This window comes from Streptomyces sp. NPDC026575 (assembly GCF_055567415.1).
The window spans coordinates 1-228,220 of sequence record NZ_JBVHQM010000004.1 but is presented as its reverse complement, the minus strand read 5'-3'; the positions used below and the strand labels follow the sequence as shown (position 1 = coordinate 228,220).

Here is a 228,220-nt window from a genome sequence, read left to right as displayed (position 1 = left end):
CTGATCCGCCGTGTCTGTTTCTGTGCGTTGTTTCCCGCCTTCGGCGGGAGCGGAGGGGTTGTGGGGTGGGGCCCCGGGGTGAGTGGTGGGTGCCGGTGGCGGGGGCTCCGGGGTGTGTTGTCGGACTGCTGCGCTTTACGTCCGACAACACACCCCTCCGCCCCCACCACCTCCCGTCCGCGAACGGGACCCCACCCCGGGGGAGGAGACGAAAAGAAAAGACCAGAAGCTCGGCCGCGTCACGATGCGGCCGAGCTTGTGGTCTTTGACACTTCCCCTCACCGGGGCGGGGGCGCTCCACCGGGCGGGAGGGGGCGGGCCGGAGGGGCCTGTTGTGTGGACGTAAAGCGCAGCAGTCCACACAACAGGCCCCGGAGGACCGCCCCCGGCACCCCCACCGACACAGCGCCCCCGACCCACAACCCACCCCGCTCCCGCCGAAGGCGGGAAAAAACTCACAGAAACAGACACGGCGGGCCACCCGGCAACGTGGGAAACGGGGCTACGAGCCCAAAACCGCCCGCATCAGCGCCTGCGCACGGGGGTCTGCGGTCACATTGCGCTGCATGCCGTTGGTGACGTAGCCGAAGGCGATACCGCTTTCGGGATCCGCGCAGGCCAGCGCGCCGCCGCGCCCGGGGTGTCCGAACGATCCGGGCGCCAGCAGCGGCGAGGCCGGGCCGTGCAGCATGAAGCCGAGGCCGAAGCGGGTGTTGACCAGCAGGGTGCGGTCGAGACCGGCGGACTCCTCGGTGCGGGCGAGGGTGAGGGTGGCCGGGGCGAAGAGGCGCGGCTGGTCGTCGACGGCGCCGATCAGCGCGGCGTAGCAGCGGGCCAGCGAGCGGGCGGTGGCGATGCCCGCGGAGGCGGGCAGCTCGCCGGCACGGTAGGCGGGGTCGTTCTCGTCGGGGCCCGGCGAAATGGCGCCGAAGGCGCGGCTGGTGAGGGAGGAGGGGTCGGCGTAGGCGTCGGCCACCGAACGCTTCGGCCGGGCCCGCAGGCCCGACCCGGCAGGCGGCGCCGGCGGCTCGACGGCCGCGAGGCGGCCCACCCTCTCCTGTGCTCCTTGCGGAAGCCCGATCCACAGGTCGAGGCCGAGCGGCCCGGATATCTCCTCGGCGATCCAGCCGCCGATGGTGCGTCCGGTGACCCGCAGCACCAGCTCGCCGATCAGCCAGCTGTAGGTCTGCGCGTGGTAGCCGTGGTCCGTGCCGGGCTCCCAGGCGGGTGCCTGGGCGGCGACCGCGGCCGGGCCGCTGACGCCGTCGACGGCCTGGGCGGGAGTGAGCGGGGTGTCCAGGACGGGCAGCCCGGCGCGGTGCGACAGCAGGTGCCGGACCAGGACCCGTTCCTTGCCGGCGGCCTTGAACTCGGGCCAGTACGTGCCGACCGGCGCGTCGAGGTCGAGCTGTCCGCGCTGGTGCAGCAGCAGCGGGACGATCGCGGCGATGCCCTTGGTCGCGGACCGGATCACCTGGGCGGTGCCGGCCTCCCACGGCGCGGCTCCCGGCGCGGCGCCGTCGGCGTCCCCGTCCTTCGTGCCGGCCCACAGGTCGACGACCTTCCGCCCGTGCCGGTAGACGGCGACCGCCGCCCCCCGCTCTCCGCGCTGCGCGAAGTTGGCCACGAAGGCGTCCCGGACCGGCTCGAAGCCGTCCTCTACCGTGCCCTGGACGTCCACCACTGATTCCCGCTTCCCACTCATCCGTCGCTTTCGTGACCCATCAATGGTGCAACGCGCGGATCAGTGCTGATGACCAGGGCCGCGGCCCGTGGCGTTCCTCACACGGCTGCGCGGGGGCCGGGCGGCGCCCCGGGTCACCGGGGGACGGTGACCGACCGGGGGTCGAAGCCGAAGGGCAGCTCCAGGCGGTGGCCGCGCATCAGTTCCTCGTCGCAGAGCAGGTCCTGGGTGCCGCCGTCGGCGACCAGCACGCCCCCGGAGAGCACGACCGAGCGCGGGCACAGCTCCAGCGCGTAGGGCAGGTCGTGGGTGACCATCAGCACGGTGACGTCCAACGACCGCAGGATGTCGGCGAGTTCGCGGCGGGAGGCCGGGTCGAGGTTGGAGGAGGGCTCGTCCAGGACGAGGATCTCGGGGCGCATGGCCAGGACGGTGGCGACCGCGACCCGACGGCGCTGGCCGAAGGAGAGGTGGTGCGGCGGTCGGTCGGCGAAGCCCTCCATGCCGACCCGGGTGAGCGCCTCGGTGACCCGTTCCCGGAGTTCGTCGCCGCGCAGCCCCGCCGCGGCCGGGCCGAAGGCGACGTCCTCGCGGACGGTGGGCATGAACAGCTGGTCGTCGGGGTCCTGGAAGACGATGCCGACCCGGCGGCGGATCTCGGCGAGGTTCTCTCTGGCGACCGGGAGCCCGGCCACCGCGACGCTGCCGGCGCCCGCTTCGAGGATGCCGTTGAGGTGCAGTACGAGGGTGGTCTTGCCGGCGCCGTTGGGGCCGAGGAGGGCGACCCGTTCGCCGCGGCCGACGGTCAGGTCGACGCCGAAGAGCGCCTGGTGGCCGTCGGGGTAGGCGTAGGCGAGCCCGGAGACGGCGAGGGAGGGGGCGGGCGTGGCGGTGCTCAAAGGGTCCATCCCAGGAGGCAGACGGCGAGGGCGGCGAGCGGGAGCGCGGCCGCGCGGATCCATTGTGTGCGGGTGGCGGTGGTGGCGTCGACGACGGGCATGGTGCCGGTGTAGCCGCGGCTGACCATGGCGAGGTGGACCCGCTCACCGCGCTCGTAGGAGCGGATGAACAGCGCGCCGGCGGACTTGGCGAGCACGCCCCAGTGGCGTACGCCGCGGGCTTCGAAGCCGCGCGAGAGCCGGGCGATCCGCATCCGCCGCATCTCGTCGGTGATCACATCGCCGTAGCGGATCATGAAGGACGCGATCTGGACGAGCAGCGGCGGCATCTTCAGCCGCTGCAGACCGAGCAGGACTTCGCGCAGCTCGGTGGTGGCGGCGAGCAGCACGGACGCGGCGACGCCCAGAGTGCCCTTGGCGAGGATGTTCCAGGCGCCCCAGAGCCCGGAGCGGCTCAGCTCCAGTCCGAGGAAGTGGACCTGCGGCCCCTCGGCGACGAACGGCATCAGCAGGGCGAAGGCGACGAACGGCACCTCGATCAGCAGCCGTTTGAGGAGGAAGGCGGCCGGGATCCGCGCCGCCGCGGCGGCGGCCGCGATCAGCAGGGCGTAGAGCCCGAACGCCCAGATGGCCGCGCGCGGGGTGGCGACGACGGTCAGCACGAAGCAGAACACCGCGGCGAGCTTGCAGTGCGCGGGCAGGGCGTGCACCGGCGAGTGCCCGTGCCGGTAGAGCTTGTGGGCGTGGCCGGCTCCCATGTCAGACGTTCTCCGTCTGCCGGGCGGCCGGCCGGGCGGCGGTGCCCTTGCGGCGGCGCAGGACCACGAACACCCCGGTGCCCACCGCCAGCGTCGCGCCCACCCCGATGACACCGGCCAGGCCGCCGGACAGCCGCGGGTCGGCGATGTCCTTGACGCTGTAGTCGGCGAGCGGCGAGTCCTTGGCGGCGTGGTCCTTGGCCTTGGCGTCGATGCCCTGGTCGTGGGCGACCTTCTCCAGGCCGTCGGGGCTGGCGGAGGCGTAGTAGCTGACGCCACCGGCGCACACCAGGGCGGCGGCGATCCCGGACAGCCAGACGGTGCGGGTCGAACGGCGCGGGGCGGCAGGAGCCGTGGGGGCGGGTGCGGCGTCGTCGGCGGGTGCGGCCGTGGCCGCCGCCGCCGGCTCGGCGGCGCCCGGGGACGACAGCGGCGAGGTCCGCAGCTCCAGCGGCTTGGTCAGCCCGCGCGCGCCGTAGACGAGATCGGGCCGTACCGCGATGACGGCCCCGACCGTCAGCGCGGTGATCACGGCCTCGCCGATCCCGATCAGTACGTGGACGCCGACCATGGCGGTGAAGACCTTGCCGATCGACACGTCCGCGGTCCCGCCGAGCGCGTAGAGGGCGGTGAAGGCGACCGCGGCGGCCGGCACCGAGACCAGCGCCGAGACGAACGAGGCGACGGTGATCGAGCGCCGCCGCCGGGGCAGCACCTTCACCAGACCCCGGAACAGGGCGTAGGCGACCACGGTCGTCACGATCGCCATGTCGGTGATGTTGACACCCAGCGCGGTCAGCCCGCCGTCGGCGAACAGCACCCCCTGCATCAGCAGCACGACCGAGACGCAGAGCACGCCGGTGCAGGGGCCGACGAGTATCGCGGCCAGCGCCCCGCCCAGCAGATGCCCGCTCGTACCGGCCGCGACCGGGAAATTCAGCATCTGCACGGCGAAGATGAACGCCGCCACCAGCCCGGCCAGCGGCGCCGTGCGCTCCGCGGCCGCGGCGCCGCCCTGCCCGGCCCCCGCCAGCTCCCGGCGGGCACCGCGCAGACTGACCGCGACCGCGGCCGCGGCGACCGCGCCGGCCGCCACCGACACCGGCGCGTTGATGAATCCATCGGGTACGTGCATCTGGGGCTCTCCGCTTCGGGCTCTGCTCTGCAAACCAGCCAGGGGTGGTGCAACCGGCCAATCGTCGTCGCTACTGCAACCAATTCGCAAGAGCGCCCATCATGCGGATGCGCGCCCCCACGAGAGACCCGTCTCCGCCTGCGGGTCTCCGCGTGGCGGTGGCCCCTGGAGCGCCGCCCACCGCGCGCTCGCGGGCCGGGCCGCCCCTGTCCGAGACCCTGCTGCCCGAGTTGCCACCCTTATCCCCGGCCGAAACCATGGATGGGTGAGCGATACACCCGAGGCCGTCGGGCCGCGAACGGAGTCGAAGGGCAGGCCGCGTGGCCGGCTGCGCCGCATGCCGACCACGCCCGACGCACCGCCCGGCGCACCCCCCGGCTCGTATCTGCGCTTCCCCCATCTGCACGGCGACCTGCTCTGCTTCGCCGCCGAGGACGACCTGTGGGTCGCCCCGATCGCCCCGGACGGGCAGGAACCCGGCCGCGCCTGGCGGCTGACCGTCGACCGCACCCGCGTCGGCCACCCCCGCTTCTCCCCCGACGGGCGGCAGATCGCCTTCACCACCTGGCGCAGCCTCGACCCCGAGGTGCACCTCGCGGCGGTCGACGGCGGTCCGGCGCGCCGGCTGACGTACTGGGGCAGCACGGACGCCCGGGTGTGCGGGTGGACGCCGGACGGGCACGTCCTGGCGGTGTCCTCGCACGGGCAGCCGTTCTCGTACTACTCCTGGGCGTACAAGCTGCCGACCGACGGGGGGCCGGGCGGGAAGCTGCCCTGGGGCCCGGTCTCCGACATCGCGGTCGCCGATGTCGCCGGGGAGCACAAGACGCTGCTGCTCAGCGGCACCCCGCCGCACGAACCCGCCTCCTGGAAGCGCTACCGGGGCGGCGCGATGGGCCGGATGTGGCTGCACGGCGTCCGGCTGCTGCCGGATCTGTACGGGCATCTGGACTCGGTGATGTTCGTCGGGGAGCGGATCGCGTTCCTCTCCGACCACGAGGGCGTCGCCAACGTGTACTCGTGTCTGCCGGACGGCACCGACCTGCGTCGGCACACCGATCACGCCGACTTCTACGCCCGGCACGCCTCGACCGACGGCGAGCGGATCGTCTACCAGTGCGCGGGCGACCTCTGGCTGGTCGAGGACCTGAGCCCGAACGCCGTTCCGCGCAAGCTGGCGGTGCGCCTGGGCGGCCCGCGGGCCGGTCGCCGCAGCTACCAGGTCCCGGCCGCCTCGCACGTCACCTCGCTCGCGGTGGACACCACCGGGCGGGCCAGCGCGGTCGGCGTCCGCGGCAGCCTGTACTGGCTCACCCACCGCGACGGCCCGGCTCGGACCATCCACGACACCCCGGGCGTCCGCGTCCGGCTGCCCGAGATGCTCGGCTCCAGCGGCCGGATCGCCTACGTCACCGACGCCGAGGGCGAGGACGCCGTGGAGATCACCAATCTGCCGCGGGCCAGCGCGCCGGGCGAACCGCGCCGGCTGGCGGCCGGGCAACTGGGCCGGGTCCACGAGATGACCGCCTCACCGGACGGCGAGCGGCTGGCGGTGGCCGCGCACGACGGCCGGCTGCTGCTGGTGGACGTGACCCGGCCGGAGGAGGGGTCGACCGAGGAGGACCGGTCCGAGGAGGACGAGGCGGCCGGCCCCGGCGGCGTCACCGAACTGATCCGCTCCACCAACGGGCCGGTCCGCGACCTGGCCTTCTCCCCCGACTCCCGCTGGCTGACCTGGTCGCATCCGGGCATCGGCCGTTCGCTGCGGCAGATCAAGATGGCCCGGCTGTCCGACCGGCACATCGTGGACGTCACCAACGGCCGCTTCGAGGACGAGCAGCCGGTGTTCACCCGCGACGGCCGCTATCTGGCGTTTCTGTCCTGGCGCGGCTTCGACCCGGTCTACGACGTGCACACCGGGGACCTGTCCTTCCCGCTGGGCTGCCGGCCCTACCTCGTACCGCTGTCGTCGGCGACCCCCTCCCCCTTCGCGCTGTCGCCGGAGGGGCGGCCCGCGGCGGGCGGTCTGGACCCGGACGAGATTCCGCCGCCGAACGGCGAGGGGGCCGTGCTGGTGGAGGTGGAGGGGCTGGCGAACCGGGTCACGCCGTTCCCGGTGGCCGCCTCCAAGTACTCCTCCCTGGAACCGGTCAGCGGCGGCGGCCTGGTCTGGCTGCGCTGGCCGATCTCCGGCGCGCTGGGCGAGACCTTCGCCAACCCCGACAACACCTCCGGCAAGCCCACCCTCGAACACTTCGACCTGCCCAAGGCGCGGCGCACCGAACTCACCAGCTCCCTGGACGGTTTCGCGCTCAGCGGCGACGGCTCCCGGCTGGTCGTCAACGATGACGGCGAACTGCGCGCGGTGCCGGCCACCGAGCCGGCGGACGGCGATTCGACGGTCTACCTGGACCTGCGGCGCATCCTGCACGACGTCGATCCCGAGACGGAGTGGCGCCAGGCGTTCGACGAGGCGGGCCGGATCATCCGGGCGTACTTCTGGGAGCCGCGGATGTGCGGTATCGACTGGGACGCGGTGCTCGCGCAGTACCGGCCGCTGGTCGAACGGGTCGCCTCCCCCGACGAGTTCGCCGATCTGCTGCGCGAGGTGCTGGGCGAACTGGGCACCTCCCATGCGTATGTCACCGGCGCCCGGCGCAACGAGGGGCCGCCGCACTACCAGCGCGCGATGGGGCTGCTCGGCGCCAACTTCACCTGCCGGGACGGCCGTTGGATCGTCCAGCGGATCCTGCCCGGCGAGTCGTCGGACTCCAAGGCCCGCTCCCCGCTGGCCGGTACGGGCATCCGCGACGGGGCGGCGCTCACCCACGTCGACGGCCGGCCGGTGGACCCGGCCGCAGGGCCGTATCCGCTGCTGGCCGCGGCCGGCGGCACCACCGTCGAGCTGACGTTCTCCCCGGCCGAGGGCAACGGCCACGCCCGCCGGGTCGCGGTGGTCCCGCTGGTCGACGAGCGGCCGCTGCGCTACCAGGACTGGGTGGCCAAACGCCGCGCCGTCGTGCGGGAGTTGAGCGGCGGCAAGTGCGGCTATCTGCACATCCCCGACATGGGCGGCTCCGGCTGGGCGCAGTTCAACCGCGATCTGCGGATGGAGGTCTCCCGGCCCGCGCTGATCGTGGACGTACGGGGCAACGCCGGCGGCAACATCTCCGAGCTGGTGATCGAGAAGCTGACCCGCACCATCATGGGCTGGGACCTGACCCGCGACGCCGAGCCGGTCTCCTACACCGGCAACGCGCCGCGCGGCCCGGTCGTCGCGGTCGCCGACGAGATGACCTCGTCCGACGGCGACATGATCACCGCGGCCTTCAAGCTCCAGGGCATCGGACCGGTGGTCGGCATGCGCACCTGGGGCGGGGTGGTCGGCATGACCGGTCGGCACCGGCTCGCCGACGGGACGACGATCACCGTGCCGATGAACGCGGCGTGGTTCCGGCTCTACGGCTGGGGCGTGGAGAACCACGGCGTGGAGGTGGACATCGAGGCGCTGCGCTCCCCGCTGCACTGGGCCGAGGGCAAGCACCCGACGCTGGGGGTGGCGGTGCGTACGGCGCTGGAGCTGCTGGAGCGGCATCCGGCGGCGACGCCTCCGGACCTGTCGGACGTCCCGGACCGGCGGCGGCCGGCACTGCCGCCGCGGAGCGGGGGCGCGACGGGAACGGCGGGAGCGGCAGGGGCCTGAGGCGGCGGCGGGGGCCTGAGCGGGCCGGTTCGTGTGCGTCCCGGGGCCGTCACGTCCGTCGGCCGACGCGGGCGCCGTGGGGGACCAACACGCCGATGGGGCGCACCCGGTCGACCGGGTGCGCCCCTCACGCCTGGCGCGTACGTCGCCGCGCGTGGTCTTCAGGACGTGGCGTCAGCTCTGGTAGCGACCCTCGGCGTCGTCCAGCGCGTCCTGAGCGGTCCGGCGGCCCTGCTGGCCGCGGTCACGCTGCGGGTCGCGCTCCTGGCCGCCCTGGCGCCGGCCGCGCTCCTGCTCCTCGCGCTTGCCGCGCTCCGGGCCGTTGGCGCGAGCGCCGCTCGCCGCCTGGTTCGCCTGGTCCCGGAGCTCGTTGGCCTTGTCCTGGAACTGGTCCTTGATGCCCATACTGTTCACTCCTAGTGGGGTGTAGGGGGGTTTGGGCCCCGAAACAGCGTGACACGCCCGGACATTGCTCGCATTTCGATCACGAACGGCTACCCTCCGTGACCCGCACGGCAACCGGACAGGACCGCTCCAGGAGGCGAACTCGCAGGTCAGCGCGGTTTCTCGGCGGCGCGGGCCATTTCGTCGGCCTCGCCGCCCGCACCGACCAGCCCGATCCGCATCCCGTCCAACCGGTCCCCGAACCTGCGGATCTCGCGCTGGCCCACGGACCCGATGACGGCCGGCAGGTACCCGCGCAGCGACTGCATCCCGCGCAGCCACCACTGCCCGTAGACATGCGCGGAGCGGCGCTCGATGCCCGCGACGATCCGGTCGACGGCGGGGCCCAGCGGATAGGTCTTGTTCGACGGCCAGGGCAGCCGGGAGCGCAACTCGCGCATGGTGTCGTCCTGGTCGGCGCCGCGCACCATGTCGGTGTCGGTCCAGCTCAGATAGCCGACGCCGACCCGTACGCCCTTGTGGCCGACCTCGGCCCGCAGGCAGTGCGCGAACGCCTCGACACCCGACTTGGACGCGCAGTACGCGCTCAGCATCGGGGCCGGGGTGATCGCCGCGAGCGAGGCGATCTGCAGGAAGTAGCCGCGGGACTCCATCAGGACGGGCAGGAAGGCCCGGCCGGTGACCGCGCTGCCTATCAGGTTGACCTCGACCACCCGCTTCCAGGAGACCGGGTCGGAGTCGACGAACGGGCCGCCGGTCGCCACACCGGCGTTGGCGACGACCGCATCGACCTTCCCGAAGCGGTCCTTGACCCCGGCCGCGACCCGGGCCATGGCCTCGTGGTCGGTGACATCGGCGTGCCAGTGGTGGGCCGGACCGTGCAACGAGGCCGCGACCTCGCGCAGTTCGTCCGGCTCCAGGCCGACCAGCGCCAGCGTCGCACCGCGCGCCGACAGCTTGCGGGCCAGCAGCGCGCCGACCCCGCGCGCCGCGCCCGTGACCACCACGACCTGGCCGTCCAGCTTTGCGCTCGTCCTCATGCCGTCCGCTCCTTCTTCTGCCGCTGCTTGCCGCGGGGGGACTGGGCGGGGACCTCCGGGCCGGCCGCCGCTTCTCCGGCACCGGTGCCGGCCGTCTTCAGGTGGTCGTCGACGAGTGCGCGCAGCCGGCCGGCGACCGCGCCCGGGTCCTCGATGGGTGTCATGTGCCCCCGCCCCGGCAGCTCGGTCAGCCCCAGGAAGTCGGGGAGCACGGAGGCCATCCGGCGGGCGTGCACCGGCGGGGTGAGCCGGTCGGCGGTGCCCGCGAGGACCGCCGTCGGCACCGCCAGCCGGCCGATCTCCCCGGTCAGTTCGAGTTCGGCCAGCACCTTGCCCCAGCGGGCCCGGACGCCCGGCGGGCAGCCGTGCACGATGCGCGCACACGCCTCGACCTGCTCGGCGGTGGAGCCGGCGCCCATCGTCGCGTACTTCAGCGCGCTCTTGGTGAGCGGCGACACGGGGCCCAACGGCGCGCGGGAGCCCAGCAGCAGGCGGTGCGCGCGGCGCCGTCCGGCCGGGCCGCGCAGCGGGAACACCAGTGATTCCGCGGGGAGTTGGGAGAATCCGGTGCTGCACAGCAGCGCGGCGGCGGCCCGCGCGCGCAGCTCCGGCCGGTCGGCGGCGGCCATGATCGTCATGCCGCCCATGGAGTGGCCGCCCACCACGGCCCGCTCGTCCGCCTCCAGGGTCGCCTCCAGTACGGCGACGAGGTCGTCGGCGAGCGCACGGGTGCTGTAGCCGGCGGGCGCCACGGCCGGGCTGCGGCCGTGCCCGCGCTGGTCGTAGACGACGACCTTGTGATCGGCGGCCAGCTCGCGGACGACCGGGGCCCAGAAGGCGGTCGAGCAGGTCCAGCCGTGCGCCAGCACGACGGCCGGGGCCTGCTCGGGCCCGTGGAACTCGGCGTGGATGCGGGAGCCGTCGGCGGAGGTGACGGTCGTGGTCCGGCGCGGCACCGGCGGTGCGTAGGGACCGCTCGTGACGTGCCCGGGGCGGCGGCTCATGCGGCCACCTCCGCACGCGCTCCGGCGGACCGTCCGGCCGCGTCGGCCCCGGGCGGCCGCAGCACCTCGTACTCGGCGAGATCGACCTGCCGGGTCACCTTCTTGAACTCCGCGGTCGTCCCCGGCCAGGCGGTGGTGTTGCGCCCGTTGGCGTCCAGATACCAGCTGTCGCAGCCGCCGGTGTTCCACACCGTCCGCTCCATCCGCCGCTGGATGTGGCGCGTCCAGTCGTCCACGGCGGACTGCCTGGCGCTCAGCGCGATCTTGCCGCCGAGGATGTCCAGCTGGCGCATGAAGTCCACCATGTAGTTCAGCTGCGCCTCGATCATCAGGATCATCGAGCTGTTGCCGAGACCGGTGTTGGGCCCGATGATCGTCAGGAAGTTGGGGAAGCCGGCCGCGCTGGCTCCGCGCAGCGCCGCCATCCCGTCCTTCCACTCCTCCGCCAGCGTCGTCCCCTTGGCGCCGGTGACCCGGTGCGCGATCGGCATGTCCGTCACATGGAAACCGGTGCCGAAGACGATCGCATCGGCCTCGGCCTCGCTCCCGTCGGCCCCCACGAGGGTGCTGCCGCGCACCTCCTTCAGCCCGGACGCGACGAGATCCACATTCGGCCGGGCCAGCGCCGGGTAATAGGTGTTGGAGAGCAGGATCCGCTTGCACCCGATGCGGTAGTCCGGCGTCAGCGCGCCGCGCAGCACCGGATCCTTGATCGCCTTCTTCATATGGTTCCTGGCCAGGAACTCGATCATCCCCAGCTGGTCGGGGCGCTTGGTGAAGGCGCTGACCTGGAGTTCCCTGATGCCCCAGAGCAGTCCGCGGCGCGCCGCCCGGGTCGCCGGAAGCTTGGTGTGCAGCCATTTCTCGGCCGCGCTGATCCTGCGGTCGGCACGCGGCAGCACCCAGGGCGGGGTCCGTTGGAAGAGCGTGAGCCGCTCCACGTCCGGCTGGATGGCGGGCACGATCTGGATCGCCGACGCACCGGTGCCGATCATGGCCACGCGCTTTCCGCGCACGTCGTAGTCATGGTCCCAGCGCGCGGAGTGGAAGACCTTCCCCGGGAAGGAGTCCAGCCCCGGCACGTCGGGAAGCTTGGGGTCCGACAGCGGTCCGGTGGCCGACACCACCACGTCGGCGGTCAGCGGCCCGCCGGCCGTCTCCAGCTCCCAGTGCAGCTCGCTGTTGCTCCAGCGCAGGCTGCGCACCTCGGAGTCGAACCGGATGTGCGGGCGCAGCCCGAAGTTGTCCGTCACCTGCTCCAGGTACGCCCGGATGTGCGGCTGCCCGGAGAAGTTCCGGGGCCACCGGGGGTTGGGGGCGAAGGAGAAGGAGTACAGATGCGAGGGCACATCGCATGCGCACCCCGGATAGCTGTTGTCCCGCCAGGTGCCGCCCACCGAGCCGGCCCGTTCCAGGATCACGAAGTCGGTGATCCCCTGGCGTCGCAGCCGTACGGCCGCCCCCAGGCCACCGAATCCCGATCCGATCACCGCCACGCGCACATGCTCCCGCTCGCGCTCGGCCATCCGCCGCCTCCCGAGTTCGACGCTCTGCACCGCAAACCTACGACGCCGACAGCCGCAGGCCGCCCGATCGCGCCAGCAATCACTGGCACAGTTGGGCACAGAGGGGAGAGTAGGGCAGCCGCGTACCGAGCGGTAGGGGTCCGGCGCCAGGAAGTTACCGCCGGTTGCAGCACGCCCCGCCGTCACACCCCCGGCATAGGCTGACCCCGTGGCAGCGAACGAGAACCCCCAGGACGAGCGCCCGGCCCGCACCGCCCACACCCCCGCCGCGCGCGAATTCCGCATGGCCGAGCTGGCCGAGGAGGCCGGTATCACGGTCCGTACGCTGCGGTTCTACCGCGAGCGCAAGCTCATCCCGCCGCCGCGCCGCGACGGCCGGATCGCCTGGTACAACGAACACCACCTCGCCCGGCTGCGCACCATCAGCGCCCTGCTGGAGCGCGGCCACACCCTGGGCGGCATCGCCGAACTCCTCTCCGCCTTCGAGTCCGGGCGCGACGTCGGCGAGCTTCTGGGCCTCCAGACCCCGCTGCTGCCCCCGTGGTCCGAGGAGACCCCGGTCCGCCTCACCCCGGAGCAGCTCGCCGACCACTTCAGCCGGGACATCACCCCCGAGAACCTCACCACGTCCCTGGACATCGGCTATCTCGCCGTCGACGGCGACGAGTTCGTGCACATCAGCCGCCGCCTCCTGGACGCCTCCACCGAACTGGTCGACGAGGGGATCCCGCTGGCCGCCGTCCTGGAGGCCGGCCGCCGGGTGCGCGCGCACGCCGACGCCCTCGCCGACATCTTCACCACCCTCATCCGCACCCACCTCCTGGCCGGCGTCCTTCCGGAGCCCGGCGCGGACGGCCTGCCCGACTCCCGGGAGATCGACCGCATAGCCCAGACCGTCGACAAGCTCCGCCCGCTGTCCAAGGGCGTGGTGGAGGCCGAGCTGTCCATGGCCATGGACCGCCGGGTGCGCAGGGAGCTGGAGCAGTGGCTGCGGGAGCACACGGAGAAGGACGAGCCGGGCGCCTGACCTCGGGGCGCGCGCGGCCGCGGCTCAGCCGCGCGCCGGCCGGGGCCGGGTGAAGTGGTCCAGCAGCCGCCGCACGGCGAGGTCCTGGGCGGACCGCGACTCCTCCGAGGCGACGCGCTGCGCGGCGTACAGCCGCACCAGCTCCGAGCGCACGAAGTGCCCCTGGGCCTGCTCCTGGAGCAGATGGGCGTCGCACAGCTCGGCGAGATGGCGGCGGGTGCGCTCCAGGTCCTGCCCCGCCAGCGCCGCGGCGGCGTGCAGCTCCACGCTGGGGCCGGGGTGCAGACCAAGGACGCGGAAGAGTCGGGCGGCGCCGCTCGACAGGGCGCGGTAGCTGAGATAGAGATTGGCCTCCACGGCCAGATCGGCGTCGTCCGCGGACAGCTCCTGCAGACGCCGGCGCTCGTCGGCCAGCTTCCTCGTCCAGCACTCCAGCGGCCATTCGGGGTGGGCCATCAGCCGTGCCGCGGCGATCCGCAGCGCCAGCGGGAGCCGTTCGCACCACTCGACCAGCGCCCGGGCCGCCGCCGGGTCCGCCTCGATGCGCTGCCGTCCCAGCGCGTTGCCCAGCAGCTGCATGGCGTCACCAGGGGCGAGCGCCCCCACCGTGACCAGTGCGGCGCCGTCCCGGACCACCAGCCCGCTCAGCCGCCGCCGGCTGGTGACCACCGCCAGACAGCCCGGCGCCGAGGGCAGCAGGGGCCGCGTCTGCTCGGCCGTACCCGCGTTGTCCAGCAGTACGAGCATCCGCCGCCCGGCCAGCAGCGACCGGTACAGCGCCGCGCGCTCCGCCACGGACTCGGGGATCTTCGCCTCCGGGACCCCCAGCGACAGCAGAAACGACGACAGTACGGTGCCCGCCCGCATCGGGGGGCGCTCGAAGCCCCGCAGATCGGCGAAGAGCTGGCCGTCGGGGAATGCCGCCCGCAGCCGGTGCGCCCACTGCACCGCCAGCGTCGTCTTGCCGGCCCCGCCGGCGCCCGCCAACACCACGCAGTGCGGCCGCGGCACCCGCTCCAGATGCTGGTCCAGCACCGCCAGCTCCCGTTCCCGGCCGCAGAAGTCCGGGATGCCGGGCGGCAGTTGGGCCACCCGCGGCAGCGGAGCCGGCCCGTGGCCGACGGCGTACGGCGCGGCGGGCGGCGGCGCGGCCGACGGACGGGCAGGGCCCTGCGGCGCCGCGGCGCCGCTCCCGCCGAGCACCGCCAGGTAGGCATCGCTCAGCACCCGGCCGGGATCGATGCCCAGCTGGTCCTTCAGATGCCGGCGGGTCCGGTGGTAGTGGTCCAGCGCCTCCGCCTGCCGGCCGCTCGCCTGCAGGGCGCGCATCAGCAGCGCGGTCAGCTCCTCGTGCAGGGGGTGCTCCGCTATCCACGCGGTCAGCTCGGTGACCACCTCGCCGTACCGGCCCAGCAGCACCAGCTGCGCGCCCAGCTCGTGCAGCGCGGCCACCCGCGCCTGGGCCAGGCCCGCCCCCACGGTCTGGCGCACCCGGTCGCCGGGCACATCCGCCAGCGCCTCGCCCCGCCACAGCCCGAGGGCCCGGCGCAGCATCGCGACCGCGGCCTGCGGCTCGGCCTCCCGCGCGGCGGACACCAGGCTCTGGAAGCGGTGGACGTCCACCGTGCACGGATCGGCGAGCAGCACATAGCCCTGCCCCCGGGTGGCGAGTTCGGCATGGCCGGCCAGCAGCTGCCGCAGCCGGTGCACGTGGTTGTGGACCACACCGCGCGCACTGGCCGGCGGGTCCTCGTCCCACGCCAGATCGATCAGCCTGCTCAGCGTGACCACCTGGTTGACCTCGCTGATCAGTACCGCGGTCACGGTACGGATCCGCCCCGACCCCAAGGCCAGCGGCCGACCGTCGTCGGTCTCGCACTCCACCGGCCCCAGCAGCTTCAACTGAACCATCGTGCCCTCAAGTTCATGACGCCGAACGGGCGCCTGCAGTCCGCCCCCTGTCTGCAAGGACCACCGGAAGGAAGGTCGGGTTCCGCTTCACCGCTCCCCTCTCACTATGTGGACATACTCCCCGAGTTGACAAAAATTCAACGCAAGTCCCGATCGGGCGCAACCGCCCCATGAGCCCCACGTGAGCCGATCATGAGCGGCCCCGCCGAGCATTACTGCCGTACCGGTCGTGGCGGCCCACCCCTTCCCGCCGCTCCGGCCGACTCTCCGTTCCCCACGGTCCGGAGAGGTCGCACACCCCCCACTCATGGAGGAGAACCATGTCCACTACGGGCATCGTGAAGAAGAGCCTGGCAGCGGTGGCCCTGTGCGCCGCGCTCACCGCGACGGGCGCCGCCTTCCCGGCGACCGCCATGGCCGCACCGGCGGCCGCCGCGGCGCCGGCGGGCGACTCGCCGGTCGACGTCGGCGCCAACGCCAACCTCAACTTCAACGTCGACGTGCTCGGCATAGCCAACAAGATCGAGTCGTCGATCAAGACCGCCCAGAACCGCGAGGGCTTCGTCAAGAACCTGATGGAGTCGGCGTTCTACGCCAGCAACGGCCAGTACAACGTCATGGTCCACAACCTCAGCCAGCCCTACGAGGAGCACGTCAACGGCGTCAAGGCGTACGGCTCCGCCACCTACGACGGCGTCGTCTACGGCATCTGGGTCTTCGAGGACGGCGAGTTCACCAACCAGGGCGACGGCGGCTACATCAACTGGGCCTTCAAGGGCTGGTTCGACCGCCCGAACAACGGCGGCTACGTCAAGTTCACCCGCCCCTGACCGTCCTCCCCCATCGGCCACCACCACGGCCGCACCGACGGCCCGCCCCACCCGGGCGGGCCGTCCCCCAAGCGGGGCGCCCTCGTACTCCCCCGGAGGGCGCCCCACCTCACAGCGTCATGGACCGGCAGACGGACCGGGCGCTGTCACACGATCCAGGAGTCAGCCGGATCGTCCAGCCATACCCGCTGGCCCTTGGCACTCACGGTCAGCCCGAACCGCGAGATGTCCGGCCGCCCATGGCCGTCCCACCATCGGAACGCGGCCGCCACGTCGTCCCACAGTCGGCGGGGTCCGTACTGCCAGACGCGCGCGGTGTCCCCGTCCCGGAACATGCAACACGCCCAGGACCGGTCGTTCAGGCTGTAGAACCAGACCGGCCGGGCGCCGTCGCTCTTCTCCGCCACGAAGTGCCGGCACTGCGGGACGCGAAGGCCCAGGACGAACCGCTCCGGGCCGAATCGCTCCCCGACGAACTCCCCTTCCGTGAGGGTCGTGGACGACTCGTCACCGTCGGCCACGCTGCCCGTGACGTACTCCTTGTGGACCACGGGCGAGATCCGCTGGGACCGGAGTTTCATGAACTCCACGGGCCCGGTGAACTTCCCGGACGCGCTCTCCCCGTCCGACGCCACGACCAAGCGGGCCACCGCGTCGCCGTGGCTGTAGTTCGTCCCCCAGGGGGCCACGATGACGCCACCGGGCCGACACTGCTCCACCCACGCGAAGGGGATGGAGCGGAGGCCGCACGTAGCGATGACGCGGTCGTACGGGGCCCCTTCCGGGTAGCCCTGGAACCCGTCGCCGTGGACGACCCGGACGGGGCTTCCCAGCCGCTCCACCGTCGCCATGGCAGCCGTGGCCACCGCCCGGTCCACCTCCATGGTGGTCACGCACCCCGGCCCCGCGCGGTGGGCCATGAGCAACGCATTCCAGGTGGTGGCCGCGCCGATTTCCAAGGCCGTATGACCCGGGTGGAGGTCCAGGGCCTGGAGCATCCGGAACACGACGGAGGGCATGGACGCGGAGCTGGTGGGGACGCGGCCGGGTTCGGTGCCGGAGTGCTTGCCGTCGTCCCACTGGGTGACGATCGGTACGTCGGAGTCCGCGAACTCCTGCCACGTGGCGGGCTCGTCCGCCTTGGACACGGCCACGCTCCGGCCGGCCTCCATGTCGAACGGCCAGATGAGGTCGGGCAGCACGGTGGAGCGGGGAACGGCCGCGTACGTGGGGGCCCAGTCGGAGGAGAGGGCCCCGGAAGACATCAGGGCGCGCCCCAACCCGGCGAGGTCGGGACGGCCTTTGTGCGCGTCGGCGGTCACTCAGACAGCCTTGGGCGGGTTCGGCTGCCCTGGGCCCCCGTCGGGGGACGGGGGCTGATGCGGACCGGGGTACGGCTGGCCGGGGAGCTTGTCGCCACCGTCGTTCCGAAGTACTGCGTTCACGCTTCCTCCTCTTGAGGCTGTCGGCACAGGGCCTTTCCCCATGCCGTCGGGCTGATACGGGGCACCGACTGCGCGTCCAGGTGCCCCGCTTCGTGCTCGGGGCTTCGAGTGGGACTGCCTACCTCTGCGGACCGCAGGACTTGCAGCACGGGGCCGGCCCGCCCTCGCATTCGGCAGCCCCTGACGCTCGACGCCATAACGTCAGGTCAGGCTGGTAGCCCGCCTGGATCATCAGGTCTTGCGTCTGGTGCAACGAGCCAGTGCGTACCTGCGCTGAGGGCGGCTGATCGGGGATGTGGTGCACGAAGCGTCCGAGCCGGGCGCACAGCTCGGCATAGCGCGCCGTGTGCAGGATGAGCGCGTGCCATCCCATGTCCACCAGCTTCGAGGGGCGCATATGGCTCTCGGGGAACTGGGCGGCTGTGGCCACGAATTTCAGCGCCTCGACAACGATGCGGGCTGCACGGTCCTTGTCCATGGGCGCGTTATCGCTCTGCACCGTTGCGGTAACGGCGGCAAGGGCGTCTTCGCCGAGGAGAGCTCGTGCGTCCGTCGCGGCCCGTGCGGGGGCTTCCTGTATGGCAGTCACGGTCATGTCTTCACCGTTGTTGGTGTGCTGGTGAGTTCCCGACGAGGGCGAGGGCGATCGCGGCGCCTGTGGTCCCGCTCAGGAGGGTGCAGGTGATGAAGAGCGAGCCGGCCGGGCCGCTCAGGCACAGTGACCACGCTCGTGGTTCCTGATCCGTTGGCTTGCCACGACAGCAGTAGCGAACTGCCGCAGCTTCCGGGCCTCGTGGCGTTCCTTGTCCCACCCTCGGCACTCCACACAGCCAGGGACCGGGGCGGGGCTGAGGTCGGCGTACGGTTCGCCGAGCGACACGGGGCGTTCCTGGTGACCGTTGCCGCTCACCGCCGCGCCGCCTTCACCACGCGGGTCAGCCGGGCGGTCTGGCTTGGCGTGAGCAGTGGCGGGGCAACCCGCGTGACCTTCATGCCTCCTTCCTCCGTCATCTGCACCGTGCTGGGCCGGGCGGCAATGCCCAGATCCTTCAGCGCGGCGTCAAGGTTCGCTCCCTCTTCGGCGCACGCCGAGTAGGGCGTGCGGGCAGGGGTGGTCATGGCGCCCTCCTTGCCTCTCTGTAGCGGTTCCGCTACCGGGGTGACTCAGCGTGGCCTACAGTCGGTATGTCTTCAACTTGCGCCATCTGAACGGAGAGTTGGGGTGCCTGATGGTGAATCGCAAGGATCTCAAGCCCGACGAGTCGCCGAGCGCGCGTTTTGGTGCCCGCTTACGCAGGCTGCGGGATGAACGCGGCTGGACTCAGGACGAGCTAGGCAGGCGGATGGGGTGCTCCGGCACGCACATCTCGGCTGTGGAAACTGGTCGGCGTCCTCCAACTCTCGGCTTTGCGGCAAGTGCTGACAAGGCGCTCGGTACCGGGGACCAGTTGCAGCGGCAGTGTCGTGCAACCCGGGGCAGTGCACTACTTGAGGGCTTCCCTGAGTTTGTGGATCACGAAGGTCGCGCAGTAGAGATCCGCCTGTACGAAGTGGGCGTGGTTCCTGGTCTGCTCCAGACTCCGGACTACGCATCCGCACTTGCCAAGGGCGCTGTCATGCGTGGGGCGATCACACAGGACGAAGCCGATGAGCGGGTCTCACTCGTCGCCAAGCGGCAAGCGGCGATTGCCCGCCCACGTCCACCCATGATCTTGGCCGTGCTAGATGAGAGTTGTCTCCGCCGGCCCGTTGGCGGGGATGCCGTCATGGACCCTCAGCTTGACAGGCTGATTGAGTTCGCCAGGCAGCCGAACACCACGCTTCAGGTAGCCCCGTTCGGCATGGCAGAGCATCGTCCTTTTGACCTGCCAGTCACCGTGTTGACTCTGCCGAATCGGCAGCTCATGACCTATGCCAAGTCCGCACAGCGAGGCCAACTGGACAGAGAAAGCGACTCAGCGGCGACCATACTGACGGCCTACCATCAGATGCAGGTTGAAGCGCTCAGCCAGACGGCGTCTGTCGCCATGATCCATCAGCTAAGAAGGGCACCCCGTGACGACTCCCGATTCCCTCCGTTGGGTTAAGTCTTCCTACAGCAACAACGGCGGCCAGTGCATCGAGGTCGCTACCAATCTCACCGATCACGGCGTGGTCCCCGTCCGTGACTCCAAGAACCCGAGCGGTCCGATCCTGGACGTCTCCACCGACGCGTTCGCGTCCTTCGTGGCAAGCGTCAAGGCCGGAGAGTTCGGCGCTGTCTGACCAGTCCGGCGTCCCTGTGCGCGAACGCAGAAGAGCCCCCCGCCAGCACCCGGCGGGGGGCTCTCAAACAGCACCGATCGTAACTGACGGCCTACCATCAGCTACAGGCCGAAGCTCCCTCTCAGGCCACATCTGTGGCCTTGATCAGCCGATTACGAAAGGGCATCCCGTGACGACCGAAACCCCCAGCTGGTTCAAGTCCTCCTACAGCAGCAACGGCGGCGATTGCATCGAGGTCGCCGCCAACCTCGTCGCCTCGCACGGCGTGGTCCCCGTCCGCGACTCCAAGAACCCGAGCGGTCCGGTTCTGAACGTCGCCACCGACGCGTTCGCGTCCTTCGTGGCAAGCGTCAAGGCCGGAGAGTTCGGCGCTGTCTGACCAGTCCGGCGTCCCTGTGCGCCAGCTCCTTCTTTGTGGCCCGTAGAACGCAGAAGAGCCCCTGGAATGCGCCCTGTCACCTCTCGGCGCGCATCAGCAACGTCGCCTCGGATTCGCCACCTGGCGGATCGACGGTGTCCGCCATGATGTTCGTGAAGCGGGCCGAGGCCAAGAGCGTCGTCCACTCGCGGGGCGAGCAGTCCCAACGCGAGACCGCCCGCGCATCTCGGAGTGGGCCCACAGGACTCTCGTCACCCCGCGGCGGCTTGTGACTGAAGGCGAACACTCCGCCCGGGGACAGGCTCTTCCGGACCAACGGCAGGAGCGTTGACGGGTCCGTGAACCACACGGGGCCGAAGATCGACAGCACCACGTCGAAGCTGTCGGGGTGGTCGGTCAGGAACTGTGTCGCCTCTGCAGTGTGGAAGGTGAGGCCGCCGACGTGCCCCCAGCGTGCTTCCGCCTTGGCTTGCTGGCTGGGGGCGATGTCGATGCCGACACACTCGGCTCCCAGGGTCGCGAGGTGGGCGAGATTGCAGCCGGTACCGCATCCCAGTTCCAGCACCCGGCGCCCGCGCACCGGCCCGAGCAGGGTCTCGTCGGGACCGTGGTCGGGGTATTGGGTCCAGTTCAACCAGGTAGTAGCACCAGCGGCGTTGACGGCCCGCCTTGGCGTCCTGCCTGCGGCGTACCGTTCCCACACCGCGGTGACCGCTTCCATGCCGCTCCCTTCATACTTCATGACTCCCCCTCGGAGGAGAGGGAGCCACGGGGCCTTTCTCGCTCCTGTCAGGCGACAGGGCTGTCCGAACAGCAGGCGTGGCACTGATGGCAGTCCGCCGCCTCGGCGTTCCACAGTTCCCGGTCGATGACGAAACCGGCCTCCCTGATGGCCTGGATCGTGGCCTTGAGGACGTATGGCTGGCCGGCTTTCTCCTCGGGCAGATGCGGAACGTGGTGGATGTACCGACCCGCGTGCTTGAGACAGAAGTCCGTGTAGTTGATCGTGTCGAGCACGAAGGTGTGGACTCCGAAGTCCACGAGCCGTGCCGGCCCCATGTCCACGTCGGGGCGTTCGGCCGAGGTGACCAGGTAGGCCACCGTCTGACCGAAGGTGCGCTCGGCCATCTCCCGCTCCATGCGGTGATCCCGCATGATGAGCCGCACCGCACGCTCCCAGACTTCCGGGCCTACACAGGTTCGGGGGTCTCGTGTCTCGACTGCTGTTGCCATATGCGTCTCCTCTCGCTGTCGAAGTGATGCACTTGCCGACTCGACCTACCGCCCGGCACCGCCGCCATCACGGGAGGACGCGGGAGTCTCATACGCCGGGAATCACCACAGGTACCGCTCCGCTACCTCTCCGGACGGATTCATCGGATATCGATGCTCCTCCGAGTGATGGCGGAATCCCAGGCTTATTCGCCTTGTCGGGTAAATATCGTGGACCACTGGGAGAGGAGTTCCCGGAAGCCGTCGCCGAACACCGCGTACTGCTCGTACCTTTCAAAGTCGTCCCGATACGCATTCACGTCACGATGGTCGCGGAGTATCAGGGCGCCAGTGCAGGTTTCCACGGTGGCTAGTCGACGGTCGTACACGGTGAACGTGTTCAGCGGCATCTCTCGAATGTGGCCGCCCAAAGGGATAACACCGAGCCGTACGCCCGGAATACGAGAGACTGAAGCCAAGTGATCCAGCTGCATCGCCATGGCGAGAGGTGGCAGCAGTGGCCACCTCACGGCCTGTTCCGTCAGCAGGAACGTGAACGACTTCGATGCGTCGTAGAGCACACTCTGCCGCTCCAGCTTCTTCGCGATGGTCTTGGACTGGTCTCCGGAGACGTCCGCGATACTGGCGCGCACATACTCCGGCGTGGCCAGCAGACCGGTAATCGCTGACAGGAGAAAGAATCGGAACTCGGTCGTCACGCTTTCAAGTCTGGCCAGCTCGTTCTGCTTCTTGTCGAGCCCCCGACGCCGCGATGACCAGTGATCTTGCCACTCTGTGTTCGCCGTACGAGTCAAGGCCAGGAGGTCCGAGGCTTCCGGGCCTTCGATCTCCAGCGCTTCCAGTATCAGCTCCACGTCAACAATGACGGGTGTGAGTTTCCCGCTTTCAAGGTTGCTGATTTTAGTTTGCGACATGCTGCACCGGCGGGCGAGCCAGCTTTGCGTTTTCCCGGCTCGCCTCCGCAGGCTGCGAAGTGCTTCCGCTAGGTCTGACCTGGACTGACCTAGCCGCTCCGGCTCAAAGGTCAAGGCTCTTCACGTACTCCTCGAAAGGCACAGACTCAGCCACGGCGATGCGCTGGTATTCGATGAACCCTGCCGGATCTCCGCCGAACACCTGGCGGTTGATCTGCCGCCCGTCTGGTTCATAGTTCATGAGCACGACTTCGGAATGATCGAACATCCAGAAGTCCTGAACCCCGTCAAGGAGGTTGGAGCGATCGGTCACGTCGAGGATTCGGATCTGTTCCCCGGCCAGCGAGTGCGGCGCGTAGTACCAGGCGAACTCGAATCGCAGGTACTCGGACAGCGGTCGGGTGACGATGTGTACGCGCCCTTGGACGCGTCCCTCGGTGACCTGGCGGCGCAGCCGGTCGGTGTACTCGTTGTGGACCGTGGCCGGGTCGATGCGTTCGCCGTCCCGGAACGCCTGAAGCTCGTCGGCTTCTTGCGGCATGAGGTACTGCGGCAGCGTCTCAAGGCGCCAGGCTTCCCGTTGGAATCCCTCGAGGCGTGCCGCCCACTGCTCACCAGCCAAGAGCACGGAATGCCTCCCTCAGCACCGATTCCGGGATCTCTACAAGCCCCTCGCCCTCGGGCGGCGTGAACACCTTGCACACACCCCCCTGGACGACGAACGAGCCGGAGGCCGTCAGGTACACGTTGGGGCAGTCGTCCTTGCCGCACTCCCCGCTCCCGTTGCCGGTAAGCCGGGTCAACTCCTCGCGTGCCATGTGAACCCCCTTGGTCGAAAGCCGTAGTCGGGCCGGCGACCACGACCGTACGAGGGTGGGGAGACGGCCGTCCATGCGGGAACGCGGATATTCGCGTTGTCGGGTAAACCAGAGCCCCCGCCGTCGGCGAGGGCCATGGCACAGACGCTCATCACATGTCGAAGGTGACCGTCACCGGTGCGTGATCGCTCCACCGCAGGTCATAGCTGGCGGCGCGCTCCACGTATGCCTTCAGGGCGCGCTGGGCCAGGCCCGGGGTCGCCATGTGGTAGTCGATCCGCCACCCCGCGTCGTTGTCGAAGGCGCGGCCGCGGTAGGACCACCAGGAGTAGGGGCCCTCGGTGTCGGGGTGGAGGGAGCGGACGACGTCGACGTAGCCGCCGTGGTTCTCGTCGAGGACCTCGGTGAGCCAGGCGCGCTCCTCCGGGAGGAAGCCGGACTTCTTCTGGTTGGCCTTCCAGTTCTTCAGGTCGGCCTCCCGGTGGGCGATGTTCCAGTCGCCGCAGACCACGACCTCGCGGCCGTCGGCCGCGGCGCGCTTGCGGAGGTCGACGAGGTAGGGGAGGAAGGCCGCCATGAAGCGTTCCTTCTCGTCCTGGCGCTCGGTGCCGACCTCGCCGGAGGGCAGGTAGAGGCTGGCGACGGTCACCCCGGGCAGATCCGCCTCGACATAGCGGCCGCTGCCGTCGAATTCCGGCGAGCCGAAGCCGACCTGGACGCGGTCCGGCTCGCGGCGGGTGTAGAGGGCGACGCCGGCCCGGCCCTTGGCGGCCGCCGGGGCGTGGACCGCGTACCAGCCGGCGGGCTCGCGCACCTCGTCCGGGAGCTGCGCGGTCTCGGCCCGTACCTCCTGCAGGCACAGCACATCGGCCTCGGTCTGCGCCAGCCACGGGACGAAGCCCTTCTTGGCCGCGGCGCGCAGCCCGTTCACATTCACGGAGGTCACTGTGATCACAACGCTCGCCCTCTCCCTTTCCGGCCGCCACTCTCTCGTCGGGCCGGGGGCCAGGCTCCCATACCGGTGTCCGCCCCGATGACGGCCGGGCACCCCGGCTCGGGGTGACCCGGGTCGCTTTCCCGTCCCGCCCCACCCGCCACTCGCACACCCGTACGCTTCATGGCATGGAGACTCGCCCCACCGGGACACCCCCCGTCGAGATACGCGCCGTCCGCTACGACCACCCCGACGCCGTCGCCCTCGACGGGCTGGTCCAGCAGGAGTACGCCCGGCGCTACGGCGACGGCGATATGACGCCGCTGGATCCGGAGATGTTCAGTCCCCCGCGCGGCGCATATCTGATCGCGTACGAGGGCGACCGGGCGCTGGCCAGCGGGGGCTGGCGGGTGCAGGACGACACCGGCAAGGGGTACGCGGTCGGGGACGCCGAGATCAAGCGGATGTTCGTGCTGCCCGAGGCGCGGGGCCGGGGGCTGGCGCGGCGGATCCTGAAGGCGCTGGAGGCGGACGCGCGGGCCGCTGGGCGGTCCCGGATGGTGCTGGAGACCGGTATCAAGCAGCCGGAGGCGCTGGCGCTGTACGCGTCCTGCGGCTATGCGCTGGTGGAGAAGTTCGGCCTCTACCGGACGTACGAGGAGAGCCGGTGCATGGCGAAACCGCTGACGGGGACGGCTGACTGAGGGGCGCTCCCGCCCGCCCCCGCCCGCTCACCGGCTTTGTTGACAGGCGTCCGGGCCGCTCCCCATACTCATTCCACTAATGAACTAGCTAAAGGGGGGATTCGGGTGAGCGACCCGAGCCCATGGGCCATCGAGGCGGTAGGACTGGGGAAGAAGTACCGCCGCGGGTGGGCGCTGCGGGACTGCTCCTTCCGGCTCCCCGCCGGCCGTATCTGCGCGCTGGTCGGCCCCAACGGCGCGGGCAAGAGCACGTTCCTGGGCACCGCGACCCGGCTGGTGCAGCCCACCACCGGGACGCTGAGCCTGTTCGGCGTCCCGGTCTCCGACCCGGCCGCCCTGGAGCGGATCGCCTTCCTCGCGCAGGACAAGCCGCTCTACCCGCGCTTCACCGTGGCCGACACCCTGCGGCTCGGCCGTGAGCTGAACCCGCGCTGGGACCAGCCGCTGGCCGAGCGGATCGTACGGTCCGGGAACGTGCCGCTGGCCGCCCGGATCGGCACCCTCTCGGGCGGCCAGCGCACCCGCGTCGCCTTCGCCCTCGCCTTCGGCAAGCGGCCGGAGCTGCTGCTGCTCGACGAGCCGATGTCCGACCTCGACCCGCTCGCCCGGCACGAGCTGTCGGGCCTGCTGATGGCCGAGGCGGCCGAGCACGGCACGACCGTGCTGATGTCGTCCCACATGCTCTCGGAGATGGAGGAGATGTGTGACTACCTCGTCGTCCTCGCCGAGGGACGGCTGCGGATGGCGGGCCCGACCGAGGAGCTGGTGCCCTCCCATCTGCTGGTGACGGGCGTCGCCGACGCAGAGGGCGGTGTGCCCGAGGAGCTGCGGCGAGCGCACACCGTCGTCGAGTCCCGGGTCACCGGACGGCAGTTCAGCGCGCTGATCCGGCCCGGCGGACCGGTCGGTGACGGCTGGGAGGCCCTGACGCCGAGCATGGAGGAGGTCCTGCTGGCCTATCTGCGCTCGCCCGAGGCGCCCGACCTGATCGCCGACGGGGCCCGGATCGACGGCGGAACGCGGGAGGCGGCGGCATGAACCCGAACGACACCACCCACGACGCCGCGGCCGCGGCCCCCACAGCCGACCGGCCCGCGTCCGCCGCCGCGGACACCCCCCGCCGCGCCCTGCTGCGCGGTCTGCCCTGGCTGGTCTGGCACCGCCACCGCGCCTTCCTGCGGACCGGCCTGCTGGTCACGGTCGCGGCCTGTGTGCTCTTCGCCTACCAGCGCATCGGCGTGATGGAGTTCCTGGACCTCAAGGGCGCCACGCCGGACGCGGATGGCCAGCTGGCCAACGAGTTCCACAACCACTTCGCCTCGGACTTCGACTTCGACGTCTCGTTGCTGCAGTACGCGCCGCTCATCGTCGGCGTCTTCCTCGGCGCACCGCTGATCGCCGCCGAGCAGGAGCACGGCACCCTCAAGCTGGTCACCACCCAGTCGGTCAGCCGCGGCCGCTGGATCGCCGCCACGCTCGGCCTGCCGCTGGCCGTCGCCACGCTGTGCACCACCCTGCTGTCGGCCGCCTTCACCTGGCTGTGGACGCCGGCCCGCAATCTGGCCCTCCAGGGCGACTGGTTGACGGGCGGCGCCTTCGAGACCACCGGCCCGATACCGGTCGCCAGGACCCTCTTCCTGACCGCCTGCGGCATCGCCATCGGCATGCTGGTCAAGCGGACGGTGCCGGCGATGGCGGCCACCGCCGTCTTCGCCCTGGGCGCCTACCTGGTCTGGAGCGAGAAGGTGCGCGACCGCCTCGGCACGCTGCGCAGCGCCAGCTATCCGTACGACGGCCGCGGCCCCGATCTGCCGCTCGGCTCCGTACGCATCGACGACTGGGTGTCCACCGCCGACGGCAGGCTCTACGGCTACGGCACCTGCGTCAACGGCGATACCGCGGCCTGCCGGGCCAAGCTGGGCATCGTCAACCGCGTGACCCAGTACTTCGACTACGAGCAGATGGCCGGGATGCAGTGGCTGGGCGCGGGGATCCTGCTGGCGCTGACCGCCGTGGTGCTGGCGTTCGTGGTGTGGCGGGCCCATCGGCGGCCGCTCTGAACGGCCGGGCGCGGCACACACCGGGCGGCGCTTTGACACCCGGCACCGGCGGCCGGATCATCGAGCGGTCGGGGGGCCGAGCTGCGGCGGCGCAGCCACCGGCCCGATCGGCTGCCCTAGGGGCGCGAGCATCGGCCCTACGGGCGAGAGAAGAAGAGAGGTGGTGAGCGTCGTCGAGTTCCGCATAGACCGCCGCAGCGGTGTCGCCACCTACCTCCAGATCGTCCAACAGGTCCACCAGGCACTGCGGTTGGGCATCCTCGTGGAGGGCGACCGCCTGCCGACCGCCGCGCAGGTCGCCGCCACGACCAAGGTCAACCCCAATACGACCCTGAAGGCATACCGCGAGCTGGAACGCGAGGGCCTGGTCGAGCCGCGTCCCGGCCTGGGCACCTTCGTCAGCCGCACACTGGCCCGCCCCGAGTCCGCGGCGGACGCCCGGCTGCGCGAGGAGCTGCGCTCCTGGATGGCGCGGGCCCGGACCGAGGGCCTGGACCGGGAGGACGTCCGGGCGCTGGTGAACTCGGTGCTGGAGGAGCGGTACGCGCAGGAGTGAGACGTACGGGAGTGCGGGGAGGGGTGGCCGTCCTGACGGGAGGCCGCCCCTCCTTCGCGTTGCGTCCCGCCGCGTCCCCGTCGCCCCGCCCCGCTTGACCCTCACGTAACGTCGGGCCGCAGCCTGGGCGGCGAGGCGGACGGCTGCTCCGCCGCGTCGCCGTCATCCCGTCACCACGAACGAAAGGCGCCGAGCGTGGGCTACTCGGTCGGGCAGGTCTCCGCCGCCGCGGGGATCACCGTGCGCACCCTGCACCACTACGACAAGACCGGACTGCTCTCCCCCACCGACCGCAGCCCCGCCGGCTACCGCCTCTACAGCGACGCCGACCTCGCCCGGCTCCAGCAGATCCTCTTCTACCGGGAACTCGGCTTCCCGCTCGACGAGATCGCCACCATCCTCGAAGACCCGCAGGCCAACGCCCTGGACCAGCTGCGTGCCCGGCACCGCCTGCTCAACGAGCAGATCACCGCACTCCAGCGGCTCGTCGAGGTCGCCGAACAGGCCATGGAGGTCCAGCAGACCGGCGTGCAGCTGTCGCCCGAGGAGCGGTTCGAGGTGTTCGGCGAGATCGCCTTCGACCTCACCTACGCCACCGACGCCCAGCTGAGGTGGCACGACCGTGCGGGGCACCAGCGCTCCATGGCCAGCGCCGCCGCCCACACCAAGGAGGACTGGGCGCAGATCATGGCCGAGGCCGCCGAGTGGCGGGCACGGCTGAGAGCCGCCTTCGACGCGGGGGACCCCGCGGACGGCGACCGCGCCATGGACCTCGCGGAGGAGCACCGGCAGAGCGTCAGCCGCTGGTTCACCCCGTGCCCCACCGATATGCACGGCCGGATCGCCGACGACTTCGCGGCCGATCCCCGGGCCTTCGCCCTGATCGTCCCCCCGAGCGAACAGCGCCCGGGACTCGCCTCCTACCTGCGTACGGCCGTCCACGCCAACGCCGTACGGCAGTCGAGGCCCGACGGCGACTGAGCGCCGGGCCGCCCCACCACCGCCCCGCACATCCCGGTTCCGGCCCCGGCCTCAGGGGCCCGCACAGTGAAGGCTGCTGACCTCCCATGAAGATCGTGATCGCGGCCGCCGGCTCGTACGGCGATGTCGCCCCCTACACCGGCCTCGGTGCCCGGCTCCGCGCCGCCGGCCACGACGTCGTCCTCGCCACCCACGACGCCTACGCCCCGCTCGTACGGGCCGCGGGGATGGAATTCCGCCGGCTGCCCGCCGATCCGCGCGCCGGGCGTCCGGACGGCGGCGGCGACGGCCCGGCGCCGGAGTCCTCACCCGGTGGCAGGCGCGCCCTCCTGCGCAGGGCGGCCGCCTTCATCCGGGAGTTGGGCACGGGCCTTGCCGAAGCCACCACCGACGGCACCGAGTTGCTGCTGGCGTCCACCACCACCGCACCGCTCGGCCGGAGCCTCGCCGAGGCACACGGCATCCCGTGCTGGGAACTCCCCCTCCACCCCAACGCCCCCACCGGCGACTTCGCCCCTCCCGTGAGCGGCACCCGCTCCCTGGGCCGCTGGGGCAACCGCGCCGTCGGCCGCCTCTCCCACCGGGTCGTCGACCGCCTCTACGCGGACGCGAGCCGCGAGCTGCGGACCCGCCTCGGGCTGCCGCCCGCCACGCCCCGTACGCTCCGCCGCCGTGCCGAAGCAGCCGGCCGGCCGGTCCTGCACGGCTTCAGCGAGGTCCTGGTGCCCCGCCCCGAGGACTGGCCCGGCGGCCTGGACGTCGTCGGGAACTGGTGGCCCTGGCACGCCCCCGAGGCCGAACTTCCCTCATCGGTACGGGACTTCCTCGCCGCCGGGCCGCCCCCGGTCTTCATCGGCTTCGGCAGCATGGCGGGCGGCGCGGGCGAGCGGCTGGGCGCCCTGGCGGTGGCGGCGCTGCGCCGCGCCAAGGCCCGCGGCGTCCTCCAGTCCGGCTGGGCCGGTCTGACCACCGGCCCCGACACCCTCGCCACGGACGACATCCTCACCGTCGGCGAGGTTCCGCACGCCCTGCTCTTCCCCCATATGTCGGCCGTGGTGCACCACTGCGGCGCCGGCACCGCCGCGGCGGGCCTGCGCGCCGCGGTCCCGACCGTCCCCGTGCCGGTCACCGCCGACCAGCCGTTCTGGGCCGCGCGGCTGGCCGCCATGGGCGCCGCCACGACCCCGATCCCCTTCCGGGACCTGGCCGACGAGCACGCCGCCGAGCGGCTGGCCGACGCCCTCACCCGAGCCACCGCCGACCCCGCCCACCGCGCACGCGCCCGGAGCGCCGCCGGCCGCCTCGCCGTCGAGGACGGTGCCGGAGCGGTCGCCGAGGCGGTGGCCCGCCTGGCCGCGTAGGGCCGCACGCCACAAGGCCCCGTCGCGCAGGCCCCCACCGCGCCGGGCGGCACAATAGCCAGATTCTCCACCCACCGGTATAGGACCAATTTCTCATACCGAAGATCCTTGACGGCCGGATGGCGTTCCCGCAGGCTCATGCTGAAATGCTCACGCCCTCAGCATTCAGGTAATCACCCCCTGGAGCACGTCTTGCCGGAAAGCCTGGAAACAGGGCGCTCCACTTCCTCCTTATCCGATGAGGAACGAGCGCCGCTCGACGTACTGGGTGTCGGGTTCGGCCCCTCGAATCTGGCCCTCGCCATAGCTCTGCGCGAAACCTCCCAACCGCAGTCCGGGGTGCACTTCTACGAACGACACCCCGGATTCTCCTGGCATGGCGGCATGCTGCTGAAGAACGCCACCATGCAGGTGCACTTCCTCAAGGACCTGGTGACCCTGCGGAACCCCCGCAGCGCATTCACGTTCCTCAACTATCTGCACGACCGCGACCGGATGGTCGATTTCATCAACCACAAGGCCCTCTTTCCCAGCCGCGTGGAATTCCACGACTACCTGGAATGGGCCGCGGGCGCGCTGGCGGACCAGGTCAGCTACGGCCATGAGGTGCTGGCGATCGAGCCGTCGGCCTCGGCGGAGCAGCACGAGCTGGTCGTGCGCCTGGGCATACCCGGTTCCGACGGCACCCGGCAGCTCGTGCGCCGGGCCAGGAACGTGGTGCTGGCGCCCGGTCTGCGGCCGTCCCTGCCGGACGGCGTAGCGGAGTCGGAGCGGGTGTGGCACAGCAGCGGCCTGCTCCACCGGCTCGACGGCATACCGCGCGCGGCGCCCCTGCGCTTCACCGTCGTCGGCGCGGGCCAGAGCGCGGCCGAGGTCACCGCCCACCTCCACGAGCGCTTTCCCAACGGGCAGGTACGGGCCGTCTTCGCGGGCTACGGATACAGCCCCGCGGACGACTCCTCGTTCGCCAACCGTATCTTCGACCCGGTCGCCGTCGACGACTTCCACCGGGCTCCGCATTCCGTGCGGGAGATGCTCGTCGACCGGCATCGGAACACCAATTACTCGGTGGTCGACAACGAGCTGATCTCGGAGCTGTACCGCATCTGGTACCAGGAGAAGGTGACCGCCGAGCAGCGGTTGCTGATCGACCACACCTCCTGCCTCATCGACGTCGAGGAGAGCGCCGACAGCCCGCTCTCGCTGACGGTCGAATCCCTCACCTCGGGCGAGAAACGCAACCTGGAGTCCGACTATCTGGTGTACGCGACCGGCTATCGCCCGGTCCCGCCCGATGAGTTGCTGAGCCCCGAGCTGCTCGGCCTGTGCAAGCGCGATGTCACGGGGCGACTGCGCGTGGACCGCGACTACCGGATCCACATGGAGGGCGGGGTGCGCTACGGAATCTATCTGCAGGGCGCCACCGAGCACACGCACGGCCTGTCCTCGACCTTGCTGTCCAACACGGCGGTCCGGGCCGGAGAGGTCGCCGACTCCCTGCTGCGCCACCTCTAGGCGCCGGCGCAGAACTTCGGCCTCGAAGGAGGACCGCGCGATGTACGTTCCCGCACATTACAAGGGGAGTTCGGCGGCAGCGGTGGCCACGGTGCGCGCCAGTCCGCTGGCCACTCTCGTCACCGGAGCCGAACCGGTGCCCTTCGCCACCCACCTGCCGGTCGTGCTGCCCGAGGACGTGGCCGACGCCGTCGACAACGGGCCCGCGGATCTGCGCGGCCACCGGGTCCTCGGGCATCTGAACCGGGCCAATCCGCACTGGCGCCACCTCTCGGCCGGGCAGCCCGCCCTGCTGATCTTCCGCGGCCCCGGCGGATATGTCTCACCCGAGGTCTACGGATACACACCGGCCGCGCCCACCTGGAACTTCACGGCCGTCCACCTGCGGGGGACGATCCGGCCGCTGCCGGCCGGCGAGGAGACCCGCCGCGTCATCCACCGCACGGTGCGCGAGCTGGAGGGCCGGTTCGGGCGCCAGTGGGACATGACCGGGTCGCTCGACTACTTCGACAAGATCCTGCCCGCGGTGGGGGCGTTCGAACTGCACGTGGAAGACGTCGACGGGATGTTCAAACTCAGTCAGGAACTGGACCCGGAGACGAAGGACAAGACCACTGAGCACTTCGCCGCCAGCCCCGAAGGAACGCATCGGGAGTTGGCGTGCGCCATGGAGCGGTGGACCGGCACCGAGGGCCGGCCGTCCGAGGGGAGCCTCTGAAATGGGCAAGCAGTATGACGTCGCCGTCGTCGGCCTGGGCGGTCTCGGCAGCGCGGCCGCCCACGCGCTGGCCGCGGCCGGCCTGAAGGTGCTGGGGCTGGAGCGCTTCAGCCCGGTCCACGACCTGGGCGCGAGCCACGGCGAGTCCCGCGGCGTGTGGCAGGCGTACTTCATGGGCCCCGAGTACGTGCCGTATCTGCGCCGCGCCTACACCCTGTGGTCGGAGCTGGAGGAGGCGAGCGGCGAGCGCCTCTTCCACCGCACCGGCGGCCTGTGCCTGGGGCCCGCCGACGGCGCCCTGATACCCGCGGCCCGCGCGAGCGCCGAGAAGTGCGGACTGGAGCACGAGTACCTCACCGCGGACGATGTGCACGCCCGCTACCCGCAGTTCGAGCCGGCACCGGACTGCGTCGCGGTGTACGACCCGGGCTCCGGCTACGTCCAGCCCGAGCAGACCGTCCGGGTCGGGCTGGCCCTCGCCCGGCGGCACTCCGCCGACCTGCGCTTCAACGAGACGGTGCGGGAGATCACCGAGAACCCCGGTGGCGCGCGGGTGGCCACCGACCACGGGACCTACGACGTCGGGCATGTCGTGGTGACCGCGGGCTGCTGGTCGCCGGGCCTGCTGCCGGAGCTCACCTTCCCCGTGGAGGTGCTGCGCAAGGTCATGCTGTGGTTCGAGCCGGACGGCGGCGCACAGGACTTCCAGCCCGGTCGTTTCCCGTACTGGATCTGGGAGGGCGACGGCATGGTCGGATACGGGCACCCGGCGGCGAACGGTCTGCACGGCGGGGTGAAGGCGGGTGTGCACAGCGGCGGCACACCCACCGACGCGGACGGCGTGGACCGCTATGTGCAGCAGCGCGAGATCGCCGAGATCCAGGACTTCCTGCGCACCCGCATCCCCCGCCTCGGCGCGAGCGGCCGGTACCGCAAGAGCGCCGTCTGCCTCTACGACAACACCCCGGACCAGGCGTTCGTCATCGGTCCGGCCTCCGCGCACGGCCGGGTCGTCGTGGCGGCCGGCACCTCGGGCCATGCGTTCAAGTTCCTGCCGGCCATCGGCGAATCCGTCATGGAGATCGTGACGAAGGGGTCCGCAAGCCAGAATCTCTCGATCTTCGACCCGGCTCGTTTCGCGGGCGGCCGCTGACCGCACCGGAGGGCGAACGGACCCGCGATCAGGCTCGCCGCGGCGAGGAGGGTGGTCATCGGCAGGAACACCGTGCCGGCCCTCCTCGCCGCGGCGGCGCTGCCTTGGGGGGCCGCAGTACATCGCCTCTGCGCAAGGGCGACCGCGACAACCCGCGCATGCACCACCTGGAGGCGCTGGCGCGGTTCTTCGATATGAAGTCCGCCTGCTTCTTCGACGACGAGACCGCCTCGGAGACCGACACCCAGCTCGGCCGGCTCGCCGCCCCAACTCCGCTTGCTGGAAGGGCTACCGCCCAAGCAGCCCGACCGTACATGACCCTGCGGCGGCTCCGTGCCGGCCGTCGCGCCGCTGACGGCGCGCCGCTTCCGCGCACCCTGACAGGAAGTGGTCAGCGTCGGCTCCAGGCGCCCCCACCGGCGACTTCTCCGACCATCATCGTCGCATGCCGACCGCAGAGAGACGGAACGATGTGGAGAACGTACGCGTGGCAGGATCACCCGCCTTAGGCGGCAACCGCGGCTGTACCGAACGGGTGGCCGCCGGCGGCCCTCTCACCCCTCGTGAACTCGACGTCCTCCGGCTCATCTCCCGGGGACTGGCGAATCGTCAGATCGCCCGCGGCCTGGGCATCTCGGAGAAGACGGTCAAGAACCACCTCAGCGCGATCTACGCGAAGATCGGCGCGGCCGACCGCACCCAGGCGGCGATGTTCGCCCTCGCCACCGCCGGCACCGGCGCCCCGCGGACGGACGTCCGCGACGAGGAGCGACGCTTCTACCAGCGGGAAACGGCGGCCCCCGAGGGGCGCCCCGGACCGCGCAGCCGGCCCGCCGGCCTGACCGTTCGGGAGATGGACGTCCTTCGGCTGGTCACCCGCGGGATGACCAACCGGATGATCGCCTGTGACCTCGGCATCTCGGAGAAGACGGTCAAGAACCACCTCAGCGCGATCTACACCAAGATCGGCGCGGCCGACCGCACCCAAGCCGCCCTGTACGCGGTGACGAGCGGGCTGCGCGCACCGGCACGCCGGGTGGCCTTCTGCCTCGCCGCAGCACATCTCCCGGCCTGATCCGCCCCTTCTGGCAACACCCTGCCACCACGAAGGACCAGGTCGAAAAGGGCATACCTCGACGCGCCGGGTACCCCACACTGGACCGGGCAGAAGCCCGCGATGCCGGGAGGGGAGCGTCGTCGTGCGGAAGCGGTCCCACCACCAGCGCGGAGGCGTCACCGCGGTGCCCCACGGGACCCCCGACGCACCCGACCGCCCCTCCCGGCCCTCACCCCGCTCCCACACCGCCGGCCCACACCACCGGCCACTTGACGCCCTCGCAATGACGTGGACTTGGTGCAGGGCCGAGGTCTCCGATTCGTAGCAGACATCATCCGCGTCATGGCTGGAGACCAGGAGACCGCAGGGGTCCTCGGCCGCCGGCGCCACCGGAACGAGACGAAGAGGCCGGTCGCGGCTCTCGCCCAACTGGCGGCACGGCACCGCGATGTCGAAAGGACGGGGAAAGTCGATGGTCCGCAAAAGGTCCCGGCACTGACGGCGAAGGTGCCTGCGCCGCAGGAAGCCCGCTCTTCCCGCGGGCGCTCGCCGGCTGCCCAAGTGTGGCGGATGCTTCATCAGCGGCTCGTCCTCACACAGTAGTTCGCGCTCGACCGGCGTCGATCTCGCATGCGAAACGCCCCATGATGTCGGCACCGTGCGACCGCCGGCGGAAAGCCGCGATCGGGAACTTGAGGGATCGCCGCTGATCCCGGCGAGGAAGATCGCCCGGAGCACGGGCGCGACGACATCCGCGAGGCGCGACCGGCCGCTCGGGATGATCGGCCGGGCCCGACCCTCACCACGGCACGAGAAAGCCCCCACCGGATCTTCCCGGAGGGGGCTTTACTTCGCTGGTTACCACTAGGGTGGACCTGAGGGGATTCGAACCCCTGACCCCCTCGTTGCGAACGAGGTGCGCTACCAGCTGCGCCACAGGCCCTTGCGACGAGTGAAACTCTAGCATCCCGGTCGCGGTGCTCGGAAATCGCTTTCGATGCTGGTCAGCGGAGGAGCGTGCCGCGCGGCCGATGCGGCGTGGGTCACTCGTTCGCGGCGCGCGGGCGGTCCTCGTTCTCGTACTGGTCGAACAGGGGGGTGCGGCCGCGGGGGCGGCGGGCCGGGGCGTCGGGCTGGGGGTGGTCGGGGGCGGCGCTGGAGCGGGCGGAGCTCCAGGCGTCGTCGGCGTCCAGATCGACGTGGCTGGTGGCGCGCGGGGCGACCGGGGCGGTGACGTAGGTGGGGAGCGGGACCGGGACCGGCTCCCAGCTGCCGGCCGCGGGGCGCGGGCGCTCGCGCTCGCGCTGCTGGTCGACCCACTCGGCGTGGTCGGTCTCCTCGACCACCGCCCGACGGCCGGCGGTGTGCGCGGGCGGCGCGGCGCGGGGCGGTTCCGGGGCGGCGTCGACCGGGACCTCAGCGCGGGCGTCGGCCGGGTGGTCGTCGGCGGGCGGCTGGTCGGCCGCCTGCCGAGGGCGGGGCCGGCCCTCCCGCAGCCGCTGCGCCGCCGCCTCCGCCTTGCGCTGGTCCATGGTGAACGTGAAGCGGCGGCGCTCCTGGGCGCGCAGGTAAATGATGTAGGCGGTGAGCAGCAGGGCGGGCAGGGCGGGGGCCCACAGGAAGGGGATGCCACCCACCGCGGCGACGATGGCGCCGACCGTGAAGGCGAGGAAGAGGACCGTGATGGTGCGCCGGCGGCGGGCGAGGACCTTGGCCCGCTTGGCGCGCTCGGAGAGCGACGGGCGCGGCGGGGCGGGCTGCACCCGGGTGTGGTGGGCCTCGGACTCGTCTGCCGCGGGGTCGCCGAAGGGCCCGGCGGCGGCCTCGTCGGCCGGGGCGTCCGGGTCCTGCTCCTCGCCCGCATCGTCGGCGGGGTACTCCCCGCGCTCCTTGTCGTAGCGGCGCTGCATGCCCGCGCGTCCGGACAGCAGCCGGATGGCGGTGCTGAAGCGCTCGGTCGGACGGGCCTCGTTGAGCTCATCCTGTCTACGGAGCCACATCGGCACCAAGTAGGCGGCCCAGGCCCCGACGATGACTGCGTAGATGAGGCCGCTGCTTCTCACAACTCACACGGTAGAGGGGTTTGCAGGGGGCCATCCGCCAATTGGGCCGGTGTGTCGCACGATCTGGCTGATATCTCGAACTTTTTTGTGATGGTAGAGATCCGCGCCCTCACCAATCCGGCCAATCGGGAAATTTATTCGAACATTTATTTCATTTGTGGGGTGTGCCGGGCCGGCTGGGATTCCGGCGGCGCCAGCGGTTGAGCAGGCCCTCGGGCACCTCTTCGGCGGTGAGGGCGAAAACCGCGTGGTCGCGCCAGGCCCCGTCGATGTGCAGGTAGCGGGGCCGGATGCCTTCCTCGCGAAAGCCGAGTTTTTCGACCACTCGGCGGCTGGGGACGTTCTCCGGGCGAATGCAGACCTCAATACGGTGCAGCCCCACGGCACGGAAGCAGTGGTCGACGGCGAGCGCCACGGCGGTCGGGATCACACCGCGGCCGGCCACTTCCTGGTCGACCCAGTAGCCGATATGCCCCGAGCACATCGAGCCCCAGGTGATGCCGGCGACCGTCAGCTGCCCGACGAGCTGTCCGCGGTATTCGACGACGAACGGCAGCATCCGGCCGGCGTGTGCCTCCGCGCGCAGATGGCGGACCATCTGACGGTACGTGGGGCGGTGCGGCGGGGCCAGACCGGGCGGGGGCGGCGGGATGGTGGCTTCCCAGGGGCGCAGCCAGTCGCGGTTGCGGCGGTTGACCTCGCGCCAGGCCCGTTGGTCGCGCAGCCTTATCGGGCGGAGGGTGACATCACCATCCGTCAGGACCACCGGCCAGGGCGCGTTCAGCTCGGGCTCCCGGAGGGGCGGGGGTGGTCGCCGCCGCGGATCTGGTCCACGGCGTGCGGGAGGAGGTCGGCGAGGACGGCGAGGCCGTCGCGGACTCCGCCCGTCGAGCCGGGGAGGTTGACGATCAGCGTGGTGCCGGCGACACCGGCCAGGCCGCGGGAGAGGGCGGCGGTGGGGACCTTCTCGCGCCCCGCGGCGCGGATCGCCTCGGGGATGCCGGGCACCTCGTAGTCCAGGACGCGGCGGGTGGCCTCGGGGGTGCGGTCGGTGGGCGACAGGCCCGTGCCGCCGGTGGTGAGGACGACGGCGTAGCGGTCGGCGCCGACGGCCTCGCGGAGGGCGGCCTCCACCGGGTCGCCGTCGGGAACCACCCGTGGGCCGTCGACCTCGAAGCCCATGGCCGTCAGGCCCTCGGCGAGCAGCGGGCCGCCCTTGTCGGGGTAGACGCCGGCCGCGGCGCGGTTGGAGGCGGTGACGACCAGGGCGCGGGCGGGTCTCATGACCGGCTCCAGTCGCCGGACTTGCCGCCGGTCTTCTCCTCGACGCGGATGTCGGAGATCACCGCGGTCTTGTCGACGGCCTTGATCATGTCGACGACGGTGAGGGCGGCCACCGAGACGGCGGTCAGCGCCTCCATCTCCACGCCGGTGCGGTCGGTGGTCTTGACCGTGGCCGCGATCTCGACGGCGTCGTCGGTGAGGGAGAGGTCCACCTTCACACCGGAGACGGCCAGGGGGTGGCAGAGCGGAATCAGCTCGGGGGTGCGCTTGGCGCCCATGATGCCGGCGATCCGGGCGGTGGCCAGGGCATCGCCCTTGGGCATGCCCTCGCCCCGCAGCAACTCGATGACCTGCGGCGATACCAGGACCCGGCCGCGGGCCCGGGCCGTGCGGGCGGTGACCTCCTTCGCGGAGACGTCGACCATCCGGGCCGCGCCCGCCGCGTCGAGATGGGTGAGGTGTTGCTGCCCGCTGCTCATCGTTCTCCCGGTGGAAACTGCCGCCTGTGGGACGACACCGTACCCCCGGCGGCTCGGGCTCACCCGGCGGGCTGTCCCAGCGGGACGACCTCCACGCTCCCGCCCGCGGCGACCTCGGTGGTGTCCTCGGGGACGATGATCAGTGCGTTGGCGTGCGCCATGGCCTTGATCAGGTGGGAGCCGGCGCCGCCGACCGGGGTGACCGTGCCGGTCTCGGCGTCGTAGGAGCCGCGCAGGAACTGCCGCTTGCCCTTGGGCGAGGAGGCGATGGCCTCGGTGCACCGGGCGGGGACCGTCGGGCGGTGTACGTCGGCCAGGCCCATCAGGGCGCGGATGGCGGGGCGTACGAAGACCTCGAAGGAGACGTACGAGCTGACCGGGTTGCCCGGCAGGGCGAGGAGCGGGGTGCGGTCGGGACCGATGAGGCCGAAGCCCTGGGGCTTGCCCGGCTGCATGGCGAGCTTGCGGAACTCCACACCGCCGCCCGCGAGGGGCGAGCCGTCGGGCTCGGCGGCGGACAGCCCCGCGAGGGTCTCCTTGACCACGTCGTACGCGCCGACGCTGACCCCGCCGCTGGTGACGAGGATGTCGGCCCGGATGAGCTGGTCCTCCAGTGTGGCGCGGAGGGTCTCGGCGTCGTCGGCGACGGCGCCCACCCGGTAGGCGATGGCGCCGGCGGCGCGGGCGGCGGCGGCGAGCTGGAAGCTGTTGGAGTCGTGGATCTGGCCGGGGCCCAACGCCTCGCCGGGCTGGACCAGTTCGCTGCCGGTCGACATCACCACGACCCGGGGGCGGGGGCGGACCCGGACCGTGCCGTGGCCGAGGGCGGCGAGCAGGCCGATCTGGGAGGGGCCGAGGACCGTGCCCGCCGCGAGGGCCGGCTCGCCTTCGGTGACATCGCTGCCGCGGCGGCGGATATGGGCGCCGGCGGCCGCCGGGCGGTGGATGCGGACCGCACCGCCGGCGTCCTGCGGGGCGGCGCTGTGGGCGCGCATCGTGGCGGCCGGTCCACCGCCCGTGCCGCCGTCGGTCCACTCGACCGGGACGACGGCCTCGGCCCCGGGCGGCACGGGGGCACCGGTCATGATCCGGGCGGCCTGGCCGGGGCCGACCTCCGGCAGCTCGCCGCTGCCCGCCGCGACATCGCCGATGACGGTCAGGGCGACCGGGGCGGCTTCCGTGGCGCCCGCCACGTCGGCGGCGCGGACCGCATAGCCGTCCATGGAGCTGTTGTCGAAGGGCGGCAGGGCGACGGCGACCGTGATGTCCTCGACCAGGACGCAGCCCTGGGCGTCGAGGAGCTGCAGCTCGATCGGGTCCAGCGGGGCGATCTTGGACAGGACGTCGTCGAGATGCTCGGCCACCGACCAGACGCGGTCCTGGTGGCTGGTCCGGTCGGTGGCGTTGTTCAACGTCCTACATCTCCTCGGTGACGTAACTGCGCAGCCAGGTCCGGAAGTCCGGGCCCAGGTCCTCACGTTCGCATGCCAGTCTGACAATGGCACGCAGATAGTCGCCACGGTCGCCGGTGTCATAGCGCCGGCCCTTGAAGACCACGCCGTGCACCGGACCGCCCAGGGAGGGGTCGGCGGCCAGCACCTGGAGGGCGTCGGTGAGCTGGATCTCGCCGCCGCGGCCCGGGTCGGTCTTGCGCAGCACCTCGAAGACGGCCGGGTCGAGGACGTAGCGGCCGATGATCGCGAGGTTGCTGGGGGCCTCGGCCGGGTCGGGCTTCTCGACCAGGTCCGAGACGGTCACGACGTCGTCGTCGCCGGTGGGAGCGGCGGCCGCGCAGCCGTAGAGGTGGATGTTCGCCGGGTCGACCTCCATGAGGGCGATGACGGAGCCGCCGTACTGCTCCTGGACCTCGACCATGCGCGCCAGCAGCGGGTCGCGGGGGTCGATCAGGTCGTCGCCGAGGAGGACCGCGAAGGGCTGGTCGCCGACGTGCGGAGCGGCGCACAGTACGGCGTGGCCCAGGCCCTTGGGGTCGCCCTGGCGTACGTAGTGCATGGTCGCCAGGTCGCTGGATTCCTGCACCTTGGCGAGGCGGGACTCGTCGCCCTTGCGGTGCAGGGCCTCTTCGAGCTCGTAGTTGCGGTCGAAGTGGTCCTCAAGGGGGCGCTTGTTGCGGCCGGTCACCATCAGGACGTCGGAGAGCCCGGCTGCGGCCGCCTCCTCCACCACGTACTGGATGGCGGGCTTGTCGACGACCGGGAGCATCTCCTTGGGTGTGGCCTTCGTAGCGGGGAGAAACCTGGTGCCGAGGCCGGCTGCTGGGATGACAGCCTTGCTGATCCGTGTGTGCGATGGGGTCATGCGCGACACCATAACCGGCCCTATCGGAACGATGATGAGGGTCCGGTCAATAGAGCACGAGAGCGGGAGCAAGGGCACACAGTGAGCACGAACCACGATAGAAAGCGCAGGTTGCGGCGCGATCTCCTGGAGGTGAGGAGATCGTTGCCGGCGGATGTCATCGCGGCGACGGGTGAGGCGCTGGCCCGACGGACGCTGGAGCTGGACGAGTTGGCCCCTTATGTCGCCCCGCCTCCGGACGCCCCGCGACCCGAGACCCCGCCGACCGTCGCCGCATATGTCTCGATTGGCACCGAACCGTCCACCCGTGCCCTGTTGGACCGGCTGCGGGCGTCCGGGGTGCGGGTGCTGCTGCCGGTGCTGCTCCCGGATAACGATCTGGACTGGGCGCTCTACGAGGGCGCCGAGCGGCTCGTACCGGCGGGCTGGGGGCTGCTGGAGCCGGACGGCGAGCGGCTGACCCCGAAGGCCGTCACACAGGCGCAGGTGGTGCTGCTGCCGGGGCTGGCGGTGGACCGGCGGGGCCTGCGGCTGGGGCGCGGCGGCGGCTCGTACGACCGGGTGCTGGCGCGGCTGGAGCGCGCCGGTGCGCAGGCGTCGCTGGTGGTGCTGCTCTACGACGCGGAGGTGCTGCCCGAGGTGCCGGCCGAGCCGCACGACCGGTATGTGCACGCCGCGGTGACGCCGTCGGCGGTGCACCGCTTCCGGCACTGAGCACTACGGGCGGGCGGGCGGCGGGAACGCCGACGGGCGGGCCGGAAGACCTGTGCGGAGGTCTTCCGGCCCGCCCGTCGGTTTCGGAGGACGGCGGTGCCCCGGCGGGGCGGCGTCCGCCCTAGGGGGACAGCGTCAGGGTGTCCTTCCCCGCCTTCTTGACCGCCTCCTCGGTGAACGCCCAGGGAAGCAGCTCGCCCTTGGCCCACTTGTCCGTCTGGTCGTAGTAGTGGGTGTCGTAGGCGTGCCCGGAGGCGCCGGTGAGGTTGATCCAGCGGGACTTGTCGAGGTCGGCGAGGTTGACCACCATCCGCATCGACGGGACCCAGGTGACCTTGTAGCCGCCGGCGGCGTTCCAGCCGGTGGCGTCGACCGCGGCCTCACCGCCGCCGAGGTTCCACGGGCCGCGGTTGAACAGGCCCTGGAGCATGCCCGGCCCGTCGGTGCCCAGGGTCTGGTTCTTCAGGAACAGCTGGTGCAGCCGGCCCCAGCTCCAGTTGTCGATGTTCTTGCCCAGCTTGGAGGTCAGCTCGTAGCGCGCGTCGGTCATGGCGTGCGCGAGGAGCTGGTCGCGGTTCTTGTCGCCGGGCCGGCCGGGCCGGTCCTCGGTCTTCCACCAGGCGTTGTCCGGGTCGTCGAGGATGGTGCGGACGACCTCGTACCAGCGGTCGCCGCCGTCGGGCTGGGCGGTGTCGCCGTCCCGCTCACCGCATTCGCGGACGTAGGTGTCGTTCTCGTCGGCGGGACCGGTCTCGTCGGCCGGGCGGACGTTGAGGCACTGGCCCTGGACCCGCAGCTCCTTGGGCATCTTGTTGCCGAAGGCGAGCTTGAGGGTGTTGCGCCAGACGGCGTTGAAGTAGGCGGCCGCGGCGGAGTCGGGCTCCTGGGTGAAGTCCCAGCCCTCCAGCAGCTGCTGGGCGTCGCGGACGTAGGCGTCCTTGATGTCGATCTTCGTCAGGTAGGGCGTCAGCAGCCGGGCGATCTCGCTGCTGTTGTCCTTCTGGAAGGTCTGCATGTCGTCGGTGGAGACCTTGCCGCCGTCCTTGATCTTCGACTGGATCAGGTCGTTGATCCGCTGGCTGCGGGAGCCGTAGCCCCAGTCCTTGGTGATCAGGTAGGGGTACTTCTCGTCGACGACGGCCTGGTTGGCGGTGACGATGTAGCCGCGCTGGGGGTTGTACTCGTACGGCAGGGACTTCTGCGGGATGTAGCTCTTCCACTGGTAGGCGGGGTCCCAGCCGGGCGCCGGGAAGGTGCCGTCGAAGTGCCCGTCGCCCTTGCCGCGGACCGGGATCCGGCCGGGCGCCTGGTAGCCGATGTTGCCCTTGGTGTCGGCGTAGATCAGGTTCTGGGAGGGGACCTCGAAGTGCTCGGCGGCCTTGCGGAAGCTGCTCCAGTCCTTGGCGCGGTTGAGCTCGAAGACGGCGTCCATGGAGTTGCCGGGGTCCAGCGCGGTCCAGCGCAGCGAGACGGCGTAGCCGTCGCCGCGGTCCGGTGCGGCGTTGCCCACGGGGGCGTCCTTGCCGACGTTGCCGAGCTCGTCGTCGCGGTCGGAGACGATCGGCCCGTTGTTGGTGGAGCGGACGGTGATCTGGCGGCTCTCACCCCCGGCGACCTTGATGGTCTCCTTGCGGGTGGTGAAGGCCCGCTGCCGGTTGTCGTAGAGGTACCCGTCGGCGTTGATCTTCTCCAGGTACAGATCGGTGACGTCCGCGCCGAGGTTGGTCATGCCCCAGGAGACGTTCTGGTTGTGACCGATGACGACGCCGGGCATCCCGGAGAAGGTGAAGCCGGAGACGTCGTAGTTGCACTTGGGGCCGGTGCTACGGCAGTGCAGGCCCATCTGGTACCAGAGCGAGGGCATCTGGGGGGCCAGGTGCGGATCGTTGGCGAGCAGCGGCTTGCCGGTGGTGGTGTGCGCACCGGAGACGACCCAGGAGTTGGAGCCGATGCCGTTGCCGTTGGGGCCGAGCAGCGCCGGGATCTCGTCGAGGGTCTTGGACAGCGAGGACAGCTGCGTCTGCAGACCGCCGACGGCGGTGCCGTTGCCGGCGGGGGCGGAGTTGGCCGAGCGCTTGGGCGTGAACTGCTTGGTGGCCGGGTCGACCGTGCCGCCGTCGACGATCGGCTGGTTCCGCTTGTACGGGTACGCCGGGTAGAGCTGGGCGATCTGCTCCGGGCTGAAGCGGCTGGTCATCAGGGAGCGGTCGATCTCCTCCTGCATGTTGCCGCGCAGGTCCCAGGCCATCGCCTTGAGCCAGGCCACCGAGTCGACCGGCGTCCACTTGCCGGGCTTGTAGTCGTTCTCGAAGTCCAGCGCCGCGTACTCCAGGGACAGCGCCGACCCCTCGTGGTCCTTGAGGTAGGCGTTGACGCCGTCGGAGTAGGACTGGAGGTTCTTCTTGGTACTGGGGGAGAGCTTGGTGTCGTACTCCTTCTGCGCCACGTGGTGCCAGCCGAGGGTGCGCAGGAAGGAGTCGGTCTTGACCTGGCTCTTGCCGAACATCTCCGACAGCCGGCCCGCGGTCATATGGCGCCGGACGTCCATCTCCCAGAAGCGGTCCTGGGCCTGCACGTATCCCTGCGCGCGGAAGAGGTCCTCGTCGGTGTCGGCGTAGATCTGCGGGATGCCGTTGGCGTCGCGGACCACGTCCACCGGGTTGGTCAGGCCCGGGAGTTTGAGCGAGCCGGTGGTCTGCGGGATGGAGGCGCGTACGGTGCTGACTCCCCAGAACGCGCCGAAGCCGATGCCCGCCACGAGCAGCAGCACGACAGTGATCGCGACGAGACGGCCGCGCCGCCCCTTTTTCTTCCTGGGGACTGGGCCGGACTTGTTGGCGGGCATCTCGGTCCTTCGAGGGGCAGGGTGGGAGTGCTGGAGCAACCATAGGCGCACGGGTTCGGCGACCCCTACGCGGAGTCACCACCAGCACATCCGACTTTCAAGCAATGGTAAATTGTTAGCCTCAGTAACTAGATACGGTAAGGAAAGCTACCCAACGGCCCACCGCCCGAACCTGTGCGAGGAAGGACCAGCTCCTGACTGTCGAACACCTCAACGAACTCCTGCTGATCTGCTCACTCGTGCTGCTCATCGCCGTCGTCGCAGTACGGGTTTCCTCGCGCAGCGGGCTCCCCAGCCTGCTCATCTACCTGGGGATAGGCATCGCCATGGGGCAGGACGGCATCGGCGGCGTCGCCTTCGACGGCGCCGAGCTGACCCAGATCCTCGGCTATGCCGCACTGGTCGTGATCCTCGCCGAGGGCGGCCTGGGCACCAAGTGGAAAGAGATCAAACCGGCCCTGCCCCAGGCGGCGGCGCTCTCGACGATCGGCGTCGCGGTGAGCGTGGGGGTCACCGCGGCCGGAGCGCATTATCTGGCCGGAATTGACTGGCGCCAGGCGCTGCTGATCGGCGCCGTGGTCTCCTCGACCGACGCCGCGGCGGTCTTCTCCGTACTGCGCAATGTGCCGCTCCCGTCCCGCCTGACGGGTGTCCTGGAAGCCGAATCCGGCTTCAACGACGCCCCGGTGGTCATCCTCGTCGTCGCCTTCTCCACGGCGGGTCCGGTCGAGGAGTGGTACGTCCTGCTCGGCACCATCGCCCTGGAACTGGCGATCGGCGCCGCCGTCGGCCTGGCCATCGGCTGGCTCGGTGCGTACGGAATGCGCCATGTGGCACTGCCCGCCTCCGGCCTCTACCCGATCGCCGTCATGGCCATCGCGGTCTCGGCGTACGCCGCCGGCGCACTGGCGCACGGCTCCGGCTTCCTCGCCGTCTATCTGGCCGCGGTGATACTCGGCAACGCCAAGCTGCCGCACGCACCGGCCACCCGCGGCTTCGCCGAGGGCCTCGGCTGGATCGGCCAGATCGGCATGTTCGTGCTGCTGGGCCTGCTGGTCACACCGCACAAGCTGGTCGACGACTTCGTGCCCGCGCTGGTGATCGGGCTGATCCTGACGATCGTGGCCCGGCCGGCGTCGGTGTTCACCGCGCTGCTGCCGTTCCGGGTGTCCTGGCGGGAGAAGACCCTGCTGTCCTGGGCCGGGCTGCGCGGCGCGGTACCCATCGTGCTGGCCACCATCCCGATGGTGAGCGATGTGCCCGGCAGCGAACGGGTCTTCAACATCGTCTTCGTCCTGGTCGTGGTCTACACCCTCGTCCAGGGGCCGACGCTGCCGTGGCTGGCCCGGCGGCTGAAGCTGGGCAACGGCAAGGAGGCCGCCGACCTGGGCATCGAGTCGGCTCCCCTGGAGCGGCTGCGCGGCCATCTGCTGTCGACGTCCATCGGGCCGACGTCCCGTATGCACGGCGTCGAGGTCGGCGAGCTGCGGATGCCCGCGGGGGCCGCGGTCACCCTCGTCGTCCGGGACGGCGCCAGCTTCGTGCCCTCGCCGACCACGGTGCTGCGGCGCGGCGACGAGCTGCTGGTGGTGGCCACGGATCAGGTGCGCGACGCGGCCGAGCGGCGGCTGCAGGCGGTCTCCCAGGGCGGCAAGCTCGCCGGCTGGCTGGGGACGGGCGGCCCCTCGGGGCGGCACCACCACGAGCAGGGGCCGCGCTGACCGCGGGCCCGGCCCTCGCGGCGCCGCCGCCCCGGAAATGTGCTGCAGATCTCCACGGAACCCAAGGAAATTCGCGTGAAGCCCTGGTTAATCCCAGGGCTTCACGCGCTTGGGCCTGTAGTATGAAAAGGAACAATGACGAACCAACTCTGCCTGACGCAGAGCTGGCGCGACCGCTCGGCGGCCGCGGTCCCCTGCCACACGCAGCCACCTCTCGGGGTGCGGACCATGCGGTATCACTCGGTCCTGCGCGAGAGGACAGCTCTCGGCGCGTGCCTGTGACGACCTCGCGGGTGGCGCGCTACCAGGCGGCAGAAAGGCCCGGCCGTGGCATCCGCGGTCAAGGACTCCCGTCCCGGTTACGGACAACTGCTCCGCACCCCAGGTGCATGGACATTCCTGCTGCCCGGCTTTCTGGCCCGGCAGCCCTTCGCGATGCTGACCATCGGCATCGTGCTGCTCGTCGAGTCCACCACCGGCTCCTACGGCACCGCGGGCGCGGTGTCCGCCGCCACCGGTGTCTCGATGGCGCTCTTCGCCCCGCAGAGCGGCAAGCTCGCGGACCGCTTCGGCCAGCGCGCGGTGCTGATCCCCGGCGTCCTGGTCCATGTCGCCGGCGTCACGGCCCTGATCATCCTGGCCCTCGCCCACGCCCCCCTGTGGGCACTGCTCGCCGTGGCCGTCCCCACGGGCGCCTCGACTCCGCAGGTCGGCCCGATGGTGCGGGCCCGCTGGGCCTCCCGGCTCGGCGGCAGCCCGTTGATGCCGACGGCCGCCGCCTTCGAGTCGGTGACCGACGAGTTCACCTTCGTGGTCGGCCCCGTCCTGGCGACCGCGCTGTGCACGGGCATCCACCCGGCGGCCGGCCTGATCGCCGAGGCCGCGCTGACGCTGGCCGGCGGGCTGCTCTTCGCCTCGCAGCGGCGCAGCCAGCCCCCGGTGCACCGGGCCGGGGCCGGCGACCGGCCGCGCGTCTCGGCGCTGTCGGTGCCCGGCGTCCGCGTCCTGATCGTGGCGTTCCTCGGCATCGGCGCCGTCTTCGGCGGTATGCAGGTCTCGCTGACCGCGTTCACCCAGGACATCGGGCAGCCCGGCATCAACGGCGTGCTCTACGGGATCTTCGCCGGCGGCAACATGCTCGCCGGTATCGCCTGCGGCGCGATCGCCTGGAAGGTCGGCCCGCGGCGCCGGCTGCTGGTCGCCTACGGCCTGCTGGCGCTGGCCACGACTCCGCTGTGGGCGGTGACCGCCGTGCCGCTGCTGGGCGCCGTCGGCCTGGTCGTCGGCCTGTGCATCGCCCCGGCCCTGATCACCGGCTACACGCTCGTCGAGTCGCTGGTGCCGGCCGCCGCCCGTACCGAGGCATTCACCTGGCTGACCGGCGCGGTCGCACTGGGCCAGGCGGCCGCGGCCACCTCCGCCGGCCAGCTGGCGGACGGCTTCGGCCCGAGCACCGGCTTCCTGGTGCCGCTGGCGGGCACGGTGCTGGCCCTGGTGGTGCTGGTCGCGCTCCGCGCCCACCTGCTGCCGCGCTCCTCGACCGTGGTCGCCTCCCAGGGCGACGCCACCGTCTCCCCCGCTGCCGCCGACGACCGGGAGCGGGAGCTGACGAGCGCCTGAACGGACGTGGAGTCGGTCACCGTATCCCCGTCCCGGTGGACTGACGGGCCGGAATACTGCAAGATGGAGCGTCGTTAGCACTCATCGAGTGAGAGTGCCAGGAGGAAGTCAAGTGCCGACGTACCAGTACCAGTGCACCGAGTGCGGCGAGGGCCTAGAGGCGGTGCAGAAGTTCACTGACGACGCGCTCACGGAGTGCCCCAGCTGCAGCGGACGCCTCAAGAAGGTGTTCTCCGCGGTCGGCATCGTCTTCAAGGGCTCCGGCTTCTACCGCAACGACAGCCGCGGTGCGTCGTCCAGCAGCAGCCCGGCGAAGAGCTCCTCCTCGTCGAGCGGCACGTCCTCCTCGGACTCCGCCGGCTCCTCGTCGAGCAGCTCCGACTCCGCGTCCTCCACCCCGGCCGCGGCCTCCAGCAGCACGTCGAGCACCAGCTCCGCGGCCTGACCGCACCCCGCACCTCTTCGGACCCCGCCGTCTTCCCGGACGGCGGGGTCCGGTCGTTCCGGCGCCCCACGCGGCGTCCGAAATCGCTGATCGCGCGGCCCACCGGCGCGGGGCCCCGATAGTGTGGCCCGCATGGCTGAAGCGGAGATAGGTGTCATCGGCGGTTCGGGGTTCTACTCCTTCCTCGACGACGTGACCGAGATCACGGTGGACACCCCCTACGGTCCCCCCAGCGACTCGCTGTTCCTGGGCGAGATCGCCGGCCGCCAGGTCGCCTTCCTGCCCCGGCACGGCCGCGGCCACCACCTCCCGCCGCACCGCATCAACTACCGCGCCAACCTGTGGGCGCTGCGCTCCGTCGGCGTACGGCAGGTCCTCGGCCCGTGCGCGGTCGGCGGTCTGCGCCCCGAGTACGGCCCCGGCACGCTGCTCGTCCCCGACCAGCTCGTCGACCGCACCAAGGCGCGCCCGCAGACCTACTTCGACGGCCACCCGCTGCCGGGCTCCGCTTCCGGGGACGCACCAGAGAGCGGCGGCGGAACGAAGTGGAGCGGGAGCGTCCCCAACGTCGTCCACCTCACCTTCGCCGACCCGTACTGCCCCACCGGGCGTCAGGCCGCCCTCACGGCCGCCCGCGGCCGTGACTGGGAGCCGGTCGACGGCGGCACGCTGGTCGTCATCGAGGGTCCGCGCTTCTCCACCCGCGCCGAATCGCGCTGGCACGCCGCCCAGGGCTGGTCGGTGGTGGGCATGACCGGCCACCCCGAGGCGGTCCTGGCCCGCGAACTGAGCCTGTGCTACACCTCGTTGTCGCTGGTCACCGACCTGGACGCGGGCACCGAGACCGGCGATGGCGTCTCCCACGAAGAGGTGCTGGCCGTCTTCTCCCAGAACGTCGGGCGGCTGCGCGAGGTGCTCTTCGACGCGGTCGCCGCACTGCCCGACAACACCGCCAGGGACTGCCTGTGCGTCGACGCCCACGCGGGCTGGGACCTGGGCATCGAGCTGCCGTGAGGCGGTGACGGGGCGCACGTCGCGACGGGGTGTACGTCGTGACGGGGCGCACGTCGTGACGGGCGTCCTGGCGACGCGGGGTGCCCTGGTGACGTGGGGTGACGGGGTGACGTGAGCCTGGCGTCCGGTCCCTCTCCCGGGTGGCCGGGTTGTCCACAACGGCGGGGCCGTCCACAGGCCGGAGCGGGCGGGCGCGAACTGCGGCACGGTGGGACGTAGCCCAAGGCAACCCCCTCCTCACAGGCGGTCCTCCATGCCCAGCACCTTCACCGACCCGACGCCGCAGACCCTCCGCTCAGCCCCGCAGCCCGACCCGCCTCTTCCCACACCCCCGCGCCGCGAAGTGGCGCAGTTCGCGCCGGTGCGGGTCGCACCCGCCCGTCATCGGTTGCGAAGGTTCACGCGACAGCGCCGTGGAGCCCTGGCGGGAGTCATCATGACCGCGGCCGCACTGGTCATTTCCGTGCAGACAGACGCCGGCGGCGCAAGAACGCGGTGCTCGGCGCACATCACCCCACACAAAGATCGCTTTATGCGACCCGACGGACGTCCGCACGACGCCATAGCCCGGGAATGAGAACTGCGTCACCATTCGAAAGTCTTCGCCTCGGCGCACGTCTGATCGCCATAGCGCTCATCACAGCGGCCACATTCCGGAGAACTTTCAACGAACTTCCATAGGCGACGGACGGCCATATTCGCCCGCTCTCCCCGACCTCTTTTCCCCGCTTACCCGCAGACTTCCTTGAGCTTGTCACTGCCCGCCTCAAGTCGGTCACGCAGCCGGGGCGAGAACTTCACGATCGCCACCCCTTAAACCACGCCTTGTCATCCGAGAATCACTTATTGGCGACGACGATCCGCCCGGTGCCGTGGGCGCCCGCCCTGAGAGGGAGCAGCGCACAGGGCGGGGACAGCGCGGGGACGGCCGGCCCGGCGGGCAGCAGGCTTCCCCCACGTTGCGGAGCAAGAATTTCCCCATCCCCCGCCTTCTTCTGGTCTGACCCGGCAGCAATCGGACATCAAACGTCCATACGTGACCATGAAACGGAAGGGAAGGTATTCGGCCACGCACCACACGATCGACCCGCCTCACCGCACCGCACCGCACCGCCGCCCGATGAAGCAAAGCGGAGATCACCCATATTTCGACCAGCCCCCGAAGGGATCCCTTATGGGAAAACATCTCACATGACCGGAGTTGCGCAGCCTGAGCAGGTCCGGGATCATCCTTCGAGGCGCATCGGCCAGACAAGAAGGGTCCTCATAGGTGAGCACGGAGAAGAGAAGCGTCCTCGCAGGCTTCCGGGAATTCCTGATGCGAGGCAACGTCGTCGAACTCGCGGTCGCGGTCGTCGTCGGTGCGGCGTTCACCAACATCGTCAACGCGGTGGTGAAGGGCGTCATCAGCCCCATCGTCGGCGCCCTCGGCTCGCAGAATCTGGACCACTACCAGTCCTGCTTGACCGCGACGTGCGCCAAGGACCCCAAGACGGGCGCGTTCACCGACGGCATCTACATCCTCTGGGGCTCGGTGCTGAGCGCCGCGCTGACGTTCCTGATCACCGCCGCGGTCGTCTACTTCCTCATGATCCTTCCGATGAACAAGTGGAAGGAACGCCAGGACGCCAAGAAGCCGGTCGATGACGCCCCGGCGCCCCAGACCGAGGTCGAGCTGCTCGCCGAGATCCGCGACGCGCTGATCGCCCAGCGGGGCGGCTCGCCGACCCTGCCGTCCTCCGCCTCGGGGACCATCGGCTCCCAGAAGACCCACGAGTAGCAGGCGTCAGAGCCGGCACATGCCGCCCCCTCGCCTCGCTCAGAGGTGGTGGGGCGGCTTTTCGTCGAGGAAGCGGGCGAGATCGGCGGCGCTGTCACCGCCGGCCGGGCGCTCGCCCCAGCCGCGATCGGTGTCGTCGGAGGACTGCTGGTTCAGCGGGTCGTCGAAGATCAGCCTCGCGGCGGGCCTGCGGGCCGGGCGCGGTACCGGCGCAGCGGCCGGAGCCTGGGGGCCGCCGCCGTCGCCATCGGTAGCGGCGATGGCCTCGGGCCCAGGGGTCTGCTCGGATTCGGGGGTGGTGCTCACTTCTCCAGGGTACGGGCGGGCCGGGCACCGCCGCCGTTCACCACAGCTATGGCCTGTCCGATGGGTCGGGGTCGGGCCCGGCCAGGACCCATCGGACAGGTCCTAGGCAGACCGGTGCGCGTGAGCAGTCGGCCACGCCGCCGGTCAGCCGCTCGGTCGGACAGTCGGTCGGTTTCGCGGCGGCGAGCGCCGCTGCCGGCAGTTCGCGGCCCCAGTCGGTGAGGCAGTCGGTCGGGCAGTCGGTCGGGCAGCCACGCGCAGCCGGCCGGCCGGTGAGGCAGTCAGTCGGTCAGGTCGAGCTCGCCGACGACCTGGTCGCCGCTCAGCTCTCCGGTTCGGACGAAGCCGAGTCGCCGGTAGAACCGTTCCGGGCCGTGCTCCCCCGGGACCCAGCTCACCGTCGCCCGGCTCTGCCCGCGCCCGCGGATCTCCTCGCACACGGACTCCACGGCGAAGCGGCCATAACCGCGGCCCTGTTGGTCGGCGGCGATGTTCAGGCGCCAGATTCCCGAGCGCAGCCTGTCCTGCGGGTTCTCCGGGTCGAAGCGGACGAGGAAGAAGCCCATGACGAAGCCCACGAGCTGTTCGCCGTCGAAGACCAACCGGGGCCAGGCGATCTCGGGCTGCGCATACGCCTCGGCCAGCGACCGCGCCACCGGCGCCACCAGCCCCTCCTGATCCGGCCGCACCTGCAGCCGGCATGCGGCCTCGACATTGTCCGGTGTGACCTTCTCCAGGCGCAGCGATGAGGGCGTCATGCCAGGAAGCTACCGGCCGCTCGCCGGGGACTCGACCGATTGAGCGGCGCCCTCGGCGGACCGGCCCTGGCTGCCCTTGTCATGGGTGGGTACGGGGTGCGGGCGCTGCCCGTCATGGGGCCGGGTCGGCGGGCTCTGGGAGGCGTGTCTGCGTCTGCGGGGGCGATTGCGGTCGGTACCGGGGAGCGGATGGCGCGCGGAGACCTGGTCGTGGGGCATGGGTGATCACCCTTCCGTTGGCCGTGGCACAGGTCCGTCGGGTGCGGCACAGACCTCCTCGGCCGTGGCACACAGGTCCCACGCTAGGTAGCGCGGGGGCCGACTGCCTGTTTTTGCGGCCTTATCGGGTGAGTGCCCCCGAGGATGCCGGGCGTCCGCGGAGTCAGGGGGCGGCCATGACCGTCAACGGCTCTTCGCCGCCCCCTCCAGCGCCTCGTGCCACCACATGTCGCGGCCGGGCTTCCAGGACACCGGACGCGAGCAGCGGTTCACCACCAGCACCGTGCGATCGGACGCGCCCCCCGCGGCCGCGCCTCGCGCCAGTGCGTGGTCGAGCAGCGCCTTCACCGGTCGTACGGACCCGTCCCAGAACGCCGCGTCCGCCGTGATCACCACCCGGGCGTCCGACTCCCGGGTGCGCGCGACCAGTTCGGGCACGGTCAGCGAGACCGGCAGCGTGGTACGTATCGCATCCAGCCGGCCGCAGGCGAGGGTGGCGATCACCGACTCCGGGACCAGTGGCAGATGGACCGCGACCCGGTCGCCGGCCCGCACCCCGAGCCGGGCGAGCGCGGCGGCGGCCCGGGCGGCCTGGTCGAGGAGCATGCCGTGCGTCAGTTCCTCCAGACGCCCCGGCTCCCCGCTCCAGGTGAGGGCGACCCGCGACGCGTCCGGCTCTTGAACTTCGCGGGCGTCTTCTACATGCTCTGAGATCACACGGCGCAACATGCGGATCAGCATGTAGATCACCGATCAACGATCGCTGAACGTCCGCTGTACGGGGCCGGCGCCCGCCCCTTCCCGCACCACCGCGGCAACACCCTTACGGGCTCTTCCCCAGAGGAACTTCCCCTACGGGACCGCCTCCTCAGGGTCCTGCTGCCCGCGGTTCCCGGGCCTGCTGCCCACGGCCACTACTGTCCACGGCTCCGCCGCGTACGGGTCCTTCCCCCTTCTGGTGCACCCCATCCCTCCTCTCCCCTGCCGTTTTCCGCCAACCCCTGAGCATCCGTGCCCGAGGGGCTCGTGAGAGGTGCCCTCATGTCCGTCACACCGGAATCCGTACCGCCCCGGCGTCCGCACTCGGCCCCGCCCGCGCATCCACCCGCGCACTCGTCCTCATCCGTACGCTCACGGGCCCGTTGGGCGCTGGCCGCCGTCGCCACCGGCGCCTTCTGCGTACAGCTGGACTCCTTCGCGCTGAACCCGGCGCTCCCGGTCGTCCGCACCGACCTGGGCGGTTCCCCGACCGCCCTGCCCTGGGTCGTCAGCGGCTATCTGCTCACCGCCGGCTCCCTGATGCCGGTCGCCGGCCGGCTGGCCGACGTGTGGGGGCGCCGCCGGATGCTGACCCTGGGGCTGGCGCTGTTCGCCGCCGCGGCCGCGCTGTGCGCGCTCGCCCCGTCGCTGCCGCTGCTGGTGGCGGCGCGGTCGCTGCAGGGTGCGGGCGGCGCGCTGATCATGCCCGCCGGTCTGGCCCTGCTCACCAACGCCTGCCCACCGGGGCATGCGCAACGGGCGATCGGCCGGGCGCTGGGCCTGGCCGGACTGGCCACCGTCTGCGGCCCGTTCGCCGGCGGCGCGCTGGCCCGGTTCGTGTCCTGGCGGGCCGTCTTCTGGCTGACGGTGCCGCTCGCCGTGGCGGCCGCCGCCTGCGCCCTCCGAACGGCCGCATCACGTGCCCCGGATGCGGGAAAGCGCCCCCTCGATCTCACGGGAGCGGTCGCCGCCACCGGCGCGCTGGCCTGCCTGGCCCGTTGGCTGGAACACCCCGCGGCCTGGAGCCGGGCGGCCGCCGCGCTGGTGCTCGGCGCGCTGTTCGTACGGGCCGAGCGCCGCTCCTCCGGCCCGCTGGTGGATCCGGCGCTGTTCCGCAACCGCCCGTATGTGGCGCTGACCGTGGCCGGTGCGGTCGCCAACTCCGCGACCGTGGCCCTGTTGTACGTGGTCCCGCTGCTGCTCCAACAGGGCCGCGGGTGGTCCGTCCTGGACGCGGGGGTGGCCTTTCTGCCTCCGGCGGTCGCCCTGGCCGCCGGGGGCCCGCTGGCCGGTCGGGTGCGGCCGGTGCGGGCCGTGCCGGTGATGGCGTTCTGCCTGACCGCCGCCGCGGCCGCGCTGTGGGCCGTCGGGCCCGATGCGGGCACGCCCGCCCTGGTGGCGGCCGCGACGGCGGCCGCGGCGGCGCTGGGCCCGGCCGGCGCCCTGGCCCTCACCGGCACCCAGGCGGTCGTACGCCGCGAGCGCGCGGGCGCGGCCTCCGGAGTGACCAAGGCCGTGCTGACGGCCACGGCGGGGGTGGGGCTGGCCCTTGTCGGCGGCGGCGGAGCGGGGAGCGACGCCCGTCCGTCCCTGGCGTTGCCCGCTGCCGCCTGCCTCACCGCAGCCGTGGCCCTCGTGCTGGTACGCCTGCGGGGCCGCGTGCCGCGCCGGAGGGGCCGCCGGGAGTGAACGGGGGCCTCCGGCACGGGCGTTCACCGCCTCGCCGCGCCCACCGCCTCGTATCCGCCCACCACATCGCAGACGTCCCCGAACCCGTGCGCCTCCAGCAGCGCCGCCGCGATCACCGACCGGTTCCCGCTGCGGCAGTAGAGGACGACCGGGCGCGAGGGGTCCAGTTCGGCGATGCGGTCGGTGAGGCTGGCCAACGGGATGCTGCGGGCACCGGGGAGGGCGCCCACCGCGTACTCGGCCGGATTGCGGACGTCCACCAGCTGGGCGTGCGCCTCCCGGTTGTCGACCAGCCGGCCGTGCGCCTCCTGGCCCTCTGCCGCCTCCGCGCCGACGGGCTCCGCTCCGTCCGAGGCGCCCGCCGCCAGCGGCAGTTCCTCGGGGCCGATGCGATGGCTGTGCCGGACCAGCGCGGGCGCGCGGTCCAATGCGGCGGCGGGGTCGGGCAGATGGCCGAGGACGCGGTCGTAGCCGATGCGGGCCAGGCGAAGGCGGGCCTCCTGCTCCTTGCCGGGGTCGGCGAGCAGCACGATCGGGGTGCCCGGGGCGACCACGCTGCCGGCGTACTCCGCGAACCGGGTGTCCAGGCTCGTATGCAGCGATCCGGCCAGATGCGCGCGCGTGTACGCGGCCAGCGGGCGGCAGTCGAGGAGGGCGGCGCCCTGCTCGTCGCGGGCCGCGAGCGCCTCCTCCAGGGTGAGCGCGGGCAGCGGGGCGGCCTCCAGGAGGGGGTGGCCGTCCCGGTTGAGGGCCGCATCGTGCGCGAAGTAGCCGGGGGTGGCGGGCTGCCCCGCGGTGACCAGCCGGACGAAGGCGTCCTTCGGCATGGGCTGGAGGGCGTAGTTGAGGCGGCGCTGGTCGCCGATGGTGGAGCTGGTCTCGGTGGACAGGCTCCGGCCGCAGGCCGAGCCGGCGCCATGCGCGGGGAAGACCCGGGTCGCGTCCGGGAGAACCATGAGTTTGGTGTGCAGGGAGTGATGCAGGCGCAGGGCCATGTCCTCCGGGGAGCGGCCGGCCGCGGAGAGCAGATCGGGGCGGCCGACATCGCCGACGAAGAGGGTGTCGCCGGTGAGCACCCCGAACGGCACGTCGTCGTCGGGGTTTTCGTGGACGACCAGGCAGATGGACTCCATGGTGTGGCCGGGGGTGGCGAGCACGGTGAGGGTGACCCCTCCGGAATCCCCTACGGAATCCCCTACGGAGCCCCCTCCGGAACCCCTTACCGGGCCCTCGCCGGCGGCCCCGCCACCGGCTTCTTCGCCGGCTCCTCCGGTGTTCCCCTCACCCTCTCCCGCACCCAGCCGGATGCGCTCGCCGTCCCGTAACCGCCTTATGGGGAAGCCGGTTTCGGCGGCCTCGCCGAAGGCGATGGTGGCGCCGGTGGCCCGTGCGGTCTCCAGGTGGCCGGAGAGGAAGTCGGCGTGAATGTGGGTTTCGATGACGAGTTCGATGCGCAGCCCGGCGGCCTCCGCGTCGCGCAGGTAGTCGTCGATGTCACGGCGCGGGTCGACGAGGACGGCGCGTCCTGTGGTGCGGTCACCGATCAGGTACGACGCCTGGGAGAGGCAGTCGAGGTAGTACTGGGCGAAATGCACGGTCGGCCTCCAGGGGGCGGGCGGACGCCGGGCGCGTGGGCGGAGTCCGCTTGAGCGTGGTGCGGGTGGAGCGCGTTGTGCGGATGCACGGATGTACGTACATTAAGGAGCCGGGTCGGCGGGCGACAAGCGGGGGGCCTCTCGCGCCCTCCACCGCCTCCCCCGTATCAGCCCGTATTCCAGAGCAGTTTGACGTCACCTCAGCCCGACGCGGCGTCAACTGACAAGGAGTGCGGGGCGCCGCCGACCGCCAGCGCACCCACCCGTACGTTCCGGAGGAGCCACCATGACGACCGAGCCGCCACCGGACGGCGCCGCCCCCGGCGGGCACCGACCGCGCCCCCTGGACCGGCGCTCGCCGCTGCCTCTCTGGGCGCAGCTCTTCGACGATCTGCGTCGCCGGATGGCAGCCGGTGCGTTCACCGACGAGTTCCCGGCCGAGCACCGGCTCACCGGCGAGTACGCGGTGAGCCGGCACACCGTCCGCGAGGCGCTGCGCAAACTGCGCGCCGACGGCCTGGTGATCGCCGAACGCGGCCGCGCCAGCCGGCTGGACACCCGCCGCATACAGCAGCCGCTGGGCTCGCTCTACAGCCTCTTCCGCGAGCTGGAGGGGCAGGGCGTCGAGCAGCGCAGCGAGGTGCTGCGGCTGGAGCGGACCGCGGACGGGACGATCGCGGGTCATCTGGGGCTGGTCCCGGACGCGCCGCTGGTCGTACTGGAGCGGCTGCGGCTCGCGGACGGCGAACCGCTCGCCCACGACACCGCCTACCTTCCCGCCGAGATCGCCGAACCGCTGCTGGAGGCCGATTTCGGGCACACCTCGCTCTACGGCGAGCTGTCGCGGCGCTGCTCGGTGAAGGTCACCGGCGGCCGGGAGCGGATCCAGCCGTTCCTGCCGGACGTCCGGCAGGCGTGGCTGCTGGGGCTGGCCGACCGGGAGGCGGCGTTCGCCATCGAGCGGCTGGGCCGGGCCGGGGAGCGGCCGGTGGAGTGGCGGGAGACGGTGGTCCGCGGCGACCGGTTCACCTTCGTCGCGCAGTGGTCGGACGACAGCCGGAACGTCGCCCTCGCGCCACGCGCCGCCGCCCCGTCCCCGGACGGGTATCCGTCCTCGGCCTCCTGCCCGTCCGCGTAGCGTGTCCGTCCTCTTAGCCGTCGCGGCGCTGCCGTGCGGGCTGCTGATCGGGCTGCTGCTGGGGGCGCTGGGCGGTGGCGGTTCGGTGCTGGCGGTGCCCGCGCTGGTGTATCTGCTGGGGCAGTCGCCGCACGAGGCGACCGCGGGCGCGCTGATCGTCGTCACGGTCGGCGCGGTGACCGGACTCCTCTGCCACGCCCGTGCCCGCCGGGTCCACTGGGCGGCCGGTACCGCCTTGGGCGTACTGGGTACGGCAGGCAGCTACCTCGGCTCCCGTTGGAGCGCGGCGCTGCCGCCCGGCGTCCTGATGGCGGCGTTCGCGGGGCTGATGCTCGTGGTGGCGGGGATGCTGGCGCGGCGGGGGCTGCGCGAACGGCGCACGACCGGCACCCCGGCGGAAGGCACGGCGGGAGAAGCGACCGGAGCCTCCGCGGCAACCACCCCCTTACGGGACCCCGTACGGGACGACCTCATACCGGAGCCCGTACGGGACCACCCCGCTCCGGACCGTGCTCCGGACCCCGTACGGGCTCCCGTAAGGGCCACCCGGGTCGCCGCCATCGCGTCCGCGATAGGGCTGCTCACCGGCTTCTTCGGAGTCGGCGGGGGCTTTGTCGTCGTCCCCGCGCTCACCCTGGTCCTGGGCCTGGAGATGCCGGTGGCCATCGGCACCTCGCTCCTCGTCGTCCTGATCAACTCCCTCACCGCGCTGGGCACTCGGGCCGGCACGATCGCCCTGGACTGGCCGCTGCTGGCCGGCTTCGCGGCCTGCGCGGCGATCGGCAGCCACCTCGGCCCGCGCCTCACCGCCCGACTGCGCCCGCAGACGCTGGCCACGGCCTTCGCCTCCCTCGTCACCGTCGTCGCCGTCGTCATGGCGGTCACCGCCGTCCCCCGTCTCTGACCGACCGCCAAGAACCGACCACCGAAGCCACCGTCCCGCCACTCCGACCGGCATCCCGACCGGCATTCCGAGCCGACCACCAGGAGGAACCGCATGACGTCCCCCACCGCCGCCCAGGCCCACCACCGCGTTCTGATCGTCGGTGGCGGTACCGCGGGCATCACCGTCGCCGCCCGCTTACGCCGCGCCGGCGTCCGGGACATCGCGCTGCTGGAGCCCTCCGAGACGCACTGGTACCAGCCGCTGTGGACGCTGGTGGGCGGCGGCCAGGCCCCGCTGCGCGCCTCGCTGCGCACCGAGGCAGAGGTCATACCGCCCGGCGTGCGCTGGCTGCGCGAGCGTGCCACCGCCGTCGATCCGGCCGCCCGTACGGTCACCACCGCCTCCGGCCGGGTCCTGTCCTACGAGCGGCTGGTCCTGGCGCCCGGCCTGCAACTCGACTGGGACGGCGTGCCCGGCCTGGCCGCGGCCCTCGGGCACGGCGGTGTGACCAGCAACTACCGCCCCGATCTCGCCCCGCTCACCTGGGACATGATCCGCCGGACGCGCCGCGGCACCGCGCTGTTCACCATGCCGTCCGGGCCGGTGAAGTGCGGCGGCGCCCCGCAGAAGATCGCGTATCTGGCGGCCGACCACTGGCGCAAGCGCGGCGTACTGGGCGCCATCCGCACCATCCTGGTGCTCCCGGAGCCCACCATGTTCAAGGTGCCGGTCTTCAACCGCGCGCTGGAGGAGACCGCCCGGCGGTACGGCATCGAGGTGCGCCTGCGCTCGGAGATGACCGGCCTGGACGGCGCGGCGCGCACGGCGGTGATCACCGATCACGCCACCGGCGAGGCCGAGACCGTCCACTACGACCTCCTGCACGCCGTACCGCCGCAGCGCGCCCCCGAGTGGCTGGCCAACGGCCCGCTCGCCGACCCCGACTCCCCCTACGGGTACGTCAAGGCCGATCGGCGGACCCTCCAACACCCCGACTTCCCCGAGGTGTTCGTGCTCGGCGATGTCGCCAACCTGCCCACCTCCAAGACGGGCGCGGCGATCCGCAAGCAGGCCCCGGTGGTCGTCGCCAACCTCCTCGCCGGTCTGCGCGGGCGCCCCGCCACCGCCCACTACGACGGCTACACCTCCTGCCCCCTGGTCACCGCGCGCCACAAGATGCTGCTCGCCGAGTTCGACTACGACCTGCGGCCGACCCCGTCCATCCCCTTCCTCGACACCACGCGCGAGCGCACCGACATGTGGTTCCTCAAGCGCTACGGCCTGCCGCAGCTGTACTTCAAGGGGATGCTGAAGGGGATCGCCTGAGGCGGACACGCCCAGCGCGCCCCCTAGGGCATCACGCCCATCGGACAGGCCCTGGAACAGGTGAGGGGAGGAGCCGGCCCGCACCCGGTCGTAGATACTTCTGGTGGGCGTGGACGGGGAGCGCGACCTGCGACACCGGGGTGCTCAACGCGGCGTCGCAGCCCGCGCACACGAATACCGTCATTTCACCTCGGCCACGTCCGCGACGACACAGCCGATGTTGTCCGGTGCACCGGCCTGATGGGCGAGCCCGATCAGCTCCCGTACGGCCTGGTCGGGGTCGGCGGCCGCGGTCAGCACGTCCTGGATGGCCTCGTTCGGCACCACCCCGTACAGCCCGTCGGTGCACAGCAGATACCGCTCACCGGGCCGCGCCTGCAGCAACTGCAGGTCGGGGGCGAACTCCGGGCCCCCGTCGAGCGCCCGCAGCAGCTGTGCGCGCTGCGGGTGCGACGGCGCCTCCTCGGGCGTGAGCCGTCCTTGGTCGACCAGGGACTGGACCAGGCTGTGGTCGTGGGTGATGCGGAAGAGGCCGGAGTCGCGCAGGACGTAGGCGCGGGAGTCGCCGATGTGCAGCAGGGCCAGCTGCGAGCCGGAGCGGAGCAGGGCGGTCAGGGTGCTGCCGGTCGCCTCGTCGGCCGACGGGGCGGCGCGGTTGGCGCGCTGGGCGGCCTCCTCCAGCGCGGTGAGCAGATCCGTCGACGACGTCTCCACGTCCTCCAGAGCCCTCAGCTCCGCTATCGCGGCGGCCGCCGCCGGGCCGCCGCTCGGGCCGAAGCCGTCGGCGACGGCGAGCAGCCGCGCTCCGGCGTAGGCGGCGTCCTGGTCGGTCGGGCGGACCAGCCCCCGGTCGGTGCGGGCGGCGTGGCGCAGGGTCACGGCGGGTGAAGTGGTCATGGCGATGTCCTTCCGCTGCAGCTGATCGACGAGGAAGGCGGCCAGTTCACGGCGCGCGGCGGTGTCGGCCTCGACCTGTGCCCAGTACGCGGTGACCGCCTCGGCCGCCGCGTCCCCGGTCAGTTCGCACACCTCGCGGACGCGCGCCAGCGGCATACCGAGCCGGCGCAGCCAGGCGACCAGCCGGGCCCGCTCCAACTGGGCCGGGGCGTAGTGGCGGTAGCCGTTGAACGGGTCCACGTGGGCCGGGCGCAGCAGACCCAGCTCGTCGTAGAGGCGCAGTGCCTTCGGCGAGAGCCGGGCGGCGCGTGCGAACGCTCCGATGGTCAGCAGTTCGGCGGCCATGCGGCGTGCTCCTCCCGGGGCCCGGCCGGCGGCCCGGCGGACTGTCCGTCAGTCCACAAGCCCGTCCGGCCGTTCGTCCTCTTCCTCGTACCGGGCACTCGGGGCCCGGCACCGCCGATGCTGGGGCTTTCCCCTGGGACAAGGTCAACCGGCCGATACGGCCCCGGGGGCGAACTGGTGGAGTGCCGCCGCGGTCAGCGCCTCGACGCCCATGGTGAGGGTCGGCCGGACCACCGGCACGAAGTGCGGTGAGTGGTTGGAGGGGATGTCCTGGGCCAGCCGGCCGGTCGCCAGGGCCGTCCGGAACTCCTCGGGGTCCCAGCCGCCCAGCCACCAGTAGTACAGGGGCGCCCCGGCGGCGGTCGCCAGGAGGCCGGCGTCCTCGCTGCCGGTCGCCGGTTCGTAGGCGAACAGCCGCTGCTCGCCGAAGAGCCGGGTGAACTCCGCGTTGACGCCGCGCAGGGTCGCCGCGTCGTTGACGGTGACCGGGAAGGAGTCCAGCAGCTCGGTCTCGGGTGCGCGGTCCGCGCCGGAGGCGGCGGCCTCGGCGCGGGCGATCCGGTCGACGGCGGCCAGTACGGCGGTGCGCACGGTCTCGTCGAAGGTGCGCACGCTGAGCCGTACGACGGCCCGGTCGGGGATGACGTTGGCGGTGTCCCCGGCGTGGAAGGAGCCGACGGTGACCACCACCCGGTCCTTGGGCGCGACCTCGCGGGCCACCACGGACTGCACCCGCTGGACGAAGGATGCCGCCATCAGGATCGGGTCGACGGTGGTCTCGGGGCGGGAGCCGTGGCCGCCGGTGCCGTGGAAGGTGATCTCCAGGCTGTCCGCGGCGGCCATGCAGGCGCCGGGGCAGTAGGCGATCAGCCCGGCGCCGAACGGGGCGACGTGCTGGGCCAGCACCACGTCGGGGGTGGGCACCAGGCCCTTGCTGTAGAGCCCGGCGTCGACCATGGCGCGGGCGCCGCTGCCGACCTCCTCGGCGGGCTGGAAGAGCGCGATCAGCGTGCCGGACCAGTGCTCCCGGCCGGCCGCGAGCAGGTCCGCGGCGCCCAGCAGGCAGGTGACGTGCACGTCGTGGCCGCAGGCGTGCATCACGCCGGGGACCGTGGAGGCGTACTCCAGGCCGGAGTTCTCGGTGACCGGCAGCGCGTCCATGTCGGCGCGGAGCAGGACCACCGGACCGGGGCCGTTGCGCAGCACCCCGACGACGCCGGTGCGGGCGATGCCGGTGGTGACCTCGTAGCCGTGGTCGGCCAGCCGGCGGGCGGCCTCGGCGGCGGTACGGGTCTCCTGGAAGCCGAGTTCGGGGTGGCGGTGGAGGTCTTCGTAGAGGGCGACGAGGTCCGTGAGGCGGTCGTCGAGCGGGGCGAGGACGGCGGCCGCGGTCGCCCCTCCGGTCGCCGGCCGCTCGCCGGCCGTAGCGGTCTCTCCGGACGTGGCGGTCTCTCCGGTCTTTCCGTACGTGTCACTGTCGCTCATACACGCATTCGACCATGAAGTGCCGCCCGCCATCGAGCGCCCGCCCCGCTGCCGGCCCACCCACCGGACACCGCGTCCACTGGCCGGACTTAGCGGTTGGTCATCCCACTTACCGTGACACCGCAGCCCCAGGCTGCAACCGTGGATCACCCAGCCTGCGACCGCCGATCAGCAGGCCCCAAGTCGACGACCGGAGGCTGACGTTGGCCACTTCCTCCCGCCACCCGACCGGCGAGCCCCATGACATCTCGACCCATCTGATGGAGCACGCCATGGGCCACCTCTTCTCCGCGGCCCTGCGCACCGCCGCCCATCACCGCGTCGCCGACCACCTCGGCGAGGGCCCCCGCACCGTCGAGCAGCTCGCCGCCGCCACCGGCACCCACGCCCCGCATCTGCGCCGCGTACTGCGCTACCTCGCCACCCGCGGCATCTTCCGGGAGGACGCCGCCGGCGCCTTCCAGTTGACGCCGGCCGCCGAGGCGCTGCGCACGGACGCCCCGCAGTCGCTGCGCCCCGCCGTCATGATGATGACCGACGACATGTTCCTGCAGGCGTCGGCCGGTATGCCGGAGGCGGTGGAGCACGGCGGCGCCTCCTTCGAGCGGCTCTTCGGGGCGCCCTTCTTCGAGCATCTGCTGTCGGACCCGGCCACCCGCGCGCTCTTCGACAGCGGGATGTCCTCCCTCTCCGGCCCCGTGGACGAGGCCGTGGTGGCCGCCTACCCGTTCCCCGAGACCGGCACGGTCGTGGACGTCGGCGGGGGCCGCGGCGGCCTGCTGCGCGAGGTGCTGCGCCGCCACCCGAAGCTGACGGGGGTGCTCTTCGACCAGGCGCCGCCGCTGGCCGACCATCTGCTGGACGGTGACGAGTTGACGGGGCGCTGGCGCACCGAGGAGGGCGACTTCTTCCTCTCCGTGCCGTCGGGCGGCGATGTCTACGTCCTCAAGCACATCCTTCACGACTGGTCCGACGACGCCTGCCGGCGCATCCTGCGCTCCTGCCACGCGGCCATGGCGACGGGCGGCAAGCTGCTGGTCGTGGACTCCGTACTGCCGTCGGGCAACGCCCCGCACTTCGGCAAGACCCTGGACGTCGCGATGATGGCGATCCTCGACGCCCAGGAGCGCACCGCCGAGGAGTTCGCGACGCTGCTGGGCGCGAACGGCTTCCGGCTGACGCGGGTGCTGCCGACCGCGGCCTATCCGTCCATCGTGGAGGCCGTCGCCGAGTGACGGCCGGCCCGCGACACACCCGCTCCCCTCATTGGCGGCACCCCCGGCCCGCGCTCTACTGATCCCGCCGCCCCGGTCGACGAGAGGAGCTGACATGCCGGTCCTCATGCGTGCCCGCAGCCGCGAGGAGGCGCACCGCGCCGCCACCCCGCTGGAGCTCTTCTTCGACCTGTGCTTCGTCGTGGCCGTCGCGCAGGCCGGCGGCCAGCTGGCGCACGCGTTGGCCGAGGGCCATCCGGGGCACGGCATCACCGGCTATCTGATGCTCTTCTTCGCCGTCTGGTGGGCGTGGATGAACTTCAGCTGGTTCTCGTCGGCGTACGACACCGATGACGCGCTCTTCCGCGTGGTGACGCTGGTCCAGATGGCGGGGGTGCTGGTACTGGCCGCCGGGGTGCCGCGGGCGTTCGAGCACGGCGACTTCACCGTGGTCTGGTTCGGCTATGTGGTGATGCGGCTGGCCATGGTCGCCCAGTGGCTGCGGGCCGCCCACGGCAGCCGCGGCGCCGAGCGGCGCACCGCGCTGCGTTACGCCTTCGGGGTGACGGTGTGCCAGGTCGGCTGGGCGGGCCTGGTGGCCCTGCCCCAGGACGCGCTGCCCTGGGTCTTCGTGATCGTGGGCCTGATGGAGCTGGCCGTCCCGGTCTGGGCCGAGCGCGAGCGGCAGACGACCTGGCATCCGCATCACATCGCCGAGCGCTATGGCCTGTTCACCATCATCGTGCTCGGCGAGACCATCGCGGCGGCCACCGTGGCCGTGCAGTCGGGGCTGGACGAGAGCGACGAGCTGGGCGCGCTGCTGCCGATCGCGGCCGGCGGGCTGCTGGTGGTCTTCGCCGCGTACTGGATCTACTTCGCGGTGCCCATCCACCTCCATCTGCGCTCGAACACCCAGGCGTTTTTGTGGGGCTACGGCCACTACCTGGTCTTCGGCTCGGCGGCCGCGGTGGGCGCGGGCATCGAGATCGCGGTGGAGGAGGCGTCCGGCAAGGCGCATCTGTCGGCGTTCGGGGCGGCCGCCTGCGTCACCGTGCCCGCGGCGCTGTACATGTTCACCGTGTGGCTGATCCACTCCCGCCACCAGAAGCGCGGACCGGCCCAGCAGCTGGTGCTGCCGGTGTCGTCGGTGCTGGTCCTTGCGTGCACCTTCGCCGGGCAGTGGGCGGTGCCGGCGGCCGGTCTGGTGGCCTCCGCGACGGTCGCCGTGGGCGTCACCCTTACGGCACGTCAGGGAACCGCTCTGGAGGAGCCCCGGCCGTAGGGCCTGTCCGATGGGTCCTGGCCGTCCGCTCGCACGGCCGCCGCACTCCCCCTGTCACCCGTCTCGACGAGCCGGCCTGCGCCGATCCGGGCGAGCCCGCGGAAGCCGGCCCCGATGCTTCCCCCATAAGCGTGCCGAACGGCCGTACAGGCCCCGAGATCACCCTGATTCCGCATCAGATTCAGCCATCTTCAGCCATGGTCCGAAGAGGGCCTTCACCAGCACGGCTGCACCCGGGCGCTACCCCATTCCCCGTCAATTACCCACCAATGGCCCTCACTTCCGGGGGAGTCGCCCTCTTGTTCCCCACCGCCCGCGAGGGCCTCCGGAGGCGCGCCGACACGGACGCGGTAGGGTGCAGATTGCCCTTTTTATGACAGGGGGTCTCCTACGGGAAGCCCCCGGGGCCGACCGCCGCCCGCACCGCTAGGAGACGTCAGCCATGGCCCGCCACGCTCAGTCCCGCGCGCGGACGAGACTGTCCCGGCGCAGCAAGGCCGTGGGCGGTCTCGCCCTCTCCACGCTGGTCGGCACCGCCCTGTGGGCGTGGCCCGCGTCGGGCGACGACCACGACGACCGGACCGACGCCAAGAGCACCACGTCCACGACGGCATCCGGCCCGGACACGCCACGCACTCCCGCCGTCGCGGCGAAATCCGCCCCGAACGCCGCACGCAACGCCTCATCCGATCGGCCGATCCCCGGCCTCAGCGACGCCGCCCGCAAGCAGATACCGGCGAACGCCCGCCAGGTGCTGGTCGTCTCGGGCCAGGACATGAACTCCTTCCAGTCCCGGGTCGTCCTCTACACCCGCGAGGAGGGCTCGAACGACTGGGAGCCGGGTCCCTCCTGGGCCGCGCACAACGCCGCGCGCGGCTGGACCAGCGACCACCGCTACGGCGATCTGCGCTCCCCCATCGGTGTCTACGCCCTCACCGACGCCGGCGGCCGGCTGCCCGCCCCCGACGGCACCAAGCTCCCCTACGACCACAACGACAGCTTCGTCGCCGACGGCACCGGCGTGGAGGGCGAGCCGCTGGCCGGCGCCTTCGACTACGTCATCGCCATCAACTACAACCGGGAGTCCGGTGCGTCCCCCCTGGATCCCCGGCGCCCCATGGGCGACGCCAAGGGCGGCGGCGTATGGCTGCACGTCGACCACGACGGCCCCACGCAGGGCTGTGTGAGCCTCAAGCCCAAGGCGATGCGGGAGCTGCTGCGCACCCTCGACCCCGGGCTGCACCCGGTCATCGTGATGGGACCGGCCGATCACTGACCGGCCCGGCGCCCTGCCGCACCCCTCGGGGCCGCAGGACGCGCTGACCGACGTCGCGGGCCTGCGGGTCGGCCACGCCCAGCGGATCGGCGACGGCGCCCTGACCGGCACCACCGTCGTCCTCGCCCCCGAGGGCGGCGCCGTCGCGGCCGTCGACGTACGCGGGGGCGGGCCCGGCACCCGGGAGACCGACGCGCTGGACCCGCGCAACCTCGTCCAGCGCGTCGAAGCGGTCGTGCTGACCGGCGGCAGCGCCTTCGGCCTCGACGCCGCGTCCGGTGTCGTGGGGTGGCTGGAGGACCGGGGCCGCGGCTTCCGGGTGGGAGCGGACCCCGCCCAGGTGGTGCCGGTCGTCCCGGCCGCGGCCCTGTTCGACCTGGGGCGCGGCGGCGACTGGCGGGCCCGTCCCGACGCCGCGCTGGGCCGCGCCGCCGTCGAGGCCGCGGCGGCCACCGCCCCCGGCGCCCCGGTCGCGCAGGGCATCGCGGGCGCCGGCACCGGCGCGGTGGCGGGCGGCCTCAAGGGCGGCATCGGCACCGCGAGCGCGGTCCTGCCCTCCGGCGCCACCGTCGCCGCCCTCGCCGCCGTCAACGCCGCGGGCTCCCTCGCCGACCCGCTCACCGGCGCCCTCTACGGCCGGCTGTACGAAGGCCCGGTGCCCCTGCCCGCTCCGGAGCAGCACGCCGCCGCGCTGCGCCGTCTGGAGGAGGCCCGGCGGCGCTCCCGGGCCCGCTCGGCCGCGTCCGTGCACCCGCCGCTCCACACCACCCTCGCCGTGGTCGCCACCGACGCCGCCCTCACCCGCGCCCAGGCCCACAAACTCGCCGGCACCGCCCACGACGGCCTGGCCCGCGCCATCCGCCCGGTCCATCAGCTCACCGACGGCGACACGGTCTTCGCCCTGTCCACCGCCGCCCGCCCGCTCGCCTCCGACGAGGCCCTTGCCACCCCGGCATTCGGTGTCCACCCGGAGGCCGGCGCCCTGAACACCGTGCTGGCCGCCGGCGCGGACGTCCTCACCCGCGCGGTGGTACGCGCCGCCCTGGCGGCGGAGTCGGTGGACGGCCCCGGCGGCGTCTTCCCCTCGTACCGCGAGCTGTACGGCACCGCGGCCGGCTGAGCCGCGGCGAACGGCCGCAGGCCCCCACCGACCCGAACGGCCTCAGGCCCCCACCGCGCCCAGCGCCGATCCCGCCGCGTAGGTGACCGCCATCGCCAGCGCCCCGCCGCCCACGTTCCGCAGTATCGCGCGGCCCGCCGGAGCGGCCCCCAGCCGGGCGCTGCTCCAGCCGCACAGCGCGAGCGCGGCGAGCACCGCGAGCACCGTGATCCACAGCCGGTGGGCGGCGGGCGGCAGCACGATCGCCAGCAGCGGCAGCAGCGCCCCGGCGGTGAAGGCGAGGAAGCTGGCGCCGGCCGCATGCCAGGGGTTGGTGAGTTCGTCGGGGTCGATGCCCAGCTCGACCTCCGCGTGGGCGCGCAGCGCATCGTGCTCGGTCAGCTGCTCGGCGACCTCCCGGGCGAGCGGGCGCGCCAGCCCCTTGCCGGCCAACAGCTCGGTCAGCTCGATGAGTTCGGCCTGCGGTTCGGTCGCCAGCTCCCGCTTCTCCTGCGCGAGCGCGGCCTTCTCCGAATCCCGCTGGGTGGAGACCGAGACGTACTCGCCGGCCGCCATCGACATGGACCCGGCCAGCAGCCCCGCCAGCCCTGCGGTCAGCAGCGTGGCGCGGGCGTCGGTCGCCCCGGCGACACCGACGACCAGTCCGGCGGTGGAGACGATGCCGTCGTTGGCGCCGAGCACCGCGGCCCGCAGCCAGTTGAGCCGGCTTCCGAGCCCGCCGCCGTGCGCCTCGTCGTGCTCCGGTGTCTGCGTGGTCACCGGGAGAGCGTCTCATCCTCGGCGGAGGCATCCCCTCCGACGCGACCGCATCGCGCCCTGCTCGCACCGGCCGTGCCTGGTCAACCGGCCCCGGCGGCCGTCAACGCGGCCGTCCCCGCGCCCGACGCCCCTGCGGCACCCCTCATGCGCCTTTGGTAGAAACGGCCTTATGTCCGCACCGCCCCCCTCTCACCCTCCGCCGCCCCCGCCGCCCACGCTCCTTCAGCCGGCGCCGCGCGAGCCGGCACCGCGTCGACGGCTGTGGTGGCACCGGCTGATACTCGGGCTCTGGTACCGGCCGGTGGACGTCATGGACGAGGCACGGGACCGCAGCGCCTGGAGCGCGGCGATACTGCTGTCCCTGATCAGCGGCGGTATCGGGGTCGTGTCGATGGACGCGTTCCCCGGCCAGTGGGCGGCCGACCGCACCGAGGCGCTGCAGCTCGTCGGACTCGCCGAGGCCGGGGTGCTGACCGCCAGCCTCGCCCTGGGCGTGGTCACCCACGCCATAGCCCGCACTCTCGGCGGCAGCGGCCGCTTCGCGCCGACCGCCAGCCTGTTCATCGTGCTGTTCTGGGTGACGGACCTGCCGCGGCTGGCGATCGCCGCCTGGCTGCCGACCGGTGCCACCTTCGTCCAGGCCGCGACCTGGACGACCTGGGGCTTCGGTTACGTCCTCGCGGTGCTGCTCATACGCGGCCAGCACCATCTGCCGACGTGGAAGTCCGCGCTGTCGGTGTCGGTGCAGATGCTGGCCGCGCTGGCGCTGCTGAGGCTGGGTCCGATCCACTGAGCGCCCGGGGCGCGCACCGGGCCGCCCCGGCTCAGCTCCGGCTGGACAGCTGCCGTACGAGCCCCTCGAACGCCGCGCGCTCCGCGGCGCTGAGCTCCACGCACTCCGCCGGCGGGCCGGCCGCCCCGGTCTGCCGCGGCACCGAGCCGAGCAGCTCCGGCGCCGCCGGCGGCTCCTCCCGGTCGCGCACCCCGTAGCGCATCCGCATCTCCCGCCGGTCCCGCCGCATCGCCGCCTCGAACCGCCCCCGGCGCAGCAGTCTGGTCATCACGACGACCCAGGCGACGGCCAACGCGAAGAGCACGCCGAGGCCGATCTGCTGCAGAATCGATGCGGAGGGAAGCATGCAGTCCTCCCGGACGGATGAGGCGCTGGGCTTACGTCAGTAGACACCACACCTCGGGACTTTTGACAGGGGATCTTGGGACTTAAGTCCTGAAGTGACGCATCTCCTATGACTTTTCGTCACATTACCGGCACCGCACACGGCCGACCCGGCAGGGTCGCACCCGCCCCGTTGGACACCTCGGCGGCTTCCCCGCGGGTCCGGCCGTCGCCGACGATGGCGCCACTTCGCCCGCGACGTCAGGAGTACGCACGTGCCGCAGCCGCACCGTCCGCACCCCGAGCCGCCCGCCGCCGCCACCCCGCCCGCCGGGCCCCCGGCCCGCGCGCTGGAGGGCGTCCTGGTCGCCGACTTCAGCCGCGTACTGGCCGGCCCGCTGGCCGCCGCCACGCTCGCCGACCTCGGCGCCGAGGTGATCAAGGTGGAGCGGCCGGGCACCGGGGACGACACCCGCTCCTGGGGCCCGCCGTTCGCCGCCGACGGGACGGCCGCGTACTTCGACGCCGCGAACCGCTCCAAGCGCGGGCTCGCCCTCGACCTCGGCGTTCCCGAGGACGCGGCCGCGGCCCGAGAGCTGGCCCGCCGGGCCGATGTGCTGATCGAGAACTTCCGTCCCGGCTCGCTCGCCAAGTACGGCCTGGACCACACCGCCACCCGCGCCGCCAACCCGGGCCTGGTGCACTGCACCATCACCGGCTTCGGCGCCGGCGCGGGCGCCGACCTGCCCGGCTACGACTTCGTCGTACAGGCCGTCGGCGGCCTGATGAGCATCACCGGCGAGCCCGGCGGCACCCCGCTCAAGGCGGGCGTGGCGCTGGTGGACGTGCTGACCGCGAAGGACGCCGCCACCGGCATCCTCGCCGCGCTGCGCCACCGCGACCGCACCGGCCGGGGCCAGCTGGTGGAGGTGAATCTGCTCTCGTCACTGCTGGGGTCGCTGGTCAACCAGGCGTCGGGCCATCTGGCCACCGGCCGCGATCCGGGCCCGATGGGCAATCGCCATCCGAGCATCGCCCCGTACGAGACGCTGGCCTGCCGGGACGGGCAGCTGCTCGCGGTGGCGGTGGGGAACGACCGTCAGTTCCGGGCGCTGGCCGAGGCGCTGGGCGCACCGGAGCTCGCCGAAGACGTCCGGTTCGCCCGCAATCAGGACCGGGTGCACAACCGGACGGATCTGATCGAAGCACTGGAAGGCCGGCTGGCGGCCGACACCCCGCAGGGCTGGGCCGGCCGCCTGGCCGCGGCGTCGGTTCCGTGCGGCCCGGTCAACACGCTCTCCGACGCCCTGGAGTTGGCGGCCCGGCTCGGACTCGCCCCAGTGACCTCCGTCGGCGAGGGCCGGATTCCCCAAATCACCAGCCCGCTGCGCCTCTCGGACACGCCCGTGACCCAACCCGCCGCGCCACCCCGCCTGGACGAACACGGCGCTCCGCTGCGAACCTGGCTGTCGGGACCGGACGACCATCCACTACCCCCGAGAATGTGACCTTCGTCACAACAGCACCCCGTCCGCAACCAAATCCGCCCGTAGGTGCTGTTTACCAGCACGGAACCACAACACCCTGGTATGGAGCAGCTCGTGACATCGCCGGACAACCCCGCGCCCGCTCGGTCCCGCACCCCGCACCAGCTGCTCCTGTCGGACGAGCAGCAGGCGCCGGGCACGCCGCGCCGCACCCGCCGGATGCGCCGCACGCTGACCGTGACCGCCCTGTTCGCGGCAGGTGCGCTGGCCCTGTCGGCCTGTGGCGGCAACGCCGAGGCCGGCGGCCATGACGACGGCAAGAACGGCCAGGCGGGCGCGGACGCCGCAGCCGCCAAGGACGCCTCGGACGCCAAGATCAAGGTGTCCTCGAAGGACGGCGCGACGGACGCCAGCATCAACGACACCGGTGTGAAGGTCACCGGCGGCAAGTTGACCGACGTGAAGCTCACCGTCGCCGACACCGGGGCCACCGTGGCCGGTGCCATATCGTCCGACGGCAAGTCCTGGAAGCCCGGCGTCCAGCTGGAGCGCGGCACCAAGTACAAGATCGTGGCGAACGCCAAGGACGCCAAGGGCCGTTCGGCCACCGAGAACGCGACCTTCACGACGGTCTCCTCGGCCAACAGCTTCATCGGCTCCTACACGCCCGACAACGGCAAGACCGTCGGCGTCGGCATGCCGGTGTCCTTCAACTTCGACAAGGTGATCACCAACAAGAAGGACGTCCAGTCCCACATCAAGGTGACCTCCAGCAGCGGCCAGCAGATCGTCGGCCACTGGTTCGGCGCCCAGCGCCTGGACTTCCGCCCGGAGGACTACTGGAAGGCCGGCTCCAAGGTCACCATGCGGATCGACCTGGACGGCGTGAAGGGCGGCGACGGCATCACCGGCGTGCAGTCCAAGACGGTCACCTTCACCATCGGGCGCTCGCAGGTCTCCACCGTCGACATGAACACCCAGATGATGACGGTCAAGCGGGACGGCAGGACCATCAAGTCCATCCCGATCTCCGGCGGCAGCCCCGACAACCCGACCTACAACGGCCAGATGGTCATCTCGGAGAAGTTCGTGCAGACCCGCATGGACGGCTCGACCGTCGGCTTCGGCGGTGAGTACGACATCAAGGACGTACCGCACGCCATGCGGCTGTCGTCGTCCGGCACGTTCATCCACGGCAACTACTGGGGCTCGCCGTCCATCTTCGGCAAGGCCGGCACCAGCCACGGCTGCGTCGGCCTGCAGGACAACAAGGGCGGCGGTGGCAACACCCCCGGCAAGTGGTTCTTCGACGAGTCGCTGGTCGGCGACGTGGTCGTCGTGAAGAACTCGCACGACGAGACCGTCAAGCCCGACAACGGCCTCAACGGCTGGAACCTGTCGTGGTCGGCGTGGCAGGCGGGCAGCGCGGCCTGACGAACGGCACTCGCGGCACGAAGCGCGAAGGCGGTGGCCGGCCCTGTGAGGGGGCCGGCCACCGCCTTCTCGTATGCGGGGCGCCGGGGCTCAGGCCGCGACCGCGACCTGGGAGCCGTCGGCGGCCGGGGTGCCGGCCGGGCCCTCGGCCGACGGCTTGCGCAGGCCCTTGAGGACGACGACCAGAGCCGTGCTGACGAGCGTGCCCGCGGCGACGGCGAGCAGGTACAGCAGCGGCCGGCCGATCAGCGGGACGACGAAGGCGCCGCCGTGCGGGGCCCGCAGAGTGCAGCCGAAGGCCATCGACAGGGCGCCGGTGACCGCGCCGCCGGCCATCGCGGAGGGGATCACCCGCAGCGGATCGGCGGCGGCGAAGGGGATCGCGCCCTCGGTGATGAAGGAGGCGCCGAGCACCCAGGCCGCCTTGCCGTTCTCCCGCTCGGCCCTGGTGAAGAGCCGGCCGCGCACGGTCGTGGCCAGCGCCATCGCCAGCGGCGGGACCATCCCGGCCGCCATCACCGCGGCCATCACCTTCAGGCTCCCCTCGTTGGGGTGGGCCAGGCCGCCGACCGCGAAGGCGTAGGCGACCTTGTTCAGCGGGCCGCCGAGGTCGAAGCACATCATCAGGCCGAGGAGCACCCCCAGCATGATCGCGTTGGCGCCGGAGAGACCGGACAGCCAGTCGGTCAGCCCCTTTTGCAGCGCGGCGATCGGCTTGCCGACCACGAGGAACATCAGGAAGCCGACGATCGCGGAGGAGAGCAGCGGTATGACGACGACCGGCATGATGCCGCGCAGGACGGGCGGCACCCCGACCCGCTGGATCGCCCGCACCACCCCGCCCGCGATCAGTCCGGCGATCAGGCCGCCGAGGAAGCCCGCTTCGACGGTCAGGGCGACCGCGCCGCCGACGAACCCCGGGACCAGGCCGGGCCGGTCGGCCATCCCGTACGCGATGAAACCGGCCAGGACCGGGACGAGGAAGCCGAAGGCGACGCCGCCGATCTGGAAGAGCAGGGCGGCCCAGCTGGCGGACTCGGTCCAGACGAAGTGGTCGGCGACGGACGGCGCCTTGTTGATCGTGTAGCCGCCGATGGCGAAACCGAGCGCGATGAGCAGACCGCCCGCGGCGACGAAGGGGACCATGTAGCTGACGCCGGTCATCAGCCACTTGCGCAGGCGGGTGGTGAAGCCGTCGGCGGCTCGGGCGTCCTTGTCCATGGGGGCCGCGGCCCGTGCGGGGGCGGTCACCTCGCCGCGTTCGGCCTTCTCGCGCACCTCGGCGATGAGTTCGGCGGGGCGGTTGATGCCCGCCTTCACCCCGACGTCGACGGTCGGCTTGCCAGCGAAGCGCTCCTTGTCCCGCACCTCGACGTCATGCGCGAAGATCACGCCGTCCGCGTCCGCGACCAGCTGCGCATCGAGCCGCTTGAACCCGGCCGAGCCCTGCGTCTCGACGAACACCTCGACGCCGGCGGCCGGTGCGGCCTTCTCCAGCGACTCGGCGGCCATGTAGGTGTGCGCGATGCCGGTGGGGCAGGAGGTGACGGCGACGATACGGAAGGGGGCGCGCGACGCCTCCTCGGCGGACCCGGCGGCCGGGGCGGGCTCCTCGGCGGCCGGGGCGGGCTCCTCGGCGGCCGGGGCGGGCTCCGCCGCCTCCGGCTCGTCGCCGCGGATCAGCGCCGCCGCACGGGCCGGTTCGGTGGCGGACCGCAGTGCGCCGGTGAAGTCCTCGTCCATCAGATGGCGGGCGAGGGTCGAGAGGATCGACAGATGGTCCGCGTCGCCGCCCGCCGGGGCCGCGATCAGGAAGATCAGGTCGGCCGGACCGTCCGGGGCACCGAAGTCGATACCGCCGGCGCTGCGCCCGAAGGCCAGCGTGGGTTCGGTGACATGCGCACTGCGGCAGTGCGGAATCCCGATCCCGCCGTCCAGGCCGGTCGGCATCTGGGCCTCCCGCGCGGCCACGTCCGCGAGGAAGCCCTCCAGGTCGGTGACGCGACCGGACGCGACCATCCGCTCGGCCAGCGACCGCGCCGCGGCGTCCTTGGTCTCGGCGGACAGGTCGAGGTCGACCAGTTCCGCGCTGATCAACTCACTCATCACGCGGCTCCCTTGCTCGCGATCGGTGACAAACCCGTGAGCCCCCGGCCGGACCGGCGGCCGTTCATGGCGCCGGCTCCGTGAGCTCCCGGTCCAGCGGCACCGCGTCCGTCACCCGCACCGCCGCGGGCTCCAGGTCCTTCGGCGCCGGCATCAGGCTGCCCGGCAGCTGAACCGCCGCCGCGCCATGGGCCACCGCGGCGGCCAGCGCGGCCACGCCCGTACCGCCCGCCGCGAGGAACCCGGCCAGCGAGGCGTCGCCGGCCCCGACGTTGCTGCGCACGGCGGCGACCGGGGCGCTGCCGAAGTGGACGCCGTCCCCGTCGACCAGGAGCTGGCCGTCCGCCCCCAGGGAGGCCAGTACGGCGCGGGCGCCACGGTCCCGCAGTTCCTCGGCGGCCTTGACCGCGTCGCCCAGGGTCGCGAGCGGGCGGCCGACGGCCTGCGCCAGCTCCTCGGCGTTGGGCTTGATGACGTCCGGGCGTGCGCGCAGCGCGGCGGTCAGCGACGGCCCCGAGGTGTCCAGCGCGATCCGGGTGCCGGCGCGATGGGCGCGGGCGACCAGTTCCGCGTACCACTCGGGCGCCAGACCGCGCGGCAGGCTGCCGCAGCAGGCGATCCAGTCGGCGCCCGCCCAGCGCTGGCCGACCTTCCGCAGCAGCGCCTCGGCCTCCTCGGCGGTCAGTTCGGGCCCGGCGGCATTGACCTTGGTGAGGGTGCCGTCGGGCTCGGCGACCGAGATGTTGGAGCGGGTCTGGCCGGCCACCGGCACCCCCGCCACCTCGATGCCCTCGGCGCCGAGCAGCCCGGCCAGCGCCGCGCCCGCGGGACCGCCCAGCGGCAGTACGGCCAGCGTGCGGTGCCCGCCGGCGGCGAGCGCCCGGGAGACGTTGACGCCCTTCCCGCCGGGGTCGATGCGGTCGGTGGTGGCCCGGAGCACGGCCCCGCGGTCCAGCGCCGGGACCTCGTACGTACGGTCCAGGCTCGGGTTGGGGGTGACGGTGAGGATCATGCGCGTACTACTTCCGTGCCCGCGCGCTCGATGGCGAGGGCGTCGTCGGGGCCGAGCCCGGTGTCGGTGATGAGCAGGTCCACGTCCGACAGCTCGCCGAAGCGGGCGAACTGCCGCTGCCCGAACTTGGCGGAGTCGGCGAGCAGGACGACCCGGCGGGCGGCGCCGATCAGCGCCCGTTTGACGGCCGCCTCCGCGAGGTCCGGAGTGGTCAGGCCGCCGTCGAGGGAGAAGCCGTTGGTGGCCAGGAACAGCACATCGGCGTTGATCTCGCGGTAGGCGCGCAGCGCCCAGTCGTCGACCGCGGCGCGCGTACGGTGCCGGATCCGGCCGCCGACGAGGTGGAGGGTGAGCCCGGGGTGATCGGCGAGCCGGGCGGCAACCGGCAGGCCGTGGGTGACGACGGTCAGCTCGGCCTCCAGCGGGATCTGGGCGGCGAGCCGGGCGGCGGTCGTGCCGGCGTCCAGGATCACGCTTCCGGTGCCGCTCGCGCCTCCGGGCAGCTCGGCCAGCGCGGCCCGCGCGATGCGCTGCTTCTCGTCGGCGGCGACCGCGTCCCGCTCGGCGAGGTCCGGCTCGAAGTCCAGCCGGCCGGCCGGGATGGCGCCGCCGTGCACCCTGCGCACCAGACCGGCCCGGTCCAGCGCCTTCAGATCGCGCCGTACGGTCTCGGCGGTGACCTGGAACTGCTCGGCGAGGGAGAGCACATCGACCCGTCCGCCCTCACGGGCGAGCCGCAGAATCTCCTGCTGGCGCTCCGGTGCATACATCAGCGTGTGTGTCCGTTTCCATGCCCGAACCTGTGGTTTTGCCGCGACTCTACGCCGGGATCTCCAAGAAGTAAATGGATTCGGACTTGACGTGGACTCAAACGGACACCGCAGGGGCATGGAGCGAGCTACGGGCGGCGGGTGGGGCGGGCGTCAGGCCGCCGGACACCGGGCCGGGCGCGCCCCCGGGCACAAGAGAGCCCCGACGCCAGACCACCTGGCATCGGGGCTCGTCCTGATCGGAAGGGGGTCCTACGCGTCCTCCGCCGGGAGTACGCGTCCTCCGCGGGAGAGTCCTACGCGGCCGCGTCGAATCCCGTGTCGCGCGCCATCCGCTTCAGCTCCAGCAGCGCATGCTTCTCGATCTGCCGGATCCGCTCGCGGGTCAGACCGTGCTGCTTGCCGACCTCGGTCAGCGTGCGCTCGCGGCCGTCCTCGATGCCGTAGCGCGCCTTGATGATCGAGGCGGTGCGGTGGTCGAGGCGGTCGATCAGATCCTCCAGCTCCTCGCTGCGCAGCAGCGTCAGCACCGACTGCTCGGGCGAGGCGGCGGAGGTGTCCTCCAGCAGATCGCCGAACTGGGTGTCGCCGTCGTCGTCCACCGACATGTTGAGGCTGACCGGATCGCGCGCCCAGTCCAGCACGTCGGTGACGCGGGCGGGCGTGGAGCCCAGCTCGCCGGCGACCTCCGCCGGCTCCGGGTCGCGGCCGTTCTCGCGGTTGAACTCGCGCTGCACCCGGCGGATCCTGCCCAGCTCCTCGACGAGGTGCACGGGCAGCCGGATCGTGCGCGACTGGTCGGCGATGGAGCGGGTGATGGCCTGGCGGATCCACCACGTCGCGTACGTGGAGAACTTGAAGCCCTTGGCGTAGTCGAACTTCTCCACGGCACGTACCAGGCCGGCGTTGCCCTCCTGGATCAGATCCAGCAGCGGCAGCCCCGCACGCGGGTATCGTCGCGCCACGGCGACGACCAGCCGGAGGTTGGAGCGGATGAAGACGTCCTTGGCCTTGGCCCCCTCTTCGGCCAGCGCCTCAAGCTCCTCGCGGCCGGCACCCGCTGCATTGCCGTCGGTGATCTCGCCGTCCAGGATCTGCTGGGCGTAGACGCCCGCCTCGATGGTCTGGGACAGCTCGACCTCCTTGGCGGCGTCGAGCAGGGGTGTACGCGCGATCTCGTCGAGGTACATGCCGACCAGGTCGCGGTCGGCGATCTCCCCGCCTACGGCGCGAACACTGTGGGCCCCGTCAGAATCGCTGCTGCTTTCCTGACGACGGGCGACGGCACGGGTTGCCATGCGTGTGCTCCCTTTGCGATGTTGGGGTATCCCCTGCCCGAGCGAAGCCGAGAGCTTGGGGAAGGTCGCGGGACGATAGGGCGGGCCGATTGGCGCTGCACCCACTGCGATGCTTGCCGGGTGGCCCGTCCGAAGGAAACAACGGCTGGAATCCGGACAGAATTCCCACGCCGCGCTTCTATTTTTCTGATCATGCAGTACCCTGCGCCCCGCACAGGGGGGTCCTACGCTGCACCAACAGAGGGAAGTGCAGGTCAGAGCGGACGCGGAAGCGGATCCCCCACCCCTTGTGGATCTTTATCGGGGCCACATTCGTGAGAGGTGCATCACGTTCGGCGTAGCGTCCTTCACTCCCTACCGGCGCCGTTCGTGCATCGCTCTTCCACCCTTCAAGACGAGCCGCACCGCGTTCTGGTTGCCCAGCAGGCGAGGGACGGCGCGCCGCCCGCCGATCCGGGCCGGCCCAGCGAGCTGATCCAGTTGACGGAAGCGACCCCCGGGTGTCGCCTGGACAGAAGGCACGGGAGCAGCAGGACACCGGGCGCAGGGGCGATCGAGAGGAGCCCGCCATGGACCAGCACGCTCAGCGGCACGGCGCGAGGGCCGCCCGCTCACACGGCAGCGTCGAGCTCGAACACGGCGCGACGGCCGGCACCGGCGGCCGGACCCCGCAGCAGCCCTCACGGCTGGCGGCCATGGCCGAGCGCGTTCCGGCGACCGTTTCGCTGCCGATCATCGCGGCGCTCGCCTTCGGCTGCTTCACGATCTTCCGCACCCACACCGCCGGCACCAAGGGCGGCCCCGCGCTGCTGTACGGGGTGGCCGCGGCAATCGTCACCGGCGCGCTGGGACTCCTCCTGGTCCACTACCAGTCGTCCCTGCTCACCGAGACCCGGGCGCTCGGCTACGGCGCGCTCTTCGGCGCGGCGGTGGGCTGGAACTACAGCCTCGGCGGGGAGACGATCCTCAAGTCGTGCGCCTTCGGGCTCGTCATGGGCCTGATCATGTTCGTCGTCTCGCTCTATGTCTTCCGCACCCACCGCACCCGCGAGCCGCACGGCCGGCATCGCTCCACCGCGTTCGGCTGACGCGCCGACGGGAGACGGGTAGGCGGCGGTCCCCCCTGACAACAGGTCAGGGGGGACCGCCGCCCCGACCCGGCCGCCGGCGCGCAGCGCTCGTCGCATGGGCGACATATCGACTCCGCGGCGTCACACTGGGCGGTATCGGCACACCGGAAACATTCAGCCACCGCACTCCGCAGTACTTGAACGTTCAAGCGTAGGAATCCAGCCTAACCCGACGTTGTTAAAACTTAAAGAACTCTCTGAGCGGTGAGAGAGTGGATGCTATGAGCACCGAACCCGCAGCCGAGCCGCGCTGGCTCACCGACGAGGAGCAATACGCCTGGCAGTGCTACCTCCACGCCACGACGCTCCTTGAGGACCACCTCGATCGTCAGCTGCAGCGCGACGCCGGGATGCCGCATGTCTACTACGGCCTGCTCGTCCAGCTGTCCCGGGCCCCGCGGCGCCGGCTGCGGATGACCGAGCTGGCCCAGAACGCCAAGATCACCCGCTCCCGGCTCTCCCACGCGGTCGCCCGCCTGGAGAAGAACGGCTGGGTGCGCCGCGAGAACTGCCCCTCCGACAAGCGGGGGCAGAACGCCTACCTCACGGACGAGGGGATGCGGGTGCTGGAGAAGGCCGCCCCCGGCCATGTCGCCGCCGTCCGATCCGCGATCTTCGACCGGCTCTCCCCGGAGCAGGTCCGCCAACTCGCCGAGATATGCCAGGTGATGACCGAGGGACTGCAGCCGCAAGGCGCCGACCTCCCCTGGCTCCGCTGACGTATCAGGGGAACCGGAAGAGGCCGGCGCCTGCGGGTCGGCCCAGTGCGCCGCTGTCCGGGTCGGCTCAGCGCGCCGGGCTCAGTGCGCCAGCACCGGAACCGGCACCTCGTCCTCGGCCGCGGCCCTGCCCGCACCGTCCTCGGACGAGGCCACCGGCGAACCGGCGCCCGGCCGCCCGGTGTTGATGAAGGTGAAGGCGATCACCCCGGCCAGGAGCAGGATGCCCACCGCCCACCAGATGGCGCTGGTGTAGCCGTGCACCATCGACTGGAGCTTGAGCAGGTCGGCCGAGCGCGCACCGGCCGCGTGCGAGGTGGCGTACGCGCTGGTGGCGCTGGCGGCGATGGTGTTCAGCAGCGCCGTACCGATCGCGCCGCCCACCTGCTGCGAGGTGTTGACCATCGCCGAGGCGACACCGGCGTCGCGCGCCTGGACCCCGTGCGTGGCCAGGGACATCGCCGGCATGAACGCCGTACCCATGCCGAGGCCCATCAGCAGGAAGCCGGGCAGGATCAGCGCCGGGTAGGACGTGTCCAGGTCGATCTGGGTCAGCACCAGCATGCCGGCCGCGGCCACGGTGAATCCGGGCGCCATCAGCAGCCGCGGACGGACCCGGTTCATCAGCCGGGCGCCGATCTGCGTCGAGCCGGTGATCATGCCGACGATCATCGGGAGGAAGGCCAGGCCGGTCACGACCGGCGTGTACCCCTTCACGATCTGCAGGTAGTAGGTCAGGAAGAGGAAGAGGCCGAACATGCCGATCACGGCGAGGCCCAGCGAGGCGTAGACCCCGGCGCGGTTGCGCTCGGCGACCACCCGCAGCGGCAGCAGCGGGGCCTTCACCCTGGACTCGACCAGCACGAACGCCAGCAGCAGCACGGCGGCCGCGGCGAACAGGCCCAGGGTCGGGGTCGCCAGCCAGCCGTCGGACTCGGCGCGGGTGAACCCGTAGACCAGCGAGACCAGGCCCAGCGTGGCCAGGATGACGCCGGGGACGTCCAGCCGGGAGGGGTTGCGGCCGTCCGCGGGCTCACGGATGACCAGGAAGGCGCCGGTCGCGGCGACCACGGCGAAGGGGATGTTGACGAAGAAGGTCCAGCGCCAGTTCATGTACTCGGTCAGCACACCGCCGAGGATCAGGCCCACGGCGCCGCCGCCACCGGCGATCGCGCCGAAGATGCCGAACGCCTTGGCGCGCTCCTTGGCCTCGGTGAACGTCACCGCGAGCAGGGACAGCGCGGCCGGTGCCAGCAGCGCACCGAAGACACCCTGCAGCGCGCGGGCGCCCAGCAGCATCCCCTGGTCGGCCGCGGCCCCGCCGAGCGCGGAGGCGGCCGCGAATCCGATCAGCCCGATGATGAAGGTCCGCTTGCGTCCCCACAGGTCGGCGACGCGGCCGCCGAAGAGCAGCAGACCGCCGAAGGCCAGCGCGTAGGCGGTGATCACCCACTGCCGGTTGGCGTCGGTGATACCGAGGTCCTCCTGGGCGGAGGGCAGCGCGATGTTCACGATGGTCGCGTCGAGGACGACCATCAGCTGGGCGAGAGCGATGAATATCAGCGCTTTCCAGCGCCGGGGATCGACGGACGGGACGGTTTCAGGCATGGCGGGATCCACCTAGTGGTGCGGTGAGCGGACGGGGCGTGAGCGAACAGGAGCGAAGGAGGGAAGGGACGAACGCGCGAGACGCTCGGGCCCCGTAAGAACGACAAGTCGGGACGGGTGAGACGAGTGTGAGGTATGGCGTGTGTGGGGGGGTGGCGTGTGCGGGGCGTGTCAGACCTGGGCCGGCGGCCGGTCCGGTTACCCGCGGCGCCTGAGGTCTTCGAAGGTGGCGGCGGACCCGGGCAGTTCGGAGCGGGCGGGCGCCTGCAGGCCGTCCAGGAACAGCTGCAGATGCCGGTGCACGAACCTGTCGAAGTCCATACAGCCACTGCCCGGCAACGGCCGGGTGAGCTGGGTGAGCGCGACCATCAGGTCACCGACGGCGATGTCGGAACGCAGCCGGCCGCTGTCGCGCGCGGCGCCCATGACGGCCTCGATGGCCGCCTCCAGGCGTTCGCGCGCCGCGAGCAGATCGGGGTGGTCACGATCGATGCTGTCGGAGAGCATCGGGCACAGGGCCCCGATCCGCTCCTCCACCGCGTCGTGGACGAAGCGCCTCAGCGCTTGGAAGGCATCGGGCTCCTCGGCAAGGGCACTCTCCGCGCGGTCGGCCGTACGGGACATGACGGAGAGCGTGACGTGGTGGATCAACTCCAGTCGATCCGTGAAGTGACGGTAGAGCGTCGCATTGCCGACACCCGCGCGTCGAGCGATTTCATCGAGCGGGACCTCGGCCCCGAACTCCATCACCATCTCGCGAGCGGCCGCGATGATCCGCTCCCGGTTTCGCAGGGCATCGGCCCGCAGGCGGGGCGAGGGCCCCTGCTTCCCGGTCTGCGCGCAGTGTGCGACGGCGGTCATGCGGCTCACTCCTTTCGGTGGTCGGGGTCCGGACTCCGGTGGGCGAAGCGGGGAGCGGCTCCCCGTTTCGGTCGGACGCCTGGTTAAACGGGGAGAGCGTCCCCGGATATTTCACGCCCCGATGTGACCTGCCGCACAGCCCCCCGGGTCTACCGTCTCCGGAGGGCGCGGTGACTCCAGTTGACGCAACTGCGCGCGCGGGGGATCGCCCGGCGATCCAAGGTGATCGTTATGAGGCGCAAGATATCCGCGGTGCTCGCCGCCGGCGCGGCCTCCGCGACCGCGGCCGTCACGCTGGGCTCGCCCCCCAGCGCCGTGGCCATACCTCCGGGGCCGGGCGTCCCCCCGAGCGGTCCCTGCGCGCTGCGCGGCATCGCCGACGACGTCGCCGAATCCGCCGACACCCCCGCCGGCTTCGCCCGCTCGTCCGGCGTCGTACGGGCACTGACCCTGTTCATCGACTTCCCCGACGCCCACGCCCCGATATCGCCGCACGCCCGCTTCGCCGAGTTCTTCCCGGCCGCGACGGACTACTTCCGGACCAGCTCGTACGGCCGGCTGAGCTATCTGCCCATCCCCCTCTTCCGCTGGATCCGGATGTCGCGGCCGGTCGCGGCGTACGGCATCCAGCGCGGCGCCAGCTTCGACCCGGCCTCGGACGGCGGCTATCACGCCCTGGCCCAGGAGGTGGTCCGCGCCGTCGACCGGATCGTCGACTTCCACGACTACGACATCGTCAACATCCTCGCCACGCCCAACGCGGGCCCGCCCGCGACCCGTACGGTCCTCTCGGTCACCTTCAGCGGCGGCGACATGGGGATGCGGACGGCCGACGGGGTGCCGTTCCGGAACGTGTCGTTCATCTGGAGCCGGCAGATCGGGGCGAGCGCCTATCGCGTCCTCAACCACGAGAACGCGCACAGCTTCGGCCTGCCGGACCTCTACTACGACGACGCGCGCCGCGCCCCGCCCCCCGCGGGCCACTGGGACCCGATGGACGAGGACTGGGGGCCGAGCAACGACTTCGCCGGCTGGCACAAGTGGAAGCTGGGCTGGCTCTCCGCCGACCAGGTGCACTGCGCACCGCCCCGCGGGACGCCCGCCGAGCACACCCTCACGCCGGTCTCCGTCCCCGGCGGCACCAAGATCGTCGTCATCCCGACCTCGCCGCACACCGCGCTGGTCGTCGAGGCCCGCGCCCGCGGGCTGCTCGAACCCGCGGTCTGCCGGCCCGGCGTCCTGGTCTACCGCGTCGCCACCGACGTCCCCTCGGGCCGCGGCCCGCTCCGCGTCGTGGACGCCACCCCGCGCAGCGGCGGCTGCTACCGGACGGACAAGTACGTCGACTCCGAACTCAGCGACGCCGCCTTCCGCCCCGGCAGCACCTACACCGACCACGCCAGCGGCACCTCGGTCACCGTCCTCACCGAAAACCCCGACGGCACCTACCGCGTACGCGTGACCCCGGCCCGCGCCTGACACCTGGCGCCCCCTCCACGACCACCACCGCCGGGACCGCCGGGCCCGCCGCCCCTCGGGGAGCCCCCTCCCCCTACTCCCCGCCCTCCTCCCGCCAGTGCCGCCGGCCGATGCTGATCAGCCGCAGCTGCCGACGGGCCGTGCGCACCACCCGTTCGGCCGCGCCCTCGGTCCCGTCCTCCTCGGCGTCGAGCAGCGCCGCGGCCGTGGTCACCAGCCGGTCCACATACAGCTCGGCCAGCATCCGCACCTCGTCGTCGCGCCAGCCCTCCGACACCGGCTGGGACTTCAGGGCCGCGGCGACCTCCTGCGCGAACCGGTCCAACTCGCCCGCGATGGCCTGCCGCACGGCCCGTACGCCCCCGTGCCGCTCCCGCGCCACGAACCGGATGTGCAGCGGGTATCGGCGCACATGCTGCTCGACGACCGCGACCGTGCGGTCGATCCGCTCCTCGGCCCCGTCCTGCTCGGCGAGGATCGCCCGCACCATCGCGTGCAGACTGCCCAGCGCCTCCTCGACCAGCGCGACGCCCAGTTCGCCCAGGTCCCGGAAGTGCCGGTAGAACGCGGTCGGCGCGATGCCCACCACCCGCGTCACCTCGCGCAGCCCCAGGCTGCTCAGGCTCTGCTCCTCCAGCAGGCCGAGCGCCGCATCGAGCAGCGCCTGGCGGGTCTTCTGTTTCTGGGCCTGCCGGACTCCAAGGGTGTGACTCATGTCATCCAGTAAACAACCGTTCTCCGAACTTCTCCACTCGTGGGAAGTCGTATGCTGGAGTCACTGAGTGAACAACTGTCCTCCGAATCGGAAAGGCGGATCATGCTCTTCCTCGTCGCTGCCCTCCTCCTGATGGGGATCGCGCTGGGCACCGCGGCACACCTCCCCCTCCCCGTCACCCTCGTCGCGGCCGCCGTCATCGCCGGCTGGCTGCTCGTCTTCTCCGTGCGCGAGCGCCGCCACCGGGCCGAGGTGACCGCACGATGACCGCGCTCACCCAAGCCACCTCGACCGCCGCGGCCAAGTCCGCCCGCCGGTCGGAGCGTTCGCCCGCGCACGCCGACGGCATGGCCGTGGCCTCCTTCGTCCTCGGGCTGCTCGGCACCCTGGTCCTCAACCTCGTCCTCGGCCCCTGCGCCCTGATCCTCGGCGGCCTGGCCCTGGCCCGCGGCACCACCCGCCGCGGCCGCGCCCTCCTGGGCCTCGCCCTCGGCGCCGCCGACCTGCTCCTGCTCGCCCTCCTCGTCACCCTCGACGGCACGGTCAGCTGGCACATCGGCGGCTGACGACCGCGCGTTCGGCCGAGCGCACCCACGGCCCCAAGGACGGCACCTCCGTGCCCCTGTTGGTCCGGCCTGGGTGGCCCTGGCCGTCCCAGGGACGGGCAGGGCCTGGAAGGGGTCCGCGCCCGTCGGCAGAGTGGTGGTCATGAACGAGAGCACCACTGCCCCCGCCGGACACGCCGGCCGCGTCATCCTGATCACCGGCGGTACGAGCGGCATGGGCTTCGCCACAGCCCGACAGCTGCTCGCGGACGGCGCCCACGTCGTCATCACCGGCCGCGACGAGGCCCGGCTGCAGCGGGCCGCCGAGCGCCTGGCGGACGTCTCGGACTCCGGCGAGCGGCTGCTCACGGTGCGGTCCGACGCCGCCAGTCTCACCGACACCGACTCCCTGATGGCGAAGGTCAAGGAGCGCTACGGCCGCCTCGACGGCCTGTTCGCCAACGCCGGCGTCGGCGTCTTCAGGTCTGTGGAGGAGACCACCGAGAAGGACTTCGACCAGCTCGTCGACGTCAACTTCAAGGGCGTGTTCTTCACGGTCCAAAAGGCCCTGCCCCTGCTGGAGTCCGGCGCGGGCAGCTCCGTGGTGATCAGCGCCTCCTGGACCCTGCACCGCGGCGTCGGCGCCGTCGTCTACGCCGCGACCAAGGCGGCCGTGCACAACTTCGCCCGCTCCCTGGGCGCCAACCTCGCCGGGAAGAACATCCGCGTCAACTCGGTCAGCCCCGGCTACATCCACACCGAGATGTACGACGAGGTCATCACCGATGACGCAGGCCGTGAGGCCACCCGGGTGGGGCCGCCGCTCCAGCGCGTCGGGCAGTCCGAGGACGTGGCCGAGGCAGTCGTGTTCCTGCTCTCCGAGCGTGCGTCGTACATCACCGGGCAGGACATCGCCGTCGACGGCGGCCTGGTGATGAAGGTCCCCTCCTGACGTTCCCGCGCCCCCGTCCGGAACGCCAGGAGGTTCGGCGTTGGAGCCTGGCCCTCACAGGGCCAGGCTCCAACGCCGTTGCCTCGATGAGAATCGAGGGTATGAACGCATCGGTTGATCTGCGAGATTTCCTTCGTGCCCGGCGTGCCCGGTTGCAGCCCCAGGACGTCGGGCTGCTGGCGCCGGGCGGCTTACGCCGTGTCGCCGGCCTCCGTCGTGAGGAGGTCGCGGAGCTCTCGGGCATCAGCATCGACTACTACACGCGCATGGAGCAGGGCCGGGTGCGCAACGCGTCGCCCGAGGTGCTCAACTCCCTGGCCCGAGCACTGCGGCTGGACGAGGAGGAGACCCGCCATCTCCACCGCATCGCCCGGCCCCGGACCGCCCGGTCCCGGGCGACGGGCCGCACCGCGCGGCCACAGGCGGTCCGGCCGATGCTGGCGACCTTGCTCGATTCCCTGGAGGGGCAGCCCTCGCTCATCATGGGGCGGCGCATGGACATCCTGGCCTGGAACCGCGCCGCCGCCGCGCTGCTGGGCGACTTCGGGGCCATGGACCCCGCAGCCCGCAACCTGGCCAGGATCACCTTCCTCGGCGAGTGCTCCCGTACCCTCTACGCGGACTGGTGCGAATGCGCGCGCGAGAACGTCGCCTACCTGCGCATGGAGGCCGGCCGCTACCCCGACGAGCCGGAGCTGGCATCGCTGATCGGCGAACTCGCCGTGAAGAGCGAGGAGTTCCGCCGCTGGTGGGCGGAGCACCCGGTGAGGGACAAGACCTCCGGGACCAAGCGCTTCCACCACCCTGTCGTGGGCTCCTTGGAGCTGGCCTACGACACGCTGCGGCCGGCCGACGACCCCGACCAGGCCCTTATCACGTATGCCCCCTCGGCCGGCAGCCCTTCCGAGGACGCCCTGCGGCTCCTGCTGTCCTGGACAGCCCGGCCGACCAAGCGGACGGGGGCCCCGAGTGGTCCGGGCACACCGGGCCCGCGGCGGTAGGCCCGAGCTTCAGTGACCCGGACGGTGCGCACGGAGGACGTCCGCCGCGCGCACCACACCGACTCCCAGGTCCTCGTACTCCTTCAGGGCGAGTTCATGGTTGTGCGTCGAGAAGGCCGTCATGGCGTCCTCCACGACCGTGGTCGGGTAGCCGAGCCGCACGGCCGTGCGCACCGTCTCCAGCACCCCGAACTCCGTGGTGATGCCCGCCGCCACCAGCGAGGTGGTGCCCAACCGGCTGAGCTGCGCCGCAAGTTCCGTGCCCTGGAAGGCATCGATGCCGTACTTCGTCACCACCACGTTGCCCGATGTGGCGCCGACCCCCTCGGGGAAGTGGTTCATGGGGGCGTCGGGGCCGCCGTCGCTGCGGTCGATGCGCGCGTACCGTACGAGTACCACCGGCAGGCCGGCCGAGTCGAAGAGCTCCTTGAGCCTCGCCGCCGACGCCACGACCTGGGGCCCGCTGTACGGGGCGGCGGGCCGGTCGACGATCCATCTCTGGATGTCCACCAGCATCAAGGTCGTGCCGTGCGCGAGGAAGGAAGTGGTGGGGAGATCCATGGTCACACAGCCTCCACGATCAGGGCGCTCCACGTAAACCCGCCCCCGCCGCTCAGGATCACGGCGAGGTGTCCCGGTTCCAGCAGGCGGCGGGATTGCAGCTCGGCGAGCCCGGCGGCCGCGTCCCCCGCGCCCAAGTGCCCGGTCGACGCACCGAGGTTGAGGATCTCGGCGCCGTCGAAGCCCATGGCGGAGATCGACGGCAGATAGGCGGCGTCCAGAACGGTGGTGCCCAGCCGGGGCAGCAGCACGTGGCTGATCCTCGGGTCGTCCGGAGCCAGCCCGACCTCGGCGAGCGCCCCTCCGATCACGTCCCGCACCCCAGCGCCGGCGACGGTATCGAACCGGTCGCGGCCCCGCGCGCGCAGATACTCCCGCTTCGTCCGGCGGATGTCGATGGTCTCACCGTGGGCGCGGGGAGCCGTGGAGAACGGGCTGTCACCACGGTGCATGCCCTCCAGTTCCGACGCGGCCACGGTGTGCAGAGCCATGAGACGGTAGGGGCCCGAGTGGCGGTCGAGGACCACCGCCGTACCGCCGTCGCCGTACGCGACGCCGTAGTCGCCGCTCCAACGGTCGAAGCCCGGTGCGGGGAAGCGGTCGCCGGTGGTGACCAGGGCGCGATCGGACGCCGGGTCCGCGACCAGCCGTATGGCCGCGGTCTCGATGGCGACCGCGCCTCCGTTGCACATCTGCTGGATTCCCAGCGGCAGCGCGTTGACCGCACCCACCTCCTGCGCCACGTAGTGCGCGGGCGACCAGAAATCGTGCCCCTGGTGGTAGAGCCAGGCATGCGCCACCAGGGCCAGGCTCTCCGAAGGGCAGCCGGCTTCCGCAAGCGCCTTGCCCGCCGCGCGCACCGCCATCTCAGGGCCGGACAGGGAACGGCTGACGGGCAGCTCGATGTATCCGTCGGCCGCGCCCCGCGCGGCGTCGGCGCGGCCCGCGGACGCGGCTTCCCCAAGAGTCTCTGTCTCAGCCGGCAGCCAGCTGGTCGCCGCGGCCAGATACACGGGGTCGTCGAAGCGCATGACGCTGTCCTTGTCGTCTCGGATGTGCCGTGGGGAGGGGGCGGGCCGGGTCAGGGGTTCCCGAGGGCCCTGTCGAGCAACTGGCCGATGCGCCCGAACTGTCGGGGTGGCAGGTGGAACTGGACATGTTGATCGGGACGCACCAGCGCGACCCGGGGGGCGGTGCGCTGCGCGGGGCCGGCGCCCGGATCGGTCCTCAGGGATTCGAGTCCGCCGTGCAGGATGCCCGCGCTGTCCAACACCCTCACCTCGGCCCGCTCCCCGTGGCGGCCTACGGCATCGGCGACCGTCTGCAGTTCGGCCGCGGACGGCCCGCCGTGGGTGGCGTCGACGAGCGCGGTGTACCGCAGGTCGGTGAGGGCCTCGCGCAGCGGGCGTCGGCGGCAGGCACGCGCGTCCCAGACGAGACGGTCCGGTACCAGCGCACCGGTGACGTACTGCTTCTCCCATTGCCGCCAGCTACGGCCGCGGGTTTCCTTGCCGTCGCCGTAGACCGTACGCAGCCCGGCCAGCCAGGGAGTGTAGTCCAGGCCGAACAGCCGCATCCTGGAGGCCAGTTTGACGGCGCTGTCGCGCAGGAGGACGTGGCGGCGGTCGCGCAGCATCCAGGCGCGGGTCTGCACGTCGGCCTGGCGGACCACGGCGCGTGCCACCTGGGTGCGCTCGGCGCCGTAGGTGTCGAGCAATGCGTCTCCGGCCTCGCCGTGCCATGCGGCGGCGAGCTTCCAGGCGAGGTTCTGTGCGTCGGTGATGCCGGTGTTGAGACCTTGTCCGCCCGCGGGGCTGTGGATGTGCGCGGCGTCGCCCAGGAGGAAGACGCGTCCGGACCGGTACTTGTCGGTGTGCCGGGCGTGTACGGCGAAGGTACTGGTCCAGTCGGGGTCGCGCAGCCTGAGACCTCCGGGGCCGCGCTCGTCGACGAGGCTCTGCATCAGTTCGAGGGTGGCGTCTTCGGGCTTGAGGCCGGGTGGGCCGGAGGTGAAGACACGGGAGCGCCCGGAGGGGAGCCCGAGGATGACAAGGACGCCCTTGGCGGAGCAGAAGTAGTGCGCGACGTCGAGTTCCAGCGGGCCGTCGACGTAGGCGTCCACGAGCATGAAGGTGTGGGGGTAGGTGTGCCCCTGGAAGTCGAGTCCGAGAAGTTCCCGGACGGTGCTGGCGGCGCCGTCGCAGCCGAGGACGTAGGCGAACTCTTCCCGCCGCTCGGCTCCGTCGGCGCCGCGGAGCACGGCGGCGGTGTGGTCGGCGCGCTGCTCCAGGGCGACAAGGGACGTCTCGCGCTCGATGCGGCCGTCGAGTGCGTGCAAGGCCCCCGTGAGAAGGTCCTCGATCTCGGGCTGGGGCAGGATGACCGGTTGGGTGCGCCCGCCAAGTGGCAGCTCGGCGATGCTGCGGCCCTCGGAGTAGTAGCGGAAGGCCGGGACGGGGAGACCGCGGAGCGCCAGCTCCGAGGGGTCGACGAGGCGGCGCAGCACTTCCAAGGTGCGCGGCCACACGAGCAGCGCCTTGGACAGATCGGATGCCTTGGGGAGCCGGTCGATGAGGCGGATATCCACCCCACGGCGCGTCAGTTCGGTGGCGGCGGTGAGCCCGACGGGTCCCGCGCCGACGATCAGCACCGGCCTGCTGGTGCGGCGAGCGGACGGTTCCGAAGGAGAGGGCGTGCGGTTCACTTGGTTCCTCTGGTCGCTTCACGGTCGTGCGAGGCCCAGCGCAGCAGGGCACTGCCGATGGCCATGCCTCCGCCGAAGGCGGACAGCAGGACCAGATCTCCGTCCTTGAGCGCCTGGGAGCGGCGGGCGGCGTCCAGGGTGATGGGGACGGAGGCCGCGCCGGTGTTGCCGTACTTCTCGACGGTCAGGTGCGTGCGGGCGGCGGTGAGTCCGATGCTGGGCAGGAGGTCGTCGAGCATCCGGCCGTTCGCCTGGTGCGGCACGAAATGGTCCACCGCTTCGGGCGCCAGCCCGGCATCGGCGAGGACCTGCTTGACGGATCGCGGCAGATGCTCGGTGACGAAGTCACGGACGGCCCGGCCCTCCATCGCGAAGAACTGGTCGCCGCTGTCGAGGGTTTGCGCGGAAACCGGCAGACGGCTGCCGCCGGCCGGCACGCGGATGGTGCGGTGCAGCTCCCCGAAGGTCTCCAGGCAGACGGGGCCGAGGCCGTACCCCTCGGCGACGGGGCCGAGCACGACGGCGCCGGCGCCGTCCCCGAAGAGGATGGCGGTGCGGCGATCGGTGGGATCGATGATGCGGGAATAGATGTCGGCACCGATGACCAGGCCGTAGCCCTTGCCCGACAGGATTGCGTGGGTGGTGTGCAGCGCGAACAGGAAGCCGCTGCATACGGCGTTGACGTCGAAGGCAGAGGAGCCGTGTGCACCGATGCGGTGCTGGACGATCGCGGCGGTGGCGGGCTGCGGGTGGTCGGGGCTGGAGGTGGCGACGACGATGTAGTCGAGCTGGCCGGGGCGGATCCCGGCATCGGCCAGCGCTGCGCGGGCGGCGTGCGCGGCCAGGTCGGAGGTGGCTTCGTCGCCGGCGGCGTAACGACGGCTGCGAATGCCCGTCTTGCGCACGATCCATTCGTCCGTCACCCCGGCGTGGGCTCCGACCTGCTCGTTGCTGACGACGCGGGCCGGCAGATAGGAGCCGGTTCCTAACACTCCGATGGAATCGGAACTACCGATTCCAGTACTGGTGTTGGCGATGTGCATGTCGCGGCTGTCCGTTCTGTCAGGTGTCCGGTGCGCCGATGCGCGCTATCGCACCTCATCGAGGGGGCCGGCGCATGTGTAGTCCAGTGCCTGGGGCGGCTCAGGCTCTTCGAAGGGGCCGGCCAGCGTGTACCAGAGTCCGGTGCCCCTCCGGTCCGGTCCGGCCTCGACGGCTTTCGTTGACAGTTGGCAGCATCGTTCAGACATCGGGCTCCCCCCTATGGCAGTTCCCGGTCGCGCGCGCCTGCGAGGGCGCGGGGCAACGGGGACACACAGGTCCTCTGAGCGGGATCGCTCTATCTACGAGGTCATCACAGTATCAGAGGCCGTAGATACAAGATCAGGGATTAGATGTACCGTGAATCGTAGATGCCAAAACTTTCGAGAGGGTTAAAGATGCAGGTCAGGCGCATGCCCCGATACCGTCCGGGCGATGTGTATCAACCCACGAAGTTGATCAGCGTAAAGATTCTGACAGTGGGATTGACCTGTTCTTGCCAGGTCGGCAACCCTCGATACCCGAACCGGGTCCACCCGCCCATCACAAAGGGGCTGTGCGGGACGGTGACGTCGTCCCGCACAGCCCCTGCCGTGCACCCCGGTGTTGCCGGCTCGTCGACCGGCCTCTGAAGACCTGACTCGCCCCAGCGCATCACTCTGCCTGGAGTGCGCCGATCGCCCGCTCCAAGTACTCGTGGAGCTGGTCCAACTCCTCGTTCGTGAACACGCTGTTGATGCGCTCCTCGACCGAACACGCAAGCTTGTCGGCCTTCTTCAGCAACGCCCGACCCGAACGGGTCAGAGCCGACACGAGAACCTTCTGGTGCACCTGCGACACCGTCCGGCTGATCAACCCCTTGGACTCAAGGTTGTTCAGGACCGTGGTCATCGTCTGGGGAGTGACCATGCACTCCCGCGCCAACTGGGCTCCGGAGAGCCCTGAGTTACGTTGCAGCACGAGCAGGGTGACATATTGCGGAACGGTCAGGCCCACCGTGCGCAGCGCACGGCTCTTCTCGGCGATCAGGACCTGTTCGGCTCGCTTGATCACATGCCCCGTACGACCGCTGAAGTGCTCCGAGTGCCGGGTGTTCTCGATGACCACCGCTTACCTTCCCTTCTGTACCCCCCGACAGCTGCTTGTGTTGTAGGACACAGGACTGTATCAGCACCCTGAATCCACGGACCGCGGACGTCAGTAGCGTTCCCCGACCGCTACGGGCAGCGAATCCAGCTCCTCCCGGCCCTCGGCGTCGAGCGCAAGATCCGCCGCGGCCGCGTTCTGCTCGATGTGCTCCACGCGCGTGCTCCCGGGAATCGGCACGACATGCTCCCCCTGCGCCATCGTCCACGCCAGCGCCACCTGCGCCGGTGTCGCGCGAAGCCGCTGGGCGACCGCACGCACGCCCTCGGCGATGCGCAGGTTCTGCCGCAGCGCCTCATCCTGGAACCGCGGCATCGCGGACCTGAAATCCCCGGAGTCCGGGCGCCTTCCAGCGTCGAAGCGGCCCGCCAGGAATCCCCGCCCGAGCGGGGAGAAGGGCACGAAGGCGGCGCCGTTGTCCCGGCACCACGGCACGATCTCCGCCAGCGGGTCGCGCGACCACAGGGACAGCTCGGACTGCACAGCCGCGACCGGCGCGATGGCGTGAGCTTGCCGCAACTGGTCCAGTGACACCTCGGACAGGCCCAGCCGGCGCACCTTCCCCTCCCGCTGCAGCTCGGCCAGAGCTCCCCAGCTCTCCGTCAGGGGGACGTCAGGGTCGACGCGATGCAGGTAGTAGAGGTCCACGCAGTCGGTGCCCAGCCTGCGCAGCGACCCCTCGATCGCGCTGCGCAGGTGCTCGGGCCGGCCGTCGGGATAGATGCTCGGCGCGTCCTGACGGGAGTCCGGCCTCGCCCTCAGCCCACCCTTGGTGGCGAGCGTGACCCGTTCGCGCAGACCGCCGAGGGCCCGACCGAGCAACTCCTCGTTGGTGAAGGGCCCGTAGAGATCCGAGGTGTCGAGCAGCGTGATGCCGAGATCGACGGCGCGGCGGATGGCGCGCACCGACTCCCGCTCGCTCTGTCCGGAGGAGCTGTAGACCCAGCTCATGCCCATGCAGCCCAGGCCGACGGCGCCCACCTCGGGCCCATCGGCCCCCAGGGATCGCTGTATCACGGCTCGCTCCTCATCGCTTGGCCGGAATATAAGAACACTGATACAAGACAGTGTACGACGATGTCAACTCTCACCCGCTCCCCCCTTCGCCGACCCTCGAAAATCTCGCTGAATGCGCGTCAGCTTCCTGACATCTCCACGATGGGGGGTGTGAGGTTGGCTATACGTGTCAGGGGTGCATGTGGAATTAGTGCCCTGATACAGTCCTGACCTCTGATCGGACCGGGCGATGACCTGGTGCGGTCAGGGAAAGTCCTGCCGGTCTGCAGCCGGCACGCTTCAAGGGGGAGTTACCAATGACGTCCGCGACGACCGACACCAGACTGCTCTACGTGGTCGGCGAGAGGTTCTCGGCTCTGACCGCCAACGACAGTGTGTGCACGCCGAGTCAGCTGATCGCCGACCTGCGCGCCGGCCGGTACAGCGTTCCGGGGGGCAAGGTCGAACTGCTCAACGGTCAGGGTGTCGGCGACTTCGACTGGAGCAACATCGAGCGGGAGATCGGACGTCACCACGCGGGACACCGTTTATCGACGCCCAACCACTCGCCGCGATTAGCGCTGCGTGGCGAGGCGCACAAGCACCGCGAGGAGAACGTCCTGCTCTCGGACGTCCGGCAGATCGACGGCCTGTCGTACCGCGCGGACCTGCGCCTGGACAACAGCAACGAGCTGATCCTGGACCACACGACGGGCCAGCACGTGCAGGGCATGGTGATCACCGAGGCGTGCCGACAGATGTTCCTCGCCGTCACCGAGCTCTACTACACCTCGGCCTGGCCGGAGCGCGAGTACTACCACGTCATCAGGAAGTTGAACTCCCAGTACGAGAACTTCCTGTTCCCGCTGGACGCCGTGATCGACTACCAGATCGTCAACGCGAAGGCCGACGACCCCGAAGCGCTCTTCTTCGACGTGGAGATCACGGTCTCCCAGGCCGGACAGCGCGCGGCCCTGTGCCACGTGGAGTTCACCGCCTACGAGCATGAGCGGATCTCGCGCAAGGAAGCTCGGCTGGCGGCCAGCACCGTCGAGAAGCTGCTCGACGCCCGGCGCGCAGAACTGGCGGAGGCTCACGCCTAGTTCGTCGCTGTCCGCCTCGGCCGCACCCCTTCGCAAGGAGCACTCGCCTCATGTCCCGTCCCACGTCCAGGGCCGCCTTCTTCGATGTCGACGAGACCCTGATCACCGTCAAGAGCATGTTCGACTTCCTGGCCTTCCACTACGACGCGGAGGGGGCGCGCGCCGGCACGTACGACGCGCGCATGGCCGATCTGCGGCGGCGGGCACAGGAAGGCGCGCCCCGCGAGGAGATCAACCGCGGCTACTACCGGCTCTACGCCGGAATCCGCGAGGCCGACCTGAAGGCGCAGGGAGAACGGTGGTTCCAGGCACGCCAAGGGGCGGGACGGCTCTTTCACCAGCCCGCCCTGGACGCCTTCCGCCGCCACGCGGCCCAAGGGGACCGCACCGTCCTGGTATCCGGCTCCTTCTTTGCGTGCATGGACCCGATCGCCCGTCACATCGGCGCCGACACCGTGCTGTGCTCCCGGCCCCTCGTCGAAAACGGCCTGCTCACCGGCGAGATCGAGCAGCCGATGATCGGCCCCGCGAAGGCCGGGGCCGTCCAGTCCCTCGCCGCGCGGGCCGGTCTGGATCTGGCAGCGAGCCACGCGTACGGCGACCACGCCTCCGACCTGGGCCTGCTGCGCACCACCGGAAGCGCCACCGTCGTGGGCGACGACGACGTCCTGGCCGAACACGCCCGCATCCACGGCTGGAGCCGGCTGCCGGGCCTGGAACACGCGGCTTCCCTGTGACAACTCCATCAGTCCCCCAACGACATACCCAGAGGAAACGATGACGCAGATCCCCTCCATCACCCTGAACAACGGCGTACAGCTCCCCCAGCTGGGCTTCGGCGTGTGGCAGGTCCCGGACGAGACGGCCATCGCGGAAGCCCTGCGGGTCGGGTACCGCAGCATTGACACGGCCTGGGGATACCAGAACGAGGCCGAAGTCGGACGCGCCATCGCCGCGTCCGAGCTGCCGCGTGAGGACGTCTTCGTCACCACGAAGCTGTGGAACGACCACCAGGGCTACGACGAAGCGCTGGTCGCGTTCGAGGACAGCCTGTCCCGGCTGGGACTTGAGTACATCGACATGTACATGATCCACTGGCCGGTCCCCACCCGTGACCTTTTCGTGCCCACCTGGAGGGCCCTGGAGAAGCTGCACGCGGACGGCCGCGTCCGCGCCATCGGTGTGTCCAACTTCCGCATTCAGGACCTTCGCCGACTGATGGACGAGACCGCTACCGTGCCGGCCGTCAACCAGATCGAGCTGCACCCCAGCTTCTCCCAGCGCGAGCTGCGGGAGTTCCACGCCGAGCACGGCATCGTCACCGAGGCGTGGAGCCCGCTGGCCCAGGGCGGCACCGTCCTGAACGACCCGGCGGTGGCCGCACTGGCGGACAAGCACGGCAAGTCCACCGGACAGATCGTGCTGCGCTGGCACGTCCAGCTCGGCAACGTGGCCATCCCCAAGTCGGTCACTCCGGCCCGCATCAAGGCCAACCTCGACATCTTCGACTTCGCGCTCGACGCCGAGGACATGGCCGTCCTGGACGGACTGAACACCGACAACCGCCTGGGCCCGCACCCGGACACCTTCGTCACCGTCTGACCTCACTGACCTATCCGCGCCGCCGGGCCCACCCCAGGGGCCAACGGGGAACGGCGGCGCGGAGTTCGGACACCCACCCCACACCATCTCGGAGGCAGTACTCACCATGTCCTCAACCCCGTCAGCCTTACCGCACGTGCCCAAGAAGCGGCCGGCGCTGGTCCTGTTGACCGTATGCCTGGCCGCCCTGCTGCTTCCCCTGTCCATGACGGGCACCTCAGTGGCGCTCCCGGACATCGGTGCCGGCCTCCGTGCCGATCTGGCCTCCCTTCAGTGGGCCATCAACGGCTACAACCTCGTCTTCGGCTGCTTCATCCTCGCCGCGGGCTCGCTCGCGGACCTGGTGGGTCGGCGCAAGGTGTTCCTGTCCGGCGTCGCGCTGTACGCCGCCGGCGCCCTGGTCTCGGCGCTGGCCGGCGACATCGTCGTCCTGGACATCGCGCGCGCGGTCTCCGGCCTCGGCGCGGCCGCGGCACTCCCCAGCGGCAGCGCGCTGATCGCCCAGGCATTCGAAGGCCCGGCACGGGCCCGCGCATTCGGCGTCTTCGGCACCACCACCGGCATCGGCCTCGCCCTTGGTCCGACGGTCGCCGGTCTGCTGATCGACACGTTCAGCTGGCGGGCCATCTTCCTGGTCCCGGCCGTCATCGCCTTCGTGGTCGTCGCGCTGTCCCCGCTGCTGCCCGAATCCCGGAATCCCGCAGGCGGCCGCGTCGACAAGGCCGGCACCGTCACCTTCACCGGTGCACTGCTGCTGCTCATCTACGGCTTGGTCGAGGGGCCCCAGACGGGCTGGGTGAGCCCGCTGGTGCTGGGCTCCTTCCTCGGCACCATCGTGCTGCTGATCGCGTTCGTGGTCGTCGAGCTCCGCCAGGAGCACCCGATGTTCGACTTGAGCCTGCTGGCCAAGCCCCAGTTCCTGGCGCTGTGCGTGACGGCCATCGTGATCGTCTTCGGCTTCACCCCGCTCCTGGTCGCCCTCCCCACGTACTTCTCGACGGTCTTCGGGCTCAGCGCGCAGCAGGCCGGCGTCACGCTGATCATGCTCACCGGCGCGACCCTGGTCTTCCCGATGATCGCCGGCACTCTCACCCGCTGGATTCCGGCGAAGGTTCAGCTCGTCGCCACCGTCGCCCTCATGGGGGCCGGCGCGGCCTGGCTGACCGTCATCGAGCCGGGCGTCTCCAACTGGACGATTCTCGGCCCGATGCTGCTGATCGGCATCGCGACCGGCATCTCCTTCGGCCTGCTGGACGGGGCCGCGGTCAGCAGCGTCCCGGCGGAGCGCGCAGGCATGGCCGCGGGCATGTTCAACACCATGCGCCTGGCCGGTGAGGCCGCGTCGATCGCGGTGGTCACCTCGCTGCTCGTCAGCTTCACGGGCAGCGGCCTGGGCGACGGCCTGAAGTCCTATGACAGTCCGTACGCGGACAAGCCCGGTGAGGTCGCCAACCTCCTCAACCAGGGCGACATGGCCAAGGCCCTCGACAGCGTGCACCCCGCGTCGGCGCGTCAGGGTTTCGCCGAGGTGGCGAACGCCGCCTACACCGGCGCCCTGCACGAGGTGCTGTGGGTACTGACCGTGATGTTCGCCGTGACCCTGCCGATCGTGGCGCTGCTGCTGCGCGAGCGCCGCAAGACCCAGGGCAGGAGCAGCACCGTAGCCGCTTCGGCCACCGGCTCCCAGGCCGACAGTGAGCTGATGGGCAAGGTCTGATCTCCGCAGTGGTGCCGGGCCGCGGCCCGGCACCGACGGCCCCGGAGCGAACCTCCACGGTCCCTCCGGGGCCATGCGTATTGCCGCCATTCCGGTCCGGGAGGGACCTCCGGCCGGACACTCAACGGAGAGACACCATGACGACGAGCCAGGACGTACCGGGCGGTCAAGCCGCTGCGGTCGATGGAGAGGGAAGTGCCGACCTGGGCGGGCTCCTGGTGAGAGCCGCGGCACGGTTCCCGGACCACGGGGTCCGGTACTCATCGGGAGAGCGGTCCCTCGACCACACGCTGCGAACATATCCGCAACTCCTCGACGACTCGCTCAGAATGCTGAGTTCCCTGCGGGCGGCAGGGGTTCGTCCGGGGCAGGTCGTGGCGCTGTTGCTCGAACGGCCGGAGGATTTCCTCCCGGCCTTCTGGGCGTGCCTGCTCGGGGGGATACCCGCCTGCCCGCTGGTACCGGTCCGTAACGACCCGCAGCGTTGGGCGGCGCAGTTGAGCCACGTCAATACGCTGCTCGACGGTCCGCTCGTGGTCACCGACAGCCGAACGCACAAAGAGCTTCCCGCTGTCCAGGGTCTGGCCGTCGCCACGGTCGAGGAGCTTGACCTGGCCGCGGCCGGCACGGACGCGCGCACTGTCGCGGTATCCACTGCCGGCCCGGACGACGTAGCGCTGCTGGTGCTCACCTCCGGTTCCACCGGCGCTTCCAAGGCGGTGCGGCTCACTCACGGCAACCTTCTGGCCTCCATGGCCGCGAAGGCCGAGATGCAGTCGCTCACCGCGGATGATGTGACACTCAACTGGATCTCGTACGACCACGTCGCCGCCCTGCTCGAAGCGCACCTGCTTCCGCTTTCCGTCGGGGCTGTACAGGTGCAGGCGTCACCGGAGTCGGTCCTGGCCCACCCGGTGCACTTCCTTGAGCTGATCGATGCCCACCGGGTGACGATGACGTTCACCCCCAACTTCCTGTTGGGGCTGATCAACGAGGCCCTCGATCAGCTGCCTTCTCCCCCGCACCTGGATCTGTCCTGCCTGCGGCACATCGTTTCCGGCGGGGAGGCGAATCCGGTCGCCACCGGCACCGGCTTCCTCGCCCGGCTGGCTCCGTACGGGCTGCACCGCGGGGCCCTCTGGCCCGCCTTCGGGATGACCGAGACCTGCGCCGGCAGCATCTACAACCGGGAGTTCCCCGACGCCGACCACGGAGCCGAGTTCGCAGCGGTCGGGCGGCCGGTCGACGGGCTCCGGATCAGGGTCGCGGCAGAGGACGACGACACGCCCCTCGCCGCCGGCGAAGTCGGCGAGGTGCAGCTCACCGGCCCGATGATCACTCGTGGGTACTGGAACAACCAGGAGGCGACCGAGGCGGCGTTCACGGCGGACGGCTGGTTCCGAACCGGTGACCTCGGCCGGCTCGCCGGGGGGCGGCTGACACTCGTGGGCCGGACCAAGGACAGCATCATCGTCAACGGCGTCAACTACTACAGCCACGACCTGGAGTCGGCGCTCGACGACCTCGAAGGCGTGGAGAAGTCCTTCCTCGCCGCGTTCCCGACGCGTTCGCAGGGCGGCGACACCGAGCAACTCGCGGTCGCGTTCGCGGTCGACTCCGATGTGGTCGACGGCGAGGCAGCCCTCCACCGCCTGCTCATCGCCCTCAGAAACAGTGTCGTACTGCACTGGGGGTTCCGTCCGGCGCTGCTGCTGCCGCTCCCCAAGGACGCCTTTCCGAAGACGAGTCTGGGAAAGATCCAGCGATCGCTGATGCGACGCCGCCTGGAGTCCGGTGACTACGCCGCGCACCTGGAGTCGGTCCAGGGACTGGTGACCCGCCAACTCGGCGGCTACGTCGCCCCTGCGGGCGCGGCCGAAGAGCTTCTCGCGGAACTGTACGGTGAGCTCTTCGAGACGGAACCGTCCGCTATCAGTGCCACTGCCAGTTTCTTCGACCTCGGCGGGACATCGCTGGACATCCTGCGTCTCAAGCGCCTGGTCTCCCAGCGCTTCCCCGGCACGGAGCTTCCGGTACTCGCGATCCTCGGCTCACCCAGTATCCGTGAGTTGGCCGCACTGATCGAGACGGGCCGGGGCGCGGAGCCCGCCCCGTACGATCCGATCGTCGCGCTGCAGACGAGCGGCGACAAGACGCCGCTCTTCTGCATCCACCCCGGGGTGGGCGAGGTGCTCGTCTTTGTGAACCTGGCCAAGTACTTCGTCCACGAGCGGCCCTTCTACGCCCTGCGGGCGCGCGGGTTCAACCCGGGCGAGAAGCCGTTCGAGAGCTTTGCCGAGATGGCGCGCACGTACGTGGACGCGATCCGGTCCAGGCAGCCCCACGGTCCCTACGCGATCGCCGGGTACTCCTTCGGCGCGGCTGTGGCCTTCGAGGTGGCCAAGCTGCTGGAGGCGCAGGGCGAGCGCGTGGACTTCCTGGGCAGCTTCAACCTGCCCCCGCACATCAAGTACCGCATGGACGAACTCGACTTCGTCGAGACCGCGGTCAACCTGGCGATGTTCCTGGATCTGATTCCCCAGCGGCAGGCGATGACGCTGGCCGCGGAGTTGCGCCCGCTGAGCAAGCAGGAGCAGCTCGGCCACCTGATCGACATCGCGCCACCGGACCGGCTCGCCGACCTCGACCTGGATGTGGAGCGGTTCACCGCGTGGGCGGACCTCGCCAACGGCCTTACCGGCCTCGGCCGGACCTACCAGCCCTCCGGCAGTGTCGCCGGGATGAGCGTCTTCTACGCCGTACCGCTGCGCGGCAGCAAGCACGACTGGCTGAACAACCAGCTCAAACGCTGGGAAGACTTCAGCCGCGAGGCGCCCCGGTACATCGATGTGCCCGGCGAGCACTACACCCTCATGGGCCCGAAGCACGTGGCCGCGTTCCAGTCGATCCTGCGGGCGGAGCTCGACCGGGCGCTGTCCGAACCGTCTTCCACGGGAAGCCGGACCGCGCCGGGCAGGAACTAGGGAAGGCGGAACACTCAGATGCTGGCCGGGAAGAAGATCCTGATAACCGGGGCGACCGGTCTGGTGGCGCGCCCTGTGGCCGAGTCGCTCGCGGAGCACAACGAGGTGTGGTGCCTCGGGCGCTTCTCGGACCCGGAGGTGGCGCGTGGGCTCCAGAACCGGGGGATACGGACCTGGCGCTGGGACATGGCAAGGGACGGACTCGACGGGGTCCCCGACGACTTCACCCATGTGCTGCACGCGGCGGTCGAGCGCGGCGAGGGGAACTTCGAGGAGGTGGTGGCCGTGAACTCCATCGCCACCGGCCGCCTGATGACCCACTGCAGCACCGCCGCGGCCTTTCTGTTCGTCTCCACCAGCGCGGTCTACGCACCCCGGGCACTGGACCACCGGCACACCGAGGCCGACCCGCTGGGCACCGAGTCGGTATGGCTGCCGACGTACCCGGTCGGCAAGCTGGCCACGGAGGGCGCTGTGCGAGCGCTCGCCGTGACGCTCGGCCTGCCCACCACCATCGCACGCCTGAATGTCGCCTATGGGCCGCACGGGCACGGTGGGCTGCCGGTCATCTTCCACCGGCTGATGCTCGCCGGTAAGCCGATCGCGGTGCCCCGCGCGGGACAGCACTACTGCTCCCCGATCCACACCGACGACATCTCACGGCACGTGCCACGGCTGTGGGCCGCGGCGAGGACGCCCGCGACCGTTGTGAACTGGGGAGGAGACGAGACCGTCGGCGTACAGGACCTGATGGTCCACGTCTCGGAGCTCACCGGGGTGCCGGTCGACTTCGTGGCGAGCGACGTCACGCGTGCCGTCGTCGCGTTCGACGACACCCGCCGCAGGAGCATCGCCGGCGGCTGCGAAAGGTCCTGGCGCGACGGGGTCCGACAGGCCCTGGACGCGCACTTTCCCGGCACTGTCAAAGCCGGCCCCACGAAAGAGGTTCTCCACCATGATCAGTGAAACGTCCAGCGAACCGCATGTGCTGGGGCTACTGGAGCGCGCGCTGAGCACCAGCTGCGCGGCCTCGCTGCGCGCCGCCGTGAAACTCGGCGTCGCCGACGCGCTCGGCGGCACACCTGCGACGGCGCAGGACCTCGCCGTGGCGGTCGGCGCCGACCCGGACGCGCTGCGGCGTCTGTTGCGCTCGCTCACCGGCTACGAGGTCTTCGCCGAGGACGCCGAGGGACGGTTCGTCCACACGGATGTCTCGCTGCTGCTGCGTGCGGACGGTCCGGACAGCCTCAGCCACCTCGTGCTGTGGATGACCGAACCGTGGACCTGGGAGCTGTGGGGCCGTCTCGACGAGGCGGTTCGCACCGGGAAGGATGTCTTCGTCGGTCTGCACGGCCAGGAGTTCTTCGAGCATCTGCACGCCGCCTGGCCGGAGTCCGCGGCGGTGTTCGATCGCGCGATGACCCAGGCGAGCAAGCAGTCCGCCATGGCCGTAGCCGGCGTCCTTCCGCTGTCCGGTGCACGGACCGTCGCCGACATCGGCGGTGGACAGGGCTTCCTGCTGGCCTCGCTGCTTGAGCACCACCCCGGCGTACAGGGGATCCTGTTCGACCGGCCGGACGTAGTGGCCCATGCCGACCCCCGGCTGCGCGACGGCGGGGCGCTCGCCGAGCGGGTGCGGCTGCTGCCCGGCGACTGCCGCAAGGAGGTCCCGACCGGCGTCGATGCGTATGTCTTCAAGAACATCCTGGGGATGAACGACGAGGACGCCGCCGTGGTGCTGGGCAACGTGGTGAAGGCGGCCCCCGCCGGCGCCAGGGTGATCATCGTGGAGAACTTCGTCGACGACGGCCCGGGGCGGAAGTTCAGTACCGCGATGGATCTGCGGATGCTCCTGACCGTCGGCGGCAGGAAGCACACCCGACAGGGATTGCTCGGGCTCGTGGAGCAGTCGGGCCTCGTCGTCCGGGATGTGCAACCGGTGAATTCCTACCAGCACATGGTGGAAGCCACAACGCCCGCGTAGCCGGGTCGAGCCGCCCACAGCCACCGCGGGCGCAGATCGCAAAGCGAGCGCCAACGACGGTGACCCAAAAGGCAGTTGGTTCGATGGAACGAGGAAAGGACAGGTCCGCATGAGCGAGGCCGCAGACGTACTGGTGGTGGGGGCGGGGCCCACCGGCCTGCTGGTGGCCGGGGACCTGGCCACCGCGGGCGTGCGGGTCACCCTGTTGGAGCGGCGCGAGCACGCCGCCGCCAACCTGACCCGCGCCTTCGCGGTACACGCCCGCACCTTGGAAGTGCTGGACGCACGCGGCCTCGCCGACGACCTGGTCGCCCTCGGAAGGAAGGCACCAGTGGTAGGGGTCTTCGGCAAGATCGAACTGCACCTGCACCGCCTGCGCACTCGCTTCCCGTTCGTGCTGATCACCCCGGAAAGCAACACGGAAGGGCTGCTGGAGCGGCGTGCGCTCGCCGCCGGGGTGCGGATCGTACGGGGTGCCGAGGTGGTGGCGCTGCGTCAACGGCCCGGCGGCATCGAGGTGGATACCGCCGACGGCGGCAGCTTCAGCGCCGCGTACGTGGTCGGGTGCGACGGGGTGCGCAGTACAGTGCGGCAGCTGACCGGGATCGGATTTCCCGGTCGGTCGGTGGTGCGTTCGGTGATGCTGGCCGACATCCAGCTCAAGGACGTGCCCGCCGAGGCGGTCACCACCAACTCCAACGAGCACGGCTTCGCCTCTTTGGTGCCTTTCGGTGACGGCTGGTATCGGGCGATCGGCCGGGTCGCGGGGGACGACCGGCCCGACGACGCACCGGTCGCGGCGGAGGAATTGGCCGGACTGCTGCGCCGGGTACTCGGCTCCGACTACGGGATGCACAACCCGCGCTGGGTCTCACGCTTCCACAGCGACGAACGGCAGGCCGTGCGCTACCGCGAGGGCCGGGTACTGCTGGCCGGCGACGCCGCGCATGTGCACTCGCCCGCGGGGGGCATGGGAATGAACACCGGATTGCAGGATGCCGCCAACCTGGGCTGGAAGCTGGCCGCTGTGGTGCAGGGCCGGGCTGGAGAGCCGCTGCTCGACTCCTACGAGCAGGAGCGCTATCCCGTAGGGAAGCAGGCGCTGCGGATCTCCGGGGCGATCACCAGGGGCGTGCTGAATGCCCCGCGCAGCGCCCTGACGGGCCGACTGCGCGGCCTGGCCCTGCCCTTGGTCTCCCGGCTGAATTCGGTCACCGCGCAGGGGGAGCGCCTGCTCTCCGGCATCGGCATCTCCTACCCGGCGCCGCGCGGCAGCCACCGGCTCACCGGCCGCCGGGTACCCGACCTGCGGCTCGCTGACGGGCAGCGGCTGTACGAGGTGCTGCGCGCCGGCCGTTTCGTGCTGGTCACGCGGGGCCACCCGGTGCCGGAGACACGGTGGCTGCAACTCGCCGCCCCCGCCGGGCCCTTGCGGAGCACCCTGCTGGTCCGCCCGGACGGCCACATCGCCTGGGCGGCTGACGGCCCGGACATCGGGCAACTGCGCGCTGCACTGGAGCGCTGGCCCGTGGATGCCGAGCCCGGTGTGGCCGAGCGCCCGCCGGCGTATACGTGATGTCCGGCAGCCGGACCTGTCACCCCGGCATTCCCGATTCGGACCGCCCTATCCCCACAAACCGTCCCCCGCGTATGGGCCGGCTGCCGCGCTGCTCGTCCACATCGGATGCCACCACCGCCGTCTCCGGGCCTGACCGTCTGAGCCCGCTGGCCCTGTCGAGCTCCGCCGACCCCAGAACCATCACCCGCTACACTGTTCGCGGTGGCTCAGACCTTGGCGTCTGACCCACCTCAGAGCTGCCGGTAAGCCAACAGCCTGGATCCTCCCTGCAGGGAGGATTTCAGTACGTTTCCGACAGATCCCCGCCTCCGTAGCTCAGGGGATAGAGCACCGCTCTCCTAAAGCGGGTGTCGCAGGTTCGAATCCTGCCGGGGGCACATGACTGAGGGCCAGTTCGGAGGCTTGATCCTCTCGAACTGGCCCTTTCGCGTGACCACAGCCCTGCCATGCACGCGTCATAGGGCCCACCAACCGTGACTACTTACAGTGACCGCCGTTGGCCCGTACGGGCCGGGTGATCAGGCGGGAGGGTCTCAGCGGCCCGGCTGCATGGAGTTCGCATCGAGGGGCATCGTGCTCCGGGCTTCGATGTGTCCGACTGCTGCCGACACCTGTCTTCACCTGCTCAAGGCGGCTCGCTCCGCTCACCGCGCGTGGCTCGGCCCCCGCCCGGGCCACGTGGCACTGCTGGAGGTCGGCGCCGCCTCACTCGTCGATCAGTCGGACGGCGTTCAGGGCCGCCGACAGGGCGCGGGTGTCGCCGTCCTCGGAGGCCGCCGCGACGTCCAGTGCGGTGTCCGCGAACTTGATCGCGTGCTCGTTGCCGTTGGCGACCGCCCGCTCGAAGACCTCCTCCGGGGTGAGCGAGGAGGCGTCGGGAGCCGGGCGCGCGGTGTCGGCGGCGTAGATGGCGGTGACCGCCGACGTCGCCGCCCAGGCCACCGCGAAGGAGCTCGCCCACAGCTCCCGGGGGAGCGCGGGCAGGGTCCGCAGCACCGCGTTGGGCGCGGTGGCGGCGTGCACGAGCATGATGCCGTTCCCGTGGCCGTAGTCGCCGTAGTTGAGGGTGGCGGCCCGCACGAGTGCGGTGAGGCCCGCGCGTACGGCCTCGGGGTCGTCGGGGATGTGCAGCGACTCGGTGATGCCTAACCAGCCTGGCGTCTCGGGGAGTTGGGCGTACCCCCGTACGGGCGTCACCTGCTGCTCGGCGACGCGGGGGACGGCGGCCAGCGCCTCGGCCGGGGTGGCGCCGCCCGCGGGGCGCACGGCGGCGGGCAGCAGCAGATGGCGGGCGGCCCAGTAGCCGAGGGCGTGCGCCAACTCCGCGATCCGCGGGGCGTCTTCGCCCTCCGTCAGCAGACTGCGCACGGCATGGCCCACACGGATGACGGGGTGGGTGGCGGCGCCGGCGATACCGGGCAGCAGCCGTGGCCACCACTCGGCGAGGACCTCGCGCCAGGGCCGCTCGGCGACCAGATCGGTGAAGTACGCGGTCCAGTCGGTGACCCGGCCCGGATCGCCCAGCGCCTCCTGCCAGTTGGCGTCGGTGATACGGGTGCGGGCGCCGGGCACGCCCTCCAGCTTGTTCTCGTATGTGTCGAGCCAGCGGTGCACCGTGCGGGCCTGGCCGTTGCGGACCATGGCCTCGACGGCCATCGGGCCGTGATTGCTCAGGAATCCGTTGAACTCGGGGCCGGAGGCGTGCAGACGCTGCAGGGCTTCGCCGAGTGTGCCGCTCGTCGTATCCATGGCCCGAGGCTATGACCGGCGCATCCGGGCGCGTAACGGGCTTACGTCCTACATCGCTGGTCGCGTCCTACGTCGCTGGTCGTACGTGAGCGGCCTCGCGGGGCCGGCGCCGGCCGTGCGGCTCACGGACGCGGTGCGTGCGGAGGACGTACCGCGGCCGGCCCCCATGTGGCTCATTCGCTCGCGTCGGGTGCTGTGGATCGGGTGCATTGTCGGTCGGTGGTGACATTCTGGAGGGGTGTACCGAGCGAGAGTGCACCTTCGATTTCCCGTCGGGCCGCGGCTGTTCCTCCGGGGCGGGCGCCGCGGGCCGCTGTCGGCCCGGACGGCGGCGGTGGCCGGACTGGTCTCGGCGGTGGCGGCCCTCGGTGTCTCGGGGTGTACGCGGTCCGGTTCCATGGAGGGTGCGGGTCCGGCGCGGCCCGGAGGACGGGTGGTCTCACCGTTCACGGGGCTCGCGGCGCGGTCCGGGCCGGTGCTCGCCGTCAAGATCGACAATGTCGGTCCGGCGCGGCCGCACACCGGCCTCGGAGCGGCGGACCTCGTCTACGTCGAGCAGGTGGAGGCCGGGCAGACCCGGATACTCGCCGTTCTCTCGTCGCGGCTGCCCCCGAAGCTGGGGCCGGTGCGCAGTGCGCGGGCGTCGGACATAGAGCTGCTGGGGCAGTTCGGCCGGCCCGCGCTCGCCTACTCCGGGGCGCAGTCGAGGCTGAATCCGCAGATCATGGCCGCGCCGCTGTACGCGCTGCCGCCGGGGAGGGCGCCGGGCGCCTACTTCCGCGACGGCGGGCGGGCCGCGCCGCACAACCTCTACCTGCGGCCCGGACGGCTCCTCGACCAGGCGCCGAAGGCGTCCGCGGCGGCGGACATCGGCTTCCGGTTCGGGCCACCCCCTGAGGGCGGACGGCGCGCAACGGGGTACACCGTGCGGTATCCGGCCGCCCGTTACGACTTCACCTGGTCGTCCGCCGGAAGGAAGTGGCTGGTGGCGATGGACGGGGTGGCCTCGCGCACCACGGACGGCGGCCGACTCGCCGCCTCGACCGTGGTCGTGCAGCGGGTGAACGTCCGCGACTCGGAGTTCCGGGACCGGTGGGGCGCGGTGTCACCGTACACCCAGACCGTGGGGTCCGGCTCCGCCCTGGTGCTGCGCGACGGCAGGGCGTACGACGCCCGGTGGCGCCGGGGCGCGGCACGGGACGGCACGGAGTTCACCACACCGTCCGGGGCGCCGCTGAACTTCGCCCCGGGGCAGGTCTGGGTCGTGCTCACCGGCGGCCGGTGAGCACGACCAGGACGGACCCGGCGCCCGGCCGGATCAGCGGCCGAGCGCGTGCAGCACCGCGTCGGCCATGGCGCGTTCGCCGGTGGCGTTGGGGTGCAGCGGGACGGCCGGCCTGGTCGGGATCAGGCCCTCGACCCACCGGTCCGCGGAGCAGCTGTCATGCCCCTTGGTCGGGCCGAGCGTGTCGACGTAGGTGGCGCCCGCGGCGGTGGCGGTCTTGGCGACCTTGTCGTTGAGTTCGCCGAGCACGGAGCGCAGGAACGACAGGTCCCCGGTCGTGACGGGCATCTGGCCCAGGCACTTCGTGGGGTCGTCGGGCAGCACGGACGGGTAGCCGACGATCAGCACCCTGGCCTTCGGCGCCTTGGCGCGCATCGTCTGGAGGTCCTTGGCCAGCTGGGCGGTCGCCTCGTCCAGCCGGGTGCTGAGGGTGTTGTTGTACAGGTCGCGGCAGGGAGTGCCGAAGGGGTTGGTCAGGGACACGGCGGAGCAGACGACCGCGACATCGCCGAAGCCGAAGTCGGAGCGGCCGATGTTGTTGCCGGTGATGGTGAGCGTGATCAGGGAGGTGTCCGCGGTGACGGCGTCGAGCTGGGGGCCGTTGACCTGCACCCCGGCGTCCTTCTGGGGCGTGCTGAGCGCGCTCACCTTCGCTCCGGCGCAGGTCTTGTCCACGTACGAGGACGGGGCGAGCGCCGCGGCGACGAGATGGCCGTAGTTGTGGTCGGAGCGCATGCACAGGCCCGCGGACTGCGACAGGACCCCGGCACCGGCGGCGTAGGAGTCGCCGAGCGCCACGTACTTGCCGGTCCCGGTGTTGTCCGCGGCGTGGGCGGACGAGACGCCGGTGGTGAGGGTGGCGGCCAGGAGCCCGGCACCGGCCAGGGCGGACGACCACTTCTTGGTGCGTGTGGTGCTCTGTGGTGCTCGGGTGTTCGAGGTGCTGGATGATGCGTCGGTGTTCGCGGTGCTGGATGATGCGTCGGTGTTCGCGGTGCTGTGCGTGACGGCTCTGAACACAGTTCCCCCTGAGAAGGCAGCAAGACGGAAGCCGGGTCTGATACCGGCCGGTAACGTCTCCGACATCGTCGCGGCCGCCCGCCGCACGGGCCATGTGCCGGCGCACAGCAGCACCACCCTCCCCCTTGTCCCCGGGCACAACCCCGTTCATCGGCGGGCCGGTCTTTGTAATCTGCGGTTCATGTCCCGTGTACCGGTCCCGCCCGCCGAAATCGCCCCCATAGCGGCCTCGTTACTGGGCCGCGCACCGGAACTGAGCGTGCGGATGGCCCGCCGTATCCGCGCCGAGGTGACGTACTACAGCAGTGAGGAGCGGGTGTCCTTCGAGGAGTTGAGGGCGTCCTGCCTCGGCAACGCCGAGCTGGTCTTCCAGAGCCTCATCGGCGGCTGCGACACCTCCGGCATGACCACCGCGCAGGACACCGGCCGCGAACGGGCCCGCCAGGGAGAGCCGTTGGCCGAGATGCTGCACGCCTACCGGGTCGGGTCGGAGTTCCTGTGGTCCGAGCTGGCCGACGAGGCCCGCTCCGCCGAGGGCGTCACCACCGACACGATCGTGTCCCTGGCCGCGTGGTGGGTGAACGAGGGCCTCGCGGCGGCGGCCAGCGACGCCTACCGGGAGGAGGCGTCCGAGCTGGTGCTCCAGCGGGAGCGCGAACGCTCCGCCCTGGTCGAGGCGCTGTTCACCGGGATGCTCACCGACCGCACGACCCTGTGGGAGACCGCGGACGTGCTCGGCCTGCCGGCCGGCGGCCCGTACCTCGTGGTGGCGGCCGAGGTGCCCGCCCCGGGCCGGGAGGCGGTCCCCGGGATCGAGGCGCACCTCCTGGCCGAGCAGTTGCGGTCGGCCTGGCGTCTGCTGCCCGACCTCCAGGTCGGTGTGATCGCCGTGCACCATCCGGGGGCCGAGGAGGCCGCCCTGCGGGTGCTGGGGCGGTCCGCGGCCTCCCGGGTGGGCGTCAGCCCCGCGTACCGCGACCTGCGGGAGACCCCCAGAGCGCTGCGGCTGGCGCGGCTGGCGCTGGCGGGCGGCCGACGGCGGCCGACGGGCATCGTGCGGTTCGACGACAGCCCGGCCGCCCTGCTCGTCGCCGCGGCCCCGGAGGAGGCCGGGCGGATCGCGCGGGCGGTCTTCAAGGACGTACTGGAGCTTCCGGCCGTCGAGCGGGACCGCCTGCTGCAGACCCTGGAGTGCTGGTTCGCCGCCGCCGGCTCGACGGCCGGCGCGGCGGAGCTGCTGTACTGCCACCGCAACACCGTGCGCTACCGGCTGCACAGGCTGGAGGAGCTGACCGGGCGCTCCCTGAAGGATCCCCGTGCGAGCGCCGACCTCGCCGTGGCGCTGCACGCGCTGCCGCTGCTGTCCTTCGAGCGGGACTGAGGAGCGGGACTGAGGAGCGGCCGAGGCGGGCCGGGGCGCGGCCGCGCGCCCACCGGACCGGCGCGGACCGGCGCCGTCCATGACAGGAGTTATCCACAGGCCCGGCGGCGGGGCCGCGGAACCTCGTAGGCTTCTGGAATGGCTCTGGCGGACGTGGAAGTGGTCGTGGACATGGATGTGGAAGGCGCTTCGGAGGCGAACGAGGCGGTGCAGGTGCTGCGCCGGGTGTTCGGGTATGAGGCGTTCCGCGGCAGCCAGCAGGAGATCATCGACCACGTCATAGGGGGCGGGGACGCCGTCGTCCTGATGCCGACCGGTGGCGGCAAATCGCTCTGCTATCAGATTCCCTCGCTGGTCAGAGGCGGTGTGGGGGTCGTGATCTCCCCGCTGATCGCCTTGATGCAGGACCAGGTCGACGCCTTGCGGGCGCTCGGTGTGCGGGCCGGGTTCCTCAATTCGACACAGGATCTGGAGGAGCGGCGGCTCGTCGAGGCCGAGTTCCTGGCCGGGGAGCTGGATCTGCTGTATCTGGCGCCGGAGCGGTTGCGGGTGGAGCAGACCCTGAGCCTGCTCGACCGGGGGAAGATCTCGCTGTTCGCGATCGACGAGGCACACTGCGTCGCGCAGTGGGGCCACGACTTCCGGCCGGACTATCTGGCGCTGTCGATGCTGCACGAGCGCTGGCCCGAGGTGCCGCGGATCGCGCTGACCGCCACCGCGACCGAGGCCACCCACACCGAGATCACGTCACGGCTGCGGATGGCGGACGCCCGGCACTTCGTGGCGAGCTTCGACCGGCCGAACATCCAGTACCGGATCGCGCCGAAGAGCGAGCCGAAGAAGCAGCTGCTGGAGCTGCTGCGGACCGAGCACCCGGGCGATGCGGGGATCGTGTACTGCCTGTCGCGTGCGTCGGTGGAGAAGACCGCGCAGTTCCTGGTGGACAACGGCATCGACGCGGTGCCGTATCACGCCGGGCTCGACGCCCGTGTGCGCGCCGCGAACCAAGCCCGCTTCCTGCGGGAGGACGGACTGGTCGTGGTGGCCACGATCGCGTTCGGGATGGGGATCGACAAGCCGGATGTGCGGTTCGTGGCGCATCTGGACCTGCCGAAGTCGGTGGAGGGCTACTACCAGGAGACCGGCCGCGCCGGGCGGGACGGCCAGCCGTCGACGGCCTGGCTGGCCTATGGGCTGCAGGACGTGGTGCAGCAGCGGAAGCTGATCGACGGATCGGAGGGGGACGAGGCGCACCGCCGGCGGCTGTCGGCCCACCTCGACGCGATGCTGGCGCTGTGCGAGGCCGTGGAGTGCCGGCGGGTGCGGCTGCTGGCCTACTTCGGACAGCAGAGCACCGCCTGCGGCAACTGCGACACCTGCCTGGCCCCGCCGCAGACCTGGGACGGCACGGTCCCCGCACAGAAGCTGCTGTCGACGGTCGTCCGACTCCAGCGGGAGCGCGGGCAGAAGTTCGGGGCGGGGCAGATCATCGACATCCTGATGGGCCGCAAGACCGCCAAGGTCATTCAGTTCGACCATGACGCGCTGAGCGTCTTCGGGATCGGGGCCGATCTCCGCGAGGCCGAATGGCGGGGTGTCGTACGGCAGTTGCTGGCACAGGGCCTGCTCGCCGTCGAGGGCGACTACGGCACGCTGGTGCTCACGGACACCAGCGGCGAGGTGCTGCGCAGTGAGCGTGAGGTGGCGATGCGCCGGGAGCCGGAGAAGGCCGCGCGGGCGGCCAAGGCCAAGGCGAAGGCCAAGCGGGCGCCGGTGGACCTGCCGCCGGAGGCGCTGCCGCTCTTCGAGGCGCTGCGCGGCTGGCGGGGCCGTACGGCCAAGGAGCAGGGCGTACCCGCGTATGTGATCTTCCACGATGCGACGCTCCGGGAGATCGCCACCGCCCGGCCCACGACGGCCGCCGAGCTGGGCACGGTCAACGGGGTCGGCGAGAACAAGCTCGCGAAGTACGGCCAGCAGATCCTGGACGTGCTGGCGGGGCGGGACGGCGACGGCGCGGACGCGGCAGGAGCGGGCGAAGCAGGGGGAGGCCGGGCGGACTCCGCGACGGTCGCGGCGGGCGCCGCGCCGGCCCGGGGCGGCCTTACGGCGACAGAACCGGAGCCGGAGGAGGACGAGGCGCTGCCCGAGCCGCCGGACGACATCGACTGGTAGGCGGGCCGGCGGACGCGCGGGGGCCGTGCCGGACGCCGCGGGCCCAGCCCTGACCCGGCGGACAGCCCCTGGGTCAGGGGGCGCCCGAAGCGCCCTGCGGCAGTCGCAGGACGGCCCGGGCGCCGCCGTCCGGGGCATTGGAGAACCGCAGCTCGATGCCGAGGACGGCGGCCTGGCCGACGGCGATGGTCAGGCCCAGGCCGTGGCCCTTGCCGCGCCCGGGTGCGTCGGTGCGGAAGCGCTGCGGCCCCTCGTGCAGCAGCTCGACCGGGTAGCCCGGCCCGTGGTCGCGCACCTCGATGGTCGGCGGGCCGTCGGGCGGGGCGTCGACGGTGACGAGGACCGGGGGCCGGCCGTGCCGGTGTGCGTTGAGGACGAGGTTGGCGACGATGCGGTCGAGGCGGCGCCGGTCGGTGTCGACGACCGTGTCCGAGCGGATCCGCATCTCGGAGTCGAGGCCGGTGGCGCGCACCGAGCGCTCGACCAGCGGGCCCAGCTCGTAGGCGGCGAGGTCGGCGTGCTCGGTGCCGGAGTCCAGCCGGGAGATCTCCAGCAGGTCCTCGGTGAGGCGGTGCAGCGCCCGCAGCCGGTCGTTGATCATCTCCTTGGGGCGGCCCTCCGGGAGCAGCTCGGCCGAGGCGAGGATGCCCGTGAGGGGCGTCCGCAGTTCATGGGCGACATCGGCGGTGAAGCGCTGCTCGGCCCGCAGCCGGCTCTGCAGCGAACCGGCCACCGAGTCCAGGGCCGCCGCCACCGCCGCCACCTCGTCCTGCCCCGCGGGGCCGCCGACGGCCCCCTGACCCGCACCGCTGCCGACCCGGGCGTCCAGGTCGCCGGCCGTGATCCGGCGCGCCACCGCCGCCGTGGTGGTCAGCCGTCGGCTGATGCGGTGGGCGAGGAAGAGCCCGGCCAGGGCCACGACCGTGGCGGCGAGCACGGCCGAGCCGAGGATGGCGGTGTCCAGGGTCTCCAGCGAGCTGCGGGTGGTCCCGTACGGCGACCAGACGGCCATGACCTGGCTGTCGGCGGGCGCCGCCGCCCACATGACGGGGTGGCCCCGGTACGTGCCGACCATGCTGCCGCGGTTGCCGGAGCGCACCAACTCCCTCAGTTCGTCGGGCAGTTCCGTGGGGTCGAGGAGGGAGTTGATGCCCTCGTGCGAGGTGCCGTACTCGAAGGCGTCCAGGGCGGTGTCGAGGTTGGCGCGGGTCTCCTTGCGCAGCTGGCCGACGGTCTGGCGGGCCACCGCGTTGTGCACCAGGACGCCGAGGGCCGCGGCGACCGCGCAGCTCACCGCCATCACGGTCAGCGCGATCTTCCAGCGGAGGGAGACCGCCGGGCGCCTCACGGGCTGCCGCCGCCGGTGTGCGCGGTCGGCGGCTTGCGGGACTCGTCCAGGGTGAGGTCCCACAGGGACATCGAGTCGCCGTCCCAGACGACGTCGGTGACGGAGACATAGCGCGGGTCCTTGGTGGGCTCGCGGATGGTGAGGTGACCGGCCGCCAGCTCCACCCCGGCGAGCACCGCGGGCAGCGCCAGGATCCGGGTCACCACCCCGTTCCGGGCGCTGTAGACCCGCAGCTCGCTGTTGCGGGCGTCGCGGTCGATCACCGTGATCAGGTCCGGTCTGCCGTCGTGCGTGACGTCGTAGAACCGAGGGCTGCGTACGGTCTTCGGGGCAGGCGGACGCCGGCCCTCCGCGGTGAGGTCCGCGTCGAGGACGGCCAGTGCGTCCGCGTCCGCCATGCTGCCGCTGGGGATGCGCGGGACACCGGGTACCGGCTTGACCGCCGCGGGGTTGTCCTCCCGGGCGAGCGGGGCGGGCGTGTACTGCGGCCACAGCGCGAGCGGGGCCCTGACGTCTCTGGCCCGCCCGTCGTTGCGCAGACCCTCCAGGCCGGCGCATCCGCCGAGGAGAGGCAGGAGGGGAAGCACGGCCAGCGCGGCGAGCGCGACGCGAGCGGCGCGCGGGCCCCGGCCGGTCAGCGGCGCACGGGGGCGCCACCACCGCCGGCACCGCAGGCGGCATCGCCCCCGCCACCCGCGGCATCGCCACCGCCGCATGGCATCGCCACCGCCTCCCTGGACTCCGTACGCGCGCGACCACCGCACCCGCGAACACCGTGAACGGGAATCAACTGACCCAGCGACACCAAGCTAACCAAGGTGGCCGGAGGGGGAATCTTCAGCGCGGCCATTCCGACGGCGCCGCGCTGCCCCTGCCGACGCCGATGCCCCTGCCGATGCCGCTGCCGCTGCCGCTGCCGCTGCGAATGCCGATACCCTCGTGCGGCGCGACGCGCGACGGCAGAAGACGCCTTGGCGGCCTTTGCCGCCTTTGACCGGGCCGCACCGGACGCCCCGTCACACGACCGATCCCAGAGATCCCGCTGACTGTTACACAACGTATGGATCGCCGTTAAGGACGCTCCGTAACGTGCTGTCTCGTTACCGCGCCCCTACGGCGGCCCGAGCCGAGCCGCCCCGACGAGGAGTACCCATGCGGGCCCAGTGCCGCACCGTGATCCGTACCGCCACCGTCGCGACCGGCGCGCTGGCGGTCCTGCTGCTTCCCGCGGGCGCCGCCTCCGCCGCCGATTCCACCGCGCCCACGGAGAGCCGCACGTCGATCATGCTGCCCGACAACGGTCTGGCCGGGCTGGCCGAGAGGGCCGGCCACCTGCCCAAGGCGGGGCTGCTGGGCGGCGCGGGCGCACTGGGCGTGGCCTGTACGGTCGTCGCCGTGCACCGCCGCCGCCACGGGGCCCGCAGCCCGCAGGGCTGAGCTGCCGGGCCCGGCGCTCCCCGCCGGCCGCTACTCCCCCAGCAACCGCTGCATCTCCTGATACCCCAGTACCGCACCAGCCCCTCCCGTCACATCCGGCAGCTCCCGTCCCGTACGGATCGCATCCGCCGTTCCGAGGGCGGCCGACAGGGCCGTACGGAAGAGCAGTGAGCCGGTGCTGATGCGGCGCACACCGAGTTCCGCCAGTCGGCTGACGGTGTGCCGTCCGGGCGCGAAGAGGATGTTCAGCGGTGCGGGAACCTCGCTGACCAGCGCCGATACATCGTCGTCGGCAACCACGCCCGGTACGAAGATGCCGTCCGCGCCCGCCGCCAGGTAGCTCTCGGCGCGCGCGAGCGTCGCCGACAGCGGCGGCGGAGCGGCCACCAGCCAGTGGGTGTCGATCCGGGCGTTGAGGAACAGCCCCGGCGCGCGCTCCTTCGCCGCGGCAATCAACTCGGCCTGCCGGACCGGATCCTGTAGCCCCGCGCCACCGGGCAGCCCGTCCTCCAGATTGAGCCCCGCGGCCCCGGCATCCGCCAAATCACCGGCCAGTTCGGCGACTTGGGACGGGTCGCCGCCGAAGCCGCCCTCGATGTCGACGGTGTACGGACAGGCCAGCCGGCCGTTGAGGCGCACCGCCAGGGCCAGCGTCGCATCCCGGACCTCGGCGAGGGCGCGCCCGTCCGGGTAGCCGTGGGCCGCGGCGACCCCCAGGCTCGTCGTGCCGATCGCCGCATACCCGGCCCCGGCAAGCGCGACGGCCGAGGCGACATCCCAGGCGTTGGGCAGCAGCAGCGGCTGGTCGGCGTGGTGCAGCGCGTGGAAATGGAAGGTGGCGTACTCCGGAGAGGCACTCATACGGGCACCGTAGGCATGACTTCCTTCGGTAGGCACCGAAGACTCGCGGCGGACAATCGAGTCATGACCACTCCGGCGTACAGCATCGAGCTCGCGCGGCTGGCCGCGCTGCTCGCGGACCGCACCCGTGCCTCCTTCTGCCTGGCGCTGCTGGACGGCCGCGCCTGGACGGCCGGTGAGCTGGCGGCATATGCGCAGGTCGCGCCCTCGACGGCGAGCGAGCATCTGACCCGGCTGACCGAGGGCGGGCTGCTCGTCGAGCGGCGCCAGGGCCGCCACCGCTACGTCCAGCTGGCCGGCCCGCACGTCGCCGAGCTGCTGGAGTCGCTGACCGCGCAGCTCGACCGGCCGGTGGAGAAGCCGCGCGGGCTGCGCGCGGTGAACGCCTCCGCGGCGCTCGCCCGGGGCCGTACCTGCTACGACCACCTGGCCGGCCGGCTCGGCGTGACCATCACCGACGCGATGACCAGGCGCGGCCTGCTCGACCAGGACGGCGGCTTCGCGCTCACCGACACCGGCCGGGCCTGGCTCTCCGACGAGCTGGGCATCGCCCCCACCGCACTGCGCACCGGCCGCCGCCCGCAGGCCCGCGGCTGCCTCGACTGGACCGAGCGCCGCCCCCATCTCGCGGGCACGGCCGGCGCCCGCCTCTGCGACCGCCTCCTGGACCGCCACTGGGTCCGCCGCGTCGGCAGCGGCCGGGCGGTCCGCCTCACCCACGACGGGGCGACGGCGCTGAAGGAACTGCTGGGGATCGACGGGGTGGGGGCGGATCTGCTGTGACGGGCGGGCTAGGTGTATTGATCACGAGCGTTGTTAACAGCGCCGTTCCGCCTCAGCACCCTCCCGCGCCCGCGCCGCCCCCGTCGCCCGCGCCGCCCACTCGCGCGTAGAGCGCCATCCGGGCCCCCCGCACCTCCGTGACCTCGCACTCCACGAACGACGAGCGCAGCGTGGCCCGCTTGGCGATCTCCTGATCGCTGTCGTCCGACAGCTGCCCGGCCGGGTCCCCGGCGACCACGATGCGGCGGCTGACCAGTATCCGCTCGCGGATCGCGTCGCCGGACAGCTCCGTCCCGTAGAGGGTGTGGGACGCCGAGGGGCGAGTGGCCAGCGCGAGGTCGGTCAGACCTCGGAAGTCCTGCGGCCGGGTCGCCATCCAGATGCGGCGCCGCGACGGCATGAAGAGCAGGCCGTCGCCCGGCTCGGCGATCTCCCGTACCGCGCGGGCGATCGCGCTGACGTCGTCGACCCGACTGCCGGGGCTGCGCAGATGGACATCGACGGGGAGCAGCGCGGCCAGCACCGCGGCCGGCACCAGCATCCGGCGCAGCCGACGCGGCCGGGTCTGGCCCGACTCACCCGCGGGGCGGAGGAGCCGAGCCAGCGCGGCGCCGGCGAGCAGCGCGAATCCGACGACGTAGTAGAGGACGTAGCGGTCGACATAGGCCGGTTCGACGTGCGACAGCAGGAGCAGCAGGAGGGTGGGGAGGAGCAGCAGCGGGACGCCCAGGGCGCGCAGGCCGATGGGGCCGCGGGAGCGCACCCGGACCCGGGCGCAGGCCAGGCCGAGGACCGCGAGCACCGCGAAGGTCAGCAGCTGCAGGGGGTCCGGCCACATGAGCCAGCCGATCTGCGCGGACTGGCGGGTGCTGAAGACCGCGAGCGGCGCCAGACCGGCGAGGACGGTGACGGCGGACAGGGCCCAGGCGCGCAGCACGCGGCGCGGCAGGCGCGCCAGGATCACCGCGGCGCCGTGTGCGGGCAGCGCCAGGCACGCGAACTCATGCAGCAGGCAGGCGAACAGCATCAGCGCCGGGTACCCGAGCCACAGCCTTCGGTGCGGCCGGGCGGCGCCTCGGACCAGCAGAATCGTGGCCCAGACGACCAGGGCGCAGACCGTCGCGTAGGAGCGCCCTTCCTGTGCGTACTGCTGCACGACCGGGACCAGCGCGAAGGTGAGGCCCGCGAGCAGACCCGCCCGCCGCCCGACCAGCCGCTGGCCCAGCAGGGCGACGCCCGCCGCGGCGGCGGTCATCGCGACCGCGGACGGCAGCCGCAGGCCGACCGCGGCGCCGAGGGCGTCGCCGAGGGTGGCGTCGTAGAGGCGGAACCAGCCGTGCATCAGCGCGTAGTACAGGCCGTGCACGACGTCGACGTGCTGGAGCGTGCGGCACAGGTCGGCCAGGGCGCGGTGCGCCATGTCGTAGGTGACCGCCTCGTCCCGCCAGACGGCGTCCTGCCGGCGGATCCCCCACGCCCCCAGGAGCAGTATCAGCCCGGAGGGCGTCAGCACCACCGCGCCCCGGGCCCACCGCGCGCGGCGGAGGGTCATGGCGGGGGCGCACGCCTCCGGCGCCTGCGGCTGCTGTGGCGCCGCCTGCTCTGTCTGCGCTACGTCGATGACGGGCTCCGGTGACGGGCTCCGGCGACGGAGAAGACCGGGGGAACGGAGGAGAAGCGCAGGGTGCCGGGGCTCCGGCCGGCACGGCGGCATTGACGCCCGCCGGCCCGGAGCCCCGGCCCGCTCACCCGAGCCGGGTCAGCTTCGCCCCGAAGGACGGCTCGACGAGGTCCTTCTGGAGGGCCACCGGCACCTTCTGGGCCCGCTGGCCGCTGCCGACGGTCAGCACACCGACGGTGGTCCCGGCCTTCGCCTCGTGCCGGACGGTCTTGCCGCCGTCGCCGATGCTCAGCTTCAGCTTCTGGCCGGAGACCCCGACCGCCTTCAGGTCCTTGGTGGCGACGACCGGCGTCAGCCCGCCCAGGCCGTCGTCGACATAGCCGACGACCTGCCCCTTCTTCACCGCCGTGGCCGAGGTCAGCGCCTCACGGACGGCCGCGATGACCTTCTGGCTGTTGTTCTTGACCATGGTGAGGCTGTTGCTCGCGTTGGGGTCCAGGCCCTTGAAGTGCTGGCCCAGCATCGTGCCCAGTATCAGGCGGTCCTTGCCGTCCACCGTCTTGTAGGCCGCCCAGGACAGCGTGCCGCCGGCCGCGGTGCTGGAGCCGGTCTTGATGCCCTTGATGCTCAGTCCCGGTTCCAGCAGCAGGTTGTCGTTGTTGTTGTTGATCCGCCCCGGCAGGCCCGGGATCTCCGCGTTGGTCATGGCGACGATCGGCCGGAAGGCGTCGAACTTCATGACCGCCTCGGCCAGCTTGAGCTGGTCGACGGCGGTGCTCACGGTCTTGGGGTCCAGACCGCTGGGGTCGGTGTAGGTGGTGTCCTTCATGCCCAGGTCCTTGGCGGCCTCGTTCATCTTCTTGACGAACGCGCCCTCGTTGGCGGACTGGGTGTCCCAACGGGCCAGCAGCCGGGCGATGTTGTTGCCGGACGGGATCATCAGCATCTTCAGCATGTCCTGCTGGCTGAACTTCTGCCCCGCCTTGAGCCCCACGATCCGGGACTCGTCCGTGGAGCCGCCCTCGGTCACCGCCTTGTCGTCGACCTCGATCTGCGGGCCCTTCTCGTCCTTCTTGAGCGGGTGCTCCTTGAGGATGACGTAGGCCGTCATGATCTTGGCGACGCTCGCGGTCGGCACCGGCTTCTGCTCGCCGAACGTCCCCAGGTCGCCGGAGCCCACGACCTTGACCGCCGCCTGCCCGCTCTCGGGCCACGGGATGGAGAGCTTGCCGCCCTCGAAGGTGAACGAGGACTTGGCGTCGCCGAGGACGACCGTCGGGTTGGGCAGCGGGCGCACCGCCTGGACGATCACGAAGATGATCGCCAGCAGCACCGCCAGCGGGGTCCAGATCTTGAACCTGCGGACGACCGTGCGCAGCGTGGTCTCGGGCGGCGGCGGGGTGTTGGTGAGCTTCGCCAGGAGGTCGAGCGGCGGCAGGGGCTCCTGCTTGGTCCGCTCCGACTCGGGCAGCGCGGCGGGACCGGCCTCGGACGCGGCACCCGTAGAGGCGGGCGGCATCGCGCCGGGCCGGCCGGCGGGCCGGGGGGACGCGGTCGGCTTCGCGGGGGCGGCGGACGGCAGGGCGCCCGAGCCCTTGTCGGCGGCCACACCGTCGGACGCCTCGTCCGAGGGCTTGGCGGACGGCTTTGCGCCCGGCTTTGCGCCCGGCTTTGCGGACGGCTTTGCGGTCGGCGATGCCGTCGGCTTTTCCGCAAGCTTCTCCGCGGCCTGCTCCGCCGCCTTGTCGGGCGTACGGGTGGTGGGCGTCTTGGGCGCCGTCTTGCCCAGCGACTTGCCCGCCGTGCCGTCGTCCGCCGACTTCAGCGCGACGAACTGGCTGGTCCGCTCGGCGTCACGCTCGGGGGTGCCCTTGGTCTCGGCCTTGGCGCCGCCCTTGGTCTTGGCCTCGGCCTTGGCCTCGGCGCCGCTCTTGGCTTCGGCCGACGCTTCCTTGCCCTTGCCCTTGGGGTCCGCCTTGGTGTCGGGCTTGGACTTGGTGTCGGGTTCAGCCTCGGGCTTCGACTTGGCCGCGGGCTCGTCCTTACCGGACGGCGGGATCTTGAAGACGGCGGTCGCCTGGTCGACGGGCTCGGCCGCCGCACCCTTCCCCTTTACCTTCGCGACAGCAAACACTCGGGTCGCGTCATCCACCGCCGACTCGTCGGCTTCGGCGTCGGCCTGGGCCTCGTCGGGCTTGCCCTTCTGCGGCCCGACGGTCTTGAAGACGGCGGTCGGCTGATCGACAACCTTGGGCTTGGACTCGGCCGTGGGCTTGGACTCGGCCTTGGGCTCGGCCTTGGGCTCGGCCTTGGGCTCAGCCTTCGCCTGGGACTCGGCCTTGGACTTGGACTCGGACTTGGACTCAGCCTTCGCCGCGGCCTCAGCCTCGACCTTCGGCTCTGCCTCGACCTCCCCCGCGACCTCGGCCTTCCCGTCGATCTTGGACTTCCCGTCGGCCTTCGGCTTCTCGTCGGCCTTGCCCGGAGCGTCCGCCCGCTTCTCCGCCTTCGACGCCTGCTCCGGCTTCGCCCCCGACTTCGGCTCCGACTTCGGCTCCGACTTCGCGGAAGCGTCGTCAGCTACCTCGTCGGCCGCGTCATCGGCAGCGGCATCGGCATCGCCATCCGCACCGCCCTCGTCGCCCTTCTCCGCGACCCAGGCGGCCACAGCGGCCCGCAGACGGTCGTCGCCACCCTCGGCGCCCTCACCGTCCCCAGCGGCCTCCTCAGACGCCTCAGACGCCTCCGCCTCAGCCTCTGCCGAGGACCCAGTCGAGGGCTCCGCCGAGGACTCATCCGCGTCCGCGGCCCCGGCCTTCACCCCGGACTGCGCATCGGCCTTCGCCCCGGACTTCCCGCCGGACTCGGCCCCGGACTTCCCGCCGGACTTTCCCTCGGACTTCCCGCCGGACTTTCCCTCGGACTTCTCCCCGGACTCGGACGTCCGCTTCGCGCCCGACGCGGCGCCCGATTCCTTCGCCGGCTCGTCCGGCTCCCCTCGGAAAACGGACAGGCGCGGATCGCGTTCGCTCCGCGCCGTCTTCCCCGACGACTGCTTCTTGTCCGACTTGTCGGGGGACTCGCCCGCCACCGATGTCTCCTTCATACGTCGCACTGCTGCCTGGCCAAGTGTTCCCAAGTGTCCTGTGTCCGCGCGGCGCCACCTCGCCGCCACGCGAACCGGTACCCGCTGCACCCCACGGATAGCTGTCGCCGACGTGCAAGACGAGAACGACATACCTACCGGTTCCCTACCGAACCCCCCACGCACTCTCGACAGATGAATGTGAGAGGGGTCACCCTGTCATTCATCCACGCGGGGAGGCATGGATGGGCAGGAGCCGCAGAACAATTCCGGAGGAGCTTCTGCTGCTCGCTTTGGACCCGACGACGGGTACCACAGCGCAGCCGCAGTCGCTCGACCTCGGCCTGGCCGGGGCCCAGCTAGTAGAGCTGGCTCTGGCAGGACGGATAGCCCCAGACGGGGATCGTATCGCCGTGGTGATGGCACGGCCGACAGGAGATCCGACTCTGGACTCCGCGCTCGAACTGCTGCGCCGACGCGGCAGTCCGGTGCGCGCGGTCCACTGGATCGGCGGGCCCCGACTGGGGCTGCGCCAGACCTACCTCACGCATCTCGAACGGTGCGGCATGGTCCATGCCGTGGCGGGACAGATGTGCGGGGTACTGCCGACGACGCGCTACCAGGCGACGGAGACGGCCATCAGCCGGGAAATCAGGGCCCGGCTGGACAACGCGATCCGCACCGGCGTACCCCCGGACCCGCGGACCGCGGCACTCGCCGCGCTGGCCCATGCGGTCGGACTCGGCAAGCACCTCTACCCGGGCAACGAGGGGCGGTCATCGCGCTCCCGTCTCCGGGATCTGATCCGCCACGACCCGATGGGCGGGCTGGTCGCACACGCCGTCATGGACGTACAGAACGGCGTCGCGGCGCAGCCCCGGCGGTCGCAGGCCGCCGCCGGCGCGGGAGCCGTACGGCAACCCGCGTCCCGTGCCACGGCCGACGCGGCCGGCGCGCCGGGCCAGTCACGGCACGGCGGCCACAGCAGGATGGCCCGCGTGGGCGCCCGCTGACGCCGTAGCAGCGCCGCACGACGTGCCGCCCGACCCGGCACGCGTCGTGCGACGCCCCGCACCACCGCCGTACGCCGCACGACACGCCGTACGGCGCTCGCAACACGCCGGGACGCGACACGCGCACCACGGCGCGATGCGGCGCGCACCCGCACCGCTCGCAGCACCACCCGCACCACCGTCCCCACCATCCCGTTCGGGAGCCGCAGCAAGGAGCGCGGGGTGGCGGGCCGGCCGTTCTGGACGACGGTCTGCCCGCCACCCCGCGCACATGCTCGCTCGCCTTCTGTGTGCGTTTCACTGCGCGGTGTGACCTCGGAGTGGCAGTCTGCTGAACAGAAACGACAGCAGTACGGAGCCGGAGGTGCACTTCCCGTGGCGTCCATTGTCAATCCCACCGTCAGGCGGCGCCGGTTGGGCCAGGAGCTGCGTAGGCTCCGCGAGCTCAAGGGCATGACGGCGGAAGAAGTGGCCGAGCGGCTGCTGGTATCCCAATCGAAGATCAGCAGACTGGAGAACGGCCGCCGCAGCATCAGCCAGCGCGACGTCCGCGATCTGTGCGGGGTCTACGAGGTCGAGGACCACCGGATAGTCGATTCGCTGATGCAGATGGCGAAGGACTCCCGTCAGCAGGGCTGGTGGCACGCCTTCGGCGACATCCCGTACAGCGTCTACATCGGGCTGGAGACCGAGGCGGCCTCGCTGCGGATCTACGAGTCGCTGCTGGTGCCCGGCCTGCTGCAGACCCCCGGATACGCCGAGGCGGTCATCCCCGGCACGGTCCCCGAGCTGGCGCCGGACCACCTGGAGAAGCGGATCCAGGTACGGATGCGACGCCAGGAGCGGGTCAACGACCCCGAGCGCCCACTGCGGTTGTGGGTGGTGCTGGACGAGAGCGCGCTGCGGCGCGTGGTCGGCAGCCATCTGATCATGCGCGAGCAACTCGACCATCTCGTCGAGATGAGCAATTTGCCGCATGTGACGATTCAGATCCTTCCCTACGACACCGGCGCGCATGCCGGAATGTCGGGAACGTTCTCGATCCTGGAATTCGACGACGCCTCGGATTCCAGCGTGGTGTACATCGAGGGGGTCACCAGCGACCTCTATCTGGAGAAAACCAACGATGTGCACAAATACACGATCATGTATGAGCACCTGCGCGCACAGGCACTGAGCGCGGAACAGAGCCGGGAGTTCATCGCCGCCGCGGCGAAATCCCATGCGGACGCGGTGGGGTGAGCCCCGGCAACGGCAGATGGTGAACTCCGGCCACGGAAGGAAATGGGCTCCGAGCGCGAAAGAGGGCTGACGCCGAACAGGGAAGAAATAGGGCGGAATGCGAGATTCCGGAAACCGGGTTCGCACGGTACACCCGCCGACTCTTCCATGAAAAGAGATCAAGGAATATGCCATTCGGACGAGTGAACGGCCTCTGCGGCTCGTGATGTTGGCGCGTAGCGTCATCACTACCGAATCCGCGGTAACTCAGAGTGACCTGGAGTGAACATGGCCGTGCAGCCGAATTCCGCATTCTCCTGGACCAAGTCCTCGTACTCCGGTGGCAATGGCGCCTGCGTGGAGATCGCCGTCCCCACCAGCGCAGCCATCGCGGTGCGCGACTCCAAGGACCCCGAGGGCCCGCGCCTCACGTTCGACAACTCGTCCTGGAGCCGCTTCGTGTCGGACGTCGCCGGCGGCGCGTTCGACGTGGCGTGACCTGAACTCTCACGGTTCGCGCACCGCAGACAGAGCCCTCTCGACTGGATCGCCGTCCCGGCCGAGGGGGCTCGGCCATGCCCGGATGCCCACGCCCTGTGAGCAAACCTCAGCGCAATTCAGCCACGTACCGGTCCGTGCCGGGCACGGTCGGCAGGAACGGCGCCACCAGCTCCACCCGCGCCAGCCCGGACTCCGCGACCTCCTCCCCCAGCCCGGCGAAGTGCGCGGACCAGCACTCGCGCGGGTCCTGCTGGAGGAACCACAGCAGCGTCAGCCGGGTGTCGACGCCCTCGACCTGCTTCACATAGGTCATCCGGTCCCCCGGTAGCGGCGTGGGCCTGAAGACCGTGACCATCGCCGCCGGCGAACCCGCCAGCCGCCGCGGCAGATGCCGGGCGCGCAGCCACTCCAGCAGTGCGGCCCGCCCCTCCGGACCGTCCGCGTCGATCACCTCCAGCACCAGCCCCGCATACGGGTGGTCCAGCGCATGGAAGTCCCGGGGCCCCGCCGCCCCGTCGCGGTAGACCGTCGCCACATGGTCCTGGAAGGCCGTGAAGACATGCGTACGGTCCTGATAGACCCGACCGTCCCGGTTGAGGCGCTTGTTGATGCCGACGGTCCACTTCATGTGCTCGTCGTAGCGGCCTTCGGTCAGCCAGTAGGTGGAGAGGTAGCAGCCGGCCGTGACCGGCCGGGCGACGGCGGACTCCTCCGGGTAGCGCAGCAACTGCAGCTCGCGGGTGGCGACCCAGCGGCGGCCCGCGAACATCCAGGGCATCGCCATCGCACCGGCGATGTAGTGGTCGTCCTCGTACCAGCGGTTGTAGGCGTACTCGTGGCCCGGATGCGGTTCGACCATGGTGATCAGCGCATGGCCGGGGCGCACCCCGTAGGGGCCGACGGCGGCCAGCTCGGCGTAGGCGGCGGCGCCTCGGGGGTCCACGGCGGCCGCGGCATCCGGGGACACCTTGCCGTGTGCGGACGCGCTTGCGGTCGTGTCTGCGGTCGTGTCTCCAGTCGCGTCTGTGGTCATGACAGACAGGTGTAGCTGACGCACCATCAGAAGGGGAGGGGTGCGCCGCGTACAGCAGGGGCGGGTGCACCGCGTACAGCAGGGGCGGGTGCACCGCGCGCGTTCACCATGCGGGCATCCCTGCACATCGCGTCCCGCCGCGCCTAGGATGCCTGCCATCTGCAGCTAACGATGGTTCATCGCAGATCCGAGCGATGGGAGCCGCTATGCCGGACGTGATCCTTGCCGACGCCCGCACGCCCGTCCCCGAGTTGGCCGCGCGTGCGGCGCGTACCGGCAGCTCGCCGGTACGCGACATCCTGGCGCTCACCGCCCGGCCCGAGGTCATCTCGTTCGCCGGCGGGCTGCCCGCGCCCGAGCTGTTCGACGCTGCCGGGATAGCCGACGCCTTCCGCAAGGTACTGACCGAACAGCCGCAGCGGGCGCTGCAGTACTCCACCAGCGAGGGCGATCCGGTGCTGCGCGCGGCCGTCGCGGCCCGCTACACCGCACGCGGGCTGCCCACCGACGCCGCCGACCTGCTGGTGACCACCGGCTCCCAGCAGGGCCTGTCGCTGCTGGCCACCACCTTGCTGGAGCCCGGTGACGTGGTGCTGGTCGAGGACCCCTGCTACCTCGCGGCGCTGCAGATCTTCTCGCTCGCCGGCGCGCGGGTGGTGCCGGTGCCCACCGACGACGACGGACTGGACCCGGCCGCGCTCGACGAGATCGCCGCCCGCGAACGGCCCAAGCTGCTCTACGTCATCCCCACCTTCCAGAACCCGACCGGCCGCACCCTGCCCGCCGAGCGACGGGCCGCGGTCGCCGAGGTCGCCGCCCGCCGCGGCTTGTGGATCGCCGAGGACGACCCGTACGGGGAGCTGCGCTTCGAGGGCGAGCCGATGCCGTGGGTGGCGTCGTTCCCCGGGGCCGAGGACCGTACGGCACTTCTGGGGTCGTTCTCCAAGGTGATGGCACCCGGACTGCGGCTGGGCACGCTGCGGCTGCCGGCCGGGCTGCGACGCGCCTGCGTCATCGCCAAGCAGGCCGCCGATCTGCACACCTCGACCGTCGATCAGGCGGCCGCGGCACGGTACTTGGCGGACGCGGACCTGGACGCCCATCTGGCGCGGGTGCGCGGCGCCTACCGAGAGCGGCGGGACGCGCTGGTCGACGGGCTGGCCGCGGCGCTCCCCGAGGGTTCGCGGTGGAATCGCCCCGCGGGCGGCATGTTCGTCTGGGCGACGCTGTGTGAGGGCTACGACGCCACGGCCCTGCTGCCCGAGGTCGTACGGCATGACGTCGCCTATGTCCCCGGGGCGCCGTTCTTCGCGGGTACCCCGGACGCCACGGCCGTCCGGCTGTCGTTCGTGACGCACTCCCCGGAGGAGATCCGCGAGGGCCTGGGCCGACTGCGGGCGGCACTGGAGGGCGCACACCGGGACGGGTGAGCCCGGCGGCGGCCAGGGCCCGGTAGTGGGTCGACCCCGGTAGTGGGCGGATCCCGGTAGCCAGTAGATCGCGGTGGCGGGCGGATCCTGGTAGTGGGCGGATCCCGGTGAGCGCGCGCTATGGCCTTTCCGGGCCTCCACCCCTACTCTGACGCACCGTCAGATGCGCGCTGGGTGGCCCGGCCGGGAGGCGGACATGCTGCTGCGGAACAAGACCGTCATCGTCTCGGGCGTCGGGGCCGGACTCGGCCATCAGGTCGCGGCGGCCTGTGTGCGCGACGGCGCCTCGGTCGTGCTGGGAGCCCGTACGGAGGCCAATCTCGCCAAGTCGGCTGCGCAGATCGATCCTTCGGGCGAGCGCACGGCCTGGCAGGCGACCGATATCGGCGACGAGGCCCAGTGCGAGGCGCTGGCCGCGCTCGCCGTGGAGCGGTTCGGTGGCATCGACGCGGTGATCCATGTCGCCGCGCTGGACTCGCTCTTCGGCGGCCTGCGCGAGGCCGACTTCGACTCCTGGCGCGGCGTCGTGGACGTCAACCTCTTCGGCACGCTGCGGATGACCCGGGCCTGTCTGCCGTCGCTCACCGCGCGCGGCGGCGGTTCGGTGGTGATGATCGGCACCCAGTCGTCGGTCGCCGCGCCTTCGCAGGTGCAGCAGGCGGCGTATGCGGCGTCCAAGGGCGGGCTGGTCTCGGCGATGTACTCGCTGGCGCGCGAGCTGGGCCCGGACCGGATTCGGGTCAACACCGTGCAGCCTGGCTGGATGTGGGGCCCGCCCGTCGAGGCGTACGTACGGTTCCAGGCGCACAGCGAAGGCGTGCCGGAGTCCGAGGTGCTCGCCCGGCTCGCCGAGCGGATGGCGCTGCCCGAGCTGGCGACGGACGCGGACGTGGCGGAGACCGCGGTCTTCCTGGCCTCCGACCGGGCGCGCGCCATCACGGGCCAGTCGCTGCTGGTCAATGCGGGGGAATTGATGCGGTAGCCGACCGGGCCGGTCCGGTCCGGCCTGCCCCGCTTTCGCGCCTGTACGCCCCTTGCTTCCCGCCTCATCCCTCTCCGGGAACGATGACGATGCCGATGCCGATGCCGACGCCGGACGGGGGCGGGCCGCCCTTGCCGGGCCCGGGCCCTGGGCGTATGCGGGCCAGCTTCCTCAGGCTCGCGGGTAACGGCGTACGACCCGGCTGCTTCAGGCTCGCGGGTAACGGGCGAGCCACCCCGGCGACGAACCGGCCGGGCCGTGCAGCGCGGCGCCCTGCGTCATCTCCATGGAGAAGTCGTCGGCCAGCTGCAGGATCGTGTCCCGGCCCTCCAGCTCGACCAGCCACACCGGCGGCAGCGCCGTCTCACCGTGCAGTGTGCCCAGCAGATTCCCGCAGATGGCGCCGGTGGAATCACTGTCGCCGCTGTGGTTGACGGCGAGCAGCAGACCGTGCCGGATGTCCTCGGCGACCAGTGCGCAGTACACGGCGATGGACAGCGCCTCCTCGGCCGTCCAGCCTTCGCCCAGCGACTCCACCCGGGCGGGAGTCGGCATGCCCTGCCGTACGGCGCCGAGCGCGAGCTTGAGGGCGTCGGTGGTCTCCTCGTGGTCGGGGCGGGTGGCAAGGTGCGCCAGGGCCTTCTGCACGGCGCTGTCGAGGTCCTCACCGCGGGCCAGCGAGTGGCTGATGACCGCGAGCGCACCGGCCGCCAGATAGCCGGTGGGGTGGCCGTGCGTCTGCGCCGCGCACTCGACGGCGAGCTGGAAGACCAGCTGCGGCTCCCAGCCGACCAGCAGCCCGAACGGCGCGGAGCGCATCACCGCGCCGCAGCCCTTCGAGTCGGGGTTCTTGGGCTTTTCGAGCGTGCCCATCACCTCGTCGCCGAGCCCGGACAGGCAGGCCCTCCCGGGGGCGCGGCGGGAGTACAGCCACTCCTCGCGGGCGAGCCAGCCGTCGTCCGTCCTGCGCTCGTCCGGGCCCCAGTCGTGCTGGGTGGCGGCCCAGCGCAGGTAGGCGCGGTGCACGTCGGTGGGCGGGTGCCAGGCTCCGGTGTCACGTCGCACCTGCGCGCGTATCAGCCCGTCGACTGTGAAGAGGGTCATCTGCGTGTCGTCGGTGACCGCGCCGCGCCGTCCGAAGGCGGGCACAAGATCCGTCACGCCCTCCTGGCCGTGCGCCTCCCGTATCGCGTCGAGCGACTCGAATTCGATCCCGGCACCGAGGGCATCGCCTATGGCACCGCCGAGCAGACAGCCGCGTACCCGGCTGCGGAAGTCCTGCTGTTCCGCGCGCCCCCAGATAGCGCCGCCGCCTCCCGCTGCGCTCATGCCGACACCTCGCTCCGCTCGGCCTCGCATTCGCGCGGCGCGCACGTCTGAATGGCACGCTCGCTCCGCTCGCTCACTGCAGCCCTCCCGAGGCTCACTACCTGCCGGGACGTTGTGGGGCCCCTGGCGCAGCACTGTAATCGACCACGATTGATCAATTTCAGGCCAGGTGAGTATGCGAACAGTCACTGGCTAGGAGGCTTTTGGGCGATACGGCCCGGAAGGGGACGACACGACGACGTGCACCGTCCGCCACCGCCCCGCCACTGCCCGTGGCCCCGCTGGGGGCCATGCCGGGCAGGTGAACATGCCCGTCCTCTGCCCGTCCTTCCGCTCGTGCTCCTGCCCTCGGGCGCGCTTGCCCTGGCGAGCCCCGCGAGCGGGCCTGGCTCCCCCGCTCCTCTTCCCCTCCCCCCTCCCCGCCCGCCCTCCCTCCACCGCCCGTACGGCACCGCCCCCCACCGCCGACACGACGCTTCCCCCCACCGCCGGCACCAGTCGCCGGGCCGGGCTCGCCGGCGACGGGGACCCGGGCCTGCGTACGGCGCCGCCCTTCGCCGCCCTTCGCCGTCCCATGCCTCGCCGCCGGGCCGCTCATCCATTCGATGATGGCGAGGGCGCCCGCTGGGCATGCTCTCCCCATGTCCGAGTACGAGTGGGATCGCACCACCATGGCCGTCGTCGCCTCCGCGCTCTCGGGAGACAGCGACGGCGCGGTGGAACTCCTTCGGCCGCTCCCGCAGAGGGATGTCTGCCACATCGCGGTACGACTCGCCGCCATGGCCGCCGACGCCTTGATCGTCGCCGCCCAGGACAGCGGAGGCGATCGCGAGGAGGCCCTGTCGCAGTGGCAGCAGTGCATCCTCCAGCACGAGGCCGAGTACGACGGCGAGTGACGCGGGGCCGCCCCGCTCAGTAGCAGCTCGGGCCACATGGCTCAGGCACGGTGCGGGCGGTCCTGACGGCTTTGTCGCCCTGCTCACGCAGATTAGCCTTCGGCGGAATCGAGCGTCGGGGGCTGTGGATAACTCCGTACGTGCCGATGCCCTGATGGTCCGCCACGACGGTATGGCCGGGTCAACTCACGCCCAGATCCACCCTGTTGGAGCCATCCCCACTCCCCCTACTCCACCACCGGCAGCAGGTCCGGCAGATGGCCGTCCGATGCGAGGGCGGTGCTGTGACGTTCCTGCGGCACCGGGCCGTAGGTCGTCGTGCGGGGGCGGGCGGGGCGGCCGGCCTGTTCGGCGATGGCGATCAGGTCCTGGATGGAGCGGTAGGAGCCGTAACTCGAACCCGCCATCCGGGAGATGGTCTCCTCCATCAGCGTGCCGCCCAGGTCGTTGGCGCCCGAGCGGAGCATCTCGGCGGCGCCGTCCGCGCCGAGCTTGACCCAGCTGGTCTGGATGTTGGTGATGTACGGGTGGAGCAGGAGCCGGGCCATGGCCGTGACCGCGCGGTTGTCGCGAGTGGTGGGGCCGGGACGGGCGATACCGGCGAGGTAGACGGGGGCGTTGGTGTGGATGAAGGGAAGGGTGACGAATTCGGTGAAGCCATCGACGTTGTGGGACAGCGCGGACTGCTGGATCTCGGCCAGCAGGCGGAGGTGGCCGAGCCAGTGCCGCGGCTGGTCGACATGGCCGTACATCATCGTCGATGACGAGCGGATGCCCAGCTCATGGGCGGTTTTGATGACCTCGACCCAGGTGGCGGTGGGCAGCTTGCCCTTGGTGAGGACCCAGCGGACCTCGTCGTCGAGGATCTCGGCGGCCGTCCCGGGGATGCTGTCCAGACCGGCGGCCTTGGCCTCGGTGAGCCATTCGCGGATGGACATGCCGGTGCGCGTCGCGCCGTTGACGACCTCCATGGGCGAGAAGGCGTGCACATGCATCCCCGGGACGCGCTCCTTGACCGCGCGGGCGATGTCGAAGTACGCCGTACCGGGCAGGTCGGGGTGGATACCGCCCTGCATGCAGACCTCCACCGCGCCCACGTCCCATGCCTGTTGGGCACGGTCGGCGACCTGGGAGAGCGACAGCGTGTAGGCATCGGCGTCCGTACGGCGCTGGGCGAAGGCGCAGAACCGGCAGCCGGTGTAGCAGACATTGGTGAAGTTGATGTTCCTGGTGACGATGTAGGTGACGTCGTCGCCCACCGTGGCGCGGCGCAGATCGTCGGCGATCTTGCAGAGGGCGTCCAGCGCCGGCCCGTCGGCGTGCAGCAGCGCCAGCGCCTCCGGGTCGGTGAGCTTGGTGGGATCGTCGGCGGCCTGCGACAGGGCCTGCCGTACGTCGGCGTCGATGCGCTCCGGTGCCATCCCCGGGGCGGCGGCCTCGCGCAGCGCCTCCCAGTCGCCGTAGACCTCGTCGAAGTCGTCGCGGCGGTCGGTGGTGCGGCCGTCGGTGTCGATGGTGCGGTGCAGGTCTGTACGGCCCGTGGAGTGCATCGCGAAGCCCTCGTCGGGCTCCTGCCAGGGGCGGCCGACCACCGGGGCGTCCTCGACGGCCAGCCCCGTCTCCGGGTCGGCGAGCGCCCGGACATGGGGCAGCAGGCGGGGGTCGAGCCAGGGTTCGCCGCGCTGGAGGAACTCCGGGTAGATGGGAAGCCGTTCACGCAGCTCGAAACCGGCGGTGGCGCAGCGCTCGGTCAGCTCCTCGATCTGCGGCCAGGGACGCTCGGGGTTGACGTGGTCGAGGGTCAGCGGGGAGACGCCGCCCCAGTCGTCGATCCCGGCGTCGATGAGCAGCGCGTATTCGCCGTCGACCAGATTGGGCGGGGCCTGGATGCGAGTCGAGGGGCCCATGATGTGTCGGGCCACCGCGATCGTCGCGGCCAGCTCCTCCAGTTCGGCGTCCGGCATACCGCGCATCGCCGTGTCCGGCTTGGCGCGGAAGTTCTGCATGATCAGTTCCTGGATGCCGTGGTACGCGCGCTGGATGCGGCGCAGCGCGAAGAGGGACTCGGCTCGCTCCTCGTAGGTCTCGCCGATACCGATCAACAGCCCGCTGGTGAAGGGGACATTGGAGCGGCCGGCGTCCTCCAGGACGCGCAGCCGGACGGCCGGCTCCTTGTCGGGCGATCCGTAGTGCGGACCGCCGGGCTCGCTCCACAGGCGCTCGGCGGTCGTCTCCAGCATCATCCCCAGCGACGGGGCCACCGGCTTCAGGCGCTGGAAGTCCGTCCAGGACATCACCCCGGGGTTGAGGTGCGGCAGCAGTCCGGTCTCCTCCAGGACGCGGATGGCCATGGCGCGGAGGTACGAGACCGTGTCGTCGTAGCCGTGCGCCTCCAGCCACTCGCGGGCCTCCGGCCAGCGGTCCTCGGGCTTGTCCCCCAGGGTGAACAGGGCTTCCTTGCAGCCCATCTCCGCGCCGCGGCGCGCGATGTCCAGCACCTCGTCGGGCGACATGAACATCCCGTGGCCGTCACGGCGCAGTTTGCCGGGGACGGTGGCGAAGGTGCAGTAGTGGCACTTGTCCCGGCACAGGCGCGTCAGGGGGATGAAGACTCCGCGCGAGTACGTGATGACGCCGGGGCGGCCCGCGGCCTCCAGGCCGGCGTCCCGCACCCGGGCCGCGGAGGCGCACAGGTCCGTGAGGTCCGCGCCGCGGGCCTGCAGCAGCACCGCGGCCTCGCCGACGTCCAGCGCCACACCGTCGCGGGCCCGCTTCAGCGCGCGGCGCATCGCGTTCGCCGTGGGGCGGCCCTGGCTGGGCCCGGCGCTCGTCCCTCGGTCGGTCACCTGGTCGGATGCCTGGTCAGGTCCCTGCGCGCTGGTAGTCATTCCCCGAGCATACGAGCGCCCGCCGACAGCACCCCCGCCGGAGAGCACGGCTGTCGATGTGCCGCTGATCACTGCGGACGGAGGTTATGTCCGCCCCCAAAGCGGGCAATTCCCCGGCGGTGGCTCCCCTCATGCCTACATGCTGGCCAGCAGCTCGTCGGAGTACGTCCGGGTCATGAACTCCATGTTGTGACCGTCGGGATCGTTGATGTAGACGCCGCGGCCGCCGTCCCGGGTGTTGATCTGCTGGGGCTTGTTGTGCATGGGGTCGGCCCAGTAGGGCAGTTCGCGCGCCTGTATGCGGCCCATGATCGCGTCGAACTCTTCCTCGGTGACCAGGAACGCGTAGTGCGTGGGGACGAACTCACCGCCGCCGCCCAGATGCTCGGCGTAGTCGAGGGCGACCCCGTTGTCCAGCTTGAGGGCGGCGAAGGGTCCGAACGACTTCGGCTCGGCCACTCCCAGCAGGTCGGCGAGGAAACGGGCGGAGGCGAAGCGGTCGGTGCTCTGCACGATCGTGTGGTCGAGGCGAGGCATCTGGGATCTCCTTGATCTTCGTGGTCCGGCGATCGGTGGCGCCCCCAGTGAGCCCCTGGATCGGCTCAGGGCGCCGGCCTTCCGGGACCGGTGAGCGATCTCCTGTGGACCGCGGATCTGCGGGTCCTTCACCTTCGACGGTACGACCGCGGGCGCCGACGCGGATCGGTCCGCGGTACCGGACGGGGCCGGTACCGGGGCCGTACGCCGATGGTCCTAGGGCACGCCGCGGCCCCGCCCTCCCCCGGGCGCGCGCCTGGGCCACCCGACCCGTCCGTCACCCACCTCGCACGGCGCACTCCCGTACGTCACGGGTGCGCGCGCGGCACCCATGGCGCGGCCGCCCGGCGCGCTGCCGTGTCACAGGTACCGCGCGAAGTCGTCCAGCGTCCGCAGCACCTCCGCCTCCCCGGCGGCGGGCAGTTGCAGGACCACCTCCTGCAGGCCCAGGTCGCTGTAGTGGGCCAGCTTTCCGGCCGACGGCCGCACTCCGTACGGCACCACCAGCGGCTCGCCCGCCCGCCCCGCGTCCGACCATGCCTGCCGCAGTACCGGAAGGGTCTCGGTCAGCCCTCGGCCACCGATCGGCAGCCAGCCGTCCGCGTACTCGGCGATCTGCCCGAAGAGTTTGGGGCCGGCCGCGCCGCCGAGCAGCATGCGCGGCGCGCCGTGCACCGGCTTGGGGTAGGCCACGGACGCCCGTACGGACCCGAATTCGCCCTTGTACGCGGTCGGTTCGTCCGCCCACAGGGCGCGCATCAACGCCACCCGGTCGCGGGTCAGCTCGCGCCGGGTCGACCACTGCACTCCGTGGTCGGCGGCCTCCTCGACGTTCCAGCCGTAGCCGATGCCGAGCGTGAAGCGGCCGTTGGAGAGGAAGTCCAGGGTCGCGATCTGCTTGGCGAGATCGACCGGGTCGTGCTGTGTGACCAGGGTGATGCCGGTGCCCAGGGCGAGGCGCTCGGTGACCGCGGCGGCCTGGCCCAGGGCGATGAGCGGGTCGAGGGTGCGGCCGTATTCGCGGGGCAGCGGCTCACCCATGGGCGCGGGGGTGTCGCGGCTGGCGGGGATGTGGGTGTGTTCGGGGAGGTAGAGGCCGGCGAATCCGCGCTGTTCCAGCTCACGGGCGAGTCGGTCCGGCCGGATCGTCTCGTCGGTCAGGAAGATCGTGGTCGCGATCCGCATCTGTGGACACCTCCGTCAGGCGTGTGGGTGACGGCATGTTGCCTCAGCGCCCGACAGTTATCCACAGACCTTTCCCTCCGCGTCACAGCCGCGTACAACAGTTTTCACGCGGCGCGACGAAACGACCGCGCAGCGATACGAGACCGATACGGCGCGAGACGGCCCGAGACGGCACAGGCCGACACGGCACAAGACGACACGGGGGGCGGGTATGGAACGACGCGATGTTCTGAGGCTTTCGGCGGTTGCGGGCGCGACGGGCGCGCTTACGCTCGGACGTGTGAGCTTCGCCGACGCGGAGCCGGCGGCCGGGCGCCCGGATGGCGGGCCGGGCGAGCAGACCCGCCGGGTCACCGGCCATCTGCCGACCGGCGCTCCGGACTTCGTCCACCTGCCGGTCGAAGTGCCGCACGGGGTGCGGGAGATCGCCGTCTCCTACCGCTACGACAAGCCCCCTGTGCCCGAGGGCACGGCCGGCAACGCCTGCGACATCGGCATCTTCGACGAGCGGGGCACGGAGCTGGGCGGCTCCGGCTTCCGCGGCTGGTCGGGCGGCGCGCGTGCGGAGTTCTTCCTGCGCGCCGACGAGGCCACCCCGGGATACCTTCCCGGCCCCGTCAACGCCGGCACCTGGCACATCGCCCTCGGCCCGTACACGGTCGCGCCGCAGGGGCTGTCCTACGACGTCACGATCACCCTGCGGTACGGCCCACGGGGGCACACCCCGGCACCCGTCTATCCGCCCGAGCGTGCCCGGGGCCGCGGGCGCGCCTGGTACCGCGGCGACAGCCATCTGCATTCGGTCCACTCCGACGGCAGGCGCACCCCCGCAGAGATCGCGGCGCTGGCCCGCGCCGCCGGCCTGGACTTCATCACCACCTCCGAACACAACACCACCTCCGCGCACCGCGCCTGGGAAGGGCTGTGGGGCGACGACCTGCTGATCCTGACCGGCGAGGAGGTGACCACCCGCAATGGGCACGTGGTGGCGATGGGCACCGACCCCGGGGTCTTCATCGACTGGCGCTACCGGGCGCGCGACAACGCCTTCGGGAAGTTCGCGCGTGCCATCCGAAGAGCCGGGGGACTGGTCATCCCGGCGCATCCACACGCCACCTGCATCGGCTGCAACTGGAAGTTCGGGCTGAACGAAGCCGATGCGGTGGAGGTCTGGAACGGCCCGTACACCCCAGATGACGAGGTCACCCTCGCCGAGTGGGACAACACCCTGGTCGCGCACGCCCAGGGCCGCGCCGACTGGCTGCCGGCCGTCGGCCACAGCGACGCCCACCGCGACCCGGACGTCGTCGGTCTGCCGCAGACCGTGGTGCTCGCCGACGATCTCTCCCGCCGCGCCCTCCAGGACGGCATACGGGCGGGCCGGGTCTGGATCGCCGAATCCTCGAAGGTCGACCTGGCCTTCTCCGTCACCGGCGAGCGCGGCGAACACGCCGGAATCGGCGAGCGCCTGGAGGTCTCCCCCACGGCGCGGGTCACCGCCCGGCTGAAGGTGTCCGGTGCCCCGGGCTGCACGGCCTCCTTCGTCACCGACCAGGGCCGGCTGTACACGACCCCGCTTCCGCCGTCCGGCGAGGGCACCGTCACCTGGCAGACCACGCCGGACTACGCCGCCTATATACGCGCGGAAGTCCGCCACCCGCCGACCACAGCGGGCCTCCCGGGCCCGATGGCGGCCATGACCAACCCGATCTTCCTGGGTCGCCGGGAGGACTGAGAGATGTGGGAGGACTGAGAGATGTGAGGGGTGCGAGAGGGGTGAGGGGCGTGAGAGGGGTGAGAGGAGTGGGGCACGTTCACCGGCGCCGGAGGCATGGCGGCGGGTGGTCGCCTACTCCTCCACTACTCCTCCGCTACTCCTCCACCACCAACGCCGGTGTGGCCCGGGTCAGGATCTCGCCCCGGAAGAAGGCGGGGCTGCGGCGTTGCATGACGAGCATGAGAACGACGCCCAGGAGGAGCAGGCCGACCCCGATGACGAAGACCGAGCCGACTCCGAGGACCGAACTGCCGGACCCGTAGGCGGGGTTCCACATGTCGATCAGGGTCTTGGCGAAGACCGCCGCGAGCAGGACGCCGCCCAGGAACGGGAAGACGCCCTTGAAGAGCAGGTCGCGGACCGAGGTGCGCAGCTCGCGGCGGAAGAACCAGGCGCAGGCGAAGGCCGTGATCGAGTAGTAGAAGCAGATCATGAGGCCGAGGGCGCAGATGGTGTCGATGAGGACGTTCTCGCTGAGGAGGCTCATCACGGCGTAGAAGACGCCTGTGGCGACACCGGCGGCGACGGTGGCCTGCCCCGGGGAGCGGAAACGCGGGTGGATCTTGGCGAAGGACGCCGGCAGCGCCTCGTAGGTGCTCATCGCCAGGACCGTGCGGGCCACCGGGATGAAGGTGGTCTGCAGACTGGCCGCGGCCGAGGCGAGGACCGCGACGAAGAGCAGTACGCCGAGCACGGTGCCCATGACGGGGTTGGCGAGGGCGGCGAAGACGTTGTCGGACGTGTCCGGGTTGCCCAGGCCGAGTCCCTTGTCGCCGGCGCCGGAGAACATCTGGGAGGCCACGGCGGTGAGCAGATACGAGCCGATCAGCACGAGCATGGCCAGAAGGGCGGCGCGGCCGGGCGTCTTCGCGCTGCCGGCGGTCTCCTCGTTGACCGTGAGGCAGGCGTCCCAGCCCCAGAACATGAAGATCGAGAGGGACAGACCGGCCGTGAAGGCGGAGAAGGACTGGACGGCGAACGGGTCAAGCCAGGTCCAGGAGAAGTGGACGGAGCCGGCGAAGTCGCCGGACCGCGCCTTGATCACGGCCATCGCGACGAAGACCGCGAGGACGGCGAGTTGGAGGCCGACCAGGGCGTACTGGACGCCCTTGGTGGCGGTCATCCCGCGGTAGCTGATCGCGGTGGCGACGGCGATGAAGGCCAGGCACGTCAGGACGTGGGCGGCCTTGTTGCCGTCGAGGTCGGCGATGGCTTGGCTGCCGGTGACTTCGCCGAGCAGCAGATAGAAGAACGAGGTGGCCACGCCGGCGAGGTTGGAGAGCACGATGATCGTCGCGATCACCAGCCCCCAGCCGCACATCCAGCCGATCCGCGGTCCGAAGGCCTTGACGGTCCAGGTGAAGGAGGTGCCGCAGTCCGGTACGGCCTTGTTGAGCTCGCGGTAGGCGAAGGCGACCAGCAGCATCGGCAGGAAGCCGGCGAGGAAGACGGCCGGCATCTGCAGCCCGACCTCGCCGACCGTCGGGCCGAGCGTCGAGGTGAGGCAGTAGACGGGGGCGACGGTGGAGATACCGATGACCGCGCTGCCGAGCAGTCCTACGGAGTTGCCGCTGAGGCCCTTGCTGCGGGTGTCACCGCCGGTAGCGCCGACGCTCGTTACCGTGTCTCCGGTCTGGGGCCGGAGGTCAACCTGAACCATGAACAGGACGTTAAGCGCTGCTGTATTCGTATCCGGAAGATCAAACTCCGGAGGGGATCCCTTCACAGCACAGGGGGATTGACGCACCGGCCAGGCGATACCAAGATTAGTTGCAGAATCAACCTTTGATTCGATGGCCGCGCGTCATCGCTTCCACATTGCGGGAATCGCAGCACTGTCCGATTTGCCACGATTCAAAATTTTCCCGTCCGGATGTTGAACACCACATCCCGCTCACCGGAGCTTCCCGCCGTCGCCACTCGGCCCGGCGGCCTCCCCCGGCTCACCCCGGCCACACGATCGCCTGCAGCTCGCTGTACGCGTGCAGCGCGTACGAGCCCACGTCCCGCCCCACGCCGCTCCGCTTGAAGCCGCCGAACGGCGCCTCCATGTTCCGGCCGACGGTGTTGACCCCGACCCCGCCGGCCCGCAGCCGCCGGGCCACCCGGAAGGCGCGGGCCACATCGCCCGACCAGACGTAGTCGATCAGGCCGTAGTCGCTGTCGTTGGCCAGGGCCACCCCTTCGTCCTCCTCGTCGAAGGGAACGACCACCACGACCGGACCGAAGATCTCCTCCCGCACCACGCGCATCTCGCGGGTGCAGTCCGCAAGGAGCGTCGGGGCCACATAGAACCCCTTCTCCTGCGCGGGCCGCTCACCGCCCGCGACGAGGCGGGCGCCCTCCTTGCGGCCCAGTTCCACATACGACTCGACCCGGTCCCGGTGCGCGGCCGAGATCACCGGCCCCACGACCGTGCCCCGCTCCCTCGGATCGCCGACCCCGAGCTGCCCGACGTACCGCGCGAGCCCCTCCACCAGCGCCTCGTACACACCCCGCTGCGCGATCACCCGCGTCGGCGCCGTACAGATCTGCCCGCTGTAGAAGGAGAAGGTCGTGCCGATGCCCCGGACGGCCGACTCCAGGTCCGCGTCGTCGAAGACCACCGCCGCGCCCTTGCCGCCCAGCTCCATGAGCTGGCGCTTCATGCCGCGTCCGCAGACCTCGCCGATGCGCCGGCCGACCGCCGTGGAGCCGGTGAAGCTCACCATGTCCACGTCCGGCGAGTCGACGGCCGCCTCACCGACCTCCACCGACGCACCGCTCACCACGTTCACCACGCCCGGCGGCGCCCCCGCCTCCTCCAGCGCGGCCGCCATCCGGTACACCGACAGGGGATCCTGCGGGGCGGGCTTGACCACGACCGTGTTGCCCATGGCCAGGGCCGGCGCCACCTTGCCCGCGGGATTCGCCCAGGGGTTGTTGTAGGAGGTGATGCAGGTGACGACGCCGACCGGCTGACGTACCGCGAGCGCACCGATCACCGCCGCCCCGCCCATCGGTCCGGCCTCGTTGATCTGCGGCACCAGCGCCTGTTCGACCGGCTCCAGGGCCCCCTTGGCGTAGCGGCGGAAGCGCGCCACCCCCACTCCGACCTGCATGCCCCGCGCGGTCGCGGTCGTCGCACCGCTCTCGGCCTGCGCCAGCTCGGCGTTCGCGGCGAAGTCGCGCTGGATGACGTCCGCGGCCCGGTCGAGGATCGCGGCGCGCTCCTCCGGCCGGGTACGGGACCAGGCCGCGAGGGCCTCGCGCGCCGCCGCGGCCGCCTCGTACACCTGCGCCCGGGACGCCTCGGGCGCGCGCCCGACGACCGACCCGTACGCCGGATCGATCACGTCGTAGTGCCCGCCGGCCGGCTCGACCCACTCCCCGCCGATGAACAACTTCCCGTCCGACACCGTCATATGGCACCCCCGACCGTCACTCGGTCCTCCTCTGCGGCCGCTCGGCGCTCCCCAGCCGTCGTTTGATGCGCCCGTGCGGCCACTCGGCGTCCGTCAACCGTCGTTCGGCGCTCCCTCGCCGCCCCTCGGTGCTCCCCGCCCGTCACTTGGTGGCCACCGTCCTGGTGTCCCGCCCCGACCGCAGCACCCGTCCCGGTACGGCGCCGGTCACCGCATCGTCACGGATCACCTCGACGCCGTTGACCCACACCGCGTTGACGCCGATCGCCGCGGAGTCCAGACGAGGGCTGTCACCCGGCAGGTCGTGCACGAGCGTCGCCTTGCCCGCGTCGATGGTCTCCGGGTCGAAGAGCACCAGATCGGCGTGCCAGCCCTCCTGGACGCGCCCCCGCTCCCGCAGGCCGAAGAGCTGCGCGGGGTCGTCGGTGAGCATCTTCACGGCCTGCTCCAGGCCCACCAGCCTGCGGCCGCGCAGGCAGTCGCCGAGGAACCGGGTCGTGTACGGGGCCCCGCACATCCGGTCCAGGTGCGCGCCCGCGTCCGAGCCGCCCAACAGTACGTCCTCGTGCTGCCAGGTCTCGGCGCGCAGGGCCCAGGAATCGGGGTCGTTGTCGGTCGGCATGGGCCACAGCACCGTGCGCAGCCGGTCGTTGGCGCAGATCTCCACCAGGCAGGCGAACGGCTCCTGCCCGCGCTCGGCGGCGATGTCCCGTACGACCCGCCCCGTCAGGCCCGCGTTGGCCTCGCTGTACGTATCGCCGATGACATAGCGGCCGAAGTCGGCGAGCCTCCGGAAGACGCCGGCCTCCTTGCTGTCCGCGCGCCGCAGCATCTCGGCGCGCACCTTGGCGTCGCGCAGCCTGGCGATCCGCTCGTCGATCGGCAGCCCGAGGACCTCGCCCCATCCGGGGATCAGGTTCAGGGCGCAGAAGGTGCCCAGCGACATGTTCATCGGCGTCAGGATCGGCATCGTCAGCGCCACGATCCGGCCGCCCGCCTCACGGGCCCGTTCACTGGCCACGAGCTGGCGCGGCACACGCTCGGGGACGGCGGCGTCGATGGTGAGGACGTTCCAGTTCAGAGGCCGCCCGGCCGCCGCGCTCATCTCCACGAACAGCTCGATCTCCGCGTCGCTGAACTGGTCGAGGCAGCCGGCCACGATCGCCTCGATCTGCGTGCCCTCGTGTTCGGCGACGGCCCGCGACAGGGCGAGCAGCTCGGCCGGCTTCGCATGCCGGGACGCGACCGGCTCGCCGTCGCCGTCGGAGTGGGTGGACGACTGGGTCGTGGACAGCCCCCAGGCCCCCGCCGCCATCGCCTCGTGGAAGAGGGCGAGCATCTGCGCCATCTGCTGCTCGCTCGGCTGCCCGCCCACCGCGTCCGCGCCCATCACATACCGGCGCAGCGCGCAGTGCCCCACCATGAAGCCCGCGTTGACGGCGATGCGCCCCTCCAGCGCGTCCAGGTACTCCCCGAACGAACTCCAGTCCCAGGGCGCGCCCTCCTCCAGCGCCACCAGGGACATGCCCTCCACCTTGGACATCATCCGGCGGGTGTAGTCGGCGTCCTCGGGCCGCGCGGGGTTCAGCGGGGCCAGGGTGAAGCCGCAGTTGCCGCCCGCGACGGTCGTCACGCCGTGGTTGAGCGAGGGCGTGGCATAGGGGTCCCAGAAGAGCTGGGCGTCGTAGTGGGTGTGCGGGTCGACGAATCCGGGCGCGAGGATCCGGCCGCGGGCGTCCTCGCTCGTGGCGGCCTCCTCGTGCACCGTCCCGGGGTCGGCGACGACGGCGATGCGCCCGTCGCGTATCCCGACGTCGGCGACGTACCCGGGCGCGCCCGTCCCGTCCACGACGGTCGCGCCCTTGATCAGGTGGTCGAGCATGACGACAGTGCCTCCCCTTCCCCTTCGGTTGCCGAACCCTTCCGGACGCCTCAGTCGCCGGCCGCCTGCCGGAAACGGGTCGTCCGGTGCACCGGATCGGTGTCGATCTTCGGGATCACGTGCTCGCCGATGAGCTTGATGGTGTTCATGGTGTCCTCGTACGACACCCCGATCGGCAGCCCGAAGCTCAGCTGGTCGGCGCCGGCCTGCTCCCAGCGCTTGCACTGCCGGAGCACCTCGTCCGGATCGCCGCAGATCATCAGCTCCTCGGCGATCAGCAGCTCGATGATCTCGGCGGTGTAGTCGGGCAGCAGCTCGGGCCACTCGGGGATGCCCTCGGGCCGCGGGAAGGTGTCGTGGTAGCGGAACACCAGCGACTGGAGGTAGTTGAGCCCGCCGTTGACGGCGATCTCCACCGCCGCCTCGTGCGTCTCGGCGCAGATCGCCGTCGAGGTCACCATCACGTTGTCGTTGACGAAGTCGCCGATCGGCTCGGCGTCCCGGACGGCGGTCTTGTACTGCTCCAGCACCCACTCCATGTCGGAGACCTTCTGGACGCTGAAGCCCAGTACACCGAGCCCCTTCTTGGCCGCCATGGCGTACGAGGACGGCGATCCGGCCGCGTACCACATCGCCGGGTGCGAGGCCCCGTACGGCTTGGGGAAGATCTTGCGCGGCGGCAGCTGCCAGTGCTTGCCCTGGAACCCGGGGTACTCCTCCTGGAGCCACATCTTCGGGAACTCGGCGATGGTCTCTTCCCAGATCTCCTTGGTGTGGTTCATGTCGGTGATGCCGGGGAGGAAGCCGAGGATCTCGTGCGAGCCGGCGCCGCGCCCGCTGCCGAACTCGAACCGCCCCTCGCTGAGGTGGTCGAGCATGGCGACCTTCTCGGCGACCTTCACGGGGTGGTTGACCTGGGCGAGCGGGTTGAAGATCCCCGAGCCCAGGTGGATCCGCTCGGTCGCGTGCGCCAGGTACCCGAGGAAGACGTCGTTGGCGGAGAGGTGGGAGTACTCCTCCAGGAAGTGGTGTTCGGACGCCCAGGCGTACTTGAAGCCGGAGGTGTCCGCCTGGATGACGTACTCGGTCTCCTCCATCAGCGCCTTGTGCTCCGCGAGCGGATCGGTCTCGGCCCGCTTGCCCACGTATCCCTGTACAAAGAGCCCGAATTCCAAGGAGGTTCACCGTCCCGAGCTATTTCTGACGTAGCGTCAGATTCGATGTGTGAGCCGACTGTTCCATCGCACGCCAGGGGCGTCAATAGCCGCCGCACGGGATAACTGACTATCCGTCAGATGTGTGGAACGGGCTTTCCCGCCGTCACAGGACGCTGACCCCGGCCAGCCATCCGCCGTCGATGACGAACGGCTGCCCGGTGATGTACGACGAGTCCCGGCAGGACAGGAAGAGCGCCAGCCTGGCGACCTCCTCCGGCTGCCCGACCCGCCCCAGCGGCACGAGCTTGGCGTAGAGCTCCTCAAGGGCCTGCGCGGCCGCCTCGCCGTCCGCCTCCGGATCGAGCTGTGCCGGGTTGCTCATCGCGGTGTCGATGGCCCCCGGGCACACCGCGTTCACCCGGATCCCCTTGGCGGCGAGTTCGAGCGCGGCGACCCTCGTCAGCCCCACGATCGCGTGCTTGGTGGCGGTGTACGCGCCGACGTACGCCATGCCCGTGACGCCCGTGTACGAGGCGGTGTTCACGATGGTCCCGCCGCCCGCGGCCTCGATCTCGGGCGCGACGGTCTTGATCCCGAGGAAGGCGCCGATCTGGTTGACCTGGATGACCTGCTGGAACTCGTCGAGCGGGGTACTGGTCAGCTCGTTGAAGCGCAGGATTCCGGCGTTGTTGACCAGCCCGTCGACCTTGCCGAAGGCCCGCTTGGCCGCGGCGACCGCCGCCTGCCAGTCGTCCTCCCGGCTCACGTCCAGGTGGACGTACGCGGCCCGCCCCTCCCCTATCTCCTTGGCCAGGGCCTCGCCCTGATCGTCGAGAACGTCGGCGAGCACGACCCGCGCCCCCTCGGCCGCGAAGAGCCGCGCCTCCTGTTCGCCCTGCCCGCGCGCCGCACCGGTGACGATGACGACGCGTCCGTCCAGCTTGCCCATGACAGCCTCCTTGGCCCTTCGGTTCAGGTGCGGATGGTCGGTTCAGGTGCGGATGGTCGGTACAGGTGCGGATGTCGGTACAGGTGCGGATGATCGGTGCGGACGCCTGCGGCCGATGCGGGTGCAGACCGCCTCCACCGGCGCCCGGCTCCGCTCACTCCAGGTGAGGGGCGACTTCGGCCGCGAACGCCGCCATCTGATCCGTCAGTTCGCCGCGGCTACGGGACCGGAACCGCACCTGGATCTGGTGCACGCCCATCGCGGCGTACTCCCGCAGCGACGCCGCGATCCGCTCGGGCTCCCCGGACAGCGTCCGGCGCCCGACCTCCCACCCCGCTTCACCCACGTACACCGGCTCGACGATGGCCCCGATGACGGCCGGCTCCTCGATCCCGGCCGCCTCCCTCGCCGCCCGCAGCCTGGCGATCTGCCCGGGCAGCTGCTCGCGCCGGTCGCCCTGCGGCAGCCAGCCGTCCGCGCGCTGCGCGGCCCGGCGCACGGCGGCGGGCGAGGATCCCCCCACCCAGATCGGCGGCCGCGGCCGCTGCGCGGGCCGCGGCGCCTGGCCCAGCCCCTCGAACGCGAACCGCTCGCCGGCGAACTTCGGGAACTCCTCGCTCCCCAGCGCCGCCTTCAGCGCGTCCACCGTCTCGTCCAGCACCGCCCCGCGACGTACGAAGTCCACCCCGAGCGCCTCGAACTCCTCCCGGACGTGCCCGGCGCCGACCCCGAGGATCAGCCGCCCGCCGGAAAGGTGATCGAGCGTCGCGTACTGCTTGGCCGTGACCAGCGGATGCTTCAGCCCGACCACCGCCACATGGCTGAGCAGCCGCACCCGCTCCGTCACGGCGGCCAGGTGCGCGAGCGTGGCGACCGGGTCGTACCACACGGTGCTCATCGCCTCGGCCAGCCGCCGCGGGATCGCGATGTGCTCGCAGCAGGCGAGGTAGGCGAAGCCGTGCCGGTCGGCGGCCCGCGCGATCTCGACCAGGTCGGCGGGCCCCGCGGCGACCTCCCAGCTCTCCGCGTAGAGCGTGCTCTGCGACTGCACCGGAAGCTGCATCCCGTACGCCAGCCGCCCCGGCTCGGGCCGCCATACGCCGCCCCTCACACCGTCCACATCGCCGCTCACACGCCCTCCAGCCATACCTGACGGACCGTCATATAGCTTGCCGGGTCATGGTCGTGCCTTACCTGCCATCAGGCAAGAGCCGGGGAGGGACGGACCCGATGCCGTGCGCTGGAGGCCGCGCCCGTACGGCAGATCCGCGATCGGCCCGTCTACACCGCGCCCCGGGACGCGCGCCACATCGTGTGTTCGCGGCTGATCGCCTCTTCAGCGTCGGCGATCTCCTGGGCCCACTCCGACTCGTCGTGCACCGCGGACAGCCGCTGGTGCACGATGCTCAGCTCGGTCGCCGCGAAGGTGTAGGCCCGGCCCAGCGACTCGTGCTGCCGCACCGCGAACCAGGCGGCCCCGGCGCCCAGCACCGCCGCCAGTACACCGGGCAGGTCGAAGGTGACGATCTCCAGCAGGCGCAGTACGGCGGCGAGCACGCCCAGCGCCTCCACGGTGATCAGACCGATCCGCCAGCGGCGGGCGAGCGTGATGTTCGTGGCCGCCTTGGCCCCGTACCACTGCTGCTGATCGGCGATCCGGCCGGTGAGGTACGCCTGCTTGCGGACCTCGAACGGGCCTTGGCGCAGCTCGCCCATGGTCTCGGTCGCGGCCATCGATCCGACCGGGACGAGGCTGTCGCTCGGCGCCTCCCGCAGCAACACCTCCAGCCGCTCGTGGAATCTGCGCTCCGCTTCGGCCGCGGGCAGGGTGACCGGGAACGGGTCGCCGGCCGCCGCGTACCGCCACGACAGCGTCTTCACCGACTCCGCCAGGGCCCGCCCGTCGTACCAGGCCCGCTCCGGACGGTCCGTGAGCATCCAGACCTCTAAATAGACGGTCGCCAGGAACGCCAGCAGCACCATCGCCACCGCCGCGTCCGCGCTCGACACCGCGCAGACCGCGGCGGCGATCGCCAGCAGCAGCCGCCATTTCGTGCCCGTCATATAGCGCCGCTGCCCCGAAAGGGAAGCGGTGTCCGCCGACCGGAACACGGCCGGGAAATCCTCGTCGCCGAGTGTGCGTACCTCACTCATCCGCAGCCCCGCCCACCCCTCGCATTCGCGCTCGCAGCATGCGTCCCGCATACCGGAGGAGGGAGAAGTCTAGAGGCGATCGGGGGCGTTCGGGCGGGGAACGGGGAGGTTACGGGCCACGGCCGGGCGGCGGCCGCCCCGCCGCGTCGCGGCGCCGGGCCGTCCGGGCACTTCGGCGCCAACCTGCCTGCCCGAAGGCCCTGTTGCGGGTGCATCCGCTGCTGAGGATGATGCGGCGACCGGGGTCCGGCGGCGGGCCCGCGGCGGCTTGAACGGACGGGGGAGCGGGATTGGGAGACAGGAACGCGGCGGAGCGGCCGTACCGGAACGACGCCTTCATTTCCTACCACCATGCGTCGGACAGCGCGAAGGCCGCCCATCTGCGGCGCGGACTGCAGAATTTCGCCCGCAGCTGGCGGCAATTACGCGCCCTGCGGGTCTTTCTCGACAAGGACTCGCTGTCCGCGAATCCGGGGCTGTGGCCGGAGATCGAGTGTCAGCTCGCCGACTCCGGCGCCTTCATCCTGCTGGCCTGCCCGGGTTCGGCCGACTCGGTGTGGGTGCGGAAGGAGGTCGAATGGTGGCGTACCGGCCTGGGACCGCGGAAGATGCTCATCGCCGTCACCGGCGGGGAGTTGGTCTGGGACCACGAGCGCGGTGATTTCGACTGGGAGCGCACCACGTGTCTGCCGCGCACCATGGCGGGCATGTTCGCCGACGAGCCGCGCTGGGTCGATCTGCGCTGGATGTCGGAGGACGACCCCGGCTCGCTCCGCGACCCCCGGTTCCAGCAGTGTGTGGCCGATCTGGCGGCGCCCCTGCACGGCCGCCCCAAAGAGGACCTGATCGGTGCGGACGTCGCCCAGCACCGCAAGACCCGACGGCTGGCGCGGGGCGCGCTCGCCGTCATCACCACGCTCGCCGTGCTCGCCGGGGCAGCCTCGGTGGTCGCGATCCTCCAGCGGAACGAAGCCCGCACCCAGGCCCGTCTGGCGACCTCCCGGCAGCTCGCCGCCACGGCCCTGAACCTCAAGGACGGGAACCTGCGGCTGGCTTCGCTGCTGGGGGTCGAGGCGTACCGCATGCAGTCGTCGCCCCAGGCCATCGCCGCCCTGAACCAACTCGCCACGGACAGCCCGTACTTGGTCAACATGGTTTCGAGTGCCGACGACATCAGCGCGTTCGCTTTCAGCGGGGACGACAGCGCGGTCGCCGTGGGCGACGAGGGCGGTGCGGTGACGGTGTGGCGCAGCGACGGCGGCGCCGTGCGCGCCCGAACCTCGCTGCCCGGCCGGGTCACGGCGGCCGGCTTCAGCGAGGACGGCAAACGCCTGGCCGTCGGGGACGGCAAGGGCAATCTGGGGGTCTACGACCTGGCCGGCAGGAAGCTGCAACGGCTCGCGCCGATGCCGGGATCGGTGGCCTCCTTGGCGTTCAGCATGGGCGGGCATCTGGCCGCGGCGGACGAGGACGGCACGGTGACGCTCTACGAGCAGGCCCGTAAGAAGATCCGTTCGAAGCGCACCGGCCACGGCGGCAGTGTGGTGGTCTTCCAGAACGAGGACAGCCATCTGCTGGTCCGCGACAAGGTGGGCGGCGGCGCCCTGTACACGGTGCCCGACCTGCGCCCGGTCCTGGACAGCAGGGAGTTCCTGCTGCCGGCCGGGCAGGCCGCGGTCGGCGTGTCCCCCGGCGGGCACTGCTTCGGCTATCTCAAATACGGGATCTTCACCAGCGCTGGGCTCCCGAAGACCGAAGGCCACGAGGCGCTCGCCGAGACATGCGGAGACTTCCCCCTCCTCCCCGACGAGGAGGCCCTGATGGTGGCGCTGACCGACACCGCCCGGATGGCCGTCGGAACGGCGTCCGGCATCACGGTGGTCGACGGGCAGAGCCACGGCGAGAACGACGCACCGTCCGAAGGGCGGACGCCGAACCAGGTCCGCAACCTCACCGGTACCGGCAGTCCCACGCTGCTGGAGTTCTCCGCCACGGGCGACCGGCTCGCCTCCGCGCACGGCCGGACGGCCGCGCTCTGGGACTTCGGCCAGCCATCCCGGACTGCGCACCGGCACGGTGTCTCCCTCTCCGACGACCAGACCATGGTCGTCGCTCCGCCGCTGGCCACCGGCCCGAACGGCCGGATCGCCTGGAGCAACCCGCTGGCGACCGAGTCGCCTTCCGACCCGGGGACACCGCTGCACGTCTGGAGCCCGAAGGACGGCACCATCGCCGGCGGGGATGACCTCGGCTACTACAGCGTCGCCTTCGGCTCCGACGGCCGCACGCTCTACGCGGGGCACACGGGCATGGTCCAGGAATGGCGGATCGTCGGTAAACACCTGGAGAAGCAGCGCGAGATAGCCCTTTCCGGCACGCAGGAGAGCTACCAGGAGGGCTACCGCGCGGTCCCGCTGGAGATCGCCCCCCTCGGGACCGGCTCCCTGGCCGTGACCACGGGCGACGGCGCGGTCCATGTCGCCGACCGGTCGGCGCGGCGCACCCGGACAGTGGTCCCGCCGGGAACCAGCGATCCCAATCAGCTGCTGCTGTCCTCGCTGAGCACCGACGGGCGCACCGTCGCGGTGAAGAACACCAAGGGCGCCGTCGACCTCTACGCCCTCCCCTCCGGACGCAAGGTGCAGACGGCGCGCCTGAAGGGCGAGGCGGTGGGCAACTTCGCCCTGGCCGCCGAGAGCCGTTCACTCTTCCTCGAAGGCGCCCGGCACTCCTTCGCCCGCTGGGACCTGGACGAGCGGCGGCTGCGCTGGCAGAGCGACGAACCGAGCTCGACCGGGGTGGCCGCGGGCGCGGACGGCCGTACGGTCGTCACCCTGACCGACAGCGGCACCCTGACCCGCTGGGACGTCGAGACCGGCGACCGGCTGGGCGGCCCCAAGGTGCCGATCCCGCCCCGCACACTGTCCGGAAACCGTGGCATCGGCGAGCACACCGGGTTCGTCGTGGACCGCGCGGGCACCCTGTGGACCGCCACCGAAGGCGGCGAACTCCTCTCCTGGGACTTCTCCGTGGACTCATGGATCAAGAGCCTCTGCCATATCGCCGGCCGCAGCCTGACCGACGCCGAATGGCGCCGCTACGTGGGAACCACCCCGCCGTCCCGGCCCACCTGCGGCTGACGGCGCGGCCCCGAGGGGTGGCCTCGACCACCCCGTCCGGACGGGGCGGGGTGGCGCGGTGGCGGGGCGGCGGGGTCCGTACGGACGGCATCCGCGCGGACGGCATCCGGGCGGTTGCGTGGTCAGGACGTCAGTCGAGGTCCTTGGAGTACTCGGTCGTGACGCAGCCGTCGATCTCGCCCTCGTCGACCGACACACCGTCCGGCGCCTTGAAGTCCGAGGCGCAGTTGAGGAACAGCAGCCCGGCCTTGAGGAGCTGATGGCGCTGGTCGTCGCTGCTCGGGTCGACGGCGAAGTCGTCGCCGATCATGAGGTCGTCCTGCTCGTCCTCGTTGCCCTTGACGGCGGTCTGGAACGCCTCCATGTCCTCGACGGTGAGGAAGTCGACGTCTCCGCCGCCGCCCGCCGGGTCGTCGCACTCGCCGCCGCCGTTGATGCCCGTCATCCCCATGGCCTCGACCTGCTGCACTTCGTGGGGCGAGGCGATGTCCACGGTCTTGCAGCCGAGCGCCGACTTGAGGAGCTCCCCCGCGCCCTGGGGCGAGTCCGCGGAGGGCAGCCCGCAGGCGGAGACCGACGCCAGGGCGACGACGGTTCCGACGATGGCGAGTGTTCGATGGAAACGCATGACGTTCCTTTGCAGATGTGGCTGTGGGCCGGGTTCGCCGACCGGATGCGGCGCGCCACGACCGCAGGGGTGCAGAAAGCCAACCGCTCTCCCCCGTACCCCCGCCGTGATCAGTTGACCTGGACATGTTAAGCGGGCCGCAGGTCGGGGGGAGGCGTGGTCGCTCGACTCGCCCCTTTCGTTTCCATGATCGGGCCAAGAGCATCACCACCCCGCGATCATCTATTGGGAATACCCATGACATTTCCACCACTGGTGGTATGTCCGATGAGACATCGGCGGTCCACCGGTCAGCCCGTAAAGCCTGTCCCGCACATGACCTATGGCGGACTGTACGGCCAGGTCGTTTCCTGTCAGCCGACGAGGGTGAGGTTGCGCAGGCGGGCGATGCCGAGATGCCCTGGCGGACGCTGTCGCCTTTCAAACGGCAGTCGCAGAGGATCCTCCTTCTCTGCACTTCACCCGATCGAAGTTCGCTGGGATCTGAATGACGGGAGAGCGTCCGACTCGGCCCCTGGCATGCGCTTCTCGCGGATGGCACGATGAGCGCCCATGGATGATCAAGGAACTCTGACCGCTCAGGCTCTGCGTTTGGTGACGACCCGTTTCCCGGATGCCCTGGGGGCCATGCTGGGAGGATCGGTTGCCCAGGGCCGCGCCACTGAGACCAGCGACTTGGACGTGGCCGTCCTCCTGCCGGACTCGGATATCAGCCGCCGTGAGGTAGTCCGCCATGAGGGCCGCCTGGCTGAGCTGTTCCTGAACACCGTCGCGGACATACCGGAATTCTTCGAGTGGGACAGAGCCCGCCGCCGCGGCACGGTCCTGTTCATCTATGACCAGGGCCTGCCGTTGATGGACCCGCACGGCGATCTCTCCCGTGTGCGCGAACAGGCCCGAGCGGTACTCGCGGCCGGACCGCCGCCGCTCACGCGGGCGGAATGGGAACGAGGCCGCTACGGTCTGACCTGCTTCATGGACGACCTGGTCGACACTCCGCCCGCAAACCGGCATGAACAGCTCTCCCTCGCCGACTTCACCCTGCGCGAGGCGGCACATCTGCTCACCGCCCACCACGGCGCCTGGACGGGCATCGGCAAGTGGTTGCCTCGCAGGCTGCTGAGCGCCGACCCGGTCCGGGGAAAGGCGCTGCTGGACGGCCATCAAGCCTTGGCGGAACAGGCCGATCCCGCTCCGCTGGCGACTGCGGTTGAGGGGGTACTCGACCTGCTCGGCGGACCGCTGAGGGAGGGATACGCACTTCGCTGGCGTGCCTGACCTGTCTTTCCCTTCTCTGTGCTCGCTCGGTCGAGGTTCGTTGTGGATCACTGGGTCTCCTCGGGACGGGGACGTGGGATGCCGAGGTCGGTGGCGGGTCTCTTGGTGAGTCGGGCGGCTTCAGCCTGTTTGGCGCGGAGGAAGGTCAGGGTTGAGTCGATGCCTTCGACTTCGCCGAGCCAGTGCTCTTCCTGGGCCCGTTTGCGGCGCAGAAGGAGGTCTTTCTCGATCTCCGCGAGGCGGGGCAGCATCTTGGGGTTGACCTGGAGCATCGGGCAGCGGATGCAGGCGTGCTCGTGGTTGCAGGGGGTGCCGTAGGGGCGGGCGCAGCCTTGATGCGGGTGGATCCGGCGGTGATTCGGCTGGGTGAGCGACAAGCCGCACGCGCGCGGACGGTCGTCACCCTGACCGACAGCGGCACCCTGACCCGTTGGGACGCCGAGACCGGCGACCGGCTGGGCGGCCCCAAGATGCCGATTCCACCCCACACACTGTCCGGAAACGATGGCGGCGGCCTGCACACCGCGTTGTCGTGGACCGGGCGGGCACGCTGTGGACCGCCACCGAAGGCGGCGAGATCCTCTCCTGGGACTTCTCGGTGGAGTCCTGGATCGACAGCCTCTGCCGTATCGCCGGCCGCAAGCCTGACCCACGCCGAATGGCGCCGATATCTGGGGACCACACCGCCGGACCGGCCCAGCTGCGGCGGGCGGCGGGCCGGACATCGAGATCAGGCGGAAGCCAACTTCCCACCCCTGACGGCGGACACGAACGACGACCAACCAGCAGTGGAGAAGGTCAGGACCGGGCCGTGGGGGTCCTTGCTGTCGCGGACGGGGACGACGCCGACCGGGGCGAAGGTCCGGGAGAACTCGACGCATTGGCCCCCATGGGAGCCGCTACACGAGGACTTGATCCACTCGGCGACGGTGAGATCGATGTCCGCGTTCATGAGGTGTGCTCCTTGTGCAATTTCTTGATCAGGGCGAGCGAATCATCCGGGGAGAGAGCGTGTGCCCTCAACCGTTCATAGTGACGCACAGCCCCCGCGACGATCTCCGCCTTGTCGTACACCTTGCCCCCATGCAGCCCGTCCGAGTAAAGGACCGTAGGAGCCGAGTCGAATGCGAGTAGCGTGAAGGGCGACATGTGAGCCGCTGCGGCCCCAGACGCATAGGTGACCACCTGGATGTCGATGTCGGGGCTTTCCGCCGAGTCAATCAAGTGCTGTAACTGGCCTGCCATGACGGCGGGACCGCCCACAATCGTCCGTAGACACGCCTCGTGGAGGACTACCCACAGCGCGGGTGGGTTCGCCCGCTCCATCACCGCGCGGCGGTTTATGCGCGCATTGACCTTGCCCTGGATCACGTCGGCGCATGCCTGCGGGTGTCCGGCACGGAAGATCGCATGGGCATACGCCTCAGTCTGCAAGATGCCCATGATGCCCTGGATCGAGTAGTCCTGGATGTGGGCCGCCTTCTTCTCCCGTTCCAGGTAGTGGGCGAACCAGCTCGGATGTCCCCCCTCATCGATCCGCTTCAACAGGCCTGCGAACAAGCCATTCGTCCCGAATGCCAGGTCGCATCCCTCGGCGAATCTCACGCTGGGCATCTGCTTCCCGGCTTCGACCAGGCTGACGTACGCATCGGTGTAGCCGGTCACCTTGCCCAACTGCTTCTGCGTGAGCTTGCGCCCGAGGCGTACACGCTTCACGTCCGCACCGAAGCGCTGGAGCGGATTTAAGGTCTCTGGGCTGTTCGTCTCATCCAACGCTGTGGCCTCCCAGTTTGTCGATCTGGCGCAACACCGCAGCGGACAAGCGATCTAACTTTGTCCGCTTAACTCGCCCCAGCCTATTGGAAGTTGCGTTGCGCTGGTGACCAATTGACTACACCCGGTACACGACCGGGAGTCAGACGCCAGATCGCTCACTCGCCACACGCAGGACCCCCGCAACCGCATGCAGGGCGGCCCGGGGGCGTGGCCATCAACCCCATGGAGGTTGACGACATGCTTCACACTATCCAAACGATCTTCGAATCGCTGCTGCGCTGCTTACTCCCCGCCCGGGGACGCCACCGTGTGGCCATTTCTCCGCCCGCGCCTGCGACCGGCACCGATACACCGACGCTCACCCTCTCCCTCCCCCTTTCCCGCACGCAGCGGAAGTCGGTGCTGGTGCCGCTGCGCGGTGAGGATGCCCCCCTCATCCGCCCGTACGTCCTGACCCCCGAGGAGCGGCAGGAGCGCCGCTTGCAGCGTCAGCGTCGGCGGGCACTGTGGCTGGCCGTACAGGGCTACGACGCGGGGCCGCGCTGGATTCACGGTGTGGAGGTGACGGGCTGATGCCTCGACTGTGCCGACCCGTTCACCTGCTGGAACCAGCGCCGGATCCCGCGCCGGTCGCCGGGTGCGACGTGTGCAGTGCGCTCGCCGAGCAGCGCGCCGCGGCCTACGCCACAGGAGACATGTCGAAGGCGACCGACTGCAACGTCGAGATCCGCCGCCACCCGCACCCGAAAGCGATGCGCCGATGAAAACCGAGGCGCTTGAACGCCCCCGAGCTTTGGGCAAGTTCGGGCAAGTTTCTGTTGTCCGTGGGTGGTTCACGGCAGCATCTGCCAGAGATCTCTCTCAGAGAGATCGTCGTCTCCGAGCGAGGAGGACATCATGACCGTGCGCAAGCTCGGCAAGGACCCTGAGAGCCCCAGCGGGGGGTCTCCCACGATCTACCTGGACGACGTCAAGGACACCTACTTGGTCCAAGGGCTGAAGGTCGAAGAAGGAGACCGCCTGGCTCAGATGGACATCCCGAGCCATGAGACGGTGGTTGAGATTCCCCGGCGCATGGTGCAGTTCTTCTTGGAGGTGAAGGGTGACGAAGGTCCCGGCGTTTGAGGAGCTGTTCCGCAGTAGTCACCGCTCGGCGGTCCACCTGGAAATGCGGGACGGCTACATGCGGTCGGATCCCGCCTTCATCGACTGGAGCGCGGGTAAGACATTCGACCCCGCCGAACGCTGGCGGGACTGGCTCAACATTGTGAAGGAGACGACGGAAAGAGGCGTCACCGTACGCCGTGCACGGATCGTCTCCGAACCAGTCTCCGACTACATCCGCTTCGAGCACTCCGTGACCCAAGGGCTCAACATCAACGCGGGGGAGGAAGTGGGCTGGCTTCCACGCCGGCAGGCAACTGCCCTGAACCTGCCGGGCAACGACTTCTGGGTATTCGACGGGACCTCGGCCCTGATCAATCACTTCGACGGAAACGGTGATTCGCTGGAGCACGAGTACTCCGAGGACCCCCAGTTGCTTTCCTTCCTCTCCTCGGCGTTCGAGACCGTCTGGGAGAAGGTTGTCCCCCATGCCCAATATCGGTTGGCGTGACAACGGGACAGACTGAAACACAGTGCCCACTCCACCTTCCTCCTCAGCAGTAAGGGAGGCACGGGTTTCCTTCGGCCGGCGCCTGCGCGAGATCCGGAAGGACTCGGGACTCACCGCGCGGGCGCTGGCCATGCTCGCAGGCTGGCACGAATCCAAGTGCTCGAAGATCGAAAGCGGGACCCAGCCACCGTCATTCGACGACATCCGCGCCTACACAGAGCATTGCGGAGTCCCGCACCTGGCCGGCGATCTCATAGACACGGCCCGCGGCATCGACGGCATGTACGTCGAGTGGCGCCAACTCGAACGGTCGGGACTGCGTCGAGTCCAGGAGTCGGTGCTCCCGATCTGGGAGCGCACACTCCGCTACCGCATCTACTCCTCATGGCTCATCCCCGGCCCCGTACAAACCGAGGCGTATATTCGAGCGCTGCTGACCTCGATCCGCGACCGGCGCCAACTCGTCGATGACGTTGAGGAAGCTGTGCGTGTCCGCATTGCCAAGCAGCACATCGTGCACGAGGGCAATCATCGATTCGCGATCCTCTTGGAAGAAGCCGCCCTCCGGTACCGCATCGGTGGAGTCGAGACGATGGCCGGCCAGCTTGAACACCTGCTCAATGCCTCAACGTTGCCGTCCGTAAGCCTCGGGATCATCCCCTTGACGGCCGACCGCACGGCCTTGTGGCCCGTAGAGGGTTTCTTCCTCTTCGATGACGCACAGGTGAACGTGGAGCTGGTATCAGCGCACTTGACCATCGTGCAACGTCACGAACTCGCTCTATACGCGAATACGTTCGCGACCTTGGCCGAGCAAGCCGAATATGGAGCGGGAGCACGCACCCTCATCAGGCAGGCGATTAACGCGCTCGGGTGACCGTGAGCAAGTTCGGGCACACTCGTTGAGCCCAGTTGCCCCCGAGTCGTTGACTGCATCGATATGACCCGCAAAGTGACCCGCCACAAAAGCCCGGCGTTAGCCGGAACCTTCTGACTTCCACCCCGGCTGCAGAAACCTGGACAGTCGAGCAGCCGGGGTGGAGAGCAAGTGATCCCTGGCCGACCCCTTGAGCGTTGTTGTAGGTCGGCCCTTTCCGAAGAAGGGAAGGAACACTGTGACAGTCTTTTTAGAGCAACCGGTCACCGTCCGGCAAGGCCGCGACCTCGTCGCACCGGCGCTGTTTGAGCGCCTGGTGGACTTCTGCGCCGAGGAGTACGGCCTGGAGCGCTGCGTGGCAGAGCGCGTCCAGAGTGAGGCCATCGCCATGTGTTACGTCATGGGCGCCACCAAGGCGGGCGACGTCATGGCCCCGAGCAAGCAGGTGGATCCCGGCTGGCACGCCTTCATGCTGCACACCGAGGCGTACGCCGACTGGTGTCAGGAGAACTTCGGCTACTTCCTGCACCACCGGCCGGGCAGCAAGCTGCGCACCAAGGGCCTGATGGTCGATGTCGTCGGGCGTATCAAGGCTGAAGGCTTCGAGGTGGACGACCGGCTGTGGGGCACCGCGGCCGACTGCAACGCTCCGACGTGTTGCGGTGACGGCCCCTGCTGCTAGAGAGCGGCTCCCGGCGTCCGGGCCGCCCACCGGTCCGGACGCCGGCCTTCCCAGAGAGGATCTTCATGCCGGTCTCCCATACGGGCACTGGCAGAGTCACCGCGTTCTCGATGTTCGGGCCGGTCTTCGGTTACGCATCCCAGCTCGTGGACGGCTGCCAGACCGCCTATGTCGGCCCGCTGACGCCGGGCGTCCGGTGGCCACGGCTGTGGCACATGGCGACTCGATGCTGCCGCACGACAGCCCAGGACCGGGAGAAGGCGCAGTGGATCATCACGCAAGCGACTCGCGCATTCGTCATGGGCGCCGACGTCGTCGCGAAGCTGCCCGAAGCCGCGTGGCGCCTGGAACCCGGAGAGCGCCGGATCGACGTTGCCGAATGGTCAAACCACCACGCACTGGTCGTGGGAAATATGGCGGTCCCCGACCTGACGCCTGAACAGATCTCGATGAAGCACACCTACTACCCCCACTACAACGAGGACTGAGATTCCCTCTACCCAGACCGCCCCGTCCGTGCGTCATCCCCCTGGCGCATGGACGGGGCTTCGCGCTCTCGGAGCCCTGTTTCACGTGGCGGGGGTGGGTGGCGGGGGTGCCATGCCCTAACGGGCAATGACACCCCAGGTCGTAAACGCAAGCGGCCCTAGACCCCCGGCCCCCACAGCCCGTCCCCCGTGAGCCCCAGCAGGTCGATCGCGTTCCCCCGGACGATGCGCTCCACCACGTCCGGCGCCAGATGGCCCATCTGGGACTCGCCGACCTGCCGGGACTTGGGCCAGGTCGAGTCGGAGTGCGGGTAGTCGGTCTCGTACAGGACGTTGCCGACGCCGATCGCGTCCAGGTTGCGCAGACCGAAGGCGTCGTCGAAGAAGCAGCCGTAGACGTGCTCGGTGAAGAGTTCGGACGGTGGGCGCAGGACCTTGTCCGCGACGCCGCCCCAGCCGCGGTTCTCCTCCCAGACCACGTCGGCGCGTTCGAGGATGTACGGGATCCAGCCGATCTGGCCCTCGGCGTACATGATCCTCAGGTCGGGGAAGCGGTCGAACTTGCCGCTCATCAGCCAGTCGACCATCGAGAAGCAGCAGTTGGCGAAGGTGATGGTGGAGCCCACGGCGGGCGGGGCGTCGGCGGAGGTCGACGGCATCTTCGACGAGGAGCCGATGTGCATCGCGACGACCGTGCCGGTCTCGTCGCAGGCGCGCAGGAACGGGTCCCAGTAGTCGGTGTGGATGCTGGGCAGCCCCAGGTGCGGCGGGATCTCGCTGAAGCACACCGCGCGCACGCCGCGGGCCGCGTTGCGCCGTACCTCCGCGGCGGCCAGTTCCGCGTCCCAGAGCGGGATGAGGGTGAGGGGGATCAGACGGCCCCGGGCCTGCGGGCCGCACCACTCCTCCACCATCCAGTCGTTGTAGGCCCGCACCCCCAGCAGGCCCAGCTCGCGGTCCTCGGCCTCGGTGAAGGTCTGGCCGCAGAAGCGGGGGAAGGTGGGGAAGCACAGCGCGGACTGCACGTGGTTGACGTCCATGTCGGCGAGGCGCTCGGGCACGCTGAAGGAGCCCGGTCGCATCTGCTCGTAGGTGATGCCCTCCAGCTTGATCTCGTCGCGGGAGTAGCCGACGGCGGTGTCGAGCCGGGTCAGGGGGCGGTGCAGATCCTCGTAGACCCACCAGTCGGCTATCGGCCCGTCGTCACCCGGGGCGCCCATCTTCGGGGCGAATCTCCCGCCCACGAAGGTCATCTCCTTCAGGGGTGCGCGGACGATGCGCGGGCCGATGTCGTGGTACTTCGACGGGAGGCGGTCCCGCCAGACGTTGGGGGGCTCCACCGTGTGGTCGTCCACCGAAATGATCTTGGGGAAGGTCTCCATACCCGCTACCGTAGCGCCGATCTGACGATCCGTCAGTAAACTGCGGGCCGCCGCGGGGGAACGGCGAGGAGCGCGGAAGTTACGGCTCCACCACCCCGCCGTGCGCCGCGCCGCCCCCGCCCTCAGCAGCCGAGGAGGCTTTGTGCACGGTCCGGACCCCTACTGACGGAAGCGGGCGTGACAAGGCAGACTGGCCGTTGCACACAGCGAGATGGTGCATACAGCGTGGTCAATTTGGCACAGGGCAGGGGGACACCATGGACGACGGTCCGGGTCGGGAGCGGCTCCGCTTCACCGTGCTCGGTCCCGTACGGGCCTGGCGCGGCGCAACGCCGCTGGCAGCGGGCTCCCCGCAGCAGCGCGCACTGCTGGCGGCATTACTGCTGCGCGGCGGACGCACCGCCACCGCGCACGAGCTCGTCGACGCGCTGTGGGGCGACGAACCGCCGCACGCCGCACTGGCGGCGCTGCGCACCTACGCCTCCCGGCTCCGCAAGGCGCTGGGCGAGGACGCCGACGCGCTGGTCAGCGAGTCCGGCGGCTATGCGCTGCGGCCGGTGGACGGCCACCCCCTGGACCTCGACCACGACCACGCCGAGCAGTACGCGGCCGAGGCGGAGAAGGCCAAGGCCGCCGGCGACCGCGGCCGCGCCCGGCAGCTCCTGGACAAGGCACTGGCGCTGTGGGACGGCGAGCCGCTGGCCGGCCTGGCCGGTCCGTACGCCGAGACCCAGCGCACCCGCCTGCAGGAATGGCGGCTGTCCCTCACCGAGACCCGCCTCGAACTGGTCCTGGAGGCCGGCTGCCACACCGAGGCGGTCTCCGAGCTGACCGCGCTGACCGCCGCCCACCCGCTGAGCGAGCGGCTGCGCGAACTGCTGATGCTGGCGCTGTACCGCAGCGGCCGGCAGGCCGAGGCGCTCGCCGTCTACGCCGACACCCGGCGGCTGCTCGCCGACGAGCTGGGCGTCGATCCCTGCGCCTCGCTCTCCGACCTCCAGCAGCGCATCCTGCGGGCCGACACCGACCTGGACGCGCCGCCCGTCGTCATCGACGGGCCGGACGCCGCCGACCACGTCGTGGTACGCCCCCAGCAACTCCCGGCCACGGTCGCCGACTTCACCGGCCGCAACGCCTTCGTCTCCGAACTCGGCCGGCAGCTGGCCACCGCCGAGGGCAGCGTGATGGCGGTCTCCGCGCTCACCGGCATCGGCGGCGTCGGCAAGACCACCCTCGCCGTGCACGTCTCCCACGCCGCCCGCGAGCACTTCCCCGACGGCCAGCTCTACGTCGACCTCCAGGGCGCCGGCCACACCCCCTCCGAACCGGAGGCGGTACTGGGCGCCTTCCTGCGCGCGCTGGGCACCCCCGACGCCTCCATCCCGGACGGCCTGGAGGAGCGCTCGGCGCTCTACCGCTCCACGCTGGCGGGGCGGCGGGTGCTGGCGCTGCTCGACAACGCCCGGGACGCCGCCCAGGTGCGGCCGCTGCTCCCGGGGCAGGAGGGCTGCGCGGCGCTGATCACGAGCCGGGCCCGGCTGATCGACCTGGCGGGCGCGTACCTGATCGACGTCGATGTGATGAGCCCCGAGGAGGCGCTGAACCTCTTCACCCGCATCGTCGGCGAGGAGCGGGTCAGCGCCGAACGGCAGTCCGCGATGGCCGTGGTCGGCGCCTGCGGCTTCCTGCCGCTGGCCATCCGCATCGCCGCCTCCCGGCTGGCCGCGCGCCGCACATGGACCGTCTCCACCCTCGCCCGCAAGCTCGCCGACGAGCGGCGCCGGCTGGACGAGCTGCGCGCCGGCGACCTCGCCGTCACGGCCACCTTCGAACTGGGCTACGGCCAGCTGGAGCCCCACCAGGCCCGCGCGTTCCGGCTGCTGGGCCTCGCCGACGGCCCGGACATCTCGCTCGCCGCCGCGGCCGCCCTCCTGGACATGGACCTGGAGTCCGCGGAGGACCTCATCGAGTCGCTCGTCGACGCGAGTCTGCTGGAGTCCGCCGCCCCCGGCCGCTACCGCTTCCACGACCTGGTCCGGCTCTACGCGCGGGCCTGCGCGGAACGCGACGAGCAGCCGCCGGCCGAGCGGGACGCGGCGCTCTCCCGGCTGCTGGACTTCTATCTGGCGACCGCCAAGGAGGTCTACACCCTTGAGCGTCCGGGCGACCGGCTCCCCGACCACATGGCGCGTCCCCAGTACGCGGGGCTGGTCTTCACCGACCGCATAGGGGCCCTGGAATGGCTCTTCGGGGAGGCCCGGTGCCTGATGGCCTGCGCACAGCAGTCCGCCGGGCCGCAGACCCTTCGGCGCGCGGCGGACCTGCTGCTGCTGGCGCAGGACCTCGCGGAGTCGGGAGCCGACTCCCGGCAGTACGAACAGGTCAACATGGCGCTGCTGGACGCCGCGCGCACGATGGACGACCAGCGCGCCCAGGCCCGTATCCACATCGCGCTGACCAACGTCCACACCCTGGCCGGACGGTTCGACAAGGCCGACGAGCACGCCCAGTCGGCCATGCTCCTCGGGCTGGCGACCGACGACGCGTTCGCCTCGTCCTACGCGCCCAACGACCGCGGCATCATCGCCAACTCGCAGAACCGGCACGCCGACGCCGAGGCATACCTCACCCAGGCGCTGACCGCCTTCCGCGCGGACCGCAACCAGCCCTCGGAAGCCAGCGCCCTGTGCAACCTCTCGCGGGTCCACCTGGCCACCGACCGGGTGGACACCGCGATCCGGCTGGCCCAGGACGGCATCGCGATCTACCAGGAGCTGGGCGCCACCCGCCGGCTCGCCAACGGCATGTACGCGCTCGGTCTGGCGTTCACCCGCGCCAAGCGGTTGGACGACGCCACCGAGCAGCTGAACAGGGCCCTGGCCATCTTCCAGGCGAGCCGGCAGCGCTTCTGGGAGGGCATGACCTACTTCCGGCTGGCGGAGGCGGATCTGACCGCCGGTCACCCGGCCCAGGCCGCCAACCACGCCGAGCAGGCGCTCACCGCGCTGCGCGCCATCGGCGGCGAGTGGTGGCACGCCAACGTCCTCACGCTGCTGGGGCGGGCGCTGGACGGCGTCGGGCAGTCCGGGCGGGCCCGGGTGTGCTGGCAGGAGGCACTGGCGGTCTTCGAGCGCCTGGACTCGCCGGAGTGCGCGGTGGTGCAGGGCCTGCTGCGGCCCGTCGCGGCCGTATGACCAGCAACGACGCTGGTACGGGCGGTCGGCGTCGGAAGTAGACGCGGACGTTTATCGATCGTTCATCGCGTCACGCCAATCTCTTCTTACCGACCCGCCGCCTCGGGGGGCAAGCGGTTCGGTGAGTTGGCCCCACCGTTATGGTGTTCGGCCCCGATACACCTGTCCGGCGACCCACGGGGGAGTCGCCGGCCGGGTGTGCCGGTAACAAGCGCCCAAACACTGGAGTTGATCAGCTTGGCCACCGAGAACACCCAGCAGCCGGACGAGCGGGACATCATCAAGCCGCTCGACCACCACCAGCCCATCCTCGGCCCCAACGGGCGCCGTATCGTCGGCAAGAAGGACCAGCCGGTGACGCCCGGGGAAGAGATCACGACGTTCGACCACCACCAGCCCATCGGCACGCCGCTCGGTGATGCCTTGGGCGAGCCCAAGTAAGAACCGCAACAGGTTCGGGGGATCGCAGGGGCCGTTTCGATGGCATGGAGGGGAAGCCATCGAAATCGGCCCCTGCGGCGTATCCGCACGGAAATTCGCCATCCGGCCGAGCCACGGCACTTTCCGGCCACGCGTTCGAACATACGCTCGTGCCGCGCCGGCCGCTCTCTACTCTCTACGCACAACACGCACCACCACGCCACCCGTCACGGAGGAACCGGCATGACCCGCACACGCAAGGCTGTTGTCCTCGCCGCACTCACCCTCGCCGCCGCGGCCGCGGCCGCCGCACCGGCGACGGCCGAGTCGCAGCACGCCCGGCCGGGCAAGATCTCCACCTTCGATCACCACGTGCCGATAGTCGGAAACCTCGGCACCTCCGACGACGTCGCGCCCAAGGCCCACCACTCCTGACCCACGGGGCACTTCGGCGCCACGCACCGCACAGCGAGCCGGCAGCGAGACCATGCGCAGGGCATGGCCCCGCTGCCGTCGCGTTTTCCACGCCGCTCTCCCCTCACCTCCCTTCGCGGCACCGCTTCGTTTCCGCCACCTCCCGACTCCTGACACTCCGTCAGTTTCGTTGTACAGTCGCGCCACCCACCCGGCGAGGCCACCAGGCCGGGCCCGTACCGTCCTGCTCGCGGTCAGGAGGCGCGCCGTGTTCGAACCCGCTCGTGTGCAGACGCTGTGGGAACTGGTCGAGTACCGGGCACGGGCCTCGCGCGGGGCGCCGATGTTCTTCGACGGCGACGGGCGGACCGTCACCTTCGACGGCGTACGCGACGAGGCGCTGCGGGTCGCGGCAGGGTTCCGGCAGCTGGGGATAGGGGCCGGGACCCGGGTGGCCTGGCAACTGCCGTCGCGGATCGAGACGGTGGTCGCCTCGCTGGCGCTGGCCCGGCTCGGCGCCGTGCAGACGCCCGTCATCCCGCTGCACCGCGAGCGCGAAGTGGGCTTCATCCTGGCGGAGTCGGCGGCGGAGTACGTCCTGGTGCCCGGCACCTGGCGCGGGTTCGACCACACCGCGATGGTGCGCGGGCTCGCCGGCGACGGGGTACGGGTGGTCTCGGTCGCGGGCGGGCTGCCGGTGGGCGATCCGGGCGGGCTGGGCCCGGCACCCTCGGCGAGCGGGGACGGCCGGACGACCTGGATCTACTACACGTCCGGCACCACCTCCGCGCCCAAGGGCGTCGAGCACACCGACGCCACACTGATCGCCGGTGGGGTGGGGCTGGCCACCGCGCTGGGGATGTCCGCACGGGACATCGGCTCGATCGCCTTCCCCTACGCGCATATCGCCGGCCCGGACTATGTCATCGCCATGCTGGTCAGCGGCTTTCCCGCGGTCATCCTCGACAGCTTCGAGCCGGGCCGGGCGGCGGCCGTCTACCGGCGGCGGGGCGTCACCATGGCCGGCGGCAGCACCGCCTTCTACCAGGCGTTCGCGGACGAATCGCGGCGCTATCGCAAGGAGCAGCCGACCGCCGGACGGCTGATCCCCTCACTGCGGCTGCTGTCCGGCGGCGGGGCGCCGATGCCGCCGGAGCTGTACGCGGCGGCCGGGCGGGAGCTGGAGTGCGCGATCGTGCACGGCTACGGGATGACCGAGTGCCCGATGATCGCGATGGGGACGCCGTACGACAGCGACGAGCAGCTGGCGCGGACGGTGGGCCGGCCGGTGACGGGGGCGCGGATACGCATCGCCCGGACGGACGGGAGCGAGGCCGCGACGGGCGAGACCGGCGAGGTGACGCTCAAGGGGCCGATGCTCCTGCGGCGCTACACCGACCCCGCGCTGACGGCCGAGGCCATCGACGCACAGGGCTACTTCCACACCGGTGACCTGGGGCTGCTGCGGCCCGACGGGCACCTGGTGCTCACTGGGCGGCTGAAGGACATCATCATCCGCAAGGGCGAGAACATCTCGGCGCAGGAGATCGAGGACCTGGTGCACACCCATCCGGCGGTGGCGCAGGCCGCGGTGATCGGGCTGCCGGACCGGGAGCGCGGCGAGCGGGTGTGCGCGGTGGTCACGCCCGCCGACCCGGCCGCCCCGCCGCTCACGCTCGGCGCGCTGACCGCGCATCTGCGGGCGGCCGGGCTGATGACGCAGAAGCTGCCGGAGCAGCTGGAGATCACCGAGGAGCTGCCGCGCGGCGGACCGCTGAACAAGGTCCTGAAGGCGGTGCTGCGGGAGCGGTATACGCAGTCGCAGTAGCCGGTGGCCCGCGCGAGGGTCTTCGGCGGTGTGGCGATGAGTTCCGCGCGGCCGCGGAGTCTTCACTGGCAGGGGCGGTGCCGGCAGGGGCGGCCCCGAACCGCAGTGCAGGCCCCCAGGGCGGAAGGAACCAGGGACGATGACCGAGATGATCGACTTCGGCGCGCAGACCCGGCTGGTGTCACGGATCGCGGCGCACACCGCCGAGGGGCAGCTCCAGGCGCCCACACCGTGCGAGGAGTACGCCGTACGCCACCTCCTGGGCCATCTCGTCGGGCTGGCCGCCGCCTTCCAGGACGTGGCGCGCAAGGAGCTGGGGCCGGCGACCGGCACCTCCCCCGACGCGCACCGGCCGGATGTCGGGCCCGACTGGCGCGCCGAACTGGACCGGAACCTCGTGGGTATGGCGGTGGCCTGGCGCTCCCCGGATGCCTGGCAGGGCGAGACCCAGGCGGGCGGGGTGCCCCTGCCGGGCGCCGTGGCGGGCCGGATCGCGCTCAACGAGCTGGTGGTGCACGGCTGGGACCTGGCGCGCGCCACCGGCCAGGACTACGCGCCCGACGCGGACAGCCTGGGCGTCTCCTACGGGCTGCTGTCGTCCTGGGCCGAGGGCGAGACGGGCCCCCTGTTCGGCGCCGTGGTCGCGGTGCCCGGGGACGCCCCGCTGCTGGACAAGGTGGTGGCGCTCAGCGGCCGCCGGCCGGACTGGGCGCCACCGGGGTCGTAGGGGGTGTCCTCCCACGTCAGGGCGGGCCCTGGCGGCCCCGGGGTCCCAGGTGGATCACGCGGGAGCGGGGCCCGGGGCGCCGTCGCGCAACCGGGTCTTGAGGACCTTGCCGCCGGCGTTGCGCGGGAGTTCGGCGACGAAGGCGACCTCCCGCGGGACCTTGTAGTTGGCCATCTCCCGGCGGGACCAGGCGATCAGGTCGTCGGCGGTGAGGGAGGAGCCGGCGCGGCGGACCGCGTATGCCTTGCCGACCTCGCCGAGGCGGGGGTCGGGTATGCCGATGACGGCGACATCGGCGATGTCCGGGTGGCGGCCGAGGAGTTGCTCTATCTCGGCGGGGTAGGCGTTGAAGCCGCCGACGATGAACATGTCCTTGATGCGGTCGGTGATCCGGAGGTTGCCGGCCGCGTCCAGGGTGCCCACGTCGCCGGTGCGCAGCCAGCCGTCGGGCGTGATCGCGCGGGCCGTGGCGGCCGGGTCCTCGAAGTAGCCGAACATCACGTGGTAGCCGCGGACCAGCACCTCGCCGGGGTCGCCGGGCGCCGTCGGGCGGCCCTCGGCGTCGACGACCCGGACCTCGGTGCCGGGCAGGGCGCGGCCCGAGGTCGCGGCGATGACGCCGGGCGGATCGCCGCGGCGGCACATCGTGACGATGCCCGAGCTCTCCGAAAGGCCGTACGCCGTCAGGACCGTGGCGATCCTCAGCTCGCCGCGCAGCCGCTCGACCAGCTCCAGGGGGACGACGGCGGCGCCGGTGACCACCAGGCGCAGCGCGGACAGGTCGTGCAGGGCGCGGTCGGGGTGGTCGAGGAGCTGCTGATGGAGGGTGGGCGGGCCGGGGAGCACCGAGATCCGCTCGGCGGCGATGTTGGCGAGCGCGGTCTGCACGCTGAAGACCGGCTGCGGGACCATCGTCGCGCCGCGCAGCAGGCAGGCGATGATCCCGGCCTTGTAGCCGAAGGTGTGGAAGAAGGGGTTGACGATCAGATAGCGGTCGCCCGCCTGGAGGCCGGCCAGTTCGCTCCAGACGTCGTAGGCGCGCAGGGTCTGGGCGTGGGTGATCACGGCGCCTTTGGGGTGCCCCGTCGTGCCGGAGGTGAAGACGATGTCCGAGGGGTCCTCGGGGCGCAGGGCGTCGGCCCGGTCGCGGACCGCCTCGGCGGGGACGGTGGCGCCGCCGGCGAGGAAGTCCCGCCAGGTGGCGAAGCCGGCCGGGGCGTCGCCGGAGAGCACCACGGCCGTGTGCAGGTGCGGCAGCCCGGGCAGCGGGCCTGGGCCGTCGCCCTCCTGGGCGGCGCGGCGGAGCGAGGCGACATAGGACGTGCCGAGGAAGGTGCCGGTGACGAAGAGCAGCTTGGCGCGGGTGCGGGCGAGGACATAGGCGGCCTCGGCGCCCTTGAAGCGGGTGTTGACGGGGACCAGGACGGCGCCGGCGGTCACCGCCCCGAGGGCGGAGACGATCCAGTCCAGGGTGTTGGGCGCCCATACGGCGACGCGGTCGCCGGATGCGACCCCGGAGGCGATGCAGGCGGCCGCGGCCCGTTCCACCCGCTTGCCCAGCTCGGCGTAGGAGATGCGGGTGCGGCCCTCGACGACGGCTTCCCGGGAGCCGTGGCGCCGGGCGGCCTCGCGCACCAGCCGGGGGATGGTGCCGTACGCCAGGTCCGCCCGCGCGTCCACGTCGTCGTGCATCGCACTGCCTCCCGCCAAAGAGCTGACGACCACTAGCTGACTGTCCGTCAGATTAGCGGTAGCCTCCTCCGCTGTCAGCACTGGCGACCGGCCACGGAGGTGGCGATGGCAGTGACCCTCAAGGACGCTACGGCGATAGCCGGCATCGGGCAGACCCCGTTCGCCAAGCGACTGCCCGAACCCGAGAAGACCCTGGCCTGCCGGGCGATCGTCGCGGCACTGGACGACGCCGGCATCGCCCCCTCGGAGGTGGACGCCTTCGCCTCCTACACGATGGAGGAGACCGACGAGGTCGAGATAGCCAAGGCCATCGGCGCCGGCGACGTCACCCACTTCTCCAAGGTCGGCTACGGCGGCGGGGGTTCCTGTGCGACGGTGGCCCATCTGGCCGCCGCCATCGCCACCGGCCAGGCGAGCGTCGGAGTGGCCTGGCGGTCCCGCAAACGCGGCTCGGGGCCGCGCCCCTGGAAGAACACCCAGGTCCAGCTGCCGACCCCGGGGCAGTGGACCCGCCCCTTCGGACTGCTGCGCCCCGCCGACGAGATCGGCATGCTGGCCCGCCGCTATATGCACGAATACGGCGCCACCCGCGACCACCTCTTCAACGTCGCGCTCGCCTGCCGCAACCGCGCCAACCAGAACCCGGCCGCGATCATGTACGACCGCCCGCTGACCCGCGAGATGTATATGACCGCCCGCTGGATCAGCGAGCCGCTCTGCCTCTTCGACAACTGCCTGGAGACGGACGGCGCGCTGGCCTGCGTCGTGGTCTCCGCCGAGCGCGCCCGGGACTGCCGCCGGCGGCCCGTCTACATCCACTCCGCCGCCCAGGGCCTGCCCGCCCAGCACCACGGCATGGTCAACTACTGGAACGACGACCCGCTCACCGGCCCCGCCTGGACCGCCGCCCGGCACCTGTGGAAGGGCGCCGACCTCGGACCGCAGGACGTCGACGTGGCGCAGATCTATGACGCGTTCACCCCCCTGATCCCCCTCTCCCTGGAGGGCTACGGCTTCTGCGGGCGCGGCGAGGGAGCGGCCTTCACCGAGGGCGGCGCGCTGGAGATCGGCGGCCGGCTCCCCCTCAACACCGGCGGCGGCGGCCTCTCCGAGGCGTATGTACACGGTTTCAACCTGATCACCGAGGGCGTCAAGCAGCTGCGCGGCACCAGCACGGCGCAGGTCCCCGACGCCGCCACCTGCCTGGTCACCGCGGGCGAGGGCGTGCCCACCTCGGCCCTGCTGCTGAGGAGTTGAGAGGCGATGAGTGCATCCGAGCCCGCTCGTAGGCCCATTGAGTCCGCTCGTAGGTCCATGGCACCCAGCGTGGCACCCGCCACTGACAACGGGCCCGGCGACGGCTCCGACCTGCTGCTTCCCGTCCCCGACGCGGACGGCGCCCCGTTCTGGGAGTACGCCGCCAAGGGCGAACTGCGCGTCCAGACCTGCTCCGACTGCGACGAACCGCGCTTCCCGCCCCGGCCCTGCTGCCCGCACTGCCAGTCCTTCGCCGCCCACTGGCAGCGGATGACCGGCCGCGGCCGCATCTGGTCCTACGTGCTGCCGCATCCACCGCTGCTGCCCGCCTACGCCACGCTCCCGGGCTACAACGCGATCATCGTGGAGCTGGCCGAGGCCCCCCGCATCCGCCTCGCCGGCAACCTCGTCGCCGCCGCCGACGCCCCCCTCAACTCCGTCGCCCCGTCGCGGCTGCGCATCGGCGCCCCGGTGAAGGCCGTCTTCCACGCCATGCCCGGCGGCGTGACCGTACCCCGCTGGATCCTGGAGCGGCCGTGACGGTGGGCATCGAGATCACCGACGGCGTCGCGCTGGTCACCCTCGACCGGCCCGAGCGGCACAACGCGATCGACCTCGACACCGCCGGGGAACTCGCCGCCGCCTGGCAGGCGTTCCGCTTCGACGACTCCGTACGGGCGGCGGTGGTCACCGGCGCCGGCGGCCGGGCCTTCTGCACCGGTATCGACCGCTCGGTAGACGTCCCCCAGCCGCCCTCCCCCTACTCCGTCGACGACCCGCTGCTGGGCATCGGCCCGAAGGCCAACGACCTGTGGAAGCCGGTCATCGCCGCGGTCGACGGAATGGCCTGCGGCGGCGCCTTCTACCTCCTGGGCGAGGCCGAGTTCATCATCGCCTCCGAGAGCGCCACCTTCTTCGACCCGCACACCACCTACGGGATGGTCAGCGCCTACGAGTCCATCTACATGGCGCAGCGGATGCCCCTGGGCGAGATCGCCCGGCTGTCGCTGATGGGCACGGCCGAGCGGCTGGGCGCCGCGCGCGCCCACGAGATCGGCCTGGTCTCCGAGCTGACCGCACCGGGCGCCGCGGCCGAGGTGGCGCTGCGCCGCGCGGCCGCCGTCGCCGCGCAGCCGACCGGGGCCGTCCAGGGCACCGTACGCGCCCTCTGGGCGGCCAAGGAGGCGGCCAGAGCGCAGGCCCTGGCGCAGGCCCCCCAGCTGATCGCGCTGGGCAGTCTGCCCCCGGACCGTCAGGCGGAGCTGTTCGCCGCCCGGAAGCGGGACCCGGCCCCCTGACCCGTCACATCCGGGTCTTCTGCGCCCGGGTGATCTGGCAGGTGTACCAGAACTGCCCGATGGAGGACTGGTTGACCGTGTACTTGGCGGTGTAGGTCTCGGTGTCGCCGGGGCCCACGATGATCGACCGCTCGTGCAGCCCGTACGCCTTGCCGTCGGCCGGCCTGGCCTTCATCCAGTTGACGGCCATGTCGTAGGAGAAGCTGTCGGTGGACGACGGGTTGGTGATGGAGACCGTGTACGTGAACTGGCGCAGCGAGTTCGAGAAGTCGCAGTTGCTGCCACTGACGTCCGAGCGCCCGTCGGGGTCGAAGGTCTCCTGGGTCGGCGAGGGCGAGTAGGTGTCCGACGGGTATCCCGTAGGGGTCGAGCCGTACGGGTCGTAGCTGCTGGAGGACGACGGGCTCGGGAAGTTCGTCGGCACATGGACCCGTGGCCTGCTGATGCAGCCGCTGACCGTGGCGGCCGTGACCAGCACCAGTCCGCCCGCGACCGCCGCCCTGACACCCCTGCGGGCACCACCGCGGCTGCCCATGTCCGTGCGTGTGCGCTGCTTCATCCGAACCGTCCCCCGTGGAAACCTCTGAGCCCCGCCACCCCATGGATTGACGCGTGCACGGCACCCTAGCAAGAGCCGGTGACAGCGCCCACAGGCCCCTGTGACGCGGGTGGCCGTACTTGTCTAGCGGGTGAAGACGGGCAGGCGTAGCGTCGGTCACGGAGGACGAACGGGACAATTCGAAGCGAGGCGACGCCTGTGGTGCGCAACGTTCTCGGGTCCCTGATCGCCCTCGTCGGAGCGACGGCCGCCGTCTGGAGCCCCTTCCGTCCCTGGTACGACGGCCGTCACGGCAGAGACATCCGGATCGAGGACCTCTTCGACGGCATCACCCTCCACAGCGCCCCGCTCTTCGGCTCCGTCCTGCTGCCCATGGCCTTCGCCGCCCTGCTGACCCTGATCGGTGTCGCACTGCGCGCCCGGCTGCTGGTCGCCCTCGCGGGCCTGGTCGTCCTCGGCTTCACGATCCTGTGGATGGTCCGCCAGGGGCAGGCCGCGAACGAGCTGACCGCCGGGGCCCGCGGGCTGGGCGTGGGCGTGGCCAACGCCCTGGGCGGCGGTGCGCTGATCCTGCTCGGCGCCCTGATCATGCGGGGCCGCGAACGCGTCGGGTACGGCCGCGGAGCCGACCGACGGTACGACGAGCGGCGCTACGACGACGGCTACTACCGCTACGACGACCGGCAGTACGACGACGGGTACTACGGGGGTTACGGACCCGACGCCCCCTACGACAGGCGCAGGCCGGCTCCACCGGCCGCCTACCCCCCGGGGACGCCCGAACCGTGGGACGCGGGCCGCCCGGGCGCGGAGGAGTGGGACCCGGAGCCGTACGTCGCGGGACCGGCCGGACCACCTGCGGGCGGCGACGGCGCCCCGTCCCGCGAGCAGGGCGACACCCCGACCGCCCCTCTGCCGGTCACCGAGCCGCCCCCGACCGAACGGCAACGGCGGCCCTTCTCTCCGCGCCCCCGGCAGCAACGGCCCCAGGAACAGCCCCGGCAACAGCCCCAGGAGCCACCGCCGACCATGTCGTCCCGCCGACTGCCTCCCACGCCCCCGGTGGAATGGGGCAAGGAGCACCGCCGCCCGCAGCCCCAACAGCCGCAGCAGCCCCGGGAACCAGAGCGCGATCAGCCTCAACCGCCCCCGGAGGAGCGGGAGTAGGGGGCGGGAAGACGGGGTGGGGGGTGGGGCGGCGGGCCCCTAGGGCGGGGGCGAACACATCCCGTAGGGGACGCGAACGCCCCCTGCGGGGCCACAACGAAGCGAAGCCGGGGCGGTATTCCCCGGTCGCACGGCTACGCCCGTCGCGCCAGCCCCGTCCCCTTGGCCGCGTCCAGCGCGTACACGCAGCGGTCCTTGCTGCAGGCGTAGACGACCCCGCCGACGGCCACCGGCGAGCCGGTGATCTCACCGCCGGTCTCCAGCTTCCAGCGCAGCTGGCCACCCATCGCATCGAGCGTGTACAGACAGTGGTCGGCCGAGCCGAAGTGCACCCGGCCCTCGGCGACGACCGGTGCGCCGACGACCTCCGCGCCGGCCTGGAAGCGCCAGCGCGGCGTGCCGGTCACCGCGTCCAGGGTGTAGAGCGCCTTGCCGCTGCCCAGGTGGACCGCGCCATGGGCGACCAGCACCGGTTCGGTGGACTGCCGGGCTTCGGTGGCGATCCGCCAGCGGTCGCGGCCGTCCGCCGGGTCCAGCGCGTAGACCGTGCCCAGATAGTCCGCCAGATAGACCCCGCCGCCGGTGACGGCCGGTCCGGGCGCGAAGGCCGGCGGGCCCAGGAACACCGCGGGCGCCTCGAAGTGCCAGCGCACATCGCCACGCGCGATGTCGATCGCCAGCACCCGGGTCCCGGCCACCACGTAGACCGTTCCATCCGACGCGGGCAGCAGCCGCATCGGCACCCCGCCGCAGGCCGCCGCGTCGCCCACCGGGTACGACCAGCGCTCGGCGCCGGTCCGCGCCTCCAGCGCCTTCAGCCGCGCGTCGGCCCACACGAACACCGTGCCCTCGTGCACCACGGGCCCGGCCTCGGCGGTCTCGAAGTCGGTCTGGACGCCGCCGATCTCCCACAGCAACTCGCCGTTGCCGGCCTCCCACGCCTGGACCCCGCCACCACGGGTGCTGGTGACGACGGTCCCGCGGTCGACCTTGAGGGCGTAGACCCAGCCCTCGGTGTTCAGGCGCCAGCGCTCGGTGCCGTCGACGGCGTCCAGCGCGTACAGGCTCGGACCGTCCGAGGCGTGGATCCGCCCGTCCGCGACCGACATCGCCCAGGCGACGTCGCGGGTCTTGAACTTGCGGCGCCCGCTCGCCACGTCGAGGGCGTGCACCTCGAAGGACGTGACATAGAGCAGATCGCCGTCCACGGCGGGGGTGCCCCACACATCGTTCGACATACGGAAGCGCCAGGGGCGCCAGCGGCCCGGCTCGGCGGACGGCGCCTCGGGCGGGGCGGCGGGCTGCGCCGCGGCCCCCTCGGCCACCGGGGCACCGGCGGGCGCCGCGCCCTGCTGCGCACCGGCCGCCGGGCCGCCACCGGGAGGCCGTACCCAGTTCGTCGCGGCACCGGCCTGCCCGCGCGGCTGCGGCTCGCGGGCGTCGGCGCGCGGCCCCGGCCCTATCGGGGCGGGCGAGCCGCCGAGGTGTACGGGACCGGCGGCACCCTCGGCGGGCGGCACGGTGGCAGGAGGCGCGGTGACGGGCGGCGCGGTGGCGGGCGGGGCCGCGGAGACCGGGGTCATCCGGGCCGTCGAGATGTCCGGGCCGACCGATGCGGGCTGCGGCATCGGGCCGGGGTTGCCCCTCGGGTCGCCGCCGCGGGGGCCCACACCGGGACCGGCGCCGATCCGTCCGGGCCAGCCGGACTCCGCAGCGGCCCCCGCAGGGGCGCTCGCGGGCCGCGGAGGCGCCTGTACGGGCCGGGGCGCGGGCATCGGGGGCGACGGCGGCGGCGCGGGCGCAGGACGGCCGACAGCGCGCCCGGAGCCCGCCCGCTGGGTGTCCTTCGGCACGGCGGAGCGCCCGCCGCCGCGCCGGCCCTCGATGAGCGCCACCGCACCGGGCGGCAGCCAGGCCGAGGCCGTACCGCTGTCGTCGCTGCCGGAGCCGAAGAGGTGCGGGGCGAGCTGGGACTGCAGATCGGCGGGGGACGGGCGGTGGCCGGCCTCCATCTGCATACAGGACTCCAGGAGCGGACGCAGTTCGTCCGGCAGCCCGGTCAGGTCGGGGCCCTCCCGCAGCAGCATGAAGACGGTCTCGACGGGGTTGGCGCCGTGGAAGGGGGCGTGCCCGGTGGCCGCGAAGACCAGGGTGGAGCCGAGGGAGAAGACATCGCTCGCGCCCGTGACGCTGCGCGAGTCCCTGGCCTGCTCGGGCGACATGTAGGCGGGCGTGCCGACGGCCACGTTGGTCATGGTCAGCCGGGTGTTGGACACCCCGGAGGCGATACCGAAGTCGATCACCCGGGGGCCGTCCTCGACGACCAGTACGTTCGACGGCTTCAGGTCGCGGTGGACCAGACCCGCGCCGTGGATGGACTGCAGCGCCTCGGCGATCCCGGCGGCCAGCCAGCGCACCGCCTGGGCCGGCAGCGGCCCGCACTCATTGACTATTTCCTCAAGGGAGGGCGCGGGGACGTACGCCGTCGCCAGCCACGGCACCGCGGCGCGCGGATCGGCGTCGACGACCGCCGCGGTGTAGAAGCCGCTGACCGCGCGGGCCGCCTCGACCTCGCGTGTGAAGCGGACCCGGAACAGCTGGTCCTCGGCGAGCTCGGTACGCACCGTCTTGATCGCCACGCGCCGGCCGGACGCCGAGCGCGCCAGATAGACCAGTCCCATGCCGCCGGCCCCGAGACGGCCGAGCACCTCGAACGGCCCGATCCGCCGGGGATCGTGCTGCGTCAGCTGCTTCAGCTGCTCCACCACTTGCCTGCCACCTCCCCGTGGGGCGTAAAAAAAGAGACTCTCAAAAGCCACGAGCCGCCGAGAGCCACTGCCCCGATGCAGCGTCTCACCGCCTGGCCGAAACGACCGTCCGCGTGCTGATTCTTCCTGGCCGAGCCGACGGTTGCGAACCCGGGGCCTGTCCGCCGTGTCATGGCATACCCCCCGCGACCCGCAACAGGCCCGTTACCCGACGTAACCCAACCTGGCCTGACGTGCTCCGATACGTCCGTCGACGGGTGGTCACCCAGGGGTTACCGATGAGTTGCGGCTTCCCCCCGGGCGCGACACCGCCCGATATACGGACGTTCACCGCTCCGTTTCGACGGCCACCGACCCTGCCCGGCGCCGCCACCCCCTCGTCGCCCCCGTCATCCTCCCCTGTCCGACGCCTCAATTCTGCGCCGTCGACGGCCACTTCGATGCCAGGACGCCCCGCGCGGCGTGCGATCGCCGTCCGCGCAGGCGCTATCGCCGGCCGCCGTGGTGGCCATATGTCCAAGCTAGCGCTGGTTCGCGCCGCGCGCCCACCGAGTAATCAAACACAATCAATCGAACGCGAACTCGATTCCGGTGGATACTGGTCGATTCCGCGCGAGAAAGCGGAAGCGATACGCGATATACGCATCGAGCGCCCAACTGGCGTCCGCGATTGCCTATTTCATGTACAGACAGTGACCGCTTATCCACCAAAGTTGTCCACAGCCTGTTGATAAGGCCATTCACCGCTTCGGATCAAGCCTCCGCACCCAATCCACCGCCCCCGGCAGGCCCGCCACCAGCGCACTCACGCGGAAGCGCGCACCCCGAACTCCCCATCCCCATTTGCAGGCAGTCAAATCGCGCTCCGATCACCCCTCGGTAAGCTGACGGCATGACAGGACAAGTTCGAACCGTCGACGGCAGAGTTGCTGGCCGCCGCGGACAGGCGACGCGGCAAAAGCTTCTCGACTGCCTCAGTGAAATGCTCAGTTCGTCCCCCTACCGGGACGTCAAGGTCATCGATGTGGCCCGAAAAGCGGGGACTTCTCCCGCTACGTTCTATCAGTACTTCCCGGACGTCGAAGGAGCCGTCCTCGAAATCGCCGAGGAGATGGCCAAGGAAGGCGCCACTCTGACCGATCTTGTCGCCGAACGCTCCTGGGTGGGCAAGTCCGGCTGGCAGGCGGCAGAGGACCTGGTCGAGGGTTTCCTCTCCTTCTGGCGCAAGCACGACGCGATTCTCCGCGTCGTCGACCTGGGTGCGGCCGAGGGCGACAAGCGGTTCTACAAGATCCGCATGAAGATCCTCAACGCCGTCACCAACTCGCTCACGGACTCCATCCAGGAGCTCCAGAGCAAGAACAAGGTCGACAAGGACGTGAGCGCGGCGGCCATGGCCGGCTCCATCGTCGCGATGCTGGCGGCGGTCGCCGGACACCAGAAGGGCTTCCAGAGCTGGGGCGTCAAGCAGGCCGAGCTCAAGCCGAATCTGGCGCTGCTGGTGCACTTCGGCATCACGGGCAAGAAGCCCACCAAATGAAGCGGACCATATGAAGCGGACTTCCTAGCGGAACCACCACCAGGCAACCGCACCGGCTACCAAGGGAGCGGCCAGGCAACAGCCGCGCCTCCAAGTCCCGGTGTACCCAAGCCGGTTCGCCGTCGGCCCGTATCGGTCCGGTCTTCGTCCTGCCATAGCCGTACCGCGCACACAGCGGGTGCCACCCGTCCCCTCAAGGGGTACGCCAGGCACCCGCTGCGCGTACGTGGGGGCCGTCCGCGTACGGGGGGGCTCAGCGCCGCTCCAGCCGGAACAGCCGGATCTCCCGCTCCACCCGCGCCTGGTACGCGGCGTACGGCGGCCAGAAATCGAGCGCCGCCCGCCAGGCCCGCGCCCGCTCCTCGCCGGAGAGCAACCGGGCCCGTACGGGAACGTCCTCGCCCCGCCAACTGACCTCCGCCTCCGGATTCTTCAGCAGGTTCCCGGTCCAGGCCGGATGGCCCGGCCGCCCGAAATTGCTGCCGATCAGCAGCCACCCGCCGTCCTCCTGCGGCAGGCAGGCCAGCGGCGTACGCCGCGGCCGCCCGCTCCTGGCGCCGGTCGCGGTCAAGATCAACCCGGGCAGCATCCGGGCGCTGAGCAGCACCTTTCCGCGGGTCAGCCGGTGCACCGCGCGGTCCAGCGCCGGGATGAAGTGCGGTGCGAGCCGGGCGAACGCACGGGTCGACGAGACCCTCTGCACCAGCCGCTCACCTGGTGGCATCACGCGTCCACCGCCTCTCGGGCACGGTCCGTCGCCGGCGCACCGACCAGCCGTGCGGCCCCGGCCGGGCCGCCGTCCACCGCGCCCGCCCCGCCGGGGAACAGCCCCGCCTCCTCCGCGGCCCGGGCGCGCAGCCGGTGCACGGGCCCCAGCAGCAGCTCGTCGCAGGCCGCGCGCTTGAAGTACAGATGCGCCTCGTGCTCCCAGGTGAAGCCGATGCCGCCGTGCAGCTGCACCGCCTCGGCCGCCACCGCCCGCAGCGCCTCCAGCGCCTGCGCGAGGGCCAGCGCGGCCACCCCGGGCTCGGCCCCCCGCGGACCGTACGGGGCCGCGGTGTGCTCCCCGGAGCGCCCCGCCGACCACGCCGCGTAGTACACCGCCGAGCGCGCCGCCTGGAGCGTCACGTACAGGTCGGCGAGCCGGTGCTGGACCGCCTGGAAGGAGCCGATGGGCCGGCCGAACTGCTCGCGCTCGCGGACGTAGGCGACGGTCCGGGCCAGCGCCGTGTCGGCCGCCCCGACCGCCTCGGCGGCCAGCGCCGCGGCGGCCAGCGCACCGGTCGCGGCGAGCGCCCGCGCGACCGCCGCCCCGTCACCGCCCCCCTCGTCCTCCCCCGCTCCCCCGCCCAGCAACTCGGCCGGGACATCGCGCAGTTCGAGCCGCGCCTGGGGCCGGGTCTCGTCCAGCACGGTCTGCCGGGTCCGCAGCAGCCCCCGGAGGCCGGCCGGCCCCTCGCCGCGTACCCGGGTCTCTGCCCGTACGGCGGGGTCCGCAGGTCCGACGGCGTCCGCCCGTACGAGGAAGAGCAGGGTGCGGCTGCGCGCGAAGCCGCCGGTGTGCGCGGCCACCACCAGCACCTCCGCGGTGTGCCCGTTCAGCACCTGCCCGGCCTCCCCGTACAGCCGCCAGCCGCCGCCCTCCGGCCCGGACGCCGCGCCCTCCGGTGCCACGCGTCGTGCCTGGATGCCGCCGGCCCGGCCGCCGCCCGCCCAGTCGCCGTCGTTGGCCCCGGTCAGGGCCAGTGCGGTGGCCAGCCGTCCGCCCGGTACGGCCAGTGTCCCGGTCAGCTCCCCGGTCGCCAGAGGGGGCAGCAGCTCGGCGCGCTGCCGTTCGCTGCCCAGCGCGAGGATCAGCGGGGCGGCCAGCGCCGCGGTGGCGATCAGCGGCGAGGGGAGTACGGCACGGCCGGTCTCCTCGCAGGCCAGGGCGAGTTCGGTGGGCCCGCAGCCCACCCCCGCGTACGCGGGGGGCAGCGCCAGCCCGGGGAGCCCCAGTTGAGCGGCGAGCCGGCGCCACAGCTCCTCGTCGTAGCCCGGCGGGGTGCGTACCGCCGCCTTGACCTCGTCCGGGCCGCAGCGCTTGTGCAGCAGCTCGCGCAGCGTGCGGCGGATCTCGTGCTGCTCCTCGGTGAACGCGGCATCCATCGGCGGGCTCCTCCCGGCCGTGCGACAACGCCCGTCCGGTCCGAACGGGCCCCGGCATCCGATCTGACGGGGCGTCATAGTAGGGACGGGGGGTGCACTTTCCTAGGGCCTGTCCGATGGGTCGGGCCCGGCCAGGACCCATCGGACAGGCCCTAGGGGGTTACCGCGCTCACCCCGCACCCTGCCCGCCCGCGGATATCTGATGTACCGTCAGATTCATGCCCTCAGCGCCGTCAGTGCCGCCAGTGCCGTCAGCCGCTTCAGGTCCGTCGACGACTCCCCGGACCCCGTCGGGGCGCCGCAAGGTCGCCATCGCCGGGGTGGCCCTCTCCGACTGCGGCCGCGTGGACGAGGCCACCCCGTACGCCCTGCACGCGCAGGCCGCCCGCCGGGCGCTCGCCGACAGCGGACTGGACCGGTCGGTGATCGACGGCTTCGCCTCGGCCGGGCTGGGCACCCTCGCCCCCGTCGAGGTCGCCGAGTATCTGGGACTGCGCCCCACCTGGGTCGACTCGACCTCGGTCGGCGGCGCCACCTGGGAGGTGCTGGCCGCGCACGCCGCCGACGCGATCGCCGCCGGCCAGGCACGCGCCGTACTCCTCGTCTACGGCTCCACCGCCCGCGCCGACATCAAGGCCCGCCGCCGCACCGCGAACCTCTCCTTCGGCGCCCGCGGCCCGCTCCAGTTCGAGGTCCCCTACGGGCACACCCTGATCGCCAAGTACGCCATGGCCGCCCGCCGCCATATGCACCAATACGGCACCACGCTGGAGCAGTTGGCCCAGATCGCGGTCCAGGCGCGCGCCAACGCGGCGGCCAATCCGGACGCCCTGTACCGCGACCCGATCACCGTCGACGACGTCCTTGCCGGCCCGATGATCGCCGACCCGTTCACCAAGCTGCACTGCTGCATCCGCTCCGACGGCGGCTGCGCGGTCCTGCTGGTCGCCGAGGACTATGTGCCCGACCTCGCCAAGCCCCCGGTATGGGTGCTCGGTTCCGGCACCGCGGTCTCCCACACCACCATGTCCGAGTGGGACGACTTCACGGTCTCGCCCGCGGCGGTCTCCGGCCGCCTCGCCTTCGCCCGCGCCGGTGTCCGCCCCGCCGAGATCGACCTCGCGCAGATCTACGACGCCTTCACCTATATGACCCTGGTGACGCTGGAGGACCTGGGCTTCTGCGCCAAGGGCGAGGGCGGCGCGTTCGTCGAGAAGGGGCGGCTGCTGCGGGACGGCGAGCTGCCGGTCAACACCGACGGCGGCGGCCTGGCGGCCTGCCACCCCGGCATGCGCGGCCTGTTCCTGCTGGTCGAGGCGGTACGCCAGCTCCGCGGCGAGGCCGGGCCGGAGCGCCAGGTCCACCGCGCCGACGGCGGACCGCCGCAGCTCGCGGTCGCCTCGGGAACGGGCGGCTGGTTCTGCTCGTCGGGGACGGTGGTGCTGGGGCGGGGCTGACGAGGGGCGGGAGGGCGAGCGGCGGCCCCGGGCCCGGGGTGTGAGCCCGGGCCCGGGACCGCCCCCTGTTCCGTCAGCCCAGCAGTTCCTCGATCAGATCCGCGGCCCGGCGGGCTCCGCCCTGCGCGCGGACCTCGGCCCGCAGCGCGGCCGCACGCGCGGCGACCAGCGGATCGGCCGTGAGCTCCAACAGGGCCGTACGCAACGCCTCCGCCGTGGCGTCGGCGGTGTCGATACGGCGGGCGACGCCCAGCTCGACCAGCCGGTCGGCGTTGATGAACTGCTCGGCGCCCTGCGGCACCGCGATCATCGGCAGGCCGGTGTACAGCCCCTCGCTGCTGCCGCCCATCCCCGCATGCGTCACAAACGCGTCCGCCTGCGCAAGGACGGCCAACTGCGGTACCCAAGACCGCACTTCGATGTTCGCCGGGAGCCGGTCCCCCAGCTCCGCCGGGTCGATGTACTTGCCGATCTGCAACACCACATGCCAGCCCGGCAGGTCCCCGAAGGCCGCCACGCACTGCCGGTAGAACTCCGGCTGGCGGGTGTACGCCGAGCCGAGCGACACCAGCAGCACCTTCCGCGCGCCGGCCGGCCGCTCCCAGCCGCCCTGCTGCGCACGGCCGTCGAGGCACGGTCCGACGAGGGTCACGACATCGGCGTCGACCCGGTCCGCATGCGGCTGCATGGCCCGCGGGATCAGCGCCAGCGCCCGGCGCGGCCGGCTGGAGAACTCGTCCACGTCCGTGGTCACCGCGCCGCTGCGGGCGAGCCAGGCGCCGAAGCGGGCCTGATAGGCCGCGGCCCCCGGCAGTGCGGCGTAGGCCGCGCCGATCTCCTCCTGTGCGCCCTCCCACGTCACGAACGTCGGGGAGAGCTGGACGAGTTCGCGGCCCTGCGACTCGGCCAGGGCGCGGGCGGCGAACGAGCAGACGTCGTGGAGGTAGAGGTCGGCCGGGTCCTCGTCGTAGACGGCCCGCAGCTGCGGCAGCATCTCGATGGCCTCGTCGAGGAAGAGCGAGGCCGCGGCGATGGGGTCCTGCGGCCAGTCGTTCTCGGCGACCGGCAGGGTGGTGGTGCAGCGGACGAACTCGGCGCCGGTGGAGGCGATCAGTTCGGCCGCGTGGTCGCTGTTGGCGTACGTGACGCGATGGCCGCGGGCCACCAGCTCTCGGATGATCTCCAGGCTGGGCAGCACATGGCTGACCATGGGCGAGCCGAGCATGGCGATATGGGCGGTACGGCGCATGGGAAAGGCACTTCCTTCACAACAGAGGTCACGGCTGGGAACACGGAAAGCCCGACGGCCCGGGCGGCGGCATGCAGCATCGGCCGCAAGGCCGGTGGTGCGCCGGGCACGCCTGGGTGCGGGCGGGGCGGACGTCCGCCCTCGGCCGTGTCAGCCGTAGATCTGCTGGAAGTGATGCATGCGGAAACCCTAGCCGGGGCGCCGGCACGGGGCGAACGGTTTTTCGGCGGCGGTTCCGCGAGCGGTCGGCACCCCACGGACGACTGCCTATACAAGCGTCATAGACAAGCGTTTAAGACACTCGTATAGTCGAGTTCATCGGCCGGTGCGCACACCGCGACCGAGCGCCGCGACATGCGCGACGCAGCCCGTTCAGGAGCACCGCCCACCGCACGCCCGAAGGGAACCCCGCCATGTCCGCAACCGCCCCGCACACCCGCACCGGCTCCAGCCCCCGCACCGCGCCCCGTACCGTGCTGATCTCCGGTGCGAGCGTCGCCGGCCCGGCGCTCGCCTACTGGCTGCACCGCTACGGCTTCGCGGTGACCGTCGTCGAACGCGCCCCGGAGCTGCGCACCGGCGGCTACAAGGTCGACATCCGGGGCGCCGCGATCGACGTCGTCGAGCGGATGGGGATCCTGGAGGACATCCAGCGCGCCAGTACGGACATGCAGACCGGCGCCTACGTGGACGACGACGGCAAGCGGATCGCCACCCTCCCGGCCGACATCTTCGGCGCGCGGGTCGGCCGCGACGACGAGATCATGCGCGGCGAACTGGCCCGCATCCTCTACGAGCGCACCCGTTCCGGCGTCGAGTACCTCTTCGGCGACTCGATCACCTCGATCACCCCCGTCGCGCCCGCGGCGGCGAGCACCTCAGGCTCACCCCATCCGGGCCGGCACTCGGACACCGCGCCGGAAGGCGTCGAAGTCACCTTCGAGCGGAGCGCCCCGCGCCGCTTCGACCTCGTCGTCGGCGCCGACGGCCTGCACTCGACCGTCCGGCGCCTGGCCTTCGGCCCTGAGGAGCAGTTCGTGCGGCACCTCGGCGGGTACGTCTCGGCCTTCTCCATGCCGAACGAACTCGGCCTGGACCGCGAGGAGTTGTACCACGCCGTACCGGGCAAGCTGATCTGCGCCTACAGCTCGGCCGGGGATCCGCGGGCCACGGGCCTGCTGGTCTTCCGCTCGCCCCGACTGCGCTACGACCACCGCGACCGCGCCCAGCAGCTGGCGCTGCTCCAGGACGCGTTCGAGGGCGTCGGCTGGCAGGTCCCCCGGCTCCTCGAAGCGGCCCGCGAGGCGGGCGACCTCTACTTCGACGGGCTGCATCTGATCGAGATGGACCGCTGGTCGCGCGGGCGGGTGGTGCTGCTCGGCGACGCCGCGCACTGCGCCTCGCCGGCATCGGGGCAGGGCACCGGGATGGCGCTGGTCGGCGCGTACGTCCTGGCCGGGGAGCTGGCGGCCGGAGGGGAGCCGGAGGCGGCCTTTGCGCGCTACGAGGCGGAGATGCGCGGCTATGTCGCGGCCAATCACGCGCTGGCGCGGAAGTTCGCGAAGGAGATGACGGCGGACACCCCGGGGCAGATCCGCTTGCGGCATCTGATGCTGCGGATCCTGCCGCACATGCCGTGGAAGAACTTCGTGGCGAAGAAGATCGCGGAGGATGTGCAGCGGGGCGCCTGTGCGATCACGCTCAAGGACTATCCGCTGCCCGGCCGGGGGCGGGTTCGCGCGCAGGGCGGGGCGGCGGCCGGTGCGCCGGATGCCGCGGCCGGTCCCGCGCCGGCCGCCGCGACCCGCACGTACGCTGCCTGACATGAGCGATCACCCCGCGCACCAGGACACACCGGAAGCCGCCCCCGCCGACGGCACGGCCCCCACCGGCGAGGCGGACGCCGCCGGCCGCGCGTTCCGCGAGCTGCTGCGCGGGCTGCGGGTCTGGGACTGCGAACTGCCCGCGTTCGACCCGGCGCAGGCGCCCGCCGAGCCGCTGCCGCTGTTCCGGCAGTGGCTGCGGGAGGCCGCCGAGGCGGGCCAGCCGGAGCCGCACACGATGACCCTGGCCACCGCGGACGCGGCCGGCGACCCCTCGGTACGGACCCTGATGCTGCACGACGCCGATGAGCGCGGCTGGCACTTCGCCTCGCACCGCGGCAGCCGCAAGGGCCGCGAACTGGCGGCCCGGCCGCGGGCGGCGCTCGGCTTCTACTGGCCGGCGGTCGGCCGCCAGGTGCGGGTCAGCGGGCCGGTGACCGAGGCGGGGCCCGAGGAGAGCGCGGCCGATCTGCACCGCCGCTCCACGGGCGCGCTGGCCGCGGCGCTGGTCGGCCGGCAGAGCGAGGTGCTGGGCTCGACCGGGGAGCTGGCCCGCGCCTCGGAAGCCGCCTGGGAGCGCGCGCAGCGGGAACCGGACGCGGCGGTACCCAGCTGGACGCTGTACGTGCTGCGCCCCGAGGAGGTCGAGTTCTTCCAGGGCGACGCACGGCGACGCCACGTACGCCTCAACTACCGCCGCGAAGGCGGCCGTTGGACCACGGAACTGCTCTGGCCGTAGGGCACCGGGCGGCGGGGGACGGCGAGGTTCAGCGGAACGCCGGGGCCGACGGGCGCGGTCGGCCCCCGAGACGGTGCACGGAGGGCACTTGCTTCAAGTGCGCTTGAAGGTCCTAGCGTGATCGGCATGACGGTGATCGACAGCACTCCCGTGAAGTCCCCGCCCGTGGACGTCTGCGGGTCCGCGGGGGCGGCCCCTCCGCGCCCCGACGGCCAGGATCACTACACGATCCGCGAGGTCGCGGCGCACACCGGGCTCAGCGCGCCCACCCTGCGCTGGTACGAGGAGATCGGCCTGATGCCGCATGTGGCGCGGTCGCACACCGGTCAGCGCCGTTTCGGCAACCGGGACCTGGACTGGCTCGCCTTCGTCGCCAAGCTGCGCCTGACCGGGATGCCGGTCGCCGACATGGTCCGCTTCGCGGAGCTGGTCCGCCAGGGCGAGGACACCTACGGCGAACGGCAGTCGGTGCTGGAGCAGACCCGGGACGAGGCCGCCGGGCGCATCGCGGAGCTGCAGGACACCCTCGCCGTACTCAACGCCAAGATCAATTTCTATGAGGGTCTCCGCCGGGCGCCGGAAGGGGCCTGAGCGCCGAGCAGCCGGCGCTGCTGGAGCCGATCGCCGGGCAGGTAGCAGGCGAGCGCTACTCGGACATGTCCCTCACGTCTGCGGCCCGGGAGGCTCAGGGGCCGTCAGCGGAGTGATCTTGGGAGGTGGCTCCGCGGCGACGCTCCCCGGGACAGCCGGGCCCCTGCCGCCCCTCGCGCCGCCGTCACAGCCGGCCGCCGTCACAGCTGCCGATACATGATGTGCAGCCCCACATAGCCCTTGGTGGGGTGCCGGAAGCCCTCGGGGAGGGTGGTCATGATCGTGAAGCCCAGGGACTTCCAGAGGGCGACGGCGCCGGTGTTGGTCTCCACGACGGCGTTGAACTGCATCGCCCGATAGCCCTCGGCGCGGGCCCAGGCCAGGACGTGCTCCCCCAGCGCCCGTCCGACGCCCCGTCCGCCGTACCGCGGATCGACCATGAAGCTGGCGCTGGCGATATGCGCGGAGCCGCCCATGTGGTTGGGGTTCATCTTGGCGGTGCCCAGGACCGTCCCGGAGTCCTCGACGGCGACGACCGTACGGCCTGGCGGCTCCAGCAGCCACATCTCCCGGCCCGTCGCCTCGTCGAGGTCTCGCGGGTAGGTATAGGTCTCACCGGCCGCCACGATGGTGTGGAAGAACGGCCAGATGGCGGGCCAGTCGGCCGCGGTCGCCTCACGGATCAGCACGACTCCAGGATGACGCCGCCGCCGGTCGGGCCGCCACCGGATTCGCCCCGGACTCGCCCCGGACTCGCCCCGGATTCGCCCCGGCTCCGTGCCCGACCGGGACCCGGCCGGGGCCTGGGCCGGGAGCGGGGCCCGGCCGGGGTCACGCGGGCCGGAAGACCGGCACGGCGAGGCCGCCGGCCGCACCACCGGAACCGTCGCCGCCCACAGCCCCCTCCGCACGACGGAACCGCACCCGGAGCGGCATCCCTATCCGCAGCTCCGCCTCCCGGCAGTCGACGATCTCGGTCATCATCCGCGGCCCCTCGGCGAGATCGACCGCGGCCGCGACATACGGCACCCGGTCGCCGAACGGCGGGAGGTCGTTGCGGTGCACGACGGACCAGGTATAGAGCGTGGCGCGCCCGCCGGCCGGCTCCCAGCCGACCTCCTCGCTCCAGCAGTACGGGCAGAACTCACGCGGGTAGTGATGGGCCGCACCGCAGCCCTCGGCCCGGCAGCGCCGCAGCAGCAGCCGCCCCTCGGCCGCCGCGTCCCAGTACGGCCGGGTGAAGGCGTCCACCTCCGGCAGATCGAACCCCGCCGCACGGTGCGCGACGTCCCGGCCGGCACCGCGCGCACCCGCCTCCGCCGCGCTCCCACCGGCACCGGCCCTCACGAGAACACCCCGACGGCGGCGTCGAGCGACCAGGTCTGCCAGCTCACGCCGAACAGGGCGACCAGGGAGATCAGCGCCATCATCGCGTTCTGCCCCTGCTCGGCCCAGTCATGGATCATCAGCACCAGATACAGCAGGTTGAGCACCAGGCCGCCCGCCAGCGCGATCGGTGTGAGGAAGCCGAGGACGAGGCCGAGCCCCAGCGCCAGTTCGGCGTAGACCACGACATACGCCATCGCCTTGGGCCGGGGCCGTACGACCTTGTCGAAGCCACTGCGCACCGCACTCCAGCGGTGCTTGCCGGCCACGTCCGCCGCCCAGGCGATGCCCGTACCGCGCTCGAACCAGCCCTTCTTGTCCTTGTGGCGCCAGCTCTCCAGCCACCACAGGCCGAGGCCGATGCGGAGCACGGCCAGCCACTCCGCCCCGCCGAGCCAGATCGTCTGCATCCCGCACACCCCTCACCGATTCTGACGGTACGTCAGTTCAGCTCATGGGCCGCGGCCGCGCAAGGGGGCCCGCACGATCCGGCTCGGGCGTCGCGGGCGGCCGAGCTTTCCCGCGCAGCCCCATTCCTGACGTGGCGTCAGTTCAGTAATCTGACTAAGTGTCAGGTAATGCAGCCACTACAGCAAGGCAACTGAGAGCCGTCACACAGGAGCGGGCGTCTGCGATGCTTGGATCGACTCACGGCAGCCTCACCACGCACTCCCGGCCGGCCCGCGTCGTGGCCTGTGGGGAGCAACCACCACACACCGTCCACGGCATGAGCGCACCGCCTCGCGGCAGCGGCGGGCAGGACGCCGGGGCCGCGGTCGACCGGGACGTCAGCGGCCGGCCGCTGCACGCTCCGGTGCCCGACCTGGACCGGTTCTTCCGGCCCGAGTCGGTGGCCGTGATCGGCGCCTCGGACACCGAAGGCCGCCCCAACACCGGCATCACCCGCCAGCTGATCGCCTGGGCGGAGCGGGTCGGCGCCCGGCTCCACCCCGTCAATCCGGGACGGACGCAGGTCTTCGGGCGGCCCTGCTGCGCCTCCGTCGCCGCCCTGCCCGAGCCCGTCGACCTCGCCGTACTGCTGGTCGGCGATCCGCTGCCGCTCATCGAGCAACTCGCCGAGGCCAAGGTGAAGTTCGCGGTGGCCTTCGCCTCCGGCTTCGCCGAGACCGGAGAGCGGGGCGCGTCCGCCCAGGCCCGGCTCGCCGAGGCCGTCGAACGCTCCGGGCTGCGGCTGCTCGGCCCGAACACCAACCTCAACGCCTTCGAGGAGTTCCGCGAGGACCTCGACGGCCCGGCCATCGCCCTGATCACCCAGTCAGGCCACCAGGGCCGGCCTGTCTTCACGCTCCAGGAACTGGGCATCCGCCTCTCCCACTGGGCCCCCACCGGCAACGAGGCCGATCTGGAGACCGCCGACTTCCTCTCCTACTTCGCCACCCGCCCCGAGGTCGGCGCCATCGCCGCCTATGTGGAGGGCCTCAAGGACGGCCGCAGCTTTCTGCTCGCCGCCGACCGCGCGGCCCGCAACAAGGTGCCGGTCGTCGCCGTCAAGGTCGGTCGCACCGAGACCGGCGCCCGGACGGCCGCCTCGCACACCGGCAAACTCACCGGCGCGGACGAGGTCGTGGACGCCGCGATGCGGCAGTTCGGCGTGATCCGGGTCGACGGGCTGGACGAACTGCAGGACACCGCGGCGCTGCTGGCCCGCGCCAGGAAGCCGGCCGCCGAGGGCATCGCGGTCTATTCGATCTCCGGCGGCACCGGCGCGCACTTCTCCGACCTGGCGACCGCGGCGGGACTGCGGCTGCCCACCCTGGACGCCGCCAAGCAGGCCGAGCTGCACCAGTGGATACCGGACTACCTCAACGTCGCCAACCCGATCGACAACGGCGGGCATCCCGTGGGCGACTGGCGCGGCCGCAAGATCATCGACGCGATCCTGGCCGACCCGTCCATCGGCGTACTGATCTGCCCGATCACCGGCCCCTTCCCGCCGATGAGCGACAAGCTCGCCCAGGACCTCGTGGACGCGGCGGAGCGGACGGACAAGCTGGTGTGTGTGGTGTGGGGATCGCCGGTGGGCACGGAGGACGCCTACCGCAGCACCCTGCTCGGCTCCTCGCGGGTGGCGACCTTCCGCACCTTCGCCAACTGCATCACGGCCGTCCGCGCCTACCTCGACCACCACCGCTTCGCCGCCGCCTACCGCTCCCCCTTCGACGACGCGCCGCGCGCGGTGTCGCCTTCGGCGCGCAAGGCGCAGGCGCTGATGCGCCCGGGCCAGCAGCTCAGCGAGCACGCGGCGAAGCAGCTGCTGCGCGCCTACGGCATCCGGGTCCCGCGCGAGCAGCTGGTGACCAGCGCGGCGGCGGCCGTCCGGGCGGCGAGCCTGGTCGGCTACCCCGTCGTCATGAAGGCCTCCGGGCCGCAGCTGGCGCACAAGACCGAACTCGGCCTGGTCAAGGTCGCGCTGACCTCGGCCAGCCAGGTCCGCGACGCCTACCGCGAGCTGATCGACATCGCCCGCTACGAGGACCTCCCGCTGGACGGTGTGCTGGTCTGCCAGATGATCGAGCGCGGCGTCGAGATGGTCGTCGGCGTCACCCACGACAGCCTCTTCGGGCCGACCGTGACCGTCGGGCTCGGCGGGGTGCTCGTGGAGGTGCTGCGGGATGTCGCGGTGGGTGTACCGCCCTTCGGGGAGGACCAGGCCCGCGCGATGCTCGGCGAACTGCGCGGGTGCGCCCTGCTGGACGGCGTGCGCGGCGCACCGCCCGCGGATACCGACGCGCTCGTCGAGGTCGTGCTGCGGGTGCAGCGGATGGCCCTCGAAATGGGCGGTGAACTGGCCGAGTTGGACATCAATCCGCTGGTGGTCCTGCCGCGCGGACAGGGTGCGGTGGCCCTCGACGCGCTCGCCGTCTGCCACTGACCGCGCCGGGCACCCCGACCGCCGTAGACATCGCCACCGCCGTAGGCACCCCCACCGCCGTAAGCATCTCGCCCGCAGCCTTTGGAGCCGCTCCCCCATGACGTCCTCCCCGTCTCCCGCTTCCCCTCCCCCCGCCGGGCCGGCCGCCGGCGGCGATCATGCCGGGCCCGCCGGCCCCGCCGCCGACCCCGTCGATTCATTGGTACTGCACACCACTGACAGCGGCGTCTCGTGGATCACCCTCAACCGCCCGGACGCCCTCAACGCCCTCACCTGGGACCAGCGCGAACGCATCATCGGCCGGCTCGCCGACGCCTCCGCCGACCCGGACGTACGGGCCGTGGTGATCACCGCGACCGGCAAGGGCTTCTGCGCCGGCGCGGATCTGCGCGGCGCACCGCCGGCGGGCGAACGGGTCGCCGGCGATGTCGCCCGGATGATCCGGCGCGGCGCCCAGCGGTTCATCGGCGCGGTGCTGGACTGCGAGAAGCCGGTGATCGCCGCGGTCAACGGCACCGCGGCCGGGATCGGCGCCCACCTCGCGTTCGCCTGCGATCTGGTGCTGGCGGCCGAATCGGCCCGTTTCATCGAGGTGTTCGTCCGGCGCGGACTGGTCCCGGACGGTGGTGGCGCCTACCTCCTGCCGCGGCTGATCGGCCCGCAGCGCACCAAGGAGCTGATGTTCTTCGGGGACGCCGTACCGGCCGCCGAGGCGGAGCGGCTGGGGCTGGTGAACCGGGTCGTCGCGGACGGCGAGCTGGCGAAGACCGCCCGGGAGTGGGCCGAGCGGCTGGCGGCCGGCCCGACCCGCGCGCTGACCCTCACCAAGCAGCTGGTCAACGCCTCCTTCGAGACCGACCGGGCCACGGCGTTCGCCGCCGAGGCCGCCGCCCAGGAGATCACCATGACGACGGCGGACGCCCAGGAAGGCGTCGCCGCCTTCGTGGCGCGGCGCAGCCCCTCCTACCGGGGCCGATGACGCACCGCCCGGGGGCACGCGGGCTACTTCACCTCCGCCGGGCACACCGGCACCTCACGCGTGTTGCGCGTGCGCACCCCCGGCAGCCACCCCCGCACCCCCTGCCCGGTGGTGACCAGATACCAGCGGGTGGAGGTGATGCCGGCCTCGTCGCGGACCATGCGGCCGTCGGTGACGACGCAGCGTGCGGCCAGTGCGTCGCCGTGCCAGACCCGGCCGGCGGAGTTGTCGCGCGCCGCGTACGGGGCGTACGGGTCCCTGGCCAGCCGCAGCGCGCACTCCAGCAGGCGGCCCGTCCGGCAGGCCCGCTCGCTGTTGTGGACCGTGATCTTCACCGTCCGGGGCGGCCCCGCCGGCTCCAGGCCGACCGGCCCGGGGCGCACCAGCCACCACACCCCCAGCGCCACCGCGGCCACCGCCGCGGCGACCGCCAGCGCGACCGCGTAGGGGCGTCTGCGGGGCAGCGCGACCGCGGCGGGCGCCGGCTCGCGACCGGTCTCCTTGACGCGGTTCCACAGGCCCGGCGGCGTCTCGATCTGCTCGTCCGCCAGCCGCAGCCGGGCGCGCAGCAGCGCCTCCGCGTCGTCGCCGGCACCGTCGCCCCGGCCGCCGCCGGGACCCGGGCCGCCGCCCGCGCCGCCGGTGCCGCCGTCGAACCGTGGTCCCACACCCACCGTGCCGCTCACCTCCCGGCCTGCCCGTGCTCCGATTCAACGAGGTAGGCGCGCAGCCTGTCCAGCGCGCGGGCGCGATGCCGGGCGGCGGTGCCGCGATGCACCTTCATGATCTTGGCGGCCTGGTCGATGGTGTAGCCGTCGAGGTCGACGAGGATGACGATGCCGGCCTGCCGGTGCGACAACCGTCCCAGCAGGCGCACCGCTTCGATCTCGGCGTGCCGCCGCTCCACCCCGCCGTCCCAGCCGCCCGGTGCCGCACCGGGCCCGGCCGCGGCGCCGTCCGCGCCCGCTTCCTCCACCCCCTCCAGGCCGTCGACCAGCACCTGTCGCCGGTCCTTGCGGTAGGCGTCGCGGGCGATGTTCAGCACGGCGGTGAAGGCATAGGCGTACGGCTCCGGATGGGCGAGGAAGCGCTGCGGGCGGGCGGCGAGCTTGAGGTACGCCTCATGCACCACGTCCTCCGCCGACTGCCGTGAACCGGCCAGCATCACCGCTCTTCGGTAGAGCCGGGGCAGCAGCCCGCAGAAGACCTCGTCGAAGGTGGGTGACGCGGCAGACGAAACTGACGACGGTGTCGCATCGGCCATGTACCGGAACTCTCCCCCGTGCTCGGCTACGGTCGCGGCCGAGGTGGACGCTACCCATGCGGGCGACGCACAATCAGCATTCCGCTCCCCAATCTCCCGCGAATCCACCGAAGATCGCCGCGACAGACCGGCAAACCACCCGTCCGGGTGGCCGTCGCCGCCTGCGCCTTCACAACTGACGCTCCATCAGATTCAATGAGGGCATGATGGGACACGCTGGAATGGCGGCCACGGCCGTGCGGTATCTGCGCTCCGTCGGCGCACCGACCACGGCCCCCTCACCCGCGCCCGCCGCACCCCACCCGCGGCCCGCGCTGCGTGCCGTACGCGAGGACGAGCGCGCCCCGCTGGACGCGGCCGAATTCCGCTCCGTCCTGGGGCACTTCGCCAGCGGCGTCACGGTCGTCACCGCGCCCTCGGAGCCCGGCCCGGCCGGCTTCGCCTGCCAGTCCTTCGCCTCCCTCTCCCTGGACCCGCCGCTGGTGACGTTCATGGTGGCGCGTACGTCGACGACCTGGCCGCGGATCGCCCGCGCCGGGGTGTTCTGCGTCAACATCCTCGGCGCCGGCCAGGGCGAGCTGTGCCGCGCCTTCGCGGTCAGCGGCGCCGACAAGTTCGCCGGTGTCCCCTACGGGCCGGCCCCCGCGACCGGTTCGCCCCGGCTCGCGGGCGTCCCCGCCTGGATCGACTGCACGATCCAGGCGGTGCACACCGGCGGCGACCACCTGATCGTCGTAGGCCGCGTCGAAGCCCTCGGCACGGACCCCGGGGCGGCCGAGGCCGGACCGCTCCTCTTCCACCGGGGCGCATTCGGGCGCTTCAGCTCCTGAGCGCGCCCGGCCAGGTCACTTCCGCGTCAGCACGTGCCGGTCCCCTTCGTCGGGGTCGCCCAGGAAGTAGTAGAGGGTGGGCCGGTCCTCGGTGCCGCCGATGAACCACTGCCTCCCGCAGCCGCCTTCGACGTCCACCTGCACTCTGTCCTCCCCCATGAACCGCTCCAGCTCCCATGTGCCGGTGCCGGCGCAGCGGTCCTTCGGCCGGCCCATGTGCCGGGCCGAGGCCACCCCGTCGGAACGCAGGTCGAGCGTGCCGCCGCCGTCGTCCTTCCAGACGCCGACGAGCTCGGCCCGGCTCGGCCGCGGCGGCTCGTACGCCGGCAGCAGCCCGGCCGCCATGGCGGCCACGCCCAGGCCCCCCAGCGCAAAAGCGGTCAGCAGGCCGCTGCCCGCGATACCGATGGTCAGCTGTACGGTGCGCCGGGCCCCGGTGCCCCTGGTGGCGACGGCGGCCGCCAGAGCGGCGGGTACGGCGACCGCGGCCAGCACCGGCCAGCACGCCAGATAGAACGCCGGCAGCCCCACGAAGCGGGTGAGCAGCGCGAGGAACGCCCCGTACGCGAGGGTCGCCGCGGCCGCCGCAACGGGGGCGGCGGCCACCGTCCACCACCACCGCACCCGCCCCCGCCGCCCGGCCCGGCGCGCCGCCCACCGCGCCAGCGTCAGCGTGGGCAGCACCAGGGTGACCGTCAGCACCAGTCCGGAGAGTGCTCCGAGGACGAGCGCGACCGGGAACATGAAGACGGCCAGGAACGCGTTGCCGATCGGCCCCTCCAGGGTGAGGCCGTACAGCACCAGCCCGGCCGTCGCGCAGGCCGCCTCGGCGAACAGCGCCGCCATCGAGACCACGACGGCCCGGCCGCTCCAGACGTCGCGGAGCGTCTCACCGCCCCCCGCCGGCCCGGCTTCTCCCGCGCCGCCCCAGGTCATCGCCATCGCCTGTTCCCCATCCGTCCTCGCGCGCCACACGCCTCTTCCGCGTCTCGCGCGTCTCAGGGGGGATCATCCAGTGGCCGGAAACCCACCCTGACACCGGGGGCTACGCCACGGCCGGCCGCACCTGCCCCGCCCCCTCCCGCCGCCGGATGACCAGGGCCATCAGGGCCGCGAGGGCGCACAGGGCGCCCGAGGCGTACCAGACCGGGTTGTAGGTGCCGAAGAGGTCGCGGGCGAGGCCGCCCAGGAAGGCGATCAGGGCGGCACCGACCTGGTGGGCGGCGAGGACCCAGCCGAACACGATCGCGCCGTCCTCGCCGTAGTGCTCGCGGCACAGGGCGATGGTCGGCGGGACGGTGGCCACCCAGTCCAGGCCGTAGAAGACGATGAAGAAGACCATCGGCGGATGGACCGTGTCGGCCAGCAGCAGCGGCAGGAACATCAGCGACAGTCCGCGCAGGCCGTAGTAGACGGCCAGCAGCCGGCGGGTGTCGAAGCGGTCGGTGAACCAGCCGGAGGCGATGGTGCCGGCGATGTCGAAGACGCCGATCACCGCGAGCAGCGAGGCGGCCGCCGTCATCGGCATGCCGTGATCGTGCGCCGCCGGCACGAAGTGGGTCTTGACCAGGCCGTTCGTGGTGGCGCCGCAGATCGCGAAGGTGCCCGCGAGCAGCCAGAACGGGCCGGTGCGCGCCGCCGTGGCCAGCGCCCGCAGCGCCCGCCGGGCCGCGCCCCGCTGCGGCGGCGGCTTGGGCACGAACTCGGTCGCCCCGTAGGGCGCGAGGCCGACATCCGCCGGGTGGTCGCGCAGCAGCAGCCACACCAGGGGGACGACGGCGACCGCGGCGAGCGCGACGGTCACCGCGGCCGGCCGCCACTCGTAACGGTCGACGATCCAGGACAGCAGCGGAAGGAAGACCAGCTGGCCGGAGGCGCCGGCCGCGGTGAGGATGCCGGTGACCAGCCCGCGCCGCTCGGTGAACCAGCGGCCGGTGACCGTGGCGGCGAAGGCCAGTGCCATCGAGCCGCTGCCCAGGCCGACCAGCACGCCCCAGAGGAGCACCAGCTGCCAGCTCGCCGTCATGAAGACGGTCAGCCCGGCGCCGGTCGCGATCACCGCGAGGGCGACCGCGACCACCCGCCGGATGCCGAACCGGTCCATCAGGGCGGCGGCGAACGGCGCGGTCAGCCCGTACAGCGCGAGGTTCACCGACACCGCGAAGCCGATGGTGGCCCGCGACCAGTGGAACTCGGCGTGCAGCGGGTCGATCAGCAGGCCGGGGAGGGAGGCGAAACCGGCCGCGCCGATGATGGTGAGGAAGGTGACGGCGGCGACGGACCAGGCGCGGTGCGGCCGCCGGCGCCGTGGGGGCACGGGTGCGGGGGCGCCCCCCTCGCGGGTGCCGCTCGCCCGTAGGGGGAGTTCGGGTGTCTGGGTCACCGGAGCAGCTTCGCCGGGATCGCCCCTACGGAACGAGTGGCCGGAAGGCCAGGGTTCACCAGGATCGGGCCAGGGGCGGGTCCCATGGCCCGGAGGCCGGGTGGCGCCCCCTAGGGCCTGTCCGATGGGTCAGGCTCTAGTCGAACGTCAGCACCGCCCGCGCCACCCGCCCGCGGTGCGCGTCGTCCGCCGCCTTCGCGAAGTCCTCCACCGGATACGTCCGGGTCACCAACTCGTCCAGCAGCAGCCGCCCTTCGCGGTAGAGCCGGGCGTACAGCGCGATGTCCCGCTGGGGCCGCGACGACCCGTAGCGGCAGCCCAGGATCGACTTGTCCAGATACATCGACGACACCAGGAACGAGGCTTCCGCCGAGGCCGGGGGCACACCGAGCAGCACCGCCTGGCCGTGCCGGTCCAGCATATCGACCGCCTGCCGGATCAGCCGGGTGCTGCCCACGCACTCGAAGGCGTGGTCGGCGCCGGTCGGCAGGATCTCCTTGACCGCGGTGACGGTGTCCGCCACCGCCGAGGCGTCGACGAAGTGCGTCGCCCCGAACTGCCGCGCCGCCGTCTCCTTCGCCGGGTTGGCGTCCACCGCCACGATCGCCGACGCGCCCGCGATCCGCGCCCCCTGGAGCACGTTGAGGCCGATGCCGCCCGCCCCGATCACCACGACCGACTCCCCGCGGTCCACCCTCGCCCGGTTCAGCACCGCCCCGACGCCGGTCAGCACCCCGCACCCGATCAGCGCGGCCGACGTCAGCGGAACGTCCTCGGCGATCTTCACCGCCTGCACCGCCTTGACGACCGTACGCTCCGCGAACGCCGAGTTCGACGCGAAGTTGTACAGCTCCTCGCCGCCCCGCCGAAAGGGCTTGCGGGGCATCCCGATCGCCTGCCGGCACATCGTCGGCCGCCCGCGGTCGCACTCCGCGCACGCCCCGCAGTTGGCCAGCGTCGACAGTGCGACATGGTCGCCGGGCACCACATGCTCCACGCCCGCGCCCACGGCCTCCACCACGCCCGCTCCCTCATGGCCCAGCACCACCGGCACCGGGAAGGGAATCGTCCCGTCGACCACCGACAGATCGCTGTGGCACAGCCCGGCCGCCCGGATCCCGACCAGCACCTCGCCCGGCCCGGGATCGCACACCTGGAGGTCGTCCACGACCCGGGGCCGCTCGCCGTCGAATATGACGCCCTTCATCCCCGCTCCACTCCCGTCATTCACCGCTCCGCTCTGGGCAGGCCGAGCACGCGCTCGGCGATGATGTTGCGCTGGATCTCGTCCGAGCCGCCGTAGATCGTGTCGGCCCGGGTGAACAGGAACAGCCGCTGCAGCGGGTCCAGTTCGTACGGCGCGTGCGGGGTCCAGTCGACGGGTCCCCGTGCGGCCGCGGCACCCCGCACCCGCATCGCCAGCTCCCCGAGGCGCTGATGCCAGCCGCCCCACAGCAGCTTCGCCACGCTCGGCGCACCCGGGTCCCCGGCCGCGCCCAGGGTCCGCAGCGCGTTCCACCGCATGACCCTCAACTCCGCCCACTGCGTGATGAGTTGATCGCGCAGCACGGGGTCCGACAGCGTCCCGCAGCGGACCGCGGCCGCGATCACCTCGGCCAGCTCCGCGGCGAACCCGATCTGCTGGACGAGCGTGGAGACCCCGCGCTCCAGCGCCAGCAGCCCCATCGCCACCCGCCAGCCGGCCCCTTCCCCGCCGACCACGTGCTCGGCCCGCGCCAGCGCCCCGTCGAAGAACACCTCGTTGAACTCCGCCGTCCCCGACATCTGCCGGATCGGCCGCACCTCGATGCGCCCCGGCTGGTCCATCGGCACCAGCAGGAACGACAGCCCCCGGTGCCGCCGCTCACCGGGGTCCGTCCGCGCCAGCACGAAGCACCAGTCGGCCTCCCCGGCCAGCGACGTCCAGATCTTCTGCCCGCTGACCCGGTAGCCGGCCCCGTCCCGGACCGCCACCGTCCGCACCCCCGCCAGGTCCGACCCCGCGTCCGGCTCGCTGTAGCCCTGGCACCACAGCTCCTCACCGCGCGCGACGGCCGGCAGGAACCGCCGCCGCTGCGCCTCGTCGCCGCATGCGATCAGCGTCGGCGCCAGCAGGTTCTCCCCGATGTGGCCCACCCGACCGGGCGCCGCGGCCCGCGCGTACTCCTCGGCCCACACCACCTGCTGCGTCAGGCTCGCCGCCCGGTTCCCGTACGCGCCATGGGTGCGGTCCCATCCGATGCCGACCCAGCCGCCGGCCCCGAGCTCCCGCTCCCACCCGCGGCGCGCCGCGGGCGCCTCGTGCTCGCTGCCGGGGCCGCCCCGCCCCGCCAGCGTCGCGTAGGGCCCCACGAGATGCTCCGCCAGCCAGGCCCGGGCCTCGGCCCGGAATTCCTCGTCCGCCCGCCCGAACTCAAAGTCCACGCCGACCTCCCGACGTCGAAAGCCCCGTCCCGCCGCCCGGCAATGCGGGCCGGCCCGCTACCGGTTGGGCCGGGCCTTGGCCGCCGCGGCCGCCGCCATCTGCTCCAACTGCTCCAACATCGGCATCGGATCGGCCCCCACCGCCCCGGGCACCACCTCGGCGACCTTCTCCGGCGTCCACCCGCCGTCCCCGTACACCGAGCGCAGCTCCCTCGGCTGGGCCCATACCGCGATCTTCGGGCCGGCCACCGTGTAGACCTGCCCGGTGACCTCGCGCGCCCGCTCGCTCAGCAGATAGACGACGAACGCCGCCACGTCCTCCGGCTCGCCGATATCCTTCAGCTCCATCGGCACGTTCGCCGACATCCGGGTCCGGGCGAGGGGCGCCACCGCGTTGGCGGTCACCCCGTATTTGTGCAGGCCCAGCGCGGCGCTGCGGACCAGCGAGATGATCCCGCCCTTCGCGGAGGCGTAGTTGGCCTGGGAGACCGACCCCTGGTGGTTGCCGCTGGTGAAGCCCACCAGGGTTCCCGACCCCTGGCGCCGCATCACCGCGGCCGCGGCCCGGAAGACGGTGAAGGTGCCCTTGAGGTGCGTGGCGACCACCGGGTCCCACTCCTCCTCGGACATGTTGAACAGCATCCGCTCGCGCAGGATCCCAGCCACGCACACCACACCGTCGATCCGCCCGTACCGCGCCAGCGCGGTGTCCACGATCCGCTGGCCGCCGGCCATGGTGGAGACGTCGTCGGCGACCGCCGCCGCCTCCCCGCCCGCCGCCTCGATCTCCTTGACCACCGCGTCGGCGACCTCGCTGCTCGGGGCGCCGCCATCGATCGAGACGCCGTAGTCGTTGACCACGACGCGGGCACCGTGCGCGGCGCAGGCGAGCGCGACAGCGCGCCCGATGCCGCGTCCCGCGCCGGTGACGGCGACCACCTTGCCGGCCAAGAAGTTCCCCATGCCGCGCCCCTTCCCGCAGTTTCTGACGGACCGTTAGATTTTTGGGCAGCCGCGCGTCAAACACAAGACCCCGGAGGCCGCCATGCCCCTGCCGCAGGACTTCCACGACATCGCCCAGCGCGTGAACAACTGGGGCCGCTGGGGGGCGGACGACGAGATCGGCACCCTCAACCTGATCACCGAGCAGGTCGTACGGGAGGCCGCCGGCTGCGTCCGCAGCGGCCGCCGGATCCCGCTCGCCCTCCCGCTCCAGCAGGACGGCGTGCAGACCGGCATGATCCCCGGCCGGATCAACCCGCTGCACACCATGATCGCCATCAACCAGGAGATCTTCGGCCCCGGTACGGTCGCCACCTCGGACGACGCGGTCACCATGGGACTCCAGGCCGCCACCCACTGGGACGGCCTCACCCACGTCTCCCACTCCGGACGCCTCTACAACGACCGGCCCGCCGACTCGATCACCGCCCACAGCGGGGCCACCGCCCTGGGCATCGAGAAGGCCACCCCGATCGCCTCCCGCGGCGTCCTTCTGGACGTGGCCCGCGCGCACGGCACCGACCGGCTGCCCGGTGGGTACGCCGTCACCCCGCAGGACCTGGACGCCGCCGAGGAGCTGGCCGGCACGAGGGTCCGGGCCGGGGACATCGTCCTCGTGCGGACCGGGCAGCTGCGGCACTATCTGGACGGCGACCGGCAGGCGTACGCGTTCCCCTCACCGGGACTGTCGCTGCGCACCCCGGAGTGGTTCCGTGCGCGCGATGTCGCGGCGGTCGCCAACGACACCCTGACCTTCGAGATCTTCCCGCCGGAGATCGAGGACCTGTGGCTGCCGGTGCATGCGCTGCACCTCGTCGAGATGGGCATGCTGCAGGGCCAGAACTGGAACCTGGAGGAGTTGTCGACGGCCTGCGCGGACGCGGGGCGCTCTGCGTTCTTCCTGTCGGCGACGGCCGAGCCGTTCGTCGGCGGATCCGGCGCACCGGTCGCACCCGTCGCGATCCTCTGAGGCCGGCCGGGACCCGGCCGGCCAGGTGGCGGTGCGCTCATGCGCGCCCCGAGCACGGCACCGCGGACCGCCACCCACCAGGCCGCGATCCGCACTCGCCGAGGCCAGGACCGGGCATCCACCCGATCCCCCCACACCCTCGGCGTCCCCTCCCGGCGAACCGCTCCACCCAAGAGTGATCAACTGGGCACGTCACGTCAACACCTGGTCTGGACTAATTTCCGACACCCGGCATATCGCGTCCGATTTATTCGCTTTGATCCGTATTTGTTAAGGGGCGATAGGGCTCAAATGCCCCAGATCCGTACCCGTCGCCATCAGCAGCGGCCTGCCGCGGTCCACCTCGCACCAGATCCGCTTGCCGGCGCCCTCCTGCTGCCAGCCCCAGCGGTCCGCCAGGCCGTCGACGAGCTCCAGACCGCGCCCGTTGGTGTCGTCGCCGTCGGCGTGCCGCTGGCGCGGCGGGCGGGCGCTGGCGTCCACCACCTCCACGCGGACCGTCCCCACCACCGCGCCCGAGCCGGAGAAGCACATCCGCAGCTCGGCCGCCGCACCGGTGTGCACCACGGCGTTGGTGACGAGTTCGGAGATCAGCAGGATCAACGTCTCCGCAAGTGGTTCATCGGGCCCTATGCCGGACCCCACGAGCCGCGAGCGGGCCCACCGCCGGGCTCTGCCGACCTCAGCGGGGTCGGGTCGTACGTCCAACTGCACCTGAAGCACCTGCACCGCTCACACCATCCGAACCGGCGGAAACATCGCCTCGCGCCTCCACGGAGTCACGGTGCGTGACCCCGGTGAAGCACAGCATGGTTGACGTTCAGTCACCCCAACAAGCGCTTCGGGCATATTCCAGCGCAAGGGAGTATGCGTGCTGCATACTGTGCGACGCACTTTGCGGGGAGTCGAACAAGGGGGGCTATCGGGCCCGCACCCAAGGCGAGCGGCGCGCAGTCCGCACCCCGGAACCGTCGCTCCGACGGCACCGGGTTCGTTGCGCCACAGAACCACTCGCACCCAACGGAGAGTACCCGAGCCACACGCCGACTCCCCCCTGTGACGAGTCACACCTAGGACACAACCCGATATCGACCCTCCGTGACCACTTCTGTGTGGTGGGTCCGACATTTCGCACACGGGTTGCCAGAGTCTGACATCGCCGGCCACCCCGCTCACCACCCTCACCGCCGCGCACACCCGCCGTCAGTCGGCCAGGTCCGCCGCCAGCGCCTCCTCCGCCTCGGCCGCCGTGCCCCAGCACTCGGCCCGCAACCAGGCCCGCTTGAGGTGCAGATGCACATCGGCCTCCCAGGTGAAGCCCATGCCGCCGTGGACCTGCAGGCAGTCCCGCGCATTGCGCACCGCGGCCTCGTCGGCGAGCAGCTTGGCGCCCGTCACGTCCGCGCCGTCGCCCGTGACCGCCGCGGCATATACGGCGCTTCGGGCGATTTCTGCACGTACGAGCATCTGCGCGCACAGATGCTTGATCGCCTGGAAGGAGCCGATGGGCGCACCGAACTGCACCCGCTCCCGGGCATGGGCGACCGCCATCTCGACCGTGCGGGCCGCGCTGCCGAGCTGCTGGGCCGCCGTGAGCAGCGCGGCCTCGCGCCGCAGCCGAGGCAGGTCCAGGCCGGCGAGGGGGGTCGTGCGCGGGGCGGGCGCGAGGCGGGCGAGCGGGGTGAGCGGATCGACGGAGGCGAACGGGGCGCGGGACACCCGGTCCGGCGCGCTGCGGTACGCACCGCTCGTGCGCCCCTGTGCGCCCCCGGCGTCCACCCATGCCCCGGCCGCAGCTTCCGTCACGACGACCAACTCGTCGCAGTCGTCCGGGTGTTCCCACAGCGCCGGGTCCCGCGCGCCGTCGCACAGCGAGACGATCCGCTCGCCGGTCGCGACGCCGTCCACCGCCCCGGCCAGCAGCTGGCACGCCACCAGCGGCCCGGGCAGCAGCGCCCGCCCGGCCTCCTCGAAGACCAGCGCCGCCTCCGGCAGTCCGAGCCCCACCCCGCCGGCCGCCTCCGGCAGCCGCAGCGCGAAGAACCCGGCCGCGCCCAGCTCCCGCCACAGCGCACGGTCCAGCGCCGGGTCCTCGACGGCCGCCCGCAGCCGCTCCCGGTCGAACCGGCCGGCCAGCAGCTCCCGCGTACCGTCCCGCAACGCCCGCTGGTCGTCGGTGAGTTGGAAGTCCACCGGCGCCTCACCGCCCCTTCGGCAGGCCGAGGATCCGCTCGGCGACGATGTTCCGCTGGATCTGCGAGGTCCCGGCCGCGATGGTGTACGAGAGGGCCGACAGCCGGTCCGCGATCCACTCCTGGTCGGCGTCGAGCGCCCCGGCGCCCAGCACCTCGGCCGCCGCGTCGTAGAGCTCCTGGCGGGCGTGCGAGTAGCGCAGCTTGAAGACCGAGCCGCCGGTCCCGGGGACGCCGCCGCCCCGCTGGGCCGCGCTCACGTTCCACTGGGTCAGCCGCCACAGCGCCGCGAAGTCCGCGCTCAGCCGGCCGAGTCTGCGGCGCAGCACGGCATCGTCCCAGCGGCCGTTGGCACGGGCCGTACGGGCGAGCGCGCCGAGCACCCGGCGGCAGGCCACCACCTCCCCGACGAAGGCGGTGCCGCGCTCGAAGGACAGCGTCACCATCGTCACCCGCCAGCCGTCGTTCTCGGCGCCGAGGCGATGGGAGACCGGCACCTGGACCTCGTCGAGGAACACCTCGGCGAACTCCGTCGACCCGGCGAGGGTGCGCAGCGGCCGGACGGTCACCCCCGGCGCGTCCATGGGCATCGCCAGCCAGCTGATACCGCGGTGCCGGGGCGCCTCGGGGTCGGTGCGGACCAGCAGCTCGCACCAGTCGGCGACCTCGGCGTGCGAGGTCCAGATCTTGGCGCCGCTGACGACATAGCTGTCGCCGTCCCGTACCGCCTTGGTGCGCAGCGCCGCGAGGTCGGAGCCGGCGTCGGGTTCGCTGAAGCCCTGGCACCAGACCTCCTCGCCGCGCAGGATCGGCGGCAGCCAGCGGGCGCGCTGCTCGGCGGTGCCCTCGGCGGCGATGGTCGGGCCGGCGTGCAGCAGCCCGACGAAGCCGGCGCCCACATAGGGGGCGCCGGCCCGCTCGGTCTCCTCCAGGAAGATCAGGTGCTGGGTGGGGGTGGCGCCCTGCCCGCCGGCGTCCCGCGGCCAGTGCAGCCCGGCGTATCCGGCGTCGTACAGCATCCGCTGCCAGGCGGTGTCGTACGCCCGCCGGCCGGGCCAGTCGGTCGCGGCGGGCCTGGCGGGGAGCGTCGGCAGCACCTTCGCCAGCCACGCCCGCAGCCGCGCCCGGAACTCCTCCTCCTCCGGCGCGTAGGCCAGGTCCATCAGCGGACCGTGTCGTCGAGGTCCAGGCCGAGCATGCGGATCGCGTTGCCCCGCATGAGCTTGTGGACCGTCTCGCCGTCCAGGCCCTTCACATGGTCGAGGGCGACCTCCTTGGTGTGCGGGAAGGTCGAGTCGACATGCGGGTAGTCGGTCTCGAAGGTCGCGTTGTCCCGGCCGACCACGTCCAGCGACGCCACTCCGTGCTTGTCGCGGAAGAAGCAGCAGAAGATCTGCCGGTAGTAGTACGTGGACGGCGGCTCGGGGATCAGGTCGCGCACCCCGCCCCAGGCGCGGTGCTCCTCCCAGACGTCGTCGGCGCGCTCCAGGGCGTAGGGGATCCAGCCCATCTGCCCTTCGGAGTAGGCGAGTTTCAGCCGCGGGTACTTCACCAGGACCCCGCTGAAGAGGAAGTCCATCATCGAGGCCATCGCGTTGTTGAAGGAGAGCGCGGCCTGCACGGCGGGCGGGGCGTCGGGGGACGCGGCCGGCATCTGGGAGCTGCTGCCGATGTGCATGTTCACGACCGTGCCGGTCTCCTGGCAGGCCGCGAAGAAGGGGTCCCAGTAGCCGGAGTGGATCGAGGGCAGCCCCAGGTAGGTGGGGATCTCGGAGAAGGTGACCGCGCGGACCCCGCGCGCCGCGTTCCGCCTGATCTCCGCGACGGCCAGGTCGATGTCCCACAGCGGGATGAGGCACAGCGGGATGAGGCGGCCGCCGCTGTCGCCGCACCACTCCTCGACCATCCAGTCGTTGTACGCGCGCACGCAGGCGAGGGCGACCTCCTTGTCGTGCGCCTCGGCGAAGGTCTGGCCGCAGAAGCGCGGGAAGGTCGGGAAGCAGAGCGATGCCTCGACGTGGTTGAGGTCCATGTCGGCAAGGCGCGCCTTGGGGTCCCAGCAGCCGCGCCGCATCTCCTCGCGGGTGATCCCCTCCAGCGTCATGTCGTCCCGGTCGAAGCCGACGGCGGCGATGTTGCGCTTGTACGGGAACTTCAGGTCCTCGTAGATCCACCAGTCGGCCGGCGGCCCGTCCGGGTCCATGGTGATCTGGTACTTGCCCCCGACGTACGCGAGCTCGCCGATGCCGGTGGTCAGCGGCTTCGGGCCCCGGTCCCGGTACTTCTCGGGCAGCCAGGTCTCGAAGAGGTGCGCGGGCTCGATCACATGGTCGTCGACGCTGATGATGCGCGGTAGCTCCATCGGGTTCCCCATCGTTGTCCCCTCACCCCGTGTCCGGGCGGCCGGGTCGGGCGATATCTGATGCACCGTCAGAAAGAGGCTAGCCCCGCACCCTCTGGACCGACAAGGAGCCGACCTCTAACCTCTGCACCGAATCTGACGTACCGTCAGCAGCGTGCGGGAGGGCGGGCGGATGACCGGCAGCACCCTGTGGGACCTGGTGGCCTGGCGCGCGGCCCGCACCCCCGGCGCCGCGGCCCTCGTCCAGGGCGCGGCCGCGGCCCGGGACGAGCGGCGGATCACCTTCGGCACGCTGCACCGGCGCGCCGAGCGGGTGGCGGCCGGCCTGTACGAGCGAGGGGTACGGCCCGGCAGCCGGGTCGTCTGGCAGCTGCCGACCCGCATCGAGACCGTGCTGCTCAGCCTCGCACTGGCCCGGATCGGCGCCGTGCAGAGCCCGGTCGTCCCGCTCTACCGCGACCTTGAGGTGGGCCAGGTGCTGCGCCGGACCGCGGCGGACTTCTTCCTGGTCCCCGGCGTCCGGCGCGGTTTCGACCACGGCGCGATGGCGCACCGGCTGGCCGCCGCCCTGCCCGGCCCGCCCATCGTCGTCACCGCCTACGACCAGGGCCCCGGCAGCCTGCCCGACGCCGACCCCGCCGTGCTGCCCCCGCCGCCCACCGACGCCGACGAGGTCCGCTGGATCTACTGGACCTCCGGCACCACCGCCGGCCCCAAGGGCGTGCTGCACACCGACCGCAGCCTGCGCACGGCCGGCCGCCAGCTGGCCGACGCACTGCGGCTGGGCCCGTCCGACATCGGCTCGATGGCCTTCCCGTACGCCCATGTCGCGGGCCCCGACTACACCGTCATGCTCCTGCTGCGCGGGATCCCCGCACTGCTGCTGGAGCGCTTCGAGCCGCCCGGGTCACTGGACGCCTACCGCCGCCACCAGGTCACCGTCGCCGGCGGCTCCACCGCCTTCTACTCCCTCTTCCTCGCCGAGGCGCGCAAGCTGCCGCCGGGGCGCAGGCTGCTGCCGTCGCTGCGGCTGCTGGCCGGGGGCGGCGCGCCGCTGCCGCCCGCGCTGTACCACGAGGTCGTCGCGGCCCTCGGCTGCCGGCTCGCCCATGGCTACGCGATGACCGAGGCCCCGATGGTGACCATGGGCGACCCGCTCGACAGCCCCGGCCGGCTGGCGACGACCGCCGGCCGCCCGCCCGCCGGCATGGAGGTCCGGATCGCCCCCGGCACCGGGGAGATACTGCTGCGCGGCCCGGCGGTCTGCCGGGGCTACCTCGGCGAGGCAGCCCCCTTCGACACCGACGGCTTCCTGCCCACCGGCGACCTCGGCCGGCTCACCGCCACCGGCCACCTCGTGGTCACCGGCCGGCTGAAGGACGTCATCATCCGCAAGGGCGAGAACATCTCCGCCCAGGAGGTCGAGGAGCTGCTCCACCGGCACCCGGACGTGGCCGGCGCGGCCGTCATCGGCCTGCCCGATCCGGTCCGCGGCGAACGGGTCTGCGCGGTCGTCGAACAGCCCCCGGGCACCGCCCCGTTGACGCTCACCGCGGTCGTGGCGCACCTGCGCTCCCAGGGCCTCGCCCCGCACAAGCTCCCCGAGCAGCTGGAGGTACTGGCCGCCCTGCCGCGCGGGGCGACCCTGGGGAAGGTGCTGAAGGGGGAGCTGCGGGACCGGCTCGCGGGCAGGCGACCCTAGGCGCGGTACAGCGCGCGGGCCAGGGCCAGGTCGACCGGGCCGGTCTCCGGGATGGGCAGGAAGTGGGCCGTCTGCCACTTCTGGGTGTGGCGGGCCTGGCGGCTGGTGGTGTCCACCCACGGCGGGTAGATGCGGAATCCCCGCTTCCCGCCGACGCCGTCGCGCGAGACGATGTCCCGTTCGGCCAGCAGCTCGCGCGGGAAGACGAACTGCCCGAAGTGCGCTCCCTCCCGGGTGCTGATGACGAAGAGGTCGACGGCGTCGGCGGCGTCGAAGGGCTGGATCGGACCCCCGTCGGACCGCTTCCACACCGTGACGAACTGGCCGACCTTCGTCGGGGTGGTCTTGCCCACCCGGAACCTGACGGCCCGGCCGTCCAGCGTGAAGGCGTGCGCACCGTACTCGGCGCTCTCCGGCTCGGGCACCGGCCGTGAGCAGCTGAATCCGCACGGGTCGTAGACCGAGGCCCGCGCGGCCAGCAGCTCGTCGTGCATCGGCTCCGCGCTCGGCCGGCCGCTGGTCCCGGCCGTCCGGCGCTCGGCGGCCGTCTCGTCTTGCGTCGTCACACCGCCATCGTGCCATCGCGCTCGCGCGGTCGCGGCGCCGGTGGCGCGCGCGGCTCAGCCCGGCCGGTACGCGCTGGTCGCCTGCTCGTACAGCCGGTCCACCTCGCGGCGCCCGCCGTCCGGGCCGATGACCAGGACGAGGTGGTAGCGGCCCTGGTGGATCATCGCGAGGTTGCGGACGTAGACCTCGCGGCCGCTGCCGTCGCGCCACGAGAACGTGCCCTCCGCCATCGCCGTCCGGCCGACGTCGATCCGCCGCAGGCCGGAGGCCGAGGCCCAGCTGGAGGCGCGGTACGGGGCGAGCTCGGGCTCCTTGTTCTGCAGATACGCCATCGGGTCCGCGCCGTACTTCGCCGTCGTGTCGCGGCCGGGCACGACCAGCAGCTCGTAGTCGCCGCCGACGTAGCGCACCTGGCCCTGGCCGGTCGCACCGCGCCGCTGCCAGCCCTTGCGGACCGCGATCTGGAAGCCCTTGGGGTCCTTGCGCACCTCGAAGCCCTCGGCGACGTCCGCCGGTGCGGTGGTGCCCGGCGCCGGGGTGCCGGGCGCGCCGCCGTCCTGGCCGCCGGGCGGTGTGCGGTCGGCGCCGGGCGCCGCGCCGGAGGTGGCCGCGCGGTCCGCGCCGCCCCGTCCGGCCCTGGCGTCCTCGCCGGCCTTCGGCATGAACGCCATCGCGTAGATCACCGCGCCGACGAGGAGCAGCAGGATCGCGGTGAGCAGCAGCCGGCCGAGGTTGCGCGGGGCGCCGCGCGGCGGCCGGGCCGGCCGCGCCTCGGCCGCCACGCCCACCTGGCCCAGCATCTGCTGCTCGTACAGGTCCCGGTCGGAGGTTCTGGACCGGCCCGGCGGCCTCGGCGGTCTGCCGAGCCGGGCGGTGCGGGCCGGCCGGGGCTCCCGCAGCGGCTTGGGCTGCTTCGGGGGGCGGGACAGCCGGAACGATGGGGGTCCCTCCGGCTCCTTCGAGCTGGGGGGCGGGAAGGTCTGCTCGGAGGCCGGCGCCGTCCGGCGGGGCGGCACCGATGCGGTGGCCGGGGGCTGCGCCGGGGCGGCGGACACCGGCCGGGGCTGTGCGCGCCGGGGAGTCCGGCCCTTCTTGTGCCGCCCCCTGCGGACGAGTTCGCCGCGGCGCCGCAGGATCGGCAGCCGCCGTGGATCGCCGCCCTGCTCCAGCGCCGGCATCGTCACCAGCCGGGTGCCGCCCGCCGGCTCCGGCGCCGTACGGATCAACGAGCGCAGCCAGCCGCGCAGCTCCTCGAAGTCGGGACGGTCGGCGGGGTCCTGACGCAGCAGGGATTCCACGACCGGCCGCAGCGCCCCGCACTCCTCGGCGACCGCGGGCGGCTCGGTGCACACCAGCCGCGCCAGTTCGCCGGCGCTGTCCTCGGGGAACGGCGGATGCCCCTGCACACTGCGGAACAGCAGCGCGCCGACCGCCCACAGATCGGTGGCCGGGCCGACCGGCGGCGCCAACTGCCAGTTCTCGTGCACCGGTCCGGCCTGCTCGGGTGCCCAGCGCTCGGTGACCGGGCCGATGACGGTCAGCCGGGCCTGCCGTGCGCGCTCGGCGGCGAGTGCGGTGGTGGGGCGGCCGTAGGCGGGGGCCCCACCGTCGTCAGCGGTGGCGCAGCCGTCCGGGGCGGAGCCTGCCTTGGTCAGCGTCACCCCGGCCTCGGCCGGCGCAGCGTCTCCGCACAGCGCCTCCTGGGCCGCGCCCGCCGCCAGACCGGTCAGGATCGCCCGGCCGTCGTCGCAGACCAGGACCGTACGGGTGGTGATGTTGCGGTGCAGCCGGCCGTCCGCGTGCAGCACCCGCAGCGCGGTGAGCAGATCCGCGGCGATCTCCGCGGCGCGGTGCGGGGACAGCGGCCGCTCGGCGAGCAGCGCGGCCAGCGGGCGGGCGGCGAGGAGTTCACCGGCGATCCACAGGCTGCCGTCCTGCGCGAAGACGTCGAAGACCTGCTCCAGCCGGGGGTGGTCGGGCAGCTGCGCCACGGCCGTGGCGGCTTCCAGCGCCCGTCGCACGGCGGGATCCCGGGGGCTGCGGTCGGCGACCCCCGCCGCCCGCCCGCCGCCGGAGCGGATGCCGCCGGAGCGCTGCTCGGCGTGTCCGGCCGCCGGTGCCCCCACCACCTCCGCCTCGACGACCTCCGGCAGCGGGACCTGACGGATCAGGACCTCCTGCCCGCTGTAGGTGTCGAAGGCCCGGGTCTCGGTGAAGTCGTCGTCGCCGAGGGGCCGCGCGGGCAGGCGGTAGCGCTCGGCGAGCACCCTTCCTGCGTACTCGTCCACGACGCCTCCCCGCAGCGCGCGCTGTGTCTACCGTCGCGCCGGAGCCGCCCGCCGGCGCCGAAGCCGATGGTCACTTCCGGTCGTATTCCCGCCGATTGCGGATGCGTACGGTCTCGATGTCTCAGATGTCTCACGATACGTGCCCGCACCGGAGGTTGCGGCCCGCTCGGCCGAACGACGCGCGTCCTCTCCGCCCGGCACGGCACGCACCACGCTCTTCGCTCAGTCCTTCACCGCGAAGGTCCTGAACGCGGTCGCGATCAGCTCCTGGCACTCCTTGTCCGACCAGGCGTCCGCCTTGCAGGTGATCATGATGGCGTAACCGTGCTGGTCGTCGGCCCGGAAACCGCGGTTGAGGACCCGCACCTTCTGGCCGCCCTGCTTGCGGGTGAACGACCAGTCGGCGACGGTCGGATAGCCCCGCCACTTCACCGACTTGATGCCGATGAGGTGGTAGTCGTCGCTGGAGCCGCGCACGCTCGGCTCCAGGCTGCGCCAGGCCGCCGCGGCGTCGTTCCCGGGCTTGGCGTTGTAGTCGACCTGGACGCGCGGGAAACCGCCCGAGGCGCTGTATATGGCGCCGGAGTTCGCCCCCGCGGTATCGGTCTGGTGGAAGCCCTTGGGCATCGCCATACGGAAGTGGAAGCCGCCGTTGGAGACCTCGGCGAAGCCGGCCGGCATGGCCTTGCCACCGCCGTCCTTGCCGCCGTCGCCCTTCTTGCCGCCCTTGTCGGCCGCCGGGGTGGCGGGCTGCTGCCCAGTGGGCTGCTCCGACCCGTCGCCGCCGGCGTTCGCGTCGTCTTCGCCGGCCCCGGCCGATTCGGTCGAGGGCTTGGACCGGCCCGAGGACGACGCCTTGTCGCCGCCGCGGGACGCCTTGCCGCCCTTCTCCGCCGTGTCGTCGCCGCTCAGCGCGAGGGCGAGGACCGTGCCCAGCACCGCGAGGACGACGACCACGGCCACGATGACCAGCGTGCGGCGCGGGACGACATCGGTCAGCGACGCACGGGCGGTGGACGGGCGGTCCCCGTCGCCGGGTCTGGAATCCGAGCGGGCCGCCGCCGCGGCGGCGGCGTTGCGCACGGACTTCAGGGCGCCGCGCAGCCGGTCCCTGGCGGCGTCGGTGTCGAAGCCGCCGCGCGCGGACGAGGTGCCCTCGGCCGCCGGGCCGCCGGAGGACGGGGTGCGCGAAGGAGCCGGGCTCTGGGCCGCCTTCCGCTCGGGTGCGCGCGCCGCGGCGCTCGCCGTCTTGGCGGCGCCGGCCTCGGCCGCACCGGCCGCGCTCTTGCCGTTCGCACCCGCCGGGCTCTTCGCCCCCGGCTCCGCCTCCGGGCCGGCCACCGGCTTCGCCTTCGACCGCGTCACCCGCGCCTTGGGGGCGGCCTTCGGCTTGGCCGTGCTCTTGGGCTTGGCCGCGGCGCGCTTCTCGGGCGCCGTCGGCAGCACCATCGCCCGGGTGGCGTCCATCGGGGGCTCCGGCGCGGTCTGCTCCGGAGCGTGCACGACGTCCAGCAGCAGCGCCCGCGCGCCCTCGTCGTCCAGCCGGGCCGCCGGGTCCTTCACCAGCAGGCCGTAGATGACCTCTTCCAGTACGCCCGCGCTCTTCGGCGGCTCGACCGGCTCGGTCATCACGGCCGTCAGCGTGGCGATCGCCGAGCCCTTGTCGTACGGCGGCACGCCCTCGACACAGGCGTACAGCAGCCCGCCCAGCGACCACAGGTCGGCCGGCGGGCCCGGCTTGTGGCCGCGGGCGCGCTCGGGCGAGATGTAGGAGGGGGCGCCGACGAGCATGCCGGTCGAGGTCACCGAGGGGTCGCCCTCGACCTGGGCGATACCGAAGTCGGTGAGCACGACCCGGCCGTCGTCGGACATCAGGACGTTGGACGGCTTCACATCGCGGTGCAGGATGCCCTCGCCGTGCGCGGAGCGCAGCACGTCGAGCACGGCGAGACCGACCTCGGCGGCGCGCCGCGGGGTCAGCGGCCCGTCGTCACGGACGACCTCGGCGAGCGAGCGGCCCTCGACCAGCTCCATCACGATCCACGGCCGGTCGTCCTCGTCGACCACGTCGAAGACCGTCACCGCGCCGTTGTTCCGGATCCGGGCGATCGCCTTGGCCTCGCGCAGCGTGCGGGTGATCAGACGACGCTTCTCGTCCTCCTCGACCCCGCCCGGGAAGCGCAGTTCCTTGACTGCGACCGTACGGCCCAGGACCTCGTCGCGTGCCCGCCATACGGTGCCCATGCCGCCCCGGCCGAGAACATCGGCGAGCCGGTACCGGCCGGCGAGCAGCCTGCCCTCCTTGCCGTCCATCTCGACCTTCTCGCCCACTGAATCCCCTCTGCAATCCAGCCGAGTTGGCAGCGTCGATGAACATCGATCACCAAACTGGCCCAACTCGGACAACCCACCCTGGCAGAGCCTTCATTCTCCCTCATCCGCGGCCGTGCGGAAGGCCCGGGTCGGTGCCGGTCACCGTCGCATACCCGTCATGATGGCCCCGACGAACGGGAGTCTGGATGACGATGCGCCCGCCCCGCCCGGTTCCCGGCGGCGTCCTCGGCCCGGCACCGCGGCCGGCCGGCCGCCGCCGCCGCGCGCCGGTGCGTCCGGGCGTGCTCGCCGCCCTGACGGCGCTGGCCCTGGCGGCCTGCACCGCGCGCGGCCAGAGCCTCCCCGTCCATCCGGTGGGAAGCGTCCGCACACCGCCGGCGACGACGCTGCCCGCGCTGCGCCGGCTGGTCTCCGACGGCGCGCCGGGCGCGGCCTCCCTCATCACCCGCGACGGCCGCTTCGCCGCCTCGCGCTTCTCCACGGCCGGCGTCGCCGATCTGCGCAGCGGCCGCAAGATGGGCGAGCCGGACCACTTCCGGGCCGGCAGCCTCACCAAGACCCTGGTCGCGACCGTGGTCCTGCAACTCGTCGCCGAAGGCCGGCTGACCCTGCACGACACCGCGGCCGCGCACCTGCCCGAGGGCACGCCGGTCGCGGGGCCGGGCGACCGCGTCGATCTGCGGACGGTGACGGTCCGCCAGCTGCTGGACCATACGAGCGGCCTGTTCAACTACACCGAGGACCCCCGGCTCTCCCGGCAGCTCTACGGCAGGGGCTTCGGCGCCCACCGCTACGACAGCCACACCCCGGCCGAGCTGCTGCGGATCGCCCTTCGCCACCCGCCGGTGGCGGCCCCCGGCACCCGCTACTCCTACTCCAACACCAACTACCTGGTGCTCGGCCTGATCATCAGGGCGGTCACCGGCCACCCGTACGCCACCGAGATCCACCGCCGCATCATCGTCCCCGCCCACCTCGACCACACCTCCTTCCCCGGCACCGACGCGGTGCTGCCCGCGCCGCACGGCCGCGCGTACTCCCCCGTCGGCGACCGGCGGGTGGACGCCACGTCGCTGGACCCCAGCCGGGCCGGCGCGGCCGGCGAGATGGTCACCACCCTGGGCGACCTCAACCGCTTCTACTCCGCGCTGCTCGGCGGCGCGTTCCTGGCACCGCACCAGATGGCCCAGCTGCGCAGCGAGAAGCACACCGGCGGCGCCTACGGCCTCGGCCTCTTCGCCACCGAACTGCCCTGCGGCGTCACCGTCTGGGGCCACACCGGCGACATCAACGGCTCCTTCGCCCAGACGGCGGGCACCGCCGACGGCCGCCACCTCGTCAGCTACCGGGTCAACACCGACGCGCTGTCCCATCCGGCGCACGGCACCGACGTGCTGACGGCCGAGTTCTGCGCACGACGGCGCGACTGAGGCCCGCGGCCTACAGCGGAACGATGTCCGGCGCCCCGAGCCGCGCCGCATCCGCCGTCAGATCGTCCGGCTGCCGCTGCGATTCGCGCTCCGCCTCCACCCGCTTCTGGTAGTGCGCGATCTCCTTCTCGACCTGGTCGCCGTCCCAGCCCAGCGCCGGGGCCATCAGCTCGGCCGCCTCGCGGGCGCTGCGGGTGCCCCGGTCGAAGGTCTCGATCGAGATCCGGGTGCGCCGGGTCAGCACGTCATCGAGGTGCCGCGCCCCCTCGTGCGTGCACGCGTACACCACCTCGGCGCGCAGATAGTCGTCCGCGGCCGCCAGCGGTTCGCCCAGCGAGGGGTCGGCCACGACCAGCTCCAGCAGCTCCTCCGTCAGCGATCCGTAGCGGTTCAGCAGATGCTCTATGCGCGCCACATGCAGCCCGGTGCGCGCCGCGGTCCGGGCCCGGGCGTTCCACAGCGCCTTGTAGCCCTCGGCCCCGACCAGCGGCACGTCCTCCGTCACACACTCCGCGACCCTCTGGTCCAGCCCGTGCACCGCCTCGTCGACGGCGTCCTTGGCCATCACCCGGTACGTCGTGTACTTGCCGCCCGCGACCACCACCAGGCCCGGCACCGGATGCGCGACGGTGTGCTCGCGCGACAGCTTGCTGGTGGCGTCCGACTCCCCCGCCAGCAGCGGCCGCAGCCCGGCGTACACCCCCTCCACGTCGTCCCGGGTCAGCGGCGTCGCCAGCACCTCGTTGACGTGCTCCAGCAGATAGTCGATATCCGCGCTGGACGCCGCCGGGTGCGCCTTGTCCAGATCCCAGTCGGTGTCCGTCGTCCCCACGATCCAGTGCCGCCCCCACGGGATGACGAACAGCACGCTCTTCTCGGTCCGCAGGATCAGGCCGGTCGTCGAGTGGATCCGGTCCTTGGGGACCACCAGGTGGATCCCCTTCGACGCCCGTACGTGGAACTGCCCGCGCTCACCGATCAGCGCCTGGGTGTCGTCCGTCCACACCCCGGTGGCGTTGACGATCTGCCGCGCCCGGATCGCGTAGTCGCCGCCCCCCTCGACGTCCTGCACCCGCGCGCCGACCACCCGCTCGCCCTCGCGCAGAAAGCCCACCACCCGCGCACGGTTGGCGACCTGGGCCCCGTAGGCGGCCGCGGTCCGCACGATCGTGGCCACATACCGCGCGTCGTCCATCTGCGCGTCGTAGTACTGCAGCGCGCCGACCAGCGCGTCCTTCTTCAGGCAGGGCGCCACCCGCAGCGCCCGCTTGTGCGACAGATGGCGGTGGACGGGCAGCCCCCGGCCGTGCCCCGACGACACCGACATCCCGTCGTACAGCGCCACGCCGGATCCCGCGTACCACCGCTCCCAGCCCTTGTGCTGCAACGGGTAGAGGAAGGGCACCGGTTTGACCAGATGCGGCGCCAGCCGCTCCAGCAGCAGCCCCCGCTCCTTCAGCGCCTCCCGCACCAGCGCGAAGTCCAGCATCTCCAGGTACCGCAGACCGCCGTGGATGAGCTTGCTGGACCGGCTGGACGTGCCCGAGGCCCAGTCGCGGGCCTCCACCAGCCCGGTGGACAGACCGCGCGTCGCCGCGTCCAGAGCGGTCCCGGCCCCGACGACCCCGCCGCCGACCACGAGGATGTCCAGCTCCCGCTCCGCCATTCGGGCGAGCGCCTCGGCCCGCTGCGCCGGTCCCAGTGTCGCTGTCTTCACCGCTGCCTCCCGTTGCCGTCGGGCCACTGTGGTCGGGGGCGTGCCCCCGTCCGTCGATTCTGTCCGCGCTACGTGCCGCGAGCCACCCTCCGCTCACGGCGGCAACACCCGGCCACCTTGATCCACCAATCCCTATTCTGGGCCAAATATCCGCTTAGTCTATTTATGCACCATCCCCCTCCGTCATGCGCTTTCCGCATCCTCATCCGAATACGTCATCCGCAGTCGCTCGGAAAGGAAGGCCGCAGCATGCCCGCAGATCTCGCCGTCATCGGACTCGGTCACCTCGGCCTCCCCCTCGCCCAGGCGGCCACCGCCGCCGGCATCGGCACCCTCGGCTACGACCCCGATCCGCACGCCGCCGCCCTCACCGGCACCGACGGGCCGCTGTCCGCCGCCGAACTCCGCCGGCTGCTCTCGGCCGGCTTTCGCACCACCACCGACCCCACCGCCCTCGGCCGGGTCCGCACCGCCGTCATCTGCGCGCCCACGCCGCTGGGCGAGGACCGCGCCCTGGACCTCACCGCCATCGCCGACGCCGCCCGCACTCTGGCCGCACAACTGCGCCCGCACACCACGGTCATCCTCGAATCCAGCGCCTACCCGGGCGCCACGGAGGAATTCCTGCGCCCCCTGCTCGAAGCGGGCTCCGGCCTCGTCGCCGGCCGCGACTTCCACCTCGCCTGCTCCCCGGGCCGCCACGACCCCGGCAACCGCACCCACCGCTACGCCAACACCCCCAAGGTCATCGGCGGCCTCACCCCTGCCTGCACGGAGGCCGCCGCGGCGTTCTACGGCCGCCTCACCGACAAGGTCGTCCGCGCCCGGGGCCCGCGCGAGGCCGAGACCGCCAAGCTGCTGGAGACCAACTACCGGCACGTCAACATCGCCCTGATGAACGAGATGGCGGTCTTCTGCCATGACATCGGCGTCGACCTCTGGGACGTCATCCGCTGCGCCGAGACCAAGCCGTTCGGCTTCCAGTCCTTCCGCCCCGGCCCGGGCGTGGGCGGCCACGCCGCTCCGGTGGACCCCAACTACCTCTCCTACAAAGGCCGTTCACTGGGCTACCCGCTCCGCATGGTCGAACTCGCCCAGGAGGTCAACGGCCGTATGCCCCGCTACGTCATCCAGCGCTGCGCCACCCTGCTGAACGAACACGGCAAGTCCGCGCGCGGGGCCCGCCTCCTGCTCCTCGGCGTCACCTACAAGCCGGACGTCGGCGACCTGGCGGGCTCCCCCGCCTGGGAGATCGCCTCGCGCCTGATGGAACTCGGCGCGCACATCACCTACCACGACCCCTACGTCCCCCGCTGGACCGTCCTGGACCGCCCCGTCCCCCGCGCCGACTCGCTCTACGAGTCCGCCGCCGCCGCGGATCTGACGGTGCTGCTCCAGCCCCACCGCACCTACGACCTCCAGGGCCTGTCGGTGAAGGCCCAGCTGCTGCTGGACACCCGGGGCGCCACCCCCACGGGCGCGGCCCACCGGCTGTGAGGCGCCTCGGGCGGTACACGGCGAGAGCCCGGCCGCACCGAGGTGCGACCGGGCTCCGCGAGGTGGGGGAACGCGGGGGCTACCGCCGCGGGGCGACGGTGACCTCGACCCGCTGGAACTCCTTCAGCTCCGAGTAGCCGGTCGTGGCCATCGCCCGGCGCAGCGCACCGAAGAAATTCATCGAGCCGTCGGGCGTCGTGGACGGCCCGAGCAGCACCTCCTCCGTCGTGCCGACCACACCGAGGTCCATCCGCTTGCCGCGCGGCACGTCCTCGTGGACCGCCTCCATGCCCCAGTGGTGGCCGCGGCCGGGCGCGTCCGTCGCACGGGCCAGCGGGGAGCCCATCATCACCGCGTCGGCGCCGCAGGCGATCGCCTTGGGCAGGTCACCGGACCAGCCCACACCGCCGTCGGCGATGACGTGGACGTAGCGGCCGCCGGACTCGTCCATGTAGTCGCGGCGGGCCGCGGCGACATCGGCGACGGCGGTCGCCATCGGGACCTGGATGCCCAGGACGTTGCGCGTGGTGTGCGCGGCGCCGCCGCCGAAGCCCACCAGCACACCGGCGGCACCGGTCCGCATCAGGTGCAGCGCGGCGGTGTACGTGGCGCATCCGCCCACGATCACCGGGACGTCCAGCTCGTAGATGAACTGCTTGAGGTTCAGCGGCTCGGCGGCCGACGAGACGTGCTCGGCGGAGACCGTCGTCCCGCGGATCACGAAGATGTCCACACCGGCGTCCACGACGGCCTTGGAGAACTGCGCCGTGCGCTGCGGGGAGAGCGCCGCGGCGGTGACGACACCCGCGTCGCGCACCTCCTTGATCCGCTGGCCGATCAGCTCTTCCTTGATCGGCGCGGCGTAGATCTCCTGCAGCCGCTTGGTGGCCGCGGCGCCGTCCAGCTCGGCGATCTCGGCGAGCAGCGGCTCCGGGTCCTCGTAGCGGGTCCACAGCCCTTCCAGGTTGAGGACGCCCAGGCCGCCCAGCTCACCGATGCGGATCGCGGTCTGCGGGGAGACCACCGAGTCCATGGGAGCGGCCAGGAACGGCAGCTCGAAGCGGTAGGCGTCGATCTGCCAGGCGATCGAGACCTCCTTCGGGTCGCGGGTGCGGCGACTGGGTACGACGGCGATGTCGTCGAATGCGTATGCCCGGCGGCCGCGCTTGCCGCGCCCGATCTCGATCTCAGTCACGTGTGTGGCCTTTCCCTCTTTGTCTGCCGTTCCAGTATCCCCGACGCACCGAAGCCCGCGGCCGGGGTCCGGCCGCGGGCTCCACGGTAGGCCGTGCCGGACCCTCTCCAGCGGAGCGGGGCCCGGCGGTCGCCTGCTAGCGCCGTGCGTAGTTCGGCGCCTCGGTGACCATCTGGACGTCGTGCGGGTGGCTCTCCTTGAGGCCCGCGGCGGTGATCCGCACGAAGCGGCCCTTCTCCTTGAGCTCGGGGATGTCGGCGGAGCCGACGTAGCCCATGGAGGCGCGCAGACCGCCGACGAGCTGGTGGGCGACCGAGGCGAGCGGGCCGCGGTAGGGCACCTGGCCCTCGATGCCCTCGGGGACCAGCTTGTCCTCGGAGAGCACGTTGTCCTGGAAGTAGCGGTCCTTGGAGAAGGACTTGCCCTGGCCGCGGGACTGCATCGCGCCCAGCGAGCCCATGCCCCGGTAGGACTTGAACTGCTTGCCGTTGATGAAGACCATCTCGCCGGGCGACTCCTCGCAGCCGGCCAGCAGCGAGCCCAGCATGACGGTGTCCGCGCCGGCCGCGATGGCCTTGGCGATGTCGCCGCTGTACTGCAGACCGCCGTCGCCGATGAGCGGGACCCCGGCCGCGTGGCACGCCTGCGCGGCCTCGTAGATCGCGGTGACCTGCGGGACGCCGATGCCGGCGACGACCCGGGTGGTGCAGATCGAGCCCGGTCCGACGCCGACCTTCACACCGTCCGCACCCGCGTCGATCAGCGCCTGGGCGCCGTCCCGGGTGGCGACGTTGCCGCCGACGACATCGACGGTGGTGTTGGACTTGACCTTGGCGATCATGTCGAGGATGCCGCGGCTGTGGCCGTGCGCGCTGTCCACGACGAGGAAGTCGGCACCGGCCTCGACCAGCGCCTGCGCCCGGTCGTACGCCGCGTCGCCGACGCCCACCGCGGCACCGACGACCAGCCGGCCCTCGGCGTCCTTGGCGGCGTTCGGGTACTTCTCCGCCTTGACGAAGTCCTTGACCGTGATCAGGCCCTTGAGCACGCCGTTGTCGTCGACCAGCGGCAGCTTCTCGATCTTGTGGCGGCGCAGCAGCTCGATGGCGTCCTCGCCGGAGATGCCGACCTTGCCGGTGACCAGCGGCATCGGCGTCATGACCTCGCGGACCTGCCGGCGGCGGTCCATCTCGAAGGCCATGTCGCGGTTGGTGACGATGCCCAGCAGCTTGCCCGCGGCGTCGGTGACCGGCACACCGCTGATCCGGAACTTGGCGCACAGCGCGTCGGCCTCGGCGAGGTCGGCGTCCGGGCGGACCGTGATCGGGTCGGTGACCATGCCGGACTCGGAGCGCTTGACCAGGTCGACCTGGTTGGCCTGGTCCTCGATGGACAGATTGCGGTGGAGCACGCCCGCGCCGCCCTGCCGCGCCATGGCGATGGCCATGCGCGCCTCGGTGACCTTGTCCATCGCCGCGGACAGCAGCGGGATGTTCACCGTGACGTTGCGCGAGACCCGGGACGCGGTGCTCACCGCGTTCGGCAGCACCTCCGACGCGCCGGGCAGCAGCAGCACGTCGTCGTACGTCAGCCCGAGCATGGCGAATTTGGCGGGCATACCGTCGACGTTGTCACTCATGACACCTTCCCCAATGCTCTTGCCTCAGCGCGGACTCCCATGCTAACGGCCTAGAGAAGTGTCCCAATCCACGAGCGATGAGGGCCTCGTCACTTGTGCATTTCTACGGCGACATCACGCCGCCCGTTCCGCGCCCGCGCCTACTGCTCGGCGAGCGCCCGCAGCCTGCTCAGCGCCCGGTGCTGGGCGACCCGCACCGCACCGGGCGACATCCCCAGCATCTGGCCGGTCTCCTCGGCCGTCAGCCCGACGGCGACCCGCAGCAGGACCAGCTCGCGCTGGTTCTCCGGGAGGTTCGCCAGCAGCTTCTTGGCCCACTCGGCGTCGCTGCTCAGCAGCGCCCGCTCCTCGGGGCCGAGGGAGTCGTCGGGCTGCTCGGGCATCTCGTCGGACGGCACGGCCGTGCTGCCGTGCCGCATCGCGGCCCGCTGCAGATCGGCGACCTTGTGCCCGGCGATGGCGAAGACGAACGCCTCGAAGGGCTTGCCGGTGTCGCGGTAGCGCGGCAGCGCGCAGAGCACCGCCACGCACACCTCCTGCGCCAGGTCCTCGACGAAGTGCCGGGCGTCACCCGGCAGCCTCGACAGACGCGTACGGCAGTAGCGCAGGGCGAGCGGGTGCACATGGGCCAGGAGGTCGTGGGTGGCCCGCTGGTCGCCCTCGACTGCGCGTGCGACGAGATCGCCGATCTCCTGCTTCCCGTCATCGCGCATCGGTCCATGGTGCCTTGGTGCCGAACGTTCCGCGGCACTACCCCCGTCGTTGTGCCCCGAACCGTTACGAGCCGTCGCGCTAGCGCCCACGTTCCACGCCTCCCCCGTTCGGGTTGTACCCATACCGACCGCGAGCCCTCGCCGGTAGCTTGTCTGCGTGCCGTACGGCGCCGGGCAGGCCCTGTCCGTCATGAGGTCTCTTCTGGCCGAGTGAGAAGCCCCGGCCTCCGCCGGGGAGGAGTCACACCTCCAAGGATGCGGCATCCCGTGAGGTTTCGGCGCCGGCGTCGACGCAGCGGGGTTACGACGATCGCTGCCCGCTTCCGCGGGCGGGCGCCGTAACCCCGTATGCACAGCAGGTCAGCGGACCAGTCCCCAGCGGAAGCCGAGCGCGACCGCATGCGCCCGGTCGGAGGCGCCGAGCTTCTTGAACAGGCGCCGGGCGTGGGTCTTGACCGTGTCCTCCGACAGGAACAGCTCCCGGCCGATCTCGGCGTTCGAGCGGCCGTGGCTCATGCCCTCCAGGACCTGGATCTCGCGGGCGGTGAGCGTCGGGGCGGCGCCCATCTCGGCGGACCGCAGCCGGCGTGGGGCGAGCCGCCACGTCGGGTCGGCCAGCGCCTGGGTCACCGTCGCCCGCAGCTCGGCGCGCGAGGCGTCCTTGTGCAGATAGCCGCGGGCGCCGGCGGCGACCGCGAGCGCGACACCGTCGAGGTCCTCGGCCACCGTGAGCATGATGATCCGGGCGCCGGGGTCGGCGGACAGCAGCCGGCGCACGGTCTCGACACCGCCGAGACCGGGCATCCGCACGTCCATCAGGATCAAGTCCGAACGATCGGCACCCCAGCGGCGGAGGACTTCCTCGCCGTTGGCCGCGGTCGTCACACGCTCGACGCCGGGCACGGTCGCAACCGCCCGACGGAGCGCCTCTCGGGCAAGCGGGGAGTCGTCGCAGACGAGGACGGAAGTCATGACCGCCCTCCGCAGCTGATGCGCGTCACCTTGAGCCTCCAGGCTGGTACATATCGTCACCTGTGCGATTGACGGCCGCCTCGGACATGTGCCCGAGGGCTACCTCTGCCAATCGCCTCCGCACACTCAACGACGGTCACTCGAAAGAGTTACGGCTTCGGTGACCGAGTTCAGCACGCTCCGTGAGGAGCCGGATACGCAGACGACTCGTCGGGCGGCCCGCATCCACGCGTGCACCCTATGCCCTATTTGGCTCTCTTTCTTCCATTTTCGCGTTGACTGCGACTAGATTCGCAATGAGTCATATTTACATCTACTTCGATAGTAGATGTACGGTCTTGAGCACCGAGCCCGAATCAGCATCGCTTCGAGGGGACAAGCAATGGCAGATTTCTCCCGCCTCCCGGGCCCGAACGCAGACCTCTGGGACTGGCAGCTGCTGGCCGCCTGCCGTGGCGTGGACAGCTCTCTGTTCTTCCACCCCGAGGGCGAGCGCGGAGCGGCCCGTAGCGCGCGTGAGACATCGGCGAAGGAGGTCTGCATGCGCTGCCCGGTGCGAGCCGAGTGCGCGGCGCACGCACTGGCCGTCCGCGAGCCCTACGGGGTCTGGGGCGGCCTGACGGAGGACGAACGCGAGGAGCTCATGGGACGGGCCCGCCACCGGCTGATCCCCGCGACCTCCATGACCGGCAACTCGGGCACCTCAGGCGCCTGACCCAGGGAGCGCATGCACTCCCTGAAGAATCGTTCCTTCGCAGCGTCGGCTGCGGGGAGCAGGGGTTCGGGCTGCGCTCGCCGCCCCTCGGCCCGCCCCGCCCCTCAGCGCGCGTGGCCGCTCCGGCCCGCCGCATCCGCCAGCTGATCGAGCGTCGCCGCGACGGCGGGGACATGGGCCAGATCCGGCAGCGTGAGCGCGACGATCTCCCGGTGCACGGCCGGCTCCATCCGTATCGCCGTGGCCCCCTTGGGGCGCACCGACTCCAGCGTGAGCTCCGGCAGCGCGGCGACCCCCAGCCCCGCGCCCACCAGGCCGATCACGGCCGGATAGTCATCCGTGGCGAAGTCGATACGCGGGGTGAAGCCCGCACTCTCACAGACCTCGACGAGGTGCCTGCGGCAGCGCGGGCAGCCCGCGATCCACGGTTCGTCCGCCAGCTCCGCGAACCCCGCGCTGCCGGACCTCGCCAGCCGGTGGCCGTCCGGCACCAGGCCGATCAGCCGGTCGACCAGGATCGGCCGCACCACCAGGTCGTCCCACTCCGCCGCGGCCTCCGGGTCCGCGCCGCGCACTTCCGGATAGCGGAAGGCCAGCGCGATCTCGCAGTCGCCGTTGCGCAGCATCTCGATCGAGCGCGGCGGCTCGGCCTCGTCCAGCGAGACCCGGGTGCCCGGGTGGGCGGCGCGCATCTTCGCCAGGGCGGTGGGCACCAGCGTCGAGCTGCCCGAGGGGAACGACACCAGCCGCACCCGCCCCGCACGCAGGCCCGCGATGGCCGCGACCTCCTCCTCGGCGGCGGTGAGCCCGGCCAGGATGCCGACGGCGTGCCGTACCAGCGCCTCGCCCGCCTGCGTCAGCCGCATCTCACGGCCCGCGCGGACCAGCAGCGGGGTCCCGGCGGACTGCTCCAGCGCCTTCATCTGCTGACTGACGGCCGGCTGGGTGCAGCCCAGCTCCCGCGCGGCGGCGGAGAACGAGCCGGTCCTTGCGACGGCGCGCAGCACACGGAGATGACGGGCCTCGATCACGCTTTGAGCATAAGCGAGTCTTGGGCTGGTCGGGGAAAATCAGGATGCCGCTTTTGGGCGGAGTGGCTGGATCTGCGCTGCCCGCCGACGCGGTATCGGTCAGGGGGGTATCGATCCGCAACGGAGACGCCGGCAGGGGCGCTCCGCGGAGCACGGCACGGCACCGGCGGAGGACCGTATGAGGCTGCTGACCGTCAATGTGGGGCGGCCCATGCCGTCCGAGCACACCGACGTCGAGGGCCGCACGGGCATCGACAAGCGGCCTGTGGCGGGCCCGGTGGCGGTCAGCGCTCCGGGCCCCGCGGGTGTCGGGGGCAGCGGGCTGGCCGGCGACGCGGTGGTCAATCTGCGCGATCACGGCGGCGACGACCAGGCCGTGTACGCCTACGCCCGCGAGGACCTGGACTTCTGGCAGCGGGAACTGGGCCGCGCGCTGCCCAACGGCTGCTTCGGCGAGAACCTCACCACCTCGGGCGTCGAGATCACCGGCGCCCGGATCGGCGAGCGCTGGCGCGTCGGCCCGGGGCTGCTGCTGGAGGTGAGCTGCCCGCGGGTCCCCTGCCGCACCTTCCAGGAGTGGCTCGGCGAGCACGGCTGGATGAAGCGGTTCACCCGGGCCGCGGTGCCCGGTGCCTACCTCCGGGTGATCGAGCCGGGCGAGATCCGCGCCGGGGACCGCGTCGAGCGGGTGCACCGCCCCGATCACGAGGTGACGATCGAGCTGATGTTCCGGGCCCTGACGACCCGGCGGGAGCTGCTGCCGCGGCTGCTGGAGGCCGGGGAGGCGCTTCCGGAGGCGGCGCGGGACGTGGTGGCGAAGTACCTGGCGCGGCAGGGCGGTTGACCGGGTGGCCGGCGGGGGCCGGTCCGTCCGGCCGCGGCGTCGGCGGCCCGGCGCCGGCACCGCGCGGCGCGGCCGGGTCGGCGGGGCCTCGGCGGGGGCCGGCGCGGACACGCCCTGGGTCTCGGGTGCCGCCGTCCGGGCGGATAGCGTGCCGGTATGACGACTGCATTGATCACGGGAGCGACGGCGGGCATCGGGGCGGCGTTCGCCCGGCGGCTCGCCGGCGACGGCCACAGCGTGGTGCTGGTGGCGCGCGACGAGAAGCGACTGCGGGAGCAGGCCACCGAGTTGCACGACCGGCACGGCATCGAGGCGGAGGTGCTGAGCGCCGATCTGTCCACCGAGGAGGGCATCGCCGCGGTCGAGGCGCGGCTGTCGGACACCAGGCACCCGGTCGACCTGCTGGTGAACAACGCCGGCTTCGGCAACAAGGGCGAGTACCTCGAAGTGCCGCTGGCCGACGAGCTGACGATGCTGAAGGTGCACTGCGAGGCGGTGCTGCGGCTGACCACGGCCGCGGTGCGCGGCATGCGCGAGCGGCGCCGCGGTGCGGTGGTCAATGTGGCGTCGGTGGCGGCGTTCGTGCCGCGCGGCACCTACGGCGCGAGCAAGGCGTGGGTCGTGCAGTTCACGCAGGGCGCGGCGCGGGACCTGGCGGGCAGCGGGGTGCGGCTGATGGCGCTGTGCCCGGGGTTCGTACGCACCGAGTTCCACCAGCGGGCGGGGATGGGCACGGACAACATCCCCGGCTGGATGTGGCTGGACGCGGACAAGCTGGTGGACGCGGCGATGAAGGACCTGGTGCGGGGGAAGTCGCTGTCCATCCCCGACCCCCGGTACAAGGCACTGACCGGGGCGCTCAGGCTGGTGCCCCGCGCGGTGCTGGGCGGGGTCGCGTCCCGTACCGGGCGCAAGTACGGGCCCCGCTAGCGGGGAGGCCGCCCGGCCGCCCGGTCCTGTGCGCGTCCTTCGGCGGGCGGGGGCAGGACCAGGTGGCTGGTGGTGCCGTCGTCGTGCCATGTGAGGGCGAGGGTGTGGCGGCCGCCGCGGCGGGTGAGGCGCGCGGTGGCCAGGGTCTGGACGGGGACGGGCTCGGGGTCCCCGGTCAGGGAGGCCAGGGCGGCGAAGAGCGTCCCCTCTGGAGCCGGGCCGACGGTGCCCTCCAGGACGGCGGTTTCGGTGCGGGGGCCGAAGAGGGTGCTGCCCGTGGGGGCGGGGCGGGCGCACGGCGTGTCGTAGCCGTGGACGGGGTGGAGTTGGGCGGTCGGGCCGCCGGGTGTGGTGGCCCAGCCCGTCTGGCGCACGGGGGTGCCGGGGGCGGCGCCGGTGACCAGGTGGGCGCGGAGTTCGGCGCGGCCGTGGGCGAGGGTGGCGGACAGGACCCGGACCCCGGGAAGCGCGGTGCCGTCGGCGCGGCGGGGGGTGTGGGTGGACAGCGCCCGGTCGGGGCCGGCGGAGTGCGGCGTGGCGGGGCCGCGGGTGGTGGGCCGGCCGTCGATCAGCAGCGCGAAGTCGTTGTCGGGCAGGGCCCGGTCGGTGGTGGGCGCGGTGGGGCCGGTGCGGGTGGAGTAGGCGAAGCGGGCGTAGTACGGGTCGGGGGCGCCGAGCGTTGCGTTGCTGCCGTGGTTGTGGACGCGGACCAGGCCGTCGGAGGCGGTCGAGTGCAGCAGCAGGCCCGTAGCGCCCAACGGCCCGACGGCGTCCGCGGTTTCGGCGGGGAGCGGGGCCTCCTTCGCGGTCCAGGCGGGGTGGTCGGCGGGGAGCAGCAGGCCGAGGAAGCCCTTGGCCGCCCAGTAGGGCGAGCCCGGACCCGAGTAGCTCTGGAGCATCGGGGCGTACGGCCCGTACCAGCCCAGCGGCAGCAGCCCGTCGGCGCCGACGGCACCGCGGTCCAGGAAGTGGCGCAGCGCCCCCGAGGCGAGGCGGCGGACGGCGCCCGGGGCCAGCGGGGTGTGGCCGGTGAGGGCGCCCAGCCAGGGGGCGGCGGTGGCGGCGAAGCGGTAGGTGAGCGAGCGGCCGAAGGGCAGCGGCGCGCCGCTTGAGTCGAAGAGGCGGGTGTAGTCCTCCAGTTGGGCGCGCAGACGGTCGCCGTAGGTGGCCAGCAGCGCCCGGTCGCCGCCGAGGTGGGCGTGCAGGACGGGGTAGAAGTGCAGCGCCCAGGCGTTGTAGTGGTCGAAGGCGCGGTTGTCGCCGTCGGAGTACCAGCCGTCGCCGCGGTACCAGTCCTCGATACGGGCCAGCGCGCGGTCGACGGCGGCCCGGGCGCGCACGGTCTCGATGCCCGCGTCGTCCAGGAAGCCACCGACGGTGAGGCCGAAGAGCCACCAGTTGTTGTCGACCGGGGACGGGCCGAGGGCGGGCAGCAGCCAGTCGGCGACGCGGGCGCGGACCGCGTCGTCGAGGGTGTCCCACAGCCAGGGGCGGGTCACGCGCAGGCCGAGCGCGAGGGAGGCCGCCTCGACCCGGGCCTGGCGGACGGCGTCGATCCGGGGCCAGGAGTCGGGGTCGGCGGACGTCGGCTCCCGGTCGCCGGTGGGGTTCCGGGTGCCCGCGGCCAGGCCCTCGGCGTAGCGGGCGAGGTGGGCGTGCGGATCGCGGCCGCCGCTGCCGGCGACGGTGAACGCGGCGAGCAGGAAGGTACGGGCGAAGCCTTCGAGGCCGTCCGAGCGGGTGCCGGAGGAACTGGGACGGGCGCCGGGGAGCGCGATCAGGCCGCGGCCCGGTGAGGCGTGACGGCGGGTGGCGCACAACAGGCCGTCGGCCACCGCCTCCCAGTGGGCGCGGGTCCAGCCGGTGTACGGGCTGCGGCGGCGGTCCTCGGGCGGGAGGGGGAAGGGGAGGGAGACGGGCTGAGGTGCAGACATGGGTTCCCCGTGGGTGGGATACCGGATGACGTTTGCCGCTTCGGAGGTCAGCCCACCGGTACGGCACGGCCCCACAGCTCCTCGGCGTGCTCCGCGAAGCGGTCGAACATCCCCCCGTCACTGTGACGGCGCAGATGCAACAGCGGCGAGTCGTGTCCGACCAGCCGGGCCAGGTGGGGCGTCACGAGCGCATCGTGGTCGAATCGGAACACCGACAGCGATACATGGTTCACGGCGTCGTCCGCGCTGCTGTAACGCACCTCCAGCCCGGACACGGCACCTATCCGGTCGAGATTCTCGATGCTCATCCGGATACGAGCGGAGACGCTCAAGGCCACGTCCTCGATCGCCTCGCGCTGCCTGGTGACCTCGCCGCCGGGGTCGCCGAGCAGGAACCTGACCCGGCATCCGGCCTCGGCCTTGCGGCGGATCGTCTCGGCGAACCGGGGGACCTGGGTCCAGAAGAAATAGTTCGTGTACCCGGCGAGGAACAGATCCTCGGTCGCGCCCTCGACAAGCTCGACCCAGACCGTGGACGGGCAGGCGGACCGGTAGGGGTACGAGTGCAAAAGCTCCCGATCACTGCCGGTCTTGATCCGGTCCTTCACTGTCTGGGGCCACAGCATCTCTTCATCGACTCCCAACGCCCGGCAGGCGTCCTCACGGTTTCGTGCATGCGGTATCAGTTCGGCGTCCGCCAGCCACCGTTCCACGGTCTTGTTCGTGACGCCTACCCGGACCGCAAGCTTCCGGGGGGTGAGTCCGGCATCGGCCATAGCTGATCGTAAGGCGACGTTCAAGACTTCTCCCTTGGACGTTTGGGCCGTTTCGACCGTACGCCCGGGACGGCCCAACTGTCCCCGCTACGGAGCAGATACGTCCGAAAGCGCAAGCCAGCATCAGGCGCATGAACCAACAACCGGCAACCATGCAAGGCCCCGTGCATCTGATGCTTCCCGCAACTCAGCCCGAGGCCGCTGAAGGCTGCGATGTCTGCGCGGCCCTGGCCAGGCAGCGCAGCGAAGCCCGGATCAACGGGGACTACTCCAAGGTTTCCGACTGTAACGTCGAAATCTCCGCCCATCCCGAGCACCGCAGGCGCACGCTCGGTGGGCAACGGCGGGTGTGAAGGGATGGTCGCGGGCATGGTTTCCCCGAATTTCCCCATCAGGGAGAACTTCGGCCGACCACCGGAATTCTCCGGACACGGCTGTCCGGACATCAAGGAAGCACGGAGAGAGCCCATGGCCACATCGCCCACTACCGGCCCTGCCGCCGTGAGCCGCCCGAAGGTGCTGCTGTCGATGGGCCCCGGTATCGCCGAGCGGCTTCTCGACGCCCGGCACCACGCCCGCCTCGCGGCCCTCGCCCGTACCGACTCCCGGCTCGTCGCCCACGAGTTGGCCGATCCCGCGCCCGCCGTCGCCGCCGCCCTCGCCGACGCCGAGCTGCTGCTGACCTGCTGGGGCGCGCCGCCGCTGACCGACCGCGTACTGGCCGCCGCCCCGCGGCTGCGGGCCGTCGTGCACGCCGCCGGCTCGGTCAAGCACCACATCACCGACGCCTGCTGGCAGCGCGGCATCGCCGTCGCCTCGGCGGCCGACGTCAACGCGCTGCCGGTCGCCGAGTTCGCCCTCGCCGCGATCCTCTTCGCCAACAAGCGGGTGCTGCACGCCGCCCACCGCTACCGGACCCTGCGCGCCCGGCACGACTGGCAGCACGAGCTGTCCGGCGCCGGCAACTACCACCGCACCGTCGGCGTGATCGGCGCCTCCCGCATCGGCCGCCGCCTCATCGAGCTGCTGCGCCCCTTCGACCTGCGCGTCCTGCTGTACGACCCGTACGTCGACGCCGCCGAGGCCGCCCGGCTGGGGGTGGCGCAGGTCCCCCTCGACACGCTCTGCGCCGACAGCGGCATCGTCACCGTGCACGCCCCCGAGCTGCCCGCCACCCGCCATCTGCTCGGGGCCCGCGAGCTGGCGCTGATGCCGGACGGTGCCACCCTGATCAACACCGCCCGCGGCTCGCTCGTCGACGAGGCGGCGCTGCTCGCCGAGCTGGTGCCCGGCCGGCTGCACGCGGTCCTCGACGTCACCGACCCCGAACTCCCGCCCGCCGACTCCCCGTTGTACGACCTCCCGAACGTCCTGCTCACCCCGCATATCGCCGGTTCCCTGGGCGGCGAACTGCACCGGCTGGCCGACCGGGCGCTGGACGAGGTGGCGCGGTTCGCGGCCGGCCTGCCGTTCGCGGACCCGGTGCATCCGGCGGCCCAGGACCGCTCGGCCTGACCGCACGCCAGGCCGCATTCCTCACTAAAATGGACGTTCCACCCATCCCGGGAGGCGCCATGAAATTCGTACAGATAATCGATTACCGGACCGAGCGGCCCGACGGCATGAACGAACTCATGGACAAGTGGGTCGAGCAGACCAGGGGCAGGCGGACCGCCACCCACAGCGTCGTCGGCAAGGACCGCTCCGACGCCTCCCACTACGTCGAGATCGTCGAATTCCCCTCGCACGAGGAGGCGGTGAAGAACTCCCACCTCCCGGAGACCGACCGGATCTTCCAGGAGATGGTGGCGCTCTGCGACGGGATGCCGTCCTTCACCGACCTCGACGTCGTCCGGGACGAGCAGTTGAACACCGCAACCGCCCGCCGGTTCTTCCACGAGATCGCCGCCGGGGGCAACGTCGACGCCATCGACGAGGTGTTCGCGTCCGACTACCGCGACCACGACGTCATCAAGGAGGAGGAGACCGTCATCGGGTCCGACGCACTGCGGCGCGACGTCACCGGATGGCGCACCGCCTTCGACTTCACGTTCAACCTGGAATCCCAGATCGCCCAGGGCGACGACGTCGTGACCCGATGGACCTGGTACGGCACCCACCAGGGCGCGTTCATGGGCATCGAGCCGACCGGCCGGCAGTGCACCATGACCGGCACCACGACCTTCCGGTTCCATGACGGAGTGATCCAGGAAGGCTGGTGGCACTACGACGTCCTGGGCCTGATGCGACAGCTCGGCGCGGTCTGACCGCACGCGAGAAGGCTCCCGTTCCCACCGCTCATGAGCGGGAACGGGAGCCTTCCCTCGGCTACCGCCGGCGATCAGCCGGCTGCGCGGCTATGCGTCAGTGCGCGTGCCCGTGACCGTGGCCGGCCTCGGCCGGCTCCTCCTCGGCCGGCTTCTCGACGACCAGGGTCTCGGTCGTGAGCAGCAGGGAGGCGATCGACGCGGCGTTCTCCAGGGCGGAGCGGGTGACCTTGACCGGGTCGATGACGCCGGCCTTGACCAGGTCGCCGTACTCGCCGGTGGCGGCGTTGAAGCCCTGGCCCTTGTCCTGCTCGGCGACCTTCGCGGTGATGACGTAGCCCTCAAGGCCGGCGTTCTCCGCGATCCAGCGCAGCGGCTCGACGACCGCGCGGCGGACGACGGCGACACCGGTGGCCTCGTCGCCCTCCTTGCCGAGGTTGCCCTCCAGCACCTTGGCGGCGTGCACCAGGGCGGAGCCACCACCGGAGACGATGCCCTCCTCGACCGCGGCGCGGGTCGCGGAGATGGCGTCCTCCAGACGGTGCTTCTTCTCCTTGAGCTCGACCTCGGTGGCCGCACCCACGCGGATGACGCAGACGCCACCGGCGAGCTTGGCGAGGCGCTCCTGGAGCTTCTCGCGGTCCCAGTCGGAGTCGGTGGTCTCGATCTCGCCCTTGATCTGGGCGACGCGACCGGCGACGTCCTCGGCGTTGCCGCCGCCGTCGACGATGGTGGTGTCGTCCTTGGTGACGGTCACGCGGCGGGCGGAGCCCAGCACGTCCAGACCGGCCTGGTCGAGCTTGAGGCCGACCTCCTCGGCGATGACGGTGGCACCGGTGAGGGTGGCCATGTCGCCGAGCATCGCCTTGCGGCGGTCACCGAAGCCGGGGGCCTTGACGGCCACGGCGTTGAAGGTGCCACGGATCTTGTTGACGACCAGGGTCGACAGGGCCTCGCCCTCGACGTCCTCGGCGATGATCAGCAGCGGCTTGGAGCCACCCGCCTGGATGACCTTCTCCAGCAGCGGCAGCAGGTCCTGAATCGAGGCGATCTTGCCCTGGTGGATCAGGATGTACGGGTCCTCGAGGACGGCCTCCATACGCTCCTGGTCGGTGACCATGTACGGCGAGAGGTAGCCCTTGTCGAAGGCCATGCCCTCGGTGAAGTCCAGCTCCAGACCGAAGGTGTTGGACTCCTCGACGGTGATCACACCGTCCTTGCCGACCTTGTCCATCGCCTCGGCGATCAGCTCGCCGACCTGCTTGTCCTGCGCGGACAGGCCGGCGACGGCGGCGATGTCGGCCTTGTCGTCGATCGGGCGGGCGGTCGCGAGGAGCTCCTCGGACACGGCCTGCACGGCGGCGTCGATGCCCTTCTTCAGGGCGGCCGGGGAAGCGCCCGCGGCGACGTTGCGCAGGCCCTCGCGGACCAGCGCCTGGGCCAGCACGGTGGCGGTGGTGGTGCCGTCACCCGCGATGTCGTTGGTCTTGGTCGCCACCTCCTTGACGAGCTGGGCGCCCAGGTTCTCGTACGGGTCGTCGACCTCGACCTCGCGGGCGATGGTGACACCGTCGTTGGTGATGGTGGGGGCACCGAACTTCTTGTCGATGACGACGTTGCGGCCCTTCGGACCGATCGTCACCTTCACCGTGTCGGCAAGCTTGTTCACGCCGCGCTCAAGGGCGCGACGGGCGTCCTCGTCGAACTTCAGGATCTTCGCCATGGGGTGCTTCAAGTCCTCTCATTGCGATCCTCGGCACGCAGTGGGGACCGCTGTGTCAAACGAATCTGCGCCCCTGCCCCGGGTTGTTTAGACGCGGGAACCAGGGGCGCAGATCACGGCAAATCTGGGTGACTTACTTCTCGACGATCGCGAGCACGTCGCGCGCCGAGAGAACGAGGTACTCCTCGTTGTTGTACTTCACCTCGGTGCCGCCGTACTTGCTGTAGAGAACGACGTCACCAACGGTGACGTCGAGCTCGACGCGCTTGCCGTCCTCGATACGGCCCGGGCCCACGGCCAGGACGACGCCCTCCTGGGGCTTCTCCTTGGCGGTGTCCGGAATGACCAGGCCCGAGGCCGTGGTCTGCTCGGCGTCGAGCGGCTGGACCACGATGCGGTCCTCAAGCGGCTTGATGGCAACCTTGGAGCTGGCGGTCGTCACGATCCGACCTCCCCCTTCGGAGATCTCACGGGGTTAACTGTCTGAGGTGGCGACCAGGTGGATCCGTCGTCGCGGGTGCCGGACCTGCCCGTCGCTGTGTTTGGCACTCCCCACTGGAGAGTGCCAACGCCGAGACTATGACGCGGTTAGCACTCGGTCAAGCGGAGTGCCAGCGCGCCGGGGGGCGGGTTCCACTACGCCGGTTGACCGCGCCGCGGCCAACGGGTCGACCGCCGGGGTGGGTTCCCTGCCAAATCGGACACACCTTCCCGTTTCTTGGCAACCACCACCGGGGCCACCTCGTCTACTTCCCCGACTGCCGGACCTGCGAACCGGGCCCGGCGTGCCGTGTGGATCAGCCCGGACCGGTCCGCGACCCTGATCATCGAAGGCGGAGGAACCCGTGCGTGGACTGACCAGCGCTCCCCGGCCGGCCGGGGAGCCGGAGAGCGACGCCGAGCGCACCATGACGTTCGCCGCGTTCGAACGGGCACCGGACCGCCGCCGGACCGAGGCATGGCTGCTCGCCCTCGTCGTGCTGATCGCCGTCTTCGGCTACGCCTACACCGGCCTGTCGATGACCGGCCGGCTGCCCGGCGGCCTGGCCGGCTTCGCCGTCAGCATGCTCTTCACGGCGCTGGTGCCGCATCTGGTCCTGCGCCGCTTCGCCCCGCGCGCCGATCCGCTGATCCTGCCGCTGGCGACCCTGCTGACCGGGATCGGCCTGATCCTGCTGCACCGGCTGGACATCACCTACGCGCAGACCCCGCGCCTGAAGATCGCCGAAGCGGCGAGCGGCCAGCTGGTGTGGACGGTGATCGGGGTGGCGGTCTGCATCGCCATCCTGCTGGTGCTGCGCGACCACCGCATCCTCCAGCGCTATATCTATCTGACGATGGCGGTCGCCCTGGTGCTGCTGATGGCGCCGGCCTTCTTCGGCGCGGACATGTACGGCGCCAAGCGCTGGATCCTGCTCGGGCCGCTGTCGCTGCAGCCCGGCGAGTTCGTGAAGATCATGATCTCGGTGTTCTTCGCCGGCTACCTCACCGTCAACCGCGATGCGCTGGCGCTGGCCGGACGCCGCGTCATGGGCGTCCAGCTGCCCCCGGGACGGCAGCTCGGACCGATCTTCACGATCTGGGCGATCAGCCTGCTGGTGCTGATCTTCGAACGGGACCTGGGCACCTCGCTGATCTTCTTCGGCGTCTTCGTGATCATGCTCTACATGGCCACCGACCGCGCCAGCTGGGTGCTGTGCGGCCTACTGATGGCCACGGCCGGCGCCGCCGTCGTCGGCTCCCTGGAGCCGCACGTCCACGGCCGGGTCACGGCCTGGCTGGACCCCATGCGGGCCTTCACCAAGGAAGGCCATGCGGAGGGCATGTCCGACCAGCTCGGCCAGGCGATGTTCAGCTTCGGCAGCGGCGGCATCGGCGGCACCGGCCTGGGCCAGGGCCACCCCGAGCTGGTCGGCTTCGCCGGCAACAGCGACTTCATCCTCACCACCGTCGGCGAGGAGCTGGGCCTGGCCGGGGTGATGGCGGTGCTGATGCTGTACGTGCTGCTCGCGCAGCGCGGGCTGCGGGTGGGGCTGACCGCCCGCGACCCGTTCGGCAAGCTGCTCGCCGTCGGGCTCTCCGGGGCGCTGCTGCTCCAGGTCTTCGTCGTCTCCGGCGGCGTCACCGGCCTGATCCCGCTGACCGGCAAGGCCCTGCCGTTCCTCGCCAAGGGCGGCTCGTCACTGGTCGCGAACTGGGTGATGGTGGCACTGCTGCTGCGCATCAGCGATGCGGCGCAGAAGCGGCGTGAGCCGCTGCGGTAATTCGCTGCGCTTGGGTTTGCTTCCCACGTTTTCGGCTTTCCCGCCGTGGGGGTTTCGGTGGGTTCGCCTGCGGCGGGCGGGGCCGCTGCGCGGGGCTGTTCGGCTGCCGGTGACGGGCCGGAGGGGTAGGGGTTCCGGACTGCTTCGCTTTACGTCCGGAACCCCTACCCCTC

The 228,220-nt window shown here is 71.7% G+C and carries 200 protein-coding genes and 2 tRNA genes; 97 read left to right on the top strand and 105 right to left on the bottom strand.

Features of this window, described 5'->3' with window-relative positions; genetic code table 11:
- Positions 1-502 precede the first annotated feature (502 nt).
- The 4 genes from ACZ4NB_RS07220 to ACZ4NB_RS07205 all read right to left on the bottom strand — a co-directional run bounded on the left by ACZ4NB_RS07220 (position 503) and on the right by ACZ4NB_RS07205 (position 4,476).
- Positions 503-1,705 carry a serine hydrolase domain-containing protein gene (locus ACZ4NB_RS07220; protein WP_467658960.1) on the bottom strand — a complete coding sequence of 401 codons (1,203 nt, stop codon included), beginning with the start codon at positions 1,703-1,705 and terminating at the stop codon, positions 503-505.
- Between the two features lie 113 nt (positions 1,706-1,818).
- Positions 1,819-2,592, bottom strand: coding sequence for an energy-coupling factor ABC transporter ATP-binding protein (locus tag ACZ4NB_RS07215; RefSeq protein WP_467658959.1), 774 nt, complete (start codon positions 2,590-2,592; stop codon positions 1,819-1,821).
- Positions 2,580-3,341, bottom strand: a complete 762-nt coding sequence (gene cbiQ / locus ACZ4NB_RS07210; RefSeq protein ID WP_467658958.1) for a cobalt ECF transporter T component CbiQ — start codon at positions 3,339-3,341, stop codon at positions 2,580-2,582. The genes ACZ4NB_RS07215 and cbiQ overlap by 13 nt, the downstream gene beginning before the upstream one ends.
- A gap of 1 nt (position 3,342) precedes the next feature.
- Positions 3,343-4,476: an energy-coupling factor ABC transporter permease gene (locus ACZ4NB_RS07205; protein ID WP_467658956.1), complete on the bottom strand. Its 1,134-nt coding sequence runs from the start codon at positions 4,474-4,476 to the stop codon at positions 3,343-3,345.
- 337 nt (positions 4,477-4,813) lie between these two features.
- Between ACZ4NB_RS07205 and ACZ4NB_RS07200 the strand changes: the two genes are divergently transcribed.
- Positions 4,814-8,179, top strand: a complete 3,366-nt coding sequence (locus tag ACZ4NB_RS07200; RefSeq protein WP_467659186.1) for a S41 family peptidase — start codon at positions 4,814-4,816, stop codon at positions 8,177-8,179.
- A gap of 174 nt (positions 8,180-8,353) precedes the next feature.
- Here ACZ4NB_RS07200 and ACZ4NB_RS07195 read toward each other — a convergent pair whose 3' ends face one another.
- From ACZ4NB_RS07195 to ACZ4NB_RS07180, 4 genes are all read right to left on the bottom strand, one after another.
- Positions 8,354-8,584 (bottom strand): hypothetical protein, encoded by a 231-nt coding sequence (locus tag ACZ4NB_RS07195; protein ID WP_467658955.1) that lies wholly within the window; start codon positions 8,582-8,584, stop codon positions 8,354-8,356.
- Between the two features lie 149 nt (positions 8,585-8,733).
- A complete protein-coding gene (locus tag ACZ4NB_RS07190) occupies positions 8,734-9,624 on the bottom strand; it encodes an SDR family oxidoreductase (protein ID WP_467658953.1) in 891 nt (296 codons plus the stop codon).
- The gene (locus ACZ4NB_RS07185) at positions 9,621-10,628 is read right to left on the bottom strand and encodes an alpha/beta fold hydrolase (protein WP_467658952.1); all 1,008 of its coding nucleotides are present in this window, start codon (positions 10,626-10,628) and stop codon (positions 9,621-9,623) included. Before ACZ4NB_RS07185 ends, ACZ4NB_RS07190 begins: the two co-directional genes overlap by 4 nt.
- Positions 10,625-12,154, bottom strand: coding sequence for a flavin-containing monooxygenase (locus tag ACZ4NB_RS07180; protein ID WP_467658951.1), 1,530 nt, complete (start codon positions 12,152-12,154; stop codon positions 10,625-10,627). The genes ACZ4NB_RS07185 and ACZ4NB_RS07180 overlap by 4 nt, the downstream gene beginning before the upstream one ends.
- Before the next feature lie 283 nt (positions 12,155-12,437).
- On the opposite strand from ACZ4NB_RS07180, the gene ACZ4NB_RS07175 reads away from it, so the two are divergent.
- Complete coding sequence (locus ACZ4NB_RS07175; RefSeq protein ID WP_467659184.1) at positions 12,438-13,181, top strand: MerR family transcriptional regulator; 744 nt, start codon at positions 12,438-12,440, stop codon at positions 13,179-13,181.
- Positions 13,182-13,205: 24 nt separating this feature from the next.
- Here ACZ4NB_RS07175 and ACZ4NB_RS07170 read toward each other — a convergent pair whose 3' ends face one another.
- Positions 13,206-15,092 (bottom strand): AfsR/SARP family transcriptional regulator, encoded by a 1,887-nt coding sequence (locus ACZ4NB_RS07170; protein ID WP_467658950.1) that lies wholly within the window; start codon positions 15,090-15,092, stop codon positions 13,206-13,208.
- A 320-nt stretch (positions 15,093-15,412) separates the two neighbouring features.
- Between ACZ4NB_RS07170 and ACZ4NB_RS07165 the strand changes: the two genes are divergently transcribed.
- Positions 15,413-15,922 carry a stress protein gene (locus tag ACZ4NB_RS07165; RefSeq protein ID WP_467658948.1) on the top strand — a complete coding sequence of 170 codons (510 nt, stop codon included), beginning with the start codon at positions 15,413-15,415 and terminating at the stop codon, positions 15,920-15,922.
- A gap of 146 nt (positions 15,923-16,068) precedes the next feature.
- Here ACZ4NB_RS07165 and ACZ4NB_RS07160 read toward each other — a convergent pair whose 3' ends face one another.
- The 3 genes from ACZ4NB_RS07160 to ACZ4NB_RS07150 form a co-directional block, all read right to left on the bottom strand.
- Positions 16,069-17,244, bottom strand: a complete 1,176-nt coding sequence (locus tag ACZ4NB_RS07160; RefSeq protein ID WP_467658946.1) for a methyltransferase domain-containing protein — start codon at positions 17,242-17,244, stop codon at positions 16,069-16,071.
- Between the two features lie 241 nt (positions 17,245-17,485).
- Positions 17,486-17,962, bottom strand: coding sequence for a glycine-rich domain-containing protein (locus ACZ4NB_RS07155; protein WP_467658944.1), 477 nt, complete (start codon positions 17,960-17,962; stop codon positions 17,486-17,488).
- A gap of 311 nt (positions 17,963-18,273) precedes the next feature.
- Positions 18,274-18,486: a hypothetical protein gene (locus ACZ4NB_RS07150; RefSeq protein WP_467658942.1), complete on the bottom strand. Its 213-nt coding sequence runs from the start codon at positions 18,484-18,486 to the stop codon at positions 18,274-18,276.
- 110 nt (positions 18,487-18,596) lie between these two features.
- On the opposite strand from ACZ4NB_RS07150, the gene ACZ4NB_RS07145 reads away from it, so the two are divergent.
- From ACZ4NB_RS07145 to ACZ4NB_RS07135, 3 genes are all read left to right on the top strand, one after another.
- Entirely contained in the window at positions 18,597-19,454 is an 858-nt protein-coding gene (locus tag ACZ4NB_RS07145) for a helix-turn-helix domain-containing protein (RefSeq protein WP_467659182.1), read from the top strand.
- Positions 19,423-19,632: a DUF397 domain-containing protein gene (locus ACZ4NB_RS07140; protein WP_467658941.1), complete on the top strand. Its 210-nt coding sequence runs from the start codon at positions 19,423-19,425 to the stop codon at positions 19,630-19,632. Before ACZ4NB_RS07145 ends, ACZ4NB_RS07140 begins: the two co-directional genes overlap by 32 nt.
- Positions 19,633-19,801: 169 nt before the next feature.
- On the top strand, positions 19,802-20,011 hold the full coding sequence (locus tag ACZ4NB_RS07135) for a DUF397 domain-containing protein (RefSeq protein ID WP_467658939.1): 210 nt from the start codon (positions 19,802-19,804) through the stop codon (positions 20,009-20,011).
- A gap of 76 nt (positions 20,012-20,087) precedes the next feature.
- Here ACZ4NB_RS07135 and ACZ4NB_RS07130 read toward each other — a convergent pair whose 3' ends face one another.
- The 6 genes from ACZ4NB_RS07130 to ACZ4NB_RS07105 form a co-directional block, all read right to left on the bottom strand.
- On the bottom strand, positions 20,088-20,753 hold the full coding sequence (locus ACZ4NB_RS07130; protein ID WP_467658937.1) for a class I SAM-dependent DNA methyltransferase: 666 nt from the start codon (positions 20,751-20,753) through the stop codon (positions 20,088-20,090).
- Between the two features lie 47 nt (positions 20,754-20,800).
- Entirely contained in the window at positions 20,801-21,139 is a 339-nt protein-coding gene (locus ACZ4NB_RS07125; protein WP_467658936.1) for a glycine-rich domain-containing protein, read from the bottom strand.
- Positions 21,140-21,429: 290 nt separating this feature from the next.
- Positions 21,430-22,272, bottom strand: coding sequence for a helix-turn-helix domain-containing protein (locus ACZ4NB_RS07120; protein WP_467658934.1), 843 nt, complete (start codon positions 22,270-22,272; stop codon positions 21,430-21,432).
- Positions 22,262-22,786 (bottom strand): DUF6879 family protein, encoded by a 525-nt coding sequence (locus ACZ4NB_RS07115; protein WP_467658933.1) that lies wholly within the window; start codon positions 22,784-22,786, stop codon positions 22,262-22,264. The genes ACZ4NB_RS07120 and ACZ4NB_RS07115 overlap by 11 nt, the downstream gene beginning before the upstream one ends.
- Entirely contained in the window at positions 22,770-22,976 is a 207-nt protein-coding gene (locus ACZ4NB_RS07110; protein WP_467658931.1) for a hypothetical protein, read from the bottom strand. Before ACZ4NB_RS07110 ends, ACZ4NB_RS07115 begins: the two co-directional genes overlap by 17 nt.
- 151 nt (positions 22,977-23,127) lie before the next feature.
- Positions 23,128-23,931, bottom strand: coding sequence for an exodeoxyribonuclease III (locus tag ACZ4NB_RS07105; protein ID WP_467658930.1), 804 nt, complete (start codon positions 23,929-23,931; stop codon positions 23,128-23,130).
- Positions 23,932-24,098: 167 nt separating this feature from the next.
- Here ACZ4NB_RS07105 and ACZ4NB_RS07100 point away from each other — a divergent pair, with 167 nt between their 5' ends.
- The 10 genes from ACZ4NB_RS07100 (at position 24,099) to ACZ4NB_RS07055 (ending at position 34,033) form a co-directional block, all read left to right on the top strand.
- Positions 24,099-24,614: a GNAT family N-acetyltransferase gene (locus tag ACZ4NB_RS07100; RefSeq protein WP_467658928.1), complete on the top strand. Its 516-nt coding sequence runs from the start codon at positions 24,099-24,101 to the stop codon at positions 24,612-24,614.
- A gap of 105 nt (positions 24,615-24,719) precedes the next feature.
- Entirely contained in the window at positions 24,720-25,652 is a 933-nt protein-coding gene (locus ACZ4NB_RS07095; RefSeq protein WP_467658926.1) for an ABC transporter ATP-binding protein, read from the top strand.
- On the top strand, positions 25,649-26,674 hold the full coding sequence (locus tag ACZ4NB_RS07090) for an ABC-2 transporter permease (RefSeq protein ID WP_467658924.1): 1,026 nt from the start codon (positions 25,649-25,651) through the stop codon (positions 26,672-26,674). Before ACZ4NB_RS07095 ends, ACZ4NB_RS07090 begins: the two co-directional genes overlap by 4 nt.
- Before the next feature lie 160 nt (positions 26,675-26,834).
- Positions 26,835-27,230 (top strand): GntR family transcriptional regulator, encoded by a 396-nt coding sequence (locus ACZ4NB_RS07085; RefSeq protein ID WP_399146712.1) that lies wholly within the window; start codon positions 26,835-26,837, stop codon positions 27,228-27,230.
- 195 nt (positions 27,231-27,425) lie between these two features.
- On the top strand, positions 27,426-28,211 hold the full coding sequence (locus ACZ4NB_RS07080) for a MerR family transcriptional regulator (protein WP_467658922.1): 786 nt from the start codon (positions 27,426-27,428) through the stop codon (positions 28,209-28,211).
- Between the two features lie 86 nt (positions 28,212-28,297).
- The gene (locus ACZ4NB_RS07075; RefSeq protein WP_467658920.1) at positions 28,298-29,572 is read left to right on the top strand and encodes a glycosyltransferase; all 1,275 of its coding nucleotides are present in this window, start codon (positions 28,298-28,300) and stop codon (positions 29,570-29,572) included.
- 138 nt (positions 29,573-29,710) lie between these two features.
- A complete protein-coding gene (locus ACZ4NB_RS07070; RefSeq protein WP_467658918.1) occupies positions 29,711-31,087 on the top strand; it encodes a lysine N(6)-hydroxylase/L-ornithine N(5)-oxygenase family protein in 1,377 nt (458 codons plus the stop codon).
- Positions 31,088-31,127: 40 nt separating this feature from the next.
- Complete coding sequence (locus tag ACZ4NB_RS07065) at positions 31,128-31,805, top strand: FMN-binding negative transcriptional regulator (RefSeq protein WP_467658916.1); 678 nt, start codon at positions 31,128-31,130, stop codon at positions 31,803-31,805.
- A 1-nt stretch (position 31,806) separates the two neighbouring features.
- Entirely contained in the window at positions 31,807-32,958 is a 1,152-nt protein-coding gene (solA, locus tag ACZ4NB_RS07060) for an N-methyl-L-tryptophan oxidase (protein ID WP_467658914.1), read from the top strand.
- 487 nt (positions 32,959-33,445) lie between these two features.
- The gene (locus ACZ4NB_RS07055; protein WP_467658912.1) at positions 33,446-34,033 is read left to right on the top strand and encodes a response regulator transcription factor; all 588 of its coding nucleotides are present in this window, start codon (positions 33,446-33,448) and stop codon (positions 34,031-34,033) included.
- A gap of 852 nt (positions 34,034-34,885) precedes the next feature.
- On the opposite strand, the gene ACZ4NB_RS07050 is transcribed toward ACZ4NB_RS07055, so the two are convergent.
- The 7 genes from ACZ4NB_RS07050 to galU all read right to left on the bottom strand — a co-directional run bounded on the left by ACZ4NB_RS07050 (position 34,886) and on the right by galU (position 40,160).
- Positions 34,886-34,958 (bottom strand) — tRNA-Ala (locus ACZ4NB_RS07050).
- 100 nt (positions 34,959-35,058) lie between these two features.
- Positions 35,059-36,078, bottom strand: a complete 1,020-nt coding sequence (gene sepX, locus ACZ4NB_RS07045) for a divisome protein SepX/GlpR (RefSeq protein WP_467658910.1) — start codon at positions 36,076-36,078, stop codon at positions 35,059-35,061.
- A gap of 151 nt (positions 36,079-36,229) precedes the next feature.
- A complete protein-coding gene (locus ACZ4NB_RS07040) occupies positions 36,230-36,844 on the bottom strand; it encodes a GNAT family N-acetyltransferase (protein WP_467658908.1) in 615 nt (204 codons plus the stop codon).
- A 14-nt stretch (positions 36,845-36,858) separates the two neighbouring features.
- A complete protein-coding gene (locus tag ACZ4NB_RS07035; RefSeq protein WP_430978149.1) occupies positions 36,859-37,362 on the bottom strand; it encodes a MogA/MoaB family molybdenum cofactor biosynthesis protein in 504 nt (167 codons plus the stop codon).
- A complete protein-coding gene (gene moaC, locus ACZ4NB_RS07030) occupies positions 37,359-37,841 on the bottom strand; it encodes a cyclic pyranopterin monophosphate synthase MoaC (protein WP_467658906.1) in 483 nt (160 codons plus the stop codon). Before moaC ends, ACZ4NB_RS07035 begins: the two co-directional genes overlap by 4 nt.
- 59 nt (positions 37,842-37,900) lie before the next feature.
- Positions 37,901-39,253 carry a molybdotransferase-like divisome protein Glp gene (gene glp / locus ACZ4NB_RS07025; RefSeq protein WP_467658904.1) on the bottom strand — a complete coding sequence of 451 codons (1,353 nt, stop codon included), beginning with the start codon at positions 39,251-39,253 and terminating at the stop codon, positions 37,901-37,903.
- A 4-nt stretch (positions 39,254-39,257) separates the two neighbouring features.
- Positions 39,258-40,160, bottom strand: coding sequence for a UTP--glucose-1-phosphate uridylyltransferase GalU (gene galU, locus ACZ4NB_RS07020; RefSeq protein WP_393487677.1), 903 nt, complete (start codon positions 40,158-40,160; stop codon positions 39,258-39,260).
- 111 nt (positions 40,161-40,271) lie between these two features.
- Between galU and ACZ4NB_RS07015 the strand changes: the two genes are divergently transcribed.
- Complete coding sequence (locus ACZ4NB_RS07015; RefSeq protein ID WP_467658902.1) at positions 40,272-40,874, top strand: 5-formyltetrahydrofolate cyclo-ligase; 603 nt, start codon at positions 40,272-40,274, stop codon at positions 40,872-40,874.
- Positions 40,875-40,995: 121 nt separating this feature from the next.
- Here ACZ4NB_RS07015 and ACZ4NB_RS07010 read toward each other — a convergent pair whose 3' ends face one another.
- Positions 40,996-43,719, bottom strand: a complete 2,724-nt coding sequence (locus ACZ4NB_RS07010) for a penicillin acylase family protein (RefSeq protein ID WP_467658900.1) — start codon at positions 43,717-43,719, stop codon at positions 40,996-40,998.
- Positions 43,720-43,958: 239 nt separating this feature from the next.
- Here ACZ4NB_RS07010 and ACZ4NB_RS07005 point away from each other — a divergent pair, with 239 nt between their 5' ends.
- The 5 genes from ACZ4NB_RS07005 to ACZ4NB_RS06985 all read left to right on the top strand — a co-directional run bounded on the left by ACZ4NB_RS07005 (position 43,959) and on the right by ACZ4NB_RS06985 (position 50,299).
- A complete protein-coding gene (locus ACZ4NB_RS07005) occupies positions 43,959-45,440 on the top strand; it encodes a potassium/proton antiporter (protein WP_467658898.1) in 1,482 nt (493 codons plus the stop codon).
- A 327-nt stretch (positions 45,441-45,767) separates the two neighbouring features.
- Positions 45,768-47,060: an MFS transporter gene (locus tag ACZ4NB_RS07000; protein WP_467658896.1), complete on the top strand. Its 1,293-nt coding sequence runs from the start codon at positions 45,768-45,770 to the stop codon at positions 47,058-47,060.
- 112 nt (positions 47,061-47,172) lie between these two features.
- Positions 47,173-47,505, top strand: a complete 333-nt coding sequence (locus tag ACZ4NB_RS06995; RefSeq protein WP_467658895.1) for an FmdB family zinc ribbon protein — start codon at positions 47,173-47,175, stop codon at positions 47,503-47,505.
- A gap of 132 nt (positions 47,506-47,637) precedes the next feature.
- Positions 47,638-48,519, top strand: coding sequence for an S-methyl-5'-thioadenosine phosphorylase (locus ACZ4NB_RS06990; RefSeq protein ID WP_467658893.1), 882 nt, complete (start codon positions 47,638-47,640; stop codon positions 48,517-48,519).
- A 1,318-nt stretch (positions 48,520-49,837) separates the two neighbouring features.
- The gene (locus tag ACZ4NB_RS06985) at positions 49,838-50,299 is read left to right on the top strand and encodes an MscL family protein (protein ID WP_467659180.1); all 462 of its coding nucleotides are present in this window, start codon (positions 49,838-49,840) and stop codon (positions 50,297-50,299) included.
- A gap of 39 nt (positions 50,300-50,338) precedes the next feature.
- On the opposite strand, the gene ACZ4NB_RS06980 is transcribed toward ACZ4NB_RS06985, so the two are convergent.
- The 4 genes from ACZ4NB_RS06980 to ACZ4NB_RS06965 form a co-directional block, all read right to left on the bottom strand.
- On the bottom strand, positions 50,339-50,605 hold the full coding sequence (locus ACZ4NB_RS06980; protein ID WP_467658892.1) for a hypothetical protein: 267 nt from the start codon (positions 50,603-50,605) through the stop codon (positions 50,339-50,341).
- Positions 50,606-50,886: 281 nt separating this feature from the next.
- Positions 50,887-51,363, bottom strand: a complete 477-nt coding sequence (locus ACZ4NB_RS06975) for a GNAT family N-acetyltransferase (protein ID WP_467658890.1) — start codon at positions 51,361-51,363, stop codon at positions 50,887-50,889.
- Between the two features lie 9 nt (positions 51,364-51,372).
- Positions 51,373-51,582: a hypothetical protein gene (locus ACZ4NB_RS06970; protein ID WP_467658889.1), complete on the bottom strand. Its 210-nt coding sequence runs from the start codon at positions 51,580-51,582 to the stop codon at positions 51,373-51,375.
- Positions 51,583-51,765: 183 nt separating this feature from the next.
- Positions 51,766-52,299 carry an AMP-binding protein gene (locus ACZ4NB_RS06965; RefSeq protein ID WP_467658887.1) on the bottom strand — a complete coding sequence of 178 codons (534 nt, stop codon included), beginning with the start codon at positions 52,297-52,299 and terminating at the stop codon, positions 51,766-51,768.
- A gap of 324 nt (positions 52,300-52,623) precedes the next feature.
- Between ACZ4NB_RS06965 and ACZ4NB_RS06960 the strand changes: the two genes are divergently transcribed.
- Entirely contained in the window at positions 52,624-54,030 is a 1,407-nt protein-coding gene (locus tag ACZ4NB_RS06960; protein ID WP_467658886.1) for an MFS transporter, read from the top strand.
- 23 nt (positions 54,031-54,053) lie between these two features.
- Here ACZ4NB_RS06960 and ACZ4NB_RS06955 read toward each other — a convergent pair whose 3' ends face one another.
- Positions 54,054-55,625: a rhodanese-like domain-containing protein gene (locus ACZ4NB_RS06955; RefSeq protein WP_467658884.1), complete on the bottom strand. Its 1,572-nt coding sequence runs from the start codon at positions 55,623-55,625 to the stop codon at positions 54,054-54,056.
- Positions 55,626-55,911: 286 nt separating this feature from the next.
- On the opposite strand from ACZ4NB_RS06955, the gene ACZ4NB_RS06950 reads away from it, so the two are divergent.
- From ACZ4NB_RS06950 to ACZ4NB_RS06940, 3 genes are all read left to right on the top strand, one after another.
- Positions 55,912-56,763, top strand: a complete 852-nt coding sequence (locus ACZ4NB_RS06950) for a GntR family transcriptional regulator (RefSeq protein WP_467658882.1) — start codon at positions 55,912-55,914, stop codon at positions 56,761-56,763.
- A gap of 1 nt (position 56,764) precedes the next feature.
- The gene (locus ACZ4NB_RS06945) at positions 56,765-57,667 is read left to right on the top strand and encodes a sulfite exporter TauE/SafE family protein (protein WP_467658880.1); all 903 of its coding nucleotides are present in this window, start codon (positions 56,765-56,767) and stop codon (positions 57,665-57,667) included.
- A 93-nt stretch (positions 57,668-57,760) separates the two neighbouring features.
- The gene (locus tag ACZ4NB_RS06940) at positions 57,761-58,975 is read left to right on the top strand and encodes an NAD(P)/FAD-dependent oxidoreductase (RefSeq protein WP_467658878.1); all 1,215 of its coding nucleotides are present in this window, start codon (positions 57,761-57,763) and stop codon (positions 58,973-58,975) included.
- 180 nt (positions 58,976-59,155) lie between these two features.
- Here the strand turns inward: ACZ4NB_RS06940 and ACZ4NB_RS06935 are convergent, their stop codons facing one another.
- Positions 59,156-60,217, bottom strand: a complete 1,062-nt coding sequence (locus ACZ4NB_RS06935; RefSeq protein ID WP_467658877.1) for a MerR family transcriptional regulator — start codon at positions 60,215-60,217, stop codon at positions 59,156-59,158.
- Between the two features lie 144 nt (positions 60,218-60,361).
- Positions 60,362-61,702 carry an amidohydrolase gene (locus ACZ4NB_RS06930; protein ID WP_467658876.1) on the bottom strand — a complete coding sequence of 447 codons (1,341 nt, stop codon included), beginning with the start codon at positions 61,700-61,702 and terminating at the stop codon, positions 60,362-60,364.
- 203 nt (positions 61,703-61,905) lie between these two features.
- Here ACZ4NB_RS06930 and ACZ4NB_RS06925 point away from each other — a divergent pair, with 203 nt between their 5' ends.
- The 4 genes from ACZ4NB_RS06925 to ACZ4NB_RS06910 all read left to right on the top strand — a co-directional run bounded on the left by ACZ4NB_RS06925 (position 61,906) and on the right by ACZ4NB_RS06910 (position 66,594).
- Complete coding sequence (locus tag ACZ4NB_RS06925) at positions 61,906-62,937, top strand: methyltransferase (RefSeq protein WP_467658875.1); 1,032 nt, start codon at positions 61,906-61,908, stop codon at positions 62,935-62,937.
- 94 nt (positions 62,938-63,031) lie between these two features.
- Positions 63,032-64,198, top strand: coding sequence for a low temperature requirement protein A (locus tag ACZ4NB_RS06920; protein ID WP_467658873.1), 1,167 nt, complete (start codon positions 63,032-63,034; stop codon positions 64,196-64,198).
- A 442-nt stretch (positions 64,199-64,640) separates the two neighbouring features.
- Positions 64,641-65,474: a L,D-transpeptidase family protein gene (locus ACZ4NB_RS06915; RefSeq protein WP_467658872.1), complete on the top strand. Its 834-nt coding sequence runs from the start codon at positions 64,641-64,643 to the stop codon at positions 65,472-65,474.
- A complete protein-coding gene (locus ACZ4NB_RS06910) occupies positions 65,467-66,594 on the top strand; it encodes a P1 family peptidase (RefSeq protein ID WP_467659178.1) in 1,128 nt (375 codons plus the stop codon). Before ACZ4NB_RS06915 ends, ACZ4NB_RS06910 begins: the two co-directional genes overlap by 8 nt.
- Positions 66,595-66,636: 42 nt before the next feature.
- Here ACZ4NB_RS06910 and ACZ4NB_RS06905 read toward each other — a convergent pair whose 3' ends face one another.
- Positions 66,637-67,353: a VIT1/CCC1 transporter family protein gene (locus ACZ4NB_RS06905; RefSeq protein ID WP_467658870.1), complete on the bottom strand. Its 717-nt coding sequence runs from the start codon at positions 67,351-67,353 to the stop codon at positions 66,637-66,639.
- Positions 67,354-67,663: 310 nt separating this feature from the next.
- On the opposite strand from ACZ4NB_RS06905, the gene ACZ4NB_RS06900 reads away from it, so the two are divergent.
- Entirely contained in the window at positions 67,664-68,146 is a 483-nt protein-coding gene (locus ACZ4NB_RS06900) for a YIP1 family protein (RefSeq protein WP_467658869.1), read from the top strand.
- A 31-nt stretch (positions 68,147-68,177) separates the two neighbouring features.
- Here the strand turns inward: ACZ4NB_RS06900 and ACZ4NB_RS06895 are convergent, their stop codons facing one another.
- Positions 68,178-68,492 carry a hypothetical protein gene (locus ACZ4NB_RS06895; protein ID WP_467658867.1) on the bottom strand — a complete coding sequence of 105 codons (315 nt, stop codon included), beginning with the start codon at positions 68,490-68,492 and terminating at the stop codon, positions 68,178-68,180.
- Positions 68,493-68,745: 253 nt separating this feature from the next.
- Here ACZ4NB_RS06895 and ACZ4NB_RS06890 point away from each other — a divergent pair, with 253 nt between their 5' ends.
- Together ACZ4NB_RS06890 and ACZ4NB_RS06885 are read left to right on the top strand one after the other, a co-directional pair.
- Positions 68,746-69,978 carry a CaiB/BaiF CoA transferase family protein gene (locus tag ACZ4NB_RS06890; protein WP_467658865.1) on the top strand — a complete coding sequence of 411 codons (1,233 nt, stop codon included), beginning with the start codon at positions 68,746-68,748 and terminating at the stop codon, positions 69,976-69,978.
- Between the two features lie 81 nt (positions 69,979-70,059).
- Positions 70,060-71,391 carry a L,D-transpeptidase gene (locus ACZ4NB_RS06885; protein WP_467658863.1) on the top strand — a complete coding sequence of 444 codons (1,332 nt, stop codon included), beginning with the start codon at positions 70,060-70,062 and terminating at the stop codon, positions 71,389-71,391.
- 90 nt (positions 71,392-71,481) lie between these two features.
- Here the strand turns inward: ACZ4NB_RS06885 and ACZ4NB_RS06880 are convergent, their stop codons facing one another.
- The 4 genes from ACZ4NB_RS06880 to ACZ4NB_RS06865 all read right to left on the bottom strand — a co-directional run bounded on the left by ACZ4NB_RS06880 (position 71,482) and on the right by ACZ4NB_RS06865 (position 76,577).
- Positions 71,482-73,497, bottom strand: a complete 2,016-nt coding sequence (locus tag ACZ4NB_RS06880) for a PTS fructose transporter subunit IIABC (protein WP_467658861.1) — start codon at positions 73,495-73,497, stop codon at positions 71,482-71,484.
- Between the two features lie 64 nt (positions 73,498-73,561).
- A complete protein-coding gene (pfkB, locus tag ACZ4NB_RS06875) occupies positions 73,562-74,509 on the bottom strand; it encodes a 1-phosphofructokinase (RefSeq protein WP_467658860.1) in 948 nt (315 codons plus the stop codon).
- Complete coding sequence (locus tag ACZ4NB_RS06870; protein ID WP_467658858.1) at positions 74,506-75,279, bottom strand: DeoR/GlpR family DNA-binding transcription regulator; 774 nt, start codon at positions 75,277-75,279, stop codon at positions 74,506-74,508. The genes pfkB and ACZ4NB_RS06870 overlap by 4 nt, the downstream gene beginning before the upstream one ends.
- A gap of 296 nt (positions 75,280-75,575) precedes the next feature.
- Positions 75,576-76,577, bottom strand: a complete 1,002-nt coding sequence (locus ACZ4NB_RS06865) for a sigma-70 family RNA polymerase sigma factor (RefSeq protein ID WP_467658856.1) — start codon at positions 76,575-76,577, stop codon at positions 75,576-75,578.
- A 569-nt stretch (positions 76,578-77,146) separates the two neighbouring features.
- On the opposite strand from ACZ4NB_RS06865, the gene ACZ4NB_RS06860 reads away from it, so the two are divergent.
- Both ACZ4NB_RS06860 and ACZ4NB_RS06855 read left to right on the top strand, forming a co-directional pair.
- The gene (locus tag ACZ4NB_RS06860) at positions 77,147-77,665 is read left to right on the top strand and encodes a hypothetical protein (RefSeq protein ID WP_467658854.1); all 519 of its coding nucleotides are present in this window, start codon (positions 77,147-77,149) and stop codon (positions 77,663-77,665) included.
- 263 nt (positions 77,666-77,928) lie between these two features.
- On the top strand, positions 77,929-78,426 hold the full coding sequence (locus ACZ4NB_RS06855; protein WP_467658852.1) for a MarR family winged helix-turn-helix transcriptional regulator: 498 nt from the start codon (positions 77,929-77,931) through the stop codon (positions 78,424-78,426).
- Between the two features lie 81 nt (positions 78,427-78,507).
- On the opposite strand, the gene ACZ4NB_RS06850 is transcribed toward ACZ4NB_RS06855, so the two are convergent.
- Entirely contained in the window at positions 78,508-80,034 is a 1,527-nt protein-coding gene (locus tag ACZ4NB_RS06850) for an MFS transporter (RefSeq protein ID WP_467658851.1), read from the bottom strand.
- 198 nt (positions 80,035-80,232) lie between these two features.
- Complete coding sequence (locus tag ACZ4NB_RS06845; RefSeq protein WP_467658850.1) at positions 80,233-80,895, bottom strand: TetR/AcrR family transcriptional regulator; 663 nt, start codon at positions 80,893-80,895, stop codon at positions 80,233-80,235.
- Positions 80,896-81,126: 231 nt separating this feature from the next.
- On the opposite strand from ACZ4NB_RS06845, the gene ACZ4NB_RS06840 reads away from it, so the two are divergent.
- The gene (locus tag ACZ4NB_RS06840) at positions 81,127-82,374 is read left to right on the top strand and encodes a M6 family metalloprotease domain-containing protein (RefSeq protein ID WP_467658848.1); all 1,248 of its coding nucleotides are present in this window, start codon (positions 81,127-81,129) and stop codon (positions 82,372-82,374) included.
- Positions 82,375-82,447: 73 nt separating this feature from the next.
- On the opposite strand, the gene ACZ4NB_RS06835 is transcribed toward ACZ4NB_RS06840, so the two are convergent.
- Complete coding sequence (locus ACZ4NB_RS06835; RefSeq protein ID WP_467658847.1) at positions 82,448-83,089, bottom strand: TetR family transcriptional regulator; 642 nt, start codon at positions 83,087-83,089, stop codon at positions 82,448-82,450.
- Between the two features lie 51 nt (positions 83,090-83,140).
- Here ACZ4NB_RS06835 and ACZ4NB_RS06830 point away from each other — a divergent pair, with 51 nt between their 5' ends.
- The 4 genes from ACZ4NB_RS06830 (at position 83,141) to ACZ4NB_RS06815 (ending at position 85,587) form a co-directional block, all read left to right on the top strand.
- Positions 83,141-83,356 (top strand): hypothetical protein, encoded by a 216-nt coding sequence (locus ACZ4NB_RS06830; protein ID WP_467659200.1) that lies wholly within the window; start codon positions 83,141-83,143, stop codon positions 83,354-83,356.
- Positions 83,353-83,655, top strand: coding sequence for a hypothetical protein (locus ACZ4NB_RS06825; protein WP_467658845.1), 303 nt, complete (start codon positions 83,353-83,355; stop codon positions 83,653-83,655). Before ACZ4NB_RS06830 ends, ACZ4NB_RS06825 begins: the two co-directional genes overlap by 4 nt.
- A gap of 142 nt (positions 83,656-83,797) precedes the next feature.
- Positions 83,798-84,586 carry an SDR family NAD(P)-dependent oxidoreductase gene (locus tag ACZ4NB_RS06820; RefSeq protein WP_467658843.1) on the top strand — a complete coding sequence of 263 codons (789 nt, stop codon included), beginning with the start codon at positions 83,798-83,800 and terminating at the stop codon, positions 84,584-84,586.
- Positions 84,587-84,687: 101 nt separating this feature from the next.
- Positions 84,688-85,587: a helix-turn-helix transcriptional regulator gene (locus ACZ4NB_RS06815; protein ID WP_467658841.1), complete on the top strand. Its 900-nt coding sequence runs from the start codon at positions 84,688-84,690 to the stop codon at positions 85,585-85,587.
- Between the two features lie 9 nt (positions 85,588-85,596).
- Here ACZ4NB_RS06815 and ACZ4NB_RS06810 read toward each other — a convergent pair whose 3' ends face one another.
- From ACZ4NB_RS06810 to ACZ4NB_RS06785, 6 genes are all read right to left on the bottom strand, one after another.
- Positions 85,597-86,148, bottom strand: coding sequence for a cysteine hydrolase family protein (locus ACZ4NB_RS06810; protein ID WP_467659176.1), 552 nt, complete (start codon positions 86,146-86,148; stop codon positions 85,597-85,599).
- Between the two features lie 2 nt (positions 86,149-86,150).
- Entirely contained in the window at positions 86,151-87,179 is a 1,029-nt protein-coding gene (locus tag ACZ4NB_RS06805; protein ID WP_467658839.1) for a 3-oxoacyl-[acyl-carrier-protein] synthase III C-terminal domain-containing protein, read from the bottom strand.
- A gap of 50 nt (positions 87,180-87,229) precedes the next feature.
- Positions 87,230-88,852 (bottom strand): FAD-dependent monooxygenase, encoded by a 1,623-nt coding sequence (locus ACZ4NB_RS06800; protein WP_467658837.1) that lies wholly within the window; start codon positions 88,850-88,852, stop codon positions 87,230-87,232.
- Entirely contained in the window at positions 88,849-89,895 is a 1,047-nt protein-coding gene (locus ACZ4NB_RS06795) for a 3-oxoacyl-ACP synthase III family protein (RefSeq protein WP_467658835.1), read from the bottom strand. Before ACZ4NB_RS06795 ends, ACZ4NB_RS06800 begins: the two co-directional genes overlap by 4 nt.
- 652 nt (positions 89,896-90,547) lie before the next feature.
- Complete coding sequence (locus ACZ4NB_RS06790) at positions 90,548-91,000, bottom strand: MarR family winged helix-turn-helix transcriptional regulator (RefSeq protein WP_467658834.1); 453 nt, start codon at positions 90,998-91,000, stop codon at positions 90,548-90,550.
- A gap of 90 nt (positions 91,001-91,090) precedes the next feature.
- Positions 91,091-92,056 carry an aldo/keto reductase gene (locus tag ACZ4NB_RS06785; RefSeq protein WP_467658832.1) on the bottom strand — a complete coding sequence of 322 codons (966 nt, stop codon included), beginning with the start codon at positions 92,054-92,056 and terminating at the stop codon, positions 91,091-91,093.
- A 296-nt stretch (positions 92,057-92,352) separates the two neighbouring features.
- Here ACZ4NB_RS06785 and ACZ4NB_RS06780 point away from each other — a divergent pair, with 296 nt between their 5' ends.
- From ACZ4NB_RS06780 to ACZ4NB_RS06740, 9 genes are all read left to right on the top strand, one after another.
- Positions 92,353-93,138, top strand: coding sequence for an AfsA-related hotdog domain-containing protein (locus tag ACZ4NB_RS06780; protein WP_467658830.1), 786 nt, complete (start codon positions 92,353-92,355; stop codon positions 93,136-93,138).
- Between the two features lie 50 nt (positions 93,139-93,188).
- Entirely contained in the window at positions 93,189-93,875 is a 687-nt protein-coding gene (locus ACZ4NB_RS06775) for an HAD family hydrolase (protein ID WP_467658828.1), read from the top strand.
- A 40-nt stretch (positions 93,876-93,915) separates the two neighbouring features.
- Positions 93,916-94,740 carry an aldo/keto reductase gene (locus ACZ4NB_RS06770; protein WP_467658826.1) on the top strand — a complete coding sequence of 275 codons (825 nt, stop codon included), beginning with the start codon at positions 93,916-93,918 and terminating at the stop codon, positions 94,738-94,740.
- Between the two features lie 136 nt (positions 94,741-94,876).
- Positions 94,877-96,457, top strand: coding sequence for an MFS transporter (locus ACZ4NB_RS06765; RefSeq protein WP_467658824.1), 1,581 nt, complete (start codon positions 94,877-94,879; stop codon positions 96,455-96,457).
- Between the two features lie 137 nt (positions 96,458-96,594).
- Positions 96,595-99,441, top strand: coding sequence for an AMP-binding protein (locus ACZ4NB_RS06760; RefSeq protein ID WP_467658822.1), 2,847 nt, complete (start codon positions 96,595-96,597; stop codon positions 99,439-99,441).
- 18 nt (positions 99,442-99,459) lie between these two features.
- Positions 99,460-100,407 (top strand): NAD-dependent epimerase/dehydratase family protein, encoded by a 948-nt coding sequence (locus tag ACZ4NB_RS06755; protein WP_467658820.1) that lies wholly within the window; start codon positions 99,460-99,462, stop codon positions 100,405-100,407.
- Positions 100,397-101,425, top strand: coding sequence for a methyltransferase (locus ACZ4NB_RS06750; RefSeq protein ID WP_467658818.1), 1,029 nt, complete (start codon positions 100,397-100,399; stop codon positions 101,423-101,425). Before ACZ4NB_RS06755 ends, ACZ4NB_RS06750 begins: the two co-directional genes overlap by 11 nt.
- A 109-nt stretch (positions 101,426-101,534) precedes the next feature.
- Entirely contained in the window at positions 101,535-103,001 is a 1,467-nt protein-coding gene (locus ACZ4NB_RS06745) for an FAD-dependent oxidoreductase (RefSeq protein WP_467658816.1), read from the top strand.
- Between the two features lie 307 nt (positions 103,002-103,308).
- A tRNA-Arg gene (locus ACZ4NB_RS06740) sits at positions 103,309-103,381 on the top strand.
- A 328-nt stretch (positions 103,382-103,709) separates the two neighbouring features.
- Here ACZ4NB_RS06740 and ACZ4NB_RS06735 read toward each other — a convergent pair.
- Entirely contained in the window at positions 103,710-104,753 is a 1,044-nt protein-coding gene (locus tag ACZ4NB_RS06735) for a questin oxidase family protein (RefSeq protein ID WP_467658814.1), read from the bottom strand.
- Positions 104,754-105,186: 433 nt separating this feature from the next.
- On the opposite strand from ACZ4NB_RS06735, the gene ACZ4NB_RS06730 reads away from it, so the two are divergent.
- Positions 105,187-106,038 (top strand): DUF3048 domain-containing protein, encoded by an 852-nt coding sequence (locus tag ACZ4NB_RS06730; RefSeq protein WP_467658812.1) that lies wholly within the window; start codon positions 105,187-105,189, stop codon positions 106,036-106,038.
- A gap of 33 nt (positions 106,039-106,071) precedes the next feature.
- Here ACZ4NB_RS06730 and ACZ4NB_RS06725 read toward each other — a convergent pair whose 3' ends face one another.
- A complete protein-coding gene (locus ACZ4NB_RS06725; RefSeq protein ID WP_467658810.1) occupies positions 106,072-107,058 on the bottom strand; it encodes an SGNH/GDSL hydrolase family protein in 987 nt (328 codons plus the stop codon).
- 181 nt (positions 107,059-107,239) lie between these two features.
- On the opposite strand from ACZ4NB_RS06725, the gene ACZ4NB_RS06720 reads away from it, so the two are divergent.
- Together ACZ4NB_RS06720 and recQ are read left to right on the top strand one after the other, a co-directional pair.
- A complete protein-coding gene (locus tag ACZ4NB_RS06720; protein WP_467658808.1) occupies positions 107,240-108,439 on the top strand; it encodes a PucR family transcriptional regulator in 1,200 nt (399 codons plus the stop codon).
- Between the two features lie 138 nt (positions 108,440-108,577).
- Entirely contained in the window at positions 108,578-110,614 is a 2,037-nt protein-coding gene (recQ, locus tag ACZ4NB_RS06715; protein ID WP_467658806.1) for a DNA helicase RecQ, read from the top strand.
- A gap of 73 nt (positions 110,615-110,687) precedes the next feature.
- Here the strand turns inward: recQ and ACZ4NB_RS06710 are convergent, their stop codons facing one another.
- Entirely contained in the window at positions 110,688-111,962 is a 1,275-nt protein-coding gene (locus tag ACZ4NB_RS06710; RefSeq protein ID WP_467658804.1) for a sensor histidine kinase, read from the bottom strand.
- Positions 111,959-112,549 carry a hypothetical protein gene (locus tag ACZ4NB_RS06705; protein WP_467658802.1) on the bottom strand — a complete coding sequence of 197 codons (591 nt, stop codon included), beginning with the start codon at positions 112,547-112,549 and terminating at the stop codon, positions 111,959-111,961. Before ACZ4NB_RS06705 ends, ACZ4NB_RS06710 begins: the two co-directional genes overlap by 4 nt.
- A gap of 565 nt (positions 112,550-113,114) precedes the next feature.
- Here ACZ4NB_RS06705 and ACZ4NB_RS06700 point away from each other — a divergent pair.
- Positions 113,115-113,399 (top strand): hypothetical protein, encoded by a 285-nt coding sequence (locus ACZ4NB_RS06700; RefSeq protein ID WP_467658800.1) that lies wholly within the window; start codon positions 113,115-113,117, stop codon positions 113,397-113,399.
- A gap of 30 nt (positions 113,400-113,429) precedes the next feature.
- On the opposite strand, the gene ACZ4NB_RS06695 is transcribed toward ACZ4NB_RS06700, so the two are convergent.
- Entirely contained in the window at positions 113,430-114,260 is an 831-nt protein-coding gene (locus tag ACZ4NB_RS06695; protein WP_467658798.1) for an isocitrate lyase/PEP mutase family protein, read from the bottom strand.
- 63 nt (positions 114,261-114,323) lie between these two features.
- Between ACZ4NB_RS06695 and ACZ4NB_RS06690 the strand changes: the two genes are divergently transcribed.
- Positions 114,324-115,043: an ArsR/SmtB family transcription factor gene (locus tag ACZ4NB_RS06690; protein ID WP_467658796.1), complete on the top strand. Its 720-nt coding sequence runs from the start codon at positions 114,324-114,326 to the stop codon at positions 115,041-115,043.
- A 52-nt stretch (positions 115,044-115,095) separates the two neighbouring features.
- On the opposite strand, the gene ACZ4NB_RS06685 is transcribed toward ACZ4NB_RS06690, so the two are convergent.
- On the bottom strand, positions 115,096-116,595 hold the full coding sequence (locus ACZ4NB_RS06685) for a glycosyltransferase family 39 protein (RefSeq protein ID WP_467658794.1): 1,500 nt from the start codon (positions 116,593-116,595) through the stop codon (positions 115,096-115,098).
- 193 nt (positions 116,596-116,788) lie between these two features.
- A complete protein-coding gene (locus ACZ4NB_RS06680) occupies positions 116,789-119,755 on the bottom strand; it encodes a D-alanyl-D-alanine carboxypeptidase family protein (protein ID WP_467658792.1) in 2,967 nt (988 codons plus the stop codon).
- Positions 119,756-119,994: 239 nt separating this feature from the next.
- Between ACZ4NB_RS06680 and ACZ4NB_RS06675 the strand changes: the two genes are divergently transcribed.
- From ACZ4NB_RS06675 to ACZ4NB_RS06665, 3 genes are all read left to right on the top strand, one after another.
- On the top strand, positions 119,995-120,762 hold the full coding sequence (locus ACZ4NB_RS06675) for a GOLPH3/VPS74 family protein (RefSeq protein ID WP_467658790.1): 768 nt from the start codon (positions 119,995-119,997) through the stop codon (positions 120,760-120,762).
- Positions 120,763-121,137: 375 nt separating this feature from the next.
- Positions 121,138-122,004, top strand: coding sequence for a helix-turn-helix domain-containing protein (locus tag ACZ4NB_RS06670; protein WP_467658788.1), 867 nt, complete (start codon positions 121,138-121,140; stop codon positions 122,002-122,004).
- A 267-nt stretch (positions 122,005-122,271) separates the two neighbouring features.
- Positions 122,272-122,481 (top strand): DUF397 domain-containing protein, encoded by a 210-nt coding sequence (locus ACZ4NB_RS06665; protein WP_467659175.1) that lies wholly within the window; start codon positions 122,272-122,274, stop codon positions 122,479-122,481.
- Positions 122,482-122,590: 109 nt separating this feature from the next.
- Here the strand turns inward: ACZ4NB_RS06665 and ACZ4NB_RS06660 are convergent, their stop codons facing one another.
- Entirely contained in the window at positions 122,591-123,517 is a 927-nt protein-coding gene (locus tag ACZ4NB_RS06660; protein ID WP_467658787.1) for a hypothetical protein, read from the bottom strand.
- Positions 123,518-123,723: 206 nt separating this feature from the next.
- Here ACZ4NB_RS06660 and ACZ4NB_RS06655 point away from each other — a divergent pair, with 206 nt between their 5' ends.
- Complete coding sequence (locus tag ACZ4NB_RS06655) at positions 123,724-124,947, top strand: aminotransferase-like domain-containing protein (protein ID WP_467658785.1); 1,224 nt, start codon at positions 123,724-123,726, stop codon at positions 124,945-124,947.
- 196 nt (positions 124,948-125,143) lie between these two features.
- Positions 125,144-125,929 carry an SDR family oxidoreductase gene (locus ACZ4NB_RS06650; RefSeq protein WP_467659173.1) on the top strand — a complete coding sequence of 262 codons (786 nt, stop codon included), beginning with the start codon at positions 125,144-125,146 and terminating at the stop codon, positions 125,927-125,929.
- Positions 125,930-126,136: 207 nt separating this feature from the next.
- On the opposite strand, the gene ACZ4NB_RS06645 is transcribed toward ACZ4NB_RS06650, so the two are convergent.
- Positions 126,137-127,258 carry an ADP-ribosylglycohydrolase family protein gene (locus ACZ4NB_RS06645; RefSeq protein WP_467658783.1) on the bottom strand — a complete coding sequence of 374 codons (1,122 nt, stop codon included), beginning with the start codon at positions 127,256-127,258 and terminating at the stop codon, positions 126,137-126,139.
- A gap of 641 nt (positions 127,259-127,899) precedes the next feature.
- Here ACZ4NB_RS06645 and ACZ4NB_RS06640 point away from each other — a divergent pair.
- Positions 127,900-128,154, top strand: coding sequence for a hypothetical protein (locus tag ACZ4NB_RS06640; RefSeq protein WP_384430192.1), 255 nt, complete (start codon positions 127,900-127,902; stop codon positions 128,152-128,154).
- Between the two features lie 227 nt (positions 128,155-128,381).
- Here the strand turns inward: ACZ4NB_RS06640 and ACZ4NB_RS06635 are convergent, their stop codons facing one another.
- From ACZ4NB_RS06635 to ACZ4NB_RS06625, 3 genes are all read right to left on the bottom strand, one after another.
- Positions 128,382-131,042, bottom strand: a complete 2,661-nt coding sequence (locus tag ACZ4NB_RS06635; RefSeq protein WP_467658781.1) for a bifunctional FO biosynthesis protein CofGH — start codon at positions 131,040-131,042, stop codon at positions 128,382-128,384.
- A gap of 135 nt (positions 131,043-131,177) precedes the next feature.
- On the bottom strand, positions 131,178-131,579 hold the full coding sequence (locus ACZ4NB_RS06630) for a VOC family protein (RefSeq protein WP_467658779.1): 402 nt from the start codon (positions 131,577-131,579) through the stop codon (positions 131,178-131,180).
- A 360-nt stretch (positions 131,580-131,939) separates the two neighbouring features.
- Positions 131,940-132,764, bottom strand: coding sequence for a TIGR03619 family F420-dependent LLM class oxidoreductase (locus ACZ4NB_RS06625; protein WP_467658777.1), 825 nt, complete (start codon positions 132,762-132,764; stop codon positions 131,940-131,942).
- 211 nt (positions 132,765-132,975) lie between these two features.
- On the opposite strand from ACZ4NB_RS06625, the gene ACZ4NB_RS06620 reads away from it, so the two are divergent.
- Positions 132,976-134,499, top strand: a complete 1,524-nt coding sequence (locus ACZ4NB_RS06620) for a CehA/McbA family metallohydrolase (RefSeq protein WP_467658775.1) — start codon at positions 132,976-132,978, stop codon at positions 134,497-134,499.
- A gap of 136 nt (positions 134,500-134,635) precedes the next feature.
- Here ACZ4NB_RS06620 and ACZ4NB_RS06615 read toward each other — a convergent pair whose 3' ends face one another.
- From ACZ4NB_RS06615 to ACZ4NB_RS06585, 7 genes are all read right to left on the bottom strand, one after another.
- Positions 134,636-136,201 carry an APC family permease gene (locus tag ACZ4NB_RS06615; RefSeq protein WP_467658773.1) on the bottom strand — a complete coding sequence of 522 codons (1,566 nt, stop codon included), beginning with the start codon at positions 136,199-136,201 and terminating at the stop codon, positions 134,636-134,638.
- A 283-nt stretch (positions 136,202-136,484) separates the two neighbouring features.
- On the bottom strand, positions 136,485-137,945 hold the full coding sequence (locus ACZ4NB_RS06610; protein WP_467658771.1) for an aldehyde dehydrogenase family protein: 1,461 nt from the start codon (positions 137,943-137,945) through the stop codon (positions 136,485-136,487).
- Positions 137,946-138,087: 142 nt separating this feature from the next.
- Positions 138,088-139,827, bottom strand: a complete 1,740-nt coding sequence (locus ACZ4NB_RS06605) for an N-acyl-D-amino-acid deacylase family protein (protein ID WP_467658770.1) — start codon at positions 139,825-139,827, stop codon at positions 138,088-138,090.
- Positions 139,828-139,877: 50 nt separating this feature from the next.
- Entirely contained in the window at positions 139,878-141,002 is a 1,125-nt protein-coding gene (locus ACZ4NB_RS06600; protein ID WP_467658768.1) for an LLM class flavin-dependent oxidoreductase, read from the bottom strand.
- A gap of 145 nt (positions 141,003-141,147) precedes the next feature.
- The gene (locus ACZ4NB_RS06595) at positions 141,148-141,933 is read right to left on the bottom strand and encodes an SDR family NAD(P)-dependent oxidoreductase (RefSeq protein ID WP_467658767.1); all 786 of its coding nucleotides are present in this window, start codon (positions 141,931-141,933) and stop codon (positions 141,148-141,150) included.
- 154 nt (positions 141,934-142,087) lie between these two features.
- On the bottom strand, positions 142,088-142,996 hold the full coding sequence (locus ACZ4NB_RS06590) for a TIGR03619 family F420-dependent LLM class oxidoreductase (RefSeq protein WP_467659171.1): 909 nt from the start codon (positions 142,994-142,996) through the stop codon (positions 142,088-142,090).
- A gap of 218 nt (positions 142,997-143,214) precedes the next feature.
- Positions 143,215-144,087, bottom strand: a complete 873-nt coding sequence (locus ACZ4NB_RS06585; RefSeq protein ID WP_467658765.1) for a DUF4231 domain-containing protein — start codon at positions 144,085-144,087, stop codon at positions 143,215-143,217.
- Positions 144,088-144,377: 290 nt separating this feature from the next.
- On the opposite strand from ACZ4NB_RS06585, the gene ACZ4NB_RS06580 reads away from it, so the two are divergent.
- Positions 144,378-147,227 (top strand): toll/interleukin-1 receptor domain-containing protein, encoded by a 2,850-nt coding sequence (locus tag ACZ4NB_RS06580; protein WP_467658763.1) that lies wholly within the window; start codon positions 144,378-144,380, stop codon positions 147,225-147,227.
- A 130-nt stretch (positions 147,228-147,357) separates the two neighbouring features.
- Here the strand turns inward: ACZ4NB_RS06580 and ACZ4NB_RS06575 are convergent, their stop codons facing one another.
- Complete coding sequence (locus ACZ4NB_RS06575; protein ID WP_467658761.1) at positions 147,358-147,855, bottom strand: hypothetical protein; 498 nt, start codon at positions 147,853-147,855, stop codon at positions 147,358-147,360.
- A 552-nt stretch (positions 147,856-148,407) separates the two neighbouring features.
- Between ACZ4NB_RS06575 and ACZ4NB_RS06570 the strand changes: the two genes are divergently transcribed.
- Positions 148,408-149,133 (top strand): nucleotidyltransferase domain-containing protein, encoded by a 726-nt coding sequence (locus ACZ4NB_RS06570; protein WP_467658759.1) that lies wholly within the window; start codon positions 148,408-148,410, stop codon positions 149,131-149,133.
- Positions 149,134-149,180: 47 nt separating this feature from the next.
- On the opposite strand, the gene ACZ4NB_RS06565 is transcribed toward ACZ4NB_RS06570, so the two are convergent.
- The 3 genes from ACZ4NB_RS06565 to ACZ4NB_RS06555 all read right to left on the bottom strand — a co-directional run bounded on the left by ACZ4NB_RS06565 (position 149,181) and on the right by ACZ4NB_RS06555 (position 150,906).
- Positions 149,181-149,405, bottom strand: a complete 225-nt coding sequence (locus tag ACZ4NB_RS06565) for a recombinase (protein ID WP_467658757.1) — start codon at positions 149,403-149,405, stop codon at positions 149,181-149,183.
- A 458-nt stretch (positions 149,406-149,863) separates the two neighbouring features.
- On the bottom strand, positions 149,864-150,085 hold the full coding sequence (locus tag ACZ4NB_RS06560) for a DUF397 domain-containing protein (RefSeq protein ID WP_467658756.1): 222 nt from the start codon (positions 150,083-150,085) through the stop codon (positions 149,864-149,866).
- Positions 150,082-150,906 carry a helix-turn-helix domain-containing protein gene (locus tag ACZ4NB_RS06555; protein WP_467658754.1) on the bottom strand — a complete coding sequence of 275 codons (825 nt, stop codon included), beginning with the start codon at positions 150,904-150,906 and terminating at the stop codon, positions 150,082-150,084. Before ACZ4NB_RS06555 ends, ACZ4NB_RS06560 begins: the two co-directional genes overlap by 4 nt.
- A 240-nt stretch (positions 150,907-151,146) precedes the next feature.
- On the opposite strand from ACZ4NB_RS06555, the gene ACZ4NB_RS06550 reads away from it, so the two are divergent.
- The 6 genes from ACZ4NB_RS06550 (at position 151,147) to ACZ4NB_RS06525 (ending at position 154,571) form a co-directional block, all read left to right on the top strand.
- Positions 151,147-151,482: a hypothetical protein gene (locus ACZ4NB_RS06550; protein ID WP_467658752.1), complete on the top strand. Its 336-nt coding sequence runs from the start codon at positions 151,147-151,149 to the stop codon at positions 151,480-151,482.
- 324 nt (positions 151,483-151,806) lie between these two features.
- Positions 151,807-152,034 carry a hypothetical protein gene (locus tag ACZ4NB_RS06545; protein WP_467658750.1) on the top strand — a complete coding sequence of 76 codons (228 nt, stop codon included), beginning with the start codon at positions 151,807-151,809 and terminating at the stop codon, positions 152,032-152,034.
- Positions 152,012-152,524, top strand: coding sequence for a DUF6879 family protein (locus tag ACZ4NB_RS06540; protein ID WP_467658748.1), 513 nt, complete (start codon positions 152,012-152,014; stop codon positions 152,522-152,524). The genes ACZ4NB_RS06545 and ACZ4NB_RS06540 overlap by 23 nt, the downstream gene beginning before the upstream one ends.
- A 22-nt stretch (positions 152,525-152,546) precedes the next feature.
- On the top strand, positions 152,547-153,401 hold the full coding sequence (locus ACZ4NB_RS06535; RefSeq protein ID WP_467658746.1) for a helix-turn-helix domain-containing protein: 855 nt from the start codon (positions 152,547-152,549) through the stop codon (positions 153,399-153,401).
- 238 nt (positions 153,402-153,639) lie between these two features.
- Positions 153,640-154,083, top strand: a complete 444-nt coding sequence (locus ACZ4NB_RS06530; RefSeq protein ID WP_467658745.1) for a glycine-rich domain-containing protein — start codon at positions 153,640-153,642, stop codon at positions 154,081-154,083.
- 65 nt (positions 154,084-154,148) lie between these two features.
- Positions 154,149-154,571, top strand: coding sequence for a hypothetical protein (locus ACZ4NB_RS06525; protein ID WP_467658743.1), 423 nt, complete (start codon positions 154,149-154,151; stop codon positions 154,569-154,571).
- A 158-nt stretch (positions 154,572-154,729) separates the two neighbouring features.
- Here ACZ4NB_RS06525 and ACZ4NB_RS06520 read toward each other — a convergent pair whose 3' ends face one another.
- Positions 154,730-155,953 carry an amidohydrolase family protein gene (locus ACZ4NB_RS06520; RefSeq protein ID WP_467658742.1) on the bottom strand — a complete coding sequence of 408 codons (1,224 nt, stop codon included), beginning with the start codon at positions 155,951-155,953 and terminating at the stop codon, positions 154,730-154,732.
- 257 nt (positions 155,954-156,210) lie between these two features.
- On the opposite strand from ACZ4NB_RS06520, the gene afsR reads away from it, so the two are divergent.
- The 5 genes from afsR (at position 156,211) to ACZ4NB_RS06495 (ending at position 162,536) form a co-directional block, all read left to right on the top strand.
- On the top strand, positions 156,211-159,147 hold the full coding sequence (gene afsR, locus ACZ4NB_RS06515) for an SARP-family global regulator AfsR (RefSeq protein WP_467658740.1): 2,937 nt from the start codon (positions 156,211-156,213) through the stop codon (positions 159,145-159,147).
- 237 nt (positions 159,148-159,384) lie between these two features.
- A complete protein-coding gene (locus ACZ4NB_RS06510; protein WP_467658738.1) occupies positions 159,385-159,588 on the top strand; it encodes a hypothetical protein in 204 nt (67 codons plus the stop codon).
- A 222-nt stretch (positions 159,589-159,810) separates the two neighbouring features.
- Positions 159,811-160,002, top strand: a complete 192-nt coding sequence (locus ACZ4NB_RS06505) for a hypothetical protein (RefSeq protein ID WP_467658736.1) — start codon at positions 159,811-159,813, stop codon at positions 160,000-160,002.
- Positions 160,003-160,249: 247 nt separating this feature from the next.
- Positions 160,250-161,809, top strand: coding sequence for a class I adenylate-forming enzyme family protein (locus ACZ4NB_RS06500; protein ID WP_467658734.1), 1,560 nt, complete (start codon positions 160,250-160,252; stop codon positions 161,807-161,809).
- Positions 161,810-161,948: 139 nt separating this feature from the next.
- Positions 161,949-162,536: a TIGR03086 family metal-binding protein gene (locus ACZ4NB_RS06495; RefSeq protein WP_467658733.1), complete on the top strand. Its 588-nt coding sequence runs from the start codon at positions 161,949-161,951 to the stop codon at positions 162,534-162,536.
- Positions 162,537-162,590: 54 nt separating this feature from the next.
- Here the strand turns inward: ACZ4NB_RS06495 and ACZ4NB_RS06490 are convergent, their stop codons facing one another.
- Complete coding sequence (locus ACZ4NB_RS06490) at positions 162,591-164,228, bottom strand: FadD3 family acyl-CoA ligase (protein ID WP_467658731.1); 1,638 nt, start codon at positions 164,226-164,228, stop codon at positions 162,591-162,593.
- 105 nt (positions 164,229-164,333) lie between these two features.
- Here ACZ4NB_RS06490 and ACZ4NB_RS06485 point away from each other — a divergent pair, with 105 nt between their 5' ends.
- From ACZ4NB_RS06485 to ACZ4NB_RS06475, 3 genes are read left to right on the top strand one after another with little or no spacing between them, the layout of a single operon-like run.
- Positions 164,334-165,485, top strand: a complete 1,152-nt coding sequence (locus ACZ4NB_RS06485) for a lipid-transfer protein (RefSeq protein WP_467658730.1) — start codon at positions 164,334-164,336, stop codon at positions 165,483-165,485.
- A gap of 57 nt (positions 165,486-165,542) precedes the next feature.
- A complete protein-coding gene (locus ACZ4NB_RS06480; protein ID WP_467658728.1) occupies positions 165,543-166,025 on the top strand; it encodes a Zn-ribbon domain-containing OB-fold protein in 483 nt (160 codons plus the stop codon).
- Complete coding sequence (locus ACZ4NB_RS06475; RefSeq protein WP_467658726.1) at positions 166,022-166,783, top strand: enoyl-CoA hydratase/isomerase family protein; 762 nt, start codon at positions 166,022-166,024, stop codon at positions 166,781-166,783. Before ACZ4NB_RS06480 ends, ACZ4NB_RS06475 begins: the two co-directional genes overlap by 4 nt.
- Before the next feature lie 4 nt (positions 166,784-166,787).
- Here ACZ4NB_RS06475 and ACZ4NB_RS06470 read toward each other — a convergent pair whose 3' ends face one another.
- The gene (locus ACZ4NB_RS06470; RefSeq protein WP_467658724.1) at positions 166,788-167,342 is read right to left on the bottom strand and encodes a hypothetical protein; all 555 of its coding nucleotides are present in this window, start codon (positions 167,340-167,342) and stop codon (positions 166,788-166,790) included.
- Positions 167,343-167,540: 198 nt separating this feature from the next.
- Here ACZ4NB_RS06470 and ACZ4NB_RS06465 point away from each other — a divergent pair, with 198 nt between their 5' ends.
- Positions 167,541-168,509, top strand: a complete 969-nt coding sequence (locus ACZ4NB_RS06465) for a hypothetical protein (RefSeq protein ID WP_467658722.1) — start codon at positions 167,541-167,543, stop codon at positions 168,507-168,509.
- A gap of 134 nt (positions 168,510-168,643) precedes the next feature.
- Here the strand turns inward: ACZ4NB_RS06465 and afsK are convergent, their stop codons facing one another.
- The gene (gene afsK / locus ACZ4NB_RS06460; protein ID WP_467658720.1) at positions 168,644-171,277 is read right to left on the bottom strand and encodes a protein serine/threonine kinase AfsK; all 2,634 of its coding nucleotides are present in this window, start codon (positions 171,275-171,277) and stop codon (positions 168,644-168,646) included.
- Positions 171,278-172,169: 892 nt separating this feature from the next.
- On the opposite strand from afsK, the gene ACZ4NB_RS06455 reads away from it, so the two are divergent.
- The gene (locus ACZ4NB_RS06455; RefSeq protein WP_384430115.1) at positions 172,170-172,817 is read left to right on the top strand and encodes a TetR family transcriptional regulator; all 648 of its coding nucleotides are present in this window, start codon (positions 172,170-172,172) and stop codon (positions 172,815-172,817) included.
- Positions 172,818-173,070: 253 nt separating this feature from the next.
- Here the strand turns inward: ACZ4NB_RS06455 and ACZ4NB_RS06450 are convergent, their stop codons facing one another.
- Together ACZ4NB_RS06450 and ACZ4NB_RS06445 are read right to left on the bottom strand one after the other, a co-directional pair.
- Positions 173,071-173,541: a nitroreductase family deazaflavin-dependent oxidoreductase gene (locus ACZ4NB_RS06450; RefSeq protein WP_467658718.1), complete on the bottom strand. Its 471-nt coding sequence runs from the start codon at positions 173,539-173,541 to the stop codon at positions 173,071-173,073.
- Entirely contained in the window at positions 173,541-174,965 is a 1,425-nt protein-coding gene (locus tag ACZ4NB_RS06445) for an acyl-CoA dehydrogenase family protein (protein ID WP_467658716.1), read from the bottom strand. Before ACZ4NB_RS06445 ends, ACZ4NB_RS06450 begins: the two co-directional genes overlap by 1 nt.
- 218 nt (positions 174,966-175,183) lie before the next feature.
- Here ACZ4NB_RS06445 and ACZ4NB_RS06440 point away from each other — a divergent pair, with 218 nt between their 5' ends.
- On the top strand, positions 175,184-176,422 hold the full coding sequence (locus ACZ4NB_RS06440) for a thiolase C-terminal domain-containing protein (RefSeq protein ID WP_467658714.1): 1,239 nt from the start codon (positions 175,184-175,186) through the stop codon (positions 176,420-176,422).
- A 73-nt stretch (positions 176,423-176,495) separates the two neighbouring features.
- Here ACZ4NB_RS06440 and ACZ4NB_RS06435 read toward each other — a convergent pair whose 3' ends face one another.
- Positions 176,496-177,671, bottom strand: a complete 1,176-nt coding sequence (locus tag ACZ4NB_RS06435) for a macrolide family glycosyltransferase (RefSeq protein WP_467658712.1) — start codon at positions 177,669-177,671, stop codon at positions 176,496-176,498.
- 413 nt (positions 177,672-178,084) lie between these two features.
- Between ACZ4NB_RS06435 and ACZ4NB_RS06430 the strand changes: the two genes are divergently transcribed.
- From ACZ4NB_RS06430 to ACZ4NB_RS06420, 3 genes are all read left to right on the top strand, one after another.
- Entirely contained in the window at positions 178,085-179,494 is a 1,410-nt protein-coding gene (locus ACZ4NB_RS06430) for an FAD-dependent monooxygenase (protein WP_467658710.1), read from the top strand.
- A gap of 1 nt (position 179,495) precedes the next feature.
- Positions 179,496-180,233: a pyridoxine/pyridoxamine 5'-phosphate oxidase gene (locus tag ACZ4NB_RS06425; RefSeq protein ID WP_467658709.1), complete on the top strand. Its 738-nt coding sequence runs from the start codon at positions 179,496-179,498 to the stop codon at positions 180,231-180,233.
- 126 nt (positions 180,234-180,359) lie between these two features.
- On the top strand, positions 180,360-180,824 hold the full coding sequence (locus tag ACZ4NB_RS06420; RefSeq protein ID WP_467658707.1) for a MerR family transcriptional regulator: 465 nt from the start codon (positions 180,360-180,362) through the stop codon (positions 180,822-180,824).
- A 200-nt stretch (positions 180,825-181,024) separates the two neighbouring features.
- Here the strand turns inward: ACZ4NB_RS06420 and ACZ4NB_RS06415 are convergent, their stop codons facing one another.
- The 3 genes from ACZ4NB_RS06415 to ACZ4NB_RS06405 all read right to left on the bottom strand — a co-directional run bounded on the left by ACZ4NB_RS06415 (position 181,025) and on the right by ACZ4NB_RS06405 (position 182,620).
- Positions 181,025-181,513 (bottom strand): GNAT family N-acetyltransferase, encoded by a 489-nt coding sequence (locus tag ACZ4NB_RS06415; RefSeq protein ID WP_467658705.1) that lies wholly within the window; start codon positions 181,511-181,513, stop codon positions 181,025-181,027.
- Between the two features lie 142 nt (positions 181,514-181,655).
- A complete protein-coding gene (locus ACZ4NB_RS06410) occupies positions 181,656-182,084 on the bottom strand; it encodes a Zn-ribbon domain-containing OB-fold protein (RefSeq protein ID WP_467659169.1) in 429 nt (142 codons plus the stop codon).
- 83 nt (positions 182,085-182,167) lie between these two features.
- On the bottom strand, positions 182,168-182,620 hold the full coding sequence (locus ACZ4NB_RS06405; RefSeq protein WP_467658703.1) for a DoxX family membrane protein: 453 nt from the start codon (positions 182,618-182,620) through the stop codon (positions 182,168-182,170).
- A gap of 224 nt (positions 182,621-182,844) precedes the next feature.
- Here ACZ4NB_RS06405 and ACZ4NB_RS06400 point away from each other — a divergent pair, with 224 nt between their 5' ends.
- Positions 182,845-185,103 (top strand): acetate--CoA ligase family protein, encoded by a 2,259-nt coding sequence (locus ACZ4NB_RS06400; RefSeq protein ID WP_467658701.1) that lies wholly within the window; start codon positions 182,845-182,847, stop codon positions 185,101-185,103.
- A 97-nt stretch (positions 185,104-185,200) separates the two neighbouring features.
- Positions 185,201-186,082, top strand: coding sequence for an enoyl-CoA hydratase/isomerase family protein (locus tag ACZ4NB_RS06395; RefSeq protein WP_467658699.1), 882 nt, complete (start codon positions 185,201-185,203; stop codon positions 186,080-186,082).
- 23 nt (positions 186,083-186,105) lie between these two features.
- Here the strand turns inward: ACZ4NB_RS06395 and ACZ4NB_RS06390 are convergent, their stop codons facing one another.
- Together ACZ4NB_RS06390 and ACZ4NB_RS06385 are read right to left on the bottom strand one after the other, a co-directional pair.
- Positions 186,106-186,756 (bottom strand): hypothetical protein, encoded by a 651-nt coding sequence (locus tag ACZ4NB_RS06390; protein ID WP_467658698.1) that lies wholly within the window; start codon positions 186,754-186,756, stop codon positions 186,106-186,108.
- An 8-nt stretch (positions 186,757-186,764) separates the two neighbouring features.
- On the bottom strand, positions 186,765-187,346 hold the full coding sequence (locus ACZ4NB_RS06385; protein ID WP_467658696.1) for an RNA polymerase sigma factor: 582 nt from the start codon (positions 187,344-187,346) through the stop codon (positions 186,765-186,767).
- Between the two features lie 221 nt (positions 187,347-187,567).
- Between ACZ4NB_RS06385 and ACZ4NB_RS06380 the strand changes: the two genes are divergently transcribed.
- Positions 187,568-188,176, top strand: coding sequence for a flavin reductase family protein (locus ACZ4NB_RS06380; RefSeq protein ID WP_467659167.1), 609 nt, complete (start codon positions 187,568-187,570; stop codon positions 188,174-188,176).
- Positions 188,177-188,191: 15 nt separating this feature from the next.
- Here the strand turns inward: ACZ4NB_RS06380 and ACZ4NB_RS06375 are convergent, their stop codons facing one another.
- The 5 genes from ACZ4NB_RS06375 to ACZ4NB_RS06355 all read right to left on the bottom strand — a co-directional run bounded on the left by ACZ4NB_RS06375 (position 188,192) and on the right by ACZ4NB_RS06355 (position 193,946).
- Positions 188,192-189,118 (bottom strand): hypothetical protein, encoded by a 927-nt coding sequence (locus tag ACZ4NB_RS06375; RefSeq protein ID WP_467658694.1) that lies wholly within the window; start codon positions 189,116-189,118, stop codon positions 188,192-188,194.
- Positions 189,119-189,221: 103 nt separating this feature from the next.
- On the bottom strand, positions 189,222-190,559 hold the full coding sequence (locus ACZ4NB_RS06370; protein WP_467658693.1) for an MFS transporter: 1,338 nt from the start codon (positions 190,557-190,559) through the stop codon (positions 189,222-189,224).
- A 136-nt stretch (positions 190,560-190,695) separates the two neighbouring features.
- Positions 190,696-191,766 (bottom strand): Zn-dependent alcohol dehydrogenase, encoded by a 1,071-nt coding sequence (locus ACZ4NB_RS06365; RefSeq protein WP_467658691.1) that lies wholly within the window; start codon positions 191,764-191,766, stop codon positions 190,696-190,698.
- Between the two features lie 20 nt (positions 191,767-191,786).
- Positions 191,787-192,983: an acyl-CoA dehydrogenase family protein gene (locus ACZ4NB_RS06360; protein WP_467658689.1), complete on the bottom strand. Its 1,197-nt coding sequence runs from the start codon at positions 192,981-192,983 to the stop codon at positions 191,787-191,789.
- A 57-nt stretch (positions 192,984-193,040) separates the two neighbouring features.
- On the bottom strand, positions 193,041-193,946 hold the full coding sequence (locus tag ACZ4NB_RS06355) for an SDR family oxidoreductase (RefSeq protein WP_467658688.1): 906 nt from the start codon (positions 193,944-193,946) through the stop codon (positions 193,041-193,043).
- A gap of 82 nt (positions 193,947-194,028) precedes the next feature.
- On the opposite strand from ACZ4NB_RS06355, the gene ACZ4NB_RS06350 reads away from it, so the two are divergent.
- A complete protein-coding gene (locus ACZ4NB_RS06350) occupies positions 194,029-194,955 on the top strand; it encodes a cyclase family protein (protein ID WP_467658686.1) in 927 nt (308 codons plus the stop codon).
- A 270-nt stretch (positions 194,956-195,225) separates the two neighbouring features.
- On the opposite strand, the gene ACZ4NB_RS06345 is transcribed toward ACZ4NB_RS06350, so the two are convergent.
- The 4 genes from ACZ4NB_RS06345 to ACZ4NB_RS06330 form a co-directional block, all read right to left on the bottom strand.
- Positions 195,226-195,684: an ATP-binding protein gene (locus ACZ4NB_RS06345; RefSeq protein WP_393487502.1), complete on the bottom strand. Its 459-nt coding sequence runs from the start codon at positions 195,682-195,684 to the stop codon at positions 195,226-195,228.
- A 474-nt stretch (positions 195,685-196,158) separates the two neighbouring features.
- Positions 196,159-197,148, bottom strand: a complete 990-nt coding sequence (locus ACZ4NB_RS06340; RefSeq protein WP_467658684.1) for an acyl-CoA dehydrogenase family protein — start codon at positions 197,146-197,148, stop codon at positions 196,159-196,161.
- A gap of 7 nt (positions 197,149-197,155) precedes the next feature.
- Complete coding sequence (locus ACZ4NB_RS06335; RefSeq protein WP_467658682.1) at positions 197,156-198,310, bottom strand: acyl-CoA dehydrogenase family protein; 1,155 nt, start codon at positions 198,308-198,310, stop codon at positions 197,156-197,158.
- Positions 198,310-199,509, bottom strand: coding sequence for an amidohydrolase family protein (locus ACZ4NB_RS06330; RefSeq protein ID WP_467658681.1), 1,200 nt, complete (start codon positions 199,507-199,509; stop codon positions 198,310-198,312). Before ACZ4NB_RS06330 ends, ACZ4NB_RS06335 begins: the two co-directional genes overlap by 1 nt.
- A 172-nt stretch (positions 199,510-199,681) precedes the next feature.
- On the opposite strand from ACZ4NB_RS06330, the gene ACZ4NB_RS06325 reads away from it, so the two are divergent.
- A complete protein-coding gene (locus ACZ4NB_RS06325; protein WP_467658679.1) occupies positions 199,682-201,211 on the top strand; it encodes a class I adenylate-forming enzyme family protein in 1,530 nt (509 codons plus the stop codon).
- Here the strand turns inward: ACZ4NB_RS06325 and ACZ4NB_RS06320 are convergent.
- The 3 genes from ACZ4NB_RS06320 to ACZ4NB_RS06310 all read right to left on the bottom strand — a co-directional run bounded on the left by ACZ4NB_RS06320 (position 201,208) and on the right by ACZ4NB_RS06310 (position 206,397).
- On the bottom strand, positions 201,208-201,705 hold the full coding sequence (locus ACZ4NB_RS06320) for a MepB family protein (RefSeq protein WP_467659165.1): 498 nt from the start codon (positions 201,703-201,705) through the stop codon (positions 201,208-201,210). The two genes, ACZ4NB_RS06325 and ACZ4NB_RS06320, sit on opposite strands and share 4 nt — an antisense overlap.
- Before the next feature lie 126 nt (positions 201,706-201,831).
- Entirely contained in the window at positions 201,832-204,066 is a 2,235-nt protein-coding gene (locus ACZ4NB_RS06315) for a protein kinase family protein (RefSeq protein WP_467658677.1), read from the bottom strand.
- Positions 204,067-204,288: 222 nt separating this feature from the next.
- The gene (locus ACZ4NB_RS06310; RefSeq protein ID WP_467658676.1) at positions 204,289-206,397 is read right to left on the bottom strand and encodes a serine/threonine-protein kinase; all 2,109 of its coding nucleotides are present in this window, start codon (positions 206,395-206,397) and stop codon (positions 204,289-204,291) included.
- Positions 206,398-206,585: 188 nt separating this feature from the next.
- Here ACZ4NB_RS06310 and ACZ4NB_RS06305 point away from each other — a divergent pair, with 188 nt between their 5' ends.
- Positions 206,586-207,830, top strand: coding sequence for a serine hydrolase domain-containing protein (locus ACZ4NB_RS06305; protein WP_467658674.1), 1,245 nt, complete (start codon positions 206,586-206,588; stop codon positions 207,828-207,830).
- 10 nt (positions 207,831-207,840) lie between these two features.
- Here the strand turns inward: ACZ4NB_RS06305 and ACZ4NB_RS06300 are convergent, their stop codons facing one another.
- Positions 207,841-209,547, bottom strand: coding sequence for a glycerol-3-phosphate dehydrogenase/oxidase (locus ACZ4NB_RS06300; RefSeq protein ID WP_467658673.1), 1,707 nt, complete (start codon positions 209,545-209,547; stop codon positions 207,841-207,843).
- A gap of 249 nt (positions 209,548-209,796) precedes the next feature.
- On the opposite strand from ACZ4NB_RS06300, the gene ACZ4NB_RS06295 reads away from it, so the two are divergent.
- The gene (locus tag ACZ4NB_RS06295) at positions 209,797-211,044 is read left to right on the top strand and encodes a nucleotide sugar dehydrogenase (protein WP_467658672.1); all 1,248 of its coding nucleotides are present in this window, start codon (positions 209,797-209,799) and stop codon (positions 211,042-211,044) included.
- A gap of 79 nt (positions 211,045-211,123) precedes the next feature.
- On the opposite strand, the gene ACZ4NB_RS06290 is transcribed toward ACZ4NB_RS06295, so the two are convergent.
- The 4 genes from ACZ4NB_RS06290 to ACZ4NB_RS06275 form a co-directional block, all read right to left on the bottom strand.
- A complete protein-coding gene (locus ACZ4NB_RS06290) occupies positions 211,124-212,239 on the bottom strand; it encodes a GuaB3 family IMP dehydrogenase-related protein (protein ID WP_393487487.1) in 1,116 nt (371 codons plus the stop codon).
- A 136-nt stretch (positions 212,240-212,375) separates the two neighbouring features.
- Positions 212,376-213,878 (bottom strand): IMP dehydrogenase, encoded by a 1,503-nt coding sequence (guaB, locus tag ACZ4NB_RS06285; RefSeq protein ID WP_467658671.1) that lies wholly within the window; start codon positions 213,876-213,878, stop codon positions 212,376-212,378.
- A gap of 140 nt (positions 213,879-214,018) precedes the next feature.
- Positions 214,019-214,591, bottom strand: coding sequence for a sigma-70 family RNA polymerase sigma factor (locus ACZ4NB_RS06280; RefSeq protein ID WP_393487483.1), 573 nt, complete (start codon positions 214,589-214,591; stop codon positions 214,019-214,021).
- A 360-nt stretch (positions 214,592-214,951) separates the two neighbouring features.
- Entirely contained in the window at positions 214,952-215,563 is a 612-nt protein-coding gene (locus ACZ4NB_RS06275) for a response regulator transcription factor (RefSeq protein WP_003948568.1), read from the bottom strand.
- Between the two features lie 382 nt (positions 215,564-215,945).
- Here ACZ4NB_RS06275 and ACZ4NB_RS06270 point away from each other — a divergent pair, with 382 nt between their 5' ends.
- On the top strand, positions 215,946-216,278 hold the full coding sequence (locus tag ACZ4NB_RS06270; RefSeq protein WP_384430026.1) for a WhiB family transcriptional regulator: 333 nt from the start codon (positions 215,946-215,948) through the stop codon (positions 216,276-216,278).
- Positions 216,279-216,382: 104 nt separating this feature from the next.
- Here ACZ4NB_RS06270 and ACZ4NB_RS06265 read toward each other — a convergent pair whose 3' ends face one another.
- Positions 216,383-217,309, bottom strand: coding sequence for a LysR family transcriptional regulator (locus ACZ4NB_RS06265; RefSeq protein WP_467658670.1), 927 nt, complete (start codon positions 217,307-217,309; stop codon positions 216,383-216,385).
- Positions 217,310-217,487: 178 nt separating this feature from the next.
- Here ACZ4NB_RS06265 and ACZ4NB_RS06260 point away from each other — a divergent pair, with 178 nt between their 5' ends.
- A complete protein-coding gene (locus tag ACZ4NB_RS06260) occupies positions 217,488-218,153 on the top strand; it encodes an MOSC domain-containing protein (RefSeq protein WP_467658668.1) in 666 nt (221 codons plus the stop codon).
- 156 nt (positions 218,154-218,309) lie between these two features.
- Positions 218,310-219,083 (top strand): SDR family NAD(P)-dependent oxidoreductase, encoded by a 774-nt coding sequence (locus ACZ4NB_RS06255; protein ID WP_393487480.1) that lies wholly within the window; start codon positions 218,310-218,312, stop codon positions 219,081-219,083.
- Here the strand turns inward: ACZ4NB_RS06255 and ACZ4NB_RS06250 are convergent.
- Entirely contained in the window at positions 219,080-221,017 is a 1,938-nt protein-coding gene (locus ACZ4NB_RS06250) for a DUF2264 domain-containing protein (RefSeq protein ID WP_467658666.1), read from the bottom strand. The two genes, ACZ4NB_RS06255 and ACZ4NB_RS06250, sit on opposite strands and share 4 nt — an antisense overlap.
- A gap of 47 nt (positions 221,018-221,064) precedes the next feature.
- Entirely contained in the window at positions 221,065-221,643 is a 579-nt protein-coding gene (locus tag ACZ4NB_RS06245; RefSeq protein ID WP_467659163.1) for an XRE family transcriptional regulator, read from the bottom strand.
- A gap of 281 nt (positions 221,644-221,924) precedes the next feature.
- On the opposite strand from ACZ4NB_RS06245, the gene ACZ4NB_RS06240 reads away from it, so the two are divergent.
- From ACZ4NB_RS06240 to ACZ4NB_RS06230, 3 genes are all read left to right on the top strand, one after another.
- Positions 221,925-222,146: a hypothetical protein gene (locus tag ACZ4NB_RS06240; RefSeq protein WP_467658665.1), complete on the top strand. Its 222-nt coding sequence runs from the start codon at positions 221,925-221,927 to the stop codon at positions 222,144-222,146.
- Positions 222,147-222,261: 115 nt separating this feature from the next.
- The gene (locus ACZ4NB_RS06235) at positions 222,262-223,308 is read left to right on the top strand and encodes a hydroxyacid dehydrogenase (protein ID WP_467658663.1); all 1,047 of its coding nucleotides are present in this window, start codon (positions 222,262-222,264) and stop codon (positions 223,306-223,308) included.
- A gap of 59 nt (positions 223,309-223,367) precedes the next feature.
- On the top strand, positions 223,368-224,060 hold the full coding sequence (locus tag ACZ4NB_RS06230) for an ester cyclase (RefSeq protein WP_467658661.1): 693 nt from the start codon (positions 223,368-223,370) through the stop codon (positions 224,058-224,060).
- 97 nt (positions 224,061-224,157) lie between these two features.
- Here ACZ4NB_RS06230 and groL read toward each other — a convergent pair whose 3' ends face one another.
- Both groL and groES read right to left on the bottom strand, forming a co-directional pair.
- Positions 224,158-225,783 (bottom strand): chaperonin GroEL, encoded by a 1,626-nt coding sequence (gene groL, locus ACZ4NB_RS06225; protein ID WP_467659161.1) that lies wholly within the window; start codon positions 225,781-225,783, stop codon positions 224,158-224,160.
- A gap of 133 nt (positions 225,784-225,916) precedes the next feature.
- Positions 225,917-226,225 carry a co-chaperone GroES gene (gene groES / locus ACZ4NB_RS06220; RefSeq protein WP_384429999.1) on the bottom strand — a complete coding sequence of 103 codons (309 nt, stop codon included), beginning with the start codon at positions 226,223-226,225 and terminating at the stop codon, positions 225,917-225,919.
- Positions 226,226-226,691: 466 nt separating this feature from the next.
- Between groES and ACZ4NB_RS06215 the strand changes: the two genes are divergently transcribed.
- Entirely contained in the window at positions 226,692-228,047 is a 1,356-nt protein-coding gene (locus ACZ4NB_RS06215) for an FtsW/RodA/SpoVE family cell cycle protein (RefSeq protein WP_467659159.1), read from the top strand.
- Positions 228,048-228,220: the final 173 nt, after the last annotated feature.

Coding starts and splice junctions, on each gene's coding strand:
- ACZ4NB_RS07220 (WP_467658960.1), bottom strand. CDS start 1,705: ATGAGTGGGAAGCGGGAATCAGTGGTGGACGTCCAGGGCACGGTAGAG.
- ACZ4NB_RS07215 (WP_467658959.1), bottom strand. CDS start 2,592: ATGGACCCTTTGAGCACCGCCACGCCCGCCCCCTCCCTCGCCGTCTCC.
- cbiQ (WP_467658958.1), bottom strand. CDS start 3,341: ATGGGAGCCGGCCACGCCCACAAGCTCTACCGGCACGGGCACTCGCCG.
- ACZ4NB_RS07205 (WP_467658956.1), bottom strand. CDS start 4,476: ATGCACGTACCCGATGGATTCATCAACGCGCCGGTGTCGGTGGCGGCC.
- ACZ4NB_RS07200 (WP_467659186.1), top strand. CDS start 4,814: ATGCCGACCACGCCCGACGCACCGCCCGGCGCACCCCCCGGCTCGTAT.
- ACZ4NB_RS07195 (WP_467658955.1), bottom strand. CDS start 8,584: ATGGGCATCAAGGACCAGTTCCAGGACAAGGCCAACGAGCTCCGGGAC.
- ACZ4NB_RS07190 (WP_467658953.1), bottom strand. CDS start 9,624: ATGAGGACGAGCGCAAAGCTGGACGGCCAGGTCGTGGTGGTCACGGGC.
- ACZ4NB_RS07185 (WP_467658952.1), bottom strand. CDS start 10,628: ATGAGCCGCCGCCCCGGGCACGTCACGAGCGGTCCCTACGCACCGCCG.
- ACZ4NB_RS07180 (WP_467658951.1), bottom strand. CDS start 12,154: ATGGCCGAGCGCGAGCGGGAGCATGTGCGCGTGGCGGTGATCGGATCG.
- ACZ4NB_RS07175 (WP_467659184.1), top strand. CDS start 12,438: ATGGCCGAGCTGGCCGAGGAGGCCGGTATCACGGTCCGTACGCTGCGG.
- ACZ4NB_RS07170 (WP_467658950.1), bottom strand. CDS start 15,092: ATGGTTCAGTTGAAGCTGCTGGGGCCGGTGGAGTGCGAGACCGACGAC.
- ACZ4NB_RS07165 (WP_467658948.1), top strand. CDS start 15,413: ATGTCCACTACGGGCATCGTGAAGAAGAGCCTGGCAGCGGTGGCCCTG.
- ACZ4NB_RS07155 (WP_467658944.1), bottom strand. CDS start 17,962: ATGACCGTGACTGCCATACAGGAAGCCCCCGCACGGGCCGCGACGGAC.
- ACZ4NB_RS07150 (WP_467658942.1), bottom strand. CDS start 18,486: ATGACCACCCCTGCCCGCACGCCCTACTCGGCGTGCGCCGAAGAGGGA.
- ACZ4NB_RS07145 (WP_467659182.1), top strand. CDS start 18,597: ATGGTGAATCGCAAGGATCTCAAGCCCGACGAGTCGCCGAGCGCGCGT.
- ACZ4NB_RS07130 (WP_467658937.1), bottom strand. CDS start 20,753: ATGAAGTATGAAGGGAGCGGCATGGAAGCGGTCACCGCGGTGTGGGAA.
- ACZ4NB_RS07125 (WP_467658936.1), bottom strand. CDS start 21,139: ATGGCCGAGCGCACCTTCGGTCAGACGGTGGCCTACCTGGTCACCTCG.
- ACZ4NB_RS07110 (WP_467658931.1), bottom strand. CDS start 22,976: ATGGCACGCGAGGAGTTGACCCGGCTTACCGGCAACGGGAGCGGGGAG.
- ACZ4NB_RS07100 (WP_467658928.1), top strand. CDS start 24,099: ATGGAGACTCGCCCCACCGGGACACCCCCCGTCGAGATACGCGCCGTC.
- ACZ4NB_RS07090 (WP_467658924.1), top strand. CDS start 25,649: ATGAACCCGAACGACACCACCCACGACGCCGCGGCCGCGGCCCCCACA.
- ACZ4NB_RS07075 (WP_467658920.1), top strand. CDS start 28,298: ATGAAGATCGTGATCGCGGCCGCCGGCTCGTACGGCGATGTCGCCCCC.
- ACZ4NB_RS07070 (WP_467658918.1), top strand. CDS start 29,711: ATGCTGAAATGCTCACGCCCTCAGCATTCAGGTAATCACCCCCTGGAG.
- ACZ4NB_RS07065 (WP_467658916.1), top strand. CDS start 31,128: ATGTACGTTCCCGCACATTACAAGGGGAGTTCGGCGGCAGCGGTGGCC.
- solA (WP_467658914.1), top strand. CDS start 31,807: ATGGGCAAGCAGTATGACGTCGCCGTCGTCGGCCTGGGCGGTCTCGGC.
- ACZ4NB_RS07035 (WP_430978149.1), bottom strand. CDS start 37,362: ATGAGACCCGCCCGCGCCCTGGTCGTCACCGCCTCCAACCGCGCCGCG.
- moaC (WP_467658906.1), bottom strand. CDS start 37,841: ATGAGCAGCGGGCAGCAACACCTCACCCATCTCGACGCGGCGGGCGCG.
- galU (WP_393487677.1), bottom strand. CDS start 40,160: ATGACCCCATCGCACACACGGATCAGCAAGGCTGTCATCCCAGCAGCC.
- ACZ4NB_RS07010 (WP_467658900.1), bottom strand. CDS start 43,719: ATGCCCGCCAACAAGTCCGGCCCAGTCCCCAGGAAGAAAAAGGGGCGG.
- ACZ4NB_RS06990 (WP_467658893.1), top strand. CDS start 47,638: ATGGCTGAAGCGGAGATAGGTGTCATCGGCGGTTCGGGGTTCTACTCC.
- ACZ4NB_RS06985 (WP_467659180.1), top strand. CDS start 49,838: ATGCGAGGCAACGTCGTCGAACTCGCGGTCGCGGTCGTCGTCGGTGCG.
- ACZ4NB_RS06975 (WP_467658890.1), bottom strand. CDS start 51,363: ATGACGCCCTCATCGCTGCGCCTGGAGAAGGTCACACCGGACAATGTC.
- ACZ4NB_RS06970 (WP_467658889.1), bottom strand. CDS start 51,582: ATGCCCCACGACCAGGTCTCCGCGCGCCATCCGCTCCCCGGTACCGAC.
- ACZ4NB_RS06960 (WP_467658886.1), top strand. CDS start 52,624: ATGTCCGTCACACCGGAATCCGTACCGCCCCGGCGTCCGCACTCGGCC.
- ACZ4NB_RS06950 (WP_467658882.1), top strand. CDS start 55,912: ATGACGACCGAGCCGCCACCGGACGGCGCCGCCCCCGGCGGGCACCGA.
- ACZ4NB_RS06940 (WP_467658878.1), top strand. CDS start 57,761: ATGACGTCCCCCACCGCCGCCCAGGCCCACCACCGCGTTCTGATCGTC.
- ACZ4NB_RS06935 (WP_467658877.1), bottom strand. CDS start 60,217: ATGGCCGCCGAACTGCTGACCATCGGAGCGTTCGCACGCGCCGCCCGG.
- ACZ4NB_RS06930 (WP_467658876.1), bottom strand. CDS start 61,702: ATGAGCGACAGTGACACGTACGGAAAGACCGGAGAGACCGCCACGTCC.
- ACZ4NB_RS06920 (WP_467658873.1), top strand. CDS start 63,032: ATGCCGGTCCTCATGCGTGCCCGCAGCCGCGAGGAGGCGCACCGCGCC.
- ACZ4NB_RS06915 (WP_467658872.1), top strand. CDS start 64,641: ATGGCCCGCCACGCTCAGTCCCGCGCGCGGACGAGACTGTCCCGGCGC.
- ACZ4NB_RS06900 (WP_467658869.1), top strand. CDS start 67,664: ATGGACGAGGCACGGGACCGCAGCGCCTGGAGCGCGGCGATACTGCTG.
- ACZ4NB_RS06895 (WP_467658867.1), bottom strand. CDS start 68,492: ATGCTTCCCTCCGCATCGATTCTGCAGCAGATCGGCCTCGGCGTGCTC.
- ACZ4NB_RS06885 (WP_467658863.1), top strand. CDS start 70,060: ATGGAGCAGCTCGTGACATCGCCGGACAACCCCGCGCCCGCTCGGTCC.
- ACZ4NB_RS06880 (WP_467658861.1), bottom strand. CDS start 73,497: ATGAGTGAGTTGATCAGCGCGGAACTGGTCGACCTCGACCTGTCCGCC.
- pfkB (WP_467658860.1), bottom strand. CDS start 74,509: ATGATCCTCACCGTCACCCCCAACCCGAGCCTGGACCGTACGTACGAG.
- ACZ4NB_RS06870 (WP_467658858.1), bottom strand. CDS start 75,279: ATGTATGCACCGGAGCGCCAGCAGGAGATTCTGCGGCTCGCCCGTGAG.
- ACZ4NB_RS06865 (WP_467658856.1), bottom strand. CDS start 76,577: ATGGCAACCCGTGCCGTCGCCCGTCGTCAGGAAAGCAGCAGCGATTCT.
- ACZ4NB_RS06860 (WP_467658854.1), top strand. CDS start 77,147: ATGGACCAGCACGCTCAGCGGCACGGCGCGAGGGCCGCCCGCTCACAC.
- ACZ4NB_RS06855 (WP_467658852.1), top strand. CDS start 77,929: ATGAGCACCGAACCCGCAGCCGAGCCGCGCTGGCTCACCGACGAGGAG.
- ACZ4NB_RS06850 (WP_467658851.1), bottom strand. CDS start 80,034: ATGCCTGAAACCGTCCCGTCCGTCGATCCCCGGCGCTGGAAAGCGCTG.
- ACZ4NB_RS06845 (WP_467658850.1), bottom strand. CDS start 80,895: ATGACCGCCGTCGCACACTGCGCGCAGACCGGGAAGCAGGGGCCCTCG.
- ACZ4NB_RS06840 (WP_467658848.1), top strand. CDS start 81,127: ATGAGGCGCAAGATATCCGCGGTGCTCGCCGCCGGCGCGGCCTCCGCG.
- ACZ4NB_RS06835 (WP_467658847.1), bottom strand. CDS start 83,089: ATGAGTCACACCCTTGGAGTCCGGCAGGCCCAGAAACAGAAGACCCGC.
- ACZ4NB_RS06830 (WP_467659200.1), top strand. CDS start 83,141: ATGCTGGAGTCACTGAGTGAACAACTGTCCTCCGAATCGGAAAGGCGG.
- ACZ4NB_RS06825 (WP_467658845.1), top strand. CDS start 83,353: ATGACCGCGCTCACCCAAGCCACCTCGACCGCCGCGGCCAAGTCCGCC.
- ACZ4NB_RS06820 (WP_467658843.1), top strand. CDS start 83,798: ATGAACGAGAGCACCACTGCCCCCGCCGGACACGCCGGCCGCGTCATC.
- ACZ4NB_RS06815 (WP_467658841.1), top strand. CDS start 84,688: ATGAACGCATCGGTTGATCTGCGAGATTTCCTTCGTGCCCGGCGTGCC.
- ACZ4NB_RS06810 (WP_467659176.1), bottom strand. CDS start 86,148: ATGGATCTCCCCACCACTTCCTTCCTCGCGCACGGCACGACCTTGATG.
- ACZ4NB_RS06805 (WP_467658839.1), bottom strand. CDS start 87,179: ATGCGCTTCGACGACCCCGTGTATCTGGCCGCGGCGACCAGCTGGCTG.
- ACZ4NB_RS06795 (WP_467658835.1), bottom strand. CDS start 89,895: ATGCACATCGCCAACACCAGTACTGGAATCGGTAGTTCCGATTCCATC.
- ACZ4NB_RS06780 (WP_467658830.1), top strand. CDS start 92,353: ATGACGTCCGCGACGACCGACACCAGACTGCTCTACGTGGTCGGCGAG.
- ACZ4NB_RS06775 (WP_467658828.1), top strand. CDS start 93,189: ATGTCCCGTCCCACGTCCAGGGCCGCCTTCTTCGATGTCGACGAGACC.
- ACZ4NB_RS06770 (WP_467658826.1), top strand. CDS start 93,916: ATGACGCAGATCCCCTCCATCACCCTGAACAACGGCGTACAGCTCCCC.
- ACZ4NB_RS06760 (WP_467658822.1), top strand. CDS start 96,595: ATGACGACGAGCCAGGACGTACCGGGCGGTCAAGCCGCTGCGGTCGAT.
- ACZ4NB_RS06755 (WP_467658820.1), top strand. CDS start 99,460: ATGCTGGCCGGGAAGAAGATCCTGATAACCGGGGCGACCGGTCTGGTG.
- ACZ4NB_RS06750 (WP_467658818.1), top strand. CDS start 100,397: ATGATCAGTGAAACGTCCAGCGAACCGCATGTGCTGGGGCTACTGGAG.
- ACZ4NB_RS06745 (WP_467658816.1), top strand. CDS start 101,535: ATGAGCGAGGCCGCAGACGTACTGGTGGTGGGGGCGGGGCCCACCGGC.
- ACZ4NB_RS06735 (WP_467658814.1), bottom strand. CDS start 104,753: ATGGATACGACGAGCGGCACACTCGGCGAAGCCCTGCAGCGTCTGCAC.
- ACZ4NB_RS06720 (WP_467658808.1), top strand. CDS start 107,240: ATGTCCCGTGTACCGGTCCCGCCCGCCGAAATCGCCCCCATAGCGGCC.
- recQ (WP_467658806.1), top strand. CDS start 108,578: ATGGCTCTGGCGGACGTGGAAGTGGTCGTGGACATGGATGTGGAAGGC.
- ACZ4NB_RS06700 (WP_467658800.1), top strand. CDS start 113,115: ATGCGGGCCCAGTGCCGCACCGTGATCCGTACCGCCACCGTCGCGACC.
- ACZ4NB_RS06695 (WP_467658798.1), bottom strand. CDS start 114,260: ATGAGTGCCTCTCCGGAGTACGCCACCTTCCATTTCCACGCGCTGCAC.
- ACZ4NB_RS06690 (WP_467658796.1), top strand. CDS start 114,324: ATGACCACTCCGGCGTACAGCATCGAGCTCGCGCGGCTGGCCGCGCTG.
- ACZ4NB_RS06685 (WP_467658794.1), bottom strand. CDS start 116,595: ATGACCCTCCGCCGCGCGCGGTGGGCCCGGGGCGCGGTGGTGCTGACG.
- ACZ4NB_RS06675 (WP_467658790.1), top strand. CDS start 119,995: ATGGGCAGGAGCCGCAGAACAATTCCGGAGGAGCTTCTGCTGCTCGCT.
- ACZ4NB_RS06665 (WP_467659175.1), top strand. CDS start 122,272: ATGGCCGTGCAGCCGAATTCCGCATTCTCCTGGACCAAGTCCTCGTAC.
- ACZ4NB_RS06660 (WP_467658787.1), bottom strand. CDS start 123,517: ATGACCACAGACGCGACTGGAGACACGACCGCAGACACGACCGCAAGC.
- ACZ4NB_RS06655 (WP_467658785.1), top strand. CDS start 123,724: ATGCCGGACGTGATCCTTGCCGACGCCCGCACGCCCGTCCCCGAGTTG.
- ACZ4NB_RS06650 (WP_467659173.1), top strand. CDS start 125,144: ATGCTGCTGCGGAACAAGACCGTCATCGTCTCGGGCGTCGGGGCCGGA.
- ACZ4NB_RS06645 (WP_467658783.1), bottom strand. CDS start 127,258: ATGAGCGCAGCGGGAGGCGGCGGCGCTATCTGGGGGCGCGCGGAACAG.
- ACZ4NB_RS06640 (WP_384430192.1), top strand. CDS start 127,900: ATGTCCGAGTACGAGTGGGATCGCACCACCATGGCCGTCGTCGCCTCC.
- ACZ4NB_RS06635 (WP_467658781.1), bottom strand. CDS start 131,042: ATGACTACCAGCGCGCAGGGACCTGACCAGGCATCCGACCAGGTGACC.
- ACZ4NB_RS06630 (WP_467658779.1), bottom strand. CDS start 131,579: ATGCCTCGCCTCGACCACACGATCGTGCAGAGCACCGACCGCTTCGCC.
- ACZ4NB_RS06625 (WP_467658777.1), bottom strand. CDS start 132,764: ATGCGGATCGCGACCACGATCTTCCTGACCGACGAGACGATCCGGCCG.
- ACZ4NB_RS06620 (WP_467658775.1), top strand. CDS start 132,976: ATGGAACGACGCGATGTTCTGAGGCTTTCGGCGGTTGCGGGCGCGACG.
- ACZ4NB_RS06615 (WP_467658773.1), bottom strand. CDS start 136,201: ATGGTTCAGGTTGACCTCCGGCCCCAGACCGGAGACACGGTAACGAGC.
- ACZ4NB_RS06610 (WP_467658771.1), bottom strand. CDS start 137,945: ATGACGGTGTCGGACGGGAAGTTGTTCATCGGCGGGGAGTGGGTCGAG.
- ACZ4NB_RS06605 (WP_467658770.1), bottom strand. CDS start 139,827: ATGCTCGACCACCTGATCAAGGGCGCGACCGTCGTGGACGGGACGGGC.
- ACZ4NB_RS06595 (WP_467658767.1), bottom strand. CDS start 141,933: ATGGGCAAGCTGGACGGACGCGTCGTCATCGTCACCGGTGCGGCGCGC.
- ACZ4NB_RS06590 (WP_467659171.1), bottom strand. CDS start 142,996: ATGCAGCTTCCGGTGCAGTCGCAGAGCACGCTCTACGCGGAGAGCTGG.
- ACZ4NB_RS06585 (WP_467658765.1), bottom strand. CDS start 144,087: ATGAGTGAGGTACGCACACTCGGCGACGAGGATTTCCCGGCCGTGTTC.
- ACZ4NB_RS06575 (WP_467658761.1), bottom strand. CDS start 147,855: ATGCGTTTCCATCGAACACTCGCCATCGTCGGAACCGTCGTCGCCCTG.
- ACZ4NB_RS06570 (WP_467658759.1), top strand. CDS start 148,408: ATGGATGATCAAGGAACTCTGACCGCTCAGGCTCTGCGTTTGGTGACG.
- ACZ4NB_RS06565 (WP_467658757.1), bottom strand. CDS start 149,405: ATGCTCCAGGTCAACCCCAAGATGCTGCCCCGCCTCGCGGAGATCGAG.
- ACZ4NB_RS06560 (WP_467658756.1), bottom strand. CDS start 150,085: ATGAACGCGGACATCGATCTCACCGTCGCCGAGTGGATCAAGTCCTCG.
- ACZ4NB_RS06550 (WP_467658752.1), top strand. CDS start 151,147: ATGCTTCACACTATCCAAACGATCTTCGAATCGCTGCTGCGCTGCTTA.
- ACZ4NB_RS06545 (WP_467658750.1), top strand. CDS start 151,807: ATGACCGTGCGCAAGCTCGGCAAGGACCCTGAGAGCCCCAGCGGGGGG.
- ACZ4NB_RS06525 (WP_467658743.1), top strand. CDS start 154,149: ATGCCGGTCTCCCATACGGGCACTGGCAGAGTCACCGCGTTCTCGATG.
- ACZ4NB_RS06520 (WP_467658742.1), bottom strand. CDS start 155,953: ATGGAGACCTTCCCCAAGATCATTTCGGTGGACGACCACACGGTGGAG.
- afsR (WP_467658740.1), top strand. CDS start 156,211: ATGGACGACGGTCCGGGTCGGGAGCGGCTCCGCTTCACCGTGCTCGGT.
- ACZ4NB_RS06505 (WP_467658736.1), top strand. CDS start 159,811: ATGACCCGCACACGCAAGGCTGTTGTCCTCGCCGCACTCACCCTCGCC.
- ACZ4NB_RS06495 (WP_467658733.1), top strand. CDS start 161,949: ATGACCGAGATGATCGACTTCGGCGCGCAGACCCGGCTGGTGTCACGG.
- ACZ4NB_RS06490 (WP_467658731.1), bottom strand. CDS start 164,228: ATGCACGACGACGTGGACGCGCGGGCGGACCTGGCGTACGGCACCATC.
- ACZ4NB_RS06485 (WP_467658730.1), top strand. CDS start 164,334: ATGGCAGTGACCCTCAAGGACGCTACGGCGATAGCCGGCATCGGGCAG.
- ACZ4NB_RS06480 (WP_467658728.1), top strand. CDS start 165,543: ATGGCACCCAGCGTGGCACCCGCCACTGACAACGGGCCCGGCGACGGC.
- ACZ4NB_RS06470 (WP_467658724.1), bottom strand. CDS start 167,342: ATGAAGCAGCGCACACGCACGGACATGGGCAGCCGCGGTGGTGCCCGC.
- ACZ4NB_RS06455 (WP_384430115.1), top strand. CDS start 172,170: ATGACAGGACAAGTTCGAACCGTCGACGGCAGAGTTGCTGGCCGCCGC.
- ACZ4NB_RS06450 (WP_467658718.1), bottom strand. CDS start 173,541: ATGCCACCAGGTGAGCGGCTGGTGCAGAGGGTCTCGTCGACCCGTGCG.
- ACZ4NB_RS06445 (WP_467658716.1), bottom strand. CDS start 174,965: ATGGATGCCGCGTTCACCGAGGAGCAGCACGAGATCCGCCGCACGCTG.
- ACZ4NB_RS06440 (WP_467658714.1), top strand. CDS start 175,184: ATGCCCTCAGCGCCGTCAGTGCCGCCAGTGCCGTCAGCCGCTTCAGGT.
- ACZ4NB_RS06435 (WP_467658712.1), bottom strand. CDS start 177,671: ATGCGCCGTACCGCCCATATCGCCATGCTCGGCTCGCCCATGGTCAGC.
- ACZ4NB_RS06430 (WP_467658710.1), top strand. CDS start 178,085: ATGTCCGCAACCGCCCCGCACACCCGCACCGGCTCCAGCCCCCGCACC.
- ACZ4NB_RS06425 (WP_467658709.1), top strand. CDS start 179,496: ATGAGCGATCACCCCGCGCACCAGGACACACCGGAAGCCGCCCCCGCC.
- ACZ4NB_RS06420 (WP_467658707.1), top strand. CDS start 180,360: ATGACGGTGATCGACAGCACTCCCGTGAAGTCCCCGCCCGTGGACGTC.
- ACZ4NB_RS06405 (WP_467658703.1), bottom strand. CDS start 182,620: ATGCAGACGATCTGGCTCGGCGGGGCGGAGTGGCTGGCCGTGCTCCGC.
- ACZ4NB_RS06400 (WP_467658701.1), top strand. CDS start 182,845: ATGCTTGGATCGACTCACGGCAGCCTCACCACGCACTCCCGGCCGGCC.
- ACZ4NB_RS06395 (WP_467658699.1), top strand. CDS start 185,201: ATGACGTCCTCCCCGTCTCCCGCTTCCCCTCCCCCCGCCGGGCCGGCC.
- ACZ4NB_RS06385 (WP_467658696.1), bottom strand. CDS start 187,346: ATGGCCGATGCGACACCGTCGTCAGTTTCGTCTGCCGCGTCACCCACC.
- ACZ4NB_RS06380 (WP_467659167.1), top strand. CDS start 187,568: ATGGCGGCCACGGCCGTGCGGTATCTGCGCTCCGTCGGCGCACCGACC.
- ACZ4NB_RS06375 (WP_467658694.1), bottom strand. CDS start 189,118: ATGGCGATGACCTGGGGCGGCGCGGGAGAAGCCGGGCCGGCGGGGGGC.
- ACZ4NB_RS06365 (WP_467658691.1), bottom strand. CDS start 191,766: ATGAAGGGCGTCATATTCGACGGCGAGCGGCCCCGGGTCGTGGACGAC.
- ACZ4NB_RS06355 (WP_467658688.1), bottom strand. CDS start 193,946: ATGGGGAACTTCTTGGCCGGCAAGGTGGTCGCCGTCACCGGCGCGGGA.
- ACZ4NB_RS06350 (WP_467658686.1), top strand. CDS start 194,029: ATGCCCCTGCCGCAGGACTTCCACGACATCGCCCAGCGCGTGAACAAC.
- ACZ4NB_RS06335 (WP_467658682.1), bottom strand. CDS start 198,310: ATGGACCTGGCCTACGCGCCGGAGGAGGAGGAGTTCCGGGCGCGGCTG.
- ACZ4NB_RS06330 (WP_467658681.1), bottom strand. CDS start 199,509: ATGGAGCTACCGCGCATCATCAGCGTCGACGACCATGTGATCGAGCCC.
- ACZ4NB_RS06325 (WP_467658679.1), top strand. CDS start 199,682: ATGACCGGCAGCACCCTGTGGGACCTGGTGGCCTGGCGCGCGGCCCGC.
- ACZ4NB_RS06320 (WP_467659165.1), bottom strand. CDS start 201,705: ATGCACGACGAGCTGCTGGCCGCGCGGGCCTCGGTCTACGACCCGTGC.
- ACZ4NB_RS06305 (WP_467658674.1), top strand. CDS start 206,586: ATGACGATGCGCCCGCCCCGCCCGGTTCCCGGCGGCGTCCTCGGCCCG.
- ACZ4NB_RS06295 (WP_467658672.1), top strand. CDS start 209,797: ATGCCCGCAGATCTCGCCGTCATCGGACTCGGTCACCTCGGCCTCCCC.
- guaB (WP_467658671.1), bottom strand. CDS start 213,878: ATGAGTGACAACGTCGACGGTATGCCCGCCAAATTCGCCATGCTCGGG.
- ACZ4NB_RS06280 (WP_393487483.1), bottom strand. CDS start 214,591: ATGCGCGATGACGGGAAGCAGGAGATCGGCGATCTCGTCGCACGCGCA.
- ACZ4NB_RS06275 (WP_003948568.1), bottom strand. CDS start 215,563: ATGACTTCCGTCCTCGTCTGCGACGACTCCCCGCTTGCCCGAGAGGCG.
- ACZ4NB_RS06270 (WP_384430026.1), top strand. CDS start 215,946: ATGGCAGATTTCTCCCGCCTCCCGGGCCCGAACGCAGACCTCTGGGAC.
- ACZ4NB_RS06260 (WP_467658668.1), top strand. CDS start 217,488: ATGAGGCTGCTGACCGTCAATGTGGGGCGGCCCATGCCGTCCGAGCAC.
- ACZ4NB_RS06255 (WP_393487480.1), top strand. CDS start 218,310: ATGACGACTGCATTGATCACGGGAGCGACGGCGGGCATCGGGGCGGCG.
- ACZ4NB_RS06250 (WP_467658666.1), bottom strand. CDS start 221,017: ATGTCTGCACCTCAGCCCGTCTCCCTCCCCTTCCCCCTCCCGCCCGAG.
- ACZ4NB_RS06245 (WP_467659163.1), bottom strand. CDS start 221,643: ATGCTGTGGCCCCAGACAGTGAAGGACCGGATCAAGACCGGCAGTGAT.
- ACZ4NB_RS06240 (WP_467658665.1), top strand. CDS start 221,925: ATGAACCAACAACCGGCAACCATGCAAGGCCCCGTGCATCTGATGCTT.
- ACZ4NB_RS06235 (WP_467658663.1), top strand. CDS start 222,262: ATGGCCACATCGCCCACTACCGGCCCTGCCGCCGTGAGCCGCCCGAAG.
- ACZ4NB_RS06230 (WP_467658661.1), top strand. CDS start 223,368: ATGAAATTCGTACAGATAATCGATTACCGGACCGAGCGGCCCGACGGC.
- groL (WP_467659161.1), bottom strand. CDS start 225,783: ATGGCGAAGATCCTGAAGTTCGACGAGGACGCCCGTCGCGCCCTTGAG.
- ACZ4NB_RS06215 (WP_467659159.1), top strand. CDS start 226,692: ATGACGTTCGCCGCGTTCGAACGGGCACCGGACCGCCGCCGGACCGAG.